This window comes from Nocardioides sp. GCM10028917, from assembly GCF_042666175.1.
Lineage (GTDB): Bacteria > Actinomycetota > Actinomycetes > Propionibacteriales > Nocardioidaceae > Nocardioides.
On record NZ_JBHTFL010000007.1, the window covers coordinates 152,181 to 377,490 of the forward strand.

The following is a 225,310-nucleotide window of genomic DNA, read 5'->3' on the forward strand; positions in this document are numbered from 1 at the left end:
ACTTCCACGACGGACTCCGCGTGTACCCGCTCGCACAGGCGGACGCTCCGCCGGAGATGGAGTTCATCTCCCTCGGCGGCCGGGAGTTCAACACCATCCACGCCAACGACGTGTCGTTCTACGACGAGCTGGACGCGGTCATCCAGCGTGAACCCCTCGAGGTCATCGACGACGAGACCCGAGGGCTACTTGCTGCCATCGGGATCATCAAGGGACGCCCGTTCGCGCCCGATGACCGGATGCGCGCACTGCTCACCGACGCCGTCGCGGTAGCCAACGGCACCGCCCGCGCCATCGCGTTCAAAACCCGCGACCCCGAGGCGTACAAGTACCCGGGCAGCAAGTGGAAGAGCGCGTTCATCGGCGACGACTACCGCTGGCTCATCGACGACGGCATCGGAGGACGCAACCTCGACGCCCGAACCCTGTTCTTCTACCTCGCGACCGTCAACACGCCAGCCATGGCCCTGAAAATCCCCGGCGTCGGATCGCAGTACGCCTTCACCGAGCACGACACCACCGGCGAATACCTCGACGGAGCGAAGGACTACGAGCTCACCCTCCCACCAGACGTCCCAGCCAAAGACTTCTGGTCGATCGTGCTCTACGACACCCAAACCAGGTCAGAACTACAAACCGGGCAACCCTTCCCCAGCAAGAACAACACCCGCGACCCACTCGTTGCCAACCCCGACGGCTCGCTCACCCTCACCTTCGGACCGACCCCGCCAACCCATAACCCCGGCAACTGGACCCAGACCGTCCCCGGCAAGAAGTGGTTCACCATCCTGCGGCTCTACGGCCCCCTCGAGCCCTGGTTCGACAACACCTGGATGCCCGGCGACATCGAACCGGTCCACGTCCCCTAGCAACTGCCCGAGGAAGGCCGACCGCCGCGGCACCCCACTCGTCAGGCACTGCGCTTCAGCACCGCGCCGACTGGCGGCGAAAAAACGCAGGTTGATCAGCTGAATTTGGCGTCAACGGGCGTGCTCGCGGCGCTCACATCCTAGGGCGTGAGCGTGTCTCGCCCGAAGGAAGACGTCGACGAGCACGCGGCCAGGCAGCACCGGGTCCGCGAGATGGCTTGCGCCTCGTCGCGGAACGGGGTTCGTGCCTTGACCAGGTAGACGCCGGGCGAGCCCACAAATGCAGCGAGACGGAGCCGCCACACCCCTCCTGTCCCAGCAGCACCGCGACTTGCGCAACTGTCACCGCCCCGTAACCAAACGGAGATCACAGCCCATTCCCGGCACCCTGACATCACGAATACGGTTGTCATCCGGGACCACGCGCACCTCAACCCGGAGGTCACGCGAAGGCCGGGGATTGGACCTACCCATGATCCAACCTTCGACCCCGTGCAGGCGCCTCACTGCCGCTCTCACGGCCACCCTCGTCCTCGTCCTCGGCACCGTCCTCGCTGCGTCGCCAGCGGCCGCCGAGAACCCCACTTACACCCTTTCCTTCACCGCTGGGCTCGGCGCCTACCCGCGCACCGCACCGGCCTATACGGCCCGCACTGGGACCGCCGTCCCCGAAGGAACCACCATCTCCGCCGTCTGCTGGTCCAACGGCGAAGCCATCACCAATTACGACGACTACACCTCCACCACATGGATCCAAGACACCGCCGGATACTTCTGGGCAGAATCCTGGCTCGACACCGGTGGATACGGACCGCCACCCGAACTCGGTCAGTGCGGCACCGCCCCACCAGCCACAATCACTACCACCGAACCTGCACCTGCCTTCGACCGTGACACCGCCGCCACGTGGGCCCTCACCAACGCGATGGCCGCACAACCCGTCGGCGCCAGCGGGTGCACCTGGTTTGTCTCCCAAGCCCTCTGGGCCGCCGGACTTCCCCAAGACGACACTTGGAACAACACCACCCGACACGGCAGATTCGGCTGGCTTCCCGGCAGCGTCACCGCATGGGTCGCCCCCGATCTCATCGACCACCTCACCGCCACCCAAGACGTGAGCATTTACGACCTGAACTTCACAACCAACGCCGTCCCCGAAGCCGCACCCGGCGATGTCATTTCCTACGACTGGGAAGGCGACGGCACCACCGACCACCTCGCCCTCGTCGTGGGCGTCGATTCCGACTACTACCCCCTGGTCGCCGAATGGGGCACCTCCCCCAACGGGCTCTTCTCCTCTTACGACCATCGAGGCTGGACCTACTCCGAGAACAGCCAAGACTGGCTCCAGGCCTCCTACCCCGCCGTAGCCGCCCAACTCATCCACTTCAACAACGCCTGACCCACGCATTGGAAGTGGCCGACCACCTTCAAGCGGTGGTCGGCCCCTTCTCGCGGGCGACACGAGTCATACAACGCAGACCGCGCGACCGCGCTCGGCCGCCCGGCACGGCGCACCACTGAAGTGTGCATGCCATGGAGCAGGCGCGGCCGTGCTGCTGCCCGCTCTTGGGGGAGGCCCGGACCGCATCTCCGCATGTCCGGATGATCGAAGTGCACCGACAGGCGGCGAAATGGGCAGGCAGCGCTCAGGGCGATCGGACTTCGGCACGTAGACCCGCAGCTGGATGCCCTCGTGCTCCTCGAGCTCGTCGCTGGCCACAGGTGACTGAGCCACCGCCGACGTCCTCGAAAGGCATCGGGTCGCCGAGAGCGGGAAAGTACGAGATCTGGCCGCCCCAGGTCTCCGCGCAGAAGCACGTTCGGCTTGTGGGCATGCAGAGTCTCTAAGATTCGCGCTGCTGACCCACGACGATGACAGGCGGCGGAGTGACGCACTCACTGCAGAAGATCTGGACGACCGCGCAAGTCTGACTAGACCCGGTCCGCACGGACGGCTTGGTCTATGCGGCGCGGTCGATGCCCAGCGCGCGGCGCAGTTGGTGCTGGTTGAAAGGCTGGCCGAATACTGACGAGCCCGCTTCGAGCATGTCGCTGTCCTCGAGGCTGCGGAGCGTGACTGGGTCGAACCCGAGGTCGTCCATAAACTCTGCAACCGTCTCGACGGCGCGGGGGTCGTCGCCTGCGACGGCGAGGGCGACGCGGTCGGTGGCTCCGGCGGGACGGGGCAGTTCTTGGAGCTGGTGGTAGCCGAGGTGGTTGAAGGTCTTCACCAGCCGTGCGGTCGGCGGGAGGGCGTCGCGCACGATGGTGCTGGTGGGCCGGTGGGTGTGCTGGAACTCGGGCAGGGTGCCGTCGATGGGCGGCCAGTAGTTCATGGCGTCGATGACGATGCGACCTGCCATGGCCGCGAGCGGGAGCTCGCGGAAGCGTCGCAGGGGTACGGCGATGACGAGCACGTCGGCGAGGCCGGGCAGGTCGTCACCGTCGGCGGGGAGAGCGGCGGGCGCGAAGAAGCGGGTGATACCAGCGGTGTCCGCGGTGGTGCCCGAGGACGCGATGTGGACGGTGTAGCCGGCGTCGACGGCCAGTCGGGCGAGGGCGATGCCGACCTTGCCGGCACCGAAGATGCCGATGACGGGTCGAGGTGTGGTGCTCATCGGAGTCCTGTCGCGTAGTTGAAGTGAGGGGGTGGGTGTGGAGGAGGCGCCGGAGGCGCCTCCTCCGCAGTGGTCAGACCCAGGAGCGCATGGTGGTCTCGAGGGACTCGGTGGGGTGGCCGATGAGGCGCGCGAGGTCACCGGGGGTGGGTGCGAGGGCGTCCTGGCGCATGTCGCCGTGCAGGGCGACCATGAACTCGGCGGTGGGCTCGTCGAGGCCGAAGCCGAGGAGCTGCTCGTGCTCCTGCTCCGGGGTGAGCGCCTGGTACGTCACGGGCTGGTCGAGGACCTCTTGGGCGGTGGCGGCGAAGTCGGCGTACGTCCAGGCGGTGTCGCCGGACAGCTCGTAGGCCTGGGCTTCGTGGCCGGTGCCGGTGAGCACGGCGGCGGCGGCTTCGGCGTAGTCCTTGCGGGTGGCGGTGGCGAGACGGCCGTCGGCGACGCTGTTGGCGATGACGCCGTGCTCGCGTGCGGCGGTGAACTCCTGGGCGTGGTTCTCGGTGTACCAGCCGTTGCGCAGGAACGTCGCCGGGACACCGGAGGCGCTGACGAGCTCCTCGGTGGCCTTGTGCTCAGCCGCCAGTCCCAGGATGGTGGTCGGTGCCTGCAACGCGGAGGTGTAGACGAGGTGCCCGACGCCGGCCTTGCGGGCGGCGTCGATGGCGTTGCCACGCGGTCCGAGGGCCTGGCCAGGAGCGCCGACGGAGATGAGCAGCAGCTTGTCGACGCCGTCGAGCTGTGCGGCGGTGGCGTCGACGTCGTCGTCGAGGTCAAGGGTGGCGGTGCGGAGGCCGCGGTCGGCGTAGGCCTGGAGCTTGTCGGTGTTGCGGCCGAGGGCGAGGATGTCGCTGGCCGGGGCGCCGCGGTCGAGGAGTGCGTCGATGGCGAGGGCGCCGAGCTGGCCGGTGGCGCCGATGATGGCGATGGTCATGAGGGTCTGAGTCCTTCTGGCTATGGGGTGGCTGCGCGTGCCGGTGTCAGTTGCTGGGTGTCAGTTGCTGATGGCGGGCGCGCGGCGGACATAGGTGGTGTCGTCGACCTGGGCGGCGGTGAACGCCGCGATGTCAGCGCGAGGCACGGCGAAGCCGAGCTTGTCGGTGCCGAAGAACCCGACGCGCAGCTTGTCCTGCTTGGGGGTGTCCTTCGGGGCGATGAACCGGACGATGGTCCAGTCGAGGTCGGATGCCTTGACGGGGTCGGTCATGCCGTGGATCTCGTCGTAGGCGCGGCGCATGAAGGTGCGGGGCATGAACCCGATGAGGCGGGTGACGGGGGTGGGCTTCTCCTGCGGGTCGAGGACGGCGGGGGTGGCGTGGCCGATGTAGCGGGTCACGCCGTGGCGCTTCATCGCATCCAGGATGTGCTGGGTGCCCTCGACGAGCGGCAGGCCGGTGGCCTTGCGGTCCATGCTCGGGCCCAGGGCGCTGACGACTGCGTCGGCGCCGGTGACGGCGGTGTCGATGGCGGCGGCGTCCGACATCTCGCCGATGACGACGCGGACCCGGTCGCCCCAGCTGGTGGGGACCTTGGCGGCGTTGCGGGCATACGCGGTGACGGTGTGGCCGCGCTCGAGGAGCTCGGTAACGGTGAGGGAGCCGATGGCGCCGGTGGCGCCGAAGACGGTGACGTTCATGCGGATGGTTCTCCTGGCGGAGTCAGGGAGGTGGCGTTGGACTGAGGTTCGAGAGGTCGTGGCGCGGGCCGCCAGGCGTGTTCTGGCCGGCCCGCGCGGTGGTGTGGCGGGGGGTCAGCGGGTGACGAGGACCTTGCCGAGGGTGCCGTCGGCGAAGAGGGCGAAGGCCTCGTGGGCGCGGTCGAGCGGGACGGATGCTTCGACGTTGACGCGCAGGTTGCCCTGAGCGACGTGGTCGAGCAGGACGGCGAGCTTGTCGGCGGTCGCGGCGGCCATGATGGGCGCGAGGGTGACGTCGTCGCGGCCGAGCTGCTCGGCGGTGGCGCCGAGGGTGGTGGCAACGGCGCCGCCCTCGCGGAGGGTCTGCCCGATGGCCGCGGCGTCGCCGGCGAAGTGCAGGGCCCTGTCGACGCCCTCGGGAGCGTGCTCGCGCACGGCGGCCGCGACGTCGCCGGCGTAGTCGACGGTGTGGGTCGCGCCGAGGCCGCGGACGTACTCGTCCTCGGCGCCGGGGCGGGCCGTGGCGATGACGGTCGCTCCGGCGGCCAGGGCGAGCTGGAGGGCGATGGAGCCGACGCCGCCGGTGGCGCCGGAGACGAGGACGACGTCGCCGGCCTGTACGTCGAGCGCTGCGATGGCGTCGTGGGCGGCGATGCCGGCCAGGCCGATGACGGCGGCGTCGGTGACGCGCACGCCCTCGGGGACCTTGGTGACGGCGTCTGCGGTGACGGCGACGTGGTCGGCGAACGCGCCGGTGCGGGGGCCGAGGTACATGCCGGGGATGACGCCAGCGACGCGGTCACCGACCGCCACAGTGTGCACTCCGTCGCCGACGGCGGACACGGTGCCGACGAAGTCGCGGCCCAGGACGACGGGGAACTCGTGGGGCAGCATGTCGAAGACGTAGCCCGCGGCCACGGAGAGGTCGAAGCCGTTGACCGAGGCGGCCTCGACGTCGACGAGGACCTCACCGGCGCCCGCGTCGGGGTTGGGCAGGTCGGACGGGGTGGGCTGGGTGTCGCGTGCGGTGAGGGCGTAGGCCTTCATGGGGTTCCTCTTGGTTTGTGGGTGCTGGTGGGGTGCTGTTCGGATGGATGCGTGGGGCTGGCCGGGTCAGGCGGTGACGATGCGGAGCACGAGCACCGCGATGGACAGCGCGAGCGGGACCAGCGGCATGGCGACGCCCTTGGTGTCGCGTACGCGCAGGTGGCCGATGACGGCGCCGACGAAGTAGGCGGTCAGGCCGGCGGAGGCGGCGACGCCGAGAGGGGCGTTCCACAGGCCGGCGACGATGCCGACGGCGCCGGCGATCTCAAGGCCCGCGAGGACCGGCAGGGCGGTCATCGGGACGCCGACGGTGCCGTGGATGGTGGTGACGACCTGCTCGTTCTTGCGGAGCTTCATGACCGCGGAGTTCACGGCGATGAGGGCGAGCAGGGCGGTGGTGATGACGAGCGCGATGAACACGGGTTCTCCTGTTGCGTGACACGGGGAGGCGGCGTCGGGTCGACGTCGCGTGAGGGTGTGCGGACCTTGGCCGGGCGGCGAGGTCTTGGGTCGTGCGGTCTGAATGCGGCGGTGCTGTGGGGATCTGGCTACTGGCCGAGCTCCTTGCGGACCTGCGGGAGGACCTCGGTGCCGAGGAGCTCGATGCTCTTGAGGTAGTCGGCGTGCGGCATGCCGCCGACGTCCATCTGGAGGATCTGGCGGTCGTGGCCGAGCAGCTGGTGCAGGTGCAGGATGCGGTCGGTGACCTCGTCGGGGCTGCCGGCGAAGACCATCCCGCCGGGCTCCATCGCTGCCTCGCGACCGGAGGGGGCCATGCCGGGTCGGCCGACCTCGGCGGCGCCGGTGGCGAACATCTTCAGTTCGTGGTCGAGGTAGGTGGCCTTGGCGGCGGCGTTGTCGGTTCCGACGAACCCGTGGACGGCGACGGCAATGCCGGCGTCCTGAGTCGGGTGGCCGATCTCGGCCCAGGCGTTGCGGTAGGCGTGGCCGTACTGGGCCCAGTGCTGCGGGGTGCCGCCCAGGATGCCGAGGAACATGGGGACGCCGAGCTCGACGGCCCGGCCGACCGAGCTGGGGCTGCCGCCGGTGCCGAGCCAGATCCGCAGCGGCTGCTCCGGGCGGGGCACGATGAGCGCATCGGTGAGCGGGCGCTTGCGGTGCGGGCCGTCCCAGGTGAGGCGCTCGTTGGCGTTGAGGGCAAGGAGCATCTCGAACTTCGACGCGTACAGCAGGTCGTAGTCGCCCTCGTCGTAGTCGAAGAGCGGGAACGTGATGGACGACGAGCCGCGCCCGGCGACCGCCTCGACGCGACCCGGGGCCAGAGCAGATGCGGTGGCGAGCTGCTGGAAGACCCGCACCGGGTCATCCGTCGAGAGCACCGTGACGGTGGTGCCGAGCTTGATGCGCTGCGTGGACGCCGCGGCGGCGACGACCATCGACGTCGGCGAGGACAGGGGCATGGAGGCGGTGTGGTGCTCGCCGAAGCCGAAGAAGTCCAGGCCGACCTCCTCGGCCAGGTGCACGGCCTCGAGGGCCTCGCGGATGGCTTGCGCGGTCGGGCCGTAGCCGCCGGAGTCGCCCTGGGCGGTGCGGGGGGTGTTGCCGAACGTGTAGACGCCGAGCTCGAAGCTCATCTCAGTTGTCCTTCTCAGAAGCGGAACGTGTGCTGGTCTTTGCGGTGCTGGCAGGTGAGGTCTGGGGGCAAACGGGCTCCTTGCTGCCCTTGGTGCTCTTGCTGCCCTTGGTCTTACGGGTGCTGGCGCCGAGGCGGTGCTCGCTGTTGCGTCGCATCGCCTCTTCGGTGTCCGGTGCGCCGGGTGCAACCGGGCCGTCGGTGGCGGCGGTGGCGCGCAGGCCGTCGAGCAGGACGTGCAGGAGCCGGGCGGACGCCTGCTCGGAGATGCCGTGGGTGCGCTCGACGAGGCCGGCGTTGGCCATCAGGAGCAGGACGACGTCCTGGGTGGTGAAGTCGTCGCGCAGCACACCCGCGGTGCGGGCCCGGGCGATGAGCTTCACCAGCCCCTTGAACGCGCGCGCCCGGACGGCCTCGATCTCTGGGGCGCGAGTGACGTCCATCGTGACGAGGTCGGCGATGCCGCGATCGCGGGTCTGCATCGCGCCGACCGCGGTGACGTAGGAGGCGAACCCATCCCACGGGTCAGGGTTCGCGAGTGCGGCCTCGACGGCGTCGAGCTCTTCGACCATGCGCTCGGCGAACACCGCCTCGATGAGGTCACCGCGCGTGGGGAAGCGCCGGTACAGCGTCGCGTTCCCAGTGCCAGCGAGGCGGGCGATGTCGTCCAGCGGGGCGTCGAGGCCCTGCTCGGCGAAAACCGTGCGCGCGGCCTCGACGATGGCGGCCCGGTTGCGGGCGGCGTCTGCTCTCAGCTCCATGGTCATCAGAACCTACGCCAAGTGGGGAACATTCCCCATTTCTTGGAATTGTTGCGAGAGTGGACCCAGATGCCCGTTCCCGAGCCCCTGGAGAGCCCCATGTCAGATGCGCGCGCCGATGCCGCGACCTACCTCGAGGCGCTCCGCGGCTCCATTGACCGGCTCCGGGAACTGGCGGACCGTTTCGACGACGACACGTTGACGCAGCCCGCGTACCCGAGCGAGTGGAGCGTGGCCGACGTGCTGTCCCACCTCGGCTCAGGGGCCGTCATCACCACCCGCAGGCTGTAGGACGCCATCGACGGTGCGGACACACCCGAGGACTTCGCGCCCAGCGTCTGGGACGAGTGGAACAGCAAGGCTCCGGCTCAGCAGCGCCGCGACGCCCTCTCGGCTGACGCCCAGCTGTCGGAGGCCCTCGAGGCGGTGTCGGGCCAGGACCGTGAGCGCGTCACGTTCGCGATGGGACCGATGACGCTGACCTTCGCTGACTTCGTGGCGATGCGACTCAACGAGCACGCGTTCCACACCTGGGACATCGAGGTAGTCCACGACCCGGCCGCCGTCCTGCCGCCCACGTCGGCAGAGGTCGTGGCCGACCACCTCGAGCTGGTCGCCCGCTTCACCGCCCAGCCCGCCGGCGAGCAGCGCACCGTCCGGGTCAACACCACCCAACCGGTCAGGTCGTTCGTCATCGAGCTGGAACCTGAGGCGGCTGCCTTCAGGCCCGTCGACGCGCATGACGGACCCGTCGACCTCGAACTTCCTGCTGAGGCGCTCGCCCGCCTCGTCTACGGTCGGCTCGACGCCGCCCACACTCCGCCAACCGTCAGCGACGCCAACTCCCGCGACGCCCTGCGACATGTGTTCCCCGGGCCCTGACGCATACCGTCGCGGCGCCCCTCGCCGTCAGATCCGGATGTCGCGTGGCGCCGACAGGCGGCGGAATGACGCATCCGCGTCACCGCTCCCTGAAGGCTCCGCGCTCCCACCAGTCGATCGCCGGGTCCTCCCGTATGTACCGTGCGGCCACCTCGACGTTGCCTAGGGTGCAGTACTTCCAGAGCTCTTTCGCCGCTCGGGAGTACTGGAACAGCACGCGGTCCATATCGAATGGGTCGAGATCACCGTCGCGGAATTGATCAATCGCGCCGGCGACGTGTGTGACGAGTTCGGCGAGGTTTGCCTCGTGGTAGGCGGCCACTTGTTGGCGTGCTAGTTGACGCGCTGCCTTCTCGGACACCTACTCAGGCTAGTGCGACTCCTTCGAGAGCGTCGCACTCATCGCGGCAGATCCGGACACGACGGACGTGTAGCGACTAGCTTGCGGCCATGGGCGCAGACATAACCGATCAGCGGGACCAACCGATGGCGACGTTGCTCTCGATGATCGGTGCTGTCTTCACACTCGGTTACATGGCGCCGTGGATGGTTGCGGCAGCACGTGGCAAGTCCAACCACATGGAGGTCTTCTGGCTCAACCTGCTCCTGGGATGGACCGTCGTCGGCTGGATCGTTGCCATGGTCAAGGCCGCTGCGCCGCACAACGCCGTCCCCGCCTCACGCTCAGCGGTCGCCTAGTCACGTCACTCGCTCATCGGCAGTTGCGCTCACTACCAGCGGCAGACCCGGACGGCCGATGCGGTCAGGCTCCGAGCCGCACGCGGGCGCGCTCTGCGGCTGCACGAACGCGGGCAGACGAATCCTTCTCAAGCCTTGCAACGATCGCGGCCGCCTCGCCGATCTTGTTGCGAGCCACCACCTTGAGTCCCATCTCACGCACTCGCCAAGCATCATCATCCAGGACGGAGATGACGGCCGGGACAGCGACCTCGTCCCAGTTCCAGAGCAGCCCCCGAGCCGCCCACACCTTGAGCCAGTACGTCGGCCCACTCGCTTCGCCACTCTTGGCCCACCTAGCCGGTGGACCCCCCAGCGCGACGATCAGATCCGGGTCTGCTCCGCGGTCGATGAGCAAGTCAACGCATCCATCCACCACAGCGCGCTCCCCACGGCGTGCGCATTCTTGCTCGATGCCTTTTCGTGGCGTCCACTTCGATGAGCGGTCCATCCGACCAGCCTAGGCTCGCCATCCTGCGTGGAGAGTCACCTCGACCCACGGCCTAGCAACAACCCGCATCTCGGCAGATCCGGACTTGCCCTACCGCCAGACAGTCCCGTCGGCGTCCGTCAGAACGTCGGTGTTCACGAGCATCGACCCCTCGGGGGAGACGATTGGGTTGCCACCTGTCGACCACATGGCTGCTGGCCGTCCGTCCGCCTCCCGCCAGCAATGTGGGCCGCGATGCTCGGCCGCCCGCAGACAAGTGGCGCCCGCGAGCCGTGGTCCTGGCTCAAACGGGAGGTGCGCAGCGCACACAGGGATCGCCACGACCTCACAGTAGTTCCTTGTCAATCGAATGCACGCTCACCGACATGTGCGCGCACTCGTCGCGGTATGAGCGGACGTTTCTGTCACCGGGACGACGTGTTGACCTCGCCCTTGTACAGGCTCAGCGACACCTCTTGTCCCTCGAAGCCCAGAGTGAGTCCGACAACTTCTTCAGCCTCGTTGAACACGGCTGTCCCAGAAACCAGTCGAGAACCGGCGAGGCCGACGAACGGCGGCTCGTCCGTCGCCGCACGCATGACCCATCGCCCGTCGTGGTCGTAGAGGTACTGGCCGATCCAGCCGTCATCGCCGGGCTCTGTGACTGACCAGAGGAGCGTCCAGTCGCTGGCTCCGTCCAAGTGCAAGCCGCGTCCATCCTCGAACCACATGTGGACCGAGCCGACCTCTTGATCGGCGAGCCGTCGTCCGACTGCCAAGCGAAGCGTTCGACAGCACGCAATCGCCGCCCCATGACTTCGTCCAGCATGTTCGCAGCCTGCCACCTGGAGTTGCCGCTCACCGGCAGATCCGTGCACTCATCCCGGCATGTGCGTGCGTTCGGTCTGTCATGCTCCGTCGCATGGCTGAGTCCATCACCGTCGCCATCGCCGACCTACGCTCTGCTCTGATCCGAGCCCTCGACGCCACTGAGGCTCGTCTCGGACCCGAGGTGTCGTTAGCCGTGGACTACTACTGGCACCTGCCAGTGGACGACGCGTTCGATCTGACCATCGAGCCATCGACGTTCACGGTCGGCCAGGTGAGCGACGACCTCGACGAGGTCGTGCACGACGAGCCGGACGGAATCCCAGAGGCGGCGTGGCACGACCTGTCGCACCTCATCGGGGTGCTCCGAGCCGTGGAGTTCACGGCGAGATCGTGACGCCCGCTCATCGACAGATCCGCGCACCATCGGCAGATCCGGACGTTCAGGATCGCTTGTCGGAGTCGGGGGAGCGCCTCTTCGCCTCTTGGTGTCGAAGCCGCCTCCGGAACTGCCCGCGGAACCGTCGCTGCGCCGTCTCGTTCGCGACGAATTGAGGGTCGGCCGAAGATTCGTAGTAGCCGTTCTCCGCTTCGTCGCGACCGCCGTCTTCGTCGACGAGGCGGCCGAGGGACTCGCGGCTCGGTGGTCCCCCATCGAGACGTTCGACCCACGGCTCCTTGGGCGAACTCATCCCCCAGTCTGCCCAACCAGAACGGCTGATCGGAAGATCTGCCGCCCTTAGCGAGGCAGATCCGGATGTGGGTTAGCGCACCGAGATGTGGCGATCCGGTCGAGCGCAGCACGCTTTGAACCCGCTGTGTCGCGGGCACTCGATGTCGACTGAGTTTGGGCAGTAGTAGAGGTCTGGGCAACCGCAGTCGTCGACCACGCGGGTCCAGGCGGCCTCGATCTCCGACTTGTAACCGTCCCGGCCCATCACAACGGTCAGAGTAATGCTGCTTCCGGACATCGGCAGATCTGGTAACTCACGGGCGGCGCCATCAAGCGGCGGTAAGACGCATGGAATGCGGCCAGCCCAGGCGTTTCCATCGCTAGCCTTGGAGGGTGGACCGTGAGGCGGACTTAATGCCCGGAGCACGCCGCTTCCGATCGAGGCGGTACCTCCTGCCGATTTCGCTGATCGTTGTCGTCCTCGGGGCATGCTCGGGTCCGGGCGCGCCAGGCACCGAGAAGACAGCTGCACCTGCCGTCTCTGATTCGGTGGGGGCTGCTCTCGCCGAGGCCGACGTGATGACATTGCCGCGGATTGCTGGGCTCCCGGCTCGTCGAGCGCGGCACACGTTAAGTGATATGGGCCTGACGGTCAGGCTTGTGAGCGTGCGCGGAAGCGCGTGCGTACGCCGCGGCGAGGTGCTGGAGCAGCGGCCGGCCTGGGGGAGCGACGTGGCCGCCGATGCCACGGTGACCTTGGTGGTCAACCGCCCTGCCAGGGCGAAGTGTGGGCTGGGGTTGTGGGAAACCAGCGATCTCTTACGTCGATCGGGTGGCAAGTTTGCCGCCTTTGCTCGCGGCGACTTGGCCGGACCGCCCGCCGACACCCCGATCACCCTGTTCCTCGGAGGAGTACGGCGCGGCGTCACACAGGAGCCGACGGACCGGTCGTCATGGCGTTTGTGCCCGCCAGCCAGCTCCTACGCCGGACGGGTCTGTCCGTTCTCAGCGGTAGAGGTGGTCTCGGATTGGCCTGGGCCCCTCGCCATCACCAGTGATCCCCCGACCCACGCGTGCGCCCACCCCGCGGCATTCGAAGCCCGCTCGGTTGGCGGCGTAGCGACCGTGACGCTGACTCCAGACGAGGAGCTGGACTGCTCGTCGTACTGGGCCGTCCAGCTCGCGGTCAACGACATGGGGCAGGTCGTGGCCTCAAACCTCGTCCTCGCGGAACCGTGACCAAAGCCCCAAGACTGCTTCGGAGTCCACGGCGCAATTGTCCGGACGTCGCCATCAGCGGTGTTGCGGTGACGCTGCCAGGCGGCGGATAGACGCACCTTAACGAACGGGAGGCCGCGTGGGCGTGCACTCCTGCTGTCGAATGCGAATTGAGCTCCGCGCCGCATCCGGAACAGCAATAGGTTGGTAACGCACGGCTGGACGAGCGACCTGGCGGTCTGGCTACCGGCGCATTCGTGTTCTCGGCGCCTCGCCGCGTGCCGTACCTGCCTCGGGTGTGGGACTCACATCCACGGTGTGTGATAGCCGAGGCAGTCGGCCGGCTTTTGTGTGGCGTAGACCGATGAGACGTCGACGAGGATTTTGCCCGACGGTGGAATCAGCTCGGGGTAGGCCGAGGAGCCACCGATGATGTTGCCGGCAGCGTCGTGGCAGACGACCTGCAGGGCCGAACCGTCGAGCGGCTCGGCGCTCGGGTTAGCGACGGTGAACTTCGCACCCCACGTGTTGGAGTACTCCGGCTGATAGACCTTGCCCGGAATCTCAGTCTGCCAGCCCTCAGGGTCGTACTCCTCAAAGGTGCCCTCGTCCTCGACCAGGACCGCTGCCTCAATCTTTGCGGCCTTCACGCGCTTCCCGAGGTCTACCTGCGTGGCGACCGGCACCTCCTGGTCGGCCCAGCTAAACGATGACACCTGACTTCCCGACGCGACCAGCTCGCCGGCCTCATCGAGCACGTTGAAGTTGACAGTCACCGTTTGCCCGCCGTGGTCGGAATCGTTGCGGACCAGCGCTGTCACCCACGCGTACTGACCTTGCTGCCCGAACCCAGACTCCACGATAGTTCCGTCGTCCACCTTTGCTTCCTCGCTCGTTTCGGCGGGCGTCTCCGAGGCGTCCGACGAGTCGGAGTCGGTCACGTCGGCATCTCCGCCACCACAGCCGGCCAACAGGAGCAAGAGGACGGCGGTCGCAAAGAACACGAGTGAGGTGCGCGTGCCGCTTGGGCCGGAGCGGGCGAAGGTCTCCCGAGTCATGCTGCTGACCCTACGACGAGACGCCGACACAATTGCCGATTCGACGGCTCTGGGTCTTGTCTGGGGTGTGGCAGCTCCGTCGTGCCGACGTGGTGCGCGAATCCTGCCTAGGCGCAACAGGTCGTCGCGATACTTGGATGCGGCGGAATGATGCGCCGCGCCGGGCGTACCTCGTCGTCCAGTTCGACTGACGCGTCGGTTGAACTTCTTTACTGTGTGGCCACCGACTCGCGACAAGCGAGCCTTCGCGAGGGACGTGGCGTGGCCGTACAGGGCAAGGTGTGGAACTTGGCTCCGACACCTAGGCAGCAGCTTGAGGCTGCAGACATGGACTTCGCATGGGTGTCAGGCTCTGGACTCCGAGCTCTGAGCGTGGGGTCTGCCGGGGTTGGATTGTTTGCTGGCGAGGCGGCCCGAATCGAGGCATGGCTCAACGTGGCGTCTCTCGAGACGCCCGGAAGACAGCAGGTCTCGATGAGTCTGCAATCGGGCGACGACCCCCTCGAGTTCACCTTCGCCCGCGCGAAGGAGCGCGACGAGTTCTTCGCAAGGATGCCTCCCGAAGAACGGGAACGACTACTGAGCAACAAGGGGTCAATCAGCGGGAGCTCCCATCGATCAGTGGCAGCAACTTCGGCCGCAGCGTCCAGCTCGATTGGCTCGATCTGGACGCTTCTCTGGTGCGGCGTCATGGCTCAGGTTGTCGGCGGGGTCGCTCTGGGCCTGTCCTGGCCCACGCTGAAGGTCGATGACCTTGGAGTGGCATCTGCCGACGGCAGCGGTCTTGGCCTGGCTTTGGGTTGGGCCATGATTGGAGGCGGGTCACTCGCCACGCTAACCGCCGTAATCGCCCTCGGGGTTCGGCTCGGCATACGCGCCGCTGCTGAGGATCGGGACAGTGGGCAGGGTGCTGGCAGTTAGACCTCACCCGGGGTTGCCCGTTGAATGGCGAATGACCGGGCGTTGACAAGCGGCGAAAAGACGCACCCATCGCGGCAGATCCGGGCGAGCGTAGCCGCCCTCGACGCGGCAGATCTGGATGTTCAACTCGTTCCGCAGGGTCGACGTGGTGGCTAGGGTCATGGCATGGGCACGGTGAGCGGCGTTCGATGCGTTCGTCTGCCTTCCTACGACTGCTGTGACGACGAGAACCAATCGGTCTGACGGCCGACCACTTGTGTCTGCCTGCTCTTCCGCCCGTCAATGTCCGCCTCCTCCTCGTCGGAGTCACAGCCATGCCCAAAGACATGTCATACCGCCACGTCTTCTTGTTGGTCTCCGCGACCGCCTGCTGGGGATGCGGAACAGTCCTCAGCAAGCAAGTCCTTGACCGTGGCGTTGCCCCGCTCACCCTGCTAGCCATCGAACTTCTCGCTAGTTCCCTGCTGCTCGCGGCGGGGGTCGTGGTGTTCAGGGCTCCCCTTCGCTGGTCGCCCAGCCTCGGCAGGCTCGCGCTTCTCGGCGTCCTCAATCCCGGGCTTGCCTACGCACTTGGGTTGCTGGGCCTGGTCAACATCAGCGCCAGCCTCTCGGTCCTGTTGTGGGCGACGGAACCGGTGCTCATCATGTTGCTCGCAGTGTTGATCCTTCGTGAACGGCTTGCAGCAGCTACCGTGACGGCCGTCGCCGTGGCCCTCGTCGGAGTCCTTCTGGTGGTGTATCGGCCGGGCGCCACTGGCGATGTCGCTGGGATCAGCCTCACCATGGGGGCCGTCCTGGCCTGCGCGATCTACACGGTGCTGACCCGCTGGCTCCTACTGGACGATGGTTCCCTACAGGTTGTGTTGGGTCAGCAGGTCGCGGCCCTCATCTTCGCGGTCGCAGCGGCGGCCACGAGTTGGGCGCTGGGCCTGTCGGTACTCGATTTCCCCACCGATGGGGCGACCTGGGCCCTGGCGGCTTCCTCCGGCGCGATCTACTACGGGCTCGCGTTCTGGTTCTACGTTGGCGGTCTGCGAGGCGTCCCCGCGTCGACAGCCGGGACCCTTCTGCCCTTGATCCCGGTGTTCGGGCTGGCTGCTGGCTATCTCGTGGGCGATCGGCTGCTGGAACGGCAGTGGCTCGGCGCAGCGTTGGTGGTCATCGCGACAGCCAGCGCCGCCGCGTATCACCTCACCCGCAAGCCCGCGGAACACGAACCGTCGTGAACCCTCCATAGGCCATGCGGCGAACGCTCCCTCATCGGAAGATCCGCTCGCTCAACGTGGCAGGTCCGGATGCCCACCACGACGCAGTTGGCAGTGGCCGAGGCGAGGTCATCACGCTCCCGTCCGGCGAGCGCGCGGCAGGACTAGTAGTGAGGCCGCGGCCAGGCCGGCGAGCACCGCGAATGTCGCGTCGTACGACCCCAGCACCGCTGCCAGCACCGCGCCCATCCACGGCGCGAACGCCGACACGACGGTGATCGCTCCGGTGAGGATGCCGTTGCGGTGCCCGATGTCGCCGACACCCCACCGATCCACCACCGCGGTGGCCTGGATGAGGGTGAAGATGCCACGCACCATTCCCGACGCGAACGACAGCAGGCATACCAAGACGAACGGCGACTGCCACACCGCCAGCGCGCCGCTAGTGACCACGACTCCGACAACGGTCGCCGAGGCACGGGCCGTAGGTCGCAGGCGGGCGAACGCAGGCCCGTAGAACACACGACCGACGACCTGACCGACACCACCCAGGCCGAGTGCAGTCGCAGCCTGGCCGGTCGTGAGGCCGTTGTCGGTCAGCAGCGGCATGAAATTGATGACCACCGCGTAGACCGCGAACCCGGCCATCGCCATCGCCACCACCAAGAGGCTGAACGCCCGGACGTCGAAGTGCTCGATCTCGGCGGGCGCGCCGCGCTCGTCATGCTGCTCGAGCGGCGTCCCGCGGCTCCGCGAGCTGGTCGGCGTCCACGGTGGCCTGAGCCCCCAGGCGTGCAGAGGGACCGTCACCAGCAGCACGCCCGCGAGGACCAGGTAGGTGTCGCGCCATCCCAGGTGCACGAGCAGGAACGCAGTCAACGGCGCGAAGACGGTGGACGCGAGCCCTGCTATGAGGGTGATGGCCGTCAGCGACCTGACACGACGTCGTGCGTCGTCACCGCTCCACCCGGTGACCGCGGCGAACGCGGGCGCGTAGAGGGTTGCGGACATCGCGGCGCCGGCCAGCACCCACGCGCCGAAGAACCACGACAACGTCGGAGCGGTCGCGAGGGCGAGTACCGCCATGACGGCGAGCATCGACCCGGCGGTCATGATGGCGCGCGGCCCTACGTGGTCGATGCGGGTCCCCACCCAGATGCCGCAGGCGCCGGAGACCACGAGCGCGACGGTGAAGGCCGCGACCAGCGAGACCATCGGCCAGTCCTCGTCGGCGCTGATGCTGCTCGCCAGGACCGGGAAGGCGTAGAAGAGCACACCCCACGACACGATCTCCGTCACGGACAGCACGGCGACGGCGCGGGACAGCCCCGGGACCGCAGTGAAAGCGGTTCCGGGGCTGACGAGCCGTGCTTGACCGACGCTGGCGCCGGTCGTGGGGGGTTGCGTCATCCGCAGCAGCCCGAGCTGCTCTCCTCCGTCGCAGCAGACGTCACGCCGACGCCGACACCGACGGTGGCCGGTGCGCCGATGGTCAGCAGCTGAGGCTCGAGCCGCAGCGGCGCCTCGGCGGCCGGGGCGGGTCCGCAGCAACCTCCGCCGGCCCCGGACAGGGCGACGGCGTCGGGGTCGTCGAACGCGCCGGCGCCGTTGCAGACCCCGGTCTCGGGGAGCACAAGGTCGACGCGGTCGGCGGCCTCGAGGTCGCCGGCGAGGGCCGCCATCACGGAGCGGACCTGCTCGTAGCCGGTCATCGCGAGGAACGACGGCGCGCGGCCGTACGACTTCATCCCCACCAGGAACAGGCCCTGCTCAGGTTGGCCCAGCTCTCGGTGACCGTGAGGCTGGACATCGCCACAGCTGTGGTGGTCCGGGTGGATCTGGTCGGCGAGGATGCGGGCGGACCCGAGGGCCGGGTCGAGGTCGAGGCGGACCTCGGACAGGAACTCGAAGTCGGGGCGGAAGCCGGTGACGACGATGACCTCGTCGACGTCGGTGACCTGCTGGCCGTTGACCGAGGCGATCGTCAGGCGCCCGTCGGCCTGGGTGGTGACGGACTCGGTGCGGAACTGGGTCACGTTGGTCACCAGGCCGCTGGCTGCGGCGGCCTTGGCGTCCTGGCCGAGCTTGCCGCGCTGCTCGAGCTGGTCGTTGTCGCCACCGCCGAACGCGTCTCCCACGGACGGGCGGCGCAGCAGCCACGACACTCGGGTGTCGGAGTCGGTCTTGGCGAGCTGGGCGAGGCCGATGAGGACGCCTTGGGCTGAGGCGCCCTTGCCGGCGACGGCGACGTGCTTGCCCGCGTATCGGGCGGCGACGGCTGGGTCTCGGAAGTCGGGGATGCCGTAGGTGATGCGGCCGGCGTTCTCCGTCTCGCCCAGGGCGGGGTAGCCGTCGGCGCCGAGCGGGTTGGGGCTGGTCCAGGTGCCGGAGGCGTCCACGACCGCGCTGGCGAGGAGGCGCTTGCGGCCTGCGGGACCCTCGACGTGGACGGCGAACGGGTCGCCCTCGCGGCCGGAGTCAACCATCAGGTCACGGCCAGCACGGCCCACGCCCACCACGCGCGCGCCGTAGCGCACCGAGCCGCCATCCAGACCGTCAAGCAGCGCCGCCAACGGGTGCAGGTAGGCGTCGCGCCACTCCCCGCCGGTCGGGTAGGCGTTGTCGTCGGGTGCCGTCCACGTCCCGGCTACGTCGAGGAGACGGCGTGCGGCGGGGTCGACGAGCTCGCACCAGGACGAGAACAGCCGCACGTGCGACCACTCACCGACCGTGGCGCCGGCATCCGGGCCGGCCTCGAGGACGACGAAGCTCATGCCGCGCTCCGCGGCGTTCGCAGCAGCTGCAAGGCCGATGGGGCCGGCGCCGATGATGACGACCGGCACGGAAGCGGCAAGCGTGGGACTGGATGAAGTGGTCACAACATCTCCTGGAGCATTGACGGGGATCGATGTAGTGGGACAGTATCGACCCGAGTCGATGAACGCAAGGGTTTCATCGACAATCTTCGATGTAAGGGGTGGACGTGACTACGACGACTCAGGACGAGGCCGTAGAGACGCCCACGGATGCCGTCAACGGCGCCGCGGCGTCCGCGTGTGATGACGCTGCGTGCGGGCCGGCGATCGATGCGCCGCTGGTGCTGGGTCGCGACGAGGCCGAGACGTTCGCCGGCTGGTTCTCGACGCTGTCCGACCCCACACGCGTGCAGTTGCTGCACGCCGTGTCCACTGCACCGTCCGGGCACATCCGCATCGGCGACCTGGCGCTCGAGCTGGGCATCGGTCAGCCCACGGTCACGCACCACGTGCAGAAGCTTGCCGAGGTCGGGTTCCTCAATGTCGACCGCGTCGGCACCAGCAAGCACGTCTCGGTCAACCCGGCCTGCTGCACCGGGCTCCCACACGCCGCGGACGTCGTCATGGGCACCCTCGCGGCGCGGCCCTGCTGCCCCGAGGACCTGCCTGTCGACGTCACCACCCGTGCGATGACCGACGACGACCTGCCGGTCGTGCGTGACATCTACGCCGAGGGCATCGCCACCCGCAACGCGACCTTCGAGACGGAAGTTCCCGACCTCGCGACCATGGCGACAAAGTGGCTGCCGGGCCACCGGTGGGTCGCCGAGGCCGAAGTCGACGGGGTCACCCAGGTCGTCGGGTGGACGGCCATCTCACCCGTCTCCGAACGCGCGTGCTACGCCGGTGTCGGGGAGTCCTCGGTGTACGTAGCCGAGTCAGCCCGCGGTCGCGGCGTCGGCAAGGCGCTGCTGTGGCGCCAGGTCAACGAAGCAGACGCCGGCGGCCTCTGGACGCTGCAGACGTCAGTGTTCCCCGAGAACCGCGCCTCCATTGCTTTGCACCACTCGGCCGGCTACGCCACCCTCGCGGTCCGCTCCCGCATCGCCCAGCTCGACGGAGTCTGGCGCGACACGGTGCTCCTGGAGCGCCGCAAGGCCGACTGACACGGGATCGCCTGAAGCCCTGCCGATAGGCAGCGCTACTCGTGGCGCCACACCTTGACGGCTGACACCAACAGCAAGGCCACGAGGAGCGGGACGAGGAGGGATTCCGACACCACGCCGAGCAGCAACCCGCCGACCACGGAGCCGACCAACGACCCGGCTGCCATGGCGACCACGAACCTCCGGTTCTGCGCCAGGACCGCGAACGCCTGGTCGCGGCTGTATCGGAAGAACGCGACCAGCATGGTCGGCAGGGACACCAGCAGGGACAGCGACCCAGCCAGTTTCGTGTCGACCGCGAACAGCAGCACGAGTGTCGGGATGAGCAGCTCCCCGCCGGCGACTCCCATCAACGCCGCGACCACACCGATACCAAACCCGGCGACCACTCCCGCAACGAGCTGGACTGGCTCGGCGAGAACCAGGGGATGCAGCGGCCCGACCCGTTCTGCTGCGAAGACGACCGCCAGGAAGACCAGGAGCGCCGAGAGCACCTTATAGAGGGTTGCCGTGGCCATGCGCGTCGCCCAGGAGGCGCCGAGCCACGCGCCGACCAAGCTGCCGGCCAAGAGGTTCAGCACCACTGCCCACTCAGCAGTCACCTCGGCGAGGGGCACGGCCGCCAGCCGGGCAGGCACTGCCACCGCGACGACGACCAAACTCATCGCCTTGTTAACGATGACCGCTGCCAACGCCGCGAACCCGAAAACCGAGAGCAGCAACGGCAACCGGAACTCCGCACCGCCCAGACCGACAAGACCACCGAGCAGTCCCACCGACGCGCCACCGGCGAAAGCCCAAGGCGCGGACTCACGGCGCCGCACCGCTGGCTCGGGGGTCCCCTGCTCGACTGCTCGACTCACGGTCGAACCGTAGCTCCCGGCTAGCCGACCTCAGTCGCGCAGACACCGCAGCGCGACACGAGCATCGGCGTCAGGCGAGCACCGAGGGGGGCAGCTCGATGTCCGGGACCAGCTCGACCAGGAGGCTGCGGACCCTGCCGTCGATGTCGGCGATGATGCCGCGCACCGTCTCCTCGTCCTGACCGCCCGGGTCCGCGACCGGCCAGTCGACGTACTTCACGCCGGGCACGTACGGACATTCCTCGCCGCAGCCCAAGGTCACGGCCATCACCGAGGCTGCGATGGCCTCGCGGGTCAGTTTCGTCGGCGTCTCGGCAGACGTGTCCAAGCCGAGCTTCTCGAGAGCGTCCGCCACCTCGGGGTGGATGTACTCGCCGGGTTGGGTGCCGGCCGAGAGCGCGACGACGCGGCCGGCGGCGTAGTGCTCGGTCAGGACGCGGGAGATGACCGAGCGGCCGCCGTTGCGGATGCAGGCGAAGACGACCTGCGGGACGTCAGTGACCCCGCGGGCGGCCGAGGTGGCCTCGGGGGATGTGGCGGTGTCCTGGGTGGTCATGGGGTTCTCCTGGGAGCGGTTGTCTCGGTGGACTCGTGGGTGGTGATGTGCGGGACGACGACGTCATCGCTGGCCGATGCGACGTCGGGGAACAGGTAGCGGACGAGCGCGAGGCCGACGAGGCCGCCGACAAGCTGCGCGGCGATGAAGCCCGGCACCGAGGCGGGTTCGATGCCGGCGAAGGTGTCCGAGAACACCCGCCCGACGGTGACGGCCGGGTTGGCGAACGACGTGCTCGAGGTGAACCAGTAGGCCGCACCGATGTAGGCACCGACGGCCGGTGCCGCGATGGCGCCGCGGCCGGTGCGGGCGAGGGCGAAGATGAGCGCGATCAGGCCCGCGGTGGCGACAACCTCGGCCACCAGCAGGTTCGAGCCCGTGCGGTCCTTGGTCGACAACTGCGTGATGTCGATGTCGAACATCACGTTCGCCAGCACCGCACCCGCGACGCCTCCGACGGTCTGCGCGAGCGTGTACGCGCCGACCTCGCGTCCGGTGAGGCCGGTGCCGGCCCGGCGCCCGAGCACCCAGTCGACTCCGGACACGACCGGGTTGAAGTGCGCCCCCGAAACGGGGCCGAACAACAAGATGAGGACGGTCAGCCCGAACACGGTGGCGGTCGAGTTCTCCAGCAGCTGAAGGCCGACGTTGTCCGGCGAGAGCTGCTCGGCTGCGATGCCGGACCCCACGACGACCGTCACCAGGAGGGCGGTGCCAAGGAGCTCGGCGACGAGCCGCTTGTGCAGTGGCAAAGCCCTCACGCGTCACCTCCCGGCTTGCGCGGGACCGGCTCGAGCTCCGACATTAGCGTCAGGAACCGGCGCTCGACCTCGTCGCCAATGGGACGCACGTCCACAAGGGTCTGCCCGGCCGGGTCGGCGATGTCCCAGTCCTCGTACCGCTTGCCGGGGAACACCGGACAAGCATCGCCGCACCCCATGGACACCACGACGTCGGCGGCCCGCACGACCTCGTCGGTCCACGGCTTGGGAAACTCGGCCGTGATGTCGATGCCGCGCTCGGCCATCGCTTCAACCGCGGCCGGGTTCACCTCGATGCCCGGCTCGGAACCGCCGGACCAGCCGATGCCGCCGGTGCCCGCGTGGTAGTTGAAGAACCCGAGCGCCATCTGCGAGCGGCCGGCGTTGTGAGTACACAAAAACAGCACCGTCGGGATGCCGGTATGCGCCAACCCTTCCACCTTCGCCAGGGCATGCAGACGCTGCCGGGCCCACCGCTCGGCCAAGAGCGGAAGGAAGCGGGCGACGGTGGCGCGGTCGTCGAACTGGTCGAACGACGACTCCAGGAAGCGGCCACTGGTCTCGTGTCCGTAGATGCCCTTGAACTCCTCGGCCAAGCGCGTCGCCGCGGTCTTCAAGGCAAGCTGCTGGTCGAGGGAAACCCACGGCGCCAGCTGGCCGGGTCCGCGCTCGTGCTCCTGCTCGGTGGTCACGGTGGCTCCTAGGAGGCGGTAGCGCGGTCGGCGTTGAGGCGAGGGGCAAGGTCGGCCACGCGACCGGCGATGTCTTCGTACACAGCGTCGAAGGCAGCAGCGGTACCGACGGCGACAGGGTCCGGGACCGACCAGTGGCTCACGCCCGCCAGGCGAAGTCGAGCGGCCGACGCTGGGTCGGCCGGGCTGAGCTCCTCGTGCGCGGCGTCGCATACCGTCACGACGTAGTCACCGTCGCGCAGCAAGCCGTCCAGGGACTGTGGCCGCTCCTGCACCAGCTTCAGCCCGTGGCGTCGAGCCGCGGCCACAGCGCCGGGTGCGATGGCCGAGCCTGGGCGCGTACCGCCGGATGCGACGGGGACGGAACTCGCCTCCTGCCACAGCGCAGCCGCGAGCTGCGAGCGGGCCGAGTTCGCGGTGCACACGAACACCACCCGGTCCGCGGCCGTCCCTGGCTCCGACGACGCAGCGGGCAGCAAGCCCGCCAGGCTGTCGCGGTGCAGCCGAAGGTACATGCGGCGCTTGTCCGCGTGCGAGCGGTGACGGGACACGATGCCGGCGTCCTCCAACACCTTCAGGTGATGGGCCAGCAGGTTCGAGGGCAACTCGAGCTCGGCGCGCAGCTCGCCAGGAGACGCATCGCCGACGCCGAGCAGGTCGACGATGCGCAGACGTACCGGCTCAGCCAAGGCCGACAAGCCAGCTACTCGGCCATCGAAGTTCATCGCGTCACCGTTCGCTCAACTGTTGTTGAGTCAATCTTGGCTGACTGACAGTGCCTCTGCAAGTGCGGCACCGTCTGGAGGCGTCACCGGCAGGTGAGCGCAGCTACTGCAGCGCGTCCACCAACGTGGCAACGCGGCTCATCCCTTTGCCGAACACGAGATCGCGTTCCCAGTGGCCGGGCGCCCAACCTCAGGTCTGGGCACCCGCGTCATTCTGGGCGGTTGGCAGCGGCACGACGTTCCGGCTGAGTTGCTGCCCGTACCGGGTGTCGGTGGTGTGACTCGAAGCGGAGGGTGGCGCCGGTCATCGCGAGTTCGGTGTCCGCCCCTACTATCGACCGGCACGCCACCACTGGTTTGTTCCGAAGAGTGCGGGCCACCCGTCCTCGCCGGAGGTCGGGGCCGTCAGAGTCCGAGGTCGCGGCTGGAGGTGGTGGCCAGGGCGTCGAGTGGGCGGATGTAGCGCTCGATGAGGACGGAGATGTCGCGGTGTCGGGTCTGGGCGGCGATCCGCTCGAGGGGGACGCCGGCGAGGGCGGCGGTGGTGGCGTGTCCGGCGCGCAGGGAGTGGGCGGTGATCCGTTCGGCGGGGAGCCCGGCGGCGGCGGCGCGGGCGTGCAGCATGCGGGTGATGGTGTTGCCGGTGAGCGGGTCGGCGTGGATGCGGGTGGCGTAGACGCGGGTGAACAGCGGGCCGGGTTGGCGTCCGCGGTGGGTGAGCCAGGCGTCGAGGGCGGCGATCGGGTCGGTGGCGGGGTGCTGGCCGTGGGCGATGCCGACGACCTGGCCGCGGGCGTCCTGGTCGGTCTTGGACGGGCGGATGTTGAGCAGCAGCCCGGCGGTGTGGTGCTCGAGGTCGGCGAGGGTGAGGGCGACCAGCTCGGAGCGGCGCAGAGCGCCGGCGTAGCCGAGGAGGATGATCGCGGTGTCGCGGACGCCGATCGGTCGGGTCTGGTCGATGTGGTCGATCAGCTGCCGGATCTCGGGCACGCTCAGCGGGCGGGCCTGCCGCTGCGGTGAGGTGCCGTAGGTGCGGCGCAGCCCGGCGCGGACCTGGCGCACCGACTCGTCGGTGGTCGGGTTGGCGAGACCGTGGCTGCGGTGCTGGTGCCCGATCGCGGAGCAGGCGACGTCGAGGGTGGCGATGGTGGTGCCGTGCGCGGCCCGGTCGGCGAGGTAGGCGCACACCGCGGCGGGGTCGCCGGGCAGCGCGGGGAGGCCGCGGTCGGCGCACCAGCGCTGCCACTGCCGCCAGGCGTAGCGGTACACCGTCCGGGTCGAGGCGGTCCGGGCGGCTGCGTGGGCGGCGGCGATCCGGGCGTGGTCGGCGTCGGTGAGGCCGGCCGGCTGACGGTGCTGGAGGTCGGAGAGGTGGAAGTCCGAGAGGTCGGGGTCGGAGTTAGTGGGGTCGGCGTGGGTCATGCCCGGGTTGTAGCGGCGGCGCCGTCGTGTCCGGCGGCCACTCCCCCACCGACTCCCCCAGAGTCGCCCGCCTGCGTGCCCGCTGCGAGACGTGGGAGGTACGGAAACCTCGAGTTTCCGCCGAGTCGTCACCGGGAAGTGACCCTCAACTCGACTGCCGGCGCAACTACTTGACCGCTTCGCAGCGACGGGACGGGTCAAGCCCGTCGAAGTGGTGTACGCGCTTGATCCCTCGGTTCGGGCCGTGTCGGCAGACCGTGAGAGCCCCTAGCGACGCACGGTGGAGTCGGGTGGCCGAAGAGCTCGAGCGCACCGGTCCACGATTCCGCTGCTCCCATGCGGTGGGGTGCACGATGAAGGCGCCGACAGGCGGCGGAAAGACTCATGCCCCAGACGCCGGGCCAGTTCACGCGCGAGGGCGGCCTGCCCTCCTCGAACGGCTAGGACCTGCTCAGGTCTCAGGGCACGTGCGTCGGAATGCTGTGCGCTCGCGGGCCGCGGTCCCCCTGGCCGCTCACAGCAAGGTGTCGTGACCGCTTAAGGGCGCACAACACGGTCACTTTGGATGGGCGGATGGACTGGTCTAGTACGCTGTTGCATTGAACTAGTGCGTTATCGTACTTTTATCTCATGACAACCTCCGCTCCTCCCGAGTCTGACGGTCCGATGTCTCTGCTGTTCGACATCTGGCTCGTCAGCGGTCTGATGGCCGGCTTGTTGGAGGACGTGCTCGCGGAGTCCGACCTCAATGGTGACGACTTCGGGATGTACTCGCTGCTGCGCCGGTACGGGCCGGCGACGCCGACACAGCTCCACCGGTGGACGGGATTGCCGCTGACGACGATCTCGGCGCATCTCAAGCGCTTGGAGAAGCGGGGGCACCTCACCAGGTCGCCCAATCCTGCCGATGGTCGCTCCCATCGGGTCGGACTGAGCCCCGCCGGTGAGGCCGCCCACGATCGGGCCACCGAACCGTTCCTGGCCGCCATGCACACGCTGCGCGCCCGTTTCGTCCCCGACACCCTGCGTGAGCGGCTGGTGCTGCAAGGGCTTGATGCGGTGCTGCGCGAGGCGCTGGCGCTGGACGACCGGCCCTACCGCGTGGCGCTGCCTGCAGACGACGACACCGAGCACGGGCCAGGCGCCGCGGTGCTGGCCTATCCCGGTGCACCGCTCACCTCGGCTGAGGAGCAGCAGGTGCGCCTCTACATCGACTTCCTGCGCACGCAGGGAACCCGAACCGCTGCCGGGGCTCACCCCGGCGATCAAACCTCTACGAAGGAATCGCCATGACACCCCCCACCAGCTCACCGACTCTGCATCCGCCATGGACGCCCGGCGCCGACCTCCGGGCCTCCAACCCCGGCGGACTCCGGGCCTGGGTGGCCCGCCACCCGGTCACGTCATTTCTGGTCCTGGCCTTCGGTCTCGCCTATCCCGTGATGGCGCTGCCGATCCTCGCCGACCATGGCGTCATCGCCGACGGCTGGATGTCGGCGTTCCCCGGTCTGGACACCGAACGCGTCGCGTCGATCTTCCTGGTCTTCTTCGCCCTGCTGCCCGCCACCGTTGTGGTGACCTGGGCCGTTGACGGGCGGGACGGCGTCCGGTCCTTGATGGCGAGGGCACTGCGCTGGCGCATCGGCCTCGGCTGGTGGTTGCTGATCCTGACCGGTCTACCCGTGCTCACGCTGGCGGGGGCGGTCGCGATGGGCGACACCTTCAGGTCCGTGGACGTGTGGCCGTTCATGGTCGCCCAGGTGGCCGGGTTGCTGGTGAACCTCGTCCTGATCAACATTCTCGAGGAGACCGGCTGGGCCGGACACGTCCAGAGCCGGCTGCAGCGCAGGCACACTCTGGTGGTGGCGGCCGCTCTCACCGCGGTGCCGTTCGCGCTGGTGCACATGCCCTTGCACTTCATCGGCGACTTCACCGTCGGCTCCCTCACCACAGCCGTGGTGACGCTGCTGATCGTGTGCACCATCGTCCGGATCCTGCTCGGAGGAGTACTGCGCGGCACCGGCAGTGTGCTGGCCGTCGCGGTCACCCACACCATGTTCAACCGCAGCAACAACGACGAAGGCATCGTCGCCGGCCTCGTCGACGGTGACGCTCGCAAGCTCGCCGGCCTCCTGGCCGTGATCGCGCTGGGCATCCTTGTCGTCGCCATCACCCGCCGCGGCGCCCGGGTGGACGGGGCGGCCACCGATGGGAGCCCAGCTCGCGCTGACACGCACGCCAGCACCACCCGGAGGGAAGCCTCATGAACACCGCGCCTGCCTTGCCGCCCCCCACGGCCGGCGAGCCGTCGGCTCACCCGATGGGTGAGGCCATCCAGTCCATCGCCAGCCGGATCGCCGCGGACGCCCGCATCCCCTCGATCTCCATCGCCGTCGCCCGACCGGACGGCCTCCTCCACGCAGACGCCGTCGGGTTCGCCGACCTCGCCACTCGTCGCCCCGCCACCCCGAACGACCAGTACCTGTGGTTCTCGATGTCCAAGATCGCCACGGCGACCGCCGCGATGCGGCTGCACAGCGACGGGCGTCTCGACCTCGACGCACCCGTCGGGGACTACCTGCCCGGCTACCGGCCGCATCCCCGGCACGGTCACCCCACCACGCGGCAGCTGCTCACCCACACGGCAGGGCTCGGCAACCCCCTGCCGCTGCGGTGGGTCCGCCCCGAACACGAACCCGCTGACCGCGCGCAGCTCGCACGGATCGTCGACAGGCACGGCACCCCACGCCAGCCGGTGGGCGCGCATGCCAGGTACTCCAACATCGGCTACCTGCTCGCCGGGAATGTCATCGAGGCCGCCACCGGGCGCTCCATCGAAGAATGCGTCCACGACCTGGTGCTGGACCCGCTGGCCATGGCCGCCACCGGCTACCACTACGACCGGGGAGCCCCGCGGGCCGTGGGCTACGCCCGGCTGCGCCGCCCCCTGCGACCGGTCCTGAGGCGGATGCTGCCCACCGGAATCCTCGGCCCCCAGGTCGGACCGTACGCCAGCCTCCAGCCGTTCCTGGTCGACGGCCCCGCCTACGGAGGTCTCATCGGCACCGCCGCCGACGCTGCCAGGCTGGCCGCGACCCACGCCGCAGCAGAGCATGACGCGCACCCTGTGCTCGACCAGGCCGCTGTCGAGCAGATGCGCACCATCACGGCAACGGGCAAGCGGTTCGACCACGGCATCGGCTGGTTCCGCAAGCCGACGGACGCCGCCCGTTCTCCACGATTCGTCGAGCACTACGGAACAGGGGGCGGGTTCTGGAACGCCGTGCGCATCTACCCCCAGGATCGCCTCGCCATCGTGGCCATGGCCAACACCACCACCGCGTGGGACGTCGACGGCTTCTTCACACACGTCAGGAACCTGTCATGCGAGTGACTCCGATCGACGTCGACCGGGCTCGACGGGACACGCCCGGAACACGGAACGTGGCACACCTCAACAACGCCGGAGCCGCGCTGCCCCCGCGCCAGGTCACCGACGCCGTCATCGCCCACCTGCAACGCGAGGCCGAGATCGGTGGCTACGAAGCGGCCGAGGCCGCCGCCGACCAGGTGGAGCGCACGTACTCCGCCATCGCCGAGCTCATCGGCTGCCGCGCGGACGAGATCGCCGTGGTCGAGAACGCCACCCGGGCCTGGGACATGGCCTTCTACGGACTCACCTTCCAGCCCGGTGACCGGATCCTGACAGCACGAGCCGAGTACGCCAGCAACGTCCTCGCGTTCCTGCAGGTCGCCGCCAAGACCGGCGCAGTGGTCGAGATCATCGACAACGACGAGACCGGTCAGCTCTCGGTGCCCGACCTGCGCCGCCGACTCGACGACGGCACCGGACCAGTGAAGCTCGTCGCCATCACCCACGTCCCCACCCAAGGTGGGCTCGTCAACCCCGCCGAGGAGGTGGGCCACGCGACCCGCGAGGCCGGCGTGCTCTACCTCCTCGACGCCTGCCAGTCCATCGGCCAGCTGCCCGTCGACGTCGACGCCATCGGCTGCGACCTGTTGTCCGCCACCGGGCGCAAGTACCTCCGCGGGCCACGGGGCACCGGCTTCCTCTACGTCCGCTCGGGCACCCTGGAGCAGCTCGAGCCGCCCTTCCTCGACCTGCACGCCGCCACTTGGACCGCGCCCAACACGTACGAGATCCGCACGGACGCGCGACGGTTCGAGAACTGGGAGACCAACTACGCAGCGAAGATCGGGCTCGGCGTGGCCGTCGACTATGCGCTGAGCTGGGGCATCCCCGCCATCGAGAGCCGTGTCACCGAGCTCGCGAACCACCTACGACACCAATTGAGCGCCGTTGACGGCATCCATGTCCACGACCTGGGCGCGCGTCAGTGCGGCATCGTCACCTTCACCATCGACGGCGTCCGCTGCGAGGACGTACGACGACACGTCGCCGCGCACAGTGTCAACGTGAGCGTCTCGGTGGCCGACTACGCGCGACTCGACATGCCCGACCGCGGACTCACCGACCTCGTCCGGGCATCGGTCCACTACTACAACACGCACGACGAGATCGACCGGCTCATCCAAGCGCTTCCCTCCGCGTCATGAGCACCGATCGCCGGACCCCGGTGGACCCTGTCGGACGCCGAGCCGGTCCAATGAACGCGGCCATCCGCGCAACCGGCCCGAGCGAGCAGCACCTGACGCGTCCGACGCGGACCGAGAACAGGATCTTCACCGCCTCCGTGGTCGTCGGCATGGTCCACGCCGGCGACGACGCGCTGCTCGGTCGACAGCCGGGCGTCGAACTGACGCAGCACCTCCCGGGCCTGGTGACAGTTGGGTGTGCGGCGGTGCTGGCGATAGCGGTCTTCCCTCACCTACGCCCCGGGCTCCGCAGCGCCCTGGCGCTGGCCGGCGCGGTGATCATCGGGGCCAACGGTGTCCTGCACGTGATGCACCTGACGGAGCTAGGCCCGGCGCGCAGCGATGCGACGGGACTGCTTGCGGCACTGGCGGCAGTGGTCATGCTCGGACTCGGCCTGATGATTCCGGTCCGGCACCGGGGGGAGGTGGGCGGCACCGCCATGCGCAGGTGGACTCGTCGAGTCCTCGCCGTGGTCGGCGCGGCGGCAGTCGCCCAGCTCGTTCTGATGCCCGTCGTGGTCGGCCTCGTCCACACCCACACCTTCCGTCACGCCATCGGGGAACCGCCCGGTCCCGGCTACGAGGACGTCAGCTTCACCTCGCCCGATGGTCTGCGCCTGGCCGGCTGGTACCACCCCTCGAGCAATGGTGCGGCGGTCCTCATCGTCAGCAGCGCCCGAGGTGATCGTTCCGGATCTACAGCGCACGCGGCGCTCCTCGCCCAGCACGGCTATGGGGTGCTGCTCTACGACGCCCGCGGCACCGGCCTCAGCGAAGGCTCGCCCAACGGGTGGGGATGGGAGTGGGAGCGCGACGTCAGCGGCGCCCTCGACTTCCTGCAGGAGTCGGCCGGTATCGACCCCCACCGCATCGGCGGACTCGGCCTGTCCACCGGCGCCGACGTGCTCATCGAGTCGGCGGCGGCCGATTCACGCCTGCGAGCTGTCGTCTCCGACGGAGCCACCGGCCGATCATTCGCCGATCGTCCACCAGGACTCCTGAGCGCCATCGTCTCGGCCGGCATGTTCACCGCCGGGCGTCTGTTCTCCGGCGCCGCCCCCGGCGAGCCGCTGCGCGAGCTCATCGCCGACGCAGCACCAACACCCATCCTGCTCATCGCTGCGGGCACCTTGCCAGGCGAAATCGCGGCCAACGAAAAGTACAGCGAAGGGCCATCAGCGAGGCTATGGCGACTGCCGCATGTAGGACACACCAATGCCGTCGTAGAAGTCGCCAACGAGTACGAGAGTCGCGTCCTCGCGCACTTAGACGCCGCACTCTTGGATCATTCCTCTGACTCAACAGCGGCCTCGCCTCAGGCGCATACATCGCCTGCTCGCGGCGCAGTGACACGGCGCTAAGACGCAGTCGTCTAGCGGGTGCGAAAGTTGTCGTGCGCTAGATCGTCAGCGCTGCGGGTGGCCGGAGTCCTCGCCGAAGGGATTGACCAGGACTCAGCGTGAGCCTTGGGACCCTGACCTTCGTGGGGTGTCAGCTGCGGTCCCGCGTGTCTCGCTGCCGGTGGCACGGTTGCCAGTCGGTGCATGTTGGTCGGTCCAGCTGGCGAGGAAGTTGAGGGCCTGCTCGGATGCGCTGTTGGGTTCGACGGTGTAGGTGATGATGGTGAGTCCGGTGTCGGCGGGAAGGTCGAGGGCCTCACCGGTGAGCTCGAGGTCGCCGGCGACCGGGTGGCGCATCTGCTTGGTGGAGGTGCGGTGGAGCCGGACGTTGTGGGTGGCCCACCAGGTGCGGAAGTCGTCGCTGCGGGTGGACAGCTCGCCGACGAGGTCGCTGAGGCCTCGGTCGTAGGGGTTACGGCCGGCCTCGATGCGTAGCGCGGAGACGACGTCCTTCGCGACGGCCGCCCATTCGACGTAGAAATCGCGAGAGCGTTCGTCGAGGAACATGTAACGGGCCAGGTTGGGACGCTGGGCCGTCCCTTGCTGCGCCGGATCGTTCCCGTGGAGGTCGACGAGCAGGGCGTGTCCCAGGCGGTTGCTGCCGAGAAGGTCGAGGCGGTTGTTCCGCACGTAGGCGGGTGCACCGATGGTGTCGAGGATGCGTTGCACGCCTTCGCGCAGGTGCTGCTTGGGTGCACTGCGACGCTGCCGCGAGCCGGTGTTCGCGGCTCGCGCGAGGTCGAACAGGTGCGTGCGTTCGGACTCGTCGAGCTTGAGGGCCGCGGCGAGCGCTTCCAGGACGGACTCCGAGACCCCGGAGAGGTTCCCGCGCTCGAGGCGGGTGTAGTAGTCGGTGCTCACGCCGGCGAGGAGAGCAACCTCTTCGCGTCGCAGGCCAGTGACCCGGCGGTTGGTGCCGTACAACGGCAGACCAGCTTGTTCGGGCGTGATGCGGCCGCGACGTGAGGTGAGGAAGTCGCGCACCTCGGTCCGGTTGTCCACGCGAAGGTCCGGGACCTTGCCCGGTTCGGGGGTCTGCTCATCCATGCCTTCGACGGTACGTCGTCGCGAGCCCGGGTAGGGAGGGTCTGGCAGTACCCCGAAAGGCCGTCACTCCCAAGCACGCCGAGATGACGGTTTGCTCGGTAGCGAGCAACTGATCGGGTACCAGACCAGCGCCGGTTTCCCGAGCTCGTATCCCCGGCCCTCCGGCCGTGGCAGTACCAACCGTCTCTCGCCGTCGTGCAGTCAGGAACCTTCCGTGCCTCGTCCCGCTACCGCAGACCAGAGCCTCGCGCCGCCCATAGCGCCTCGCCGGCGCCTTGACGAGCTTGCACCGCTCGGCGTGGCGATGCTGGGGTTCTTCGTCGTCGCCCTCGACGCCCAGATCGTCAACGTCGCGCTGCCCGACATCGGCGCCGACCTCGGCGGCGGGCTGTCCGGCCTGCAGTGGGTGGTGACCGGCTACACGCTCACGTTCTCCTCGCTGCTGCTGTTCGCCGGCACCCTCTCGGACCGCATCGGCGCCCGTCGCGGCTACGGCCTCGGGATGGCCGTGTTCGTCCTTGCCTCTGCCGCCTGCGGATTCGCACCCAACCTCCCCGTCCTCGTCGCGGCCCGCGTCGGCCAAGGAGTCGGTGCCGCGCTCATCACCCCGACCTCCCTGGCCCTCATCCGGGAGGCGTACGACGACTCCCGACAGCGGGCCAAGGCCGTCGCGTACTGGGCTCTCGGCGGGTCCGTAGCGGCTGCCGCCGGGCCCATCCTCGGCGGCCTGCTGACCGAGCTCGACTGGCGCATCATCTTCTTCATCAACCTGCCGGTCGGGGCGCTCGCGCTGGCACTCCTGACCCGGGTCGCGGCGTCGCCGCGACGCGACCACCCGTTCGACCCGGTCGGCCAGGTCACGGCACTCATGGCGCTGGTCGGGCTCACCTACGCCGTCATCGAGGGCGGCAGCAGCTCCTACACCGATACGGACGTCCTCGCCGCCTTCCTCGTCGCCGCAGCGGGCGCCGTCGGCTTCCTGGTCTCCCAGTCGCGGGGCGCGCACCCGATGGTGCCCCTCGAGCTGTTCCGGGAACGGCCGGTGGCCATCTCGCTGGCCGCCGCGTTCATCACGATGGCCGGCTTTTACGGGGTCGTGTTCGTCCAGAGCCTGTACTTCCAGCAGGTCCGCGACGCGTCCGCGTTGCAGACCGGCCTCCTGTTCCTGCCGATGACCGCGCTCGTCGCCATCCTCAACCCCACGGCCGCCACGGTCGCGCTGCGGTACGGGTCCCGGGTGCCCATCATCGGCGGACAGGTCCTCATGGTCATCGGCCTGCTCTCCCTGGCGCTCGCGCCCGCCGACATGTCGCTGTGGGCGGTCTCCGCGCTAATGGTTCCCGTCGGTGTCGGCGGCTCGTTCACCGTCCCACCGCTGACGTCGCTGCTCCTCGACGCTGTTCCCGCTGCGCGGGCAGGCACCGCGAGCGGCGTGCTGAACACTGCACGTCAGGTCGGCGGCTCGATGGGTGTGGCCGCCACGGGGGCCGTCATCGCCCACCTCTCTGACGGTGGAGGCGGCTTCATGGACGGTCTACGGGTCAGCCTCACGGCCCTCGCGGTCCTGGTAGTCATCACAGCCGTCCTGAGCCTGCTCCTACCTCCCGGGAAGGACGTCTCTCGATGAACGTCACGCTCAACGCCTTCCTGAACACCTCCGTGAACGACATGACAGGCGCGCCGTCCCGGCTGGGCATCAGCCGGGAGCTTCATCGCAGGACCGTCCTGCGCGGCGGGCTGCTCGGCGGAGCCCTCGCGATGGTCACTGCGTGCTCCACCGACACCACACCGGACCCCGGAGGTGAAACCACCGCGGGCTCGCCAACACCCGACCCAGACACCGACGCGAGCTCTTCACCGACCCGCGCCTCCAGCGACGGGGCGCGAGTCCTGGTCGTCTACTACTCGCGGCCCGGGGAGAACTACTACTACGGCGACCGCACCCACCTCGAGGTTGGCAACACCGAGGTCCTCACCGACGCCATCAGCCGACGGTTGGACGAGCTGGGCGTCGACCACGACGTGCACCGCCTGGAAGCGGTCGAGGCGTACCCGGACGACTACGACGCCACGGTGGCGCGCAACGTGCGCGAGCAGGACGACGATGCCCGTCCACCACTCATCGACCCGCTCGAGTCCATCACCGCCTACGACGTCGTCCTGGTCGGCAGTCCCATCTGGAACGTCCGGCCGCCGATGCTGATGCACACGTTCGCCGAAGCTCACGACTTCACCGGCAAGACGGTGCACCCCTTCGTCACCTATGCCGTCAGTGGGCTGGGTACCGCCGTGGAGGAGTACGAGGCCGCGTGCCCGGGCGCCGACGTCGGTGAAGGGCTCGCCGTCCGGGGCGAGACCGTCCGCGAGGACGCGCCGGCCGCGGTCACCGACTGGGTGGCCCGAATGGACCTTCCCGCAAGCCGAAGCTGACCGCGCTTCACCCCGACGAAGGGGGGTACGACAGGTCCTCCCAGCCCCCGCCCAGCGTGCCTACCGTCGAAGACGAGGCATCAAATCAGAACCCCGCACCACACCACGAAACCCACACCACGAAGCATGGAGATAACGAAGATGGACCACTTGACCTTGAACAACGGCGTTGAGATGCCGGCCCTCGGACTGGGTGTCTTCCAGACCCCGCCCGAGGAGACCCGCGCCGCTGTCCAGGCCGCGCTCGAGGCCGGCTACCGGCACATCGACACCGCAGCCGCGTACGGCAATGAGCGCGAGGTGGGCGAGGCCATCGCCGGCTCCGGCGTGGACCGGAGCGAGGTGTTCATCGAGACGAAGATCTGGATCAGCGACTACGGCTACGACGAGACGCTGCACGGGTTCGAGAAGAGCGCCGCCAAGCTCGGCGTCGACCAGATCGACCTGCTCATCCTGCACCAGGCACTGCCGTCGGAGTTCGAGAAGACCCTCGACGCCTACCGCGCGCTCGAGACGCTGCTCGAGCAGGGCAAGGTCCGCGCCATCGGCGTCAGCAACTTCATGGTCGACCACCTCACCACGCTGCTGGACAAGGCGAGCGTGGCGCCCGCGGTCAACCAGATCGAGGTCCACCCCTACTTCCAGCAGCGCGAGGTCCAGGCCCTCGGCGCCAAGCGCGGCATCCTCACCCAGGCGTGGTCACCCATCGGCGGCATCACGTTCTACCGCGAGGGCGAGCACACCAGCACGCTGCAGGATCCGACCATTGTGGCCATCGCCGAGGCGCACTCCAAGAGCCCCGCCCAGGTCATGCTCCGGTGGCACCTGCAGCAGGGCCGCTCGGTCATCCCGAAGTCGACCAAGGCGCACCGCATCGCGGAGAACTTCGACGTCTTCGACTTCGAGCTCACCGCCGACGAGCTGGCCGCCATCGACGCCCTCGACACCGGCAAGCGCGGCGGACCCGAGCCCACCGACATCACGCTCGAGAACTTCGGCCGGCCCATCCCCGAAGCCTGAGCACCGGCCCTCGACACCACCGCCACGAACGGAGCACATCTGATGAGCCACCACGAAGGTGGCGTCGCCGTCGTCACCGGAGCCTCCTCCGGCATTGGCGAGGCCACCGCCCGCACGCTCGCCGGCAACGGGTACCGCGTCGTGCTCCTGGCCCGCCGCGCCGACCGCATCGCCGCCCTGGCTGACGAGCTCGGCAACGGCGCGCTCGCCATCACCGCCGACGTCACCGAGCGCGACAGCCTCGTCACGGCCGCCCAGCGCGTCCGCGACGAGCTCGGCGGAGCGGACGTCCTCGTCAACAACGCCGGCATCATGCTCCTCGGCCCGTTCGATACCGACCAGCGCGACGACTACCGCCAGATGGTCGAGGTCAACCTCCTCGGCGCCATCACCGCCACCGAGGTGTTCCTCGACCAGCTCAAGGACGGCGCAGCCGAGCGAGGCGGCGACATCATCAACATCTCCTCCGTCGCCGGCCGCACCGCACGCGCCGGCAACGGCGTCTATGCCGCCACCAAGTGGGGCCTGAACGGCTGGTCCGAGGCGCTGCGCCAGGAGCTGCTGCCCGACATCCGGGTCACGCTCATCGAACCCGGTGTGGTCGCGACCGAGCTGCCCAACCACATCACCTACGACGAGACGCGCGAAGGCGTCCAGCAGCTCTACGACCAGGCCGAGGTCACGGCCGGCGACGTTGCTGAAGTCATCGACTTCGTCCTCGCCCGGCCCCGCCACCTGGCCATCAACGAGGTCCTGCTGCGCCCCGCCGGACAGGCCTGAGCCCACGCCACCCTCGCACCGACCCTCAGCAAGGAGCACCGTCATGCACACACGCACACTCGGCCCCGCAGGTCCCGCACGACTCGAGGTGTCCGCCCTCGGCCTCGGCTGCATGGGCATGAGCCAGTCCTTCGGCGCCGTACCGCCACGCGAGGAGATGATCACCTTCCTGCGCGCTGCGGTCGACCGAGGCGTCACCTTCTTCGACACCGCCGAGGTCTACGGCCCCTTCCACAACGAGGAGCTCGTCGGGGAGGCCCTGCGGCCGGTCCGCGACGACGTCGTCATCGCCACCAAGTTCGGGTTCGCCTTCGACGACGACGGCAACCAGACCGGCGTCAGCAGCCGCCCCGACCACATCCGCGCCGCCGTCGACGGGTCCCTGCGCCGACTCGGCACCGACTCTATCGACCTGCTCTACCAGCACCGCGTCGACCCGGACGTCCCCATCGAGGACGTCGCCGGCACCGTCAAGGACCTCATCGACGCCGGAAAGGTCCACCACTTCGGACTGTCTGAGGCCGGCGTCCAGACCATCCGCCGCGCCCACGCCGTACAACCCGTCACAGCGCTGCAGAGCGAGTACTCCCTGTTCTGGCGCGAACCTGAGGAGGACATCCTCCCCGCCCTCGACGAGCTCGGCATCGGGTTCGTCCCCTTCAGCCCGCTCGGCCGCGGGTTCCTCACCGGCCAAGTCACCGCGACCACCGAGTTCGGCGAAGGAGACATCCGCGCCAACCTGCCCCGCTTCCAGCACGAAGCCCTCCAGGCCAACCTCGCCCTCGTCGACCTCATCACCACCGTCGCCGAACGCAAGGAAGCGACCGTCGGGCAGGTCGCGCTCGCGTGGCTCCTTGCCCAACGGGCCTCGATCGTGCCTATCCCCGGCACCCGGCGCCTCGAACGCCTCGACGAGAACCTCGGCGCGGCCGACCTGCACCTCACCGAAGAAGACCTCGCCGACCTCGACCGCGCCTCAACGAGCGTGCCGGTCCAAGGCGACCGCTACCCCGAGGCCATGCAACGCATGATCGACCGCTGATCGTCTCGCGCCTTGCGGGCCCCGATGAGTCGTCACGGCTTCGCTGACACCGTGCAATTCGCGGCCCGGCGTCCGCACGCCGACAAGTCCGCATTGTGAAGAGCACGCCGACAGGCGGCGGTACGACGCACGTGCGTCACCGCTCCTTAACGGCTCCCCGCTCCCAACGGTCTATCGCCGGATCCTCCGGGATGTAACGGGCGGCCGCCTCGACGTTGCCGATGTTGCAGTAGTTCCAGAGCTCTTTCGCCGCTCGCGAGTATTGGAACAGCACGCGATCCATGTCGAATGGGTCGAGATCACCGTCGCGGAATTGATCGATCGCGCCGGCGACGTGTGACGAGATCGGCGAGCTTCGCCTCGTGATACGCGGCCACTTGTTGGCGTGCTTGACGATGCGCTACCTTCTCGGACACCTACTCAGGCTAGTGCGACTGTCCTTCGAGAGCCCGCCTGAACTCGCAGGCAGATCCGTGCGTTCGGCGGAGGCGAAGGGCCAACCTGCGCAAGGGCTTAGGAGCGCCACGGCCGCGATGCCGGCCAGCACCACAACGAGTGACGCCGGGACCAGCGGCAGGTAGCGCTCGAGGGCCAGGATCATCACCGCCAGCGACAGCACGCCGACCGCGGTGGTGAGCCAGTCGATCGCGGTCAGCTCGCCCACGATCCCCCACAGCGTCTCGAAGAAGCTCCCCGCCGCCTTGTCGATGCCCAGCAGGGCCGGCACCTGCCCGATGATGATCGTCAGGGCTAGACCGATGATGAAGCCCTTGAGCACGGGCTCGGAGATGAACGGAGGCGATGAAGCGAGCCTCAGCACGCCGGCCAGCGCGCAGAGCACCCCCATGACGAGTGCGAGTGCGGCAGTGGTGGAGGCGAACTCGGCCTCGCCTTGCTGCGCGACATCGGCGACGACGCTCGCTGAGAGGGCAGCGGTGCCGGACATGGTGGCGACGACCAGGTGTCGGGAGGACCCCAGCACCGGATACAGCAGCAGCGACGAGACGGCCGCGTAGAGGCCCACGACCGGCGACACCCCGGCGGTCGTGGCGCAACGCCAGCGACTCCGGCACCAGCACGGTCCAGACCGGCAGGCCCGCCAGCAGGTCACCGGACAGCCACGACCGGCGGTAGTGCCCGAAGGACGGCGCGAGCCGCTGCGGCCGGCCGCGACGACGGGCCACCTCCGTCACGTACGACCCGAGGGTGTCCCCCGCGGGTGCCGTCGAGCTGCGTCCACCGTGTCGCCCCTCATGCGGGGGTGATGTCGCCGAGCTTCCAGCTACGGTCGAAGTAGCCCTGCATCGGGCCGTAGAGACGGAAGTAGGAGAACCAGTGTCGACCGGGGATGGTCTGCACCCAGTTCGCCTCTCCTTCCTCGGGGGCGGTCGGTCCGAAGTACAGGTCCCACGAGCCGTCCTCGTTGCTGACGAGATCGGCGTCGAGCGAGCCGCGGTCGCCGCGTTGCTGCTCGTTGTCGATCAGGCACCGCGTGTCGACGTCGTACACCGTCGCCGACCAGAAGAGCTTGGCCGGTGGGTCGGGCGGGACATGCAACGTGTACGCGCGGCCGCCGTCGAGCCACGCGCCACCGGCGTCGGTGTAGGCGCCGAGGTATGCCTGGCCTGCACCGGGTGTCTGGCTCTTCATCGCCTCGGAGAAGCTGACGGCCTCGTAGAACCACGAGGCTCGTTCGAGGAGCTCGTCGTGATCCTCCGCACGTTGAGCGGGATTGTCGAGAACGATGGCGGTGTCCCAGCGTCGGTCGGGCCAGTAGGTCGCTCCCTCGAACCTCTTGGCGAACGTGTTGGCCTGCGCCATGAGTTCCCCCGCGGCGCTGCCTTCGGACAACAGCCGGATCAGTCGATCGTCCGGCTCGAACGGCCGCCCCCTCTCGATGCCGAGCTGCTTGAGCATGGCGATGTAGAACCGGTCCCGCTCGTCCGCGACCTCGCGCTGGTAGATGTCGTGGAGGCGGACCCAGTACTCCATGCCACGCGGATGGTCGCCGCTCCACGCCCGACCGTCCGGCGAGATGATCCGGGTGGGCCTGGGATCGTCCCGGTCGGCGTAGGGGTAGATCCGCACCCCCTCGACCAGCTCCTGGGCTCGTTGTGGGTCGGGGTCCAGGGTGCGGAACCCGAACATGATGTTCATGCCGGTGGCGTGCTGCACGTAGACGTCGTCGCCGACCTCGGGGGCGTCTTGTCCCGGTCCGACCACGACGTGGCGCCCACCTCGGCCGCGGTCAGGACCCATCTCGCCCAGCACGGCGCACTCGCGCTGCCAGAAGTCCGAGATCCCCCCGGCGGTCGGACCGGGAGGCAGCTCGATCACCAGCGGACCCGTCTCGGCAAGGTCGAAGAAGTTCAAGGTGTACGGCGTCGTGGCATTGGCCGTGATGAGACCCAGACGGTCCGCGTAGCTGACGTAGTGCACCAGGTCCGAGCTCGTCGCGCCGAACACCTCGTAGTGCTGGTTGCGCCACTGCGCGTACGAGACCAACGGCAGCGCCCACAAGTACACCTGGCATGCCATCTGGTAGTCCAGCTCGTCGAAGACCAGCCCCAGGTCCTCACGGCGCGGCAGCTCGCCGTCCATCGACACCTGGCTGAGCCGTCCCGGGAAAGTGCGCTCACTCACCGAACAAGGCTTGTCCACTCTCGACGCTCTCGGATCATCCGTATCGGGTGACGTGGCGGAGAACCGGAGGTGCCCGTGCTCATGCGGCATCCGCCCATCGCAGATCCGCGCAGCCATCGCGGCAGATCCGGGCGAGCGTGGCCTTGTACCTGCAATCCAAGCCACACGCTTCAAATGCATGGCCAGCCCGCCAGCCGGGTACCCACGCTTTCGCACCACTTGGTGCAACAGGGCTCAAGACCATGGGCACACCATCTTTGCGAGTTCAACAGGAGAACCACCAATGTCGACCACCAACGCCGACACCCGTCACTCGACCGTCCGACGCGTCAGCACCGAGACCAAGTCGTCGTACAAGACGACCGAGCTCATCGCCTACGTCGTCGTCGCCATCGCCGTCGTCGTCGCCGCCGCCGTCACCGACACCAGCGACTTCGGCACCCAGGAGGCGTGGTTCTACGTCACCTTGCTGACCATCGGCTACATGATCAGCCGTGGCCTCGCCAAGTCCGGCAGCCGCGACTACTACGACGACGACACCGCCGACACCCACGCTCACCGGTGACCCCGCTCTACCTGCGCTCCATCAGCCAGGTGCTAGGCATGTTCAGTGCCACCGCGGCACACGCCGCCATCGCGGTGCTCCCAAATCGGCACAGGACGTAGCGCCCCACCAACCGTATCCGCCCGACTCGCACGGGGGTCGGGCGGATACCTCTGTTCCGGACAACACGTGAGACGGTCCAGCGCCCGAATCTCGGTGCGGCTTCAGGCGGTCGTTCGCCCCGGCCCCGACGGGCGGCGGAATGGGTCACCGATGCGACCGCCTGAACTCGCAGGCAGATCCAGACGTTGACGACCCAGCGTGGTCGGGACGTTCACGGCTACGAAACCGACGGGCACGGAGGAGGGCGGCAGAACGGGGCGACCGGAGCGCGTTCCGCGTGTGAGCGGGAGCGTGATCAACTGATGAGTCCATGCGTTCTCGCTACCGCGACCGCTTCGAGCTGCGAGTGTGCGTCCAGATTGGACAGGAGTGACTTCACGTACCCACGGCAGGTGTGGACAGAGATTTCCAACTCACGCGAAATCCCTCGTACGTCGCGACCCTCGGCGAGCAGCTCTGGCAGCGACCGTCCTTGGGTAGGAGGGCGCACGCGCCGATCCTGGCCGCTCGCCGCATCACCTCGACATTGCTGTAGGCCGTCAGCACGACGACGCGCAGCTGCGGACGCGGCTAACAGCTCCTCGGCGAGGTCGAGCCCGTTGTCGCTCTTGAGGTCGACGTCCTTGAGCACCACGTCCGGGTCGAGCTCCGACGTCATGGCGTGGGCCGCGGAGGCATGGTGCGCTGCTCCGACACAGACCAGGTCCGCCTCCCCGGCGAGGGCTATCGGCACCAGGTCTGCGAAGAGCTTGTGGTCGTCGACGACAGGACCCGAGCGGGCGCACCCCCGTCACGATGTTGGGGCGGGAGGTGCTCCATCGATGGCCGCCAATCACCGGTCCGTAGCATCAACCCGCTTACGTGGGCGGTTGCGCACTCGCCGAGTTCCGGACGAATCCAGTGCCGGAGGCTCAGCAGGTCGACGAAGCAGCGATTCGCGTAGCGTCGGCCAAAGTCCGGGGTGGCGGCCGGCACGCCGCATCTCGGCTGACGCCGTTGCATGCCGTGCGAGCAGCTGCAGGTAGTTCCCTCCGATCTGCCTCTGGGATAGGGAGCGGGTGGGCTGGGAGGCGATCGCCGCGACCTCCCCTTCAGCCGAGGGGCGCATGCGAATCCACTTCCTCTCGAGGAGCGACCACCGAGACAACTCGGGGGTATGGTCGACAATAGGGCGATCCCAGCCAGGTCGATTCGTCGCGCGGCGTTCGGTAAAGAAAGCTGCCGAACATGGGTCAGTCACCCAGGCCCGGACTCAGTTCGGCGCCGGCCGCCTCACCCTCGTTCAGCGGCTGCGGGTGGGGCGGTGTCATGCGGGACGGATGCTGGAACAACCGCGTCGACCTGCGCAGGATGCGGGAACCCTGGGCGGTCGGGCGCCGGAGGGCGCCTGCTCTCAACCGGCATCACCACCGACCCCCCGACGGACGCGAAGCTCGCACGCGCGCACCCGCACGTCCGCAGATTCGCGCGCTCTTGGCAGATCCGGATGCTCACTTCTGTCACGGACTCGACACGCGAGGTGAGCCTCAGATGTCGGAGTCCGTCGTCTTGACGATCATCCGTGCGAGCGTGCTGAGCGGGACTCCGGCTCTCGCAGCGGCGTGCTCGAGCCGTTCTCGGGCGCGGTCCACAGGGATCTGGTGGTGAGCCGCCAGGATTCCCGTGGCCTCGTCGATCAGTGCGTCGTCACGAAGTTTGGCAGGCGCCTGCTCGGCAGCTAGCCGGGTGGAGAAGGACAGGTCGGCGTTCGTGACCGCGCCCGGCGCCCAAGCCCGGAAGATCGCAGCGAGCAAGGAGCCATTGCCGTCGAAAGTGTCGTCGGAGCTTCCGTAGAGGTTGACGGTGCCGATCACCTCGTCGCCGTCCATCATGGGAAACGTCAGGGTGCTACGCACGCCCGCCGCTGCACTCGCCTGCGCGAAGGCGCGCCATCGGGGTTCGCTGAACAAGTCTTCGGACCTCGTGACCACGCCCTGGCCGTCGTCCGCCACCTCGACGCATGGCCCGCTGGTCGCGTACTGGACGCCGTCAAGCGCCGCGATCTCGTCGTCGGTTGCCACCATGGTGAAGGTGATGCCGTGCTCGAGTGACGCGACGCTGATCCCGACGAGGTCCGGCGCGATGCGCTGCGCCAGTGCTGCCTTCTTCATGAGTTCGTCGAACAGCTTGCCGTCGTCGAGGTAGGCGTCCAGCTCCGCGATCGCGTCCAGCGTCTCCGGGATGGGTTCCATGACTTCGTTCGTACCCAGAGGTCAGCGCGTCGATGCGAGATCGGTGCACGGTCAGTATGTCGGTGGCCTGTGAACGTTTCCGCACATCGACATGTCCGGAGGCTCGAGCTGCGCCGAAAGGCGGCGGAACCGGTCGCTCCAACGACTACGCCGAACGGCCGTCGGGCCCGGGCTAGCGAGCTCGGCAGCTACCAGAAGGTGGCGGACGCGACGGGAGTCGAAGACGCGGGGCGGGATGCTGGCAGGGAAAGCGCGTCGCGCTGCCTGCGACCGTCCGCAACGTCTCACGTAGTGGCGCCCGGCGTCCCCCCGGGCGCCGGGCGTCCCCCGAAGTTCGCTCGCTCTGAACGGACGCCCGCGGCCTCCCGAGCGCACCCCGTCGGCCGCGGCGACTAGACCGGGGCGTGGCGGCCATTGCGGGGAGCCGGCACCACCGGGGTCGGGCCCGGCTCGTGGCGGCGTGCCGCGGGTCGTCCGTGCGGGTGGCGTCTCGCTGGGTTCGCGCGGCGCCTTGACCGGCGCGTCGCTACGGCTCTCGGGTCGGCCAGCGCATGAAGAGCTCGCGGCCACCGACGGCGAGGAGCGCCGCGAGCGTCCAGACTCCGGCCGTGAAGGACAGGTAGTGAACGCCGTCGTACAGGTTGCGATGGTCAGGGTCAGCCACCGCGTAGGCGATGAACGGCAAGGCGGCGGCCCACAGTGTCGCGAGGGTCGGAGCCAACCAGATCGGCCGCCGACCGGCGAGCGCCCATCCGCCCACCAGGGCGCTGAGCAGAAACACTCCGAGGCCCATGGGGGCTCCCAGGAACGGCAGCGCCAGCAGGGCCGCAAGTCTCCACAGCTTGGAGCGGCCGGTCAGGCGCGCGCCTCGGACCAGTCCCAGTCCCAGCCCGCCGACAGCGGCACTGATGATGATCGCCAGGGTGCCGGACCAGCTGAACGCCTCCGGATGGACAACGATCAGTCGCATCCACAGCCGCGCGAGCGCGCCGACCCAGGCACCCAGCAGGAGCCCTAGCGCGCCCCAGGCGAGCACGGTCAGACCGCCAGCGGTGGCGCGGCCGTCATGGCGTCGCGGACGCGATCGGCCAGCAGTATCGAGTGGCACTGCACGGGCATGGGTTCGGACAGCGGACCATCTTTGGTCGCGATCAAGGAGGAGCGCGCTCGTGCCCTCATGGCGACAGCGCAGGAGGAGAGCGGCCGCGTGGGCTCCGCTCAGGCGGCCGGCGGCTTGTGTGGGTGGTCGTGCCCGTCGGCGGGGTCGCCAAGTTGGCCGCGGAGCTCTCGCAGGATGCGGAAGAGGATGCGCGACACTTGAGCCTGATTGACGCCGACATCCTCGGCGATCTCCTGCTGAGTGCGTTCTTCGTAGAACCGCAGCTGCACGATGCGCTGGTCGCGAGGGCACAGCTGCCTCAGGAGCGGCTCGAGGATGACGCGCGCTTCGGCGGCCCCCAGGTCGTTGTCGCCGTGGACGATGAAGTCACCTAGCGTGCTCGCCCCCTCCGCCGAAGCGGGTGAGTCCAGGGACGCTGGGCTGAAGCAGCCGTCCGCGGCGAGAGCTTCCTGGACGTCAGCGAGGTCCACCTCGAGGTACGCGGCCACGTCGCTCGGGCGCGGGGAACGCCCCAGCTTCAGCATCAGCTCACCCTGCGCGGCCGCGATGCGCCGCTGCATGTCTTGCACCCTGCGCGGCGGCCGCACGGCCCACCCGCAGTCACGAAAGTGGCGTCGCACCTCACCACGGATGGTCGGGACGGCGTACGCGAGGAAGTCGTAGCCCGCGTGCGGATCGAAGCGGTGCGCCGCCTTCGTCAACCCCACGAATGCGACTTGTTCGAGGTCGTCGAGGTCGATGCCGCGGTTGCGGTAGCGAGCTGCGAGCGTGCGCGCCACCTCGAGGTTCGCCTCGATGAGGTCGTCGACGCATGCCGCACGAGCAGGGTTCCGGACGTCGCGTGGGTCGTCCGGGGGCGGCACATGGTCGCGGAGGGCCGCGACGATGGCGTCGGTGCGCCGGGCTCGCGCCGCGCGACCCGCCGGGCTCATCGGGTCCACCGGCGCGGCGGACACAACCTGTTGTGCGGGGTGTTGAGACGAGTGCCGAGAAGAGTGCCGAGAAACGACCGTATCCGAGACCACGACCGCTCCTTCCTGTGAGAAAGACGAGTCGCCGTGGTCTCCAGCGATTGCGCAAACTACGACTATGCCACGGTTCCATTCGCTCAAGGAAGGGGCTGAGAGCCGGTCGTTCGGCGCCACGGTGCGCGGTGGGGGGTGCAGGAGGTCAAGCGGGCGGTATCCGTCGCCAACGCGGCCGTGGGACCCCGGCCGCTACGGGGGACGAGAGCGACCGGGATCTGCGACAAGCGTAGGCACACCGCGCCGTCCACCGGCACCAGCGTGAGGCAGGTCATGCTTGGCGGGGCGTACGGATCGTCCTCGTCGCCTGCGCAGCATGTCGGTGACGACCTGCAGGGTCGATGCCCACACCTATGAACGAGATGGAAGACACCGCAACCGCGCCGGCGCGACCGAGCGCATGTCCCGATAGGCCGGCTCGACGACGGATCTTGGCTCCACGCGCGCTCTTGGGGGCTTTGCTGGTGGTTGATGGCGGGGAGCGCGTCGTGTGTCACGCCTGCGGGGATGCGCTCGAAGCCGTCACCCGCGACCACGTCAGGCGCCATGGCCTCGACCTTGGCGGCTACCGGGAGCCTTTCGGAGCGGCCACTCCCCCACCAGCGCACGCCGACGTGCTCGCCGACGTGCTCCGTGCTGGACATGGGAGGCACGGAAACCTCGAGTTTCCGCCGAGTAGTCACCGGGAAGTCCCCGGTCGGTCTGGTGCGGCAGCAGGGCACGGGACCGCGATTTCACGGCCGTTGTCACCGGCCGTCGTGGTGTCCGCGCCTGTCCCTGTCCCGCTTGGCGAGGAGAACACCGAGCGCGATCATTCCGAGGCCGAGCACGAAGTGCAGCCAGTTGTCGGCGTCATTGACCGGCACGAAGTTGGCCGCGCTTTCGTGGTCGATAACCAAGCCGTAGATCCACAGGACCAGGTAGACGGCCCCGCCACCGATCAGGTAAACGCGCGCGGCGTCCCACGTCCTGGCCATGGCAAGGCCGGCGACACCGAAGAGCAGGTGGACGATGTTGTGCAGGATGGAGACCTCGAAGATCCCGAGCAGCTTCGCGTCTGACTCGTGGCTCGCGAACTCCATTGTGGAGTAGTCGGTCGTGATGCCCGGGATGAACCCCAAGATCCCGACCAGGAGGAACACCGCGCCAACCGCTCCGGCAGCGCGTTGTAGGTCCGACTTCTTCGTGTCCGTGCGTGTGTTGCTGTCCATGGCACGACCTTTCCTAGGTCCCGGAGGCGGCTGGGAATGCGGAGGCCGTGTCAGTACCCCCCGGCTTGCTCCCCCCATGCGCGACCCGTGCGCCAAGCTCCATGCGTACATCGATGACGGCGCCCTTCTGCAATGGCTCAGGTGCCAAGCAGCCAAACAGGCGGGTACGTGACACTCATGGCCGCACGGCTGCTCGGGTACCGGGAGTGTGGCGTTCAGAAAGGGGCGCGAAACCTGGTTTCGCAAGGACGTCCTCATGAACACCGAGCATCAACCGGCCGCCGACGTCTTCGACGACCAGTGCTTGATTCACCACTTCATACGCGTTCACGGCCGTAGCCCCCACGCTGACGAGCTCGACGCGCTGCGCGAGCAGGCGACAGTGCCGGCGGAGCAGCCGGGGAAGGCCGTGCCGGTCGGGCTGGCCGTGAGCTCGACAGCTCACGGATTTCGCCGCGAGCTCGCCCGACTTGTGCACCGTTTCTGAGGCCGCCCAGATGGGAAATCCCATGCCCGATCACCGTGGCCACGCGCCTGTTCCGGCTGTCGACCCGCGGGCCATGTACCCCGGACGCCCAGCTGCCATCTTGGACGCCTTGGAGTCGAAGACGCTCAGCGGCGCGAAGCCGGCAGAGGATGGCCGCGTTGCAGCAAAGGCGGCAGAAGACTCGTCGCCAACGATGTACTCGAGCGGCAGCGAGCCCCCTGACTGACAGCACGACCACCGATAGGTCCGTAGATCCCGTGAGTCGTCGGACGACTCGGGTGGAACGCTCAACGTCTTGGAGACGCCGCAATGGATAAGAGCTCGGTGATACGAGCGCTGCGGGAAGCCGCGCGCGCCCTCCACGAATCGTCAACCCCCGACGACACGCTCCAAGCCATTGTGGCGGCCGGCGGCGCATCTGTGCCCGGATTCCAGCACGTGGGCATCTCGGTGGTCCACGGCAGGGAGAGGATCGAAAGCAAGGCGGTCACCGGCCGGTTGGTGTGGGAGCTCGATGAAGTGCAGTACGCGCTCATGGAGGGGCCATGTGTCGACAGCCTGCGCACGGTGTCGACGTTGGCTGTCGAGCACTTGCGCCACGACCACAGGTGGCCGCGCTATGTGCCGGCGGCGGTGGGGCACGGGGTGCTGTCACAGCTGGCGTTTCGGTTGCACGCCGATGACGACACCTTCGGCTGCCTCAACTTCTACGGGACGGAATCGGAGACATTGCAGAGTGGCGCAATGGAGATCGCTGAGCTGTTCGCCGCACAGGCAACCATCGCCTTGGCGCGGGCGATTGAGAAGGACACCCCGGCCCAGCCCTGACGTCACGTGGCGATCCCATATCGGCCAAGCGATCGGACTCACCACGGCACGGTGCGAGCTCACCGGCGATTCAGTCCTGCAGCAGTTGTGGTGCGTGCGTCCTCGGCCTGGCACGTCGCTCTACCTGACGTCGCTCGAGTGGTGATCGGCAAGGCCAACGCCCGCTCGGTGATCGAACCGAGGGGCTGGGAGGACGGACCGCGGGGCGCGGAGTTGCGATGGACAGGACCGTTGCTGGCGCTCACCGCAGACCCGCCGCAGGCGGCGTACATCCTGGCTAAGTCTCCCGCGCGCGTGTTGGTGGCGAGACCCAATCCGCACGCTTCGAGCGTGGAAGTGCACTTCCCGACGTTCGTCCGACACTCGCTTCATCGAGTTGCGGGCGAGGGTCGAAGCACTGCAACCAGCGCGACGTCCGACTCCACGTCTCGGGATTGAGGGGCAAAGGCTGCGGAGTGACGCAGGACCTGCAGACATCTCGGCCATCGCCATGATCATTTCCGACGATTCCGCTCGGGCAGCTTAGCCCTCTGTTGCTCGGTCCAGGCGTCGGGCCTTCAACGCTATGTGCAGGTTCGTCCGCCAGATGCCGTCGCTCAGATTCCCGTTGAGCTGCGTGGCGGCGCGGTTGAGCCGGTAGTAGAGCGTGGTCCTGTGGAGCCCGAGCTCCGCTGCGGTTCTCTGCGCGTCTCCGGCCAGATCGAGATAGGTCTCGAGCGTGTCGAGGAAGACGTCTCCTGGCTCACCTTGATCAGCGAGCTGCGACAACATCTCGAGCCATGCATCATGTTCGCCCTGCGCCAGGAGCCGGTACATCCCGAGCTGTTCCCAGGCTAGGTCGCGAGGCAGGCGCGGGTCAGCCGCGACGCACGTGGCAGTGAAGGTGGCCATCGCCAGCCCGTGAAGCAAGCCGGCTGCGTCGAAGGACACCACCGGTCCGGCGCCGGTGGCAAATAGGCCGGAGGGCAGGACGGCGGACTGACCTGGCGCAGGTCTCCAGTGAGTGTCGCGCAGCAGGAGAACCGTCCTCGTCGGCGTCACCGAGCTGGCCAGCACTCTCGGGTCTGCACTGCCGAGCCGACGCGACACACGTGAGACATCGCCTGATGTCAGAGGGCCGTGCACGCCTGCCGAAGCCATGGGGGTGCCAACCAACAAGCGAACCGAGACGCCAAGCAGGTGGGGCGCGACGTCGATCACGGCACTGACGAGTTGCTCAGCTTCAGCGCCGAGGGCGGGCGCTACCAGGTCGTGGAACAGCTCGGGCAGACTTCGGGTCCCGACCTGCGCCGGGTTCTCTGCCAGCTTGTCGAGCACCTTGTCGCCGTACTCAAGAGCCGCGCCCACCTGCTCGGGGGTCAGTTGTGTGGGGCCCTCGACGATCCACAGGTAGGCGCGGAGGACACCGTCTCGCCGGAGCGGGACGCACAACCGCGCCGTCATCTTGAGTTCGTCGTTCTTCGGGAGGCGGACGGGCCCGGTTGCCGTGCTGAGTCCGTGTTCGTCCTGCCAGAGCTGAACTGGTTCGGGCACTTGGCGCGCGAGGATGGCCAGGATGCGGGCTCCGTCGGCGTCGTCTGACTGGACGCTGTATCCCAAGAGGCGCCCCGTCGGGCTGTCAACCGACACGCTGCGCCCGAGCAGGGCCGCGAGACGGTCCAGCTCGTCCTGCATCCCGCCTCCAACGCCCGTGCCTCCTACAAGTGTAGGAGATGTCCCTCCGAAGTCCCGCCGTCTGTCCGACGACTTCGACGGCGTGGGCTGCCTAGCGTGCGGATAGCGCGCCGGCCCATCCTGGTGTGCGTCCAGCACCGCACACGATCGAGGAGATTCCACATGGCTCAGGCCGTCGCCGCCCGTCCCTGGTTGCCCAGCACTGTGGCCGACCGCGTCCGGGACGTGTCGTCAACCGCGTTCACGGGCGGCGCTCTTCAGGTCGAGATCGAACGGCTGGCCGAGGAGAACCACCGGATCCACGACGTCACCTGCGTCAACCTCAACCCGGCGACCAACGTGATGAACCCGCGGGCAGAGACACTCCTCTCGGCGAACCTTGGGTCCCGCGCATCGTTGGGCTACCCCGGTCAGAAGTACGAGACGGGCCTCGATGCGATCGAGCAGATCGAAGTGCTCGCCGCCGACGCCGCTTGTCGCGTCTTCGGCGCAGCGTATGCCGAGGTCCGCGTCGGTTCTGGTGCGCTGGGCAACCTCTACTCGTTCATGGCCACCTGCCGTCCGGGCGACACGATCATCGCTCCACCGGCCGCCATCGGCGGCCACGTGACGCACCACCTCAACGGCGCCGCCGGTCTCTACGGACTGACCACGGTTGACGCTCCCGTCGACGCGGACGGCTACACCATCGACATCGACGCGCTCCGGGCCCTCGCTCACGAGACGCAGCCGAGCCTCATCACCATCGGTGGCAGCCTGAACCTCTTCCCCCACCCCGTCGGCAGGGTTCGCGAGATCGCGGACGAGGTGGGCGCCCTCGTCCTGTTCGACGCCGCCCATCAGTGCGGGATGTTCGCCGGCCGAGCATGGCCCAACCCGCTTGCCGAGGGCGCGCACCTCATGACGATGAGCACCTACAAGAGCCTCGGCGGGCCGCCCAGTGGGCTTATCGTCACCAACGAAGCCACGCTCGCCGAGCGTCTCGAGGCCATCGCCTACCCCGGGCTGACGGCCAACTTCGACGCTGGCAAGACCGCGGCCCTGGCAGTAACCCTGGCCGACTGGGAGGTTGCCGGACCGGCCTACGCGACGACGATGGTCGACCTGGCCCAGGCCCTCGCCAGCAGCCTCAGCGCCCTCGACGTCCCACTCTTCGCCGCGGACCGCGGCGTCACGACGTCGCACCAGTTCGCGATCCTGGCCCACCAGTACGGCGGCGGACAGCGTGCGGCGCAGGATCTCCGGTCGGCCAACCTCCTGGCCTGCGGGATCGGCCTGCCCACCACCCCAGTCGACGGAGACCTCAACGGCCTCCGCATCGGCACCCCCGAGCTCGCCCGCGTCGGCATGAAGGTCACCGACATGCCGACCCTCGCGTCGTTCATCGCCCGCGGGCTCGCCGGTCCAGAGTCCGCCGCCGCCGTCGGGCCCGACGTCACCCAGTGGCGCAGCGGATTCACCGGCACCCACTTCACCGTCGACCTGCCGTACTGACGGATCTCTACCGACGCTGAAAGGCGGCGAAATGGCGCGCGTAGCGGGCACTTCCGGCGCTGCTGCGTCCGCGTCAGGCCTGTGCATTGGTCCGAATGCGTCTGCGTACCGAAGGACGTCGGCATGGAAGGGGCATTGCTGTGAACTGTTCCGCCGTCCGGCTGGCTGTTGTGAGGTGATGCCGGTGCGAAAATGCGTTGTCGCCAACCGGTGTTGCGTCGCCGCCAACCTCACGAAGATCAGACGTGGCGTCGGTCGGTGGAGCGGGTGTGCGCGATGACGTCGATGAGGGGCATGTGTCCGTGGGCGTCGGCTCCGGCGCGGGCGAGCAGACGTCGCGCCGCAGTGCCTTGTCCCGCTTTGAATGCGGCTTGTCCGGCGGCTCCGATGCCCGCTCGTGGGCCTCGAGCTCCGCGGCGTGACGAAACATAGGAGCGTCGCAGCGCGGCTGACCGGACAGACCTGGCCGGGCGGCGTACGAAGTTCGTACCGAAGGCCGTGACCACCGGGCGTCCGAGCACGCGATCAGCCTCACCATCCGACCTACGAGGAGTGCGGCTCCGACGTCAGGGACCGGCCGGCGGCTCGTGGTGAGATGTGCCCGGCCTGCACGAGCCATCGGACCGTGTCCCGTAGGGATTCCTCGAGGGGTCGGCCGGTGAGCCCGAGGGTGGCGACCGCCGCCGAGGCGTCAACTCGGGCATTCAAGGCAATGAACCGGGCGCCCTCCACCGCGTGCGGAAGGAGTGGCCACTCGGTCCTGTATCCGAGGTGGAGCACGGGCAGTGCGGCGGCGAGCGGCAGTCGAACCGCGGGAAGTCGCCTGCCGGTGACAGCTCGCAACTCCTGGTGGGGAAGGGCGACGATCTCGCCCGGCACCAGGAAACGGCCCCCGGGCCGGCCGAGAGCCGCCACAACGACCTCCGCGGTGTCGCGAACGTCCACCCACTGCATCCCGCCGCCGGGCCACGTGGGCAGCCGGTCGCGCAGGATGTCTCGGACCACCTGGTTGCTCTCCCCGAGACAGGGGTCGTCGGGCCCGAGGATGGCTCCCGGGTTCACGATCGCGACCGGGGCGCCGGCGTCATGTCGTTCCCGGGCCACGCGCTCGGAGTCCACCTTGCTCTCTGGGTATAGGGGCCCAGCACGATGCCGATGGGACTCTGGTGGTCGAGGGTTGCCCCAGGCCTCAGCAGTGCGGCGATCGAGGACACATGGACGATCGCCGAGCATCCCGCCTCGATCGCCGTGTTGAGCACGGTGGTCGTGCCCAGCTTGTTGTCTCGCACCATGCGTTCAGCGTCGCGACGCCGGTAGGAGAAGGTCGCGGCGGCATGGACGACTTGGTCGCACCCGCTCACCGCCTCCTGCACCGAGGCGGGGTCGGTCATGTCGCCGGAGGCGACTTCGAGACGGGGGTGGCCGGCGTCCACCCCCAAGGGGGCGAGATGGTCGAACAGCTTTTCTGGCGTCCTGACGAACGCCCGCACGATCCGATCCTGCTCGAGCAGCTCGCGGACGACGTGCAGGCCGAGGAAGCCCGAGGCGCCGGTCACCATGACCGTGGTGGTCATAGCCCCCAGTCTGGCCCTCCGTCAGACCCGAACGCCATAGTCCTTTCCGCGCGTCCGTCCTACCTCCATGGACGCATCGGTCTCACCAGATCCGTCAGGCAAAGGGCGCTTCACGCCTCGCCAGCACGCCCAAGCCAGCGACAGCACGAGAACGATGGTGCCCAGTGGGCGATCTGCCCGGGCATCTCGCTCCCGCCGACAGGAGCCCGGTTCGCACCACGCTCAGGAAGGCGACCACCACGGCAACCACTCCAAGCCATTGATCGTCACCGCGGCGCCGCGCGCCCCGATTGGTGGTGTCTGCGCCGCAGGTGCGCAGCACGTGACGCTGCTGGGCCGGGCAGAGCCCGACCCAGCAGCGCGGATCACCCGTCGACCACGGAGGTGGTCGTCACGGGCTGGAGACGGTTCCTCCGTTCGCGATCGTCAGCGCCGAAGTCTCGTGGCAGCTGGCAGGGATGTCCTCCTGCGCGGCGTTGGTGCTGTCGTAGCTGACACTCCAGGAGAAGGCGCCCGAGGCCGTGACGTCGGTGGCGTTCGACGTCTCCACCGTCACTCCCGCGACCGGTCCGTCAACGGCTCGGTCGACCGGGCCGTACAGCACGGCGCCCGTACAGTCGCTCGTGTTGTACAACGTGAACGTGACCTTCCCGGCCAGGCTGCCGCTGCCCGCAGGTGCAGTGATGGTCGCCGAGTCGTTCGGCACCCAGGTCTGCGCCGTCGACATCGACGACTTCACACTTGTGACGACGACGTCCTCGTTGACGTCACCGCAAGCCGCGTTGTGCGTCGTGCCGTTGGTGTTCGGGTCGTTGCCGCTGTAAACCGCAACCCAGTGGTACGTGCCGGCGGAGGTCGGCGTGAACTGCGGGTTGGGCGTGTCGTAGGTGCCGTTGCCGTTCACCGCCACCGCAGGCGAGGTGTAGGCCACGGTGGTGCAGTCGCCGGGGCCGTAGAGCTTGAAGATGATGGTGCCCCCGGCGGCCGCACCGCCAGTGCCGGTGATGTTGATGACCGGGTTGGCCGGCTGGGTTGCCGTACCGCCCAGCGTGGCGGAGTCGGACACCGTGCCTCCGAGGTTGGTGTCGGCGCCCGCCGTGGTCGCCAAGTCCGGGGTCACCGGGGTGACGACGAAGCACTCGGTTGCGCTTGAGTCACTCGAGACGGGGATCCCGTTGGCGGAGTCACCACTGAACGTCGCGCGCCAGCAGTAGCGACCAACCGACGTGACATACGCCGTCGGCGAGTTGACGGTAGCTGGGTACGCCGTACCGGTCAGGTTCGTCGACCCGACCGAGGTGCCTCCCGTAGTGCACAGAGCCGGCGCATCCACCTTGCAGAGCGAGAACGCGACCGAGCCCGCCGGAGTGGAAGTCCCGCCCGTCAGGCTCACCACGGCCTGGTCGCGCACGGCCACGACACCAGTTCCGATGGAGAGCCCACCGGCCGGAATGGCAGTGCCCGCGGCCGTCTGCGGCGTGGTCACCGTCGACGAAGCGCAGTTGGTGATGGGCGGAGCGTTCTTGAGGATGGTGTCCTTGTAGTCGGCCGTGTCGGAGTTGCCGGTCACGGTGCTCGGGATGGTGTTGGCGAACGTCCGGCACGCCGTCGAGCCGCCGAAGATGGTCGCGGTCAGGTCAACTGCGGCCTCGCCCCGGAACCCGTCCGCGCTGTAGGCCGCCTGGGACACGGCGGCGTTGAGCAGCGTCGGCGCACTCAGCGTCAGGTTCGGTGCGGTGCCGGTCCAGGTGCGCAGGAAGAGGTCCTTGCTGCCGCCCTGCTGGTCCCACAGGATGAGGAAGTCGCCGGCCGTACGGTTGGCCCACGGGTTGCAGTTGGCGATCAGCTGGGCGTCGGTGGCCGTGTCGTAGGCACAGCCAGCGGGTGCCGGGTTCTGCATGAACTCGTAGGCGATGAAGCCGCTGCCGCTGTTGGCGTCTCGCTCCCAGGCGAAGTAAAGCCAGTCGTGCTGGGTCGTGGTGTCCCGCTCGGTGTCCAGCCAAGCTCGGCGCAGGTCGACCTGCCCGTTGGGGTTGGTGGTGTCGAGCGTCGGGAGCGCGTCCTTGTGAATCACGCCGATCTTCGTGGTGTTCGAGTTGAGCGGCCCAAGCTCCTTCACGTTGCCGGACAGGTCGACAAGCTCGGTGGTCCCGGCGTCAGGGACGACACCGTCGATGTTGTAGGGGCCGTCGGCCGCGTACGCGGCGAGTGGTACGACCACGGCCGCTGCGACGGCCAGGGCGGCTGCGGCCCTGGCAGTCCGGCGCCGCGACCGACCGGTCGCCCGTCGTGCGAGAACCCTCGTGAGGGCATGGTTGAGATCAGGCATGGACGTTGTCCTTCCGTACGGATGCTCCCGGCCCGGAATTCGCGTCGAGAGGGGCATCGCGTCGGCCGCACACCCGACCTAGCTCCATGCATCACAGCATGCGCAGCGCAGGAGCCCGAGAGGTGGGATCACGTGCAAAGTCGCCGTTGAACCTGTTTCGGACGCTAGCCAGCCGACCGAGGCGGGTCAAGTCCTCGTGAGGTGGTCTACTCCGGTGCGCGCTTCCGCGGTCGAGGAGCGGGACCGCGAATGGTGGTCTGGCTCTGAGGAGACCGACGCAGAATGAGCGGGCCGCCAACTCCCCACCTCGCGGGATGAATGCCAGTTGCCCATCCGAGCGCGCGACCGACTGACCTGAGGGCACAGGCAAACCACCCCGGGCGATTGCTGCCCCGGAGGGGTATGGCCGTCCCTCCGAGGAAGTCCCTCATTGTGCGTATGGCAACGCTTCGCCGGGTGCCGGATTCTGTGTCAGTCGGGTCTCAGCGGGATCGGGCTGTCATGACCATTCGTGCGGCCTCGCGAGCATATGGCGGCACAGCGCATTTTGGTCCGTCCCTCAATCTTGGAAGGAACTAGCGATGAAGCGTTTGATTGCGAGCTGCGCCGTAGCGGCCGGGCTTGTGTTGGCAGGAGCAGGCGGTGCCAGCGCGGGTGAGGTGAATGGCAACGGAGAGGACATCCCCGCGCCAGACCACGCCGCGTCGGAATGTGTGTTTTCCGGCTTGGACTCTGAGGACAATGTAGGAGAGGTCAACCCTCCTGGCCTCGACGACGACGCGCTGGCGGTTCGGGGGAACCAGAGCCCTGGTGGCGTTGACAGGTACCACGGGGTGCAGAGCTACGGCATCTTTGTGCGAGCCGGACTCAGGGCCGTGGTGCCGTCCCCCGGCATCGCGTGCAACGGCAGCTGACGGCCTCAATGACGCGAGTCCACCCCCGGCGATAACTGCGCGCCGGGGGTGGCTCTTATGGACAGTGCGTCAGGCGCGGCGCGCGGAGAGCTGGCCGAGCGCAACCGCCACGCGGCGGGCGTCGTACTTGGTCCAAAGATCCGGGTTGGTGCCTACCTGTGCCTTGTGAGCGAGCTCCACCGGGTTGGTTCCGGCCATCTCCCTGACCGATGTCAGTCCCCGCGGTGCTCCCGCTTGAGAAGGCTCCTGCGTGTGAGCCAGACGACGAGAGCGGAGACGACCGCGACTGTCGACGCGCTCCAGTAAGACGCGAAAACATTGGCCGTGCCCTGCGTGACAAGCAGGAAGAGCGAGCCCAAAGCCATGGCGAGGAACGCCCACGCCACGACTTGCACGACGAACTCGATGAGGTACCACACCCCGAACATTGTGGCCTTCGGTACCAACACGAGCGCGAGCGCTGACTGGCCGTCCCGTCCGGGGAGCGTCGGGTTAGCGGGTCCGCGAAGTGGCTGATCCGAAGTGTTGACGCGCGGGTGCGAGTCGACCGCGTCCTAGATTGAAGACGGTTAAGGCAGTGCGACGAACCCCGCTAGGAACACTCGTGCGGACTCGGTATCGAGGCGGTAGACCACGTTGGTGGACCGACACACCGCATCGCCGGTGATCGTGATCGCGGCAATGATGTCTGTCGTGCCAACGAAGTTGGGGCCGCCGGAGTCGCCGTAGCAGGTGCCACCGTTGCCGGTGTTGGCGTTCATGGAAATTCGGAGCCACGTCTTGTTGATCGCATTCAGCTCCCCGGTGGTCACCATCCGCCGATCGTCGTACAGATAGCGATGTCCACCAGGCTCGTTGGTCACCTCGTAGGCGCCGTACCCCACGGAGGTGAAGCGCTGGTCCTCGGAGAGGTCCGAGAGAGAGCCGGCTCCGGGCAGCAGCGCCGGGGTGATGCCCTTGACCGCCTTGTCGAGGACCACGACCGCGATGTCGTGGCTGTCACTCGAGCTTCCCCGGATAGAGCGGATCTGCCTCGAACGTGCCGTAGTAGACCTTGTCGCCGTGCTCGTAGTCGGAGTCGAAGGTCACCGCGACCTGTTCTCCATCGGTGCCGCAGTGCGCGGCGGTGAGGAAGACCGTCGGTGAGATGAGCGTTCCGGAACAGTAGAGCCAGGTCCCGTCGGAGTACTGCGTCGGAGACACCAAGCCGCCCACCGACGGGTGCCCGTTGCCGTCGAGCGTGCCGTTGGTGATCGCCGTCGCCGGCGAGCTCGCGAGCGAGCCGCCGAGGAGAAGGGCGAGAAGCGTGAGCAGGACGACGGCTGGACGGCGCATCTCAACTCCGAATTAGGTGGATGGGACTTCCACATTCGACCCTGGCCTGTGCCCCGTCAAGGGGTCCGAGGGGCCGCTCGACGGCGCCGTGTTCAGCATGAAGACAGGGGTGCCGCCTCTCCGGCGAGGCGGCAGGCGAGGCCCTCGAACGCGCACGCGAGACGTCGGGCGTCCTGCCTGGACTGGGATACGAGCTCAGGCCGTCCACGCAACGCTTCGGCTCATGCTCGTACTGGTGTGGCGACTGACCGTCCGCTCGAGGGATGATGCCGAGGGCAATGGGCATCGACCGCTCGACCACCTCATCGCGCTGGCCACGCAGATCGCGTACCCGGTGGCCCCCCTCCCGCGGACGGCAACCGGACTTGACCAGGTTTGACTGATTGTGGCGATGCCCCGGGGGCGGGTCCGACCTAGCGTCGAGAAGTCGTGCGACATCTCGGTCACACTCATCCCCCCTGTAGGAGTGTCATGTCTCGAACACCTCTCGTCGCGGCCGCCCTGGTCTCCATGGCCGCCCTCCTCGTCACGAGCCAGCCGTCATCGGCTGCCCCCGATCCCGCTCCGGTGAGCGGTGCGATCTTCACCTCCGACTCCAGCGGCGAGCCGGTCAACCTCAACCACTACGCCAGCAAGCGGGACGTCTACCTCAACGGCGGTCCCGGCATCAACGCACCCGACGACGCTGCAGGTCTGCCCGACGGCACCTACTACTTCCAGGTCACCGACCCGAGCGGCAGGACGCTCCTGTCCACGGACCCGATCGAGTGCCGCCAGTTCACCGTGGTCGGCGGCGTCATCCAGGACGCCACGGGCCCCTGTCCGCACGTGACCGGCGAGGACGGGGAGGACGGCGGCGCCACCGTACAGCTGTTCCCCTACGACGACACCCCCAACAACGGTGGCGTCTACAAGGTGTGGGTCACGCCGATCGGGTCCTACGACTGCACTGCCCAGGGCAACAAGCACTGCTTCGTGCCGAGGCAGAGCAAGACCGACAACTTCAAGGTCCTCGAGGACGCGACGGTCGAGATCGACGCCCGCTTCTGGAAGAACGGCGTCGCCCAGCTCGGCATGGCGGCCTACTGGACCGACACCAACGGCGCGTCCAACGTGAAGTACTCCGAGTACGCCCCCGAGCTGCTCGCCTTCCGCGAGGCGCACATCGAGGCCGTCGAGCCGGGCACCCACGTGGTGACGGTGGGCGACCAGGACGGGTGCACGATCAGCAAGGTGCGCGGCGCCCGCGGCGAGAACGTCCGACCCGGCAGGGACGGCCTCTACCGGGTGGCGGTCGACGTGGCGGTCTGGCGGGCCGGCGCCGACGTGACCTACCGCGTGGAGGTCACCTGCCGGTGACACGTGGCGGGCGGGGGTGTCTCACCCCCGCCCGTCGCACCTGAGCCGCTCGGCGACGGCCGCCGCAGCGGCGATCACCTGGGGTGCCACGACGTCCTCGTCGATGGCGCCGTCGAGCGTCACGACGCCGACACTGGCGCGCAGTCCGTCGACGCCCCGCACGGGGGCAGCGAGACCGCGGGCGCCGGTCTGCAGCTCCCCGCTCGTGACGGCGTACTCACCGACACAGCTGGGTCTTCGAAGCGACCTGCCATCGCCACCATGTGACGACCAAGGTGGCGCCTACAGGCAAGCCATACCGTGCGCCCGTTCGTGCCATCGCAACGTGCTGTACGTGCGGCGGCCGGCCGCGTAGCAAGAAAAGTGCCGGCCTCGCTCCGTAACACATCCCAGTTGCCACGACGCTTAAGGGTTTGAGTGACCGTGCACCACCTGAGTCCCAACCTCCCGGCTGAGAGACGGACCATCGGTGCCGCGATCTGCTCCGCCAGGAGGCAGCGGCGCGGCCAGACCTCCGAGGTCGCCGCTGTTGCCGCCGTGCGTCGGCGGCCAGCGGCCAGTCTCGCCAGCCCCCCAGGCCCGGCGAGACCTCGACCCCAACCCCACAGGGTCCGCTCACCCTAAGCACGGGCTGTTGTGGTGGCCAGCGTCGGCTATCAAATCCACCGCTGAGGGTGAGGTAGGGCCACTCGGGAGCGGCATAGGAATCAGTGGTCAATGAGGGTGAGCCCATGCCGGACGTGATGCTCCCGTTGTGGCCGTTTCTTCGCAACAGGCGGGCACGAGGCGGTCTGTTAGCCGTTCGTGAGCACCGCCCAACCAGCCCCCCAAGCGGCAGGGATCCTGCGAACGCAAGTCGAGCGTAGGCTCAAGGTTGGCCCCGGTCGCCTGTGTCCCCCGTTGGTGGCCGGGGACCTCTCGCGTCCTGACCCGCCGGAATAGGGGCCAGCTGGGGCCTGTTGATCACCGGGCGGCCCGAGGCTTGAGCCGCGCGGAGTTGACCATCAAGTCTCCAGTCGTCACGGTCCCGCCACCTATGCAGTTGTCCCCTGTTCGACTGCCAGACGCTGGAGCCTCCTAGCGAGCTCGGCCAGGACCTGCACCGAGGGTTGCTTGTCGGTCATCCATCGAATGTATGGGCCGCGCTCGTGGGTGTCAGCGGCTTCGGTGTATTTCTCGGACGGAATGGCACTTCATCAGGCGCGCCCACGTGGGCCCCCTGCCGGTATCCCGCCCCGCCGCTGGCATTGCGACCCGTCGACAGGCCGTGCGTCTGTGACCGTATGGCGGCCCGCGTGGAGAGCCCTCACTCTGCTTCAGACCCACCTCGCTTTCGGCCGCACGAGGCACGCGGGTCAGAGCCCCGACAAGGCCGCCCGCGTGCTCATCGTCGTAGCTGGGCTGGCGTCGTCCAACTAGGAGGTCTTGACCCACACACGGTCGAGTCCGAGCCTTGTGGCAGAGCGTTGCCCAAGCGCTCACTGACTGGGAGGTTCCATGCGTCGAACTCTGGCCGCTGCTGCGGCTGCCGCACTCACACTGGTTCTGGTACCCGGCCCGGCTGACGCCATCGTCGGCGGACAACCGGACGGCGACGCACATCCGTACGCCGGTCTGATCCTCGTCCCCGGCGAAGGCGTGTGCTCCGGCACGCTCATCGACGAGGACGTGGTCCTCACCGCAGGCCACTGCACTGACTTCTTCGACCAGGAGGGTTTCGAGACGGTCCTGGTGACGTTTGACCCCGAGGCCGCGGTCGACCCGGAGACCTGGCTGCCCATCGAGGGTGAGGGCACGTGGTACGAGGCCAGCAGCTGGGAGACCCACCCAGACTACGTCGAGGCCGATTGGCCGTTCACCTACGACTATGGCGTGATCCTCCTCGAGGACGACGTCGTGGGCATCGAGCCGGCGAACCTCCCGACGCCGGGCTTGATTGAGGAGCTGGTTGGAACCACTGGCCAGACCGGCTATCGGTTCCTCGACGTCGGATATGGCGTCAGCACCATCGAGCGCGGCGGAGGCACCCCGGTGTCGACGCTCGACTTCGTCCGCAAGGTCGCTGTCCAGCGTTTCCGACCCGGGCAGGGCTCCGTCGGCGCTCTTGACCCCTTGTGGTTCATCGTCGGGAACGTGCCGTCCTCCCAGCACGGCTCCGGCTGCGGTGGAGACTCAGGCTCGGCGATATTCCCCGACGCCGAGGGCGAGCTCGGTGACACGATCGTCGCGGTGCACACCGGCGGATACAACCTCGGGTTCGAGGGTGAGATCTGCGGTCGGATCACGTCCCTGAATCACCGGGTGGACGATCCCGACGTCTTGGCGTGGATCAGCCAGTTCATCGACTGAATGAGGGGCGGCCGGAGGAGTCTGCGCGAACGTTGCAACAACTCCGGCCGCCAGCCGCGCAGCGCCCCGAACGGATCAGCGTCACCCTGCTGCGACCACCTACGTGGCACGGGCAGGGCGCCAGGATCTCCGCGCGCCCAGACGTCGGCCGCGCACTGGCGTCACGTGGGTGTCGATCGGACGAGGAGGAGCACGGGAGCACGAGGTGGGACAGGTCATCGCCAACGCGTCGATGTCGCTGGACGGCTACATCCGAAGGACGACAACACGATCGCTCGGCTCTTCGACTGGTTGCAGAACGGAGCTGTGGAGGTACCCACCGCCACCGAGAGCATTATCCTCCGGTTGAGCCCGCCAAGCGCGGAGTACATGCGGCGGTGAATGGAGGGCCTTGGTGCGTTGGTGCGCGGGCGGACGATGCTGGTCGAACACTGGGCATGCCGCGGCGACTGGGACTGCTCGAACAGCTCCGTCCCAACGCGTCGTGAATCCGTCGTTCCCAGGAGCCACAGGAACGCTCCAATACTTAGCGGCACGTATGCCGTCGCCAACGGGATCTTCCTGGCAGCCGTCGTCGCGCACTACAGCAGCTGGCCTCGCACGTGGCGAGCCAGCCTTCCGCGGTTGACCGAGTGCGAAGGGCCTTTAAGGGCCGGTCATCGGCCCCTACAACCTGATCCTGCCGGCGTCCGCAGTCGCCGGGATCGCCGGACTCTGGGAGAACCGCAGCCAGTGGCGTTGGGGCGCTGCGACGGCGCTCGCCCTGGCGCCGGTGCTGCGGTGGGGGAAACGCCTAACGAGTACGCCAGGCTTCGGCGACCAGCAGAGGAGCGCCCCCGTGGTGGAACCGGCGGCTGGTACCGAAGACATGAACAGCTTCAGTAGCGTCATGAGCGGACAGACCGGTTCAAAGCGTGACTGGCGGCGATAAGACCGCACCGCCCGATTGGCACACATGGGCGGCCCCCGACCAGGCCACTTCTTCATGACCTGCACGCTTGCGGCATCGAGCGCTGAAGGCCTATGCGTTCTAGGCCCCGCGCGCCTACTGTGCGGCATGATCGAACGTGCCGTCTTGTATGCGCGGATCTCTGTAGCGACCGAACAGTCTGTGTCGGTGGCCCGCCAGCTCGCATCGGGCCGCAAGTACGCGGCTGCTCGAGGTTGGAAGGTTGTCGGGGAGTACGTGGACGAAGGGGTGTCCGCCACCTACAACAAGCCGGCCGAGCGCGCTGCCTGGCAAGCCCTCTTGGCCACGGAGACGCACTTCGAGGCGGTCGTCGTATGGAAGGTCGACCGGCTCGCGCGGCGAGTCATCGACTTCCTGCAAGCCGACGAGGTGTTGCAGGCGCGTGACGCGGCGATCGTTTGCGTGGATCAGAACATCGACATGACGACCGGCGAGGGCCGGGCCTTCGCGCAGATGCTGGCCGTATTCGGCGAGATGGAAGCCGCAGCAATGTCGTCTCGGCGACGCGCTGCCCGGGAGTACCTCATCTCGATCGGTCGCGCTGCCGGTGGTCGTCAGCCGTATGGATGGCAGCTAGTCCGGCACCCCGACGGCCCCGGCAAGGTGCGGGCGCAAGACCGGCAGCGCATCGAGTGGGTTCGCCAGATGGCGGAGCGTGCGCTAAGGGGTGACACCGTCTATGCCATCGCCAAGTGGCTGGACTCTGCTGGTGCACCTCTGCCGCGAGGCAGTAAAGCGAAACGGTGGTCCTACACCTCTGTCAACGCCATCCTGCGCAACCCGGCGCACGCTGGCATGACGGCGCACAACCCAGGATTCTGCGGCGCAGAACGCGGACCTGAAGTGTTGCGTGACAACAACGGCGCGGTGGTCATTTCAGACGACGCGATCCTCAGTCTCGACGACTTTGAACGACTCCAACACGTCATCACGCACAAAGAACACCACTCGGCCATCCCTCGAGCACGACAGCGCAGCACCTCCCCGATCATCGCCCGGATCGCCACCTGCGCCACCTGTAGCGCCCGGCTGAACCGCTACGGGTCCGGGCGAGCCTTCTGCCTCAGGTGCCGGCTCTGCGGTCAGACCATCGCCTATGTCGCCCTCGCCGCCTACCTCGTGCAGAGGTTGCTGCAGGACCGCGGATCCCTGCCTATGCACCGCCGCACATGGATGGTCCCGGGCGACCAATTGGCCTCGCGCAAGTTGGCCGAGATCGATCGGCAACTCACGGCGGTCGCGCTAGCCCTCACCCACGACGACGCCGATGCCGGCGCGCTCGGCAAGGAACTCATCCGGCTCAAACAGGACCGGAAGCGAGCGCGGAGCGGAAGCGGTAAGACGTCCGCTCAGGTCCTAGTCGACCTCGGGAGGACCTTGAGCGAGGTGTGGGAGCTGTGCAGCACCGACGAGCAGCGCCGGGAGATTCTCGTCAGCCAGATTAAGTCGCTCGTCATCGCCAAAAGCACACACCACCAAGGCGGCGTCATGGACCCGGGCCGGATCAGCCTCGCCTGGCACGATGACGGCCGCCAGACCATCGCGCCTGCCGGGACCTCGCTAGACGCCATGCACGCCCTCACCTACGACCCGATCGCACCATGGATGTCACAGCTCGACGCCGCGGCCTACGTTGGCTGCCCCATCAAGACGATCAGAAAGGCCTCCGAGAACGGCCGCATCGCACGCAGAGACGTCGGCCACCGCTTGCCGTCGCTCTCTAGGGCCTCAGTTGAGCGGTTCGCCCTGTCGTGGCAGCCCGACTAACGCAGCGAGCGGCCCCACGCCTAGCGGGGGTTGGCGCCGCCGGCTGCGCGCTTGTAGCCAAAGGCCTCGAGGCAGGAAGCCACCGCGAACTTGATCGTGTCCCACGCGAGGACAAGGACGAGCAGGTTCAACCAGCCCGGCGCGCCAGTGGAGATTGCCAACGTCAGAACTCGAAACGCCATGAGCAACAAGAGCGCCAGCACAGCGAGAGTTGCGCCTCCCCTACAGCTCGGCCCCGCTCGGCGGACGCGTGTGATCAGCACGTTCGACGGGGCGACCGCCTTCAGGATTCGTTGCACGAACGCGACCGCCGCGATGACCGGTGTCGCAAGCAGGATGAGCATCGGGACCTCCCGTGGAATGGTGGACACCACCGTCACAGGCCAGGCCGCCGCCGGCTCGACGAATGGACCTCTACCTGTGGAAACCGGATCACTGGGCAGACCTACGGGATTGAGATGGCATTTGCAGTTGTCGCGACTGTGTGATCCGTCCCGGACCCGGCCGCCAGGCGTTGTGCCTCCCGGGCGGCCCACTGCGCCCGCCGCCGGTCGGCCTGCTGTGCGTCGTGCGCGGCTCCTCCGCCCCCGACGGGCAGATCAGACTCGATCTTGTAGCGGTCGCGGTACGCCGCGACTGTGGCTGCGGCGAGCATCCAGGACGTCCAGTCCTTCGGATCCGACGGCGGACTCCCAAGTCGGCGGGCCCAGGATGCGCCTGCGTCGACAGCTGCCGTCGCGAGTGCGAGAGCCCGGGCCTCGATGAGCTCGGTGCGTTCGTCGATCGCCTGGCGATCCTCGGCGGACATCTCCCCCAACGGCTGGGGGATGAGGCCGGCGATCAGGCGCGGGCGCAGCCGGCAGCCCTGGGGCCGGAAGGCGGCTGACTGCTCGATCCGGTACCGCAGCACCGCGGCGATGTCGGCAGCATCGTCCAGCGCGTGCTGGGCGACCAGGCGAGGTACCACGTGCTCGAGGTCGAGGTGGTACGCCTCAGCTCGACGGAGGGACGCGGTGAGCGGGCCAAACACGCTCGACTGGACGACCGCTTCGTTCTGCTCAAGCGTGAGACCGGACCGCCGTAGGAGGTCCACGAACCGGTCTCGTTGGGCGTCTGCCGCCAAGGTTTCGAGCTCAGCCGCGAGGCGATCGATGCCGCCGTGGGTTGTGTACTCGGCCTCCATCGTCTGGTGTGCGGACATGCTTGCTCCGCTGTGCTGGAGCACTCCGAAGAGGACGGTGCGGGCTGTGACGTCGCCGGGCTCGGGAGTCGAGTGGCTGTCGTCGGGCTGGTCGAGAGCCACGTAGGCGATGTTCGACTCGCGGCCTCGGGTCATGGACACGTAGAGGTTCTCCCTGGCCGTCGAGGGTGTGACGACGACGTGGGCGGTGTCGACGGTGATGCCCTGGGCCCGATGTGCGGTGACGGCGTAGCCGAGGTCGACGTACTCGGCGACGTACTCAGCTGACAGGACGGTCTTGTCCCGGCGTCGTGGATCGAGCCGGTCCGCGAGCATCGAGCCGTCGCGGCGGATGTCGACCACCCGCCAGCGGTCACCGTTCTTGACCCAGCCGCCACGTGCGGTTCGCAGGGTGCGCTCGTTGCGCCGGGTGATGACGACATCTCCGATCGAGGCACTGTGGCCGGCGGCCAGCGGGACCTCTCGACCATCGAGGGCGCCGTCGACCACCAGCCGTTCGGCGCGTGCCCGCTCGTTCAGTTTCCGAACGGCGCGTGATGACTCGGTCACGAGGATGCTGGCCTTGCCGGCGCTGCAGTCCGCCCGCCACGACTCGTAAGCCCGATCGAGCATCTCGTCGGTCAGTCCCTCGCGGATTCGCTTCTGGCGGATGTAGGTCGAGATGACCTCGACCTCGCCCCGACGAAGGGCGAGGGAGGCGTGTTTCTCCCAGTCGTTCACGAACCGATGGATGTCGGTCAGTTCCGGGGCGTCGGTGCGGCGGTCGACCAGGAGCGCGAAGGCGCCCCCGGCTTCGACGGATTGGAGCTGGTACGGGTCACCGACGAGCAGTACCTTCGCCCCGGCACCTTCAGCGATGCCAGTGATCCGGTCGAGTGTGGTCGTTCCCGCGAGTGTGGCCTCGTCGATGATTACCAGTTGCCCGGAGCGCAGGTCCGTCCGTCCATGGTCAAACTCATGCAGCCACTTCGCCGTGTTGTCACAGGCGACGCCCAGGTCGTCGGCCAGGGCCTGGGCGGCTGTCGCGGACGGCGCCAGACCGATCACACTCCCCTGCCCGTGCTCGACGATCCATGCGGAACGAAGGGCGCGCATCGTTGTCGTCTTGCCGGCGCCCGCGGGGCCAACGAGCAGGTCCAGGTTCCGCCCGGACGAGGTGACGCTCTCGAGTGCGGTCCGCTGTTGAGTGCTGAGTCGACCGTTCGAATGCCTCACCACTCGCGCCAGCGTGCGCACGGTCGGTGCGGTCGTGGCTTCCGAGCGGCCCAGGAGGCGTGCTTCTGCCTCGACGATCGTCGTGGAGGAGTACTTGGCTGCGTGCCGCGGTCGGAAGAGGCTCGTGCCGTCCTCGCGCTGGAAGCGAAGGGGGCTGGTCGCGAGCTCCGGTGCCGTCAGCGCCACCGACTGACGCTGCGCTGCGTCGACCACCATGGCGACGACCGCCTCGCGGTCCGCGGTCGTTGCGAAGCGGAGGTCCATCGTCTGCTTCGACGCCTCGGCCATGAGGTTCCAGTGGGTCCACACAGCCGTCTTCACCTCAACGGAGGCCACGACGTCGGCGGCGAGCGCCTCGATCGCCGCCAGAGGAACGTCGTCGACGGTGAGCGGTGCCCCACCAGCACCAAGCAGCGTTGCTGCCCACGCGGTCGCATCCACACCCAGTCGCTCGGATGCGCGGCGTCGCCACTCGGCCGTCAGGTCCACGAGCGACCGGACCTCCTTGGGTGGGCGGGTCGCCAGGGTCGCCTGGGCGCGCAGCTCCACGATGACCTTGGGCGACGGCATCCGACCGTGCCGTGCGACGTACCCGGCGATGAGCTCATCCTTCTTGAGCTCGATCTCGCGGGTCCGGCTCGAGAACTCTGCGATGAGCTCATCGCTGATGCCGGCGATCTCCCATTGCGGGTTGCGGTCGGCGCCGCGTTGGCGGAGCTCCCATTCGACGCCGATGCCTCGACTGAGTCGGTCGGCCAGCAGGGCGTTGTAGTGCGCTGACAGTCCCGTGACGCAAGCGAACACCGGGCGGCCGTCGAGGCTGCGCCACCGACCGTCCATCACGGTCAGCGCCTTGTTGGACACCACGACGATGAGCTGCCACGACGAGACCGCACCACCATCCGCGCCGATGGCCTGGCTACGCGACTTCGCCGACGCTCGCACCCGGCTACGTGACTGGGTGGCTACTTGCGGCACCCGCCTCGACCGTGACCGTCCGACCCGACGGACGCCCTGGCCCGGAGAGTCGGAGGGCGAGTCGGACCGCGAAGTCGCGATCACTGATCGCGAGCGCGACTTCGACGAGTTCGTCCGCCACGACCTGCTGCGCAGGCGACGCGTGCGTTCGTTCCAGGATGAGCCGGGCACGTCGTGATCCGGACCGCCGCGATAGGCACCGACGCACCCGGGACGTCCACAAGCCGCCCCGGTGCCTCGACCGCACTCGACACAGGTACAGCAGTCTCGCTTTCAACCCAGACAGCGGAGGTGCCGATGCACGGAGGAGCCGCGCCAGCGATGGCTAACGCGCGTGCGGCGCTGGGCTCGCTTGCCGATCAAGCATCGAGTGTTCATGCCGCCTCCGACTACGAGCGCGTGTTGCTGACTCTCGATGTGTACACAGGGGACACCTCGCCGAGCTCGTCGCAAGGCGTCGTCGACGATCCGCGCACCGCGGTCACCGCAGCACGACGTTCCCTGCTCGCTCTCGCGGGCGGCCAGCTGACGTCGCTCCAGGTCGAGGTCCTGCTGGCCATGCTCGACGACGCCCTCGCGGGCGACCTCGGCTGATGTACGGCGAATCCGGCAGCGCACTCCGCCGGGAGATGACGGACCTGCTACGGCTGCATCGTGTGCAGCGCAGGTTCGGTGCCGCCGACCACGTGGCCGGCCAGGTCCTCCTCGTTCGGCAGTACCGGGAGAACGTGCTCGCGTGGTGCGGCAACGCACTGCAGCTCGCGATCCCCATGTCCTTCACGAACCTCCCGCCACGAAACCCCAACCCGTTCGAGCCGTGCGGCAACCGAAGTGCCGCCCGAGATCTCGCTCGAGCGCTCGCACACGCACGGGACTCGTCGAGCGTCACCCCGGCAGCCCTGGACCAGCTCACCAGCCGTCACGAGAACTACCTCGTGGAGCACTGGCGACAGGTCGCCCGCGCGGCTGCGCTGGCCGAAGGCGACCTCGACCAGATGGGTCAGATCATCACGACCTCGCAGGCGGCGGGCATCGTGAGCGACGTCTCCGCCATCACGCAGGCTCTTGTCGTGCTCGACCGGCGCTACCGCCGAGTCTCAGGCTGGACACACCTGGAGCACGGGGCGAGTCTTGGCTGGGCGGCCTTGGCGGCGGCCCTCGACGTCAATCTGACGGTGCCCGACCACAGCCTCGACACCGCCGGTTGGCAGCCACGCGTCAGACCGATGCGGGGGCGTGTGCCGGCCGGGCTGCTCGGCGTCCTGCAGGCGGAGCACAACGTGTTGGCCGGGCTGGATCACTTTCCTCACGCGCTCCGCCTTCGGCTCGTCGTCGATTCCCAGCGAGTGCTCTCGGCTCGCCTGTCACCGCTCGCCCGGCGCACCGAGCCGGCCCAGGTCCAGTTCTGGGACGAGCGAGCTGGCACCTATGAGGCGATCCAGCGGCACCTGCGAAACATCGGCGGCATCAGCGGTGGCGGCGGACGAGCTGCGAGCGAGGCAGCCAACGTGGTCGTGCGCCTCAGAGCTATCGACGGGAGCACGGTGATCGAGCCGCGGACGCTGGCCGGATTCCGGATGCTCGCGGAGCGGATCGATGACCGGATCGCGGCAGTGGTCGAGGAGGGATTCGAGCGTGGCGACTTCGTGGAGCGGGTCAAGCTGCCCCGGCTCGATGCCACCTCCGGGAAACTCGTGCACCCCGTCCGCGCGCGATACCGGCCGGTTCTGAATGCGGACGCGCACCCCCTCGTGCAGACCGTCCGTCAGCGGCTGAGCGACCGACGATCGGTTTGTCCATCCGGGCCGGACGCTTCTCGGGTCGAGCTGCACGCGGAGCTGGCTCACCGGAGTAGCGACGCCGGCTCCCCAAGCATGCTGCAGCTCTAGCCGGAGGATCCGAGGCAGGGCTGGACGACTCTCTGGACCTCGGCCGCCAGGTCTGGCCGCGGCGCCCGAACCGCCGCGAATGCCTCACACCACGTCGGAATCGCTATCGACCGCTACGAGGATCTCCTCTTCCCCGACCGCCGCCGGCAGCCCCAGCAAGGTCCCATCGGGGCTGACCGGGCGCAGCGTTCGCTCCAGTTGAGCAGCTGGCATCAGGTCGACCGTCTGATCGCGTTCGATGTAGTGGCCCTCAGTGATCGCCGTCGAGGTGTGGCCGAGGAACGCCGCGGCAGCGTCGCTGCCCAGACCGCGGGCGACCACCGTCGCGCCGGTTCGCCGGTACCAGCGCAGGCTGATCCCGGAGTCCGCCAGACCGGCACCGACCAGGAACTCCCGGAAGGTGCGCCGGACGTTGTAGGGACTGAGCGGCCCGCCGGTTCGGTTCGCAAAGATTGTTCTCTCCGGCGGAACGCCGTCCAGTCGGCGTCGCAGCACCGCGGCAGCGAACCCCGGTACGGGGATCCGTCGGATCGACGCATCGGTCTTGGGCCGCCCCTGGCGGACGGCGCCTTTGCCCTTGTGCTGCACCACGGTTCCGGTCACCGCGACGACCATGCCGGTCGTCATGTCCTCGACATCGCACGGTCGCAGCGCCAGCACCTCACCAGGGCGCATGGCCGTCCCGAGCAGGACCTCGATGATGTCCCGGACCTGGCCGTCGGGTTTGGGCCCGGGTTGGCCCGGGTCCGTGCGCCAAGTGGCCGCGGCCTCGCGGATGGCAGCGATCTGCGTCAGTGTGAGTGCCTGAGGCTGGTTCTTCGGCGTGCGGAGAGGCGAGGTCCCTTCGACGGGATTGCGGGAGATGGCGTCGTGGCGCAACGCGAACCCGAAGAGCAGGTTGAGCATGGTGCGCGAGCGCTGCGCCCTCGAGGACGAGACCGCCGCCTGGGATGTGAGGAACCGATCCACCCGGCCCGTGGTGACTTCGCCGAGGGTGAAGTGCTCGAACGCCGGCAGCACGTGCAATCGCACCTGGTCCCGATAGCTCTCCTTGGTCCCGTCGGCCAGGTCGCGCAGGTCGAGGTCGGCCAGCCACAGTTCGGCGAGGTGACCGAACGGACTGGCCAGGCTGAGCTGTCCGCCGCTGCCGAGTCCGCCTCGGCCCAGTAGGCGCTCCTTGAGCAAGGCCCTGGCGGCCGAGGCCGAGCCGGCCGTGGCGGTCACCTTGCGCAGTCGACCGTCGAGGTCGCGGAATCTTGTCTCGGCGACGCAGCGATCTGCCCTGCGCATCACGTAGACGGCGCCATACGTGCCGATCGCGGTGCGCGGTCGCCCACCGCTCATGGCCAAGCCGCCTGTGGATGCCGGGCGGCGTCGGCCGCTTCCATGCGCGCGAGCCAGGCATCGATCTCGCTGACACGGAAGCGGAGCTCGCGGCCGACGCGGAATCCGCGCGGGCCGCGGCCCTGACTACGCAGGTCGTAGATCGTCTGGACGGTGACGCCGAGGCGGGCGGCCAGCTCGGACAGGGACAGGACGGTGTCGAGTGTTTCGGTGGTGGTCTCCATGCCCGAGAGGTGGGCGAGGCCGTCCGAACCGGGTCGAGCGTGCCCGAGAACGGGCCCTCGCGGAGCGAGGAACGGCGATGAAGTGCCGAGTTTGTGCCGAGTAGGCATCGGGTCCTCCTGAGTGAGGATCCCGGACACCTGCCCTGGCCAGCATTTTTGGTGGAGCTGAGGGGATTCGAACCCCTGACCTTCTCATTGCGAACGAGACGCGCTACCAACTGCGCCACAGCCCCATGCGCCCGAAGGCGCGACGCCAAGATACACGAGCGGTTCGACGCCCACCCAATCGCCCTCGCGTCCGGCGGAGTCGTCCTCAGGCGCCGCTGGCGCGGCGGGTCTCGCCGGCCTCGCGTGCCGCCTTGGCGGACTGCTCGGCCGAGCGGGCGATGGCGGAGTCGCCGTCGTGGTGGCCGCTCGACCAGACGCCGGTGGAGTCGAGGTCGATCGTAGAGACCGTACGCCGCTGGGCGGCCGGCTTGCTGACGTAGGTCGGCAGCGTGGTCGGCACCATGTCCCAGCCGCCGACGACCTGGACCTCGCCGGTGACCACGGCCGGGGCGTCGGCCGCGGGCGAGGCCGTCGCGGGCTCCGCGGGGGCGTCGGGCACGCGCGGCTGGGGCGGGGTCACCGTGATCTCGCCGGTGAGGTCGGAGTCGTCGCGCTCCTCCTCGACGACCGGCGGCACGCCGATCTCGATGGCGGAGCGGAGTGCACGCTGGCGGCGCTCGGCGCGCACCGAGAGCCGGCATGCCACCAGCCAGGCGACGAGGACGGCCACCGGCGCGGCGACCCACGGCCAGGCGACGACGTTCGCGACAGCGAGTCCGACCACGGCGGCGTTGGTGAGCAGGACGAGGGCGAGGACGTTGCGGCGGCGCTTCGCGGCCCGGCGGGCGGCCGCCCGCTCGGCGACCGGCGACAGAGGACGCGACGCGTGGCTCGACGGCGTACGGGCCGTGGAGACGGTGGCGGTGACCTCGCGGGTCACCTCCGTGGTGACCGACGCCGCGACGACCTCGGGCTCTGCGTGGGCCTTCGTCTCGACCGGCGGGCGCAGCGCGGCGCGGATCGGCGAGACCACCAGGCGCGCGTTGCGGCGGTCGACGGGCTCGCGTCGGGCGAGGACGCGCATCGTGTGGGAGAACTTCTCGACGGAACGGCTGCGGACGACCTCGTCGTGGTGCTTGAGGGCCTTGGGGATCAGGTAGACGGCCCACGCCACGGCAAGGGCGACGAAGATGAGAGCGCTCAGGTCCACGCTCGAAGCGTAGGAGCGGGGAGCGTGAGCGGGGCGGATGTCAAGTGGTGTGTCGCAGAACTACTGCTGTGACTGGTGTGCCTCGAGCCGCGCGACCACACCCTCAGGGGCCTCCTCGGCGGTGACCGCGAAGATCCGGTGGTCGCGCCAGGCTCCGTCGATGTGCAGGAAGCGCGGGGCATAGCCCACCTGCTCGAGACCGAGCTTCTCCACCACGCGCAGGGAGTTGGTGTTCTCGGGACGGACGCAGATCTCGACGCGGTGCAGCCCGACCGGGCCGAGGCAGTGGTCGATCACCAGGCCCACCGCGCGGGGCGCGACCCCGCGCCCGGCGACCTCGGCGGCGACCCAGTAGCCGATCGAGCCCCACTGCGCCGAGCCGCGCGCGATGTTGCTCACCGTGACCTGACCGGCGAAGCGGCCGCCGACCTCGATGACGAAGGGCAGGCACAGCCCGAGCTTGGCCTGGTGCAGGAGGGAACGGGTGACCACCTTGTACGACGACGGGCGCGGCGCGGCACCCGGCGGCACGGTCGCGTCCCACGGTCGCAGCCAGTCGTGGTTGCGGGCACGCACGGCCTGCCACTCGTCGGCGTCGGACCTGCGCAGAGCGCGGACGACCACGCCCTGCGACTCCAACCGGGCGGGCCACCCGGGAGCCGCGTTCACCTCGAGACTCCGATCGACGCCGTCGCGAGCGGCGCCAGACGGGTGTGGTGGCAAGGCGGCGGGCCAAAGGCCGGCCGGAGGCCCGTCGAGTGCGCGCCAACGCAGCCAACGCGCCCGAATGGCGGCGCGCAGCAGGCGAGAGATCGGAGGCTCGAGGTGGTCAGTGGTCGCTCCCGACGACCTGTTCCACCGCGTGGCGGACGACCGGCTCGAGGACGCCGAGGCCGTCCTTCACCCCGCCGCGGGAGCCGGGGAGGTTGACGACCAGGCAGTGACCGGCGATCCCGGCGAGGCCGCGCGAGAGCATCGCCGTCGGCACGCCCTTGGCCACGCCGGCCGCGCGGATCGCCTCGGCGATGCCGGGCACCTCACGGTCGAGGATCGGCGCCGTCGCCTCCGGCGTGCGGTCGGTGGGCGTGAGCCCGGTGCCACCCGTCGTGAGGACCAGCCGGGCACCCGCCGCGACGGCTGCGGCGATCGCCTCGCGCACGGGGTCGCCGTCCGGAACGACGGCGGGGTCGCCGCACTCGAACCCCTGCTCCCGCAGCCAGCCGGCGATCAGCGGCCCGGTCTCGTCGGCGTACGTCCCGGCCGCGGCGCGGTTGGACGCGACGACCACCGCCGCGTGGAGGCTCATCGCTGCCACTCCCCCGAGCGACCGCCGCTCTTGCTCTCGACGCGGACGTCGGTGATGGTCGCGGCCTTGTCGACCGCCTTGACCATGTCGACGACGGTCAGCGCGGCCACCGAGACGGCGGTCAGCGCCTCCATCTCGACGCCCGTGCGGTCGGTGGTGCGGACGGTCGCCGTGATGTCGACGGACTCGTCGGTGACCTCGAGGTCGACGGTCACGCCGGAGATCGCGAGCGGGTGGCACAGCGGGATCAACGCGGGCGTCTGCTTGGCGCCCATGATCCCGGCGATGCGGGCCACCGCCAGCGCGTCGCCCTTGGGCACGCCCTCGCCGCGCAGCAGCTCGATGACGGCCGGACTGACGAGCACGCGGCCGGTGGCGGACGCCGTACGGGTCGTGACGGGCTTGTCCCCGACGTCGACCATCCGGGCGGCGCCGTGCTCGTCCACGTGCGTGAGTCGTCCCTGCGGGTCACCCATCAGAACTCCTCGTCGAGCTTGCGGATGGCGACCATCTCGCCCGCCGCGATCGCGGCCGTGTCGGCCGGTACCTCGATGAGGCAGTTGGCGGCCGCCAGGTCCCCGATGAGGTGCGAGCCGTGGCCGCCGACGGGCGAGACGAAGGTGCCGCCGCGGTCGGTCTCGTAGTGGCCGCGGACGAGCTGCACCTTGCCCTCCGGCGACGACAGGCCGTGGGTGAGCCGGGCGCGCCCCGCGGGCCGGACGTAGGGAAGCTTGCCCATCATCCGGCGGATGGCGGGCAGCACGAACATCTCGAAGGAGACGTAGGACGAGACCGGGTTGCCGGGAAGGGTGAAGACCGGGGTGTCGTCCTCGCCTACGGTGCCGAAGCCCTGCGGCTTGCCGGGCTGCATGCCGACGCCGCCGAACCACATCGACCCGTGGTGCGACAACGACTCCTTGACGACGTCGAAGTCGCCCTCGCTCACCCCGCCGCTCGTGACGACGATGTCGGCCCGGACGAGCTGGTCGCTCAGCGCCTCGGAGAAGGCGTGTGTCTCGTCGGGAACGATGCCGACGCGGTAGGCGATCGCACCGGCGGCGCGGGCGGCGGCGGCCAGGAGGTAGGAGTTGCCGTCGTAGATCGAGTCGCGGCCCAGCGGCGTACCGGGGTCGCGGAGCTCGGAGCCGGTGGAGATGACGACGACGCGCGGGCGGGGCCGGGTGCGAACGGTCGCGCGACCGACGGCGGCGAGCATGCCGAGGTGGCGCGGCCCGAGGACCGTGCCCTCCTCCAGCAGCATGTCGCCCTCGGTGATGTCGTCGCCGGTCGGCCGGATGTGCTGGCCGGGCGTGGCGGCGCGACCGATGCGCACGCTGGCGACGCCGCGGTCGGTCCACTCGTAAGGCACCACCGTCGTCGCACCGGCCGGCACCGGGGCGCCGGTCATGATCTTCACCGCGGTGCCCGGCGACAGCGCCAGGATCGAGGACTGGCCGGCACCGATCTCGCCGACGACGGGGAGGATGACCGGGGTGTCCTCGCTCGCGCCGGCCACGTCCTCGGCGACCACGGCGTAGCCGTCCATCGCGGAGTTGTCGAAGCTCGGCAGCGAGATCGGTGCGACCACGTCCTCCGCCAGGGCCAGCCCGAGGGCCTCCATCAGGGGCTGCGGGAAGGCCGGCAGCGGGGAGACCGTCGCGAGGATGCGCTCGACGTAGTCGGCAACCGGCAGCAGGTCAGCCATCGGCGTCCTGGGCCGGGTCCTGCTCGCTCAGCACGGTGCCGCCCTCGATGCGCTGCGCGGACGAGGCCCCCAGCGCGACGTCGCCGACGACGCGCACGCCCTTGCCGAAGGTCCAGTCGCCCTCGACGGTGAACGACTCGGCCTCCCGCAGCGACGGGGCGCCCTCGGGGAAGCGCTTGTCGAAGTCGCCGACCAGCTTGTAGAAGTGGCCGTCCAGCGACACGAACGGCACCTCGTCGCCGGCCTGGTCGAGGACGAAGTCGCGGCCGAGGTCGTAGACGTCGGAGCGCAGCACGAGCAGGTCGTCGGTCGTCTTCACCGGGACGAAGCGGTCGCGGCCGACCTCGATGGTCAGCGCGCCCTCGAACACCTCGATCGCGGCGCCCATCGCCGTCTCGATCTGGATGACCTCCGGCGTCGAGCTGTCGGCCGGGTCGAGGTGCTTGACGTTCTTGATGAGCGGCAGCCCGAGGATGCCGCCACGGGCGTCGAGCGCGTCGACCATCGCCTGCAGGTCGAACCACAGGTTGTTGGTCGAGCAGTACTTGTGGCGGTTGAGGTCGGCCAGCGCGTCCCTGTCGGCGTCGAGCGTCTGCGCGGACTCGCGCAGCACGATCCGGCCGTCGGCCTTCCGGCGCGCGAAGTGACCGCCCTTGCGGTCCGAGGGCGTACGCCGCACGGCCTCGATGGCGAACGGCGCACCGCTCTGGGCGAACCAGCCGGCCACCCGCGCGTCGGGCACCGCGCCGAGGTTGTCGGAGTTGGAGACGAAGACGTAGCGGTAGCCGGCGTCGAGCAGCCGCGCCAGCAGGCCGGTGCCGCGCAGCGCGGTGTAGATGTCGCCGTGGCCGGGCGGGCACCACTCGAGGTCGGGCTGCTTCGGGTACGCCGCGGGCATCAGGTCCGCGGCGAGGAGCTTGGGCTCCTTGTTCTGCAGGAACTCCAGCGGCAGGCCCTCGACCGGGAGGTCCTCGTAGCGAGCCAGCGCGGCCATGGTGTCGGCCGAGGTGCGGAAGGAGTTCATGAACAGCAGCGGCAGCGTGGCGTCGTACTCCTTGCGGAGGTGCAGCACCTGCCGGGCGATGATGTCGAGGAAGCTCAGGCCGCGGCGCACGCACAGCAGCGACTTCGCGCGCTCCATGCCCATCGACGTGCCGAGCCCGCCGTTGAGCTTGATGACCGCGGTCTGGCGGACGGCCTCCGCGGCGACGGCCTCGTCGACCTCGACGTCGGCCAGCGACTCCATGTCGAGGGGCTCGATCGAGCTCTCGGCGATCATGCCGGTCTCCCCGTGCTCGAGGAGCCGGTAGTAGTGCGCGAACGTGTCGATCGCGACGTCGTCCACGCCGGCCTGGCGCATCTTCTCGCGCGCGAGCGCGAGGCCCTGCGGGTTGCCCTTGCTTGCCATGCTTCGATCGTAGGCTGCCGGTGTGGGACCGGGACACTCGGCGGCCAAGACCGCACTGCGCGACCAGGTGCTGGCTGCCCGGAAGCGGCGCCCGCTCGAGGCCGCCGCGGGGTTCGCGGCGTCCGTCGCCGACGTGGCGCTCGCGTGGGAACCGGTCCGGTCCGCCGCCACCGTCGCGGCGTACGTCTCGGTCGGCAGCGAGCCCGGCACCGGCCTCCTGCTCGACGCGCTCGCGGCAGCCGGCAAGCGCGTGCTGCTGCCGGTCGTGCTGCCGGGGCTCGACCTCGACTGGGCCGTCTACACCGGTCGTGAGGGCCTCGCGCCCGCGGTGCGCGGCCTCCTCGAGCCGACCGCGCCACGCCTCGGACGCGAGGCGATCGCGCAGGCCGACGTCGTCCTCGTGCCGGGCACCGGGGTCTCGCTGTCCGGCGCGCGGCTCGGCCAGGGCGGCGGGTGCTACGACCGTGCCCTGCCCCGCGTCTCCCCCGGCACCCCCGTCGCCGTGGTGCTGTACGACGACGAGGTCGGGCTCGCCGTGCCCGCCGAGCCCCACGACGTGCGGGTCGGCTTCGCGCTGACGTCGCGCGGGGTGAGGGTGCTCGGGCCGGCGGGATCCCCGGATATCCGGTGAACCTCCCACTTGTCGGCCGAAACTTCGGCCGACAAGTGTGAACATCCCCGGATATCCGGGGATCGCTCAGTCGGCGGGCGTGAGCACCAACCGGTCCTCGGCGGCGGCCTCCACGGCCTCGCGGGTGTAGGCCCAGGGCAACGTCTCCCCGTCGACGTAGAGCTCCGTCTGGTCGGAGTAGTGCGACGACGTCGGGTGCCCGGAGACGCCGGTGAGGTTGATCCACCGCGAGTCGTCCCAGTCGGCGAGCGAGACGACCATCCGCATCGACGGCGCGGCCGTGACCTCGAAGCCCTCGACGGCGTCCCACGACGTGGCGTCGACGATGGACGAACCGCCGCCCACCTGCCAGCCGTCCCGGTTGAAGAGGCGCTCGACAGGCGCGACGCCCGAGTCGCCGAGCGTGGCGTTGCGGAGGTTCATGCGGTGCAGGCGCCCCCACTCCCACAGGCGCGGGTCGCGGGACTGGCGGCGGGTCATCTCGTCGCGGGCGTCGATGAGCGAGGCCCGCAGGATGTCGTCACGGGTCTCCACCGTGTCGTCGGTGCGCACGTCGTCCCACCACGGGCCGGCGGGCTCGGACAGCATCTGGGTGACCACGCGGAACCACCGGTCGCCGCCGTCGGGCCAGGTGCGCTGTCGCAGCTCGTCGTGGAAGGTCTTCTCGAGGATCGTGCGCCACACGACGTTGAAGTAGGCCGCGGCCGGGCTGTCGACCGGCGAGGTGAAGTCCCAGTCGCGCAGCAGGTTCTGGGCGTTGCGGTAGTAGGGGGACGGCAGCGCCTCGACGTCGAGGAGGTAGGGCACGAGCGTCTCCGCCATCGGGTTGGTGGAGTCGAGCTGGAGCCCGGCCATCTCCGAGACGGACAGCTCGCCCTCGCTCTCGAGCACCTCGCGGATGCGCGTCGAGCGGTATCCGTAGTCCCAGTCCTTCGTCAGGAGGTAGGGGTAGCGCTCGTCGATGACGGCCTGGTTGGCCGTCACGATGAAGCCCTCCTCCGGGTCCAGAACGCTGGGCAGGCCGTCGAAGGGGATGTACTCACCGGTCCAGTCGTTGGCGCTCACCCAGCCCTCCATGGGCATGGTGCCGTCGTTGCCGGCCCGGCGGATCGGAATCCGGCCGGGCGACTGGTAGCCGATGTGGCCCTCCCGGTCGGCGTAGACGAGGTTCTGCGCAGGCACGGAGAAGTCGGCAGCGGCCGCCCGGAACGAGTCCCAGTCCGAGGCGCGGTTGAGGGCGAGGATCGCGTCGGCGGTCGGCGCCGGCTCGAGGGCGGTCCACGCCAGCGCGACGGCGTACCCGCTCCCCCGCTCGCCCGGCTCGTCGGTGGGTGCGTTGGCGCCCACGGTCGCGAACTCCGTCGAGACGTCGCTGATCAGCGGCCCGTGGACCGTCTCGCGCACGCGCAGCTCGACGTCGTTCTCGCCGCGCACCTTGATCGTCTCGGTGCGCACCTCCATCGCCTCGGTCGCGCCGTCGCGGACGTAGCGGTCGTCGCCCTCGGTCTGCTCGAGGAAGAGGTCGGTGACGTCGGGGCCGAGGTTGGTCATGCCCCAGGCGATGTCGGCGTTGTGGCCGATGACGACGCCGGGCACCCCGGAGAACGTGAAGCCCGACGTGTCGAGCGTGCAGTCGGCCGTCCGAGCCCGGCAGTGCAGGCCCATCTGCATCCAGATGCCCGGCTGGCTGATGCCGAGGTGCGGGTCGTTGGCCAGGATCGGCTTGCCGGTCGCACTGTGGTCCCCGTCGACGACCCACGAGTTGCTGCCGATCCCGCGGCCCTTGCCGACGAGCTCGGGCATCGCGTCGAGCCGGTCGCGCACCCGCTCGAGGGCGGCGACGACGCCCGGGGCGTACGCCGGCCGGCGGGGGTTGCGGGTCGCGTTGCCCGACGCGTTCTGCTCGAAGACGCCGTCGACGACCCCGCCGCCGCTGACGATCGGCCGGTGCTCGTCGAAGGGGTAGGCGGGCCACAGCGCGGCGATCTCGTCCTCGGTGCGGTCGAGCGAGAGCAGCACCCGGTCGACCTCGGCGTCCATGTTGCCGCGCAGGTCCCACGCCATGGCCTTGAGCCAGGCGAGGGAGTCGACCGGGTCCCACTCCGCCGGGGAGTAGTCGAGGCCGGTGAGCCCCAGCACGCTGTACTCCGCCGCCAGCTGTGACGGACTGCGGTCGGCGATGTAGGCGTTGACCCCGGCGGCGTACGACGTCAGCGCCTCGCGCGTCGCCGGCTCCAGCAGCGCCCACTCGCGCTCGGCGACCCGTCGCCAGCCCATCGTGCGGATGAAGCGGTCGGTCTCGAGAGTGTCGGAGCCGAAGATCTCCGAGAGTCGACCCGCCGTCACGTGGCGGCGGAAGTCCATCTCGAAGAAGCGTTCCTGCGCGTGCACGAAGCCCTGCGCGAACATCAGGTCGGCGTCGGTGTCGGCGTAGACCTGCGGGATGCCGTGCTCGTCGCGGACGACCTCGACGCTCGCCGACAGGCCGGGGACCTCGATCTCGCCATCCGTCTGCGGCAGCGGGCGGCGTACGACGACCACGGCCACCGCGGCGAGCACGACGAGCAGCACCACGAGGGCCAGCGCCGTCCAGGCCGTCCAGCGCACCGCGCGGGGCGCGCGCTTGAAGGCCTGCCAGCGCGAGCCGCGGGCGGGCCCGGCGGTCTGCCTGGTCGTGGTGGTGGAGGAGGACCCGGAGTCGAGGCCGGAGTCGGAGGTGGAGTCGGGGGTGTCGGCAGGCTCGGTCATCGCTCGACCATTGTGCCGTACCATTGGCAGTCGAAGGGCTCGAGTGCCAACGCGTCGCGCCGGCCCGGCCGATCCCGCACCACCGTCGCTGCCAGAGGACCCACATGCCGACCTACCAGTACGCCTGCACCGAGTGCGGCCACTCCTTCGAGCAGTTCCAGAGCTTCAGCGAGGACGCCCTGACCGTCTGCCCCCAGTGCGACGGCCGGCTGCGCAAGCTCTACAACGCCGTGGGCGTGGTGTTCAAGGGCTCGGGCTTCTACCGCACCGACAGCCGCTCGGACTCCGGTTCCTCCACGCCGGCGTCCTCGTCCACCGGCGCCGGCGCCTCGTCGTCCTCGACCCCGTCGACCAGCTCGCCGAGCTCGTCCAGCTCCTCGTCGAGCGCGACGACCTCGTCCTCCAGCTCGTCGTCCAGCTCGTCCGACTGACCCCCCGCTGGTCGAGGAGGTCGCGCAGCGACCGCCACGAGACCCCTGTGGAGAGGCCGAGCGGACGTCGGTCGCCCCGGCCTAGCGTCGGTGCATGTTCCCGGGACTCCCGCCGGCCAGGCGCCGGCTGCGCGCCGTACGACACCAGCTGCGCCGCCGCCGCCGACTGATCGCCGCCTCGCTCACCGCCGTCGCCGTCCTCGGCGCGCTGCGCTCCCTCGCGCCGCCGCCGGCCGAGACCGTCGAGGTGCTGGTCGCCGCGCGCGACCTGCCCTCCGGGTCGCTCCTGGCCGACGACGACCTCGTCCCCCGCGACTGGCCGGCCGACCTCGTCCCGGGACGGGCCGCGGCCGCACCGACCGGGCGCGTGCTGGCCGCCCCGATCGGCCGCGGCGAGGTCGTCACCGACGTACGTCTGGTCGGGCCGGGCCTGGCGCTCGCCCAGCCCGGGCAGACGATCGTGCCGGTCCGGCTGCCCGACGCCGGCATGGCCGCCCTGCTGCGCGCCGGCGACGAGGTCGACCTGCTCGCCACCGATCCGGGCACCGGCGAGGCGTCCCTCGTGGCGCGTGACGTCACCGTCCTCGCCACGCCGACGGGCGTGCCCGACGGGCCCGCGGGCGGGTCGGGCGGTGCGCTGGTCGTGGTCGGGGCGAGCGCCGAGGAGGCGGTGACGATCGCCGGCGCGTCGCTGACGCAGTACCTGACGGTGTCGTGGAACCGCTAGCGTGAGGCGCTGTCACTCGTTTCGCGGCCCCTCGGGGGCCACTCCAGAGGGAGCACCAGCATGAGCGGTTTCAAGGCATTCGTCCTCAAGGGCAACCTGATCGAGATCGCCACCGGTCTGATCATGGCCCTCGCCTTCGCAGCGGTCGTCACCACGTTCACCGCGTGGCTCACCGGCCTGCTGCCCAACAGCGACGACTTCTTCAGCGACGAGACCGGCAGCTTCGGCGCCTTCCTCAACGCCCTGATCGCGTTCCTCATCATGGGCGCGGTCGTCTACTTCTTCATCGTGATGCCCTACACCAAGGCCCGCGAGCGCTTCTTCCCCACCGAGGAAGCCGGTGCGGCGCCCGACGTCGCCCTCCTCGAGGAGATCCGCGACCTGCTCCGCGCCCGCGGCGGAGCCGTCTGACCCTCGTCCGCCAGGACCGTCAGGTCAGCCGTGGTGGGGCGGCACCTGGTCGCGGTACCAGTCGTCGCCCTTGCCCGAGCGGTCCTCCCGGGGGTCGCGGTCGTCGCTCGTCTGGTCGGGACCGCCGTCGCCGAACACCGCCGCCAGCCGGCGGCGGCGCTCCCACTCGGACTCTGGCCGGGCGGGGGACGCAGGCTCGGCAGGCGACGAATCTGGCTCGACGTCGGGCTCGGCGTCCGGCTCGACGGGGGTGTCAGGATCCACTGGAACGCCTCAGGCGCAGATGCCCGGGACGGGCTCCGCCTCGGGGGTCGCGGGCGCCTCGGGAGTGGCGGTCTCGCTGGGCGACGCGGTCTCGGAGGGGGTCTCGGACGGAGTCTCCGAGGGGGTCTCGGAGGGGGTCTCGGACGGGGTCTCGGAGGGGGTCTCGCCGTCGGCGCTCGGCGACGGCGTCTCGGAGGATCCGGGTGGTCCCTCGGCGCTCACCGAGTTGCCACCCAGCAGCCGCGGCGGGATCACCTTGTCCTCGTTGATCAGCTTCCAGATCTGCTCGGCCTCCGGCGTCCAGTAGACCTTGCCCCAGAACTCGGAGTCGCGCGGGTAGTACTCGGTCGGCAGCGTGACGAACTGGACCTTGTCGAGGCCGATGTTCTGCAGCTGCATCGCCACCTTGCCCAGGCGGGTGACGGAGGCGAACTCCTCGTCGGTGGTCAGCGACTTGGTGGCGGCGTCGAGGAACTTCACGACCTTGTCGAGGCGGGTCAGCGTGCCGGTCGACTGCACCTCGCGGACGAGGGCGCCGATGAACTCCTGCTGACGCCGGATCCTGGAGATGTCGTTCTGCTGGAGCTGCTCGCCCACGTAGCGGGCGCGGACGTAGTCGAGGGCCTCGTCCCCCGAGAGGACCGACGGGTCGCCCTTCGGGACGAAGATCTGGTGCTCGCGGTCGACGATGTCCTCGGGCACGCAGACCGGGACGCCGCCGACGGCGTCGACCATGTCGCCGAAGCTGGCGAAGTCCACGACGATGAAGTGGTCGACGAAGATGTCGGTGTTGTACTCGAGCTGGTCGAGGGTGCAGACCGGGCCACCCACGCCGTAGGCGGCGTTCCACATCACGTCCGTCTCGGCGGCCGACTCGCCGGCGTTGCACTCGGGCCGGTCGATGATCGAGTCGCGCGGGATCGAGACGGCGTACGCCCGGCTGCGGTCGGCGGACAGGTGCACGAGGATGGTGGTGTCGGAGCCGCCCCCGCCCTCCTTGTCGATGTCGCAGCCCTCGCAGTCACGGGAGTCGGAGCCCATCACCAGGATGTTGAGCGGCTCGCCGTTGCCGGTGTAGACCTTCTCGGGGCGCTCGTCGTCGCCGAGCGCGTCGAGGGAGATGCCCTCGATGTTGCCGTTGAGGTGGCGGATGAAGTAGACGGTGCCGAGCCCGGTGATGAGTGCCAGCACGAGCGCGCTGATCAGGACCACCCGGCCGACGGTGTGCTTGCGGGCCACCTTCCCGCGGCGTTTGGGTGCGCCGTCGGACGGCTCAGGGCGCGGCTCGTCCGACACGGGCTCACCTTCGTTGGGGTGGGGAGGGGCTGACCGGACTGAACCTACTTCACCGCGGCAAGATTTCCCCTCCCGCCGAGCACCCGCGACGCCGCGCAGACGCCCTGCTGATGCCGGACGGCGTACGACGGCGTGGCAGGATGCTTCCCGCCGCGCCACCTCGGGTGCCGCAGCACGCCCCAGTAGCTCAGTGGATAGAGCAGCCGCCTCCTAAGCGAAAGGTCGCAAGTTCGACTCTTGCCTGGGGCACCAGACCAGATGTATTGCTTCGCCTGATGGGTGACGTCCGGCCTAGCCGGCGTCGCGCTTCCGGATCCTGCGGGCCTTCACGTGGGCCCACGCGCGGTCGAAGTCCTCGGTCGCCGCTGCCGCACGGGCTTCCTCGATCGCGTGCAACCGCCCGAGGGTGAACCCGTTCATGCCCTCGACGTGCATGCGCCCTCCGTGCTCGCGCAGGAACCTGCGCGACATCACCGTGTCCTGGTGCTCGCCCAGCGCCTGCTGCACCTGCTTGGCAGAGGAGGCCAGCTTCTTCGCCCGCTTTCCCAGAGCCGGGACCGCCAGCTCGGCGGCGTACCGCAGCCGCTTCGCCTTCTTCCGTGCGTCGTGCAGAGCTGCATCGCGGGCCTCGCCCGCCCCGGGCTGCCGAGCGGCACGGACGGCGCGTCGCAGGCGCTTGGCGTCGCGGCGGACCAGGCGAGGGAGCACGTCGCGCGCCGGCATGTCCCCTTCCGCCGTCATGGGGAGGTCGCGCACGAGGGCGTCGAGGTCGTCCAGCAGGCGGAGGTAGCGGGTGTCCTCCAGCGCCTCGAGCGCATGCGCGCGCCCGTGCTGCTCCGCGGCGCTCAGCTCGTCGTCGATGAGGACGTCCACCGGACCCATCACGAGCTCGGGGGGTTGGGTCGACACGAGGCGTCTGAGTCGCTCACGAAGCATCTGGGCATCGCGGGCGCCGCTCAACTCGCGCCCGAGCCAGCGCAGGTCGTCACTGAGCGCGTCGGTGCTCGCCTCGAACAGCGGCTGGCACGTCCGAAGCGTCGTTCGGAGCCGTCGCGCGGTAATGCGCATCTTGTGGACGCCGCTCGTCTCGCCCGACCGGACGCGTGCCTCCTGCGCGCGCAACCGAGCGAGGTTGTCGGCCAGGTGGGCGCACACCAGCTCGGCAGCCGTCGCGTCCCGTTCGACCGTCATCGCCCCATCATCCGGCAGCGGGTCAGCCGGCGAGCGTCTCGAACGCGATCCCAGCCTTCTGCAACCGGTCGAGCAACGCGTCTCCCATGGCCTGGGCCGGCGTGACCTGCCCCGCAGTCTCGGGATTGTCGTCGAGGGCGAGGCACAGCGCCGCCTCGGCGAGCATCTTGGCCGTCTCGGTGTAGCCCGGGTCGCCGCCGGACACGCGGGTGCGGACGGTCTGCTCGCCGGCCTGACCGAGGAAGTCGACGGTGAACCACGACTTCGCGCGCTTGGCGTCGTCGGGCCCTGAGCCCTGCGGCACCTTGGACGTGATGAGCTCGCGCAGTGGCTTCACCTGCGCGGCCAGGGTCAGCGCGCCGACCCCGACGGCCCCGCCGGCGGCGTAGCGCAGGGTCTTCGTGCCGGCCCAGTGGGAGTAGCGGAACTTCGGACCGTACGACGCCAGGGCGGCGCCGGTGCGGGCCACGATGATCGGGTCGATGGTCGGCAGCGGGAGCAGCCAGTAGCCGAGCACCGGGTCGCGGTGGGGCTTGCCGCGCACCGCGCGCGACGACCGGCCCTCGGGTCGCGCCTCGGCGCGCCGGCGGGCGGCGTACGTCGCTCGCACCTGCTTGGCCCGGGCGAGCTGCTCCATCGCGGAGTGGAAGGTGCCGCCGGAGAACGTGCCGCCGGACCGGACGACGCCGCGCACCGTGATCGGCTCGTCGTCCGGCAGCTGCTGCACGGTGTAGTAGGCGCCCAGGTCGTGCGGGATCGAGTCGAAGCCGCAGGCGTGGACGAGGCGGGCGCCGGTGCGCACCGCGGTCTGGTGGTGCTCGAGGAACATCCGGTCCACGAACTCCGGCTCGCCGGTGAGGTCGAGGTAGTCGGTGCCGGCCTCGGCGCAGGCGGCGACCAGCGGGGCGCCGTGCTCGAGGTAGGGCCCGATCGTCGTGGCGACCACGCGCGCGCGGCGGGCGATGTCGGACAGGGCCGCGGCGTCGGTCGAGTCGGCGACCAGGACCTCGACGTCGCTCGCCCCGACCTCGGCGAGACGCCGGCGTACGGCCTCGAGCTTCTCGGCGTTGCGTCCGGCGATCGCCCACCGCAGCCCGGCCGGCGCAACATCGGCGAGGTAGTCGGCGGTGAGCCCGCCGGTGAACCCGGTGGCGCCGAAGAGGACGAGGTCCAGGTCGCGGTCGGGCTGGCTGTCGGCGCGGCGGTCGCTCATCGCGCCATCGTGTCACGCGGAACCACGCCCGCCGGGGGCCCGTCCCACCGCCATGCCCACTGCGCAGCGCGTTCGCAACCTCGTCACCGGTACCACGGTCGTCACCGCCCTCGCCGCAGCCGTCGGCGTCGGCTACGCGCTGGGCAACGACCCCGACGGCGGCGGTCGCCCGCCCGCCTCGCCGCCGATCGTGCTCGCCAACGCCGACCTCACGGTCGCCGCGGGGTGCGACGAGCTCCTCGACTCCTACGTCGACCGGGCGCTCGAGGAGGTCGGCCCCTACGGCTGGGGCGGTGGGGTCGTGTACGACGTCATGACCAGCTCGGACGCCGGCGCTGCGGCCGCGCCGAGCTCGGAGGCCGCCCGGTCGACCGTGTCGACCTCCCGCAGCACCAGCAACGAGTCCGGCACCAACGTCCAGGAGGCCGGCGTCGACGAGGCCGACGTGGTGAAGGTGTCCGGCAGCCTGCTCCTGCGGCTGCGCGACGGCGAGCTGCTGGCGTACGACGTCTCCGGCGACGAGCCGCGCCTGCTCTCCTCCACCGCCCTCGAGGACGCCCGCGGCGGCGGGTGGGTCGGCGATCCCGGCGGGGAGATGGTCCTCGTCGACGGGCGCGCGGTGGTCCTCGGCACCTCGACGGACGGGACGTCGACCACGATCACCACGGTCGACCTCGCCGATCCCACCGCGCCCACCGTCGTCGACGCGACCACGGTCAGCGGCCGCGCGTCGGCGGTGCGCCTGCACGACGACGTGGTGCGCGTCGTGCTGCAGAACGGTCTGCCCGAGCTCGACTTCTCCGCCCCCGACGGCGCCTTCGGCCAGCTCCGGGCGCGGCTGCGCAACCGCGCCCTCGTGCGCGACACCACCCTGGCCGACTGGCTCCCCACGATCGACGGCGCACCGGTCGTCGACTGCGAGGACGTTGCGATCCCCGAGGACGAGCTGGCGCTGGGCACCACCACCCTGCTGGCCTTCGACCCCGCCGAGCCGACCGCGCGCACGACCACGGCCGTGGCCACCGACTCCACCATCTCGTACTTCTCGACCGACCGGTTCTACCTCGCCGCGTCCGCATCCTCGTGGGGCTGGATCGACTGCATGGACTGCCGCCCGACCGACGTTCCCAGCACCGACGGCACCACGCCCCTCTTCGCGTTCGCCCTCGACGGGACCGACGCGACGTACGTCGCCTCGGGCGATGTCGAGGGGAGCATCGCGGACCGCTGGTCGATGGACTCCGTGGGCGGCTCGCTCCGCGTCGCGGTCGGCCCGAGCAGCGAGACCGGCAACTTCAACTCGGTGCTGACGCTCCGCGAGGAGGGCTCGGACCTCGTCGAGGACGGACGGGTCGACCAGCTCGGCGTCGGCGAGGAGATCAAGTCGGTGCGGTGGTTCGACGACCTCGCGATCGTGGTCACCTTCCGGCAGACCGACCCGCTCTACGCGATCAACCTCAGCGACCCGACCGCGCCGCGCCTGGTGGGCGAGCTGAAGATCCCCGGGTTCTCCGAGTACCTCCACCCGCTCGGCGAGCAGCGGCTCATCGGGATGGGCCAGGACGCCACGCTCGACGGCGTCACCCGTGGCGCACAGGCGGCCCTCTTCGACGTCACCGACCTCGCCGACCCGCGCCAGCTCGACGTCGTCCGCTACGACGAGGCCACGCAGGCCGTCGCGGCGACCGACCCGCGCCAGTTCACCTGGCTGCCCGAGCAGCGCACGGTCCTCACCGTCGTCAGCCAGGGGTGGACCGGCACCACCGGCTGGGTCTCGGTCCTCTCGCTGGCCGACGGGTCGATGAGCAACCGGATGGTCGAGGTGGAGCACGGCACCGACGTCGCCGACGTACGCCTCGTGCCCCTCGCCTCCGGCAAGGTCGCGCTGGTGACGGGCGAGGACGTGTCGTTCTTCGCCCTGTGAGCCGGGCCCACCGCGTCGTACCCTCGGAGCCATGTGCCGCAACATCCGCCCGCTCAACAACTTCGAGCCGCCCGCGACGCGTGACGAGGTCACCGCGGCCGCCCTGCAGTACGTGCGCAAGGTGGCCGGCACGACGAAGCCGTCGCAGGCCAACGAGGAGGTCTTCTACGCCGCGGTGAAGGAGATCGCCCACATCACCGAGCACCTGCTCGACGACCTCGTCACCGCCGCCCCGCCGAAGAACCGCGACGTCGAGGCGGCCAAGGCCCGCGCCCGCGCCCAGGCGCGCTACGCGTGACCCTCACGGCCCGCCTCTCCGCCGAGGACGAGGCGCTCGACCTGCTCGCCTCGCGGCCGCTGGTCGTGCTGACCGGCGCCGGGCTGTCCACCGACTCCGGGATCCCCGACTACCGTGGCCCGGGCGCGCCGACGCGTGCGCCGATGACCTACCAGGAGTTCGTCGGCACCCCCGGGGCGCAGCAGCGCTACTGGGCCCGCAGCCACCTCGGCTGGCAGCGGATGGGCCGTGCCGAGCCCAACGCCGGGCACCACGCCCTCGCCCGGCTCGACCCCGAGCTGCTCATCACCCAGAACGTCGACGGCCTGCACGAGGCCGCCGAGTCACGCCGCCTCGTCGCGCTGCACGGCCGCGTCGCCGACGTCGTCTGCCTGACCTGTCGTACGACGTCCTCCCGCGCCGCGCTCGAGCGCGAGCTCGACGCCCTCAACCCCGGCTGGCTCGAGCGGCACGGCTGGGTGGAGTCGCGCCCTGACGGCGACGTCGACCTCGACGACACCCACGACTTCGTGGTGCCGCGCTGCCCGTGCGGCGGGCCGCTCAAGCCCGACGTGGTCTTCTTCGGCGAGAACGTGCCGCCCGACCGGGTGGCGCGCTGCTACGCGGCCGTCGAAGGGCTCGGCAGCTCCGGGGCGCTGCTCGTCGCGGGGTCGTCGCTGACCGTGATGAGCGGGCTGCGGTTCGTCAAGCGGGCGGCCCAGGCCGGGACGCCGATCGTCATCGTGAACCGTGGCGTGACCCGCGGCGACGCGTTGGCGTCGTACAAGCTCGAGGTGGGCTGCAGCGAGTTCCTCGCCGCGCTCGCCGAGCGATCTCGACCGTCGGCCTAGCGGCGCACGAAGATGTGCTCGGCCGCCTCGACGACGAGCTCGGCGGTCTCGCCGCCCGAGCCGATGAGGATGCCCTCCTCGGTGCGGGCGATCGTGACGGTCTTGCCGGGGAGCGCCCCGACGCGGCGGAGCAGGCCCATCAGCTCCTCGTCCTTCTGCATCTCCTCGGAGATCCGCTTGACGTGGACGCGCTGGTCCGCAGGCCCCGCAGCGCCCGAGAGCGGCTCGACGTTGTCCATGAAGTCCTCGCCGCCGACGTCGCCCAGCTCGTCCAGCCCCGGGATCGGGTTGCCGTAGGGCGACTCCGTCGGGTGGTCGAGCAGCTCGAGGAGCCGGCGCTCGACGGTCTCCGACATCACGTGCTCCCAGCGGCACGCCTCGGCGTGGACGAGCTCCCAGTCGAGTCCGATGACGTCGGTCAACAGCCGCTCCGCGAGGCGGTGCTTGCGCATGACGCGGGTGGCCAGGCGCTGGCCCTCGTCGGTGAGCTCGAGGTGGCGGTCGCCCTGCACGGTGAGCAGGCCGTCGCGCTCCATCCGGGCCACGGTCTGCGACACGGTCGGGCCGGACTGGTGCAGCCGCTCGGCGATGCGGGCACGCAGCGGCACGATGCCCTCCTCCACGAGCTCGTAGATCGTGCGGAGGTACATCTCGGTGGTGTCGATCAGGTCACTCACGCTGGTCATTGTGTCCCATCCGGCAACTGCGACCCGCATGCACGTCATGGCACAGTGAACCGGTGACCGAGCTCATCGTGCCCCGACGCTTCTGCGGACCTCCCGACTCCGGCAACGGCGGCTGGACCGCGGGCTCGCTGGCGGCCCTCGACGAGGCCGACGCGCCCGACGACCACCGCGGCAGCTGGCCGCCGATCGAGGTGTCGCTGCGGCAACCGCCGCCCCTCGACACCCCGCTCGACGTGACCGCCGAGGCGGGCGTCACGACCGCGTCGTTCGGCGGAGCTCCGATCGCGACGGCGCACCGCGTCGACCGGACGCTCGCCGACGTGGACCCGGTCGCGCCGGACGACGCCGCCTCGGCCTCGTCGTCGTACCCGGGTCACACGTTCCACCCCTTCCCCACCTGCTTCGCGTGCGGCACGGCACGCGAGGAGGCCGACGGGCTGCGGATCTTCCCCGGCCCGGTCGGCGAGGGCGCCGACGGCCATCGCGTCGCAGCTCCCTGGACGCCGCACCCGAGCCTCCACGAGGACTGGCACACCTACGTCGACGAGCACCCCCGCGCGTCGGTCGCCGCCACGTGGGCGGCGCTCGACTGCATCGGCGGCTGGGCCGGCGACCTGACGGAGCGGCTCATGGTGCTCGGGCGGATGACGGCGCGCATCGACGACCTGCCGGTGATCGGGGAGCCGCACGTCGTGGTCGGCGAGGGCCGCGGCCGGGACGGTCGCAAGACCTTCACCGCCTCGACGCTGTACGACGCCGACGGCCGCGTCGTGGCCACCGCCGAGCACACCTGGGTCGCCGTCGACCCGGCGCTGTTCGGTGGCCGGGTCCCGTCCTCGGATTGACCGGCCCCGCCACCGGTTTGAGAGGATGGCGCGCATGGCTGATTTGAACGATCCAACGACGTACTGGTGGCGCAACGCGGTCATCTACCAGGTTTACGTCCGCAGCTTCGCCGACAGCGACGGCGACGGCATCGGCGACCTGCCGGGCATCACCTCGCGCCTGCCGCACCTCGCCGACCTCGGCGTCGACGCCCTGTGGATCACACCGTTCTACACCTCCCCGCAGCACGACCACGGCTACGACGTCGCCGACTACCGCGACGTCGACCCGCTCTTCGGCTCGCTGTCGGACGCCGACGACCTGGTCGCGCGCGCCCACGAGCTCGGCCTGCGCGTCGTGGTCGACCTGGTGCCCAACCACACGTCCGACCAGCACGAGTGGTTCCAGGCGGCCCTCGCCGCCGGTCCCGGCAGCCCCGAGCGCGGCCGCTACCTCTTCCGCGACAGCCCCGCTGGGAAGGAGGACGGCACCCCGCCCAACAACTGGGAGTCGGTCTTCGGTGGCCCGGCGTGGACGCAGGTCGACGACGGCCAGTGGTACCTCCACCTCTTCGACTCGACGCAGCCCGACCTCGACTGGCGCAACCCCGAGGTTCCGGCGATGTTCGAGGACGTCCTGCGCTTCTGGCTCGACCGCGGCGTCGACGGGTTCCGCGTCGACGTGGCGCACGGGCTGTTCAAGGAGGAAAGCCTCCGCGACCAGGTGGTCGCCGAGGGCGGCCGCGCCAGCTCCGGCCAGGTCAACACCGACCACTCGATGGTCTCGCGCGACCTCAAGGACGAGCCCATGTGGGACCAGCCGGAGGTCCACGACGTCTACCGCGCGTGGCACCGCGTCCTCGACGAGGCCGGACCGGACCGGATGGCCGTGGCCGAAGCCTGGACCCAGACGCCCGAGTCGATGGCCGCCTTCGTGCGCCCCGACGAGCTCGACCAGGCCTTCAACTTCGCCTGGCTGCTCGCCGACTGGTCGGCCGAGGCCTTCGCGACCGTCATCACTGACACCCTCGCCGCGGTCGAGCCGGTCGGCGCCTCGCCGACCTGGGTGCTCAGCAACCACGACGTCGTACGCCACGTGACGCGCTACGGCGGCGGCGCGCAGGGTCTCGCCCGCGGCCGCGCCGCGACGCTGGCGATGCTCGCGCTGCCCGGCTCCAGCTATCTCTACCAGGGCGAGGAGCTCGGCCTCGAGCAGGTCGACGTCGCCCCGGAGGACCGGCAGGACCCGTCCTACCTCCGCACCGGCGAGGTCGGCCGCGACGGCTGCCGCGTGCCGATCCCGTGGGGTGGCGACGAGGCGCCGTACGCCTTCGGGCCGGGCACCGGCCAGCCGTGGATCCCGCAGCCCGCCGACTGGGCCTCGCTCACCGTCGACGCCCAGACCGGCGCCGAGGGCTCGACGCTCGAGTTCTACCGTGCCGCGCTCGCGGCGCGCCGCGAGTTCGCCTGGACCGCCGGCGACGAGGTCGAGCTGCTCGACCTCGGCGCCGACGTGCTGGCGTTCCGGCGCGGTCCCGTCACGGTCGTGCTGAACTGCGGCGAGACCGCCATCGAGCTCCCAGCCGGCGAGCTGCTGCTGTCCAGCGGCCCCGTCGACGACGGCAAGCTGCCGGGCGACACCGCGGCCTGGCTGCGCTGACACACGCCCTCGAACGACGCCGCCTCCGTCGCTGCGTCATACGGATCGGTACCCATGGGTGCGGGTCCGCATGACGTCGGCGCCGGAGGCGGTGGTGTCTGGCGGTGGTGGCTGGCGGTGGTGGCTGGCGGTGGCGGTCGGTCAGTCGTCGCTGAGCGCGCGGTTGTACGCCGCCAGCTGGTCGCCGAACCCGGCGAGGTCCTCGTCGCTCCAGGCGGACAGCCGCTCGTCGAACCGGTCGCTGCGGTGGCGGGTCATCGCCCCCAGCCGCGCGCGGCCCTCGTCGCTGGCGTCCAGCAGGACGGCCCGCCGGTCGTCGGCCGCTGGTCGGCGCTCGACGAGACCGAGGTCGACCAGCGTCTGCACCTGCCTGCTGACGCCGCCCTTGTCCATCCCGAACGCGTCGGACAGGTCGGCGGCGCGCAGCGGGCCGTGCTGCGCCAGGTGGGCGAGGATGAAGTACGTCATCGGGTGCAGCTCGGGGTGGACCTCGCGGGCCCGCTCCCCCATGACGCGCTTGACGCGCCGGATCAGCGTCCCGACCTCGGCCTCGATGCGGCGCAGGTCGTCGTACCTCGTGGTGGTCACGGTGCTGATCATGCCCGCGGAGCCTCCGCCATGAGCTCGTCCTCGCGCTTCACCGACGTGCGCAGGGGCACCTCCTTGATGAAGAGGACGGCGATCAGGGCGCCGACCGCGAACGGCAGGGCCACCAGGAAGATGTGACCGGTCGCGTCGCCGAAGGCGCTCTCGAAGATCGCCCGGACCGGCGCCGGCATGTCGGACACGTCCGGGATGCCGCCCGTGTCGTGGGAGACGGCCGAGGCGTACTCCGGGTGGATGGTCAGCAGCTTCGTCAGGCCGGACTCGACCGCGTCGGCGACCTGGTGGGCCAGCACGGCGCCGAGGGCGGCGATGCCGATCGAGCCGCCGAGGGAGCGGAAGAACGCGACGACCGACGAGCCAGCGCCCATGTCGGAGAGGGCGATGGTGTTCTGCACCGCGAGCACGAGGTTCTGCATCGTGGCGCCGAGACCCAGGCCGAGGACGGCCATGAAGAGGCCGGTGCGCCACAGCGGGGTGGAGGCGTCGATGGTGGCGAGCAGGCCGATCCCGGCGATGACGGCGACCATGCCGCCGACGAGCCAGCGCTTCCACACGCCCGTGTTGGAGATGACCCGGCCGCTGACGATGCTCGAGACGAGCAGGCCGCCGACCATGCAGATCGACATCAGGCCGGCCTCGGTCGGGCTCATGTCCTTCGCGCGCTGAAAGTAGAGACTCAGGTAGACCGTCGAGCCGAACATCGCGACGCCGATCAGCACCGACGCGACGGTCGCGAGGGTGAGGGTGCGCTCGCGGAACAGGCGCAGCGGGATCACCGGGTCGACCGCGACGTGGGCCTCCACGTGGATCGCCAGGGCCACCACGACGACGGCGGCGACGACGAGCAGGCCGCTGGTCCAGGAGATCCAGTCGAAGTTGTTGCCACCGAGGGACATCCAGATCAGCAGGATGGAGACACCGCCGACCAGCAGGAAGGCGCCGAGGTAGTCGATGGAGACGTCCCGCTTGACCACGGGGAGGTGCAGAGTGCGCTGCAGGACCACGAAGGCGAGCGCCGCGACGGGGAGCCCGGCGAAGAAGCACCAGCGCCAGCCGACCGTGTCGACCAGGACGCCACCGACCAGCGGCCCGCTCACGGTCGCGAGGGCGAAGACCGCGCCGATGTAGCCGCTGTAGCGACCGCGCTCCCGCGGGGACACCATCGTGGCGATGACGACCTGGACCAGTGCGGTGAGACCACCGACGCCCAGGCCCTGGACGACGCGGGCGCCGATGAGCACCTCCATCGACGGGGCGAAGCCCGCGATGAGGGAGCCGACGGAGAAGATCACCAGCGCGCTCTGCACGAGGGTCTTCTTGTTGAACATGTCGGCGAACTTGCCCCAGATCGGCGTGGTCGCCGTCATCGCGAGCATGGTCGCGACGACGACCCAGGTGTAGCCGGTCTGGCTTCCGTTCAGGTCGTCGACGATGGTCGGCAGCGCGTTGCTGACGATCGTGCTGGACAGCATCGCGACGAACATCGCGAGGAGGAGGCCGCTGAGGGCCTCGAGCACCTCGCGGTGCGTCATCTCGCCGCTCTGCTCGGCGGTCACGGGGGGAGCCTGGGTCACTGCAGTCCTTCGTTCGGTTGCGATCGGCAATAGTTGCTCACCACAACCATACCGGTGGGGACTTTGTTCCGCCATCCGGCGGCGACGAGACCTGGCTCACCTCGCGCGGGCGGCGGCGATCCGTCGTACGGCGGGTCGGACGACCACAACCGTTGAGCCCGCTGCCGGCCGCGGCTCTGGCCTTCTGTCGGCCGGCGACTTCTGGTCGTCCGGCGCGCCGACCTCTCGACAGTGAGTCGCTGGGCGACTCAACGTGCATCCCGGGCGTGTCGGCGGGCGTCGTACGCCGGGCCGGGGCGGGCGCACGGAGCGGAAATGCAGCGACCCGCAGGCCTGCTGCCCCTCTGGGAGGGGCCCCGGGGGATGACACCGGGAGCCTGCGGGTCGGGTGGCTGCGATGGATTCGCCGGCAGCTGTCGGCGGACCGGGCTGCCTTAGCGGGCAGCCACCTCACTCATCCGAAAAGAACTCATTCTTCGGATCACCTCCCTTCTGTGTGCGACAACCGTACGTCGGCCCGCGGAGGTGGACAACGGGTTAACCGACCGACCTCAGACCACGACGTCCTCGACGGCCGCCTCGAACTGCGAGCGATAGAGCCGGGCGTAGGCGCCGTCCGCCTCGAGCAGCTGCTCGTGCGAGCCCTGCTCGACGATGGAGCCGTCCTCCATGACGAGGATCAGGTCCGCGTCGCGGATCGTGGAGAGACGGTGCGCGATCACGAACGACGTCCGGTCCGAGCGCAGCGCAGCCATCGCCTGCTGGAGCAGCAGCTCGGTGCGCGTGTCGACCGACGAGGTTGCCTCGTCGAGGATGAGCAGCGCCGGATCGGACAGGAAGGCGCGCGCGATCGTCACCAGCTGGCGCTCGCCTGCCGAGAGGTTCGAGCCGTCCTCGTCGATGACCGTGTCGTAGCCGTCGGGCAGCGAGTGGACGAAGCGGTCGACGAAGGTGGCCCGCGCGGCCTCGAGGATCTCCTCCTCTGTGGCGTCCGGCCGGCCGTAGGCGATGTTGTCGCGGATCGTGCCGGCGAAGAGCCAGGTGTCCTGGAGCACCATCCCGATCCGGCCGCGCAGCACGCCGCGCGGGATCGAGGTGATGTCGACGCCGTCGATGAGGATGCGGCCCGACTGCGGGTCGTAGAAGCGCATCACCAGGTTGACCATCGTCGTCTTGCCGGCGCCCGTGGGACCGACGATCGCGACCGTGTGGCCGGGCTCGGCCACGAGGGACAGGTGCTCGATGAGCGGCCGCTCCGGGTCGTAGGAGAACGACACGTCGTCGAAGCGCACCTCGCCCCGCGCGTCCGCGGCAGAGGCCGGGTGGCCGGTCGCGTCGGCCGACTCCTCCTCGGCGTCGAGCAGCTCGAAGACGCGCTCCGCGGACGCGACGCCGGACTGGAGCAGGTTGAGCATCGAGGCCACCTGCGTCAGCGGCTGGGTGAACTGGCGCGAGTACTGGATGAACGCCTGCACGTCACCGAGCGACATGGTCCCGCTGGCCACCCGGAGACCGCCGATGACAGCGATGACGACGTAGTTCAGGTTCCCGACGAACATCATGATCGGCATGATCAGCCCGCTGACGAACTGGGCGCCGTACGACGCCTGGTAGAGCTCGTCGTTCTGCTCGGCGAACACCCGCTCAGCCTCGTGCTGCCGCCCGAAGACCTTGACGATCGCGTGCCCGGAGAACGTCTCCTCGATGTGGGCGTTGAGCGTGCCGGTGCGTCGCCACTGCTGGATGAACATCCCCTGCGAGCGCTTCATCACCGCACCGGTGATGAACATCGCGATCGGCACCGAGACCAGCGCGACCGCCGCCAGCAGCGGCGAGATCCAGAACATCATCGCCAGCACCGCGAAGACGGTGAGCACCGAGTTGAGCATCTGGCTCATCGTCTGCTGCAGCGTCTGGCTCACGTTGTCGATGTCGTTGGTGACGCGGCTGAGCAGCTCGCCGCGCGGCTGCTTGTCGAAGTAGCCCAGCGGCAGCCGGTGCACCTTGTCCTCGACCTCGGAACGCATCCGCAGCACAGTGCCCTGCACGACGTCGTTGAGGAGGTAGCCGCCGAGGAACGCCAGCAGCGACGCGGCGACGTAGACGACGAGCACGACCAGCAGCACGTCGGCGACGGCAGAGAAGTCGACGCCGTCGGTGAGGTCCATCGACGCGAGCATGTCGGCCTGGTTGTCCTCGCCACGGCCGCGCAGCGCCTCGATGGCCTGCTCCTGCGTCGCCCCGGACGCCAGCACGTCCTTGCCGATCAGCCCCGCGAAGATCAGGTCGGTCGCCCGGCCGAGGATCCACGGACCGACGGCGGTGGCGACGACGCTGAGCAGCGTCAGCGCCAGGACGGCGTACGCCTTGTGGCGCTCCGGGTGCAGCCGGGCGAGCAGGCGCTTGAGCGAGGGCCAGAACGTGTCGGCCTTCTGCCCGATCATGCCGCCACCCATGGGGCCACGGCCGGGGCCGCCCGGCCCGGACTGGACGCGCTCGGTCTCCTTCAGCTGGCCGTCCTTCGCCGGGGCCTCCGGCTCGGCCCGGCTGGTGCTCAACGTCTCGGGGCTGTTCATGCCACCTCCTCGGCGGTCAGCTGGGACTCGACGATCTCCCGGTAGGTCGTGCAGGTCTTCAGCAGCTCGTCATGGCTGCCGCTGCCGACGACGGCGCCGTCCTCCATCACCACGATCCGGTCGGCATGGCGGATCGTCGCGACGCGTTGGGCCACGATCACCACCGTCGACTCCCGTGTCACCGGCCGCAGTGCGGCCCGCAGCCGGGCGTCGGTCGTCAGGTCGAGCGCCGAGAACGAGTCGTCGAACAGGTAGATCTCCGGGCGGCGGATCACCGCGCGCGCGATCGCCATGCGTTGGCGCTGCCCGCCGCTGAGGCTGGTCCCCCCCTGGGCCACCTCGGACTGCAGCCCGTCGGGCATCGCCTCGACGAACTCCCGCGCCTGGGCGATCTCGAGCGCCGCCCACATCTCCTCGTCGGTCGCGTCGGGCTTGCCGTAGCGCAGGTTGTCGGCGATGGTCCCGCGGAAGAGGAAGGCCTTCTGCGGCACCAGGCCGAGCCGGGACCACAGCGTCTCGGGGTCGATGTCGCGCACGTCGACCCCGCCGACGCGCACCACTCCCCCGGTCGCGTCGAAGAGGCGCGGGACGAGGTTGACGAGCGTCGACTTGCCGGCGCCGGTGGACCCGACGATCGCCAGTGTCTCCCCCGGACGGGCCGTCAGCGTGACCTCACGCAGCACCGGCTCGTCGGCACCGGGATAGGCGAAGGTGACCGCGTCGAGGTCGAGGGCGAGGCGCGCGGGCAGCTCGGTGACGGCGTCGGCCGGCGGGACCACCGACGACTCGGTGTCGAGGACCTCGGTGATCCGGTCGGCGCACACCGCGGCGCGCGGCACCATCATCAGCATGAACATCGCCATCATCACCGACATGACGATCTGCATCAGGTAGGAGATGTAGGCGGTCAGTGCGCCGACCTCCATGTGGCCCGCCTCGACGCGGTGCCCGCCGAACCACAGCACCCCGACGGTCGCGACGTTGGCCACGATCATCACCGTCGGGAACATCGCGGCCTGCCAGCGGCCGGCGCGGATCGCGACCTCGGTCAGCTGCGCGTTGGCGTCGGCGAAGCGCGTCGTTTCGTGCTGCTCGCGCACGAACGCCCGCACCACGCGGACGCCGGTGATCTGCTCGCGGAGCAGCCGGTTGACCTCGTCGATGCGCTCCTGCATCAGCCGGAAGCTCGGCACCATCTGGCGGATGATGAGCCCGATGGAGATGCCGAGGACCGGCACCACGGCGAGGACCAGCCAGGACAGGCCGATGTCCTCACGGGCGGCCATGATGATGCCGCCGACCATCATGATCGGGGCCGCGACCATGAGGGTGCCGCCCATCAGCACGAGCATCTGCACCTGCTGCACGTCGTTGGTCTCGCGGGTGATCAGCGACGGGGCACCGAAGTGCTGCACCTCGCGGGCCGAGAACGAGCCGACGCGACCGAAGATGGCGGCCCGGAGGTCGCGGCCGAAGCCCATGGCGTTGCGGGCGGAGAACCACACCGCCGCGATCGAGCAGACGACCTGCACGAGCGAGACCGCGAGCATCAGACCGCCGTAGCGCACGATGTAGCCGGTGTCGCCGGTGACGACGCCGTTGTCGATGATGTCGGCGTTGAGGCTGGGCAGGGAGAGCGCGGCCATCGTGCCGACGAACTGGAGCGCGACGACGGCGGCCAGCGGGGCGGCGTACGGCCTGAGGTAGGTGCGGACGAGTCGGAGCAGCATTCAGGAGTCCTTCTTCTGCTGGGGCTTGAGCACGCCGTTGAGGACGGTGTCGACGATCTCCTCGGCGGACAGCGGATGGCCGTCGGAGATGTGGGGATGGGTGCCGGAGAAGGTCAGCAGCCTGACCATGTGCATCAGCCGGCTCGGCGGCACACGCAGGGAGTCGCGGTGCCGCTCGGCCAGCCCTTCGAGGATCGCGGCCACCCGCTCGCGCTCGACCTCCATGTGCCGGTGGGCCTTGGGTGGTCCCACCATCCCCATCCGCGTCATCAGCTGGAACACCCGGGCGAAGCGCCGCTGGAAGAGCTCGACGACCTCCAGCAGCATGGCACCGAGCTCCTGGTCGGGATCGACCTGCTGGAGCTGGGCGATGAACGGGTCGAGGTCGAGGGCGTGCTCGAGGGCCGCCAGGACCAGGTCGTCCTTGGAGTCGAAGACCCGGAAGATCGTCCCCTCGGCGATGCCGGCGGCGTCGGCGATCTGCCGGGTGGTCACCGCGCGCCCGTGCTCGAGCAGCAGGGGGACGGTGGCGTCGACGAGCGCGGCGCGGCGGTCGTCGGGCGAGAGGGGCTTGGCGCGAGGTGGCACGCCCTCCATCGTAATGAGTGAGCACTCACTCACCAAGTCGGTTTCTCCGCCCACGCGGGCACGACCCTCACTAGAGTGCGCTCGTGATGAAGCGGGCGGTCCAGGTCGTCCTCACCGTCCTCGTGCTCGGAGCGCTCGGCGCGGCGACGGCGTACGGCATCTCGAGCGCGCTGGGGATCCGGGTCGAGCCCAAGGACGTGCCGGTGGAGGCGCTGCGCGCGGCACCGCCGAGGGAGCCCGTCGTTCCTCCGCGCGTCCGCGTCACGGCACCCGACGGCGTACGCCTGGACGCCGCGCGGGCCGAGCTGCGCGACGCGACCGCCGACGGCGAGGGGACGGCGACCCTGCGGGTCGGCTTCGGCGAGGGTGACCCCGACGACGACTCGTACCGCCTGACGGGCACCGCCGACCGGCTGCGGATCCGGGCGGCGTCCGAGACCGGGGCGGTCCGGGGCGTCTACGACCTCGCCGAGGCCGCGTGGGCGCACCGTCCGCTCACCGAGCGGCTCGGCGGGACCGTCACCTCCCGGCTGCCGTTCCGGATGGTCGACCTCGGCGCGGCGGGGGTCGACCCCGACCCCGGGCAGTGGCGCGGCGGCACCGACTACTCCCACTACTCGCGCGCGTTCGAGGACGTCCTGCTGCCCGATGCGCCGTGGATCGACGAGGCGGCCCTCGGCGATGCCCGCGAGGACCTCCACGACTTCGCCGAGCACGTGCTCGCGCAGGGCTACAACGCCGTGACCGTGCCCGGCTTCCTGGAGTACGTCACCTTCGCCGAGGTGCCGGAGGTCTACGCCGACGACCCGGAGTACGTCGCCCGGGCGGAGGCGGTGCGGGACGCGTTCGGCCCGCTGTGGGCCGAGCTCGACGAGCTGGGCCTCGACGTCTACCTCCGCACCGACATGCTCGTGCTCAGCACGCCGCTGGAGCGCCACCTCACCGAGCGGTTCGACCTCGACCCGACCGACCCCGGGCTCTGGGGCGTCTACGAGGCCGCGCTCGACGAGCTCTACGCCGAGCTCCCGCAGCTGTCCGGGGTCGTGCTGCGCATCGGCGAGGGCGGGTCGATCTACAACACTCCGGGCATCGACTACTTCTCCGAGATCACGGTGACCACGGCGCCCGCCGTCCGGGCGATGCTCGACGCCTTCACCGGCCAGGCGGAGCGCGCCGACAAGGACGTCGTGTTCCGGACGTGGAGCGTCGGCGTGGGTGCGGTGGGCGACATGCACACCAACCCCGAGTCGTACGACGAGGTGCTCGCGGGCGTCGACTCCCCGCGCCTCGTGGTGTCGACGAAGTACAGCCTGGGCGACTTCTACTCGTGGCTCCCGCTCAACGAGACGCTCGAGCAGGGCAGCCAACGACGCATCGTCGAGCTGCAGAGCCGGCGCGAGTTCGAGTCGTTCGGAACGGTCCCCAACGACCTCGGCGTGCTCCACCAGCTCGCGCTGCGCCGCTTCCTCGCCGCGAACCCGCACGTCGAGGGGGTCTGGACGTGGACCCAGGACGGCGGTCCGTGGCGCGCCGGGCCGAGATCACTGCTGCTGATCACCGGCTTCTGGCAGCTCTACGACCTCAACACCGAGGTCGCCGGTCGACTGGCGCGCGACCCGGACGCCGACCCCGCCGAGCTCACCGCCGACTGGGTGCGGCGCTGGCTCTCCACCGACCCCGACACGGTCGCGAAGGTCACCCAGGCCCTCGCTCTCTCGCGTGAGGCCGTCACCCATGGGCAGTACGTCCCGCAGTTCGCCGAGGTGCGCGCCTTCGCCCTCGGCCTCGAGCCCCCGCCGCAGATGCTGCTGTTCGAGTGGGACATCCTCACCGGCGACAGCGCGGTCCTCGACGTCCTCTACGCCGTCACGCGCGACTCCGGGCCGGGCGGGGTGACGGAGGCGATCGACGACGGGCAGCACGCGATCGACGTCGCCACGACCATGCGCGACCTCGTCGCGGGCACCGACGAGGCGACCTACCGCGACCCGGCGCTGCGCGAGCAGCTGCTCGCCTCGCTCGACTACCAGGTCGACCTGCACGCCCTGCTCGGCGCCTACCGCGAGATGGTGCTGCGCCACGCGCAGTGGCTCGACACCGGCGAGGGCCGCCACGTCTGGGAGTCCGCCCGTCAGAGGTTCGACGCCGCCGCGGTGCGGCACGAGGAGACGTACGGCGACGACCTGGCCCTGCCGGCCTACAACCTCACCGCCGCCCGGATCGGCGAGGAGCGCGCGGCCCGCGACCTCCCGATGGCGTGGCTCGCCCGCGGCGGCCTGGTGGCGCTCCTGCTCGGGCTCGGCCTGACCCGCACGGGCCGCACCCTCGTCCGCACCGCGCTCACGCCGTGGCGCGACCCCGGCCCGGTGTCGCGATGGCTGGTGGTGGCGCTGCCGGTGGCCGCCGTGGCGTGGAGCCGCCTGGTGCTCACCTGGTTCCTGGCACCGAGCCACCTGCTCGCCGTCGGCCTCGGGTGGGGCGTGCTCGGCTCGGTCGTCGCCGTCGCGACGTGGCGCACCCGCTCGTGGCACGTCGCGACCGCGGTCGGCGGCGCGGTGGTCCTCCGCTCGCTGCTGCTGCTCGCGGTCCTGGCCTGGCGGGGTCCGGGTGGCTACTGGTTCGTCTTCTGGACCGAGCCGCTCGTGCGGGCGGCGTACGTCGTGGTGGCGGTCGTCCTGGCCGGCTGGGTCCTCACGGCCCTGGTGTGGTCGCTGGCCGCTCGGTCCGTCAGCCGGCGGGCCGCGGCGGCGGCGGCCGGCACCGTCGGGGGCGTGATGCTCGCGCTGGGCGCCCTGCTCGCAGCGGTCGGCCTCGAGGATGCGCTGACCGTCTGGAACGACCAGCTCGCACTGCTCCCGTGGGGCATGGCGCGCATCCTCGGGATCACGACGTTCCTCGGCATCCCCACCGCCCTGCCCACCTGGCTCGCAGCGGCCGGAGCCGGTGTGGTGGTCGCTGCGCTCGCCCTGGGCCTGCCGCGCCGGCGCGCCGCCTGATCGACCCTCAGGCCGCCGGGGTGGCGGCCAGCCACTCCGGCCAGGACACCGGCGCCGCTCCCCTGCTCGTCTGCCCGACCACCTCGTGGGTCATCCAGGCCCGCAGCGCCCGCAGCTCGGCCGGGGACGCCAACGTCAGCAACCGCCCCTCCTCGCACAGCCGGTCGGCCCGGGCGACGGCCCGTTGCAGCTGCTCGACCAGCACGCCGAACTCGCGCGGCATGGCCATCTCGACGTCGACGTGCTCGAGGTGCTCCTCCCGTGCCTGCTCGGCGGCCCGGCGACCGGTGAGCCGGGCGTGCGTGGGCGAGACCAGGAGTCCCCGGATCTCCTCGGCGATGGCGGCCGACTCGCTGTTGTGCTCGTCGACCGCCAGCAGCTGCAGCTCGCGGATCAGCTCGTCGAGGTGGCTGTCCTGCCGAAGGCTCAGCGCGACCGGGCACTGCACCAGGCGGACGAGCGCCCAGCCCGGCGGCAGGTCGCCGTCCGGGGGTCCGACGTCCGGCGCGGCGCGCTCCGGGTCGAGAGCGGCGTGCGCCGCTCCGCCGTTCAGGAGGTCGGCCCACACCCGTTTGCCACGAGCGGTCTGGTCGACGCCCCAGCGTCCGGCCAGCATGGCGACGATGGTCAGCCCGCGGCCCGTGGCGTCGAGCTCGTCCCAGGAGAGGCCGTCGCTGCCGAGTGTCCGCGCAAGCACGGCCTCGACCCCCACGGGTCCGTCGTCCTCGACGGCGACGCGTACGCCGGCGGCGGCGTCGGCGGTCCGCTCGAGCGTCACGTGCATGAACTCCGCGCTGGCGTGGAGCGCCGCGTTGCTCGACAGCTCGCTGGCCACGAGCTCGCCGGTGTCGACCAGCCCACCCTCGCCCCAGGCGGTCAGGCCGTCCGCCACGAAGCGGCGCGCGGCGGGGACGCTGGCTGCGTCCGCGGCCAGTCGCACCTGCAACCTGCTCGACGCACCATGCATGGATCCGAACCTAGACCCACGAGCCGCCGTCCACACGCGAGAATTCGCCGAGATTTGCCGCGCTTGGTCGCGCTGCCCCGGCTCGTCGTGCTCAGGGGGCGAGACGCTCCGTGGTCCAGCCGTCCTCGCCGCGCCGGTAGACCAGGCGGTCGTGCATCCGGCTCGGACGTCCCTGCCAGAACTCCACGACCTCCGGCCGCACCCGGTAGCCGCCCCACTCCGGCGGCACCGGCACCGGACCGTCGTCGCCGAAGCGCTCCTGCACCCGGGCGTACGACGCCGCCAGCGCGGCGCGCGAGGCGACGGGACGCGACTGGTCCGAGGCCCACGCCCCCAGCTGGGCGCCACGGGGGCGGGAGCGGAAGTAGGCCTCGACCTCGTCGTCCGGGATCACCGATGCGGCGCCCTCGACGCGGACCTGCCGCTCGAGCGGGTGCCACGGGAACAGCAGCGCGCACCGCGGGTCGGCGGCCAGCTCCGCGCCCTTGCGGGACGCGCGGTTGGTGTAGAAGACGAAGCCGTCGGGACCGACACCCTTGAGCAGCACCATCCGGCTCGACGGCCCACCCTCGGGCGTCGCCGTGGAGAGCACCATCGCGTTGGGCTCGTGCACCCCGGCCTCGACGGCCTGGCGGAGCCAACGCTCGAACATCTCGATCGGCTCGGCGGCCAGGTCGGGCAGGTCCAACCCGCCGCGGCCGTACTCCTCGCGCAGTCCGGACAGGTCCATGTCACGACCCTAGTGGGGCGCGAGGAACGAGCACCGGGTGCACAATGACCGCCATGACCGAGATCCAGCACGGCCTCGAAGGTGTCGTCGCGTTCGAGACGCAGATCGCCGAGCCCGACAAGGAGGGCTCGGCCCTCCGCTACCGCGGCGTCGACATCGAGGAGCTGGTCGGCCGCGTCCCGTTCGAGAACGTCTGGGGCCTGCTCGTCGACGGCTCCTACACGCCCGGCCTGCCGCCGGCCGAGCCGTACAACATCTCGATCCACACCGGCGACGTCCGGGCCGACGTGCAGGCCGCGGTGGCGATGCTCGCGCCGATGCTCGGCATGGGCCAGACCTACGACATCTCCGACGAGCAGGCGCGCCTCGACCTGTCGCGCGTCGCCGTCATGGTGCTGTCGTACGCCGCCCAGTCGGCGCGTGGCCTCGGCAGGCCGGTCGTCACCCAGGCCGAGGTCGACCAGGGCCGGACCCTCGCCGAGCGCTTCCTGATCCGGTGGCGCGGCGAGGCGGACCCCCAGCACGCCCACGCGATCGACGCCTGGTCGTCCGCGGCCGAGCACGGCATGAACGCCTCCACCTTCACCGCCCGCGTCATCACCTCCACCGGCGCCGACGTGGCGGCGGCGTTCTCCGGGGCCATCGGCGCGATGTCGGGCCCCCTCCACGGCGGCGCGCCGTCGCGGGTGCTCGGGATGATCGAGGAGGTCGAGAAGCGCGACGGCGACGCGTCGTCGTACGTCAAGGAGCTGCTCGACAACGGCGAGCGGCTGATGGGCTTCGGCCACCGCGTCTACCGCGCCGAGGACCCACGGGCGCGCGTGCTGCGGCGCACCGCCCGCGAGCTCGACGCCCCGCGCTACGAGGTCGCCGAGGCGCTGGAGAAGGCAGCGCTGGAGGAGCTGCGCGCGCGCCGTCCCGACCGGGTCCTCGAGACCAACGTCGAGTTCTGGGCGGCCATCGTCCTCGACTTCGCCGAGGTGCCGGCGCACATGTTCACCTCGATGTTCACCTGCGCCCGCACCGGCGGGTGGTCGGCGCACATCCTCGAGCAGAAGACCACGGGTCGCCTGATCCGTCCGTCCGCGGTCTACGCGGGTCCGAGCACGCGCCCGGCCGACGAGGTTGAGGGATGGGACGCGGGCTGGGGGAAGTGATCCAGCGGGGGGGTCGCGGTCAGGCGGGCGGCGGCACCTGCGCGTAGTACCAGGACGTCGTGCCCTTCGCGCCCTGGCGCGTCAGCGAGACGTGCAGGTGGTCACGGTGCCGCAGGGTCGGTGAGCAGGTGCGCCGCGAGCGGCAGCCCGAGCTCAGGTAGCGCTTGGGCACGAACCCGTCGTAGGAGGCGTACATCGTGTCGTCCCAGATGATGTACATGATCCCCATTCGGCGCGCGAGCGCGTGCGGCTGGCCGGTGTCGTCGGGCGCGAGGACCTCGTCGAGCAGGGCGGCGGCGAGCGCCGCTTCGGTGGGGTCGGTCGCGTCGAGGAGCCAGTCGAAGGCCCGGGACTCCTTGTGCTCGCTGCGGGTCGAGCCGGCGCACGTCCGGCTGATCGGGCCGTAGCCGCCCCCGCGTGCGACGAGCCAGTCGGCCAGCATCAGCACGCCCGGCTTCGGCGTGCGCCGGCAGGACGTCTGCGGCTGGTAGCCGGCGTACGGCTCCATCGGCATGAGGAACGGCGCCGATGCCGTGACGGTCCCGCGGCGACTGCTGGCGGCGTCGGCCGAGGCCGCGGTGAGGCTGCCGGCGAGCAGCCCCAGGAGCAGGGTGCAGATCCCCCCGACGAGCGCGGCAGCGCGCAGTGACGCTCGCATCGAGTCGTCCCACCTTCCCCTGTGATCACGTGTGGCACAGGGACCGTAAGCGGCCCCACGAGCCACCGTCCGGGGATCGTCAGAACATCAACGCTGTAGTTCGCAGGCGGCCGTCCCCCCGGGCAGGCGGTGCCGGTTGGCGGCCACCCAGGCGTACGCACGGCGGGCGATCGGGTCGATCGGACGGGACTCGATCAGCCGTCCCACGACGCGCCAGGGCACCGGCCCCGTCCGGAGGATCGAGGCGAAGGCGCGGTGGCCGTAGTCGACCCGGCCGTCCGGGTGGACGTACGGCATCTCGACCACCGCGCGCACCGGGTCGACGCCCAACGCCTCGAGGTCGGCGGCCTGGACGGTCGAGCGGTCGACGTCGACCCCGAGCCTCGGCACCAGGCGGCCGGTGCGCATGCAGAAGCCGCAGTCGGCGTCGTTCAGCATCAGTCCGCGGGTCACGCGGGCAAGGCTACGTCGGGGATCAGATCCGGCGGCCGAAGCAGCGGCTCAGCTCGGAGCCGCAGTAGTAGCCGAAGCCGGGGATCGGCTCGTAGCCGGACGACAGGTAGAGCTCGATGGCCTCCGGCTGCTTCATCCCGGTCTCCAGGACGAGCGCCTGGATCCCGGCGTCCGCCGCCGTCGCCTCGAGGTGGGCCAGCATCCGCCGCGCGACCCCGCGGCGCTGCGCCGCCGGGACGACGTACATCCGCTTGACCTCCGCAGTGACGTCGGCGCCGAGAGCGGTGACCGACGACCGTCGCCAGGCGCCGGTCGCGACCGGGACGCCGTCGAGGTAGCCGACGAAGAACTGCCCGAGCGGGTCCTCGAAGTCGCGCGGGTCGACCGGCGACTCGTCGCGGCCGCCGTAGCGGGCGACGTACTCCTCCTGCACGGCCTCGACCAGCAGCTGGGAGTCGGGGTGCGTGATCGGGAGTCGCGCGATGCGCAGTGCAGTGACGGTCGGTCGGTCAGGCACGCGTGGAATCCCCCGATGTGAGATGCGGTCGAGCAGGTGACAGGATAGGACCCGCTGACAGCGTCGTCAGGACCGACCGTTCCGCACCCCACGTGAGGCCATTCGATGACCGACGCCCAGACCGATCACACGCTGAAGATCCCCGCGGACCTCCTCCCCGCCGACGGCCGCTTCGGCGCCGGACCGTCCAAGATCCAGACCAGCCACCTCGACGCGCTCGCTGCGACCGGCTCGACGCTGATGGGCACGTCCCACCGGCAGGCCCCGGTGAGGAAGACGGTCGGCCGGGTCCGGGAGGGTCTCGCGGCGCTGTTCGACCTGCCCGAGGGCTACGAGGTCGTGCTCGGCAACGGTGGCGCGACCGCCTTCTGGGACATCGCCTGCTTCGGCCTCATCCGCGAGAAGAGCCAGCACCTGGCGTTCGGTGAGTTCTCCTCCAAGTTCGCCACGTCTGCCAAGAAGGCGCCGTGGCTCACGGACCCGACGGTCCTCAGCAGCGAGCCGGGCTCGCGTCCCGACGCGGTCGCCGAGGACGGCGTCGACGCCTATGCGTGGGCCCACAACGAGACCTCGACCGCGGTGATGGCGCCGGTGCTCCGCCCGGCCGGCGTGGCCGACGACGCGCTGGTGATGGTCGACGCCACCTCCGGCGCCGGCGGCCTGCCCGTCGACCTCGACCAGGTCGACGCCTACTACTTCGCCCCGCAGAAGTGCTTCGCCTCCGACGGTGGCCTCTGGATCGCCCTGATGTCGCCGCGGGCGCTGGCCCGCGCCGAGGAGATCGCGGCGAGCGACCGCTACGTGCCGCCCTTCTTCGACCTGCCGACCGCGATCGACAACTCGTCGAAGAACCAGACCTACAACACCCCAGCGGTGGCCACGCTCTTCCTGATGGCCGAGCAGCTCGACTGGATGAACAGCCAGGGCGGGCTCAAGGGCATGGTCGAGCGCACGACCGCCAGCTCGGACGCGCTCTACGGCTGGGCGGAGCGCACCTCCTACACGACGCCGTACGTCACCGAGCCGGCCGACCGGTCGCTGGTGATCGGCACCATCGACTTCGACGACTCGATCGACGCCGCCGCGATCGCCGCCACGCTGAGAGCCAACGGCATCGTCGACACCGAGCCCTACCGCAAGCTCGGCCGCAACCAGCTGCGGATCGCGATGTACCCCGCGATCGACCCGGCCGACGTCGAGACGCTCACCGCCGCGATCGACCACGTCGTCGCCAACAGCTGAGAAGGGCGCTCAGGCGCCCGTCCGCCGGTCGAGGAGGGCGCCCTGCGCCCGTCACGAGACCTGCGCCGTGCTCAGGCTGCCAGCAGCTTGAGCACGGCGCGCTCGAGCGCCGCCTGCCGCGCGTCGTCGGTCTCGTAGGAGCCGCGGACCTTGACTGTCCGGCCCCGCTCGTAGGCCTCGACGACCCGGGGGTCGACGTACGACGTGCGCGCCAGGGTCGGGGTGTTGCCGAGGAACTCCGAGACCTCCTTCATCGCCGCGGACACCGCGCGCTTGCGGGAGGCCTTGGTCTGTCCGGGCTCGTCGGTGTCGGCGAGCGCGGCGGCGGCGATGACCGTGGCGTGCCAGGTGCGGAAGTCCTTAGCCGTCGCGTCGATGCCGAAGCACCCGCGGATGTAGTCGTTGACGTCGGAGGACGAGAGGTCGCGCCAGGTGCGACCGTCCTTCCACGCCAGCAGCCGATCGCCACCACCGCGCCGGCGACGCATCACGTCGAGTGCCTCGATCGCCGCCTTGTCGTCGATGTCGATGTCGTGCTCGATGCCGGACTTCCCCACGAAGCGGAAGCGCAGCGCCGAGCCGCGTCGCGACACGTGCTCGCGCAGCAGCGTGGTGAGGCCGAAGGAGCCGTTGGTGTCGGTGTAGACGTCGTTGCCGATGCGGAAGTAGCCCAGGTCGAGCAGGCGTACGGCGACGGCGCACGCGCGCTCCTGCGACATCCCCTCGGCACCGATGTCGGTCAGCACCCGTTCGCGGGCCTTGGACAGCGCCTTGCCGAAGCCGAGGATCCGGTCGAACTTGGCCGCGTCGCGACTGGCGCGCCACTGCGGGTGGTAGAGGTACTGACGGCGACCGGCGTCGTCGGTGCCGACCGCCTGCAGGTGGCCGTTCGGGTGGGGCGTGATCCACACGTCCTTCCACGCCGGTGGGATTACCAGGTCCTTGCAGCGCTGCACCTGCTCGGCGTCGAGGCGGTTGCCGTGCTCGTCGAGGTAGACGAAGCCCTTGCCGGACCGGCGGCGGGTCCAGCCGGGCTGGTCGGGGAACGTACGCCTCAGTCGCGGCATGCGGCGAACCTAGCGAACGGTCCCGCCCTCCGCCGTCACCCTGAGGGAGGTCCGCTCGACAGTGCGGCCGCGATCTCGTCGAAGGCGTGCCGGCCGAACGCCACCAGGCGCGCCTCCTCCACCGACGTCGATGTCGAGCGCAACGTGTCGATCGCCGCTGCGATCGCGTCGTCCTTCGGCCACCCGTAGATGCCTGCGCTCACCAGCGGGAACGCCACCGTCCGCGCGCCCAGCTCGTCGGCCACCGCGAGCGCTCCTGAGTAGCACGACTCCAACAGCGACCGGTCGCGCTCGCCGGCGGTCCAGTTGGGACCGACCACGTGGATCACCCACCGGGCCGGCAGCCGGCCGGCGGTGGTCCACCCGGCGGCACCGGTGGCGAGCCCGTCGGGGAAGCGTCGTCGGCAGTCCTCGAGGACCTCGGGACCACCGGCCGCGTGGATGGCGCCGTCGACCCCGCCCCCGCCGCGCATCCGGCGGTTGGCGGCATTGACGACGGCGTCGACGTCCTGCGTGGTGATGTCGCCCTCGACGACCGTGACCTCCACGGTCAGGCGTCCCAACCGGAGGTCGAGCCGGTCGTCGGGTCGGGGCGCAGGATCCGCTGCGCCAGCTCGGCCTGACTGGCCGTCAGCAGGTGCTCGGGCACCCGCACCGGGTCACCGTCGTCGACGGTGAAGGTGTAGACGAACATGTCGGGCCGGGGCGGTCCGTCCGAGCCCGCGGACGCCAGCACCGCCTCGGTCACCAGCCGCCCGAGGTCGGGGTCGTCGACCTGGCCGAGGTCGACCTCGGCGGTCTCGGTGCGGCCGGCGAAGCCGCCGCTGCGCTCGACGCGCACCCGGCCGCCCGGCTGCGGCGACGGGGGCTGGGGCACCTGGGGCGACTGCTGGTCGGTCTCCCCGGCTGCGGCGTCGACCTCGACACCGACCTGGGCCCACGCGTCCCGGACGGCGTCGGCGTGGTCGCCGGCGGCTGCGACGGTCGCCGCCGCGAAGGTGGCGAAGCTGGCGCCCGAGGGCACGTCGCCGCCCACCAGGGCGTCGTACCAGATCCGGCCGGCACCGGAGATCGACGTGCCACCGATCGCGACCGCCGCGAGCTGGAACGCCTTGTTGGGGATGCCGGAGTTGAGGTGGACGCCGCCGTTGTCGGCCGTGGTCTCGACGTAGTCGTCCATGTGGCCGACCTGCGGGTCCGCGCCGACCTCGGGGTCGTCGTAGGCGGTGCCGGGCGCGGCCATGTCGCGCAGGGCTCGTGCCTGGACGGACGCCGTGAAGATGCCCTCCCCGATCAGCCAGTCGCCCTCCCCTGCGTCCTGGCCGAGGAGCCGCTGCTTGAGGCAGGAGGCGAACGCGTCGGCGACCGACTCGTTGAGTGCACCGGGCTGGCCCCGGTAGACGAGGTCGGCCGTGTGCTCGATGACCGCGTGGGAGAACTCGTGGGCCAGGACGTCGACGGGCTTGGTGAACCGCTCGAAGACGCGGCCGTCGCCGTCACCGAAGACGAGCTGGGTGCCGTCCCAGAACGCGTTGTTGTAGCGCGAGCCGTAGTGGACGGTCAGGCTGACCGGGGCGCCTTCACCGTCGTGGGAGTCGCGTCCGAGGTCGTCGAGGAACATCTGCAGGGTCGCCTCGATGCCGGTCGCGGCCTCGTCCACCGCCACGTCGCCGGTCTCGGGCTCCCCGGCGCTGCGGGCCGGGGTGCCGGGCAGCGTGGTGCGCGACTCCGCGTCGTGCACAGTCCAGTCCGGCGCGGCGACCACTCCCTCGGCCGGCGGGGGCGCCGGCCGAGGGGCGCGTCCCCGGAGGGCGCGCTCGCGACGGAGCTCATCGTCGCGCGCGGCCCGCTCGGGGCCGTCGACCCGCTCCACGAGCCACGGTGGGATGAAGGTGCAGCGGGTCGCCCGAGGAGTCGTCATGCCACTTGTCTACTCCCCGCCGCCGACAGCGGGAAGGGACGCAGGTCAGGCGCAGGACGAGGCGGTGAACGAGAAGTCGCTCAACCAGATCCGTTGGTTGCTGCCACCGACCGAGGTCCAGTAGACGAGGGAGATCGAGCTCACCGGCTCGGTGTACGTCACGGTCACGGTCCCGCGGCTGTCACCACTGTTCGGAAGGACAGTGTCGCTGTCGTAGTAGTACCAAGGAGCACCCTGGACGCCCGATCCGAGGATGTGGGTGTTCCGTCGGCCTCGCGGCGCCACCTCAAACTTCCGTGCACCGGTGAGCTCGACACGGTCCCACCACCCACCTTGGCTGCTGTCGACGTCCTTGATGGAGAACGTCAGACCAGAGACGCTGCGGGAGAAGGTGAAGGTCACCGTCTGCCGGTGGTCCCGTCCCGCCACGATGGGGCTTGCGTGGTGGAGCTCGAGGCCCTGCGAGGACGCCAGCAAGTTCTGGGCGGTCCTGTTGACGCGGCTGCTGCTGACGCTGCTGGTGACGACCACGCTGACCGGCTGCGCACCGACCGCGGCGCCCGGGACGACTGCCGTGCCGGAGGCGGCGCTGGCCCGCGTGTAGACCCCGGACCCCCAGCTGAGTGCGTAGGACGAGGGCTTGGTGCTGGCCGGCGAGCACGCGGCGTACGCCGGGACGGCCACGGCGACGGAGACCGCGGGTGCGGTCCAGGCGGCGGCGCGGAGCACCGTGCGGCGGCTCGGGACGTACGAGTCGGGTGTGGCAGGTCGTGAAGACGTGAGGGTCATGCAGATCATCCCTCCCGGATGACAGTGCGACACCGGGCTGGGCCGCATCCCCACACGGCCCCTCCCGGTCTGTGCGACCGACGCTAGGGAGGGCCGTCGTGGCATCGAGCCGCTTTTGACGTGCGGTTGCCGTCCCGTGCGCGAACTGTCTCCGCGCCGTGGCGCCCACCTCTGGATTGAGTGCCTCGCCCGTGGCGCCGGTAACCTTGACCAGCGATCTACGCCCTCGTGCGTGCGGCCCCTCGGCCACCGTCGCCACCCGATCTCCGCCCGGAAGGCCCCTGCATGCCCACCCAGTCCCGCTCCGACCTGCGCAACGTCGCGATCGTCGCGCACGTCGACCACGGCAAGACCACGCTGGTCGACGCGATGCTCCGCCAGGCCGGCGCCTTCACCGCGCACCAGGCCGAGAGCGTCGCCGACCGTGTCATGGACTCCGGCGACCTCGAGCGCGAGAAGGGCATCACGATCCTCGCGAAGAACACCGCGGTCCACTACGCGGGTCCCGCCGGCGGCGGCCAGCCGATGGTCATCAACATCATCGACACCCCCGGCCACGCCGACTTCGGTGGCGAGGTCGAGCGCGGCCTGTCGATGGTCGACGGCATCGTGCTGCTCGTCGACGCCTCCGAGGGCCCGCTCCCCCAGACCCGCTTCGTGCTCCGCAAGGCGCTCAACGCCGACATGCCGGTGATCCTGGTCGTCAACAAGACCGACCGCAGCGACGCCCGGATCACCGAGGTCGTCGACGAGTCGTACGAGCTGTTCATGGACCTGCTCGACGAGTCCCACAGCCAGGACGCGCTCGACTTCCCGGTCGTCTACGCCTCGGGCAAGGCCGGCATCGCCTCGCTCGAGCAGCCGGAGAACGGCTCCATGCCCGAGGGCACCGACCTCGAGCCGCTCTTCAAGACGATCCTCGAGACGATCCCGGCCCCGCAGTACGACGAGGGCGCGCCGCTCCAGGCCCACGTGACCAACCTCGACTCGTCGCCGTTCCTCGGCCGGCTCGCGCTCCTCCGCGTCCACCAGGGCACCCTGAGGAAGGGCCAGACCGTGGCCTGGATGCGTCGTGACGGCGAGGTCAAGAACGTCCGCATCACCGAGCTCCTCGTCACCGAGGGCCTCGAGCGCAAGCCCGGCGAGTCCGCCGGTCCCGGCGACATCGTCGCCATCGCGGGCATCCCGGAGATCACCATCGGCGAGACCCTCGCCGACGCGGAGAACCCGGTCGCGCTGCCGTTGATCCACGTCGACGACCCGGCCATCTCGATGACCATCGGCACCAACACCTCGCCCATGGTCGGCAAGGTCAAGGGCGCCAAGGTCACCGTCCGCCTGGTCAAGGACCGCCTCGACTCCGAGCTCATCGGCAACGTGTCGCTGCGCGTCCTGCCGACCGAGCGCCCCGACGCCTGGGAGGTCCAGGGCCGCGGCGAGCTGGCGCTGGCGATCCTCGTCGAGCAGATGCGTCGCGAGGGCTTCGAGCTCACCGTCGGCAAGCCGCAGGTCGTCACCCGGGAGGTCGACGGCAAGGTGCACGAGCCCTTCGAGCGGCTCACCATCGACGCCCCGGAGGAGTACCTCGGCACCATCACCGAGCTCCTCGCGACCCGCAAGGGCCGCATGGAGGGCATGACCAACCACGGCACCGGCTGGGTCCGCATGGACTTCGTCGTTCCCTCGCGCGGCCTGATCGGCTTCCGCACGGAGTTCCTCACCGAGACCCGCGGCACCGGCATCGCCCACCACATCTCCGAGGGCTACCACCCGTGGGCCGGCGAGATCCGCTCGCGCAACAACGGCTCGCTGGTGGCCGACCGCTCCGGTGCGGCGACGGCGTACGCCATGACGTCGCTGCAGGAGCGCGGCGTGCTCTTCGTGGAGCCCACCACCGAGGTCTACGAGGGCATGATCGTCGGCGAGAACTCCCGCGCGGACGACATGGACGTCAACATCACCAAGGAGAAGCAGCAGACCAACATCCGGTCCGCCACCTCCGACAACTTCGAGAAGCTCATCCCGCCGAAGCGGCTCTCGCTCGAGCAGTGCCTGGAGTTCTGCCGCGAGGACGAGTGCGTCGAGGTCACGCCCGAGATGGTGCGCATCCGCAAGGTCGTGCTCGACGCCAACGCCCGCGCCAAGACCGCCTCCCGGGCCCGCAAGGCCAACAAGTAGGTCCAGCATGTCCGACGGCGTGCCTGACCTTGCCGAGGAGCTGGCGGACTGGTTGGAGGGCCTCGGGCTCGCCGACCAGCTCGCCGCGGCCGGGTTGCCGACGTACGAACGCGACGGCGACGTGGTGCGGTGGACCGAGCCCGCGACCGGGGAGCCGCTCGGTGCCGAGCGGCTGGCCGAGCTCGACCGGTTGCTGCGTTCGCAGGGCGAGGAACCGGCCCATGCCGTGCCCGTCGCGCTCGTCCGGCTCCGCCGGGAGACGGGGCTGCGGCAACAGCTCCTCGACGGCGGCTGGCTCGACTACGCCGGCGTCGCTCGGCTGCGCGGTGTCTCGACCAACGCCGCGCGCTTCGCCGTCCACAAGGCGGCCGAGCGCCGTACCCTCCTGGTCGTCGGGCACGAGGGCGCGGTGCTGGTGCCGTCCTTCCAGCTCGACGAGGCCGGAGAGGTGCGCACCGAGCTCCTGACCGTCCTCGAGCCGCTCCTCGTCTCGGTCGACCCGTGGCGGGCCTGGATCTGGCTCACCACTCCGGCGGCCCTGCTCGGCGGGGCCGTGCCCCACGAGGCCGCGCGCGACCCCGAGGAGCTGCCCGTCGTGCAGCGTGCCGCGGTCGCCCTGGCCGAGCGGTCTCGCTCGGCGCAGGGCTGACCCGGCGTCCTGCTCCGGTCGGTCAGTTCGTGGCGCGCTCGGTGACGACCGCGACGCCCTCGATCCGGACCGGCTTGTTCTGCGCCACGACGACGCGCAGCTTGCCCTTGCGGGCACGGGGCAGCTCGAAGGTGCGCAGCTTGCTGAACTTCTGCTTCCCGGCGAACTTCACGACGCCCAGCTTGCGCTTGCCGAGGAACACCCGCGCCGTGCCGCCGTTCGGCACCTTGCCGATGACGAGCACGATGCGCTCAGTGGCCGGCACGCGGGTGACGAGCTCGGACCCCTTGCGCCGCGACGTGATGTAGTCGCCGAACATGGCCCGCTTGTCCTTCTTGCGGTTCCACGTGCCCTCCCTCGCGAAGGTGCTCTCGTCGCGCGGCACCGTGAACGAGACGGTCGCGGGCGTCGGGTCGGCGACTCCGGCGGCGTTCACCGCAGCAACGGTGAAGATGTGCGTGCCTGCGCGGAAGCGCTTCTTCAGCCCGGTCGCGGCGCACGGCACCGCTTCCTCGTCGACCGTGCACACGAACGTGGCGGGGGGCACCGACGAGGTGTACGTGAAGGCCTGCCGGCGCTCCAGCACGATCGAGTCGTTGGCCGGACCGGAGGTGATGGTCGTCTGCGGGGCGGGCGTCGCCTTCAGCGCGAACGAGGCGTCGTTGACGGCGAAGAAGTAGTTGCCGACCGCCTCGATCTTGATGCGTACGTCGCTCGCGTCGACGTTGGGCATGGCCAGCGTCTGCGAGCCGTCGTTCGGGGTGCTCGCCGCGAGGACCGTACCGAACGTCGTCCCGCCGTCGGTGGACAGCGAGATCTTCACGTTGCCCGCCAGTCGCTGCGTGTTGTTGACCGCCCAGGTGACCGGGACGGACGAGCCGCCGGCGACGGTTCCGCCCGTGGCCTGCGAGGTGACCAGGAACGGTCCAGCGGTCGGGTCGACGGTGAGGGCGACCTCGTCGTGGGCGACGCCGCCGCCGTTGGGGAAGAGGTCGCGCGCGGTGAGGCGGAAGCGCATGACCCGGTCGTCGGCCTCGAAGCTGCCGAGGTAGTCCGCCGTCGGGAGGAACTCCGAGAAGCAGTCGAGGAACGCGTCAGGCATCTGGAACCGCTCCGGCGGCACGGTCACCGGTGGGGTCGGGCAGGTGCCGGTGGCTGCGTTGGTGTTGCGAGCCAGGACCTGCTTCATGTCGGGGAAGACCCGGGTGGGATCGCCGTCAGCGATGTTGATCCCGGGCGCGGGCGACTTCAACGAGTCCTCGTAGCTGACCACGGCGTCGTCGCCGAACACCCGGAACAGCGGGCCGTAGGTCTTCGTGTTGTCCGCGAGGCGGGTGCCGTCCTCGTCGCCGAAGTTGGTCTGCTCCCAGAGGTAGACGAGGGCGTCCCGGTTCGGGTCGGTGGCCGAGCCGGTCAGCGCGAACGGCGTGCGGACCGGGATCGTCTTGGGGTCGGGTGCGTCCACGACGGGCGCCGCGTTGTCAGCGACCTGGCCCGGTCCGGTGTCGGGCAGCACGACTCCGTCGTTGGCGGCCGGTCCACCCTGGGCGGTTTCGCCGGTGAAGCCGGTCACACCGGTGCTCGAGGAGTCGACGGCCACCAGCTCTGTCACGTCGACGTCCGAGGCCGTGGCGCCGACCACCGTCGGGGTCTCGTTGAAGATGATCTGGAAACCGGTCTCGTCCGGCTGCGTCGGGGGCACGTAGTTCACCGTGTAGGAGTTGAACTCGTCGTAGCCCCACTGAGCGATGGAGACGTTGCTGCCGGTGATGTCCTCGACGGCCGCCTCGACGGACGCCGCGTCGTAGTCGGCGAAGGGGATGGACGCTGTGTCGCCGTCGAAGGACAGCACGAGCGTGTCACCGGTGCCGAAGTCACTGAGCGAGACGGTCTGCACCTCGATGTTGGGATAGGTGGCCGCGCGATAGGCGTCGACCTCGTCGAGCGTGCGGAACGAGAAGTACGGGTCGGTGTGCGGCTGCAGGTTGTCCTGCCGGCAGATGCCGGCGTAGGCCATGACAGACGAGCCGGAACCCGGCTCGACCGAGGCCTCGGAGATGTTGCCGCCGCAGGCACCCAGGGCGCCGTTGAAGGTGTGGTTGCCGGCGAACTGGTGCCCGATCTCGTGGGCGACGTAGTCGATGGCGAAGAAGTCACCCTTCGGCTCGGGCAGGCCCGTGCAACCACCTCCCTTGTAGTCACCGCCGACGACACCGAGGTAGGCGATGCCGCCACCGTCGTTGCCCAGGGCGATGTGACCTACGTCGTAGTTCGACGCACCGATCAGCTGGCCGAGGACGGTGCGGTTCTTGCCCAGCGTCGAGACGTCGCAGTAGCTGATGTCGCCGTACGAGTCGTCGGTGTCGTCATCCGGCGTGCCGTTGTCGTCGAACGGCTCGAAGCACGGCGCGCTGCCGCAGGGGCCGTCGGGGCCGGTGGCCTCGGCGTACGTGTCGAGGTTGAGCTTCTCGGTGTCGTTGACCAACCGCAGCTCGCTGGCGAGGTCGTCGTTGTAGATCTGGTTGACCCGGTTGATCAGGGTCACCTTCTCGGCCAGCACGTTGGCGGTGCCGAAGTAGGCGGCGTAGGACGGGTCGGAGGTCAGCGCCAGGCGGTAGAAGTGGCGCTGGACGGCCTGCCCGGGCTCGGTCGAGCGGTCGGCTGCTGATGCTGCGACGGTCTCGCGGATCGCCTGCACCTCGCTCTCAGCGCGCCGCTGCTCAGCCGCTGGCAGGTCCGCGGAGCGGTAGCTGAGGTGTGCGGTGGTGCCGGGACGGTTGTAGGCGGGGTCGACGTACCAGTCGCTCTGTCCGCCGGGCGTGCGCACGAAGGCGTGGAAGCCCATCTGCGTGATGTCGAGGGCGATGGAGGCACGCGGGTCGTCGACGCCGACGCCCGACCAGGTGGTGATCTCCGGGTGGGCTGCGGCGAGCTCCGACTCCATGCGCTGCGTCGGCCGCACGCGGAAGGCCTGCAGCGTGCCGTCCGGGGCGGGCACCTCGATGACGGCGGAGTCGCCGGACCGGGGCAGCTCGCCTCGCAGGGCGCCGAGGTCGACGCGGGTGGCGGCGTACTCCTTGGGCTCCACGCGGATCTTCGAGCCGGAGGGCTCGAACCCTCGGAGCGGTGCGAACGCCTCGTCGTCAGGGGCGGCGGCGACCGGGGCGATGGAGCTGAGGGCTCCCACTCCCAGGACGAGGGCAAGACCAGCGGCAAGACGGCGAGAGCGAGATGGCACACGAGCTCCTTCGAAGGCGGACTCGCAGCCTAGGTAGGTCCGTCAGTCCGGCGCCATACCTCTTTGGTAGCGGTTGGGGCTCAGGTCTCGACCGGCTCGGCACGCAGCGTCGGTGCCAGCACGACGAGCCCCAGCAGCGGGAGCACGGCGAGCACGAGCAGCGCTGCGGGCATCCCCAGTGGTCCGCTGATGCCGGCCACCACGGCCGAGCCGACGCTCCCACCGATCAGGAACAGCAGCGTCGAGACGCCCATCGCCACACCTCGTACGTCCTCGTGCACGGCGTCACCGACCACGGCGCTGAGGGCCGGTTGACCGAGGCCGAAGGCGAAGGTCACCAGGATGATGCCGGCGACCAGCACGGGCGCGCTCACCCAGAGCGCGCCGAGGGTGGCGACCAGCAGCGCCGCCGAGGCGACGAGCCCGGCGATCGCCAGCGAGCGACCCGCTCCGATGCGGGTCAGCATCGGTCCGGTGACCCGCGGCACGAGGAGCGCGACCGCGGCACTCGGCACCATGGCCAGCCCGACCTGCCACGCCTCCCAGCCCTCACCGAGCAGCACCGCCGGGAGCGCGATGAGCATCGCGAACCACGACGCGGGCACCGCTGACGCGGCGATGGCGCTGCGCACGACGGTCGCGTTGCGGATCACCTCGACCGGCAGGAAGCCGTCGGGGCGACGTCGTACGCTCGCGCGGACCGCCGGCACGCCGAGCACCAGCAGGGTCGCGCCGATGGCGGCCACCAGCAGCCCCGCCGACGGCGACTGCACGAGCAGCACCATGCCGGCTGCGGTGAGGGCGACGACGATCGCGCCGACGACGTCCAGCCGGGCGCCGCTGCCGCCGGTGGGCAGCGCGCGCCACAGCAGCGGCACGACGAGGGCACCCAGGATCGGCAGCGCCATGACGGCGCGCCAGCCCCACGCCGCCTCGACCACGCCGCCGATGAGCGGACCGAGGCAGCTCACGGCGGCAGCGACGCCGGCGAGGCGACCGAAGGCGAGGCCGCGGACCTCCCCGGAGTACTTCGCGGACAGGATGGTGACGCCCAGGGTCGGTACGGCGGCAGCGCCGGCGCCCTGCAGCATGCGGGCTCCGAGCAGCACCTCGAAGGTGGGCGCGAGGGCGGCGACGAGCGCGCCGACGGACATCAGCACCAGGCCGGCGAGGAGCGGGGCGCGGACACCGACGAGGTCGGAGATCCGACCGTAGAGCGCCGTGGTGACGGCGAGCATGAGGACGTAGAGGCTGATCGCCCAGGCGGCGATCCCCGCGCTCACCCCGAGGTCCTCGGCGAGCAACGCGAGCGCGACGGCGGCGCTGGAGGAGCCCATGCCGGCCAGGCCGAAGAGGAGACCCAGCAGCATCGAGACCCGTCGGGAGTCGTCCGGGGCGTCGGTGCGGGGGGTGGCCGGGGCGGGGATGCTCATCGACGTTCGACAACAGCGGGGGCCTCTGCGCCATTCCCCGCGGATCCTCCGAACACCACCGCGGAGCCCCGGGCATCGCCGTACCCTGTCGCCCATGACCATGCCGCACGAGGCCCCGTCGGGACCGGGCGACGAGGCCTACCTGCGCTGGCGCTACCTCCAGGAGCGGGCCGACGCCGAGCGTGACGGCCTGCTCGCCTCCGACGCCGAGCGCGACCAGGTGTGCCGCCGGTTGTCCGCGGCCTTCAGCGAGGGCCGCCTCACCTCGTCCGAGCTCGACGACCGCACGTCACGTGCACTCGCCGCCCGCACCTACGGCGACCTCGAGGACGTGATGGTCGGGCTCGAGCCGCCCACCACGGCGTCGTACCGTCCGCTCGCCCCGACCGGGGCCGCGCCGACGCGCGCGTTCGCCCGGGTGCTCTTCTGGGTGGTGGGGCTCTTCACGGCGCCCTTCATCCTTGGTGGGAACGCGCTCGTGCTGTTCGGCGACGGACCGGGCTCGTGGATCGGTGGACTGGTCATGCTGACGCTGTTCCTCCCCGGCCTGGTCGCCCTCTACCGGTGGGGTCACCCGAAGACCTGACCGATCGGTCGGTTTCGCCCCGTCGCGGGTAGCCTCCGCTCCATGACCGCTCGCCGCCAGCTGCCCACCGACGAGGCCCGCGACCTGCTCGCACTCACCCGCGAGATCGCGACCAAGGAGCTCGCTCCACGGTCGGCGGAGGCGGAGGCGACCGAGACGTTCCCGCGCGACGTCTTCCGGATGCTCGGCCAGGCCGGGCTGCTGTCGCTGCCCTACCCCGAGGAGCACGGCGGCGGCGACCAGCCCTACGAGGTGTACCTCCAGGTCCTCGAGGAGATCGGGGCCGTGTGGTCCTCCGTCGGCGTCGGGGTCTCCGTCCACGCGCTGTCCTGCTTCGGCCTGGCCTACTACGGCACCGACGAGCAGCGCGCCGAGTGGCTGCCCGACATGCTCAGCGGCGAGCTGCTCGGTGCCTACTGCCTCTCCGAGGCGCACGCCGGCTCCGACCCCGCCGCGATGCGTACGACGGCACGCCGCGACGGTGACTCGTACGTCCTCAACGGCGCCAAGGCCTGGACGACGCACGGCGGCCACGCCGACTTCTACAAGGTGATGGCCCGCACGTCCGACGACCGCAACGGGATTTCCTGCTTCCTCGTCCCGGCCTCGGCCGAGGGCCTGAGCGCCGACCCGCCGGAGCGGAAGATGGGTCTCACCGGCTCGGCCACCGCGACCATGCGCTTCGACAACGTCCGCGTCGACGCCTCCCGCCGGCTGGGCGCCGAGGGCGAGGGGCTGCGGATCGCGCTCGCCGGGCTCGACTCCGGCCGCCTCGGCATCGCTGCCGTCGCGGTGGGCCTCGCCCAGGGGGCGCTCGACTCCGCCGTCGCCTATGCCCGCGAGCGCGAGACCTTCGGCACCCGGATCATCGACCACCAGGGCCTGGCCTTCGTGCTCGCCGACATGGAGGCCGCCATCGTCTCGGCCCGCGCCACGATGCTCCACGCCGCGCGGCTGCGCGACGCCGGGCTGCCCTTCTCGCGCGAGGCGTCGGTCGCCAAGCTGGTCGCCACCGACAACGCCATGAAGGTGACCACCGACGCCGTGCAGGTGCTCGGCGGCTACGGCTACACGCGCGACTTCCCGGTCGAGCGCTACATGCGCGAGGCCAAGGTCATGCAGATCTTCGAGGGCACCAACCAGATCCAGCGGATGGTCATCTCACGCTCGCTCGCCAAGGACAACTCCGGCGCCATCGGCTGAGCCACCTCACCCCTCGGAGTGTTGTCGACCTCCGGAGGGCGAGCGACGGTGGAACGCATGTCCAAGCGCATCGCATTCCTGACCGCATCCGAAGGCGTCGAGGAGGTCGAGCTCACCAAGCCCTGGCAGGCAGCCGTCGACGCCGGCCACACCGCCGAGCTGCTCTCCACCGACGAGGGCGAGGTGCAGCTGTTCGAGCACCTCGACAAGTCCAGCACCCAGCGGATCGACCGGCGGGTCTCCGACGTCGCCGTGGCTGACTACGACGCCCTCGTCCTGCCCGGTGGCGTCGCCAACCCGGACGCCCTCCGCATGGACCAGGAGGCGGTCGCGTTCATCCGGGACTTCGTCGACTCGGGCAAGCCCGTCGCCGCCATCTGCCACGCCCCGTGGACCCTGGTGGAGGCCGACCGCGTGAAGGGGAAGCGCCTCGCCAGCTGGCCGAGCCTGCAGACCGACATCCGCAACGGTGGCGGGGAGTGGGTCGACGAGGAGGTCGTCGTCGACGGCAACCTCATCACCAGCCGGAACCCCGACGACATCCCGGCCTTCTCCAAGGCGCTGCTCGACGCGCTCGGCTGACCCGGCTGGGTCTCACTCGACCAGCCAGCGCCCCAGCAGCGTCCCGTCCTGCTCCAGCAGCAGGGCGGGACGCAGCGCGACGTCGACCTCGGCGCCCGTGGCGATGCGTACGGCGTCGCCGCCGGTCAGCCTCGGCACGATCGTCCAGCACAGCTCGTCGACCACGCCCGCCGCCAGCATGTCGGCGAACAGCGACGGCCCGCCCTCGCACAGCTGCTCGGTCCAACCGCGCTCGGCCAGCGCGCCCTTGAGCGCGACGAGGTCGATCTGCTCCTCGCCGAGCACGAGCACGTTGTCCTCGCCCAGGGTCTCGCGCGCCTCCGCCAGCCCGTCGGAGGTCGCGACCGTCGCCATCAGCACCCGTCCGGGCGGCGCCTCGGCCAGCGAGGGCGGGACGTCGGCGGACCGGCTCACCACCACGATCGGCACCCGCGGGACGTCGTACTCCTCCTCGCGGATCGTGCCCGCCCCGACCACCAGGCAGTGCGCCCGCCGGCGGAGGGCGTCGAAGACCCTCTTGTCGGCGTCGTTGTTGATCGTGCCGCTGAGCCCGTCCGACCCCGTCGCCGCCCCGTCGACGGTGCTGACGAAGTTGACCCGCAGCCACGGCTCGCGCTCCGGCGTGTAGGCCGCCGCGAGCTCGTCGTCGGACAGGTCGGCGAGGCGCTGCAGCGCGAGGGGGTCGCTCACGGCCTTCATCCTGCCGCCTACGCTGGAAGGCGTGATCACCCTTGCGGATCTGGCTGCCCTGCACGCCGAGCACGGCGCGTCGTGGGACAGCCCCGTCACGCCGGTCGTCCTCGACGGACCGCGCGGACCGGTGTCGATCGGCGACGGCCCGGTGACCCTCATGGGCTGCATCAACCTCTCGCGCGACTCGACCTACCGCGAGAGCGTGGCCACCGGTCCCGCCGACGCCGTCCGCATGGGCCGCGTCCAGGCCGCGCAGGGTGCCGCGCTCATCGACCTCGGCGCCGAGTCGAGCAACGCCCGGGCGGCGCGCGTGTCGGTCGCCGACCAGATCGCCACGCTCGTGCCCGCGGTGAAGGAGCTCGCCGCCGAGGCGGTCGTGTCGGTGGAGACCTACGAGCCGGAGGTGGTCCGCGCCTGCCTCGACGCCGGTGCCCGCGTGCTCAACATGACCGGCCGCCAGCACGAGGACGACATGCTCGCCCTCGCCGCGGAGTACGACGCCGCTGTCGTCCTGTGCTTCGGCACGACCGCCAACGTCCGCGAGATCGCCGACGTCCCGCCCGACGCCGACCCGATGCCGGTGCTGCTCGACCACTTCGGTCCGCGACTCGAGCACGCCCGCTCCCTCGGCGTGCACAAGGTCGTCGTCGACCCCGGCATGGGCTTCTACTACGGCAACCTCGTCGACCCGATGACCCGGGCCCGCCACCAGGCCCGCGTGCTCGCCCAGACCTTCCAGCTGCGCCCCCTCGGCGTACCCGTCTGCAACGTGCTCCCGCACACCTACGACATCTTCGGCGACGAGTTCCGCAAGGCCGAGGGCTTCTACGGCGTCCTCGCCGCGCTCGGTGGCTCCCACCTGCTCCGCATCCACGAGGTCGCCCACCTCCGCGTCGTCCTCCGCGCGATGTCGGAGCTCGAGGTCCGCTGACCAACGTAGGCAGTTCGGCGGCATCAGCGGCCCGCCACGCGGGGAACGTCACCAGGTCCGGCGAACTGCCTGCTGGAGTCGCAGCTCGACGACGTCCTGTAGCACCCGGCGGCAGTAGTCAGGGTCGAACATGACCTCCTTCCAGGTGAACCGCACGACCACGAGGCCCCGCCGCGCGCAGGCTGTGTAGCGCCGGACGTCCCGCTCGAGCGACTTCGCGTCGCTGTGGAACTCGAAGGACTCGCACTCCACGACGATCCCCAGCGCGGGGTCGGCGAGGTCGACCCGGCCGACGCCCGGCACCCAGACCTGCGCCCGCACGCAGAGCCCCTGCACCTCGGAGGCGATCGCACGGGCACACGACTCGAAGGGGTTGTCAGCGCGACCGTCCGCCGCCCGCGCCACCCGCAGCGCCTTGGTCCGTCCCGTGCGGGGGCTCGTCTCCGCCGCGGCGAGCAGCTGCTGCTTGGTCATGGCGCGCTCGCGCAGCGCCGAGTCGGCCACGCTCAGCGCGACATCGAAGTCGTACGCCCTGGCGCAGCCGATCACCGTCTCCAACGGCCGCGTCACGCCGCGGTAGAGCTGCAGGAGGTTGAGGTCCTGCCAGTGGACCTCGAGGTCGCAGCCCGCCGGCAGCGACCGGTTGCGCGGGAGCGTCACCGTCGGCCGCTCGGGCGGGAACTTCACCTTCCAGCCGTGCGCCATGGCAGCGCTGAGGTGCGACACCGTGCCTGCGACCGCTTCGGCCTGCGCCCGCACCTCGACGACGTCGCCCAGAGCGTACGTGCCGCGGCGGAGGCGGCTTATGGCTCCCGACGCGAGCTCGCGGTCGACCTCGGACCGGGTGGTGAGCCAGCAGATCTCGTTCCACCTGGCCACCCCACCCAACAGCTTGATCGCCTCCGACGGACGCATCCCAGGAGCGTGGCGGACAGCCTCGCGGCTCGCATCCGGTCATCCACAGACCACCAACGTAGGCAGTTCGAGCGTGCCGACGGGACTTCCACGCCTGACCGGTCCAGCAGCACAGGCGAGCTGCCTACGTTGGTCAGCCGAGGAAGCGGCGCACCCCGGAGACCAGGCCGCGGGCGTACCGGGCGCGGCCTGAGGGCGAGGTCATCACCCGCGCCTCGGACGGGCTGCTCATGTTGCCGAGCTCGACCATCACGGTGGGGACGTCGGAGAGGTTGAGGGTGCCGAGGTCGGAGCGGACGTCGATCCCGTCCCCGCCGGCCGTGTAGGTCGCGACGCCGAAGCGCTGGGACAGCAGGCCGGCCTTCACCGAGGTCGCCAGCCGCATCGACGGCCGGTGGATGTCGGCCGTCCACGGCGCCCGGTCGGGCGGGGCGATGACGTGGAAGCCGCGCGCGCCGGCGGCGTACGACCCGTCGGCGTGGATCGACAGCTTGAGGTCGGCGCCGGGGCGCGAGGAGGTGCCGTTGCCGGCGCGGCCGCGCTCGTCGACGCAGGGACCCCAGCGGTCCTGACGGTTGCTCCGCCGGGTCAGCCGGACCGTCGCGCCGAGCTCGCGCAGCCGCGCCGCGACCAGGCGCGACACCAGCCAGGCGAAGGTCGCCTCCGGGTAGCCGCCGTCGGTCGCGGTGCCGGTCGTGTTGCAGGGCTTGGTGAAGCCGCCGGCCGGCACCGGTCGGCTGATCCGGCGCGGGAAGTTGTGGTTGCCGAGCTGGTGGCCCGGGTCGATGACGACCACCCGGCCGTCGAGGGCTCCGACCGACATCTTAGGACGCGACGGACGTGGATCGGCCATCCCCGCGACCGCCACGTCCTCAGACATCCCGAGAAGGGAGAGGACGAGGACGGCGACCGCGGCCCGGCGACACATCAGCCGGCGAAGCCCCGGGGGTTCTGCGACTGCCAGCGCCACGTGTCGGCGGCCATGTCGTCGACCGTCTTCACGGTGCTCCAGCCGAGCTCGCGGTTGGCCTTGGACGGGTCGGCGTACGACGTCGCGACGTCGCCGGGACGCCGGTCGACGATCTCGTACGGGATCTCGCGACCGACGGCCTTCTCGAACGCGCGCACCATCTCGAGCACGCTCGTGCCGTGGCCGGAGCCGAGGTTCCAGGTGTGGACCGCCTCGTCGGTGTCCCCGAGCGCCCTCAGCGCGGCGATGTGGCCGGCGGCGAGGTCCTCGACGTGGATGTAGTCGCGCACGCCGGTGCCGTCGACCGTGTCGTAGTCGCCGCCGAAGACCATGAGCTTCTCGCGCTTGCCGACCGCGACCTGGGCGATGTAGGGCACGAGGTTGTTGGGGATCCCCGACGGGTCCTCGCCGATCGTGCCGGACGGGTGGGCGCCGACCGGGTTGAAGTAGCGCAGCAGAGCGAACCGCATCCGGGGCCGGGCGATCGCGACGTCGCGCAGGATCTGCTCCTGCATGACCTTGGTCCAGCCGTAGGGGTTGGTGGCGTACGTGCGGCGGTCCTCGGTCGCGGCGGCCTGGTCCTCGCCGTAGACCGTCGCGCTGGAGGAGAAGACCAGCTTGTCGACGTCGTAGCGCTGCATCGCCCGCACCAGCGCGAAGGTGGAGACGAGGTTGTTCTCGTAGTACTCCAGCGGCTTCTCGACGCTCTCGCCGACGGCCTTGTGCCCGGCGAAGTGGATCACGCCGTCGAAGTGCTCGGTCGCGAAGAGGTGCTCGGTCTTGTCGTGGTCGGTGAGGTCGAAGGAGTGCAGGTGGATCCGGGTACCGGTCAGCGCCTCGAGCCGCCCGGTCACCGTCGGGTGCGAGTTGCTGAAGTTGTCGACGATGACGACGTCATAGCCGGCGGCGACGAGCTGGACGACGGTGTGCGAGCCGATGTAGCCGGCGCCGCCGCTCACGAGGATCTTCATGCGGCCACCCTAACGAGAGGGCACCCTGACAGAATGCCGCGCATGCCCAGCGCGCTCATCACCGGGATCACGGGCCAGGACGGGCTCTACCTCGCCGAGCTCCTGCTGGAGAAGGGGTACGACGTCCACGGGCTGCTGCGCGGCCAGAACAACCCGCGGCGCGCCCTGGTCGAGGACCTCGTCCCGGACGTCCGGCTGCACACCGGTGACCTCACCGACCTGTCCAGCCTGATGCGGGCGATGCGCGACTCGCAGCCCGACGAGGTCTACAACCTCGGCGCGATCTCCTTCGTCGCCTACTCGTGGGAGAACGCCTTCGTGACCAGCGACGTCACGGGCATGGGCGTCCTCAACATGCTCGAGGCCGTACGCCTCCACGCCGGCGACGACCCGTCGTCGATCCGCTTCTACCAGGCCTCGAGCTCGGAGATGTTCGGCAAGGTGCAGGAGGTGCCGCAGACCGAGCGCACCCTCCTGTGGCCCCGCTCGCCCTACGGCGTGAGCAAGGTCTACGGCCACTACATGACGATCAACTACCGCGAGTCCTACGGCATGCACGCCTCCTCGGGCATCCTGTTCAACCACGAGTCCCCGCGTCGCGGACCGGAGTTCGTCACCCGCAAGATCAGCCAGGCGGTCGCCCGCATCCACCTCGGCCAGCAGGACTCCGTTGCGCTGGGCAACCTCGACGCCCGACGCGACTGGGGCTTCGCCGGTGACTACGTCGAGGCGATGTGGCGGATGCTGCAGCAGCACGAGGCCGACGACTACGTCATCGCCACTGGTGAGACCTGGTCGATCCGCGACTTCCTCGACCTCGCGTTCGCCCACGTCGGCATCGACGACTGGGCCGAGCACGTCACCCAGGATCCGCGCTTCATGCGCCCCGCCGAGGTCGAGATGCTCATCGGCGACGCGAGCAAGGCGAAGGACAGGCTCGGCTGGACGCCCACGGTGTCGTTCGCCGAGCTGGTGGCGATGATGGTCGACGCCGACATCGCGGCAGCCAAGGCGGGCTGGTGACCGCAGCCGCGTTCGTCACCGGCATCGGCGGCCAGGACGGCAGCTACCTCGCCGAGCGGCTGGTGGCCGACGGCATGGAGGTGCACGCGCTGGTCCTCGAGGCCGACGGCCACCCGGCCCACTGCCCGGAGCAGGTCGTCCTCCACGCCGGCGACCTCGGCGACGTCGAGGCGACCCGGCAGCTCGTGCGCGAGATCGCGCCGCGCGAGGTCTACAACCTCGCCGCGATCAGCTCGGTGGCCCAGTCGTGGGACGAGCCCGACCGCACCGCGCACGTCAACGGCCTGGCGGCGGTGGCCCTGATGGAGTCGGCGCGCCAGGTCGACGGCGTACGCCTCGTGCAGGCCTCGAGCGCGGAGATCTTCGGCGAGGCGAGCACCTCGCCCCAGGACGAGGCGACCCCGATCGCGCCGGTCAACCCGTACGGCGCCGCGAAGGCCTTCGCCCACCTGTCAGCCCGCGTCTTCCGCCAGCGCGGCCTGCACGTGTCGAGCGCGATCCTCTACAACCACGAGTCGCCGCGCCGGCACCCGCGCTTCGTGACCCGCAAGATCACCTCGACGGTCGCCGCCATCGCCCGCGGCGAGGCCGACGAGCTGGTCCTCGGCAACGTCGACGTCCGCCGCGACTGGGGCTGGGCCCCCGACTACGTCGACGCGATGGTGCGCGCCGCCCGCGCGGACGAGCCGGGCGACTACGTCATCGCGACCGGCACCGCCCACTCGGTGCGGGACTTCGTGGCCGCCGCGTTCGCGGCCGCCGGCATCGACGACTGGGAGCACCTCGTGCGGCAGGACCCGGCGTTCTTCCGGCCGGCCGACCCGACCGAGCTGGTCGGCGACGCGAGCCGCGCACGCGAGGAGCTCGGCTGGGCGCCCACGACGGACTTCACCGAGATCGTGCGACGGATGGTCGCCACCGACCTCGCCTGACCGACCGTCGCGTCGGACGGGTCAGTCGAGGGGGATGTCCTCGGAGTTGTCCCGGTCGACCGGCTCGGCGTCCTTCGGCACCTCGACCTCGCCCTCCTGGTCGAGGGTGAGGACCAGCTCGCGCTCGCCGACCTTCGTCCAGCCGATGGTCGTGCGGAAGTCGTCGCGCTCGAGCTGGGCCCACGGCTCGGAGGCGTCGAGGCCGTCGGACGTCCGCGACCACCCCGCCTCCTCGAGCGCCGCCGCGGCCTGGTCGACCTGCTCGCCCTCGGCACCCTCGCCGACGACGACCGCCGACGCCTTGTAGTCCTCGGCGCGGTAGGTCGACATGCCCTCGCTCTGGACCCGACCCTGCGCGCGCTCGACGGCGAGCCCGGTGCCGGTCAGTGCGGCGGCCATGTCGCGGAGCTCGGCGTTGACGGCCTGCTTCATCGACGCAAGGTCGGCGGCGGCCTGCTCGGGGTCGGGGTCGCCGCACGACCCCAGCCCCACGGCGAGCGCGAGGGCCAGCAGCAACCGGAGCGGGAGGAGTCTCATGCGGTCCATCCTCACCGGTCGGGGCTCGTGTCGGAACGACCGGGCTGGCCGGCGGTCGGGTCGCGGTCACACTCGGGGTCCTGCGGCGGGCCCCACCACGGGTCGTAGCTCTGCTCCGCGGTGTTGATGTCGTCGCCGTGGCCGTCGACGATGCGGCCGATGTTGTAGAGCGACTCGGTGTCCTGGTCGAGGTAGGAGCTGTGCGCGTCGCCGGTGTTGCGGTGCCAGTTGCGGTCGACGTCCTCGGCCTCGAAGCGGTGGGCGTCGAAGTCCTCCGACGACGGGTCGGTGCCCAGCCCGACACCGAGCTTGCCGACCCACCCCTCGTCGCCCAGCACGGCCACGAGGTCGCGGCTGTCACGACCCACGTAGACGTGGTCGGCGCCGGGCCCGAGGTCGCTGGCGTGGTCGGCCGGACCCGCGCCGGGGCTGCCGATGAGGACCACCTCGTCGACGTCGGACGTGTCGCCGTGGGTGGCGTACGACGTCGTGGTGGAGCCGTAGCTGTGGCCGACCGCGGTGAGGTGGGCGGGGTCGTCGGGCCGGGAGGCGCGGAGCCCGTCGATGGCGTCGGCGAGGTTGCGGCCGCCCTCCTCGGCACGTCCCTCGCCGAGCGTCGCGAGGTCGGTCGGTCCGTGGGGCGCGTCGTAGCCGAGCCAGAACATGGTGGCGACGCTGGAGCCGTCGCCGTTGTAGCGCGCCGACTCGTAGAGGTTCATCATCCGGTCGGTGTAGTAGGTGGTGTCGCCCATGTCGGTGGTGATGCCCGGCGTGAAGACCGCGACGTCGGTCGCGTGGTCGAGGTCGCCGACCGCGACGGCGACCCGGCCGTCGCCGTCGTAGGCCGCCGGGTCGTAGAGCCACAGCACGCCGCCGGGCCGCAGGTCGGGGTCGAGCGGGTCGGTGTAGGCGTCGGCGTTGGCGAGCGCATCGCGCGCCTGCCCGGCGTTGGCGAGCACCCGGCGTTCGAGCGGGGAGAGGGTGCCGTCCTCGTCCTTGGCGGCGAGCCGCGCCAGGTCGTCGTCGAGCAGCACCCGGTTGGCCTGGTCGCGGGCGCCGGCCGGGAGCCCGTCCCCCTGGCCGATGCGCTCGGGGTAGGCCGCGATCACGGCCTCGCGCTCGGCCTCGGTGAGGTCCTCCCACCAGCGCTGCACCTCCTCGGGCGTCGCGCCGCTGCCGGGCGCGCCGGGACGGTTCATCGCCGACTCCGCCATCGGCGGGATGCCGCCGTCCGACGCCAGCGACTCCGGCAGGGTGTCGGCGGCCTGGAAGGCCTGGCGCAGCAGAGTCTCGTTGTCGCGGACGCGTCGCTGGAGGTCGTCGTCGGCGGCGACCAGCTCGGAGTAGTCGGTGCGCAGGTCGACCGCCCGCTCGCGGAAGGCGGCGATCTCGTTGTCGGTGGCCTCGGTGGCAGCGTTGATGTCGGCGATCAGCGCGGTGCGCCGGTCGTCGAGGGCGCGCTTGCGCTCGACGAGGTCCTCGTGGTCGCGCAGCAGGTCGCGCAGGGTGTCGGCGAAGGCGGTCACGCCCCGCCCGACGCGGCGTACGGTCGTGGCCATCGCCGAGTGCTCGGTCGACGCCTCGCCGGAGGCTTCCTTGTAGGACCGGTAGGCGATGCCGGCCCAGCTGCCGAGCTCCTGCAGGTCGCGGCAGCGGTCGGCGAACTCCTCGTAGCGTCCGGCGGCGGCGTAGATCGTCGTGGCGAGCCCGTCGGCCCCGCCCGCGTCGCCCTCCGGCTTCTTGATCCGCGCCGGGACCGACGCCGGGACCTCGATCGTGACGGTCACCGGGCCGACCCCAGTCGTCCGTCGAGGTCGCTGAACTGCCGGTCGGTGGCGTCGTCGGTGGTCGAGTAGTCGTCGGCGGTCGCGTGCAGCGCGCCCACGAACCCCTGCGCGATGGCGACGCTCTCCCCGGCGTAGCCGGCCCACCGCGTCAGGAACGTCGTCGCTGCACCCTGCACGCTCGGCGGCAGCGACGCGGCGGAGGCACCGCGGAGCTCGCGCGCCGAGGTCTCCATCAGCGTCTCCTGCGCCTCCCACCCCTGGGTGCCACGGCGCAGGGTCTCCATCTGCCAGACCAGCGGGTCGCTCATCGCGCACCCGCGCCGGTCGCCTCGGCCGCCGCGGCCTCGCCCACGACGACGAGGGCGGAGCGGATCCTCAGCACCACCCGGCCGGCGGCGGGCGCCAGGACCTGCACGTCCTCACGGCCGATCGCCGCGGAGCGTCCGGCCAGCACGCGGGGTACGCCGTCGGGCGGGGCGAGCACGTGCCAACCGTCGGCCTCGGCGAGAAGCTCCTGCGCCCGCTGCAGCGCGCCGGAGGCGACGACCGGGTCGAGGTCGTCGAAGGTCGCGGTGCCCTGCCACCGCAGGGTGCCGGCCGCAGCCCCGGCGAACCACACGTCGTCGAGGTGGGCCGGCTCAGCCTCGAGGCCGAGGGCCGTCCAGAGCCCGGCCATCCGTGCGCGCAGCTCCTGACGCGCCGCGTCGCGGTCGACCGTCGGCTCGCCGGCCGGGACCTCGGTGCGGTCGGGCGCCTCGGGCGGGAGCACCACGAGGTCGACGTCGTCGTGGCGTCGCAGCACCGTCGCCCAGAACGGGTCCTGCAGCACCTGCCGGGCCGCGGGCGCACCCGAGACGAGGTCGAGCGAGGTCGGATCGGGCACGTGGCCTCCTACGCGATGGGCCGGGAAGCGGCCGGGGTGCGGTCCGCTATCCCTGTCCCTCCCCCGCGCGGGACCCTCCCAAACGCGTCAGCCGTGCTTGAGGAGACCGAGCAGGTACTCGCCGTAGCCGCTCTTGCGCAGCGGCTCTGCGCGGGCGACGAGCTCGTCGTCGGAGAGGAAGCCCATCCGCCAGGCGACCTCCTCGGGCGCTCCGACCTTGAAGCCCTGCCGGCCCTCGATGGTGCGGACGAAGTTGGAGGCGTCGTTGAGCGAGTCGAAGGTGCCGGTGTCGAGCCACGCGGTGCCGCGCGGCAGCACCTCGACGTGGAGGCGACCCTCCTCGAGGTAGCGCCGGTTGAGGTCGGTGATCTCCAGCTCGCCGCGCGCGGACGGCGCCAGCTCGGCGGCGTACTGGACCACGTCGTTGTCGTAGAAGTAGAGCCCCGGCACCGCGAAGTCGCTCTTCGGGTGCTCCGGCTTCTCCTCCAGCGACAGCGCCCGGCCCTGGTCGTCGAACTCCACCACGCCGTAGGCGCGGGGGTCGGCGACGTGGTAGCCGAAGACCGCGGCCCCGTCGAGCTCGGAGAAGCGCAGCAGCTGCTGGCCGAGTCCGGAGCCGTAGAAGATGTTGTCGCCGAGGACGAGGGCGGACCGCTCGGCGCCGATGTGGTCGGCACCGATGATGAAGGCCTGCGCGAGGCCGTCGGGGCTCGGCTGCACCGCGAAGGTCACGTTGATGCCGAACTGCGAGCCGTCGCCGAGGAGCCGGTGGAAGGCGTCGGCCTCGTGGGGCGTCGTGATGATCAGGACGTCCCGGATCCCCGCCAGCATCAGCGTGGAGAGCGGGTAGTAGATCATCGGCTTGTCGTAGACCGGCACCAGCTGCTTGCTGATCCCCTGGGTGATCGGGTGCAGTCGCGAGCCGGTGCCACCGGCCAGGATGATTCCGCGCATGGGTGAACCCTAGGGGTGCGTCCGGGATTCTCGTGGGTTCGTGCCCCTTTGACACCATGTGCGCATGTCGTCCACCCGTCGCGCCGCGCCGCGACGGCTGATCCGGCCGGCCACCGTCATCGGCGGGCTGCTCCTGCTGCTGGTGGTCCTGGCCCTGCTGGCCATCCCCTTCCTCTCGGCCCCCGGCCACGCCGAGGACGCGCGCGCCGAGCTCACCGCCGCCAAGGACGCCCTGGACGCCGGCGACACCGATGCTGCGGCCGCGGCCGTCGAGCGCGCCCGCTCCGAGACCGACGACCTGCAGGGCTCGGTCCAGGGCGTCGGCGGCGACGTGTGGAGCTGGGTGCCGGTCGCCGGCGGCCCGGTGCGCGACGTACGACGCCTCGGCAACGCCCTCGACCAGCTGGTCGCCGTGGCGGAGACCGGCGTACGCATCCTGCCGCAGGTGCGCGGCGAGGAGTCGACCCTCGTCGACGACGGCAACGTCGACATCGACGTGCTGGAGGACGTGATCGACGACCTCCGCGAGGTGTCGACGCGACTGGCCGACGCGCAGGCCGAGCTCGCGGACGTGGCCGACTCCCGTGCCGTGGTCGGCGACCGTCTCGCCGAGGCGCGCGACCAGGCGCAGGGCGAGGTGGACCCGCTGGCCGACAGCCTCGAGACGATCGACCCGCTGCTCGACCAGCTGCCCAAGGTCCTCGGCCGCGACGCGAGCCGGCAGTACCTCGTGGCGCTGCTCAACCCCGCCGAGATGCTCTACTCCGGCGGCACCCCGCAGACGTTCGTGCCCGTCGACCTCGACCGGGGGCGGCTGTCGATGGGCGAGACGGTCGACCTGTCGACCGCCCCGGGCGCGGCCCAGCCCCGCTACTGGAGGAAGGTCAGCGGCAACCCGCTCCACCGTGGGCAGATGAAGCCGGCGCTGGCGACCATGGCTCCCGACTGGGAGGTCTCGGGCAACGAGCTGGCCAACGCGTGGCGCAGCCTGCGCGGCCGCCGGCTCGCCGGCGTGGTCGTGATCGACGTGGTCGCGCTGTCCAGGCTGCTCGAGGTCTCCGGCCCCATCGAGGTCCCGACCCTCGGCACCCTGACCGGCGACAACCTGGTCGAGAAGCTCATCGGCAGCTACGACGACTACCCCGACCCCGCCGCGCGCAAGGCGGTCAACCGCGCGCTCGCGCCGGTCTTCGTCGAGCGCCTGCTCTCCGGCAACGACCCGGTCGGCACCGGCCGCGTGCTGGGCGAGGCCGCCGACGAGCGGCGTTTCGCCCTCTACTTCCGCAGCCCCGACGAGCAGGCGGCCTTCGACGGCCTCGGGCTCACCGGTCGGCTCTCCGACACCGAGCACGACTACATCGGCGTCTTCACGCAGAACAAGGTGCCCAGCAAGTCCGACTACTGGCAGCGCCGCACGGTCAGCACGGACGTCGCGCTGCGCGAGGACGGCAGCGCGCGCGTGCGGATGGAGGTCGAGGTCCACAACGACTCCCCGCCCTACGTGCAGCCGGTGCCCGACCCGCGTCAGGGCTACTTCACCCGCTGGAACACCCTCAGCATCGCGCCGTTCCTGCCCACCGGCGCCACCTTCGACTCCGTGGAGGTCGACGGCGAGCCCGTCGAGACGTCACCTCGCAACTTCTTCGGCCGCTACTTCATCCGTCCCGAGATCGAGTTCGCGCCGCAGTCCCGCCACACCCTCGCGGTGACGTACGACGTCCCTGCCGCCGCGGTGCGGGACGGCGACGGGCTCGCCTACCGGCTGGCGCTCGACCCGCAGGGCATGGTCGACCCGCAGGACGTCCGGGTCCGGGTCAGCTTCCCGCGCGGCTACGCCGTCGGCGACGACCTGCCTGATGGCTGGTCGACGCGCGGCGGTCGCGTGGCGACGTACACCACCGACGCGCTCGACGTGGCCGAGTCGTTCGAGATCGTCGCGCGCCCTTAGACTCCGCGGCATGGAACGCCTTCTCGTGACCGGGGGCGCGGGGTTCATCGGGTCGAACTTCGTGCACCACCTCGTCGACCACACCGACCTGAAGATCACGGTGCTCGACAAGCTGACCTACGCCGCCTCCCAGGAGTCGCTGGCGGGGCTGCCCGAGGACCGGGTGCAGCTGGTGGTCGGCGACATCGCCGACGAGGAGGTCGTCGACCCGCTGGTGGCGGCACACGACGCGGTCGTCCACTACGCGGCCGAGTCGCACAACGACAACTCGCTCAACGACCCGAGCCCGTTCATCCGCACCAACATCCTCGGGACCTACACGATCCTCGAGGCGGTGCGGAAGCACGACAAGCGCCTGCACCACGTGTCGACCGACGAGGTCTACGGCGACCTCGAGCTCGACGACCCCAAGCGCTTCACCGAGGACACGCCCTACAACCCGTCCTCCCCCTACTCCGCGTCCAAGGCCGGCTCCGACCACCTGGTGCGCGCGTGGGTCCGCAGCTTCGGCGTGCGCGCGACGGTGTCCAACTGCTCGAACAACTACGGGCCCTGGCAGCACATCGAGAAGTTCATCCCGCGCCAGATCACCAACGTCATCGACGGTGTGCGCCCCAAGCTCTACGGATCGGGCGAGAACGTCCGCGACTGGATCCACGCCGACGACCACTCCTCGGCCGTGCTCACGATCCTCGAGAAGGGCCGCATCGGCGAGACGTACCTCATCGGCGCCGACGGCGAGAAGAACAACCTCGAGGTCGTCCGCCTGATTCTCAAGCTGATGGGCAGGTCGGAGGACGACTTCGACCACGTCAACGACCGCGCCGGCCACGACATGCGCTACGCCATCGAGTCGGGCAAGCTGCGCCAGGAGCTCGGCTGGCAGCCGCAGTTCCAGGACTTCGAGGCGGGTCTGGCCAACACCGTCGAGTGGTACCAGACCCACGAGGACTGGTGGCGTCCCCACAAGGACGCGACGGAGGCGAAGTACGCGGAGAAGGGTCAGTGACCCTCCCGTCCCTCGAGACGACGCCGATCCCGGGCCTCGTCGTCGTGCGGCTCGACCGTCGCGATGACTCACGCGGGTTCTTCAAGGAGAACTGGCAGCGCGAGAAGATGCTCGCGATCGGCCTGCCCGACTTCGGGCCGGTCCAGAACAACGTCTCCTTCAACGCCGACCGCGGCGTGACGCGCGGCATCCACACCGAGCCGTGGGACAAGTTCGTCTCGCTGGCCACCGGCCGGATCTTCGGCGCCTGGGTGGACATGCGCGAGGGCGACACCTTCGGCGCGACCTTCACCCTCGAGATGGACACCGCGGTGGCGGTCTTCGTGCCTCGCGGTGTCGGCAACAGCTACCAGGTGCTCGAGGACGCCACGGCCTACACCTACCTGGTCAACGCGCACTGGCGCCCCGGCATCACCTACCCCGCGCTGGCCCTCGACGACAGCACGGTCGCGATCGACTGGCCGATCCCGCTGGGCGAGGCCATCATCAGCGAGAAGGACCAGAACAACCCCGGCCTCGACCCGTCGACGGCGATCCCCGCCAAGAAGACGCTCGTCCTCGGCGGTCGCGGTCAGCTGGGCCTGGCCCTTGCAGCGGCATTCCCCGGCTGCGACGCGGTCGACCGCGCCGAGCTCGACGTCACCGACGCCGACGCTGTCGCGGCCTGGCCCTGGCACGAGTACGCCGTCGTGCTCAACGCCGCGGCCTACACCGCCGTCGACGCTGCGGAGACGCCCGAGGGGCGGGTCGCCGCGTGGGCGGCCAACGCCACCGGCCCCGCCACCCTCGCCGGCCTCGCCCGGGAGCACGGGTTCACGCTCGTCCACTACTCCTCGGACTACGTCTTCGACGGCACCGCGCCCCTCGACCCCGGCCACACCGAGGACGAGCCGGTCTCGCCGCTCGGCGTCTACGCGCAGAGCAAGGCCGCCGGCGACGTCGCCGTCTCGCTGGCTCCGCGCCACTACGTCCTGCGCACGTCGTGGGTCATCGGCGAGGGCAAGAACTTCGTCCGCACCATGCAGTCGCTCGCCGAGAAGGGCGTCTCCCCCAGCGTGGTCGACGACCAGGTCGGCCGGCTCACCTTCACCGACGAGCTGGTCCGGGCCACCCGGCACCTCCTCGACAGCGACGCCGCCTTCGGCACCTACCACGTGTCCAACGGCGGCCCCGCCATGTCGTGGCGCCAGATCGCGCAGGCGGTCTTCGAGCGCTCCGGCCGCAGCGCCGACGACGTGTCGGGCACGAGCACCGAGGCGTACGCCAAGGGGGTGCTGGCGCAGGGCAACCCCTTCTCGCCGCGTCCGCTCAACTCCGCGATGTCGCTCGAGAAGCTCCGCGCCACCGGCTTCGAGCCAGAGGACGCCATGTCCGCCCTCGACCGCTACCTGGCGGGCTGACGCTCGCTCTCCCCCGCTGGTCGAGGAGGTGGCGCTCCCTCCCGCTGGTTGAGGAGGTCGCGCTCTCTCCCGCTGGTTGAGGAGGTCGCGCAGCGACCGTCACGAAACCAGGACTCACGTCCCCGAGCCCTTGCCGCGAAACCTCAGCGCCTCCCAGCTGCGGCTCGAGAGCATCCCGAGGTCCTCGGTCCGGTCGTCGATCAGCGCCTGGCGCTTGGCGCGGGACCAGCCCTGGATCCGCTTCTCCATCGCGAAGGCGTCGGCCATCCGCTCGCACTCACCGGCCCAGACGAGTTCCACCGGCCGCCTACGACGGGTGTACGCCGCCCCGACTCCCTCGTTGTGCTCGAAGACGCGTCGCTCGATGTTCCACGTGCTGCCGACGTAGAAGCTGTCGTCGGAGCAGCGCAGGATGTAGACATAGGGCATCCGTCGAGCCTGACTTCAGAGGTGGCATACCGACAGGGGCTGCGGCCCATCTGTGGATGACCGCACAACCGCTGGTCGAGGAGGTCGCCCGCGACCGTCACGAGACCCGGACCCACCGCTGGTCGAGGAGGTCGCCCGCGACCGTCACGAGACCCGGACCCACCGCTGGTCGAGGAGGTCGCCCGCGACCGTCACGAGACCCGGAGAGAGGTCATGGTCTCGTGACAGGACTTCGTCCTTCCTCGACCAACGGAGCGGGCTGGGTCTCGTGACAGGACTTCGTCCTTCCTCGACCAACGGAGCGTCCATCCTCGCCCAGCGAGCGGGCTCAGCGGCGTGAGGTTACCTCGGCCAGCGCCGGGCGGACGTCGGCGATGTAGACGAGCGAGGCGATCGTGAAGACGAGGTGGATCAGCCCGAGGGGCGAGGAGCCGATGAGGATCAGCTGGGCGGCGAAGCCGAGGCCGGTGATCGCGCACCACGCCTGCTTGGTGAGCTTGCCGGCCGCCTCGTAGGCCTCGGCCGAGTAGGTCAGCGAGTTGATGAACGCGAATCCCTTGACCGCGAGCAGCACGACGAGCACCACCAGCATGAGGGTGCTCTGGAACGCGTAGATGTTCACGCCCCGAGGGTAGCCCGAGGTCCCGACCGGGCGCACGGCTCGCCGAGGCGACGTAGCCAGACGTGACGGCGACGTCACGTGCCGGAAACAGCGGCTGCCTACGTTGCGGACGTGCACCTGACTCCCTCCGACACCGAGAAGCTGCTGCTCGCCGTGGCCGGCATGGTCGCCCGCGACCGGCTGGCCCGCGGCGTCCGGCTCAACTACCCGGAGTCCGTCGCGCTCCTGAGCACCTGGGTGATCGAGCGCGCCCGCGAGGGGGCGTCGGTCGCCGAGCTGATGTCGAGCGGCCGCGAGGTGCTGACCTCGGGCCAGGTGATGCCCGACGTGGTCCCGATGCTCACCGACGTCCAGGTCGAGGCGACCTTCCCCGACGGCCGCAAGCTCGTCACCCTCCACGACCCGATCGGCTGAGGCGACGACATGGCCACCCACAGCGAGGGACCCGGCGCGATCCGCTGCGCACCGGGCACCCACGTCCTCAACGCGGACCGGACCCCCGACGAGCGGCGTACCGTCGTCATCACCAACACCGGCGACCGGCCGGTGCAGATCGGGTCCCACGTCCACCTGCCGCTGGTCAACGCGGCGCTGGACTTCGACCGCGATGCTGCCGACGGCTTCCGGCTCGACGTCCCCTCGGGCACGTCGCAGCGCTTCGAGCCGGGTGCATCGCGATCGGTGGCGATCGTCGCGCTGCGTGGCCGGCGGGTGGTCCCCGGGATCCAGGTGCGCACCGATGGTTGAGATCGGTCGCGAGGCGTACGCCGCCATCTACGGGCCGACCACCGGCGACCAGGTCCGCCTCGGTGACACCGACCTGTGGATCGAGGTCGAGGACGACCTGACCTTCGGCGGCGAGGAGGCCGTCTTCGGCGGCGGCAAGTCGATCCGCGAGTCGATGGCGCAGTCGGCGGTCCCGCGCTCCGGCGGCGCGCTCGACACGGTCATCACCAACGCGGTCGTGCTCGACCACTGGGGCGTCGTGCGGGCCGACGTGGGCCTGCGCGACGGTCGCATCGTGGCGCTCGGGCGCGCCGGCAACCCCGACATCGCCGACGGCGTGCACCCGGACCTCGTGATCGGACCGGGCACCGACGTCATCTCCGGCGAGGGCAGGATCCTCACCGCGGGGGCGATCGACGTCCACGTGCACCTGCTGTCGCGCTCCCAGGTCGTGGAGGCCCTCGCCACCGGAACCACCACGATCGGTGGCGGAGGCACCGGCCCCTCCGAGGGCTCGAAGGCCACCACGGTGACCCCGGGCTCGTGGCACCTCCGGGTCGTCCACCGGGCGCTGGACGACCTGCCCGTCAACGTCCTGCTGATGGGCAAGGGCAACACCGTGTCGGCGGACGGCCTCGCCGAGCAGGCACTGGCCGGCGCCGCCGCCTACAAGGTGCACGAGGACTGGGGGGCGACCCCGGCAGCGATCGACGCCGCCCTGCGCGCGGCCGACGAGTTCGGCCTCCAGGTGGCGCTGCACTCCGACAGCCTCAACGAGGCCGGCTACCTCGAGTCGACGCTGGCGGCGATCGGCGGCCGTTCCATCCACGCCTTCCACGCCGAGGGCGCGGGCGGCGGGCACGCGCCCGACATCCTCAGGGTCGCGTCGTACCCCCACGTCATCCCCGGCTCCACCAACCCGACGCTGCCGCACACCGTCAACACCGTCGCCGAGCACCTCGACATGCTCATGGTCTGCCACCACCTCAACCCCCGCGTGCCCGAGGACCTCGCGTTCGCCGAGTCACGGATCCGCGCGACCACGATCGCCGCCGAGGACCTGCTGCACGACCTCGGCGCCCTGTCGATCACGTCCTCGGACGCGCAGGCGATGGGCCGGATCGGCGAGGTCGTCTGCCGTACGTGGCAGGTGGCGCACGTCATGAAGGCCCGCCTCGGCTCCCTGGGTGGTCCCGCCGACAACGTCCGTGCCCGCCGCTATGTCGCGAAGTACACGATCAACCCGGCGATCGCGCACGGGATCGCCCACGAGGTCGGCTCGGTCGAGCCGGGCAAGCTGGCGGACCTGGTGCTCTGGGACCCCCGGTTCTTCGGGATCCGGCCCCAGGTGGTCATCAAGGCGGGGGCGCTGGTGTGGGGCGCGCTGGGCGACCCCAACGCGTCGATCCCCACGCCCCAGCCGGTGCTGATGAGGCCGACGCTGGTGGGGGCGGACGGCGCCGACCACGCGGTGACGTTCGTGGCGCCCGCGGCTCTCGACGCCGGGCTGGCGTCGTCGCTGGGGCTGCGCCGACGGCTGGCGGCGGTCACCCCGACCCGGGATGTCGGCAAGGCCGACATGGTCAACAACGACGCCCTGCCCGCCATCGACATCGACCCGGAGACGTTCGCCATCACCGTCGAGGGCGAGCTGGTGACCCCCTCGCCGGCCACCACGCTGCCGCTGGCGCAGCTCTACTCGATGTTCTGATGAGCGCGCTCGCCCTGCTCCTCGCCGACGCGCGACTGCCCGTCGCCGGCCACACCCAGTCCGGCAGCCTCGAGCCCGCTCTCGCCGCCGGACCCGTCGACATCCCGGCCTACCTCGCCCTGCGTCTCGCGACGGTGACGCGGACCGAGGCGGCCACCGCCGTGGTGACCCTGGCCCACCTGCGCCGGGGCGAGGGTCTCGACGCGGTGTACGACGCCTGGGCCGCCCGCACGGCCAGCGCAGCGATGCGCGACACCTCGCGCGAGCTGGGCCGCGGGCTGCTGCGCCTGGCTGACGTGCTGTGGGACCTGCCGCCGGTGCTGACCGGGCTGCCCCGGCCGATGGTGCTCGGCGCGATCGCGCACGTCACCGGGCTCCTCGCGACGGACGTGGCCGAGGTGATCGGGTACGACGACCTGCAAACCGTCGCGTCGGCGGCACTCAAGCTGCGGCCGCTCGACCCGGCCGTCGCCACCGGCTGGGTCGTGGCGGCCCTGCCGCGGCTGGCGGTCCTGGTCTCGCAGGTCGCGCACCTCGACTCACCCAGCGACATCCCCGCCACCGCATCACCGTGGATCGAGCAGCTCGCCGAGGACCACGCCCTCACCACCAGGAGGTTGTTCCGTGCCTGAAAGTCCACGCGAGCTCCGGCTGGGCGTCTGTGGCCCCGTCGGCACCGGCAAGTCCTCGCTCATCATGCTGCTCTGCGCCCACCTCGGCGACGAGCTGGAGATCGGGGTCGTCACCAACGACATCTACACCGACGAGGACGCCCGGATGATCCGGGCCGCGGGCGTGCTGGACCCCGCGCGGATCGTCGCGGTCGAGACCGGAGCGTGTCCGCACACCGCCATCCGCGACGACATCACCGCCAACCTGCTCGCGGTCGAGGACCTCGTCGCCGACCACGGACCGTTGGACCTGGTGCTGGTCGAGTCGGGCGGGGACAACCTCACCGCGACGTTCTCACCAGCGCTCGTCGACGTCCAGGTCTTCGTGATCGACGTCGCCGGAGGTGGCGACGTGGCGCGCAAGGGCGGGCCGGGCATCGAGCGTGCCGACCTGCTGGTGGTCAACAAGACCGACCTCGCGCCGCACGTCGGGGTCGACGTCGACCTGATGCGCTCGGACGCCCTCGCCGCTCGTGGCGACCGGCCGGTCGTCGCGCTCTCGCGACACGACCCCGACTCGGTCACGCGGCTCCTGGACTGGGTGCGGGCGATGGTGGCCCGGCAGCGGACCGGCGACCTGGTACCGGTCGACCCGGGCCCGATGGCGCCGCACGCCCACGCCGAGGGGAGCCCCCACCGCCATGGCGTCCACCTTCACGCGCACTGACACCTGCTCGCTCTCGGTCACCAGCACGCCCGACTCCCGGGTGCGGGTGACGGCAAGCGGCGGGCCCTTCCGTGTCGTCACGCTCGCGGCGGGGGACGGCGCGGCGAGGGTGGCGCTGGTCCCCACCCGCGCGCTGCTCCTGGCGGGTGACGCGGTGGAGGTGGAGTGCGAGGTCGGGGACGGGCTCACCCTCCACGTGCAGGAGACGAGCGGCACCGTGGCGTACGACATGCGTGGCGGGTCCGCGTCGTGGTCGTTCACCGCCCGGGTCGGCGCCGGCTCACGGCTGGTGCTCGACGCGCTGCCCTGGGTGTCGTCGGGCGGCTCGCACGTCACCCGTACGACGTCGATCGAGCTGGACGCGGCGGCCACGCTGCTGGCCCGGGAGACCCTCGTGCTGGGCCGGTCGGGTGAGCGACCCGGCGCCCTCCAGTCGCGGACGACGATCACCCGCCAGGGCGGTCCGCTGCTCGTCGAGGACCTGCGCTCGGAGCACGTGGCGCCCCACCGGGTGCTGGACAGCGTCCTGGCCGTCGGCACCTACGAGGAGCCACCCCCGGGCGGTCCGTCCCCGTTCCGGCTGGAGTCCGGCGACCGGCTGTGGCGCCGGCTGGGGTGCGAGGCGCACGAGACCGCCGCTGCACTCGATCCGGTGTGGACCGCCCTGCACCGCCCGGCTCAGTCGTGGGCCTGGTAGTCCACCGGACCCATCATCTCGCCCGCGTCGTCGGTCGCGTCGGCGGTCACGTCGCTCGGCTCCGTGCGTACGTCCTCGCGCGGCGACGGCACGGCCGGCGTACGCCCCAGCGTCCGGGTGGCCAGCCACTCGACGGCGTCGTCCCAGTCCGGGGACAGGGCGAAGTGACCGTGCTGCATCATGGAGCTGAGGGGCTCGGCGTGCAGCTCGCGGTCGGGCGGACTCGGGTCGAGCAGCCGCCAGTCCCGGCCGCACTCGCGCCGACCGGTGCGGATGGCGGGGAGGTGGTCGGGCTCAAGCGGCCACGGGTCCTCCGGGCGCGCCGGCGGGCCGAGCCGACGCGAGCGCAGCACCTGCTGCGTCTCCTCGCCGGTGTGGGCCCAGCTGAGCACTGGTCCCGCGATGGGGTCGGTGTCGCGGAAGAGGTTGATCCAGCGTCCCCCCAGGGCGCGGTCGAGCGACGTGAGCACGCGGTAGCTGGTGTACGCCGGGAAGGCGCGCGGGAAGATCACCTGCAGCTGCGAGCCGAAGGTGAGGAACCCGACGCGGGAGAGCTCGTACGGGTTGAGCCACAGGAGCGCGGCGACCGAGATGAAGCTGCCCTGGCTGTGCGCCTCCACGACGACCGCGTCGGCGACCTCGGTGGTCGACGGCTCGGCCTCGGTGCAGGTGCCGAGGTGGTGCCGGATCCGGTCGCGGAGCGACTGCACCGCGAACTGTGAGTACGGCGGCGGCACGAAGGGGTGCACCGACCGCGGCCAGAAGGACACGACGTCCCACACCACGTTGACGACCCGCTGCCGGTCGCGCGCTCGCAGGGACTGGCGCGCCGTGGTCATGAGCAGGCCGGCCAGGGCGATCAACGTCAGGGCGCCGAGCCGGGAGATGACCTCCACCCAGTCGTCGGGCAGTCTTTCGTCTGGCGCCCCCACGCCGGTCATGAGGTCGACGGCGAGCAGCACCGCGAGTGCCATGCCGAGGAGCGAGAAGCAGACGAGCACGACGGGCAGCCCGAGCTTGACCCGCGCGACGGCGCTCGCCGTCGCGATCCGGCGTACCCGCTCGTCGGTGAGCCACGTCGGCTCGTCGGACCCGTCGCCCGCGCCGTAGACGAGGCCGTAGCTGCGCCGCACCCGCTCGGTACGCCAGTCGCGGTCCGTCCACGTGCGGAACCCGAGCACGAGGCCGACGACCACCGAGAGCAGCATGGAGATGCCCCAGATGAAGGTGACGCCCTCGACGAGCTTGGGCAGCGCGGCGTCGTCGACCAGCAGCTCGGCGCTCGCCAGCAGCAGCGCGGCCGAGTAGCCGACGGCGAGGAAGGCGCCGAGGGCCGCGACGACCGGCGCCGCCATCCCTGCGGCGTAGCGGCGGAAGGGCCGGGGCACCTCCGCGTCGAGGTGGCGGGTCGCGTGCGCCAGGCCCGCGGAGGCGGCGAAGAGGACCAGCAACGCTCCCGTCAGGACCACCACGAGCGTGTTGGACACCTCGTCCACGGCGGCGAGCGGGTTGTCGGGGTTGACCCCGCGCAGCGCCAGCATGACCACGGACGACAGGAGCACTGCGAGCGCGAGGGACGCGGCCGTGATGCCCACCGCAGGGCGCTGGAGGACCCGGTTCCAGTTCTCCAGCGGCGAGTCGCGTTCCCACGACCGGGGAGCGCTGTGCTCGGGGTCGCCGAGCACCGACACCAGCACGGCGAGAGCGGCCAGCAGCCCCGCGCTGGCGGCGTACACGAACGAGCTCAGGCTGGTGGCCAGCTGCGCGTCGCCGTCGGTGAGGCTGCCGACGAGGGCCACCGTCGCCCAGCCGCCCGCGAGGTGGAGGCGCCCGAGGCTGGTGGCGTCGGGGTCGCCGGCGTAGAAGTTCTCCCGGGTCAGGCCGGACGTGTCGCCGAGCGAGCGGCCGAGGGTGTCGGCGGCGTCGGGCGGCTGGCGCACGGTCGTGTTGCGCCGCCCCAGCCGGTAGAGGACCAGCACGCCAGTGGCCGCGAGCAACGCGCCGGCCGCGAGGAGCGTGCCCTCCCCGAGCGCCTCGCCGAGCCGGGTGGTGGCGAGCCGCTGCCGGGCGACCAGGTCGATGCTGATGGAGGACGCGGCCAGCGCGAACGTCGCGGTCAGCCCGAGGGCGAGCAGCCGCAGCGCCCCGCCGACGACGGTGTGGAAGAACCGCTCGCGCCACGAGGAGGGCGGGCTGAGCATGAACTGCGCGGCGTTGACCATGCCGAACGGCACCAGCGCCAGCCACAGCGCCTGCCGCCAGTTGCCCGACGTGTAGCGGCCCCAGTGGAACCCCTCGAGCCTCGTCGACCGCACGTGCGGACCCGTGCCGTCCTCGACCGGGTCGGGCGGCTTGTCGCCGAAGCAGTCGACCGCGACGAAGAACCGCGAGTACTCGTCGCCGGCCTCCTGCCGGGCATGGTGCGTCTCGAGCATCTCCTCCGGCGGCGTCCCGCTGACACCGTGGACCCGCAGCTCCACGATCTTCGCGCTCGTGACATCCATGGCCAGCCTCCGCGGCCTCCCGCGGCGGGTCCGGGACTCACCGCTGCCGCCCCTCCCATTGGAGCGGAGTTGCCCACAGTTGTCCATGCCGGGCAAAGGCGGGCAACGACAGAGGGCCCCCGCCCTGGTGGACGGGGGCCCTCGGCCTCGCTTCAGAACAGCATCAGCTGCTGCTCATCGGCTGGTGCTCTTCAGTCGCCGACCTTCTCGGCGGCGTCGGCGACGGCCTTGACCGCGTTGGTCGCGGTGGCGGTGGCAGCGGTGGCCGTGGCCTGGGCGCTGCTCTGGGCGGTGGCGGTCTTCTTCGCCGCGGTCTTGCGCGCGGTGGTCGCGGCGGCCTTCTTGCCCGCGGCCTTCTGCGTGGCCTTCTTGGCGGTCGGCTTCGGCTTGGGGGCGACCTTGGTGGCGGCCGTCTTGTCGGCAGCCGCGGTCGTGGCCTCGGCGGCCTTCTTGGCCTGGGTCGCGGTGGTCTTCGCCTTCGTGACGGTGGTCTTCGCCGACGTCACGGTGGCCTTGGTCGACTCCTGGCGGCGGATGCGGCCCACGAGGGACTCGCCGCGCTTGACGAGGTCGGTGTAGGTGGCGTTGGCCGCGGAGACGTTGCCGTCGACGAGCGCGGAGACCTGCGTGGTCACCTTGGCCGGGTACGCCCGGGCCTCGGTCTGCAGCTCGGCGACGCGGGCCTCGATGGCGGCGCGGCGGGCCTGGGCCTGCTTGCGCAGCGCCTTCGGGTCGGTGGCGGTCTTCTGCACGTCGGTGACGCGGGTGGTGACGTCCTTCTGCACGGCGGCGACACGCTTCTGCACGTCGGCCACGGCCTCACGGACGGCCTCGACGGCCAGGTCGGTGACGCCGACGCCGGCGAGGACGGGCTTGAGGGCTTCGGTCTTGAGGTCGCGCTTGGTGGTGGCCATGGGGCTCTCCTTCGGGTGGGGGGTGGTGCTGACGGTGTTCTGGTGGTCCGTGCGTTACTGCTCGTCGGTCTCGACGACGTGCTCGGCGGTCTCGGCGGGTCGTGCCGGCGCCGCGTCGCGCTCGTTGAGCGCGAGGAACGAGGCGTACACGTCGAGCAGCGAGTGCTTCTGCCGCTCGGTGAGCGCGGTGTCGGCGAGGATGGTGAGCTCCACCGATCCGGGCTGACCGGGGTCGGGGTGGACGATGCCGGCGCGAACGTAGAGCTGTTCGGCGCTGACCCGCAGGGCGCGGGCCAGCTGCTGGAGCACCTCGGCCGACGGCTTGCGCAGGCCGCGCTCGATCTGGCTCAGGTAGGGATTGCTCACCCCGACCTGGTCGGCGAGCTGTCGCAGCGAGAGCTGGGCGCCGAGGCGCTGCTCCTTGAGGTAGTCCCCCAGCGTCCCGAACGAGCCGACGACCGCCTTGCTGGTCTTGCCGCTGGCCTTCGAAGCCGCCTTCGCGGCCTTCTTCGAGCTCGCCCTGGCCGGGGTCATCTTGTCCTTGGCCATGTCCCCATTGTGCTAACAGTTGTTAGCAAACTGCAAATCCTGAGCGGGTGAGACCTCTCACAAGTCCTTTGCCGAAGGGTGCTTTCGGCGCTAGCAGACTGTTCGCACACGCTGTCGAGTGCACCATCGACCTAGGATCCACCCGTGTCCGACCGTCCCCTGAGCCGCCGCGCGCGTATGGCGGTGTGCGCCGCGCTGGTCGCCTGGGTCGCGCTGCTCGCGGTGGTCCTGCTGGCGCCGTCCTCGGCCGGCCCCGACTGGGTGATCTCCCACCTGGCGGAGGCGCTGCGGCGGCTCGGCCTCCCTGAGGTCCTGGCCCACCCCGGGCGCGTGGAGTCCATGCTCAACGTCGTGGCGTTCGTGCCGCTGGGCCTGCTGGGCAGCCTGCTGTGGACGCGACCGACATGGCGGGACTGGACGGCGGTCGGCTTCGTGGTGTCGTTCGCGGTCGAGGTGGTGCAGGCCGTTGCGCTCGGCGCGCGACAGGCGACCAACGGCGACGTGGTCGCCAACACCCTCGGCATGCTGGTCGGCGCGCTCCTGGGGCTGCTGGTGACGAGGATCCTGTCCTCGAGGGCCCGGAGGGCCTCAGAACGCGGCGCGGATCTCCCCGACCGGCAGTCCCCCACCGAGGAGCTCGAACCGCCCCGTTGAGCGGACTGCCTCGGCGTCGACGCCGTCCTCGTCGAGCACGCCCGAGCGGCGCAGCGCCTCGGCCATCAGCACCGGGCGTACGCGCGCGGCTCCGTCATCGGTCTTGAGCGCCCAGGCGCGTCCGTCGGGAAGCGCGACGGCGTAGCAGGACTCGGCGCCGGCCTTGCCGATCAGCCCCGGGACGGCCCGGTGCAGCGCGAGCTCGTCGCGCGTGGTGCCGCTGACGTGCTCGGGGTGGCGCCGGATGGCGTCGGCGACGCGGCGCTGCGGCCCGTCGGTCGCGGTCGCGAGGGACGCGAACGCCCGCGCCAGCCCGGTGAGCGACGTGGACAGCAGCGGCGCACCGCAGCCGTCGACGGCGACCGCGTCGATCGGCTCCCCGGTGAGCCGGGCGAAGGTCTCGGCGATCGCGACCTGGAGCGGGTGGGCGGGGTCGAGGTAGGTGGTGGTGTCCCAGCCCCGCAGCACGCACGTCGCGAGCATCGCCGCGTGCTTGCCGGAGCAGTTCATCAGGACCGGCGCCTTCGCACCGCCGGCTCGTACGACGGCCTCGCGGGCGTCGTCGTCGAGGGGGTAGTCGGCGGGCGTCTGGAGCGCCGACTCGTCGAGGCCGGCGGACGCCAGCGTGCGGCGTACGCCCTCGACGTGGAACGGCTCACCGGAGTGCGAGGCGCACGCGAGGGCGAGCAGCTCGTCGGGCAGGTCGAGGCCGAGCTCGACCATCGCGAGGGCCTGGACCGGCTTGTTGCTCGACCGCGGCAGCACCGGTGCCGTGACCTCGCCGACCGACCAGTCGACCGACCCGTCGGCGGCCAGGGCCACGACGGAGCCGTAGTGGTGGCCCTCGACGAACCCGGAGCGGACGATCTCGGCGACGACGGGTAGACCTGCGACAGACATGGGCGCAGGCTACTTCCCGCGGTTCTGAGAGGATGCGCGGGTGATCCAGCACTGCCCGACGCCGACCGAGCTCGACGACCTGGAGCTCCTGGTCTCCGGCGCCTACGCCCCGCTCACCCGATTCAACGAGGACGGGAGCGTCGTCACCCTCGACCTGCCTGACGGGGCCGCCGAGGCCGAGCTCGTCGACCCCGAGGGCCTGCCGCTGGCCCGGGTCGCCGCCGACGGCTCGCTGGTGCCGCTCACCCACGCGCAGTACGGCCCCTTCCGCCGGCTGCACCTCACCCCCGCCCAGGCACGTGAGCAGCACGCCGGCGCCACCTTCGTCCCCGTCGTCGACGCCCTCACCGACGCCGACCTCGAGGAGCTGCGCGGGCTCGGCCGGGTCGTGCTCCTCGCCCTGATGGGCACCGGCACCTCGTCGCTCTCCCCTGTCGCGCTGGTGCGCGCCACGCTGGCCGCCGCCGACCTGCTCGACGACGCCGCCGTCGTGGCGATCCCGCTCCCCGCCCACGGTGACGCCGACGCCGACCACGCCCTCGGCGCCCAGGTGGTCGAGACCTACGCCGGCGGCGACCCGGTCCACGCCCTGGTGGAGACCGCCGGCACCTACCCCACCACCATCGCCGCGATCGTCGACGAGGACCAGCCCGAGCCCGAGGAGCAGGGGCTCGTGCTGTTCTTCACCGGCCTGTCCGGGAGCGGCAAGTCGACGCTCGCCCGCGCGCTGATGGACCTCCTGCTCGAGCAGGGCGGCCGCACGGTGACCAGCCTCGACGGCGACGTCGTACGCCGTCACCTGTCCGCGGGGCTGTCCTTCAGCAAGGCCGACCGGGAGACCAACATCCGCCGCATCGGCTGGGTCGCCGCCGAGATCGCCCGCCACGGCGGCGTCGCGGTCTGCTCGCCGATCGCCCCGTTCGCCGAGACCCGCGAGCAGGTGCAGGACATGGTCGAGGCCGCCGGGGGCGCGTTCTTCCTCGTCCACGTCGCCACCCCGCTGGAGGAGTGCGAGCGCCGCGACCGCAAGGGCCTGTACGCCAAGGCACGGGCCGGCCAGATCCCCGAGTTCACCGGCATCTCCTCGCCCTACGAGGAGCCCGTCGACCCGGCCGTGCGCGTCGACACGACCGGCCGCACCATCGAGGACGCGCTCGACGACGTCCTAATCGCGCTCGACAAGGCCGGCTACCTCCACCTGCGGGGAACCGATGTCTGAGCCGCTCAAGGTGCTCTTCGTCTGCACCGCCAACATCTGCCGCTCGCCCTACCTCGAGCTCACCGCGCGCGCCCTGTCCGGTCCCGGCTCCGGGGTGAAGTTCTCCAGCGCGGGCACGCACGGCTTCGACAGCCACGCGATGGACGACGTCATGGTCGCCACGCTCACCGAGGACACCTCGGCCGGTTTCGCGAGCCGCCGCCTCACCGGGCCGCTCCTCGCCGAGGCCGACCTGGTGCTGACCGCGGAGGCCACGCACCGCAGCTTCATCCTCGAGGAGTTCCCCCAGCACCTCCGCAAGGTCTTCACCGTCGGCCAGTTCGCCGCCGCGGTGGAGGAGCACCCCGACCTGCGCGGGCGCGAGCTGATCGCCGCGGTCGGCGCACGTCGTACGGCGGCGCGCCGCGAGCACGACATCGCCGACCCCTACCGGCGCGGGGAATCGGCTGCGGCCACCGCAGCCGACACAATGTCGCGAATGTTGGGTGTGATCGTCCCTCGGCTCGCTCCAGGAGGCTCCGGTGGCTGAGCTGCTGACCGTCACGTTCTTCTCGATCCTCGCCGCCGGCTTCCTCGTCGGCATCGTCGTCGGCCTGACCGGCATGGGCGGTGGCGCCCTGATGACCCCGGCGCTGCTGTTCCTCGGCGTCGGGGAGGCCGCCACCGTGGTGACCGCCGACCTCACCGCGGCCGCCGTCTACAAGACCGGTGGCGCGATCGTGCACAAGCGCGAGGGCTCGCCCAACATGCGGCTCGCGATGTGGCTGATGATCGGTTCCATCCCGATGGCGCTGCTCGGGCCCCACCTGGTCGCGTACCTCACCGACGACACCGAAGAGCTCAACCACGTGCTGATCATCAGCATCGGCTTCGCGCTCCTGCTCGCGGCGGCGACGTACGCCCTGCGCCTCTACGTCAACCTGCGCCGCGTCCGCTCGGGCACCCACGTCCACGACGACAACCCCGCCATCCGGGTCGTGCCGACGCTGCTCGTCGGCATGCTCGGCGGCCTGCTCGTCGGCATCACCAGCGTCGGCTCGGGCTCGGTCATCATGATCGCCCTGCTGATGCTCTACCCCGGGCTGTCGGCCGTGCGGCTCGTCGGCACCGACCTGGTGCAGGCCGTGCCGCTCGTCCTGGCCGCGGCGATCTCCAACATCGCCCTCCACGGCATCGACTGGACGATCCTGATCCCGCTCCTCATCGGCTCGGTGCCCGGCACGATCCTCGGCTCCGCCCTCGCGCCGCGCGTGCCGCAGTCCTTCATCCGCCGCGGCATCGTGGTCGTGCTGACGATGAGCGGCGTCGCGCTGCTCGACAAGTCCGGCTGGGCGCCCCTCGGCGTCGAGGAGACCCACCCCCTCCTCATCGCCGGCATCGGCCTCGTCGTGCTGGTGGTCCTGCCCATCGTCTGGGGCTTCCTGCGCAAGCAGCAAGGGCTGCCGATGTTCGGCCAGCCGACCATCGCCCAGCTCGAGGACCCGGACTACCAGCCGGGGCTCGTGGGGATGAAGAAGGTCGACCGGCGGTAGGGCGAGTCCCTGCCGCTGGCCTTCGTCCACCCCGCCCGCGACGATGCGGGCGACGGCGACCGAGCGCTTACCCTTGTCAAAGGTTCGTTGACAAGAAGAGGAAAACGCGTGGAGCTGCAGGACTACTGGCGCACGGTCCGACGGCGGTGGCGGCTCGTTCTCGGGAGCGTCCTGGTGGTCCTGGCGGTCGCCGCGGTGTGGACGTGGTCGGTGACCCCGACATACGCCTCCACCACCCGGATCTTCGTCTCGACCAGCCAGACCGACGAGAACTCCGCCTACACCGGCAACCTCTTCGCCACCCAGCGCGTGGCGTCGTACGCCGACCTGGTGACCAGCAACCAGCTTGCCGAGCGCGTGGCCGACGAGCTCGGCGACACCGACGCGATGGACCTGCGCGAGCAGGTCACCGCCTCGGCCGTCCCGGAGACGGTGCTGCTCGAGATCGAGGCCGCGGACGCCGACCCCGAGCGCGCCCGCGACATCGCGCAGGCCTACGCCGAGCAGCTGCAGCTCCTCGTGGAGGAGCTCGAGACGCCTCGCGGCGAGACCGCGGCCGTCGTCAAGGCCACCCTCATCGACGACGCCCAGGTCGCCCGCTCGCCCGTCTCCCCGCAGCCCCTGCGCAACCTCGCGCTCGCCGGTGTGCTCGGCCTCCTGCTGGGCGTCGGCCTGGCCGTGGCGCGCGAGCTCCTCGACACCAGCATCAAGGGCGCCGACGACGTCGCCGAGATCACCTCGGCCCCCGTCCTCGGCAACATCTTCCAGGACACCGACGCCAAGCGTGCGCCCCACGAGGTGCTGACGACGGCGACACCGTGGGCCGAGGCCTTCCGCGTGCTTCGCACCAACATGCAGTACGTCGACATCGACCACGAGCAGAAGGTCTTCGTGATGACCAGCTCGCTGCCGGGCGAGGGCAAGAGCACGACCGCGGTGAACCTCGCGGTCACCCTTACCCAGGCCGGACAGCGGGTGGCGCTCGTCGAGTGCGACCTCCGCCGCCCGCTCATCGCCGACCGGCTCGAGCTCGACGGCGCCATCGGCACCACCAGCGTCCTGATCGGCAAGGTCAGCGCCGAGGACGTCATGCAGCAGTACGCCGACACGTCGCTCGACGTCATGGTCTGCGGCCAGATCCCGCCCAACCCGTCGGAGCTCCTGCAGTCCCAGGCGATGGAGATGCTGCTGCTCGAGCTGCGCACGCGCTACGACGTCGTGATCCTCGACGCGCCGCCCCTGCTGCCGGTGACCGACGCCGCGCTGCTCGCGACCCGCGCCGACGGTGCGGTCGTCGTGGTCAGCCACGGGCGTACGACCCGCGACCAGCTGTCGACGGCGATCGAGCGCCTCGACTCGGTCGGCGCCACCACGCTGGGTGTGGTCGTCAACCGGACGCCGGCCAAGTCGGCCTCCAGCGCCTACGGCTACGGCTACGGCTACGCGCCGGTCGAGGAGCCCGTCGGGGCCGGGGGCGGCAAGCGCCGCCGGCGCTGACCTCCAGCGGAGCTCGGGGGACTCAGGCCAGACCGAGCAGCTCGCGGCACTGCGCCGGCTTCATCGGCGTACGCTGCGCGATCCGTCCCAGCTCGACCGCGCGCTCGACGAGCTGGGCGTTGGACTCGACCGGCACGCCGCGGCTGATGGTGAGCACGTCCTCCATTCCGACGCGGAGGTGGCCGCCCATCGACAGCGACGCCATCGCGACCGACAGGGTGGAGCGGCCGATGCCGGTGGCCGACCACGAGGTCACCTCGGGCGGAAGGGCGGTCACGCCGGCGACGAGCGCGGGGGCGGTGCCGGGCATGCCGCCGGGGACGCCCATCACGAAGTCGACGTGCACCTTGCCCCCGACCGGGACGCCGTACTGCCGGATGAGGCGGCCGAGCGCGTGCACCTGCCCGAGGTCGAAGAGCTCGAACTCCGGCGCCACACCACGCTCGAGGGCGAGCTGGTAGAGGTCCTTCACGAAGGGCCACGGGTTGAGGAAGACGTCGTCGCCGAAGTTGGTCGTGCCCATGGTGAGCGAGCAGGAGTCGGGCTCGGCGTCGAGGACCTTGAGCCGCTCGTCGAGCGGGTCGTGCACCGAGCCGCCGGTGGAGAGCTGGACGACGAGCGAGGACGACTCGCGCACCGCGGCGACCCACTCGCGCAGCAGTCCCTGGTCGAGGGTGGGCTGGTGGGAGGTGTCGCGCACGTGGATGTGGATCATCGCCGCACCGGCTGCTTCGCAGTCGGCGGCGGTGCGAGAGACCTCCTCAGGGGTGGTCGGGAGCTGCGGGCAGTCGGCCTTCGCCGTCTCGGCCCCCGTCGGTGCCACCGTGATGAGCAGTTCGTCCATGCGCGCACCTTAGACTCCCGCGAGTGACTCTCTCGGCCAGCCCTCGCCACGTCGTCGCCGTGACCGCTCTGGGGACCCAGGTCCATGTCGAGGTCGCGGGAGAGAACGCCGACGGTGTGGCTGACGACCTGCTCCACGCGTGGTCACGATGTGATGCCCGGCAGGTCGAGGACGTGCAGGGCCACAGGGTGCGCGTGCTGGTCGACGACGACCCCGCCGCGGTCGAGGACGCCGCGGCGCGAGGCGCCATCGCCGGGGCGAGCGGATCGGTCGTCGGCGAACAGGTCGCCCTGGCCGTCACCCTCCAGGCGATGGAGGCCAACGAGGGCGACCTCCTGATGCTCCGTGCCGCAGCCGTCGCCGATCCGGAGACCGGCCGGTGCGTGGTGCTGGTAGGACCCGCCGGCAGCGGGCGGTCGACCGCCGCCCGGACGCTCGCGCGCCACTTCGGCTACGTCACCGACGACACCGTCGCCTTCACCGCGACGCTCGACCTGCTCCCCTACCCGAAGCCGCTGGTCGCGGACGACGACCCCGCGCAGGGCGTGCAGTCCCCCGACGACCTCGGCCTGCGCCAGGCACCGGGCGACCTCCGCCCGGCGGCGGTGCTGCTGCTCGAGCACCACGCGGAGGGCTTCGTCCCGCCCGTGCTCACCCCGCTCCCCACCGCGGAGGCGATCGCCCACCTGTCGGGCAACGCGTCCTACCTGCGCTCGCTCGACGAGCCCCTGCACCGCCTGGCCGCCCTCGTCGAGGAGGTCGGCGGGGTGCACCGGGTCGACTACCGCGAGGCAGACGACCTGGTCGCCGTCACCCAGCAGCTGCTCAACCACCCGCAGTCGCGCGACACCGAGGTCGACTCAGAGCCCGAGCCGACCGTCGTCGAGCTCCTCGGACCCGAAACCACCGACGGCGGCGAGCGCGTACGCCGCCTCGACTTCGTCGACTTCCACGTCAGCGACGGCATCGGCTCCGTCATGCTCGGCGAGACCGTCGTCGCGTTGTCCTTCCTTGCCACCCGCATCGTCACCCTGCTCGGCGAGGAGTCGGCCAGCCTGGACCGGCTCGCCGAGGCGCTCCTCGTCGAGTTCGGCGAGCCCGAGTCCGGCGACGCCAGGTCGCTCGTCCAGACCCACGTCGACGACCTCGTCGAGGTCGGCGTCCTCACCCGCGTCTGACGCGGGCGGGAGCCACGACGTGCGTGCCGTCATCCAGCGGGTGCTGTCCGCCAGCGTGCGGGTCGACGGCGAGGTCGTCGGCGAGCTCGACCGCCCGGGACTGCTCGTCTACCTCGGCGTTACCCACGACGACGCCGCGACCGAGGTCGCGTGGACGGCCCGCAAGATCTGGGACCTGCGCCTGCTGCGCGACGAGCAGAGCGCCAGCGACGTCGGCGCGCCCGTGCTGGTCGTCAGCCAGTTCACGCTGTACGGCGACGCGCGCAAGGGCCGCCGCCCCACCTGGCAGGCCGCCGCGCCGGGCCCCGTGAGCGAGCCGCTCTACGACGCCGTCTGCACCGAGCTCGAGCGCCTCGGCGCCCACGTGGAACGCGGCCGCTTCGGCGCCGACATGCGGGTGGAGTCCGTCAACGACGGCCCGATCACCCTCGTCCTCGACACGGGTAAGGGCTGACTCGCCGCCAGCCTTGTCGACCATGTAGGCGATGCCACGTGGGTGACGCTCTGCCACGTGGATATCCGCGGGTGTTCTGGACGCAATGCGGGCCCCCCTACCGCGTCAAGGAACTCGTGATCGTCACGGCTGCCGGCAGGCACCTTCAACGTCCGGTTCGCACAGGTGTCTTCAATGCCGCGACCACCGTGCTTAAGGCACGGTCGTGTCGCAGGGCACGGCGGGTGGCTCAGGAGCTCACAAGCAGGGCGCCAGCGTCCTAGATCCCGTGGACTCCGCCGATGGCCTTCTCGAGTCTCGATCGCAAGGTCAGGATGTAGGTCCCCGTTAGGTGGTTGGTGTCGCGGTAGACGAGGACTCCGCCGATCGCCGCGGCGCATGGGTCAGTGGGGCAGATCGCGTCGTTCAGGTCGATGGCCGTGACTCCTGGGGCGCCGTCCGCGGCGGCCAGCTGCGCGATGCCCTGCGACTCGGTCGGGGACACCCGGGGGAACGAGCACTTGGTCAGCTCGGTCTCGTTCAAGGACGCACACTCCGCGACGTTCACGGTTCCGGGTTCTGGGTTGTCGCGGATCATCACGACCGGGATCTTGGATGCCTGAAACGGCTGCCAGGCGGCACGGTGGGCTTCTGCCATGTCATCTACGCCTCCAGCGACCGCGGCGCTGTCGCTGTAGTTCGAGGTGAAGACAGCTCCGAGGTTGGGCTGGGAGAGCAGCTCCTGGGTGATCTTCGAGTTCCACTCGATGCAGTCGTCATACCTCTCCCCGTCACGAAGCAGCTCGCCCGCGGCGAAGGGGCATGCATCGTGGATGTACGCGGTGAGGTTCCACCCGCGGTCCTCGGCCATCGGCTTCAGCACGGAGAGCCATTGGGCCGCGTGCGAGTCGCCGACGAGGGCAACCTCTGTCGCTGCGCGCGGGGTGGTGAAAGAGCAACTCGTGATTGACGAGTCGCCGACTGGGGTGGTGGCGCACGCCTCTGCGTCTTGGGGAGCGTAGGCGGGGCGGGGGATTAGCTCTGAGAACGAATCGCGCGGCTTACCCGCGGCAGCATCGCGCGGATTCGCGGGAAGGACCTGGGCGCCGTACTTGACCGACGCCTCATCGACGGACTCCGCAGCCGCGCTCAGCTTCTCTCGTGCCTGAGCCTGCGCTACGACCGTGTCGATCTCGTGGTAATAGTTCGGCACCCCGACGATCAGCAGCCCGGCGACGGCCGCGGCGCCTATCAACGCGCCCCCCGTCTCGTACGCCCGTCGCGTGTCGAATGCCCATCCCTCGTAATTTCGAGTGGGCGTCTCGATCCATCGGTAGGAGGCATAGCCGACGGCCAGTGACACCACGATCAGCGTCATTCCCCATTCGAGGGTGATCTCCGACAGGTGCGCTTGGGCGATGACGATGAGGGGCCAGTGCCAGAGGTAGACCGAGTAGGACATGTTTCCCATAAGCTGCACAGGCCGGAGGTTCATCGCGAACCCGGGGCCGACCTTGTTGGCGTTGAAGCCCCCGACAATGACAAGCGCCGTTGCCAGCGTGGGCAAGAAGGCGACCGACCCCGGGAACGGGGTCTCGGGTGTGATGACGAAAAAGGACGCCATAATCCCAGTGAGACCCGCCCACATCAGGACAGTTCCAACGAGCGCGGGAATCGCTCGCAGTTGTGGGGCGAGAATTGCGACGAACCCTCCGATGGCGAGTTCCCACAGGCGGGTCGTTGTGACGAAGTAAGCGGGTGACGGGTCGGAAGCGGTGTAGTACACCGACCAGGCGAACGACGGGATGGCGATCAAGCAAAGGCTCAGTAGCAGGGCGACCTGGAACTCTCCGGGGTGACGGCGGAGGTATGCCCGTGCCGGTCCGCCCCGCAGGCGGCGACGCCCGAAGGCCAGTCCCAGCCCGGCGATTGCGATCACGGATGGCCAGAGGATGTAGAACTGCTCCTCGACCGCCAAGGACCAGAAGTGCTGCAGGGGGCTCGGCAGCGAGTCTTGTGTCATGTAGTCGACGGAGTTGCTCGCGAGCACCCAGTTCTCAATGTAGAGCGCCGACCCGAGGATGTCCCACGTGATGTCGCGCCATCGGGTAGGCGGCAGGAGCAACCACGTTGCGATGGCGGTGAATACAAGTACCGCTGTAGCGGCGGGCATAAGGCGACGGATCCGGTTCGCGTAGAACTCGCCGAAGTTCACCCTGCCCGAGGTTGTGGCGTCTCGGATCAGGTGGCCAGTGATGAGGAAGCCTGAGATCACGAAGAAGACGTCGACGCCTGCGAAGCCGCCGGGAATGTGGAATATCCCGACGTGGTCGACCACAACCGCCATCACAGCGATTGCCCGCAGTGCTTGAATGTCGCCTCGGAAAGCGCGCTTCTGAGGCGTCCGCTTGTCGCCGTCCGTGCGCGCCGATGAACGCAGTGCCCCTGTGATACTCACAAGGCCGAAACCTTACGTCAGCGATGCACCCATGGGGTCATTGATGATCAATCCGCTCGGCGATCCACGTCACAGTCAGTAAGGCAGCCAAGTGGCAAGCCACCCCGCGAAGACACATGCCGCTCCCGCCACCGTCCAAAACATCACGGCCACCCGTCGTGTCATGCTTTCAGTTTGCATAGACAGTGCCCTCATGTGGGCCACGAAAGGCACACGACTCTTCAACGCGTCGCGTACCTCTAACGACACGTGGAGCCAGGAGCGTTGCCGTAAGATGCCTCAGCGGCAGAGGCAGCCGCGGCTCGTGGTGGGTGGCGGCCCAACCATCGTCCGTACCGGACATACGACCTCATCGCTTACTTCGGGCCTGTCTCCCACACCCGCGCCCAGTCGACGTCCATGGTCTCCGGCAGCTCGCCGTTGAAGCGCGGCAGCTCGTAGTCCGAGGAGAGCAAGCTGAGGATGAGGAACTCCGGACGCCCGGAGCTCACCCCCTTCAGGCGCTGGGTGACCTTGCCGTCGATGCGGAAGACGTACTCCTGTGGCGTCCACTCGACGGAGAACACGTGGTACTGCTCGGCCCAGTCGTCGCCCAGCTCGTCGGCGTTGGGCAGCCACCCACCGACGGTCTGCTTCTTCCCGTTCTTGTCCAGGAAGTAGGTGAAGCTGGTCAGGCCGCCCTCGGGGTGGTCGTCGCCGAAGTACTCGATGACGTCGATCTCGGCGCCACCCTTCTTCGGGCCACCGGTCCCTTGCCCACCGACCGCCTGCATCCAGAAGGCCGCGTGCTGGCCACGGGCTGCTTGTGTCTTGATCCGTGCGGCGGCGAAACCGTAGGTGAAGTCCACCCGACCCTCGGTGCCGACGTGGCCGTTGAGCCGGTAGGGGAACTTCTTGCGCTTCCCGGGAAGCTGGCACTCGTCGCCCTCCCGGTCGGGGTCGTCCGTCACGCTCAGCCGAAGCACACCGTCAGTGACCTCTAGCGCGTCGGCGCTGGCCTTGGAGCAGGTGCGGACGCCTGAGTAGCCCTGGTCCCGGGTGTGCCATGAGCCGTCCGGGTGGTCAACGCTGTCCGGGTCGTCGAAGTCGTCGGTGAAGGTGGCCTCGGGGGCGTCGTCGGTCGAGACCTTCGCGCCGACGGCGTCGGCACCGTCGCCGATCACCACGTGGAGGTCGCCGGAGTCGGGGCTGGTGAGCGAGACACGACCCTTGGCGTCGGTCTCCTGCTCGTCGACCTCGGACCAGCCGTCGTCGTCCTTCGCGACCAGCGTGACCGCGGTCCCCTCCTCCGCGTCGGCGATCGTGGCGTCCACGACCCAGGCGGCGTCGTCGGCGGACTCGACGTCCTCACCGTTGGCAGCGAGCTGGGGCAGCACCTGCGCCCGCACGCTGTCGCTCTTCTCGTACGACGGCGGGTTGGGGTCGCCGTCGTCGGCCGAGCTGCAGCCGGTGACGAGCAGGGCGCCGGCGAGTGCGGCCGCGAGGGCCCGGGGGGTGGTCCGCATGCGCGCCATTGTGACGAAGGGACCGGGACAGCGACCAATCGCGTCGGCACAGTCCGACCCCAAGGGGTCAGCCGTCACCCGGTGATGCGTGCAGCGCTTCCGGAGGTCACTGCGACCCGGCGGCGCGACGTGGCGAGCAGCCGGGCCTCGTGGGCCCATCGCGAGGCCTCGTTGCGGCGGCATTCGACACGTGAGAGGTGTGCCACTCGGTCCACGGCGACGGAGGGCGCTGGGGCGGGCGCGGCCGCGGCGTCGGGACGGGCCGCGAACATCCTGCCGACGACCACGGCGACGGGGATGGACAGGACGATCCACGCTGCGAGGATCAGGACGGCCCAGACGAGCATGTCGGAGTAGTACCCCACCGATCCCGGCGCCAAACCCCCAGGAATGCTTCGGTCCGCCCCCGCCCCCGCGGTCGTGCGCGGACCACGCCCGGCAGTGCGAATCGTCGGTGGGGCTGCCCGTCGCTACGATGATGGCTGCTGTCCCCGAGAGAGGCCGTCGCACACGCCATGACCAACACCCACGTCGACTACCAGCTGAGCCAGCTGGACCAGCTCGAGGCCGAGTCGATCCACATCTTCCGTGAGGTCGCCGCCGAGTTCGAGAAGCCGGTCCTGATGTTCTCCGGCGGCAAGGACTCCATCGTCATGCTCCGCCTGGCGGAGAAGGCGTTCTTCCCGGCCAAGCTTCCCTTCCCGCTGCTCCAGGTCGACACCGGCCTCGACTTCGACGAGGTACTCACCACCCGTGACTCGTGGGTCGATCGGCTCGGCGCGCGAATGATCGTCGCCACGATTGATGAGGCGATCGCGGCGGGCCACGTCGTCGACGACGGCAAGACCAGCCGCAACCGCATGCAGATCGGCACGCTGCTCGGCGCCATCGAGGAGAACGGCTTCACCGCCGCCTTCGGCGGTGGCCGCCGCGACGAGGAGAAGGCTCGCGCCAAGGAGCGCGTCTACTCCCACCGCGACGACTTCGGCCAGTGGGACCCGAAGATGCAGCGTCCCGAGCTGTGGAGCCTCTACAACGGCCGCATCCACGCCGGTGAGCACATGCGCATCTTCCCGCTGTCCAACTGGACCGAGCTCGACATCTGGAGCTACATCCACCGCGAGCAGATCGAGATCCCCTCCATCTACTTCGCCCACGAGCGCGAGGTCATCGAGCGCGACGGCATGCTGCTGTCGGTCGGCCCCGAGATCCAGCCCAAGAACGGCGAGAAGCCGGTGACCAAGACCGTGCGGTTCCGCACCGTGGGTGACCGTACCCAGACCGGCTGCGTGGAGTCCGAGGCCTCCGACACCGCCGCAATCATTGAAGAGATCGCCGTGGCGCGAGTGACCGAGCGCGGCGCGACCCGTGGCGACGACCGGTTCTCCGAGGCCGCCATGGAAGACCGCAAGAAGGAGGGCTACTTCTGATGGCCGACGAGAAGACCACCGCCGGCGAGGACACTGCCGCCGTCACGGAGAACGCCGACCTGCTCCGCTTCGCGACCGCCGGCTCGGTCGACGACGGCAAGTCCACGCTCATCGGGCGCCTGCTCCTCGACTCCAAGTCGATCTTCGAGGACCAGCTCGAGGCGGTGGAGTCGACCAGCCAGTCCAAGGGCTACGACTACACCGATCTGGCGCTGCTGACCGACGGGCTGCGCTCCGAGCGCGAGCAGGGCATCACCATCGACGTGGCCTACCGCTACTTCGCGACGCCCAACCGCAAGTTCATCATCGCCGACACCCCGGGCCACATCCAGTACACCCGCAACATGGTGACCGGCGCCTCGACCGCCGACCTGGGTCTCGTCCTCGTCGACGCCCGCCAGGGCCTCACCGAGCAGTCCCGCCGCCACGCGGTGCTGCTCTCACTGCTCCGCGTCCCGCACCTGGTGCTGGCGATCAACAAGATGGACCTCGTCGACTGGTCGCAGGAGGTCTACGAGAAGATCCACCGCGAGTTCACGACGTTCGCGACGAAGCTCAACATCCCCGACCTCGAGGTCATCCCGATCTCGGCGCTGCAGGGCGACAACGTCGTCAACCGGTCCGAGAACACGCCGTGGTACTCCGGCCCGACGCTCATGCACCACCTCGAGCACGTCCACGTCGCCTCCGACCGCGACCTCGTGGACACCCGCTTCCCGGTGCAGTACGTCATCCGCCCGAAGTCCGACCAGTACCACGACTTCCGCGGGTACGCCGGTCAGGTGGCCGGCGGCGTGCTGAAGAAGGGCGACGAGATCGTCGTGCTGCCCAGCGGCATGACGTCGACCATCTCCAAGGTCGAGCTCTTCGACCAGGAGATCTCCGAGGCGTTCCCGCCCATGTCGGTGACGATCCACCTCGAGGACGACGTCGACGTCTCCCGTGGAGACATGATCGCCCGCCCGAAGAACGCGCCCAAGCCCAGCCAGGACATCGACGCGATGATCTGCTGGATGACCAACGAGCCACTGCGTCCGCGCCAGAAGCTCGCCATCAAGCACACGACCCGCATGGGCCGCGCGATGGTCAAGGACATCCAGTACCGCCTCGACGTGAACTCGCTGCACCGCGACCAGGAAGCCGGCGAACTCTCGCTCAACGAGATCGGCCGCGTCCAGCTGCGCACCACCGTGCCGCTCCTCTGCGACCCGTACTCGAAGAACCGCACCACGGGCTCGTTCATCCTGATCGACGAGGCCACCGGCGTCACCGTCGGCGCCGGCATGATCAACACCGCCAGCTGACTCCGAGACGGAGTAGTCGACCATTAGACGTGCCGCTGCCGGCCTTGCCGACCAAGGTCTCTCAAGCGTCTCCAACCTGATCGCCACGCTGGCGATCGCGCGTGTCGCCAGCGTGGCCGAGTTCGGCAGCTTCGGCATCTTCCTGACGCTCTACTTGCTGATGATCACGCTCACTCGGGGGCAAGTGGGATCAGTTGCATCCATTGCATTGCCTCGCCTCGAACTCAGCCGGCGACGACCCGAAGCCGCAAGAGCCGTCTGGGCCGCCTCCGTAGTCGGCATCACTCTCGGAGTCGCCACCGCCATCGGTGCTCTTGTTGCGGGCAATCCGCTGGGACAGTTCCTCGTGGTGCTGAGTTTGGCACTTCCGGGACTTCTTGTGCAGGACTGTCTGCGCCAGCTGTCATATGTTCTCGAGCGCCCGGCAGCGGCCTCGCTGAGCAGCCTTACCTGGCTGATCCTGCAACTTGTTGGCTTCGGTTGGCACCTGCAGACCCCGAGCCCTTCGGCGCTTACTCTCGCTACGATCTGGTCCTTCACGGCTTGGCCGGCGCTGCTCGTATCACTTCTAATCCTGCGATTGCCGCTGCCCGCGAACCGGAACCTTCTTTGGTGGCGAACTCACTCATCGCTTGCTCGAAGCCTGACGCTGGAGCACGCTCTAGTGGGCGGGGTGGCACAGGGAGCACCGCTCTTGATCGGGGCCATCGCAGGCATCTCTGCTGTGGCCTCGCTGCGAGGCGCGATGACCGTCATGGGACCGTTCACCATGCTTGCTCATGGTCTAGCGCTAACCCTCGTCCCCCGCGCCAGCTCAGCACTGGCGCGCGGCGACAGGTCGTTCCTACGGCCCCCAACCGTCGCGTGGTCTGCCATTGCACTGGCAGCCCTGGTCTGGGGGGCGCTGTGGAGCGCGGCACCGGCCAGTTGGGGCGCCTACCTTTTGGGGTCATCGTGGAACGGCGCGAGTACGGTTGTGTTTCCAGTGGCACTCTGGATAGCCCTCGGATATCTCGCAGAGCCGGCCGTTGTGGGCCTTCGCCTGACTGAGCGCAATTGGAAGGCCGCCAAGATTCGGAGTGCGATGACTCCCACGATGCTCGCTGCAGCAGCTCTGGGCGCTTGGTGGAGCGGAGTTCAGGGTGCAACTGCTGGTTTGGTATGTAGCTCGCTCTTGGCTCTGGGACTCTACTGGCGAGCGCTCCGAGCACGGTGAAGCGCGGGGTGCGCCTCAATCGCTACAGATGAGGCCGATGCCCACCACGGACCTTGCGCTGCCCCCGCGCTGACAGCCGGCCCGTCGGCCCGCGATCCTCTTCTTGCAAGGAGGTGACGCCCTGAGGATCGGCTGAATCCTCCCTCGGCGCGAAAGCCGACAAAAGCACTGCGACCGTCACCAAAGACGCATCCAACGTCAACGGGTTCCACATCACCTCGACGAGGCCGGAGATGAGGACGTACACGACGAGCGCGGCCAAATAGCCGTCGTTTCGCCTGCTCGCCATGAGAAGCGCAGACGTCGCCATACCAACGAAGCTGACAACAGCGACAACTCCCCCCGCGTAAAGAAGGAGCAGGCCCTGGCTATGCATGTAGTTCCTAGCCAGGACGTGCGTTGACCAATTGTCGATCCCTGCGCCAAGAAGCCAGTCGATCCGCAAGGCGGCTACACCTCGGGCCCAAATGCCGCCCCGGTTCGAGTAGTCGCTCGGCCCCGCCGTGTAGACCATCCACAATCCGAAACCCATGATTGCCGCAGGAGCGCTGAAGCTCAGCAGGCGTTTAAGCGACCGGCTCCGCGTTAGGTGCCATCCCCACCATGCGATGAGGGCTATCCCCACTGCCAGTTGACTTGTGCGGGATCCGGATGAATAGAGAACAAGGACGCTAGCCGCCAGAAGGCTCGGCCAGAGCCATTTGGCGTGGCGCCGCAGGGCCAGTGCTAGCAGAAATCCGAAACCAGCCAATCGAGCTAGCGTGTTTTCAGAAGCGAATCCGCCGACATACAGGCGACCAGCCGGACCGCATTTAAACTGCGTACATTCCGCCCAGTCGACTTGCGAGACCGCCCCGAGCGCTAACTGGAGTCCGATAGAAATTGCCAAGGATAACGCTGCGATCCGCCAGTTTACGGACCCTGTGCGGATAGCGACGAACAAAAATCCCACGATACACAGGGGGGCAATTCTCCCGAATGCGTCGACGACGGGAGCAGTCGGAGCGAGAAGGACGTTCACCGAGAAGGTCCATATCGCGCATACGAAGAACAGCATGACGAAGGCAGTCAACGGAGGAATGCTGTGCCGTTCGCCAGTGCGACGCGCCACCAACAGCAAGATTAGACCGCTGCAGGTAGCGATAACCACCCGTAGTACTTGAGACGCGGGAAGTGGGGAGATGCGATCCGCCGACATCGCGACGGTGTACATCGCTGCCAGGCTGAGACCGGCCAAAGTGTGTCTTGTAGGCGCGCGCACCAGATCACGCAGCGCAAGGACAACGACGATGCATCCCAAGAGGGCGATTACGTTTGGAAATTGGGCCCACATGTCAGTTGGGGCCCATGCTCGAAAGGAGTCCGTTCCACGCGGCGACGACAGCGGTCCTGTCGAACTCACTTGTCCGAGCCTCCGCGGCACGCGCAACTTCGGTGGGAGTAACCAGGATACGCGACGCGAGAATCTCTCGTAATTGTTCAGCACTATCGAACGTCTGGCCAGGAACGAAGTCCGGAATGAGCCAGTTGGTGACTCGATTCGCCGCGGCGATCACCGGCACACCCAACTCAGCCGCCTCGATAAATACCAGCCCAAAGGTTTCGCCGGCTGAAGGATGAACCATCACGTCTGAATTGGAGACCTCCAGCATGACGCGGTCGTGCAGCTCGTGACCGTGAAGCCGAATTCGGTCGCTAGCGCCAGATGCTGCAACCTGTGCCTCCAATGCAGCACGCTCAGGCCCGTCGCCGAAGATGTCCAGCAAGAGGTCAGGAGTGGCCGCCACCGCATCGATAGCCAGAGCGTGTCGCTTGTTCGCGGTAAGCGAACCCACGCTGATGGCCCTGTAGACATCGCTGGGCTCGCGGTCCAAGCGACGGACAGGGCTCATGCCAACGCTCACGAGATTGGGGATGACGTGCACCGAGTCAGTCCCAAACGTTGACGCCAGGTCCTGAGCGAGCGGTTTGCTGACAGCAACGATTGCGTCCGCGCGCCGATATAGCCTCCGTGCCAATGTCCACAATGTTCTCCTGGCAGGCGTTGTCTCGATCTGCTCGCGCATCAAACTGTGTTCCCAGACGACCAGACGGTTCCGACGAAACCTCGGCACAAGGAGCGCGGGTACCGCCAACCATGGTCCAACCAAGACAATCGTCTGTTCGGGAGCTACGTCGAAGTGGCGAAAGATTCGCCACCACCTCGCGGCCATTGCAAAACGTCGAGGCGCGAGGCCGAGGCTGGACGAGGACACACCGGGGAGCGATGGCGGCGTTCCAGCAACAGCAACTACGCGCACGTTCCGTTCAGCAGCCAACTCAGAAGCTACGTCGAGTGCCACTCGTTCCATGCCAAGCGTGGGTACCGCATAAGCCATCAGGAAGGTCACCGGCGCACACGGATGGTCCTCAGGCATCTCAGCGCACCCTGACCATGATCCGCTCAACTGTCCGACGCGGCAGGAGTCCACCGCAGGCGATGAGCAGCGGGCCAATGGAAGGCATCGCTCGAGTCCGGGCGATTGCTGCTACCACCTCGCGAACCCCGCGGAACGAGCGTGCGGCGACTGCATAGCGCAGCGTCTGGGCGGCTAGGAAGTCCGCGGTTACCTGAGCCGGTGCTAGTGGTAAGAGCACCCGGGTCGCCCAAGCCAGCGAATCACCCCAAGACTTTCCCGCCGAGATGGACCCGGAACTCCCAGTTTGTATGCGGACCACGGGGTCCCGCACCTGCGCGAACCCCACATCCCCGCGCGCCTGAGCTCGGACAAGCCAGTCCCAATCTTGATGTCGGCGGAGCGACTCATCCCACGCCACTGATTCTGCTAATGAACGGTCGCAGAGCAACGACGAGGTATACATCGACGCCCTGCCACCCGCCGGTCGACGTCTGCGGAACAGGTAGTCGCTAACGGTCTGGCCGGGGCGTATCAGCCTGGTTGGGAGCGGCCGCGACTCTGTGGCCCCAGCGGCGTCAACCTGCAGGTGACGGCCGGCAACCACGACATGTGGCCGACCGATCGTCGAGGCCAGCGCGATTTGAGAAGCGAGTTTTCCGGGCAGCCATTCGTCATCGTCATCCAAGAAGGCCACCCAAGGGGCTGTAGAGGCGTGTACCCCAGCATTGCGCGCCGCGGAGCCGCCTCGACCTCCCCCGGTCCACAACACGCGCTGCGCCTCCAGATGGATGTCATCGGGAAGCTCGACTTCTGCCTCCGCCTTATCCACCACGACAACGATGTCGACAGAGACATCCTCCTGCGCGGCTGCGCTTCGTATGGCTCTCAACAGTTCCGGCCGTCCAACAGTTGGGATGACCACCGTAACGAGTGGTGCTGGCTGGTCGACTCCCGAGCCGCTCGACATCGGACGCACGCGTCAGTAGGCCCCGTCAGATCCGAGCACAGCCCGCAGAGTCCGCCACAAGATGGTCACGTCAGTCATCATCGACCAGTTTTCCACGTAGTGCACGTCCAAATCGATTGCCTCCGCGTATGCGAGATCCGAACGACCAGACACCTGCCAGAGACCGGTCATCCCCGGGCGCACAGTCAAGCGGCGCTTCGCCAGGTTGTCGTACTGAGCAACCTCGAAGTCACGCTGAGGCCGGGGACCGACGAGACTCATATCGCCTCGCAGGACGTTCACCAACTGGGGGAGCTCGTCAATCGAGAAGCGGCGAATGAATGACCCTACGCGGGTGACGCGCGGGTCCTTGGCCAGCTTGGGAAGCTCGGCCAGCGACTTCCCTTCTGCTTTGAGCAGTGCGGCCAACTGACTGTCGGCGTCGGAGCGCATCGAGCGGAACTTGATCATCCCAAAGCGTTCGCCATTGCGGCCGATGCGCTCCTGGCGGTAGAAGACGCGGCCCGTGCTCGAGACCTTCACGGCGATGGCCGTGGCGACAAACAGAGGTGCGACGGTCAACAGCACGATCGATGCACCGACAATGTCGAAGAGCCGCTTGCTGAGTCGCGCTGCCGCGGCGTACTGCGGCTCGCTCACGTGCAGCATTGGCATGCCCGAGACGTCCTGCAGGAACAGCCGCGAGGACGACACGTTGAGGACGTTGGGCGACAAGATGAGGTCGATGTTCGACCCCTCGAGCTGCCACGCGAGGTCGCGAAGCGACGCGTGACCAAGGTGTTCAGTGTCCGTTACCACCACTGTGGTAGCACCGGACCGAGCAAGGGCCTCGGTGAAGTCCGTTGTCGAAGACATCACTGGGACGCCGCGCGGCGCGTCCCCGGTGATGGCAGCCAGCGGCTGCCTCTCGTCGGGGATCCAGACTCCGCACACGTCGTAACCAGCGGTCTTGTGCTTGTCGAACCATGTGGCGAGCTCGGCCGCTGCTCGCTCGCCTCCGATGACGAGAACTCTCGCTGCGGCCTCACCCTGCATCCGCGCCCGGTGCAGGCTGACTCGAGCCAGCTTCCTCTCGACGAGGAGTCCGACCAGGCCAAGCGGGAACGCGGTCGCGAGGTACAGCCGAGATGCATCCATCTTGAGCGCCACCGACAGCATCGCGAGCACAGCGAAGACGCGGAACGTCGCGACGATGACTCGTCGATACTCCTCCCAGCCGTGGCCTACAACCTTGGGACTGCGTGCTTGGTGCATCTGCAGAGAGAGCCACCACATGCCGGCGAGCGCCAACCCCAAAACCGCGTAGGAGGCGCCGAGGCCGTCAACCTGCGGCTCGGCGATCAAGCCGAACTGTGCGACCTGCGCGGTGCCGAGTGCGAGAGACAATACAATGAGATCACCGAGGAGCAACAAGCGGGCGTGGCGTTGGCGCCAGTCGATCACAGTGCCGGCGGGTCGGTCGGCAGCGACCTGACGGGACCGGTGCCCAATCTCTGGACGTGGCAGTGCCACCTCGGGCACACGACTGACTACTGACATTGCATCCCCCACGGATGACTTGAACCCCGAGACCCCCGGGAGCGACGTCAACCAACCCCTGACTGACATGCACACGCTAAGCGAGGATCGGCTCGCTCGTGCAAAGTTGAACGAAGTTGAACCGTTTGTGAGGTGTGCTGTTCCTCACCAGTTACTCACGGCTCACCCCTACGCAGGTGTCGGTGCCACCTGAAGCTTCCGTCTCGACGGCTTCGGGTGGCTCCGAGGCTCACACGCCAGCGGAGACGGTGGTCACTTGGGACCATTTGGGCAAACGTGCCGACCGTTTTTGCCACAATTCAACAACTCGGCTCGCCAGACCCTCACAATGGCCGAATGGACGCACGTCAGGCCGAACTGCTCGCCCAGGCCGACGCCCACGAGCTGGGTCGTCGGCTTCGCTCCATCCGTGTTGCCCGGGGGCTGACGCAGGGCGAGGTGGTCGGCGACACGATGTCGGTCGCCTATCTCTCCCGTCTGGAGACCGGCGCTCGTAAGCCGACGGTGAAGGCACTCAGCGCGCTCGCCGCCCGGCTCGACGTCACGATCGACTCGCTGCTCGCCGTCGAGCCGGGGCAGGACCCTGACGAGGTGCGACTGGCGCTGGACTATGCCGAGCTCGCCCTCGAGTCCGGAGAACCCGCCGAAGCCGCCCAGCACCTCGACGCAGCCCTGAGCGGCGTGGGCGACGTGGCCGGGACGGGCATGCGTGAGCGCGCTCGGCTTCTCCACGCTCGCTCGCTGGAGGCCAGTGGACGTGAGGACGACGCCATCATCGAGCTCGAAGCACTCCTCGAGGACAGCACGGTGAGCGGTGTCAGCCGCATCACGGCCGGCATCGCCCTCAGCCGCATCCACCGGGAGACCGGTGACCTGGGCCGCGCGATCACGTGCGGCGAGGACGTGCTGTCGCAGCTGCGCATCGCCGGCCTCGACGCGAGCGACGAGGCAGTGCAGCTCTCCGTCACGGTGGCGGCCGCCTACTTCGAGCGCGGCGACACGGCGCATGCCGTTCGACTCTGTGCCAAGGCGATCACCCAGGCCGAGACGCTCGACTCGCCACGGGCCCGGGCGTCGGCGTACTGGAACGCCAGCGTGATGCAGGCCAACCGCGGCGACATTACGGCGGCCGTCCCGCTCGCCGAGCGCGCATTGGCCCTGCTCGGAGAAGGGCAGGACGCGCGCAACCTGGCGCGACTGCGCGCCGAGGTGGGGCGCCTGCAGCTCGAGCTGGAGCCCCCTGCGGTGGACGACGCGCGCAGCAACCTGCAGCAGGCGGTCTCGGAGATGGAGTGGAGTAGTGCGACACCCATGGACAGGGCGTGGACGCTGCTGGGTCTGGCCCGCGCAGCCTTCCTCAGCGAGGACCACGAAGAGTGCCGCCGCCTGCTCGCGGACGTCCATGCCACGTCTGACGGCCAGTCGCCGCTGGCCGAGGCCGAGGCGCTTGCTCTCGAGGGCAGGATCAGCGCCGCGGAGGCGGACACCCAGGAGGCAGCGCGGTGCTACCAGGCAGCCGTTCTCAAGCTCTCCAGCATCGGCGCCGACAAGAGCGCCGCACAGCTGTGGTTCGACCTTGCGGCACTCTTGGAGAGCGTCGGACTGGTCGAGGCCGCGACCGACGCCTATCGTCGCGCCGCGGCCTCGACCGGCCTCCGTGCTCGCACGACCGCTCCGGCGGTCACGCGTGAGCTGACGTCGTAGGGGGTCTCAGCAGCACCAGATGTTGCGCTGCTGGACGTCCTTGGGAGCCGCGGTCGCGGGAGCAGCAGCCATTCCGGCCATGCTGACGACGGCGGTGGCGGCAACGACGATGCGAGCGATGTTCTTCATGGGGTGACTCCTATGTGGGGTGTGGGCTGACCGAACGACATGTGGGAACCGCGTCGCTCGCCGCGATCATGTCAAAAATGCTGCGCGGACGCGCCGTGTCTGGCAAACTCAGTCAAGACTGATTGGCAAACGCCCCCGCCGAGACGTCTGCTCGTCAAGTGCCCCCCACTACGAGCCAAGAAGATGCGTTCCACCCCACGGAGCGCCCGGAGCCCCCCGCACCCCACGCGGGGGGCCCATTCTTTTTCCTTCCGAGCCGGGGGCCCGGTGGATCCACCTAGGGTGGCGCCCATGTGCAGCACTGACGAGCTCGAGGTCGAGCGGGACGTCGTCGCCCACGTCTCGGCCTTCGGGGTCGTCGTGCCGATCCGAGCCTCTCCGACACTGCGCCGGCCCGTGCTGGAAGCGTGGCGCGACGCTCTGACCGACAGCGAGCCCACCACCGATGTGGTGGAGGCTGAAGGGCCTGACGTCGCGAACGCCCTGCACTACCTGTCCCCCGCCGTAACCACAGCCGCGATCGACGCCAGGGCGGGCGAGCTCGTCATGCTGCACGCTGCGGCCCTCGCCGACCCCGCGACCGGCCGCACTGCGGTGCTCGTCGCGGCCTCGGGCACCGGCAAGACCACTGCCTCGGTGAACCTCGGGAGGACGTTCGCCTACCTCACCGACGAGACGTCAGCCATCACCCCGGACGGGGTCGTGCTGCCCTACCGCAAGCCACTGTCCATCATCGACGGCGGACATCTGAAGACGCAGGTCGCCCCGTCCGAGCTCGGACTGCTCGCAACTGAGCAGGAGTGCCGGCTGGCCGCCCTGCTCGTGATCGAACGGGATCCGCAGCACCGAGGCGCGCCGACCGTCGAGCCCCTCGAGACCGTAGACGCCATCGCCGCCATCGCGCCCCAGTCGTCCTACCTGCCCAGCATGGACAAGCCCCTGCATCGTCTGGCCGAGCTGATCCACCTCGTGGGCGGCGCGCGGCAAGTCCGTTACGCCGAGTCGGCAGACCTCGAGCCCGTGCTCGCCGAGCTCCTGGCGATGCCCTCGTGATCGTCAGGCGCGGGGTGCTGACCGACCACTACGTCGAGGGCGAGCGCAGCGTGGTCATGGTGGACGAGAGCGTCCTTGGACTGTCGCCGATCGCAACTGCGATCCTCCAAGCCGTGCCCGACGGCGTCACCGCGACTCTTCGAGCTGTGACCGAACACGTTGTTGCTACCTTCGGCCTGCCGGAGGGGCCGGAGTCGGCGGAGGCTCTCACGGAGCAGCAGATCTGGGACCTCGTGGCACACAGAGTTCTCGTGGTGGTCGAGGACGAGAGATCTCGCGACGGGACTTCGTCCTTCACCCACCATCGATCTGACTCGGACGCCCTCGAGCCCGACGGGGCCGCGGCCGTCAATGCGTTGCGCGACGCGCTACGACACCTGCGCTCCAATGACGACCGCCGGTGGGCAGCTCCTGATTCGCTGAGTCCTCGAGGACTCGTGAGCGCAGCGCGGCAGCACCACGTCGTTCCTTACCTGGCGGCCAATCTCGACCGCCTTGACATCCCTCGGCAGGCGAGGTCAGAGCTCGAAGCCGCTGCCGGCCGCCAGCGCGCGGGGGCGGCGGTGCTGGCGGCCGACCTGTCCGTAGCCTTGGCGGCGCTAAGCAACGCTGGCGTAAGGGCCTTGGCGTTCAAGGGAGTGGCGCTCGCAACGCTGGCTTACGGCGACTTCGCGATTCGGGGTGCAGGCGACCTAGATTTGCTCGTCTCTCCTCGCGATTTGCCCACAGCTCATCGAGCGCTTTCCGGAGCGGGCTGGCAACCGGCCGCTGGTTACCCGACTCCCGGGCCGACGTGGGCTTGGCGCCACTTGGTCCGCACGTGGAGCGAGCTGACGCTCGTTGGTGCCAACAGCGACGTCGATCTCCATTGGTACCTGACGCCGACCCGTAACACGTTTCCCGAGTTCGACATTCTTTGGTCGCGTCACATGGTGGTGTCCGTCGACGGCCACCAGATTCCCACGTTGAGCCCGTACGACGCCCTCAGCCATTCAGCCGGTCATGCCGCCAAGGACGGATGGCGTTGGATGCGCAGCCTGCTCGACGTCCACAGCCTGATGAGCGAGAGAGAAGCCTGGCTTCTGGCTGATCGGCCGCTGCGCCCGGACCAGTTGACGTCTGTCGCAATCGCCGCCGAGATGTTCGGCGTGCCTCCGGACGTTCCGCCAGTCGTCGGCCAGGCAGCTAGCCATGTCGACGCAACCTTCATGTCGGCACTACGCGGACAACAGGTGTCGACTGATTCACGGCACCGACCCACCACCGTGTTGGGTCTGCATCTTCTCAAGGGACTACGCAACCTTCGTCGTACGGGCGCCTCGCCGCGCGAACTGGTCAGGCTTCTCAGCCGAAGCGCACTGCCCCCTTGGGCGACGGCCGAGGTGCGGTCGCCCTACGCCGTTGTCGCGGTGCCGTCGGCGTTGAGGCATCGACTCCGCGAAGTCGCTGCGAAGATCGGACCGTCGACCCGACCTACTTGACGTACGTCCCACCCACGACCTTCGAACCGCCGTCCCACGTGAAGGTGATGCTGAACGTGATGCTCGTGTACGAGGTGTTGCTCAGCGCCAGCGTTGGTGCAAAGGTCACAACGCCGGAAGCAGCGGTCACAGGACGGGCAAATGTCGCGCTGCCTGTCGAGTGGTCCCACGTCCCGACCCAAGGCGAGGCGATCGATCCGGACGACACGACGGTCCCATTCGGCTGATTGATCTTGTACGTCATTACGGCCGTGACCACGGACTTCCGGACAAGCGTGAAGCTCGTCGTCGCCGTGACGTCCTGGCCCTTACGCGTGAACGTAGGACCCGAGAAACCCGTGGCGTCCGACGCAGCCGCGTAGGCCGGCACGGCCACGACAACCGTGACCGCCGATGCGGACCACGCTGCCCCACGCAGCGCGGTCCGACGGGTGATGCCGCTCTCGTTCGAGCGTGACTGACTGGTGAGCTGATCGCTCATGTGTGGTGCCCCCACCTTGAAGTTGTGAGTGGTCGCCCCCGACCACTCCCGGTCGACTCGTGCCGTCCGGGTGATCGGAAGGCTATAGAGCCAAAACCCGAACTCCGCCGTGTGTTACTGGAATGAGGGGTTTCCTCGGTGAAAGTTGTACTTCCCCACGGACCACCCCATTCGGGGGACGTCGCACGCAGCGGCACCTACGCTGCTAAAGACATCCGGGAAAGTAAAGGGGATCCGGTGGAGCTCGCCGACTACCTGCGCATCTTGCGCAACCACTGGATCGCCGTGACGGCGTTCATCCTGGTGGCCGCTCTCGCCGCCTTCGGGTGGAGCAGCATCCAGCCCAAGGTCTACGCCGCGAGCTCGTCGGGCTTCGTCACCTCCGGCGGCGGCGGCGACCCCGGCCTCGACAGCCTCAACGACTCGCTGTCCAAGTCGCGCGCGGCGTCGTACGTCGTGCTGGCGAAGGACCGCGAGACCGCCTCGATCGTCATCGACGACCTCGGTCTCGACACCTCGCCCGAGGGCCTGGTCGGCAGCATCGACGCCGCGCAGACGCCCGACACCGTCATCATCTCCATCACCGCGCGCGCAGGCACGCCCGAGGAGGCGCAGCGGCTCGCCGACGCCTGGGTGGGCGCGCTCGCGCAGCGGGTCAAGAGCATCGAGGCCGGCAAGTCGAGCGGGAACCAGGGCATGCGCATCGAGGTGTCGGAGTCGGCACAGCTCCCGACGAGCCCGGTGTCGCCGCAGGTCGAGCGCAACGTGCTCCTCGGCGCCGTGCTCGGCGCCCTGCTCGGGCTCGGGTACGCCGTTGTGCGCACCCTGCTCGACCGCCGCATCCGTTCGGCAGAGGACGTCGAGCGTGACACCGGTGTCCCGGTCGTCGGATCGGTCCCGGACATCGGCAAGGCGCCCGGCATCTTCGTGGGCAGCGGCACCGGAAGTGCCGCCCTCGCCGCTGAAGGCGTACGCCGCCTGCGCACCAACCTGTCCTACATGGACGTCGACAACCCGCCGCGCGCGATCGTCGTCACCAGCCCCAAGCAGGGCGACGGCAAGTCGACGGTCGCCGCCAACCTCGCCGCCGCCATCGCGGGCTCCGGCCAAGCCGTCACACTCGTCGACGCCGACCTGCGGCGGCCCACCGTCGCGGCCGCGGCCGGGGTCGACGACACCGTGGGTCTCACCGACGTGTTGTCCGGCCGCCTCGAGCTGGCCGACGCCCTCCAGTCGCACCCGACCATCGAGGGCCTCAGCGTGCTGACCTCGGGCTCGCGACCGCCCAACCCCAGCGAGATCCTGGGGTCCCAGGCCATGCGCGGCGTCATCGCCGACCTGACCGCCAAGGGGATGCTCATCATCGACGCTCCTCCCCTGCTGCCCGTGACCGACGCCGCCGTCGTCGCGCACGCCGCCGACGGCGCGTTCATCGTGGTCTCGGCCGGCCGGACCCTCGACACCGAGCTCGCCAACGCCCTGGGCCACCTGCGCACCGTCAACGCCCGCCCGCTCGGCATCATCCTCAACCGGGTGTCGAAGCGGACCGTCGGCGCCGGCAACTACGGCCACTACGGCTACGGCACCGACGACTACGTCGAGAGCACCACCGGACGGCGCAAGAACCGACGCTGACCCCGGGGAAGGTCGAAGGTCTGCACCAGCGGACCAGACCGCTCGACGACCAGATCAAGGTTTCTCGCACGTTCGGTGCAGCCCGGCTGCAACGGCCGAAAGTCGACCTACGCTCGCCGGACCAGCCCGTGGGGGCGCTGGTTTCGTCGAAACGTGGGGGTACGCCGTGTCCGATCAGGCACGCATGGGATCGACCGTGCTCAGCAGGCGGGCTGCCGTCCGGGGAGCCGTGTGGTCGATTCCCGCGGTCACCGTCGCGACGACGGCGCCGGCCTTCGCCAACACCTCGGGACGGCCCGTGATCACGGAGCTCGTCGCTTCCTACGCGCCGGGCCAGCCGGAAGAGCTCACCGTGTCGGCGACCGTCACCGGCTTCGACGCGAGCTATCAGCTGGCGCTCACCATCCCGGCCGGGGTCTTTGACAGCGTCGGCTCGGCAAGCGCGTCCGGTCCGACCAGCACGGGCCTGGCCACGAGCCACACCCTGCTCTTCACCGGCACCACGTCCCACTTGCAGGCGACGCTGACGCTCGGCTCTCAGACCGAGCTGCCGTGGCGCGGGTTCCAAGGTGGAGCCTTCCCCATCAGCGCGATCGCCATGTCGGGCGCCCAGCAGTCCGACCCCACGCCGGCGGCCGTCCCGCCCTGCGACATGATCAATCCTCCGCTCAGTTCCGACGCGAACGCGACGGCGAGCCTCTGGCGACTATCCGCCGCCGGCATCGCTGCGAACTACGGTTATCCCGGGGTCATCGGGAAGATCGTCCTCGTCATCGCGGTCCGCAAGGTCGCCGGCGAGGCCAAGCCCGAGACCTCCACCGTCCACAGCGCGTGGACGCGCACCGACGTCGCCGACGAGTCGGACAAGTGGCTCTACCGATTCACCACGACGCAGTCGCACCACACCTCCAGGACCGGTCCGCAAGCCGGCAACTCCCACCGCGGCCCCGCCCCTGATGTCTCCGGTGGCAACCACTACGAGTTCTGGGCCGACATGCAGGACATGCCGCCCTCGCTGGTCAACAGCGACGCCGTGTTCAACTTCTCCGTCGAAGGAGACACCGCTCCGCGGTTCTGGCGACTGGGGACCATCACGGCCTGAGGGGCGCGTGCCCGGGCACGCCTCAGCGGGGCAGCAGCACGCAGACGCTGGTGCCCTCGCCGGGCGTGCTCTCCAGCGACACCACGCCGCCGTGCGCCTCGACGATGCTGCGCACGATCGTGAGGCCCAGACCCGTGCCGGACACCTGGCGCCGACGGGCGTTGGCGCCGCGGTAGAACCGGCCAAACACCTGGTCCACGTCACCCGCGTCGATGCCGGTGCCCTCGTCGGTCACGGTCAGCACCAGGCGCTCCTGGCGCTCGCCCAGGTCGACGGTGACCACGCCGCCCGGTGAGCTGTAGGCGATCGCGTTGTCCAGCAGGTTGTCGAAGACCTGGCGCAGGCGCATGCCGTCGGCGACGGCCGGCAGGGCGTCCGGCACCCGGGCGTTGATGCGCACCCCGCGGCTGTCCGCGTCCAGCGCGGCAGCGTCGACCGCCTCGCACAGGATCACGGCGAGGTCGACGCGGTAGGGGTCCACCAGCGGCGAGCCGGACGAGACCCGCGTGGTGAAGAGGAGGTCGGCGACCAGGTGCGAGAGCCGGAGCATGTTGCGCCGGGCCGCGGTCACCTGCTGGTGGCCCTCGGGGCTGACATCGGTCGACTCGTCGAGCAGCTCGAGGTAGGCAAGCGCCGCCGTGAGCGGCGTACGCAGCTCGTGGGAGATCGTCGAGACGAACTCGTCCTTCACGCCCATGGCGCGCACCAGGTCGGTCACGTCGTGGTAGGCCAGGACGGCGCCCGCCAGCTCGCCCGTGCGGTCGAGCACCCGCCGCGCGGAGACCGACAGCGCCCGGCGCGAGTGCGGGTCCTCCCCCACCCACAGGCGGAGGTCGTCGAACTCCTCGCCGCGCGCGGCTCGCACCGACGGCATGTCGTCGCTCACCAGCGGCTGCTGGTCGACGTCGTAGGCGAAGCCGGTCTGACCCGCCTGGCCGAGGTGGCCGCCGGGGAAGGCGAGCTCGAGGAACTCGCGGTGCCGGCCGTTCATGGCGAGGTAGCGGCCCGCGGCGTCGATCTGCAGCAGCCCGACGGCGACGCCCTCGAAGATCGCCTGGGCCGTACGACGTTCCGCATCCGCGGCGGCCTCCGCCGCGTCGAGCCGGTCGACGAAGGCCTGGCGCTCGCTGAGGTCGACGACCTGGGAGATGAAGTGGATCGGCGCGCCCCGCGGGTCGCGGAGCAGGGCGACGGACAGGTCGCCGACCAGGATGCTGCCGTCGGCGCGGAGGTAGCGCTTGGTGATCCGGTAGGAGCTGATCTCCCCGGCGAGCGTCTGCTCGAACAGGCGCAGGTCGGCGTCGAGGTCGTCGGGATGGGTGATGTCCTGGAAGGACTTCGTGATCAGCACGTCGGCGTCGTGGCCGAGCATCTCGCACAGTGCGACGTTGGCCGTCATGAAGCCGCCCGTCGGGGAGATGATGGCCATCCCGACCGGCGAGTGCTCCATCGTCAGGCGCCAGAGCTCGTCGGTGTCGAGCGCGGTCGCGGGCGAAGGCGCAGGCGCGAACTCAGCGACCATCATCACCCACTCTCTCCACGACACAGCCCGAACGCGGCGCACAGCCCGAGCTGCCACGGTAAGGCCAGTGCGGAGCGCCCATCGGGGGTGTGGGGGAACAGTGGCGAAAATGAGAGGAACGCCCCGCGCTCACCGCGCGAGGCGCCCCTCCGGTGGTCTGGACCAGCCGCGGGTCCGGGCAGCCTCAGGCGCTGACCAGCACCTGGACCTCGGCGACCGAGCCCGTCGCGGCGACGACGCGGGTGTCGACCGGCTGGGCCTTGGGCGCCAGCGTCCGCAGGGTCCACTCGCCGTCGCCGGCGAAGAAGCGGAAGTGCCCCGTCGCGGACGTCGGCACCTCAGCGGTGAACTCGCCGCTGCGGTCGAGCAGGCGGACGTACGCGTTGGCGACGGGCTCGTCACCGCTGCGCAGCACCTGACCCTGGATCACGGCTTCCTTGGCGACGTTGACGCCGTCGAGCGACAGGCCGCCCTCCTTGGCTCCGCACATGGTGTTTCCTTTCAGAAGTTCTGGGTTTCGTGACGGGACTTCGTCCCTCCTCAACCAGCGAGGGGGTCAGGCCTCCCCGGGCTCGTCGCCGAGGGCGACCGGGACGCCGACGAGCGAGCCGTACTCGGTCCAGGAGCCGTCGTAGTTCTTGACGTTCTTGCGGCCGAGGAGCTCGGTCAGCACGAACCACGTCAGCGAGGAGCGCTCGCCGATGCGGCACAGCGCGATGGTGTCCTTGTCGGTGTCGAAGCCGACCTCGTCGTAGAGCGCGGTGAGCTCCTCGTCGGACTTGAAGGTCCCGTCGTCGTTGGCGTTCTTGCTCCACGGCACGTTGACCGACGTCGGGATGTGGCCGGCGCGCTGGGCCTGCTCCTGCGGCAGGTGGGCCGGTGCGAGCAGCCGGCCGGCGTACTCGTCGGGGCTGCGCACGTCGACGAGGTTCTGCGTGCCGATCGCGGCGACGACCTCGTCGCGGAAGGCGCGGATCGAGGGGTCCTGCTCCTGCGCGGTGTACGACGTCTTCGCGCGCGTGGGGAGCTCGTCGGTCAGCTCGCGGGAGTCGAGCTCCCACTTCTTGCGACCGCCGTCGAGGAGCTTGACGTCCTGGTGGCCGTAGAGCTTGAAGTACCAGTAGGCGTAGGCCGCGAACCAGTTGTTGTTGCCGCCGTAGAGCACGACGGTGTCGTCGTTGGCGACACCGCGCTCGGACAGCAGGGCCTCGAACTGCTCCTTGTTGACGAAGTCGCGACGGACCTGGTCCTGGAGGTCGGTGGTCCAGTCGAGCTTGATGGCTCCCCGGATGTGGCCCTTGTCGTAGGCGGTGGTGTCCTCGTCGACCTCGATGAGGACGACGCCGTCGGTGTCGAGGTTGTCATCGACCCACTGGGCGGTGACGAGCGAGTTCTCGCGGCTCATGGTTGGTGTGCTCCTTGTGTGGTGAACAGTCGTGGTGTCAGACGGTGGCGATGAAGCGGCGGACGAGCAGGTAGACCTCGCATCCCAGGCAGAAGGCGAAGACGGCGTTGAGGAGGGCGGCGACCAGCGCGAGGCCGACCGCCACCTGGGCGACGACGGTGGCGCCGGCCGCGAAGGCGATCAGCCCGACGAGCGCGAACGCGAGGCCCACGACCTGGGCGAATCGCGGCGGCTCGGGGGCCTCCCACTCGGTCGGCGCGGCCAGGCGCGGGCGGACGAGCGTGCGGAACAGCCACGCGTACGGCGTCGCCTGCACCCCGCGCACCGCACCCACCGCGAACAGCACCGCCTGCACGGCGAGCAGCGCGACGGCGTACGGCGTCGGCAGCAGCAGCACGGCCACCAGGACCACGGCGGTCAGGGCGGCGGCGAGCTGCGGGCCGCGGGGGTCGATCGCACCATCCGGACGGAGGGCGGCACCGGGACCCTGAGCGGGCCTGGGCGTGGCGGTGGTGGTCATGTCTCTCCTGAGGTCGGTCAGCACGGCAGGGCCGAGCACAGCGGGGGCAGACCCGGCGTGCGGGTCCCACCGACCGAGCGCGGTCCGGCGACGACAGGCCGGACGGAGGGGCTCAGGGGAGCGGTGGGACCGCTACGACATTCGACACAGCGCCGAACGCACGCGGCAGTGGTCCACTGCGCGGCGCTTGGTGAGCATGGTCGAGGACATGACGACGACCCTAGGTGCTCCGACCATCCCGACTCCGCTACGTCTCATCATGTGGTCCACACATCCATATCGTGAGATCACACGCGGGCCAACGCGGTCAGGACCTGGTCGCGGCTCGGCGCCCCGGTCGCGCGGGTGACCTCGGCGCCGGCGGCGTCGAGCACGATCGTGGTGGGCGTGCGGAGGATGCCGAGGGTCCGCGTCGCCTCGAGGTGGTGCTCGGCGTCGATCTCCACGTGGGCGACGCCGTCGACGAGTCCGGTCACCTCGCCCAGCACCCGCCGGGTGGCGCGGCAGGGGGCGCAGAACGCGCTGGAGAACTGCAGCAGCGTCGCCCGCTCCCCCAGCTGCTCGCCCACCGCGGCGACCAGCTCGGCGCCGGGTCTCGTGACGGGCGCCAGGGCGCCCTCCTCGACCGCCGGGTCGCTGCCGCGGACCTCGACCGCCGGGTCGGTGCCGCGGAAGCGGCCGTCGGTGGTGAGCCGCCGCAGGCCGAACGCCAGCGCCACGACGACGGCGGCGACGACGATCCAGGCTCCGGTGCTCACACCTGCCCAACGACCCCGCGCGACGGATTTGTTCCTGATCCGTTCCCGACGGCCGGCGCACCGGATTCGCACGGCGCGAGCGTCATCCGACTCCGCACCCATCCTTGTGCCTTCGGATGACGCTGCGGGGACACCAGCGCGAGCGTCATACGAACCCGAACCCACCCGTTCGGATTCGCATGACGCTGCGGCTCCACCACCACCCGAGGGCCGGCACAGGAAATGGGGCGAGGCCCCGGGACGGGTCCCGGGGCCTCGCGTGGTGCTGGGTGTTGCAGTGGCGCAGGCGGTCAGTTCTTGCCCTTGCCCTTGCCCTTCTTGGCGGCCTTCACGATCTTCTTCATCTTGATGACGTCCGAGGACTCGAGGAGGTTCTTGCCGTTGAAGACGAAGACCAGCTTGGCCTTCTTCGCCTTCTTGGGCTTCATCTTGGCGATCTGCTTCGCAAGCTTCTTGCTGGCGAGGATCTTCTTGATCTTGAGCTTCGCCTTGCCGTCCTTGACCTTGCCTCCGGCGATCTTGACGAGCTTCTTCTTGGTGACCTGGAGCTTGACGGTCACCTTGCCGTCGACGAGTGCGGCGGCGACGGTGCCGGCGGCCACGTTGACCTTGACCTTGCCCTTCTTGGCCTTGGCCTTGGTGGTGGTCGCGGCCTGCACCGCGGCGGTCGAGTCGCTGACAGCCTGGCCCTGGAAGACCTTCTCGAAGGTCTCCACCTTGCTGGACACGCGCACCGCGACCGTCTTGCCGAAGTGGGCGGCGGTGAGGACCAGGGTCGGGCCGGCGCCGACGACAGCGCCGTCGGCCAGCCACTCGTAGCCGTAGGTGGCACCGGCCATCCGGTTCCACGTGCCCTTGTCAGCGGTGAGGGTGCTGCCGACCAGCGGCTCGCCGCTGATCGTCGGCCTCGCGACCGCAACAAGGGTCTTGGTGAGGACGGCGTCGATCCCGGTGACCATCTTCGCTGAGGTGACCACGACCTTCGTGGCCGACGACCGGACCGCGTTGTTCCAGAACTCGCCGATGTGGCCATCGGCCGTGAAGGCGACCGTGTAGGTGCCCGGCTCGAGGGTGTTGAACTTGTAGGTGCCGTCGGACTTGATCGACGCGTCCTCGACGTAGTCGCCGTCCTCGTCGTACGCCGTCGCGTAGGCGTACTTGAGCACACCGCCCGCCTCGGACGTGACCTTGCCGGAGATGCCACCGTTGGTCACCAGCGCGATGTCAGCACCGGTGCGGGGGAAGCTGTTGGTCGGGAGGACCGTAGCGGCCTCCCAGGCATCGGTGTTGCCCAGGTAGGCACCGTCGACGCCGAAGCCGTCCTTCTCACGGGGTCCGAAGCCGCTGGCGTAGACCTTGATCGCGTCGTCCGGAACACCGTCCACCTCGTCCAGGACGTAGACGCCCTGTCGGTTGGTCACCTCGTTCTCGAGGCCACGACGGTCGTCAAGATCGGCCGGGGTGCTGTACGCGGTGACGGTGACGCCGACGACGGGCTTGCCCGTCTCGTCGACGACCTTGCCGGTGACGTCGGCGCCGGTGACCGGCTCGACCTCGGCCGGTGCGAGCGACAGGTTGATGCCGCCGACGGCCTGGTCCTTCGCGGCGGGCACGAGGGTCGCCGCTGCGGTGTCCTGAGTGTCCTGGTAGTACTCCCACTCGTACTCGCCGATCTCCCAGTCCGACGCCTGGATCCGGTAGGAGTCGGCGGGCAGACCCTCGATCGTGTAGGCGCCGCTGGCGTTGGTGTAGTCCGTGCGGCTGAAGCCCGTGTCGGGGTCGGTGGCCTGCACGCGCACGAGCTCGAGGGGAGCCCCGGCGTCGCTGGTGACGACACCCGAGATGGAGGCGCCCTTCGTCAGGGCAACCGTGCCGAGGTCGGCACCCGCCGACGTCGGCGTGACCGCATCGGCGGTCGCGAAGCTCGGCTTGTCGTTGTACCACTCGGTGGCGAAGTCGTCGGCCTCCACACGGACCTTGACCGGCTCGGCGCCGGAGGCCGGCACGTGGAAGGTGCCGTCCTCCTCGGTGTAGCCGACGCCCTCGTAGCTGTTGGTCGTCGCGTCGGCCACCTGCACGTAGGCGTCCTGGATCGGGACCCCGGCGGCGTCGGTGACGACACCCTTGACGAACGGCCGGTAGTCGATGGTCCAGGGCGACAGCTGCACGGTGCCCGCGGCGCCGGCGACAGGCGTCGCCTCGGCGAGGGTCGCCTTGTCGAGGTAGAACTCGGACTGGAGCCTGGAATCGGACCACGGCCTGAACTCGATGCGGAAGTCCCCGCTCTCGGGGATGGTCGCCTCGATGCGTCCGCCCGCCACGTAGTCGTACCCCACGTTCGTGCCGTCGGCGGTGCGGATGTAGAGGTCGCCGTTGACCGGGTTGCCCTCCGGGTCGACCACGGTGCCGCGAAGGTTGTTCTCCGCCGCATATGCAGGGACGCCTCCCATCGAGAGAGCCCCCGTCACCAAGGCGCCGGCTGCGGCGGCTGTCACCAGCCGGCGCGCCGCGCCATTGATCTGCGTTCCCATTGTGTGCCTTTCTCAACGCGCGCCTGCGTGGTGCAGGCGACGGTCCGGAGGCTAGTTACGTTGAACGCGCGGTGTAGTCACTTTGGGCAAAATAGGATGACCCTTCGCCCGATCGCGGGGAGTGCGAAACGTTCACCCACCGGCAAATGGGGGCAACAGCTCGACGACGTCGCCCGGGCGTACGACGACCGCGTCGGGGTCCTGCGTGCGGACCGGCCGGTCGCCGAGAAGCACCGAGCAGACGCCGATCGTGCGGGCCATCTGCTCACCGGGGTGACGCTCGAGGACGCGCGCGACGACGTCGGCGAGGCTCAGCTCGCCCGTCGTCTCGAGGACGTCCTCCGCGGTCCCGGCCGCGGCCCGGGCGCCCGCCCAGTAGCGCACGGTGATCGCTGTCTCATGACTCCGCTGCGCGTCCGTCGGGTGGCTCATGCGGGATATCCTTCCTCATCCCCGGCTGATGCCACCTGGCTGATCCCCGCACGAGGAGGGCACGCGATGAGCGCACTGCTGCTGCTCACGGGCGCGCTGCAGCCCTCCGCCGAGGTGCTCCCAGGGCTGGCGCTGCTGTCGCACACCGTGAAGATCGTCCCGGCCCAGGGCAGCGCACTGCTCGACGCCCCCGAGTCCGACCTCGTCCTCGTCGACGGGCGCCAGGACCTCGCCGCGGCGCGCGACCTGTGCCGGCTGATCCGCACCACCGGCACCGACGCCCCGGTCCTGCTCATCGTCACCGAGGGCGGCCTCGCCGTCGTCGCACACGACTGGGGCATGGACGACGTCGTCCTCCACACCTGCGGCCCGGCCGAGCTCGACGCCCGGATCCGCCTCGCGATCGGCCGCGCGAGCGCTGCCGCGCCCGACGACCCGGCCGCCCACGTGATCCACCGCGGTGAGGTCGTCGTCGACGACGCCACCTACACCGCCCGCATCGGCGGGCGGCCCCTCGACCTCACCTACAAGGAGTTCGAGCTCCTGAAGTACCTCGCCCAGCACCCGGGCCGGGTCTTCAGCCGCGAGCAGCTGCTCCAGGAGGTCTGGGGCTACGACTACTTCGGCGGCACCCGCACCGTCGACGTCCACGTCCGCCGCCTCCGCGCCAAGCTCGGCACCGAGCACGAGCACCACATCGGCACCGTCCGCAACGTCGGCTACCGCTTCGTCGTACCCACCCGCGACCCCGCGGCCTCGGAGGCGGCGCCTTCGTCCAGCTCCCGCCGGTCGTCGACCGACGCCTGAGCTCCCGACCCGCACTAGGGTCGGGGCCATGGACGCCACCGCCGCGCAGGCCGTCGAGCAGATCGCCGACGAGGCCGCGGCCGCAGACGGCGCCGACCCGCTCGACGAGGCGGCCCGGATCGCCCTCGCCGACGGCGCCGCGTCCGTCATCGCGGAGGACGACGCCTTCGCCCTCCTCCATGGCGGCGACCTGTCACTCGTCGTCCGCCCGGCGGCTCGCGGCCGCGGCCTCGGGTCCGCGCTGCTGACGCGCGCCGAGTCGTCGTACGGCACCGGGCTGACGGCGTGGTCGCACGGCAACCACCCGGCCGCCGCCAGGCTCGCCGCCCGCCACGGGTGGGAGCGCGTGCGCGACCTCTGGGTGATGCGCCGACCGGCCTCGCTCCCCCTGCCCGCCCTCGAGGTGCCGGACGGCGTGTCGATCCGGTCGTACCGCGACTCCGACGCCGCCGACGTGGTCGCGGTCAACGCGGCCGCCTTCGCCCACCACCCCGAGCAGGGCGCGATGGACCTCGACAACCTCGCCCGGCGGATGGCTGAGCCGTGGTTCGACCCGGCCGGCCTGCTCGTCGCGGAGGACGACTCCGGGATGCTCGGCTTCCACTGGACCAAGCAGCACGACGCCCGCCTCGGTGAGGTGTACGTCGTCGGCGTCGCGCCCGCCGCGCAGGGCCGCGGGCTCGGCAAGGTGCTGACCCTGGCCGGGCTGCACCACCTCGCCGGCCTCGGCGTGGACGAGGTGCTCCTCTACGTCGAGTCCGACAACGCCCCCGCCCTCGCGGTGTACTCGCGCCTCGGGTTCGGGCACGCCGACGCCGACACGCACGTGCAGTACCGCCGCCCCTGACCCAGGCGGCGCCGCTGCGTCATACGAAGCCGCACCCATGGCTGCCGATCGGTATGCCGCCCGAATTCGGCGAGCGCCGCTGCGTCATACGAACCCGCACCCATAGGCGCCGATCGGTATGACGCAGCGCGCCTCAGCGGAGGGGGCGGACGTGCAGGCCGACCTCGGGGTCGACGACGACCTCCTGCGCGGCGGGCATCTCGTCGACCGTCAAGGCCGCGTCGACCGGCACGTTGCGCTTGACGAGCGCGAGCGCGATGGGGCCGAGCTCGTGGTGGCGTGCGCTGGAGCCGACGAAGCCGACGTCACGACCGTCGTACGACACCGGGGACCCGGCGGGCGGCAGGCGGTTCTCCGACCCGTCGAGGTGCAGCAGCACCAGCCGGCGGGGCGGACGGCCGAGGGTGTGGACCCGCGCGACGGTCTCTTGGCCGCGGTAGCAGCCCTTGTCGAGGTGCACCGCGGCGCCGATCCAGCCGACCTCGTTGGGGATGGTGCGGTGGTCGGTGTCGAGGCCGAGCCGCGGCTCGCCGCGCTCGATGCGCAGCGCCTCGAAGGCCCAGAGCCCGCAGGCCGGCCCGGCCGCTTCGGCGTACGCCTCGAGTCGGTCGCGGGGCACCAGGTCGTACCGGCCGATCCCCTCCCCCGGGCGCCACATCACGGCGAGGTCGTCGACGAGGGAGACCTCGACCCGGGTCATGAACTTCATCCGCTCGAGCCACTCCACCAGGGCCGCACCCGCGCCCGGCTCGGTGTGGGCGGTGAACGCCTCGCCGTCGTCGACGCCGGTGAAGGCGTGCTCGACGTGGCCCTGCGGGCTCAGCACGAGCGCCTGCGTCCAGGTGCCGGGAGCCAAGCCGTCGAAGTACTGCGTGGTCAGGTTGTGGAGCCACGACAGCCGCTCCGGGCCGGAGATGCGTACGACGTCGCGGTGCGAGAGGTCGACGAACCCGTCACCGCGCGCGAGGCTGCGCTGCTCGGTGTTGAAGGACCCGTAATGTGCGGCGACCGGGGCGTCGATCCCGTCGCCCGCGACGGCGCCGGGCAGGGCGAGGAGCGGGGACTGCATGCCTCGAGACTACGCGGCCCCCACACCGGGACCCAGCGGCGACGAGGGGTCGAGCGGGGAGGGCGGCTCGTCGACGGGCTCCGGATCGGCGGCAGGTCGCCGCAGCTGGTCGCGCAGCCAGAAGGCGACGTGCCCGGCGCCGGCCAGTGTCGCGGCGCCGATGACCAGGAAGATCCACCGCCAGTCGACGACGGTCACCAGCGCGGCACCGAGGGCGAGCGAGACCGCGCTCGGCACGGTCATCACGACCTCGGCGGCCGTCGAGACGCGCCCCATCAGCCGTTGCGGCGTACGACGCTGCAGCAGCGTCATGTAGGCGACGACCAGCAGCGGGAGCGAGACGCCGAACACCACGATGCTCACCAGCACGCCCGCCATCACCGGCGAGGCCGCGATGCCGAGTGCACTGACCCCGAGCAGCACCAGCCCGAGCACGCTCGTCGCGACCTCGCCGAGACGTCGTACGCACCGGGCGGAGGCGATGCCGCCGACGACCGCGCCGATGCCCTGCACCGACACGATCACGCTGACGTAGGTGGCCGGGCGGTCGAAGTGGTCGGTCAGTGCGAAGATCGCCGACTCCGTGAAGCCGAGGACCAGCATCGACAGGCCGAACCCGATGAGGAGGTGGCCGAGCACCCGGTCGTGCACGAGGTGGCGCAGGCCGTCGGTGAGCTGGTTCCAGTAGGCGGCCTGCTCATGCTCGGGCGTCTCCTCCTCGACGCGGATCGTCGAGATGATGGCGGCCGCGACGAGGAACGACGCCGCGTCGACGAGCGCGACCGCCCAGCCGCCCAGCCAGGCGAAGAGCGCGGCGCCGAGCAGCGGGCCGAAGAGCCGGTAGGACTCCTTGACGGTCTGGATGCTGGAGTTGGCGTCGACCAGCATCCGCTCCGGCATCAGCTCCTTGAGCAGGCCGTTGAGGCCGGCGGGCAGGACGACGAAGCTGACGCCGTAGAGCCCCGCGACCGTCCAGATGATCCAGACGTCGCCGGCGTCGCGGACCAGCAGCAGCGGCAGGACGGCGATCGCCGACAGGACGTTGCCCCACACCAGCATCGGCTTGCGCCTGATCCGGTCGAGCCAGACGCCGACGAAGGGCGCGAAGATCGCCGGGATGCACATGAAGAAGAAGGTGAAGCCGGCCATCGCGCTCGAGCCGGTGAGGGTCTTCACCCAGATGCTGAGCACCAGCAGCATGATCGAGTCGCCGAGCATCGACGTCGTCAGGCCGGCGAAGAGGCGCGTGAAGCCCGGCTGGGCGAAGGCGGCCCTCATCGCTCGATCTCCACGGCCGCGCCCCAGGCGACGATCTCGCACAGCCGGGCGCCCTCGGGACGCTCGCCGGTGCCGAGGCGGTCGTCGTACGTCCCCGCGACCTCGCTGAGGCGGTTCGTCAGGTCGGCGAGCTCGTCGGCGGTGAGCCACGCGACGTGCTGGGTCAGCCCGGCGCCGTCGCGCCAGCCCGGGTGCGTCTCGCGCTCGCTCGCGCCGAGGAACCGGTCGACCCACCGCTCGAGCAGCATCCGGCTGAGCGCCTGCCCGGCGCGGAGCTCGTCACGGCCGATGTCGTCGTCGTCGGCCCACGACATCCCGATGTGCCGCATCTGCCACGGCCGCTGGCGACCCGTGCCGCCCGCAGCCTCCTCGATGAAGTCGTGCTCGGCGAGCTTGCGCAGGTGCCACGAGCAGTTCGCCGGGGTCTCATCGAGCCGGGCGGCGAGCTCGGTGGCGGTCATCGGGCCGTGGACGGACAGCAGCTCGATGATCCCCATCCGGACGGGATGGGCGACGGCGGCCAGGGCGCGCGGGTCGCGGAGGCGGCGGGGGTTCGGCATGCGTCGAAAGTAGTCTTTCGAAAGACTCCTTGCAATAGGGGGCGATCCCCGGATATCCGGGGAAGTCCCCGCTTGTCGGCCGAGATTTCAGCCGACAAGCGGGAACTTCGGGTGCTAAGTCCCTCTTGAGTCGCTCAGAGACTCAAGGTCCAGCAGCCCTACGACGAACGTTGAGTCGCTCAGCGACTCAGGAGCCAGCGGCCGAGCAGTCGGCGCAGGTGCCGAAGATCGCGAGGTGGCCGACGTCGACGGAGAAGCCGTCCTCCCCCAGCGCCGCGACGAGCGGCGCCACGATCTCCGGGTCGTACGAGCGCACGGAGCCGCAGCCGCGGCACACGACGTGGACGTGCTCGTGCTCGCGCGTGGAGTGGTACGTCGGCGCGCGGTCGCTGAGGTGCGTGTGGCGCACCAGCCCGAGCTCCTCGAGCACCTCGAGCGTGCGGTAGACGGTGGAGGCGTTGACCGAGCTCACCTGGCCGCGCACGTGGGCCAGCACCTCGTCGGGGGTGGCGTGGCGCAGCTCCTCGACGGCCCGGAGGATCAGCTCGCGCTGCGGGGTGAGCCGCAGCCCCTGCTCCCGCAGCCGCGCCGCCAGGTCGTCGCTCATGCTCGCTGGAGGCGCGCCCAGGTGTGGGGCTGGAGCTCCTGGCCGACGGCCGCCATGTCGTAGGCGTAGAGCAGGTCGCCCTCGACGTTGCCGTACATCCGGGAGCCGGCCGTGACCTCCTTCGCCGTCTCGGTGAAGGAGACGCCGGCGGTGTGCATCTCGACCTTGCCGCCCTCGGCCGCGCCGTACCAGATCTCCGAGAAGCCGATGTTGTGCGAGAGCAGGAACTCGACCTTCCCGGGCTCGGGGCAGCGCAGGAAGCCGGTCTCCATGGCGGCGTCGCGGACGAATCCGCCGTCCTCGTCCACGATCCACGAGCGGGACATGTAGTGGAAGAAGGGGCGGCCGTCGTGCGTGAAGATCAGCTCCTGGCCGAACTGGTACGACTCGATCGTCGGGTACGTCCCGTGGCCGTTGCCGCGCCACGTGCCGAGCAGCCACGCGACGGGGCCGCAGTTGGGGTGCAGGTTGTCCGGCAGCTCGAAAGGCATGGACTCCACTCTAGTGTTCAGGCATGGCTCGATCACTGGTCCTCAAGGTCACCTGCGGCGCCGAGGATCCCGAGCGCCTCAACCAGGGCTTCACCGTCGCGGCGGCCGCGGCAGCGTCCGGCGCCGAGGTCTCGCTGTGGCTGACCGGCGACGCCGCCTGGTTCGGCGTACCGGGTCGTGCCGAGCGGTTCGAGCTCGAGCTCGCGACGCCCCTCGACCAGCTGATGGCAGCGGTCCTCACGAGCGGGACGATCACCGTCTGCTCGCAGTGCGCGGCCCGCCGCGGCATCGTCGCCGGCGACCTCCGCGAGGGCGTCACGATCGCCGGCGCGGCCGTCTTCGCCGAGCAGGTCCTGGGCGAGGGCGTCCAGGCGTTGGTCTACTGAGACGAAGGTCATCCGGCGTTCACCTTCCGGTGCCACACTGAGTGGCATGTCCGACCCGGCGACCCTCACCAGCGCAGTCTCCCCGTCGGTGGACGAGGGGCCGGTCGCCGAGCCCTTCGGGCACCCCACCGACACCTTTGACGTCGAGCCGCCCTACCAGCCCGACGCCGAGGCCATCGCGGGCGTCGAGAAGTACGAGGACCGCTTCATCGACCGGGAGATCTCCTGGGTCCGCTTCAACCAGCGGGTCCTCGAGCTGGCCGAGGACCCGACCCTCCCGCTGCTGGAGCGCGCACGCTTCCTGGCGATCTTCGCCAGCAACCTCGACGAGTTCTTCATGGTCCGCGTCGCCGGCCTCAAGCGACGCATCGCCGCCGGCGTCGCCGTGCGGGCGGCCAGCGGGCTCATGCCGCGCGAACAGCTCGAGACGCTGTGGACCGCGAGCCGCGCGCTGATGGAGCGGCACGCGCAGGCGCTGGTCGACCTGCTTCCCGAGCTGGGCAAGCAGGGCATCGAGATCGTCCGGTGGGCCGAGCTCGACCGCGAGGAGCAGAAGCTCTGCAAGAAGCTCTTCAAGGACCGGATCTTCCCAGTCCTCACCCCCCTCGCCGTCGACCCCGCCCACCCGTTCCCCTACATCTCCGGGCTGTCGCTCAACCTCGCGGTCGTCGTACGCCACCCGAAGACCGGCACCGAGCACTTCGCGCGGGTCAAGGTGCCACCGACGTTCGGCCGCTTCGTGAACGTCGGCAACCAGCGGTTCGTGCCGATCGAGGACGTCATCGGCGAGCACCTCAAGAAGCTCTTCACCGGCATGGACGTGCTGGCGTCCCACACCTTCCGGGTCACCCGCAACGAGGACCTCGAGGTGGAGGAGGACGACGCGGAGAACCTCCTCAAGGCGCTCGAGAAGGAGCTGCAGCGGCGCCGCTTCGGACCGCCGGTCCGGCTCGAGGTCGAGGAGTCGATGGACCCCAAGGTGCTCGAGCTGCTCGAGTCCGAGCTCGGCGTCGGTCGCGCGGAGGTCGTCTCGCTGCCCGGTCCGCTCGACCTGACCGGCCTCCACTCGATCGCCGACCTGCCGCGCGACGACCTCAAGTACGCCGCGTTCCTCCCGTCGACGCACCCGAGCCTGGCGGAGGTCGAGTCGTCGTCGCCGGTCGACGTCTTCGACTCCGTGTCGCGCCACGACGTCCTGCTGCACCACCCCTACGACTCGTTCGCCACCTCGGTGCAGCGCTTCCTCGAGCAGGCCGCCGCCGACCCGCACGTGCTGGCGATCAAGCAGACGCTCTACCGCACCTCCGGCGACAGCCCGATCATCGAGGCGCTCATCGACGCCGCCGAGGCCGGCAAGCAGGTGCTGGTGATCGTGGAGATCAAGGCGCGCTTCGACGAGCAGGCCAACATCCGCTGGGCCCGCAAGCTCGAGCAGGCCGGCTGCCACGTCGTCTACGGCCTCGTCGGCCTCAAGACGCACTGCAAGCTGTCGATGGTGGTGCGCGACGAGCCGGAGGGCATCCGCCGCTACGTCCACCTCGGCACCGGCAACTACAACCCCAAGACGGCACGCGTCTACGAGGACCTCGGCCTGCTCACGGCCAACCCCGAGATCGGCGAGGACGTCGCCCTGCTCTTCAACAACCTGTCGGGCGTCAGCCGCAACCGCACCTACGACCACCTCCTCGTGGCGCCCCACAGCGTGCGCGAGGGCCTGGTCGCCCAGATCCACCAGGAGATCGCCCACCACCAGGCCGGCCGGCCCGCCGGGATCCGGATCAAGGCGAACTCGGTGGTCGACGAGGCGGTGATCGACGCGCTGTACCTCGCCTCGCAGGAGGGCGTACGCATCGAGCTGCTGATCCGCGGCATCTGCGCGATGCGACCCGGCGTACCAGGCCTGTCCGAGACCGTCCGGGTGCGCTCGATCCTGGGGCGCTTCCTGGAGCACAGCCGGATCTTCTGGTTCGACAACGGCGGCGACCCGGCCGCGTGGATCGGGTCGGCCGACATGATGCACCGCAACCTGGACCGCCGCGTGGAGGTGCTCGTACGCCTGCGCGACCCGCACGTCGTCGACGAGGTCGGGGCGCTGCTCGACCTCGCGCTCGACCCGGGGACGACGGCGTGGGAGCTGGGGTCGGACGGCGAATGGCGGATGCACCGCGGCGAGCGGCACCTGCAGGACGAGCTGATCGTCCGGCAGCGCGTACGCCGCCGCTGAGCGCCGCGTCACACCGGGCCCCGAACAGCGCCCCGGTTTTGCATCGATGGGCAGATGACCCCCTAGCATGAACCACGGTTCATCCGCCCCCCGTTCGGAGTTCACCGTGCGTTTGAAGTTCCGCCCTGTCGACAGCTCGTTCTACGACCTGTTCAGCGAAGCCGCCAACCACCTCGTCGTCGGAGCACAGCTCCTCAGCGAGATGCTGTCCGCGGGCAACTCGAAGGCCGAGATCGCGCAGCGCATGCGCGAGGCCGAGCACGCCGCCGACGAGACCACCCACTCGATCATCCGACGGGTGAACAGCACGTTCGTCACGCCGTTCGACCGCGAGGACATCTACTCCCTCGCCTCGGCGCTCGACGACGTGATGGACATGATGGACGAGGCCGTCGACCTGGTGCTGCTCTACGAGGTGACGTCGCTGCCGCCGGAGACCACCCAGCAGGTCGAGGTGCTGCAGCGCTGCGCCGAGCTGACCGCTGCCGCGATGCCGCAGCTGGAGTCGATGGGCTCGCTGGAGGAGTACTGGATCGAGGTCAACCGGCTCGAGAACACCGGTGACAAGTCCTACCGCCGCATCCTGGCCAACCTCTTCAGCGGTGAGCACGAGGCCCTCGAGGTCCTCAAGCTGAAGGACATCGTCGAGTCCCTCGAGGGGGCGATCGACGCGTTCGAGAAGGTCGCCAACATCGTGGAGCAGATCGCGGTCAAGGAGTCCTGACCCTGATGCACGCCCTCACCTCGCCCTCGCGCGCCCGGAGCGTCGCCTGATGGAGCTCGGGATCATCATCGCGGTCGTCGTCGTCGCCCTGGTGTTCGACTACACCAACGGGTTCCACGACGCGGCCAACGCGATCGCGACGTCCGTCTCGACGGGCGCCCTCAAGCCTCGCGTGGCCCTGGCCATGGCGGCCGTCATGAACTTCGTCGGCGCCTTCCTCGGCCAGAAGGTCGCCCAGACCGTGTCCGAGGTGATCGATCCGGGCACCGGGAGCCACGGCCTCGTGATCGTGATGTGCGGCCTGCTCGGTGCGATCACGTGGAACCTCATCACGTGGTACCTCGGCCTGCCCTCGTCGTCCTCCCAGGCCCTCATCGGCGGCCTCGTCGGCGCCGCGGTCGCCGCTGGCGCCACCGCCAACTGGAACGTCGTGGTCGACAAGGTCGTCCTGCCCATGCTGATCTCGCCGGTCGTCGCCTTCTCGCTCGGCTTCGCGGCGATGGTGGGCATCATGTGGGCCTTCCGCCGCGCCAACCCCGGCCGCGCCAACCGCGGCTTCAAGCTGGCGCAGACGTTCTCGGCAGCCGCCATGGCCCTCGGCCACGGCCTCCAGGACGCGCAGAAGACGATGGGCGTGATCTTCCTGGCGCTGCTCACCGGCGGCTACGTCACGGCGTCCGACCCGCTCCCGCTCTGGGTGATCTTCGTGTCCGCCGCGGCGATCTCGCTCGGCACGTGGTCGGGCGGCTGGCGCATCATGCGCACCCTGGGGCGCCGCATCATCCACCTCGACCCCGCGCGCGGCTTCGCGGCCGAGTCGGTGGCGGCGTCGGTGCTCTACTCCACGGCGTACGTCTTCGAGGCGCCGATCTCGACCACCCACACCATCACCTCCGCCGTCATGGGCGTCGGCGCCACCAAGCGCCTCTCCGCCGTCCGGTGGGGCGTGGCTCGGTCGATCCTGACGGCGTGGGTGCTCACCTTCCCGGCTGCCGCCCTCGTCGCCGCGGTCTGCTACTGGGTCGCCCGCATCTTCCTCCCCTGAGGTTCCGTCCCGCCCCTGCCCGTCCGGCGTCGGCGGCGAGCGTCATACGAAGGCGCACCGATGGGTGTCAGTTCGTATGACGCTCCAGACTCCGAACGACCAGCGTCATACCCAGCGACACCCATACGTGCCGATCGGTATGACGCTCACCGGCGGCAACGAAACCAGCGATGGCTGTTGTCGTACGCCGGCGCTCACGCGGCGGGATCGAGTCCTGCCCAGCCGGCATCGAGCAACGCGTGCTCGATCTGGTCGAAGAACTCGTCGGCCGCCACCCGGAGACCGAGGACCGGCACCCGCAGCACCTTGAGATTGCCGAGGGTCACGTCGTTGTGGCGCAGTGCGTCGGCGACGACCTCTTGCGCGAGCACGTGCTGGATACCGTCCACCTCGACGACGATCCCCCACTCGTCCCAGAACACGTCCAGGTAGTAGCGGCCGTCCTTGCCACGTCGCACCACCTGGCGCGACGGCTCCGGTAGGCCGCGCCTGCGACACTCGTGAGCGAAGTCGAGCTCGGCAAGGCTCCGCACCCCGCCCAAGAGGTCAGACACAACGTCCATGACGAGTGTCAGCCTTCGATCACGCTTCACCTGCAGGAGGGCCTGACCGATCCGATCGGCCGGCGCGATGCCCTGCTGGACGACCATCGTCAGCAGCAGCGCGGCCTGCCGGTCACTCCGCGCCCACAGGGCGCCGCGGACAGCGGCGACCTCGGAGCGCGTGCGCGGCGGTCCGCCACCGCGCGCCAGGTCGTCCTCCCTCCACCGGCGTGTCTGCCGTACGTCGACGAGGCGGTCACGGAACACGCGCGCTCCTCGCGGGACAGACACTCGGTGACGGTCGACGTCGAACCCTGTCAGGCCGGCGGCGATCAATGACGTTGCGCCGTCGAGCCGCGCACGGGGGCCACCCGACAGCAGGGCCGACCACAGCGTGGTGTCGATCGGCAGGGGTCCGGTGTGCACCACGACGACGTGCCGTCCCACCAGCTGCCACCGCCGCGCAGCGACGTTCGCCCGCACCTCCGCGCGCGTGAAGCCCGCGGCGTAGAGCTGACGCCGAGACACCGCGCCGGACTGGGCGCGGGCGAGCTGCTCCGCTCGTTGGCGCCGAGCGGCTCTGAGCGATGCCGTGCGAGGGGCGGTCGTCCGGATCATGCCTCTACGGTCGCGACGTCGACGTACCCGCGCCACGCGCCGGCCGACCGCCTGTGGACGACCTGCTCGGGAGGCCCGCTGTGGACGGACCGTGGCCGTCCAGCGGTGGGCGGGCCGCCCCGATGTCATACGAATGCGCGCGCATAGCCACGGCTCGGTATGACGCAGCGTTTCCGGCAACCGGACGTCAGACGAACCCGCACCCATCCGTCCGCTTCCGTATGACGCTGCTCGGGCCACCGGGAGTCGGCGGGGCGGGGTGGTCGGGCACGCCCTGGGGGTCCGAACCCCCGATCGGACACCCAGGACGCTCCGGACCACCCCGACCGTCATCCGGATCCGCACACATTGGTTCGGATCGGTATGACGCCGCGGCGCCAGCCGAAGGCAGAGGAGTGGGTCAGCCGAAGCGGCCGGAGATGTAGTCCTCGGTGCGCTTGTCGTTGGGGTTCGAGAAGATCGTCGAGGTCAAGCCGTACTCGACGAGCAGACCCGTACGGTTGCCGGTCGTCTCGTCCGGCCGCGCGGTGAAGAAGGCAGTGCGGTCGGACACGCGGGCCGCCTGCTGCATGTTGTGGGTGACCACGATGATCGTGTACTCGTTGCGCAGCTCGAGCATCAAGTCCTCGACACGGGCCGTGGCGATCGGGTCGAGCGCCGAGCACGGCTCGTCCATCAGGATCACGTCGGGCCTGGTGGCGATGGTCCGGGCGATGCAGAGGCGCTGCTGCTGGCCGCCGGAGAGCCCGTACGCCGACTGCTTGAGCTTGTCCTTGACCTCGTCCCAGAGCGCGGCGCCGCGAAGCGCCTCCTCGACGAGGTCGTCCATGTTGTCGACCTTCATCTTGGTGACCCTGGGGCCGTAGGCGATGTTGTCGTAGATCGACTTGGGGAACGGGTTGGGCTTCTGGAAGACCATGCCGATGTGCGTGCGTACGGCGATGGGGTCGACGTTCTTCTCGTAGATGTCCTGGCCGTGGTAGAGCACCTCGCCCTCGACGTGCGCACCGGTCACGAGGTCGTTCATCCGGTTGAGGCATCGGAGAACGGTGGACTTCCCGCAGCCCGACGGCCCGATCATGGCGGTGATCTCGTGCCGGCCGTAGGCCAGGTTGACGTCGTGCACGGCGTGGAAGTCGCCGTAGTAGAGGTTGAGGTCCCGTGTCTCCATGACCGGGTTGATCGGAGCATCCGGCAGGCGCCGCTCGGGGCTCGCCTGGACGTCGCCGAACGATGCCATCTCGGGGAACGTGTCGGAGGAAGTGGCAGAAGCCATGTCGTTTGTCTCTTTCACCAGGATCGCTGGAACTTGTTGCGGATGAGGATGGCGAGCGCGTTGAGGCCCAGGATCATCACGAGGAGCACGATGATCGCCGCGGACGCTGCCTGCTGGAGCTCCTCTCGCGACTGCGAGGTCAGCGAGTAGATCTGCATGGGCAGCGCGGTGATGCGGCTCATGACGCCCTCGGGGTCGAAGAGGACCGAGCCCGCGAGCCCCACGACGACCAGCGGCGCGGCTTCGCCGATCGCCCGCGACAGGCCCAGGATCGTGCCGGTCGCGATGCCGGGCACCGCAGACGGAAGCGTCTGGCGCCAGGTCGTCTGCCACACGGTGGCGCCGAGCGCGAGCGAGCCCTGACGGATCTCCTGCGGCACCGCGCGTACGGCCTCGCGGGTCGTGATGATGATGACGGGGAGGATCAGCAGCGCCAGCGCCAGTGCACCGCCGAGCACGATGCCGGACTCCTGGAAGCCGATCAGCGCCATCACCGCCACCGCCAGCAGGCCGTAGACGATGGCCGGCACGGCGGCGAGGTTCTGCAGGTTCACCTCGACGAAGCGGTTCCACCGGGTGGTGGAGTCGGCGAACTCCTCGAGGTAGAGGGCCGCGGCGATGCCGAGCGGGACGGCCATGATGGCCGTGAACAGCATCAGCCAGAGGCTGCCGAGGATGCCGGCCCGGAAGCCGGAGGTCTCCGGGCGGACGATCGACGAGTAGTTCGTCAGGAGGTTCATGTCGAACCTCGGCGCACCGGCGATCGCCGTGTCGATGATGAGCGCGACCAGCACCAGGATGCCGAAGAAGAGGGAGAACCAGAGGGCCAGCAGGAAGATCAGCGACCCGGGGGTCTTCTCCTTGCTCTTCCCGGTCGCGACGCTGCGGGTGACCGTGCGCGCGGTGTGGGTGGCGATGCTCATTCGGGGTCCCCGTTCGAAGCGGAACGAAGTGAGCATTCGAATGGGGTGAATCTCATCAGTAGACCTGCCTGAAACGTCGTACGAAGCGGATGCTGAGGAGGTTCAGCACGAGGGTGATGGCGAACAGCAGCATCCCGACGGCGAAGAGGTTGTTGTACTCGATCGAGCCGACCGGGTTCTCCCCGCCGGCCGTCTGGGCCATGAAGCCCGTCATCGTCTGCATGCCCTCGCGCGGGTCGAGGCTGAAGTTCTTCAGGGCGCCGGCAGCCAGCGCCACGATCATCGTCTCGCCCACCGCGCGTGACATCCCGAGCACCACGGCGGCAGCGACTCCCGAGAGCGCTGCGGGGAAGACGACGCGGAGGCTGGTCTGCATGCGGTTCGCGCCCATCGCGTACGACCCCTGCCGCATCGCCTGGGGCACGGCCGAGAACGCGTCCTCCGAGAGCGAGGCGATCGTCGGGATGATCATCACGCCGAGGACGAGACCGGCGGCCAGGGCGTTGGTGAAGCCGACGCCGATGTTCAGGATGTCCTGCAGGAGCGTCGGCGTGACGAACGTCAGCGCGAAGAACCCGTAGACAACTGAGGGGACGCCGGCGAGCAGCTCCACCGTCGGCTTGAGCACCTTGCGCACCCGACGGGAGGCGTACTCGGAGAGGTAGAGGGCAGCCCCGAGCCCCAGCGGGACGGCGAGGAGCAGGGCGATGACGGTGACCATGAGGGTGGCCGTCACGAGCGGCAGCACCGCGAACTTGCCCTCGAAGGCGAAGAAGTCGCCGAGGGGGACCTCTCCGAAGAAGTGGAGGACGGGCTCGATCAGGGCAACGATGATGCCGAAGGTGATGGCGATCGAGGCGTAGGCCGAGACCTGGAGGAGCATCGTGATGGCTCGCTCGCCCGGGCGGGACCTGCGGCTGAGGTCGACACCGGCCGACAGGCCCGTCCGCGGGGACGGGCCTGTCGCACCAGTGGTGGCGTTGTTGCTCATGTGAGGCTCAGGTGCCTGACGTCAGGAGCCGAGGCTCTCGAGGTTCGACTGCGTCTCCGAGTAGAGCTCGTCGCTCAGCGGGATGAACTGACCGATCTCGGCGATCTCAGCGAGGTTCTCGATGTAGAAGTCGACGTAGGCCGCGGTCGCCGCGTTGTCGGCGTACTTGGCGTTGTTGACGTAGATGAACAGGGGGCGGGCAAGCGGGGTGTACTCGCCGGCCTGAGCGGTCTCGGCGGAGGGCTCGACGCAGCCGTTGCCGTCGTCGATGGACAGCGCCTTGAGCGTGTCCTGGTTCTCCTCGTAGTAGGTGTAGCCGAAGAAGCCGACCGCACCCTCGGTGCCGCCGACACCCTGCACGAGGACGTTGTCGTCCTCCGACGACTCGACGTCGTCACGCAGCGTCTCGGACTCGTCGCCGACGACGTCGGCGGCCATGTAGTCGTAGGTGCCGGAGTCGGTGCCCGGGAAGAAGAAGGAGATCTCCTGGTCGGGGAAGCTCGGGTCGAGGTCGCTCCAGTTGGTGACCTTCGACTTCGGCCCGACGAGCTCGATGAGCTGGTCGGTGGTGAGGCAGTCGACCGCGAGGTCGGGGTGCACCGCGACCGTCAGGGCGTCCGTGGCGACCTGGAGCTCGGTGTACTCCACACCGTTCTCCTCACACACGGCCACCTCGTCCTCCTCGATCGGGCGGGAGGCGTCGGAGATGTCGGTCTGACCCTGGCAGAAGACCTCGAAACCGCCACCGGTGCCGGCCTCGCCGACGGTGACCTGGACGTCGGGGTTCTCCTCGTTGAGGAGCTCCTGGGCCGCGACGCTCATCGGGTAGACGGTGGAGGAACCGTCCACGGACACGCTGCCGCTGGCGCTCGAGGACTCGCCGCCCTCCGAGGTGGTGCCGGCGTCCGCGCCGCCACAGGCGGCGAGGGTGATGGCCAGGACGGCCGCACCGGACACGGCGGCCCAGCGGTGAGAAGTGCGATTCACTTCGTTACTCCTGAATGGATTTCGTGTGTGCTGACGACGAGGACGCTAAGCACGTCAGGAGAACGACCACGGCGCCGTCGGTGAACGCGCGGTGAACTCGGCAGGACCGGTTGGCATCACCCGTTCGGGCGTGCGACGACGATCACATGAAATCGTCCCGGCAGGCTTGACGAGTGGTGGTCGACGGGAATAGAAGCGACCCGGCTCAGGGCTGCACGTGCTGGGTCGCGACGACGCGGCCCTTGCGGTGGTGCACCACGAGCATCGCCCCTGGGTCGAGCTTGACCTCAGGCACCTCGAGCGCGTCGAACACCGTCGGCAGCACCGGTCGGTGGGTGCACAGCACCGCGCTCCCACGGTCGAGGCCTGCGTCGAGGTCGCCGTCGAGCAGGGCGTCGACGAGGTCGACGACTCCCTCGAGCGAGGCGTCCTCCTGGCTCAGCTCGTCGTAGAGCTTCAGCGGCCAACCCGTCACGTCGGCGTACGGCGTCACCGTCTGCACGCAGCGGGTGCTGGAGGAGGAGCGGACGACCGTCACGTCGAAGGCGGCCAGGATCGGCACCAGCCGCTGGGACTGCGCCTCACCGAGCCGGATGAGCGGTCGCCGCCGGTCGTCCTTCTTCCACCCGTTGCGGGAGCGCGCCGCGGCATGGCGCAGCACCACCAGCGCCCGGGTACGCCGCCGCAGCGGGCGCGCCTCGGCCAGGGTGTCGCGGTCGTAAAGGTAGGTGAGCCGCTGCTGCGCCTCCTTCCAGTCCACCCACTCGACCGCGTCGATCTCCTCGTTGGGGCGGTAGCGACTCACGTCGTCGCTGCCGGCGACCCGGGCGGTCCAGTAGTCCACGGCCTTCCAGCGGCCGTTGGACATCCGGTAGCGCTGCTGCGACAGCGCGGGCCCGAGGCGCACGTCGAGCCCGGTCTCCTCGGCCACCTCGCGCACCGCGGCGGTGACCACGTGTTCCCCGCGGTCGAGCTTGCCTTTGGGGAAGGACCAGTCGTCGTACTTGGGCCGGTGCACCAGGAGCACCTCGCCACCCTTGCGCGTCACGACGGCACCGGCAGCGCGCACGTCGCGGGGCTCCATGGAAGTAGTCTCACACCCCACCCCGACCGCGAGGAGCCCCGTGCCACATCGTGTCGTCCCGCGCGCCGGGACCCGCGGCCGGGGCTGGACTCGCGCCGCGCTGGCCGTCGTGGTCCTGCTCGTCGTGGCGGGCGCCGGGATCGTCGCCTGGCGCGCCCTCGGGCCGACGACCCGGCTCCAGCAGGCGATGGAGCTGGCGCCGGCCGACGCGACGCGCTTCTCCTGGACGGACTGGGACGGCGTACGCCGCGAGCTGGAGGCCGGCGTGGACGCGGACTCGTCGGCCGAGGAGGTCGACGCCTTCCTGGCCGAGGCCTTCGCCGCCGACCTGTCGTCCACGTCGGCGCTCGGGACGTCCGCCGGCGTGATGCAGGAGCAGCTGGGCTTCTCCCCCGCCACCGTCTCGTGGGAGCTGCTCGCCCAGTCGGGCGCGGGAGCGGTCGAGGTGCTGAAGGTCGACGACGACGTCGACATGGACGCGGTCGCGGACCGTCTGGCCGACCTGGGCTGGACCGAGCCCGACGACGAGGACGGCGTGTGGGTCGGCGGTCCCGACGTGCTGGCGGGCGTGGGCTCGACGCTGACCCCCGAGCTGCAGCACGTCGCGCTGCTCGCCGACGAGGGCCTCGTGCTGACCTCCGACCAGGCCCCCTTCCTGGAGCAGGTGCTGGAGGGGGACGGCGCACCCGACGACCTCGCCGACCTCGCGGCGTCGCTGGACGAGCCGCTGAGCGCGGCGGTGTACGACGGCGCGTACGCCTGCGAGCACCTGGCGATGGCTCAGGCCGACGACGACGCGCAGGCCGAGGCCGACCAGCTCGTCGAGGCGGCGGGCGAGGTGCACCCGCTGACCGGGTTCGCCATGGGCGTGCTGCCCGGCGGCGACGTACGGGCGGTGATGCAGGTCGAGGACGCGGACGACGCCGCCGGTGACGCGGAGGCGCGTGCGCGGCTGGCGGCCGGACCGGCGCCCGGGCAGGGCGGGGAGTTCGGCGACAGGTTCTCGGTGGAGCGGGCCGGCTCAGAGGGGCGCGAGGTGGTGCTCGACCTGCGCCCGGCCGAGGGCAGCTACGTGCTGTCGGACCTCACCAGCGGCCCGGTGCTCTTCGCGACCTGCTGAGCGGAGGGATCAGTCCTGCGGCTTGCGCGGGCTGACCCCGAGGAGGCGGTCGATCTCCTCCTGCGACAAGTGGTCGTCGGACTCGCTCGCCGCGATGATCAGCGTCGTCGTGAGCTCGACCTCGCCGAGGAGGTCGCCGTCCTCGAGGGTCACGTCGAACTGGTCGTGCATCGTCACCCTCCTGAGGTTCTCGTCTGTTTGTTGGACCACACGACTTTATGCGCCCGGGCCAAGTCTGACCGACGCGGAAGCGGCGCAACATGACCCGAATGAGTCAAGTGTGCCCCGAAATCGAGTCTGGCCCCACCCCACTGAGGGGGAGGAGCCAGACTCTTGATCAGATCTGGAACAGGTCCAGCGTCAGCCGATCAGAGCGGACGGACGTTCTCCGCCTGCGGGCCCTTCGGGCCCTGGGTGACGTCGAACTCGACCTTCTGGTTCTCGTCCAGCGACTTGTAGCCGTTGGACTGGATGGCCGAGTAGTGCACGAAGACGTCGTCGCCGCCGTCCTCCTGCGCAATGAAGCCGAAACCCTTCTCGGCGTTGAACCACTTCACGGTGCCTTGAGCCATGTGCTCGGTACTCCTGTTATCGGAACGAGAAGCCGTCACATCGACGGCTCCGCATCAAGTGCGGTGACACGTCGCTCCGACTTACAAGCTGGAAAGGCCCGAAGAGGGAAACGCCGTTGGATCACAAACTCCGCGGGCGTCAACCTGCTGGAACTTGCACCTGTTGCAGGACCAACCCTACCAACAAATCGCCGGACGTCACCGGTCGCGGACCACCTGTCGGTGAACAGTCGCCCAACGGACCTGCCGAGCACCCTCCCGGAGGCTCCTGACACCATCCAGAAGTGACCACCGACGTCGTCCTTCCGGCCCTTCCCCGCGTGGCGGTCTGCGGCATCAGCCTCGAGGCGTCGACGTTCTCCCCGGCCCTGACGACGGCGGCGATGCTGGCTCCGCGACGCGGTCGCGAGGTCCTCGACGCGTGGGAGTTCTGGCGACCCGGCGGCGCCCTCTCGGACCGCGCGCGGTGGCTCGGCATCCTCCAGGCGCGCAGCATCGCGGGCGGTGCCATCCCGGCCGACGACTACGCCCTGCTGAAGGCCGAGATCCTCGCCGGCCTCGTCGCGGCCGTGGCGGAGGCGCCCCTCGACGGCGTGGTGCTCGACATCCACGGTGCCGCGAGCGTCGTGGGCCTCGACGACATGGAGGGCGACCTCGCGGTCGCCGTACGTGGTGTGGTGGGGCCGGACTGCCTGATCAGCAGCGGGATGGACCTCCACGGCAACGTGTCGCGCACGCTTGCCGAGACGCTCGACCTGCTGACGACGTACCGCACGGCGCCGCACATCGACTGGCAGGAGACGAAGGAGCGAGCCGCCCGCAACCTCCTCGACCGGATCGCGCTGCCGCCGGGGCACCGCCGCCCTGCCAAGGCGTGGGTGCCGGTGCCGATCCTGCTGCCCGGCGAGATGACCAGCACGCGCCAGGAGCCGGCGACGAGCCTGTACGCCCGTGTGCCCGAGATCGAGGCGCTCGACGAGATCCTCGACGCGGGGATCTGGATCGGCTACCCGTGGGCCGACGAGCCGCGGAACGGGGCGGTCGTGGTCGTGGTCGGCGACGACGCCGACCTGGCGATGACCGAGGCGACCTCGCTCGCCCGTCAGCTGTGGGAGCGGCGCGAGGAGTTCGGCTTCGTCGCGCCGACCGGGTCGCTCCATGAGGTGCTCGCCGCAGCCCTCGCCTCGCCGGTCACGCCCTACTTCGTGTCCGACTCCGGCGACAACCCCACGGCCGGCGGCGCCGGCGACGTGACCTGGACGCTGGCCGAGCTGCTGGCGAGCGAGGAGCTGGCGGCGAGCGGCAGGCGCGCGATCTACGCCTCCATCCCCGACGCCACGGGCGCGCTCGCGGCAGCAGAGGCCGGAGTCGGCGCCGACGTACGCCTCACGGTCGGCGCGCGGGTCGACGCCCGTCCGGCCCCACCGGTCGAGGTCGACGGCACGGTGGTGGCGGTCGTGCCGTCCGACGACAACCTGGAGGTCGTCGTGCGCACCGCGACGGTCGACGTCGTCGTCACCCGCCGGCGCCGGCCCTACCACCTCGAGCAGGACTTCACCCGGCTCGGCCTCGACCCGCGCAGCGCCGACATCGTCGTGGTCAAGATCGGCTACCTCGAGCCCGAGCTCTTCGACATGGCCGCCGACTGGATGCTGGCGCTCACCCCGGGTGGCGTCGACCAGGACCTGGCGCGGCTCGGTCACCGGCGGGTCCGGCGCCCGATGTTCCCCCTCGACGACGTCAGTGGCGTCGACCCGCTCGCGGACGCCGAGCTGTTCCCCGGCGACACCTGTTCCGACGACCCGGGCCTACCTGCCGAGGGCTGACATCACCTCGGCCAGCACCTCGGCGCTGGTCACGCTGCGGCGCCCGTCGTCGTAGCCGGCGGACGACCCGGCTGCCACGACCGTCCCCGGGGCGCGCAGGTGCACCTCGCGGGCGCCGGTCTCAGCGACGATGCGGGCCGCGTTCGCGGGTCGTACGCCGCCCCCGACCGCGATGCGCACGTCGTCGCCGCCGCGCCGCACCAGGTCGGCCAGCTCCGGGAGGTGGTCGATCGCCGGACCGGGGCCACCCGAGGTCAGGACGCGGGAGACGCCGAGGTCGGCCAGCAGCGCCAGCGCCGACGGCTGGTCCGGCACGGAGTCGAAGGCCTTGTGGAAGGTGACCGGTGCGTCGCCGCTCGCGGCCACGAGTCGTCGTACGGCACCTGCGTCGACGTCGCCGTCGGGCGTCAGCGTCCCGACGACGAACCCGAGCCGGGCCGACCCGGCGAGCGCCTCGCGCACCGCCTCGATGTCGGCGACCATGACCTCGACCTCCTCTGGGGAGTGCACGAAGTCGCCGGGCCGGGCACGCACGAGCACCCGGATCTCGAGCCCCTGCGCGGCGGCCGCGCAGTGCCGCACGAAGCCGATCGTCGGGGTCGTGCCGCCATCAGCCAGCCCGGCGCACACCTCCAGGGCGTCCGCACCCGCTGCTGCGGCGAGCGCGGCGCCCCCGACGTCCTCGAGGCAGATCTCGACCAGGGTGTCCATGGCCCCACGCTAGGGCGTCACGCGTGCAGGTCGCGCAGCACGCGGTGGAAGGCGGCCTTGCCCTCGAAGCCGATGCCGGGGCGGTCGTCGAGCCGCACCCGTCCGCCCTCCACCACCGCGTCGTCCGCGAAGCCCCCGGTCGGCTGGAACTCGCCCGGGTAGGACTCGTTGCCGCCGAGCCGCAGGGCGGCGGCGATGTGGAGGGAGAACTGGTGGCCGCCGTGCGGGATGCAGCGGCGTGAGGACCAGCCGTGCTGGGCGAGCATGTCCTGGATGCGGCGGTACTCCACGAGGCCGTAGCTCAGGGCCGGGTCGACCTGGATCCAGTCGCGGTCGGGCCGCAGCCCGGCGTAGCGGACGAGGTTGCGGGCGTCCTGGAGGGAGAACAGGTTCTCCCCGGTGGCGATGGAGCCGCGGTAGTGCTCGGCGAGGGTCGCGTTGAGCCGGTAGTCCAGGGGGTCGCCGACCTCCTCGTACCAGAACAGCCCGTAGGGGTCGATCGCCCGGCCGTAGGCCAGCGCGGTGTCGAGGTCGAAGCGTCCGTTGACGTCGACCGCCAGCCGCGACCCGTCGCCGCCGAGCACCTCGATCACGGCCTCGATCCGGCGCAGGTCCTCGGTCAGGTCGGCGCCACCGATCTTCATCTTGACCACCTCGTAGCCGGCGTCGAGGAAGCGGCGCATCTCGTCCTGCAGGTCGCCCAGCGTCTTGCCGGGCGCGTAGTAGCCGCCGGCTGCGTAGACGAACACCGAGTCGTCGGACCCGCCGTCGCCGTAGTGGTCGGCGATCCAGCGGTGCAGCGGCACGCCCGCGACCTTGGCCGCGAGGTCGTGCAGCGCCATGTCGACCACGCCGACGGCGACCGACCGCTCGCCGTGCCCGCCGGGCTTCTCGTTGCGCATCATGGCGTCCCAGGCCGCGCTCGGCGACAGGCCGCCCGCCTCGTCGAGGAGGCTGTCGGGATCGGCCTCGAGGAGCCGCGGCAGGATCCGGCGGCGCAGGATCTCGCCCGCGGAGTAGCGGCCGTTGGAGTTGAAGCCGTAACCGACGACCGGCTCGCCGTCGACCACCACGTCGCTCACCAGCGCGAGGACCGAGCAGTCCATCGTCGAGAAGTCGATGAAGGCGTTGCTCATCGACGAGCTGATCGGGATGACGCCCTCGTGGGCGGAGACGATCCTCATGGCATGGCTCCAGTTCTTATAAGATGCGAGGTCCAAACCCTACGCGCATCGACCGTCGATCACCAATCGGTCTTATAAGATGACCGGGTGACCGCTCCCCTCTTCAGCAGCAAGGCCGACGTCGCCTACGCGCGCATCCGCCAGCAGATCCTCGACGGCTCGCTGGAAGCCGGCTCACCCCTGGCGCAGTACGAGCTCGCCGCCGAGCTGGGCATCAGCATCACGCCGCTGCGCGAGGCCGTACGCCGACTCAGCGGGGAGGGATGGATCCGCCTCGACACGCACCGCAACGCGCGCGTCGCCGAGCTCGACCTCCACGAGGCCCGCCAGCTGCTCGAGGCCCGGCGTGCCCTCGAGCCGGCCGCCGTCGCCCTGGCCGCCGAGCGCCGCACGGACGCCGACGTCGTACGGATGCAGGCAGCGCTGAAGCGGCTGAAGCCCGTCACCCGGAGGTGGGGTGAGACGGCGCTCGCAGCGCACCGCGAGGTGCACCGCGCGCTCTACTCCGCCTCGCACAACGACGTCGTCGTCCGCATGCTCGACGACCTCTGGGACAAGTCCGACCGCTACCGACGCGTGGGTCTCCAGCTGCCGCCGGGCGGGGAGGACCGCACCCGCGACTTCGAGGAGCACCACGAGCTCGTCAGGCTCGTGGTCGACGGTGACGCCCCTGGCGCGTCCGAGCTGATGACCGCCCACATCGACCACAGCCTCGCTGCGGCCGTGCTCTCCGCGGACGCCTCCTCAGCCCGGCAGAACGCACTCTGAGAGGATCACCCCACGCGTGGGGAGACCTGCCGCGGGCCTCTAGCTCAATTGGTAGAGCACCGGACTTTTAATCCGTTGGTTCAGGGTTCGAGCCCCTGGAGGCCTACCGGGTGTGTACCGGCCGGGCCGGCAAACAGCGGCGCGACCTGAACGGGGGGGTGGTCGCGCCGCTGCCTCCTGCTGGAGCCACCACGTCACGCTCATGTGCCCCGGCGGGAGGTCGGGACACGGCCGGTGACGGGCCGCTCACCACACTCAGCGCCGCGGACGCCGGAGGCGTTACGGGCGCCGCAGTCCTTTTTTCGGAGGGGACACGCGGCGCGTCGGCAACCTCCCCGGAAAGGGTTTGGCGCGATTGGGGAGAATGGGCCCTCACGCCCGCCCCTGCACCACCGGAGTCACATGTCCGCGCCATCGTCTGCTGTCCTCGACGCCACCACCGGTAGCCAGGGCAGCAAGCGTCGGCCCTACGCGTTCCTGCTGGCCAACGCCGCGCTCATCGGTGCCGTCACGTTCGTCGCCAGCTGGATGCTCGACCGGCCGGTGGCCGACCCCGAGGGCAGCTTCCTGGGGCCCTCGTGGGTCCGGCTTCCGGTGCTGTGCCTGACGGCGATCGTCGTCGACCTCCTCCCCCGCGCGCTGTGGCAGGGACGGCTCGACCCCGCCCGAACCGCCGCCGCGGTCCGACACCGCGTGCGCACGCACTGGACCCGCGTACGCCTGCAGCTCGTGGTCATCGGGATCTCGGGCTTCTACGTCGTGTACGTCGCCTACCGCAACCTGAAGTCGCTGCTCCCGCTGGTGCGGGACGGGAAGTACGACAGCGAGCTGCGCGTGCTGGACCGCCTGCTGCTCCTCGGGCACGACCCCGCGACCCTCATGCAGGACCTGTTCGGGACCGGCCTGTCGGCACACGTGCTCTCCGCCGTCTACCTCGCCTACATCCCCCTCGTCGCCATCCTGGTGACCGTATGGCTCGTCTGGTCGCGCAACATCGGGCACGGCTGGTGGTTCGTCACCGCGCAGGGGATCGCGTGGACCCTGGGCGCGGCGTCCTACTACCTGCTCCCCACCCTGGGCCCCGGGATCATGTACCCCTGGCTGACCAGCGACCTCACGCCCAACGCCACGTCCGAGCTGATGGACTCGCTCGTCTACTCGCGCCACGGGTTCCTGTGGGGCGAGGGCGACTACCAGGGCGTCGCCGGCTTCGCCAGCCTGCACACCGCCATCGCCCTGCTCTGGGCGCTCATGGCGCAGCACACGGTCCGCAGCCAGGTGATCCGCACCGTCTTCTGGGTCAACTTCGCGCTGACGGTCGTCGCGACGCTCTACTTCGGGTGGCACTACATCGCCGACGACCTCGCCGGCGCCGCGATCGCGATCATCGCGTTCCGTCTCGCTGCCCGCGCGACCGGGCACCGGCTGCAGCGAACGCGCGCGGACGCGCCCGGCTGACGCGGACGGCGTACGACTCAGGCGCCGCCGACGCGGTCGGCCGGCACGCCGCGCGCACCGGAGTCGGTGAGCTCGGCCTCGCGGGCCGCGGCCGCCTCCAGCTCCTGGCGACGGGTCTCGTCCATCATCGCGCGGGTGGCGTCGTAGATCCCCGGGTCGGAGACGAGGTCGGCCGCACCGCGACGCAGCCGCGCGAGCGCCGCGCGGGCGAAGATCTGCTGCTCGGTGGTGGTGCGCTCGGAGCGGTTGTTGCTGGCGAAGGTGATCGCCCAGCGCATCAGCGCGGAGACCTGGTTCTTGAAGCCGGTGAGGTAGACGAGGTGGACGCCGAGCCACATCAGCCAGGCGATGATGCCGGTGAGCCGGAGCTTGCCGACCATCGCGACGGCGTCGAACCGGCTGATGATCGCCATCGAGCCCTTGTCGAAGTACTTGAACGGCGGCTGGGGCGGCTTGCCCTCGATCCGGTTGCGGATCTCCTTGGCGGCGTACTTCGCGCCCTGGATCGCGACCTGCGCGACGCCGGGGAGGTTGTCGAGGGCGATCATGTCGCCGACGACGAACACCTCGGGGTGGCCGGGCAGCGTGAGGTCGGGGTTCACCGCGATGCGGCCGGCGCGGTCGAGCGGGGCGCCGGTCTGCTCCGAGAGCGTCCTGCCGAGGGGGTTGGCCTGGACGCCGGCGGCCCAGATCTTGGCGACGGAGTCGATCCGCTCGGTGCGGCCGTCCTTGAACTTGACCTCGAGGCCGCGCTCGTCGACCTCGGTCACCATGCCGCCGAGCATCACCTCGACGCCCAGCTTCTCGAGCTCGGCCTTGGCCTTGGCACCGAGCTTGGCACCGAACGGCGGCAGCACCTGGCCGGCGGCATCGATGAGCACGACGCGGGCGGTGCGCGTGTTGATCGCGCGGAAGTCCTTGTTGAGCGTGCGGTGGGCCAGCTCGGCGATCTGGCCGGCCATCTCCACGCCGGTCGGGCCCGCACCCACCACGACGAACGTCAGCAGGTGGTCGACGTCGTCGCCGCGGGTCGCGCCCAGCTCGGCCATCTCGAAGGCGCCGAAGATCCGGCCGCGCAGCTCGAGGGCGTCGTCGATGCTCTTCATGCCGGGGGCGAACTCGGCGAAGTGGTCGTTGCCGAAGTAGGACTGGCCGGCGCCGGCGGCGACCAGCAGCGAGTCGTACGACGTCACGGTGTCGCGACCCAGCACCTGCGAGGTGACCGTCTTGGCGGCGAGGTCGATCTCGGTGACCTCGCCGAGGATCACCGACGCGTTGTCCTGGCTGCTCAGCACCTCGCGGGTCGGCGGGGCGATCTCGCCCTCGGACAGGATGCCGGTCGCGACCTGGTAGAGCAGCGGCTGGAAGAGGTGGTGCGTGGTCTTCGCGATGACGGTGACGTCGACGTCCGCGCGGCGGAGCGCCTTCGTGCCGAAGAGACCGCCGAAGCCGGACCCGATCACGACGACCTTGTGTCGTGAGGACTGCGTCGCGGGCGAGGTCATGGAAGCTCCTGGGGTCGAAGGTGAGTCGTTCCGTCCACTGCCACGTCCATTCTCCTCCTCGGGCGGGCACGGCGCGAAACGCTGGGCGCGTCGGCTTGCTCACACCACTACCCACACTCACGAAGAACTATGGTGACCGTCGAGGTTTGAACCACCCGCTTCTGGGCAATCATGGCTCCACTGGACTGCCCGCCCCCGGCCCTCATCCCTGTCGAAAAGAGTCCCAGTGCCGCTGACCTCCGAGTTGACGCTGGCGTCCTCGCCGCGCGCTGCGGCCGACGCGCGTCGCTGGGTCGGCGACGTCTGCGAGCGCCTCGACCGGTCCGACCTCGTCGAGTGCGCCGAGCTGGGGGTCTCCGAGCTGGTGGCCAACGCGATCCTGCACGCGGCTGCCCCCTACAAGGTCCGCGTCCGGGGCACCGCCTCGCACCCGCGCATCGAGGTGGTCGACGGCTCCCCCCGTCCGCCGGTGCCTCCCGTCCCGGTCGAGGGCGACGATCTCGACCTGCTGCTCACCTTCGGCCGCGGGTTGTCGATGGTCGCCCAGTGCGCCGTCGCCTGGGGCGCGACGATCGAGTCCGACGGCAAGATCGTCTGGTTCGAGCCCGCGCCCGAGATGACCGACGCGGGGTCGGTCGAGTGGGTCATCGACCACCACGACCGCACCCCGCCCGAGCCGATCAGCGAGGGCGCCCTCGACGTACGCCTGCTCCGCATCGACGTCCCGCTCTACACCTCGCTCAAGCGCCAGTACCACGAGCTGCGCCGCGAGCTGCGCCTCCTGTCGCTCTCGCACCAGTCCGACTACCCGCTCGCCGGCGACCTGACGTCGATGTTCGCCAACTTCGAGCGGCAGTTCCCCGACACCTTCCGCGAGCAGATCGTCGAGGCCGAGACGCGCGGGCTGCCGCACGTGGACGTCGCGTTCCCGATGGTCCGCGAGGCGGGCCCCATCTTCGTGACCATGACCGAGATGTTCGACGTCGCCGACGCGTTCTGCCGGGCGGAGCGACTGCTGTCGATGGCCCGCACGCCCCGCCAGCGGGCCCTGCACAACTGGCTGCTGACCGAGCTGGTCCACCAGCTCGACGGTGCGTCCGCCCGGCCGTGGGACGACAACCCGGGCTCGGCGTCGTCGTCCACGAGCCGGGTCGGGTGACGCGCCGCCCGATCCGGGCCGTCGACGTCCTGCTCGTGGCTGCCGGCGGTGCCGTCGGCGCCGTGTTGCGCCACCTCGTCGACGTCGCCGCGCCCGACACGTTGTTCCCCTGGCCCACGCTGGCCATCAACGTCGTCGGGTCGTTCGTCCTCGGGGTGCTGCCCGTCCTCGCCGTCGTACGCCGATCGCCTCGGGTCGCGGCCACCCTCGGTCCGGGCCTCCTGGGTGGCTTCACCACGGTCTCGGCGTGGGCCGGGCAGACGCGCGACCTCGCCGCCGGTGGCCACGTCGTCGTCGCCGGCGCCTACCTCGCCCTGACCCTCGCCGCGGGGCTGTCCGCCGCCGCGCTGGGCCAGCACCTGTCGCGTCGCCCCGAGCCCGAGGAGGCCCTGCGATGAGCGCGCTCCTCGTCGCCCTCGGCGCCGCGGTCGGGGCTCCCCTGCGCTACGTCCTCGCGCGGCTCGACGGCCACGTCCCGCGCGGGATGCTCACGGTCAACACCGTCGGGTCGGGGCTGTTCGGACTGTTCGCCGCGCTGTCCCTCGGCGAGGCCGCGTGGGCGCTGCTCGCGACGGGCTTCTGCGGCGGCTTCACGTCGTTCTCGACGTTCGCCGTGCAGGCCGTGGAGCGTCCAGCACGGGCCGCCGCCGGCTACGTGGTCGCCACGACGGTGCTCGCGCTCGCGGCCTGCGCCCTCGGCTGGGCGGTCGGCGCCGGCCTGTCCTAGCGAACCGCTAGCCCCAGCCGAGCTCGTGCAGGCGCCCGTCGTCGAGCCCGAAGTGGTGCGCGACCTCGTGGACGACGGTGATGCGCACCTCCTCCTCCAGGTCCTCGACGGTGTCGGCCATGTCGAGCAGCGGGCCTCGGAAGAGCAGGATGCGGTCGGGCAGCATCCCCGCGTGGTTGGCCGGCCGCTCGGTGAGCGCCAGCCCGTCGTAGAGCCCGAGCAGGTCGGGGTCGTCCGCGGGCGCCTCCGGCTCGACGAGCACCACGACGTTGTCCACGAGCCGCGCGAGGTCGTCGGGGAGGCCGTCGAGGGCTCGCCCCACCATGGCGTCGAACGCGGCGGGGTCGAGGTCGATCGGCATGGCACCACCCTAGGAGCGCCGTCGAAACGCCCCACCGCGTCGTCGTGCGGCGCTGAAATGACAGGAAGGGCGAGCCTGGTGGCTCACCCTTCCGGTCATGCGTTGGCGACCCCGACGGGACTCGAACCCGCGGCCTCCGCCGTGACAGGGCGGCGCGCTAACCAACTGCGCTACGGGGCCAGGATGCTGCTGCTCCTCCGGTCGTGCTGGTGAAGCGGGTGGAACTCTAACCCATGCTCTTCGGTGACACCCAATCGGCGTCGACCCCCGGCCGAGTCGCACCCCCAACCGGATTCGAACCGGCGCTACCGCCGTGAAAGGGCGGGGTCCTGGGCCGCTAGACGATGGGGGCCAGCTCATCCGGGACGGACCCGATCGAGCAGCGACCAGCATAGGGGCAGCGGCCGTCGGGCTCCCAACCAATGCCCGATCCGTGGCCCGGAGCGAGGCGGGTCAATGCCCGAGGCGCGGACAAGTTTCCGCAGACGCCACACGACTTGCCAAAGGTTTGACTAATCTTGCCTCGTGAGCAACGAGCGGCAGCTGCGTTTCCTCGTGGTCGATGACAACGAGGACATCCGCGACGTCTTCTGCCGCCTGGTCGAGCGCGCCGGTCACGTCGCCTCGACGGCGTACGACGGCCAGGACGCAGTGGAGACGTTGGAGCGCGAGAGCTTCGACGTCATGCTGCTCGACCTGACCATGCCTCGGATGACGGGCGTCGAGGTGGTGCGCTGGCTGCGTGACCGGCCCGACGTGGCGCCGGCACTGCGCATCGTCGTCATCTCCGCCTGGGCCGGCGAGAACCGCGCGGTCCTCCAAGAACTCGGCATCACGACAGTCATGCAGAAACCGCTGCGCATCCAGCAGCTGACCGACCTGATCACCGAGACACTGCGCGACCTGGAGTCCTGACCCCGACCCCTGTCACCACCCACGGGAGACGAGCTCCGCGTAGCACCCCTGTACGCCACCCGGCGTGCACCGTCCACCCCACCCTGGAGAAACATCATGATGAACCGCATCCGCACCGCCATCGAGGCCAAGCGCGCCGCCAACCAGCTGCAGGCCGTGTACGGCTGGCGTCCGGGCCCCGGCAAGCGCTGACGCCCACGAGCAAGCCACGCGCAGTGATCCGCACGGCGTGAAGCACGTGAGTAGCGCCGAGTCGGCCGGTGGTCGGCTCGGCGCTGTTCTTGCCGCCCCGCGCACCGGTGTGATCGCACTCGGGAGATTTGGGCCGTGGGTCGCGGCCACCCCTGCGCTGGCTCGAGAGGTGCTCACCGACCCGGCGCGCTTCGACTTTCCGAGCAACGTGAGTCGCACGGGAGATCTGTCCGGAAGTCGGGGCGATTCTCGCTCCGGGCACACAGTGTTCACGCCCCTGTCTCCTACTCAGGTTGGGACGGGCCGCGTTACGTTCTCGAAGGAATGGGCGCGCGCCGTGCGAGAGCACGACCACAGCCGACCCGGTCATCCGTACGACGCCATGGCGCTGCTGCGGCAGCCCGTCGCGCGCGCCACGACAGCGGCGACGCTGCCGTCGCTGACGACCGACGAGCGCGACGCAGTCGCGGACGCGGTTCTTCGGTGGATCGACGCGCTCGGTCCGGTGATCGCCGCCCGCCGCCCACCGAGCGGGTGGAGCCGCAAGCGTCGCGCGGAGAGCGCCGCCCGCCGCGAGTTGGAACATTCCCTCGCTCGCACCGAGACCGTGGGCGAGCCATCGGAGCTCGGGACCTTCCTCGCAGCTGGCATCCAGGTGCCCATCGCCGCGGGCTCCTGGCTGCTCGCGCTGCTCGCGGACCATGATGACGGTGTCGTCGACCCGGTCCACGCGGTCTGGGAGACCTTGCGCCTGACGCCACCCACGTGGATCACTGCTCGCATCACCGTCGAGCCGGTCGACCTGGGAGGTGCGACCATCCCATCCGGTTCGGTGGTCATGGTCAGTCCACTCCTCCTTGGCCGGTGCGAGGAGCTCGTTCCCGGCGGCTCCGCAGGCATCGAGCGGTTCGATCCCGATCGCTGGAGGGACCCGAGCCGCCGCCCAGGAGCTTGGCTGCCCTTCGGCGCGGGGCCGCACGCGTGCCCGGGCAGGAACCTCGGGCTCGCGCAGCTAACGGAGCTGGCCCAGTGGGCTGCGAACCAGGAATTGAGCTTGAACGAGGACGTACTAGTGGACCAGAGTCGGGGCCTAGCGCCACGGCCGTGTCGCTTCTTTGCTCGACCGCGCGGGAGGCGCTCGCCATGATGCAGCACCCTGCCCTGCAGGACACCTCCGTCGAAGGCCATCCGAGCAGCGGTGCCGCGAGACTTGTTCCCACGATCCTCGCTGGGACGTCGAGCATCAACGCAGCCCTGCACGAAGTAGCGATGCACCTGCAACTCGACTTGCGAGTCGACCTGGTTGCATCGGCACTCACCAGCCTTCCGCCGCAGGACACGAGAGATTGGCGCCAGCTGGGCGGTCGCGCATGGATCCGCGAGTGGAACCGTCCTGGGTCTCACCACTCCATGCTCCCGCCACCGGGAGCAGGCCCCGAAGCGGCTCTCTCGATGCCGTGGATGTCCAGCCTGCTCCGCACCAGTGGCGTCGTTGCAATCACCGACCGCGACCACCTGCCCGCCGCAGCGTCGCAGGATGCGGCAGAGATGACGCAGTGCGGAGTGCGCAGCCTGATCTCGTCTGCATGGACAGAGGGGGACCGGATGTTCGGGAGCATGTCCGTCCTCAGCGTGACTTCCGGCGTCTGGCCCGACCAACTCGTCGCGGACTTCAAACTGTTGAATGCAGCCGTCACCGCGCGCCTCACCCTCGAGCAGTCCCGCCGTTCGCTGGCCGAGGCCATCGAGGCGGGCGCTGAGGCGCAGCTGGCGACCCAGCAGCTCTTCGGCGCGGTCGGGCACGAGCTGCGTACGCCGCTGTCCGCGATCCTCGGCTACACCGAGGGCCTGCTCGACGACGCCGAGCACGGGTCCGCCGACGACGTCACGACCGGCATGAAGCGGGACGGCCCGGTCATCGTGCGCTCCTGCGAGCGGCTGCTCAGCATCGTCGACACCCTCCTCGGCGCCGGTCGCGCCATGTCGTCCGACGACCAGCGCCAGGAGATCCTGCTGGCGGACGCGGTCGCCGACGTCATCCACTGGCACCGCACCCCGGCGCGCACCGCGGGCGTCGACATGCAGGCCGTGGTCGATCCGTCACTGGCGGCGTGGGGGCACCCCTCGGCCGTCCGCCAGGTCCTCGCGAACCTCTTGGGCAACGCGATCGCCCACCACCGCCCGACCGGCGGCTCCGTGCACCTCACCGCCGAGGCGCTGGTGGGCGAGAGCGCGAAGCCGATGGTGCGCATCGTCGTCCGCGACGACGGCCCGGGGCTCACCCCCGAGCAGCTCCAGCACGCCTTCGAGCCGTTCGTCCGCTTCGCCGCGCCGACCACCCAGGGCAGTGGGCTCGGCCTGTCGCTGTCGCGCACCATCGCCGAGCGCGAGGGCGGCGCGGTCCGCGGCGAGTCGACGCCGGGCACCGGCTCGTCGTTCTGGCTCGAGCTCCCTGCCTACGTCCCACGCAGCGACTGAGCCGATTGCCTTCCGCCCGCGGGCCTCATGTATTCTCGTCCCCGCTTGGGCAGGTAGCTCAGTTGGTACGAGCGATCGCCTGAAAAGTGATAGGTCGGCGGTTCGACCCCGCCCCTGCCCACAAGCACAGCAGGGCCCCGGTCACGTCCCGACCGGGGCCCTTCTGCGTGCCCGTTCCGTATGACCTGCGCGTGCGGTCTGGTCCGGGCGGACGGATCGGCACCGGGGGCCTACCGTGGTCTGGTGCCACAGGTCGAGGAAGGCACGTTCGGCAACGGAGTGCCCTACCTGAGGACCGGCCGCGGGCCGGTGCTCCTGGTGGCGGCCGGGCTCACGACCGAGCACGCCACCCCGAAGGGGACCGCCCGACGGGCGTCGCTCGCCTGGACGGCGCCGTTCGCGGAGCACTTCACCGTCTACCTGGTCAACCGGCGCCCGGGTCTTCCCGTCGGGACATCGATGTCCGACCTTGCCGCGGACTACGCGTCCGTCATCGAGGACGACCTCGGCGAGCCGGTCCACCTCCACGGAACGTCGACCGGCGGGTCGGTCGCGCTCCAGCTCGCGGTGGACCGGCCCGCGCTCGTACGCCGGCTCGTGGTCGCCGCCGCTGCGTGCCGGCTCTCGCCCCGCGGGAAGTCGGTGATGGCGGAGGTGGCACGGCTGACCGAGGTCGGCGACACGCCCGCCGCGACCGCCGCCATGGTCGCCGCCGGCACGCGTCCCCGGCTGCGCCTGCTGACCCGCCCGGCCGGCTGGGTGATGGGGCAGTTCACCGCCGCCAAGGACCCGCGCGACATGCTCGTGGTCATCGCCGCCGAGGACGTCTTCGACACCGAGCCGCACCTCGGCCGGGTCACGGCGCCGACCCTGGTGCTGGGCGGGACGGCCGACGGCTTCTACTCCCGCGACCTCTTCGAACGGACCGCCGCAGGCATCCCGCGAGGACGCGCGGTCGTCTGGGAGGGCAGGTCGCACGTCGGCGTGGCGGGCGGAAGGGTGCCGGCCGCGGTGGGACTGGGCTACCTGCTGGCCGAGTGAGGTCCGGCAGGATGGGCCGGTGCTTCCCCGCCTCGAGATCGTCCGCCGGCTGCGCCCGGTGGACCTGGTCGCACCCGGATCCGTGCAGGTCGAGACCGACCAGGCGGGCGAGGTCGCGATGCCGGCCGTGGCACCGTACGTCACGGTGACCACAGCGGGTCTCGACGGACCGGTGGCGCTGCTCCTGGGCGAGCACCGCTTCGCGGCGTCCCTGACCGAGGGATCGGTGTCCCTCGCCGTCCCCGGCGCCGGGACGCTCCGGAGTCGACGCTTCCACCGCGCCGAGGAACCGACCGGTCTCGGCGTGACCCTGACCGGCACCCACGTGACGGCCTGGAGCCGCGAGCCAGCCGGGTGGGTCGCCCGGGCCCGGCACGACCTGCGGGAGGTCGCGAGCGGCACCGGCCCGCGGGTCGACACCCGCGACGAGGACGCCCTGGCCGGGATGCGGGTCGAGCTCCCCGCCGACGGCGGGACCGCCGGACGCTTCGGCCAGCTGGGGCTGCGCGACACCCGCTTCGTCACCGCCGAGGACGGCCGCCCGCTGCGGGACGACGGAGCGCTGTGGCTGACGGCGACGTCGGCGGGCCCAGGGTTCTTCGACACCGCCCACACCAGCGTCTGGCGCTTCGACCCCGACGCCCTGGAGGTGACGCACGCCGCCGACCTGTTCTTCCGCAGGCCCGATAGGCCGGGGGTCTTCGGCGACCACGCCACCCACCTCGTCCGCACCGACGGTGGCTGGCTGGTGGCGACCAGCACGTGGGGCGACTTCGAGGCCCCGACGACCCGCGCAGGACGACGTACGCCGGCGGGGTTGCGGGTCACCCTCGCCGAGTCCGATGCCGACCTCCTGCGGGGTGCGCACGTCCTCGACACCCGCGAGCTCCCGATGCCCGTCGAGGGTCTGGACTCCATCGCCACGTGGGACCCCCACCTCGTCCGGCGCGACGGCGCGTGGCTGGTCGGCTTCGTCAGCGCGCGCCGGTTCTTCGACTTCCACCCCGCCCTCGCCACCGGACCGAGCCTCGACGACCTGCGGCTGCTGGGCGCGGCGAGCGACCGTACGTCGACCGAGGGCACGACGCTGGTGGACGTCGACGGCCGGCTCGTGGTCCTCGCCAGCGACGGACGCGACTCCCGACGCAGCGAGCGCGCCCGCTTCCCGGCGTACGACCTCACGATGACCGAGACGGGGGCGCTGGACGCGCCCTACCCCACCAACCTGCCGTGGCCCACGGTCGCCGAGGTCGACGGCCGGTGGCTGATGATCACCTTCGACGGCCGCGCCACGGGCGGCAAGCTGCTCGGCTACGGCACCCACGGCGACCTCGTCGTCATGCGGTCCCAGTGATGCGGTCCGGAGGTTCTGGCGGGACTACTCTGGAGGTGACGGCGGTCACCACCCCTCGACCGCGCCGACCAGGTCCGCACACCCCGCGGCCGCACCCACCAGAAAAGGACCCATGAGCATGTCTGGAGTACCCAGTTCCGGCGTCGACGTCTTCGAGCTCGGCAGCGAGCACGAGCAGGTCGTCTTCTGCAACGATCGCGCGACCGGCCTGCGGGCCATCATCGCCATCCACTCCACTGCACTGGGCCCGGCCCTCGGCGGGACGCGGTTCTACCCCTACGCCAGCACCGACGACGCGATCGTCGACGTCCTCAACCTCTCGCGCGGGATGTCGTACAAGAACGCGCTCGCCGGTCTCGACCTGGGCGGCGGCAAGGCCGTCATCATCGGCGACCCGGCCGAGCTGAAGACCGAGGCCCTGCTGCGCGCCTACGGCCGCTTCGTGCAGTCGCTCGACGGCCGCTACTTCACCGCGTGCGACGTGGGCACGTTCAGCGAGGACATGGACGACATCGCGCGCGAGTGCGACTTCGTCACCGGCCGCACCGTCGCCCACGGTGGCGCGGGCGACAGCTCGGTGCTGACGGCGTTCGGCACCTTCCAGGGCATGCGCGCCGCGGCCGAGCAGGCGTGGGGCGAGCCCACCCTCGCCGGGCGCACCGTCGGTGTCGCCGGCGTCGGCAAGGTCGGCCGCCACCTGGTCCGCCACCTGATCGAGGACGGAGCCAGCGTCGTCGTCACGGACGTTCACGCGCCGTCGGTCGAGGCGATCCGCGAGCAGTTCCCGCAGGTCACCGCGGTCGCCACCACCGAGGAGCTCGTCGCGAGCGATATCGACGTCTACGCCCCGTGCGCCATGGGCGGCGCGATCAGCGACGAGGTGCTCGAGGTGCTGCGCGCCACGATCATCTGCGGCGCGGCCAACAACCAGCTCTCGCACCCCGGCATCGAGAAGAAGATCGAGGAGCACGGCGTCCTCTACGCCCCCGACTACTGCGTGAACTCCGGCGGCGTCATCCAGGTCGCCGACGAGCTCGAGGGCTTCTCCTTCGACCGCGCGCAGCAGCGCGCGGCCGGCATCTTCGAGACGACCCGCAAGGTGTTCGAGCTCGCCAGGGCCGACGGGGTCACCACGGCCGAGGCCGCCGACCGGCTCGCCGAGCGTCGCATGCGCGAGGTCGGCCGCCTGCGCGGCATCCACCTGGGCTGAGGCAGCTCGGGTCGGCGCGTCCTGACGCCAGCGATGTCAGGACGCGCCGACCCGATGCGATTGCTGCCCAAGATGCGCCGACTCGCCGCCATCTCGGCGTCGAGGTGCGCCCACCCGACCGACCGCACGAGGGCGTGCTTCGTACGCCTCACCACCCGGTCGCCCGGATGGGGTGGTCAGGTGCGATCAGTCAGTCTGCGCGACGACGCGGGTCGGCATAGTCCGACCACTCGTCGCCATCGGTATCGACCTCACCGGTGGGGTGAGTGTCTTCTCCGTGCAGCTCCTTCGCCAGCGCGCCGAAGTCCGTCTCGTGAGTCCGGTACTTCAGGTCGCGGGCAACCTTCGTCTGCTTCGCCTTCGCTCGGCCGCGCCCCATAGGGTCGACCCCCTCGCACACTTGGCCGGGGCTGTCGGAGAGCCTCCCGACGCGCCCGGTCTGATCGGTTACATATCGTGGGGACAACGCTACCTGAGCGGTGGGTGTTCCCGCACACCAAGACCGGGCATTTCGGCCTCGAAGTGCCGAATCTCATCACCAGCCGGGGTGCTGGCCCTCCAGCACGACCCGGCCGCCGTTGTCGGCGTCCGCGCGGGCCTCGCCCGCGACCCAGGCCCGGATGCCGTGGCCGGCGAGCACGGAGATCGCCGTGTCGACCGATTCCGGGGCGGTCAGCGACACCATGCCCACGCCGCAGTTGAGGGTCGCCTCGAGGTCGGCCTGGGCCACCCCGCCCACCCGGCGTACGACGTCGAAGACCGGCTGCGGCGTCCACGTCGAGCGGTCGATGCGCACCGACAGCTCCTCGGGGAGCACCCGCTCGAGGTTGGCCGCGAGGCCCCCGCCGGTCACGTGCGACATGGCGTGGGTCTCCGTGCGGTCGGCGAGGTCGAGGCACGCCTTGGCGTAGATGCGGGTGGGCTCGAGCAGCTCCTCGCCCAGCGTGCGGCCGAAGTCGTCGACCTGGCGCTCGACGGTCCAGCCGGCCTGCTCGAGCAGGACGTGCCGGACGAGGGAGTAGCCGTTGGAGTGCAGCCCGCTGGCCTCCATCGCGATGACGACGTCACCGGGACGGACGCGGCCGGGGCCGAGGAGCTTGCTCGCCTCGACCACGCCGGTGGTGGCGCCCGCGACGTCGTAGTCGTCGGGGTCGAGCAGGCCGGGGTGCTCGGCGGTCTCGCCGCCGATCAGCGCGCAGCCAGCGACCACGCAGGCCTCGGCGATGCCCTTGACGATCGCCGCGATGCGCTCGGGCACCACCCGACCGCAGGCGATGTAGTCGGTCATGAAGAGCGGCTCGGCGCCGCACACGACGAGGTCGTCGACGACCATGCCCACGAGGTCGAAGCCGATGGTGTCGTGGACGTCCATCAGCTGCGCTATGGCGACCTTGGTGCCGACACCGTCGGTCGAGGTCGCGAGGAGGGGGCGCTCGTAGCGGGTCAGCGCGGAGGCGTCGAAGAGGCCGGCAAAGCCCCCGAGGCCGCCGATCATCTCCGGACGGCGGGCCTTCTCCACCCAGCCCTTCATCAGGTCGATCGCGCGGTCGGCCGCCTCGATCGAGACACCGGCGGCGGCGTAGGCGCCTTCGGACGGGGCGCTGGGGGCGTCGGACACGTGGCTCCTCGGGTGGCGGCGTGCGCGGGTCAGGGGTTGTTGAGGACCGGCAGGGCCCGCCCCATGGTGGGCGACTGGAGCGTCGCCTCGAGCAGGTGCTTGCCGAGCAGGCTCTCGTCGGGCAGCTCGATGGGGTACTCCCCCGTGAAGCACGCCTGGCAGAGGCGCTCGGCCGGCTGGTCGGTCGCCTCGATCATGCCCTCGAGCGAGATGTAGCCGAGCGTGTCGGCTCCGACGCTGGCAGCGATCTCCTCGGGCGTGAGGCCGTTGGCGATCAGCTCGGCGCGGGTGGCGAAGTCGATGCCGTAGAAGCACGGCCACTTGACCGGCGGGCTGGAGATCCGCACGTGCACCTCGAGGGCGCCCGCCTCGCGGAGCATCCGCACCTGCGCGCGCTGGGTGTTGCCCCGCACGATCGAGTCGTCGACCACGACGATCCGCTTGCCGCGGATCATGTGCTCGAGGGCGTTGAGCTTGAGCCTGATGCCGAGCTGGCGCAGCGTCTGGCTGGGCTGGATGAACGTGCGGCCGACGTAGGCGTTCTTGACGAAGCCCTGACCGAACGGGATGCCCGACTCGGCGGCGTACCCGGACGCCGCGGGAGTGCCGGACTCCGGCACGGGCATCACCAGGTCGGCGTCGACCGGGAACTCGCGGGCCAGCCGGCGTCCCATCTCGACGCGCGCCTCGTGCACGTTGCGCCCGGCGATCGTGGCGTCGGGGCGGGCGAGGTAGACATACTCGAAGACGCACCCCTTGCGGTCCGGCTCGGCGAACTTGTGGGAGCGCAGGCCGTTCTCGTCGATGACGACCATCTCGCCGGGCTCGACCTCGCGGACCACGCTCGCACCGATGGTGGCGAGGGCGGCGTCCTCGCTGGCCACGACCCAGCCCCGGTCGAGGCGACCGAGGACGAGCGGGCGGATGCCCTGCGGGTCACGGGCGGCGTAGAGGGTGTTCTCGTTCATCCAGACGAAGCAGTACGCACCGCGCAACTGGGGGAGGACCTCGAGCGCGCGCTGCTCGAGCGACGTGTCGGGGTGGTGGGCGAGAAGCGCGGTGACCAGGCTGGTGTCGTTGGTCGCGCCCTCGACGCCCTTGATCTCGAGCTCGCCGGCGGGGCCGGGCAGGTCCGTGACCATCTCGCGCAGCTCGTGGGTGTTGATCAGGTTGCCGTTGTGGCCGAGCGCGATGGAGCCGTCGGCGGTGGGCCGGAACGTCGGCTGCGCGTTGTGCCAGGTGGAGGCGCCGGTCGTGGAGTAGCGCGAGTGGCCGATCGCGAGGTGGCCCTCGAGCGAGTCCAGCGTCGACTCGTCGAAGACCTGCGAGACCAGGCCCATGTCCTTGTAGACCAGGATCTGCCGCCCGTTGCTGACCGCGATGCCCGCCGACTCCTGGCCGCGGTGCTGCAGGGCGTAGAGCCCGAAGTAGGTCAGCTTGGCGACGTCCTCGCCGGGGGCCCAGACGCCGAAGACACCGCAGGCATCCTGCGGGCCCTGGTCGTGGGGGTCGATTGCCGTGGTCAGACGGCCGTCGCCGCCCATCCGCTTGCTCATCGGCTGGGGCACGGCCCGAGTCTACGGGCGCCCGGCCCGATCGCCGCACTGGCGACCAGCCGCCGATACCTGAGGACGCCGTGGACGGCTCGTAGGCCGGTCCGCGACCGCCACGTCCTCAGGTGTCTGCCGTCAGGCGTCCGGGAGGAACGCGCGAAGGCGGTGGAGGGCGAGCCGGGCGGCCGCCTTCCCGGAGGCGGGGAGCGGTACGACGTCCAGCAGCGGAAGCGGCCGGGTCCAGTCGGGGTCGGAGGGCAGCGCGCCCTCGGGGCCGGCGTACATCGGGGTGAGCGCCCGCTGCACCGCCTCCTCGAGGCCGAGGAGCGGACCGCCCGAGCGCGGGGCCCAGGCGTGGCCCGGCCGGCAGACCATGTCGTGGCGCAGCGACTCGATGAGCGCGGTGACGGTGTGGAACGGCGCCGTGGTCGCGAGGGCTGCGCCGAGGCCGACGAGCCCGGTGGGGGCGACCGGCGCGGGCACGCGGACGCGGGACAGCCCGGCCCCGCCGCCGATGACGTGCAGCAGGTCGGCGTAGGCCACGACGTCGGGGGCGCCGAGGTCGACCGCGCCGGTCGGGCCGTCGTCGGCCAGACCGTCCGTGATCGCGCGCAGCACGTCGGAGGCCGCCACCGGCTGGACCGAGCTGCGCATCCACGTCGGCACGGGCTGCACGAGGAACAGCGTCGCGATCTGCCGGATGATCTCGAACGACGTCGACCCGGCTCCGACCACGACACCCGCACGCAGCGCGACCGCGCCGTCGGTCGCGCCGAGGAGGATGCGCTCGACCTCGAGCCGCGAGGCGATGTGCGCCGACAGGTCGGCCTCGGGCACCTGCGGGACCAGCCCGGAGAGGTAGACGAGGCGTCGTACGCCGCTGTCGGCCACCGCGGCCGCGACGGTCTCGGCCGCTACCCGGTCGCGGTCCCTGAAGTCGCTGCGGTCGAGGGAGTGGACGAGGTACACGACCGCATCGACGTCCTCGACCGCCGCCGCGACGGCGGCGGGATCGGTGACGTCGCAGCGGATCGCCCGCACTCGGTCGTCCCAGCCGAAGCGGTCGGGCCGCGGCGGCGACGACGACGCGGCCACGACGTCGTACCCGTGCTCGAGCAGGTGCGGCACGAGGCGCGAACCGATATAGCCGGTGGCGCCGAGGACGAGGACCCTCATGCTTCGCCCAGGTGCTTGAGGAGGTTGCGGGAGAAGACGGTGCCCATGTGCTTCACGACGCCCGCCATGACGCGCTCGACCGCGGGCCGGGCCAGGCCGGGCAGCGGGAGGTTGCAGGCGATCTGGAGGTCGATGCTCACGTCGGTGCCGCCGCCTGCGTGGTCGGTGAGGTCGTAGGTGCCGGTGACGGCGGTCATCTCGTCGGGCCGGCTGGGGTCGTGCGTGAAGACGATCCGGTCCTGGGGGTGCAGGTCCATCACCTCGGTGAACTTCGGTGCCACGGAGATGCCCAGCACCGGGAGGGTGGCCATGCGCCAGGTCCACCGGTCGCCCTCGACGTCGATGCCGGTGACGTAGGGCGTGATCTGCGCGATCAGGTCGGCGTCGGTGAGGGCGGCCCACACCTCGCTGCGCGGTGAGCGGAGCACGGCCGAGGAGCGGTCGCGGGCACGGAAGGTCGCCATGGCCGCCACGCTACCGACGGAGGCCACACGTGAGGACCACCCGGTCAGCGGGGTGTGACGCAGGTCGCGGGGGGTACCCCCGCCCCGCCAGCGGTGCGTGACGCAGGTTCTGCCGCCCGACAACCTGCGTCACGCACCGCTCGGCGAGGTCGGCACGGTCAGCGGGGCAGCTCGCCGAGGTTGCGGAGCAGGAGCGCCTCGGCCTTGACGACCTTCTCGAACTCGGCGAGGTGGAGGCCCTCGTTGGCCCCGTGGGCGCGGGTGTCGGGGTCCTCGACGCCGGTGACCAGCACGCTCGCCTGTGGGAACGCCTCGAGGAACTCGGCGATGAAGGGGATGGAGCCGCCGACGCCCATGTCGACCGGGGCGGTCCCGTCCCAGGCCTCGGCGAACGCGGCGCGCGCGGCGTCGTACGCCGGACCGCTGGCGTCGATCTGCGTCGCCTCGCCGGTGTCGACGACGGTCGTCGTGAGGGTCGCGCCCCAGGGGGTGTGCTTCTCGAGGTGGGCCTGGAGGCACTGGACGGCGTTGGCGGTCGTGTCGCCGGGGGCGATCCGCATGCTGATGCGGCAGCGCGCGGCGGGGACGAGGGTGTTGGAGGCGCCCTCGACCTTGGGGGCGTCGAGGCCGGTGATGCTGACCGACGGCTTGGTCCACAGGCGCTCGACGACCGAGCCGGAGCCGATCCACTCGATGCCCTCGGCGGCGCCGGACTCGGCGCGGAGGCGGGCCTCGGGGTACTCCACGTCGGCGGCGGGGCCGGCGTGCAGCCCCTCCACCGCGACGTTGCCGGCGTCGTCGTTGAGCGAGGCGACGACCCGGCTGAGCGTCATGATCGAGTCGGGGACGAGGCCGCCCCACATGCCGCTGTGGACGGCATGGGTCAGCGTGCGGATCTCGACGTCCATCCGGACGAGGCCGCGCAGCGACGTAGTGAGGGCGGGCTCGCCGATGTCCCAGTTGCCGGAGTCGGCGATGACGATGACGTCGGCGGCGAGGCGCTCCTTGTGGGCCTCGAGCAGCTCGACGAGGGTGTCGGAGCCGACCTCCTCCTCGCCCTCGATGAACATCACCAGGTTGACCGGCAGGTCGTCACCGAAGATCCGGACCGCGCCGAGGTGGGCGGCGATGCCGGCCTTGTCGTCGGCGGCACCGCGGCCGTACAGCCGGTCGCCCCGCTCGGTCGGCTCCCACGGCGGGGAGTCCCAGTCGGCGTGGTCGTTCTCCGGCTGGACGTCGTGGTGCGCGTAGAGCAGGACCGTCGGGGCGCCCTCGGGACCGGCCTTCTTCGCGATCACGGCGGGCGGCGCGCCGTCGTGGGCGCGCACGATCTCGCACTCGAAGCCCTCCGCCGCGAACAGGTCGCGAGTGGCCTCGGCGCTGCGCTCGACCTCGCCGGCGCGGGCCGGGTCGGCGGACACGGACTGGATGCGGACGAGGTCCTCGAGGTCACGGCGGATGCCGGGCATGACCTCGGCGAGGCGGGCGGAGATGTCGACAGTCATGTCACGACCCTAGCCGGGAGCGACGGAGTCGCTCGCGGCGTGGGTCGGGAGGTTGAGCAAGCGCGCGACCGAGCTCGCGAGGTCGCGACTGCGCGTCGAAACCCAGCCGCTTCCGGCCCTGTTCACGCGTCGAGAGACGCCCGGTCGCCGTGCCGGCGCTCCAGCATCAGCTGGCGCTCGGTGTCGGCGAAGCCGAGCCGGCGGTAGATCCCGATGGCCTCGCCGTCGTCGTCCGCGACGATCACGAGCGTCCGCGCGCCGAGGTGCTCGAGGGCGTAGCGGCCCGCCGCGTCCACGGCCGCCGCGGCCAGCCCCTTGCGTCGGTGGTCAGGGTGCGTCTCGACGCTCTGGAAGCGCGCGACGCCCTCCTCGGTGGTGAAGACGGCGGCGGTGCTGACGACCTCGTTGTCGACGAGGACGCCGAACCTGGTGCCGCGGCCGGCGTCGATGAGCGCCTGCTCCTGCACGTTGCGCCCGCGCGCGAACCGCATGTGCGAGTCCTCGTCGTCGCGCTCCTCTATCGCGAGGCTCAGGCGGGCGCGGCTCTCCCAGTCCGACGCGGACTGCAGCGGGCGGACCTCGGCCTCCACCTCGCGGGGCGGCTGCAGCTCGGACGCGGTGAGCACGGACGCCACGTCGACGACGAGCCCCGCCGCCTCGAAGGCCGCGCGTGCCCCCGGGGTGAGGTCGGGCGCGTCGATGCCGATGCTGACGTGGCGCGCCTCCGGGAACTCGGTGTGGAAGGCGGCCACCACCTCCCGCTCACCGCCGGGCACGGGCGGCTCGGCGAGGAGGATGAAGTTGCCCCAGTAGTACGTCGGGTTGTCCGGCGTACGGACGACGAGGTGGGTGCCGCGGTCCTCCACGACGCTGCCGGAGGCGGTCAGCAGGGCGAGGTCGGTGCGGAAGCCGAGCGAGCTCACATTCATGGGGCGCACGCTAGAGGTTGTCGGCTCCCGTGTCGGGGTCGGCCGTGGTGGACGGCGATCCGCCGCGCTCCGGATCGGCCCCGGCGTCCCACTGCCAGTCGCGCACCTCGGGGAGGTCGTCGCCGTGGTCGCGCGTCCACTGCCGGGCCACTCGGCGGGTGTCGACCATCAGCTGGCGGACGGCGGCCGCGCGCGGACCGAGGTCGGGCACGCGGTCGATGACGTCCATCACCAGGTGGTAGCGGTCGGTGTCGTTCATCATCACCATGTCGAACGGCGTGGTCGTGGTGCCCTCCTCCTTGTAGCCGCGGACGTGGATGTTGTCGTGGTTGGTGCGCCGGTAGGTCAGCCGGTGGATGAGCCACGGGTAGCCGTGGTAGGCGAAGACGACCGGCTTGTCGGTGGTGAAGACGGCGTCGAACTCCCGGTCGCTCAGGCCGTGCGGGTGCTCGCGCTCGTCCTGCAGACGCATCAGGTCGACGACGTTGACGAAGCGCACGCGCAGCTCGGGCAGGTGCTCCCGCATCAGGGACACCGCGGCCAGCGCCTCCAGGGTGGGTACGTCGCCCGCTGCCGCCACGACCACGTCGGGGTCGCCGTCGTCGTTCGAGGCCCAGTCCCAGATGCCGAGGCCGCGGGCGCAGTGCAGGTCGGCCTGCTGGGCGTCGAGCCAGTCGAAGCTCGGCTGCTTGCCGGAGACGACGACGTTGACGTAGTGCTCGCTCTCCAGGCAGTGAGCCATGGTGGACAGCAGCGTGTTGGCGTCCGGCGGGAGGTAGACGCGCACGACCTCGGCCTTCTTGTTGAGCACGTGGTCGATGAACCCGGGGTCCTGGTGGGAGAAGCCGTTGTGGTCCTGGCGCCATACGTGCGAGCTCAGCAGGTAGTTGAGGCTCGCGATGCGGGGACGCCACCCGATCTCGCGCGTGGTCTTGAGCCACTTGGCGTGCTGGTTGAGCATCGAGTCGACGAGGTGGATGAAGGCCTCGTAGCAGCTGAACAGCCCGTGCCGCCCGGTGAGGAGGTAACCCTCGAGCCAGCCCTGGCACGTGTGCTCGGAGAGGATCTCCACCACCCGGCCGGACCGGGCGAGGTGCTCGTCGACGTCGGCGAGCTCGCCCGCCCAGACCTTGTCGGTCACCTCGTAGACGGCGTCGAGCCGGTTGGACGCGGTCTCGTCGGGCCCGAAGATGCGGAAGTTGGTGTCGTTGTCGCGGACCACGCCGACGAGCCACTGCCCCAGCACGCGGGTCGGCTCGTGGATGGACGCACCCGGACGCCCCACCTCGACGGCGCTCTCCCGCCAGTCGGGCAGGCGCAGCGGACGCTTGAGCAGGCCGCCGTTGGCGTGCGGGTTGGCGCTCATCCGCCGGGAGCCCACCGGCGCCTGCCTGCGCACCGCCTCGACCGGTCGGCCGTCGTCGCCGAAGAGCTCGTCGGGGGCGTACGAGCGCAGCCACTCCTCGAGCTGCGCACGGTGCTCGTCGTTCTCCCGCGTGCCGGCCAGCGGCACCTGGTGGGCCCGCCAGGTGCCCTCGACCGGCTTGCCGTCGACCTCGGCCGGACCGGTCCACCCCTTCGGCGTGACGAGCAAGATCATCGGCCACGGCCGGCGCTCGAGGTCGCCGTCCTCGCGGGCCGCGCGCCAGGTCTCCCGGATCATGTCGTGGGCCTCGTCGAGCGCGGCGGCCATCTGGCGGTGGACGTCGGCGGGGTCGTCGCCCTCGACGGTGATCACGTGGTGGCCGTAACCGCGCAGCAGGCTCTCGAGCTCCTCGCGCGGGATCCGGGCGGGGATGGTCGGGTTGGCGATCTTCCAGCCGTTGAGGGCCAGGACCGGCAGCACCGCGCCGTCGTTGACCGGGTCGACGAACTTGTTGCCGTGCCAGCTCGCGGCCAGCGGGCCGGTCTCGAACTCGC

Annotated in this window: 214 protein-coding genes, 6 tRNA genes and 2 pseudogenes (2 of these 222 only partly in view); 94 read left to right on the forward strand and 128 right to left on the reverse strand. The window is 70.2% G+C overall.

Translation table 11 applies throughout. From position 1 onward, the window contains the following. On the forward strand, positions 1-869 hold the 3' portion of the coding sequence (locus tag ACFQW6_RS10105; protein WP_378544053.1) for a DUF1254 domain-containing protein. It extends 604 nt beyond the left edge of the window; the window shows 869 of its 1,473 coding nt (coding positions 605-1,473); its start codon lies off the left edge, out of view; the stop codon is at positions 867-869. A gap of 472 nt (positions 870-1,341) precedes the next feature. Further along, positions 1,342-2,271, forward strand: a complete 930-nt coding sequence (locus tag ACFQW6_RS10110; RefSeq protein ID WP_378544056.1) for an amidase domain-containing protein — start codon at positions 1,342-1,344, stop codon at positions 2,269-2,271. A gap of 562 nt (positions 2,272-2,833) precedes the next feature. Here ACFQW6_RS10110 and ACFQW6_RS10115 read toward each other — a convergent pair. From ACFQW6_RS10115 to ACFQW6_RS10145, 7 genes are all read right to left on the reverse strand, one after another. Next, positions 2,834-3,490, reverse strand: a complete 657-nt coding sequence (locus tag ACFQW6_RS10115) for an NADPH-dependent F420 reductase (protein WP_378544059.1) — start codon at positions 3,488-3,490, stop codon at positions 2,834-2,836. Positions 3,491-3,563: 73 nt separating this feature from the next. Next, positions 3,564-4,421 (reverse strand): NAD(P)H-binding protein, encoded by an 858-nt coding sequence (locus tag ACFQW6_RS10120; RefSeq protein WP_378544062.1) that lies wholly within the window; start codon positions 4,419-4,421, stop codon positions 3,564-3,566. Between the two features lie 60 nt (positions 4,422-4,481). Further along, positions 4,482-5,123 (reverse strand): NAD(P)-dependent oxidoreductase, encoded by a 642-nt coding sequence (locus tag ACFQW6_RS10125; protein WP_378544065.1) that lies wholly within the window; start codon positions 5,121-5,123, stop codon positions 4,482-4,484. 114 nt (positions 5,124-5,237) lie between these two features. Further along, positions 5,238-6,170, reverse strand: a complete 933-nt coding sequence (locus ACFQW6_RS10130) for an NADP-dependent oxidoreductase (protein WP_378544068.1) — start codon at positions 6,168-6,170, stop codon at positions 5,238-5,240. Positions 6,171-6,236: 66 nt separating this feature from the next. Next, on the reverse strand, positions 6,237-6,590 hold the full coding sequence (locus ACFQW6_RS10135; protein ID WP_378544071.1) for a DoxX family protein: 354 nt from the start codon (positions 6,588-6,590) through the stop codon (positions 6,237-6,239). Positions 6,591-6,718: 128 nt separating this feature from the next. After that, positions 6,719-7,765 carry an LLM class flavin-dependent oxidoreductase gene (locus ACFQW6_RS10140; protein ID WP_378544074.1) on the reverse strand — a complete coding sequence of 349 codons (1,047 nt, stop codon included), beginning with the start codon at positions 7,763-7,765 and terminating at the stop codon, positions 6,719-6,721. 1 nt (position 7,766) lies between these two features. Beyond that, on the reverse strand, positions 7,767-8,525 hold the full coding sequence (locus tag ACFQW6_RS10145; RefSeq protein ID WP_378544077.1) for a TetR/AcrR family transcriptional regulator: 759 nt from the start codon (positions 8,523-8,525) through the stop codon (positions 7,767-7,769). Positions 8,526-8,624: 99 nt separating this feature from the next. On the opposite strand from ACFQW6_RS10145, the gene ACFQW6_RS10150 reads away from it, so the two are divergent. Further along, complete coding sequence (locus tag ACFQW6_RS10150; RefSeq protein ID WP_378544080.1) at positions 8,625-8,816, forward strand: maleylpyruvate isomerase N-terminal domain-containing protein; 192 nt, start codon at positions 8,625-8,627, stop codon at positions 8,814-8,816. Positions 8,817-8,822: 6 nt separating this feature from the next. Beyond that, complete coding sequence (locus ACFQW6_RS10155; protein WP_378547523.1) at positions 8,823-9,407, forward strand: maleylpyruvate isomerase N-terminal domain-containing protein; 585 nt, start codon at positions 8,823-8,825, stop codon at positions 9,405-9,407. Positions 9,408-9,486: 79 nt separating this feature from the next. Here the strand turns inward: ACFQW6_RS10155 and ACFQW6_RS10160 are convergent, their stop codons facing one another. Further along, entirely contained in the window at positions 9,487-9,768 is a 282-nt protein-coding gene (locus ACFQW6_RS10160; protein WP_378544083.1) for a hypothetical protein, read from the reverse strand. 89 nt (positions 9,769-9,857) lie between these two features. Between ACFQW6_RS10160 and ACFQW6_RS10165 the strand changes: the two genes are divergently transcribed. Then, positions 9,858-10,106, forward strand: a complete 249-nt coding sequence (locus tag ACFQW6_RS10165) for a superinfection immunity protein (RefSeq protein ID WP_378544085.1) — start codon at positions 9,858-9,860, stop codon at positions 10,104-10,106. 64 nt (positions 10,107-10,170) lie between these two features. Here the strand turns inward: ACFQW6_RS10165 and ACFQW6_RS10170 are convergent, their stop codons facing one another. Together ACFQW6_RS10170 and ACFQW6_RS10175 are read right to left on the reverse strand one after the other, a co-directional pair. Next, entirely contained in the window at positions 10,171-10,596 is a 426-nt protein-coding gene (locus ACFQW6_RS10170; protein ID WP_378544087.1) for a hypothetical protein, read from the reverse strand. A gap of 404 nt (positions 10,597-11,000) precedes the next feature. Next, positions 11,001-11,306 carry a hypothetical protein gene (locus tag ACFQW6_RS10175; protein WP_378544090.1) on the reverse strand — a complete coding sequence of 102 codons (306 nt, stop codon included), beginning with the start codon at positions 11,304-11,306 and terminating at the stop codon, positions 11,001-11,003. 191 nt (positions 11,307-11,497) lie between these two features. Here ACFQW6_RS10175 and ACFQW6_RS10180 point away from each other — a divergent pair, with 191 nt between their 5' ends. Both ACFQW6_RS10180 and ACFQW6_RS10185 read left to right on the forward strand, forming a co-directional pair. Then, positions 11,498-11,800: a hypothetical protein gene (locus ACFQW6_RS10180; RefSeq protein WP_378544093.1), complete on the forward strand. Its 303-nt coding sequence runs from the start codon at positions 11,498-11,500 to the stop codon at positions 11,798-11,800. 855 nt (positions 11,801-12,655) lie between these two features. Next, positions 12,656-12,832, forward strand: a pseudogene (locus ACFQW6_RS10185) (PASTA domain-containing protein); the annotation flags it as partial. A 767-nt stretch (positions 12,833-13,599) separates the two neighbouring features. Here ACFQW6_RS10185 and ACFQW6_RS10190 read toward each other — a convergent pair. Further along, positions 13,600-14,352 (reverse strand): hypothetical protein, encoded by a 753-nt coding sequence (locus ACFQW6_RS10190; protein WP_378544095.1) that lies wholly within the window; start codon positions 14,350-14,352, stop codon positions 13,600-13,602. Between the two features lie 1,235 nt (positions 14,353-15,587). Here ACFQW6_RS10190 and ACFQW6_RS10195 point away from each other — a divergent pair. After that, the gene (locus ACFQW6_RS10195) at positions 15,588-16,499 is read left to right on the forward strand and encodes a DMT family transporter (RefSeq protein WP_378544097.1); all 912 of its coding nucleotides are present in this window, start codon (positions 15,588-15,590) and stop codon (positions 16,497-16,499) included. 111 nt (positions 16,500-16,610) lie between these two features. Here the strand turns inward: ACFQW6_RS10195 and ACFQW6_RS10200 are convergent, their stop codons facing one another. After that, positions 16,611-17,888 carry an MFS transporter gene (locus ACFQW6_RS10200; protein ID WP_378544100.1) on the reverse strand — a complete coding sequence of 426 codons (1,278 nt, stop codon included), beginning with the start codon at positions 17,886-17,888 and terminating at the stop codon, positions 16,611-16,613. Next, positions 17,885-19,357, reverse strand: coding sequence for an NAD(P)-binding protein (locus ACFQW6_RS10205; RefSeq protein WP_378544103.1), 1,473 nt, complete (start codon positions 19,355-19,357; stop codon positions 17,885-17,887). Before ACFQW6_RS10205 ends, ACFQW6_RS10200 begins: the two co-directional genes overlap by 4 nt. Positions 19,358-19,461: 104 nt before the next feature. Here ACFQW6_RS10205 and ACFQW6_RS10210 point away from each other — a divergent pair, with 104 nt between their 5' ends. Then, positions 19,462-20,400 (forward strand): helix-turn-helix domain-containing GNAT family N-acetyltransferase, encoded by a 939-nt coding sequence (locus tag ACFQW6_RS10210; RefSeq protein WP_378544106.1) that lies wholly within the window; start codon positions 19,462-19,464, stop codon positions 20,398-20,400. Between the two features lie 35 nt (positions 20,401-20,435). Here the strand turns inward: ACFQW6_RS10210 and ACFQW6_RS10215 are convergent, their stop codons facing one another. The 6 genes from ACFQW6_RS10215 to ACFQW6_RS10240 all read right to left on the reverse strand — a co-directional run bounded on the left by ACFQW6_RS10215 (position 20,436) and on the right by ACFQW6_RS10240 (position 25,419). Then, positions 20,436-21,263 (reverse strand): sulfite exporter TauE/SafE family protein, encoded by an 828-nt coding sequence (locus ACFQW6_RS10215; protein WP_378544109.1) that lies wholly within the window; start codon positions 21,261-21,263, stop codon positions 20,436-20,438. Between the two features lie 70 nt (positions 21,264-21,333). Beyond that, on the reverse strand, positions 21,334-21,819 hold the full coding sequence (locus ACFQW6_RS10220) for a low molecular weight phosphatase family protein (RefSeq protein ID WP_378544112.1): 486 nt from the start codon (positions 21,817-21,819) through the stop codon (positions 21,334-21,336). Further along, the gene (locus ACFQW6_RS10225) at positions 21,816-22,580 is read right to left on the reverse strand and encodes an aquaporin (RefSeq protein WP_378544115.1); all 765 of its coding nucleotides are present in this window, start codon (positions 22,578-22,580) and stop codon (positions 21,816-21,818) included. The genes ACFQW6_RS10220 and ACFQW6_RS10225 overlap by 4 nt, the downstream gene beginning before the upstream one ends. Next, positions 22,577-23,272, reverse strand: a complete 696-nt coding sequence (locus tag ACFQW6_RS10230) for an arsenate reductase ArsC (protein WP_378544118.1) — start codon at positions 23,270-23,272, stop codon at positions 22,577-22,579. The genes ACFQW6_RS10225 and ACFQW6_RS10230 overlap by 4 nt, the downstream gene beginning before the upstream one ends. Before the next feature lie 8 nt (positions 23,273-23,280). Then, the gene (locus tag ACFQW6_RS10235; RefSeq protein WP_378544121.1) at positions 23,281-23,997 is read right to left on the reverse strand and encodes a helix-turn-helix domain-containing protein; all 717 of its coding nucleotides are present in this window, start codon (positions 23,995-23,997) and stop codon (positions 23,281-23,283) included. 405 nt (positions 23,998-24,402) lie between these two features. Further along, positions 24,403-25,419: a tyrosine-type recombinase/integrase gene (locus tag ACFQW6_RS10240; RefSeq protein WP_378544124.1), complete on the reverse strand. Its 1,017-nt coding sequence runs from the start codon at positions 25,417-25,419 to the stop codon at positions 24,403-24,405. Positions 25,420-26,049: 630 nt separating this feature from the next. Between ACFQW6_RS10240 and ACFQW6_RS10245 the strand changes: the two genes are divergently transcribed. Genes ACFQW6_RS10245 through ACFQW6_RS10265 form a run of 5 tightly spaced genes read left to right on the forward strand, consistent with a single transcriptional unit; the run spans position 26,050 to position 31,397 of the window. Next, the gene (locus tag ACFQW6_RS10245) at positions 26,050-26,712 is read left to right on the forward strand and encodes a MarR family winged helix-turn-helix transcriptional regulator (RefSeq protein WP_378544127.1); all 663 of its coding nucleotides are present in this window, start codon (positions 26,050-26,052) and stop codon (positions 26,710-26,712) included. Beyond that, positions 26,709-27,686 carry a CPBP family intramembrane glutamic endopeptidase gene (locus tag ACFQW6_RS10250; protein WP_378544130.1) on the forward strand — a complete coding sequence of 326 codons (978 nt, stop codon included), beginning with the start codon at positions 26,709-26,711 and terminating at the stop codon, positions 27,684-27,686. The genes ACFQW6_RS10245 and ACFQW6_RS10250 overlap by 4 nt, the downstream gene beginning before the upstream one ends. Positions 27,687-27,739: 53 nt before the next feature. Beyond that, positions 27,740-28,813, forward strand: coding sequence for a serine hydrolase domain-containing protein (locus ACFQW6_RS10255; RefSeq protein ID WP_378544133.1), 1,074 nt, complete (start codon positions 27,740-27,742; stop codon positions 28,811-28,813). After that, on the forward strand, positions 28,804-29,997 hold the full coding sequence (locus ACFQW6_RS10260) for an aminotransferase class V-fold PLP-dependent enzyme (protein WP_378544134.1): 1,194 nt from the start codon (positions 28,804-28,806) through the stop codon (positions 29,995-29,997). Before ACFQW6_RS10255 ends, ACFQW6_RS10260 begins: the two co-directional genes overlap by 10 nt. Further along, positions 29,994-31,397, forward strand: a complete 1,404-nt coding sequence (locus ACFQW6_RS10265; protein ID WP_378544136.1) for an alpha/beta hydrolase — start codon at positions 29,994-29,996, stop codon at positions 31,395-31,397. The genes ACFQW6_RS10260 and ACFQW6_RS10265 overlap by 4 nt, the downstream gene beginning before the upstream one ends. 93 nt (positions 31,398-31,490) lie before the next feature. Here ACFQW6_RS10265 and ACFQW6_RS10270 read toward each other — a convergent pair whose 3' ends face one another. Further along, on the reverse strand, positions 31,491-32,483 hold the full coding sequence (locus ACFQW6_RS10270; protein WP_378544139.1) for a helix-turn-helix domain-containing protein: 993 nt from the start codon (positions 32,481-32,483) through the stop codon (positions 31,491-31,493). 214 nt (positions 32,484-32,697) lie between these two features. Between ACFQW6_RS10270 and ACFQW6_RS10275 the strand changes: the two genes are divergently transcribed. The 5 genes from ACFQW6_RS10275 (at position 32,698) to ACFQW6_RS10295 (ending at position 37,755) form a co-directional block, all read left to right on the forward strand. After that, positions 32,698-34,110, forward strand: a complete 1,413-nt coding sequence (locus tag ACFQW6_RS10275) for an MFS transporter (protein ID WP_378544142.1) — start codon at positions 32,698-32,700, stop codon at positions 34,108-34,110. Then, positions 34,107-34,913, forward strand: coding sequence for a flavodoxin (locus tag ACFQW6_RS10280; RefSeq protein ID WP_378544145.1), 807 nt, complete (start codon positions 34,107-34,109; stop codon positions 34,911-34,913). The genes ACFQW6_RS10275 and ACFQW6_RS10280 overlap by 4 nt, the downstream gene beginning before the upstream one ends. Before the next feature lie 141 nt (positions 34,914-35,054). Beyond that, positions 35,055-35,933 (forward strand): aldo/keto reductase, encoded by an 879-nt coding sequence (locus ACFQW6_RS10285; protein WP_378544148.1) that lies wholly within the window; start codon positions 35,055-35,057, stop codon positions 35,931-35,933. Positions 35,934-35,975: 42 nt separating this feature from the next. After that, positions 35,976-36,713, forward strand: a complete 738-nt coding sequence (locus ACFQW6_RS10290; protein WP_378544151.1) for an SDR family oxidoreductase — start codon at positions 35,976-35,978, stop codon at positions 36,711-36,713. Between the two features lie 43 nt (positions 36,714-36,756). Next, the gene (locus ACFQW6_RS10295; protein ID WP_378544154.1) at positions 36,757-37,755 is read left to right on the forward strand and encodes an aldo/keto reductase; all 999 of its coding nucleotides are present in this window, start codon (positions 36,757-36,759) and stop codon (positions 37,753-37,755) included. A 136-nt stretch (positions 37,756-37,891) separates the two neighbouring features. Here ACFQW6_RS10295 and ACFQW6_RS10300 read toward each other — a convergent pair whose 3' ends face one another. The 3 genes from ACFQW6_RS10300 to ACFQW6_RS10310 form a co-directional block, all read right to left on the reverse strand. Continuing rightward, a complete protein-coding gene (locus ACFQW6_RS10300; RefSeq protein ID WP_378544157.1) occupies positions 37,892-38,038 on the reverse strand; it encodes a hypothetical protein in 147 nt (48 codons plus the stop codon). Positions 38,039-38,155: 117 nt separating this feature from the next. Continuing rightward, positions 38,156-38,779 (reverse strand): SulP family inorganic anion transporter, encoded by a 624-nt coding sequence (locus ACFQW6_RS10305; RefSeq protein WP_378544160.1) that lies wholly within the window; start codon positions 38,777-38,779, stop codon positions 38,156-38,158. A 227-nt stretch (positions 38,780-39,006) separates the two neighbouring features. Then, a complete protein-coding gene (locus ACFQW6_RS10310; RefSeq protein WP_378544163.1) occupies positions 39,007-40,398 on the reverse strand; it encodes a DUF1254 domain-containing protein in 1,392 nt (463 codons plus the stop codon). Positions 40,399-40,681: 283 nt separating this feature from the next. Here ACFQW6_RS10310 and ACFQW6_RS10315 point away from each other — a divergent pair, with 283 nt between their 5' ends. Next, entirely contained in the window at positions 40,682-40,963 is a 282-nt protein-coding gene (locus tag ACFQW6_RS10315) for a hypothetical protein (protein ID WP_378544165.1), read from the forward strand. A gap of 397 nt (positions 40,964-41,360) precedes the next feature. Here ACFQW6_RS10315 and ACFQW6_RS10320 read toward each other — a convergent pair whose 3' ends face one another. The 6 genes and pseudogenes from ACFQW6_RS10320 to ACFQW6_RS10345 form a co-directional block, all read right to left on the reverse strand. After that, complete coding sequence (locus ACFQW6_RS10320) at positions 41,361-41,555, reverse strand: LuxR C-terminal-related transcriptional regulator (protein WP_378547526.1); 195 nt, start codon at positions 41,553-41,555, stop codon at positions 41,361-41,363. 90 nt (positions 41,556-41,645) lie between these two features. Beyond that, positions 41,646-41,819: pseudogene (locus ACFQW6_RS10325) on the reverse strand (hypothetical protein); the annotation flags it as partial. 772 nt (positions 41,820-42,591) lie between these two features. After that, complete coding sequence (locus ACFQW6_RS10330; protein WP_378544168.1) at positions 42,592-43,296, reverse strand: GAF and ANTAR domain-containing protein; 705 nt, start codon at positions 43,294-43,296, stop codon at positions 42,592-42,594. Positions 43,297-43,822: 526 nt separating this feature from the next. Next, on the reverse strand, positions 43,823-44,332 hold the full coding sequence (locus ACFQW6_RS10335; protein ID WP_378544171.1) for a hypothetical protein: 510 nt from the start codon (positions 44,330-44,332) through the stop codon (positions 43,823-43,825). Between the two features lie 182 nt (positions 44,333-44,514). Then, positions 44,515-45,372, reverse strand: a complete 858-nt coding sequence (locus ACFQW6_RS10340) for a sigma-70 family RNA polymerase sigma factor (protein WP_378544174.1) — start codon at positions 45,370-45,372, stop codon at positions 44,515-44,517. 815 nt (positions 45,373-46,187) lie between these two features. Further along, on the reverse strand, positions 46,188-46,652 hold the full coding sequence (locus tag ACFQW6_RS10345; protein ID WP_378544177.1) for a DUF4383 domain-containing protein: 465 nt from the start codon (positions 46,650-46,652) through the stop codon (positions 46,188-46,190). A gap of 256 nt (positions 46,653-46,908) precedes the next feature. Here ACFQW6_RS10345 and ACFQW6_RS10350 point away from each other — a divergent pair, with 256 nt between their 5' ends. Together ACFQW6_RS10350 and ACFQW6_RS10355 are read left to right on the forward strand one after the other, a co-directional pair. Next, positions 46,909-47,139 (forward strand): hypothetical protein, encoded by a 231-nt coding sequence (locus ACFQW6_RS10350; RefSeq protein WP_378544180.1) that lies wholly within the window; start codon positions 46,909-46,911, stop codon positions 47,137-47,139. Between the two features lie 309 nt (positions 47,140-47,448). Beyond that, positions 47,449-47,967 (forward strand): GAF domain-containing protein, encoded by a 519-nt coding sequence (locus ACFQW6_RS10355; RefSeq protein WP_378544183.1) that lies wholly within the window; start codon positions 47,449-47,451, stop codon positions 47,965-47,967. Positions 47,968-48,489: 522 nt separating this feature from the next. Here the strand turns inward: ACFQW6_RS10355 and ACFQW6_RS10360 are convergent. Further along, positions 48,490-49,641, reverse strand: coding sequence for a PucR family transcriptional regulator (locus ACFQW6_RS10360; RefSeq protein ID WP_378544186.1), 1,152 nt, complete (start codon positions 49,639-49,641; stop codon positions 48,490-48,492). 162 nt (positions 49,642-49,803) lie between these two features. Between ACFQW6_RS10360 and glyA the strand changes: the two genes are divergently transcribed. After that, a complete protein-coding gene (gene glyA / locus ACFQW6_RS10365; protein WP_378544189.1) occupies positions 49,804-51,135 on the forward strand; it encodes a serine hydroxymethyltransferase in 1,332 nt (443 codons plus the stop codon). 1,058 nt (positions 51,136-52,193) lie between these two features. On the opposite strand, the gene ACFQW6_RS10370 is transcribed toward glyA, so the two are convergent. The 5 genes from ACFQW6_RS10370 to ACFQW6_RS10390 form a co-directional block, all read right to left on the reverse strand. Continuing rightward, a complete protein-coding gene (locus ACFQW6_RS10370; RefSeq protein WP_378544192.1) occupies positions 52,194-52,709 on the reverse strand; it encodes an SDR family NAD(P)-dependent oxidoreductase in 516 nt (171 codons plus the stop codon). Between the two features lie 391 nt (positions 52,710-53,100). Continuing rightward, complete coding sequence (locus ACFQW6_RS10375; protein WP_378544195.1) at positions 53,101-55,038, reverse strand: hypothetical protein; 1,938 nt, start codon at positions 55,036-55,038, stop codon at positions 53,101-53,103. Positions 55,039-56,164: 1,126 nt separating this feature from the next. Beyond that, positions 56,165-56,371 (reverse strand): hypothetical protein, encoded by a 207-nt coding sequence (locus ACFQW6_RS10380; RefSeq protein WP_378544198.1) that lies wholly within the window; start codon positions 56,369-56,371, stop codon positions 56,165-56,167. A 150-nt stretch (positions 56,372-56,521) separates the two neighbouring features. Next, positions 56,522-56,932 carry a trypsin-like serine protease gene (locus ACFQW6_RS10385; protein WP_378544201.1) on the reverse strand — a complete coding sequence of 137 codons (411 nt, stop codon included), beginning with the start codon at positions 56,930-56,932 and terminating at the stop codon, positions 56,522-56,524. A gap of 19 nt (positions 56,933-56,951) precedes the next feature. Next, positions 56,952-57,287, reverse strand: a complete 336-nt coding sequence (locus ACFQW6_RS10390; protein ID WP_378544204.1) for a trypsin-like serine protease — start codon at positions 57,285-57,287, stop codon at positions 56,952-56,954. Positions 57,288-57,758: 471 nt separating this feature from the next. On the opposite strand from ACFQW6_RS10390, the gene ACFQW6_RS10395 reads away from it, so the two are divergent. Continuing rightward, on the forward strand, positions 57,759-58,646 hold the full coding sequence (locus ACFQW6_RS10395) for a hypothetical protein (RefSeq protein ID WP_378544207.1): 888 nt from the start codon (positions 57,759-57,761) through the stop codon (positions 58,644-58,646). A 21-nt stretch (positions 58,647-58,667) separates the two neighbouring features. Here ACFQW6_RS10395 and ACFQW6_RS10400 read toward each other — a convergent pair whose 3' ends face one another. After that, the gene (locus ACFQW6_RS10400) at positions 58,668-58,808 is read right to left on the reverse strand and encodes a hypothetical protein (RefSeq protein ID WP_378544210.1); all 141 of its coding nucleotides are present in this window, start codon (positions 58,806-58,808) and stop codon (positions 58,668-58,670) included. A 1,335-nt stretch (positions 58,809-60,143) separates the two neighbouring features. Here ACFQW6_RS10400 and ACFQW6_RS10405 point away from each other — a divergent pair. Continuing rightward, positions 60,144-60,995, forward strand: a complete 852-nt coding sequence (locus tag ACFQW6_RS10405; RefSeq protein ID WP_378544213.1) for a trypsin-like serine protease — start codon at positions 60,144-60,146, stop codon at positions 60,993-60,995. A 1,057-nt stretch (positions 60,996-62,052) separates the two neighbouring features. Continuing rightward, positions 62,053-63,732 (forward strand): recombinase family protein, encoded by a 1,680-nt coding sequence (locus ACFQW6_RS10410; RefSeq protein WP_378544216.1) that lies wholly within the window; start codon positions 62,053-62,055, stop codon positions 63,730-63,732. 20 nt (positions 63,733-63,752) lie between these two features. Here ACFQW6_RS10410 and ACFQW6_RS10415 read toward each other — a convergent pair whose 3' ends face one another. Beyond that, a complete protein-coding gene (locus ACFQW6_RS10415; protein ID WP_378544219.1) occupies positions 63,753-64,076 on the reverse strand; it encodes a hypothetical protein in 324 nt (107 codons plus the stop codon). Between the two features lie 101 nt (positions 64,077-64,177). Continuing rightward, complete coding sequence (locus ACFQW6_RS10420) at positions 64,178-67,126, reverse strand: AAA family ATPase (RefSeq protein WP_378544222.1); 2,949 nt, start codon at positions 67,124-67,126, stop codon at positions 64,178-64,180. Between ACFQW6_RS10420 and ACFQW6_RS10425 the strand changes: the two genes are divergently transcribed. From ACFQW6_RS10425 to ACFQW6_RS10435, 3 genes are all read left to right on the forward strand, one after another. After that, positions 67,059-67,304, forward strand: a complete 246-nt coding sequence (locus ACFQW6_RS10425; protein WP_378547614.1) for a hypothetical protein — start codon at positions 67,059-67,061, stop codon at positions 67,302-67,304. The two genes, ACFQW6_RS10420 and ACFQW6_RS10425, sit on opposite strands and share 68 nt — an antisense overlap. A 239-nt stretch (positions 67,305-67,543) precedes the next feature. Further along, a complete protein-coding gene (locus tag ACFQW6_RS10430) occupies positions 67,544-67,720 on the forward strand; it encodes a hypothetical protein (RefSeq protein ID WP_378544225.1) in 177 nt (58 codons plus the stop codon). Beyond that, on the forward strand, positions 67,720-69,015 hold the full coding sequence (locus ACFQW6_RS10435; protein WP_378544228.1) for a hypothetical protein: 1,296 nt from the start codon (positions 67,720-67,722) through the stop codon (positions 69,013-69,015). The genes ACFQW6_RS10430 and ACFQW6_RS10435 overlap by 1 nt, the downstream gene beginning before the upstream one ends. Before the next feature lie 84 nt (positions 69,016-69,099). Here the strand turns inward: ACFQW6_RS10435 and xerC are convergent, their stop codons facing one another. The 9 genes from xerC to ACFQW6_RS10480 form a co-directional block, all read right to left on the reverse strand. Beyond that, a complete protein-coding gene (gene xerC / locus ACFQW6_RS10440; RefSeq protein WP_378544231.1) occupies positions 69,100-70,359 on the reverse strand; it encodes a tyrosine recombinase XerC in 1,260 nt (419 codons plus the stop codon). Further along, positions 70,356-70,583, reverse strand: a complete 228-nt coding sequence (locus tag ACFQW6_RS10445) for a helix-turn-helix transcriptional regulator (protein ID WP_378544234.1) — start codon at positions 70,581-70,583, stop codon at positions 70,356-70,358. Before ACFQW6_RS10445 ends, xerC begins: the two co-directional genes overlap by 4 nt. 157 nt (positions 70,584-70,740) lie before the next feature. After that, positions 70,741-70,816: transfer RNA gene (locus ACFQW6_RS10450), tRNA-Ala, on the reverse strand. 80 nt (positions 70,817-70,896) lie between these two features. Continuing rightward, positions 70,897-71,841, reverse strand: coding sequence for a hypothetical protein (locus tag ACFQW6_RS10455; protein ID WP_378544237.1), 945 nt, complete (start codon positions 71,839-71,841; stop codon positions 70,897-70,899). A gap of 60 nt (positions 71,842-71,901) precedes the next feature. Beyond that, positions 71,902-72,510 carry a GNAT family N-acetyltransferase gene (locus tag ACFQW6_RS10460; RefSeq protein ID WP_378544240.1) on the reverse strand — a complete coding sequence of 203 codons (609 nt, stop codon included), beginning with the start codon at positions 72,508-72,510 and terminating at the stop codon, positions 71,902-71,904. Positions 72,511-72,670: 160 nt separating this feature from the next. Then, positions 72,671-73,147, reverse strand: coding sequence for a molybdenum cofactor biosynthesis protein B (locus ACFQW6_RS10465; RefSeq protein WP_378544243.1), 477 nt, complete (start codon positions 73,145-73,147; stop codon positions 72,671-72,673). Continuing rightward, the gene (gene moaC / locus ACFQW6_RS10470) at positions 73,144-73,623 is read right to left on the reverse strand and encodes a cyclic pyranopterin monophosphate synthase MoaC (RefSeq protein WP_378544246.1); all 480 of its coding nucleotides are present in this window, start codon (positions 73,621-73,623) and stop codon (positions 73,144-73,146) included. Before moaC ends, ACFQW6_RS10465 begins: the two co-directional genes overlap by 4 nt. Then, positions 73,623-74,852 carry a gephyrin-like molybdotransferase Glp gene (gene glp / locus ACFQW6_RS10475; protein WP_378544249.1) on the reverse strand — a complete coding sequence of 410 codons (1,230 nt, stop codon included), beginning with the start codon at positions 74,850-74,852 and terminating at the stop codon, positions 73,623-73,625. The genes moaC and glp overlap by 1 nt, the downstream gene beginning before the upstream one ends. Then, on the reverse strand, positions 74,845-76,260 hold the full coding sequence (locus ACFQW6_RS10480) for a UTP--glucose-1-phosphate uridylyltransferase (protein ID WP_378544252.1): 1,416 nt from the start codon (positions 76,258-76,260) through the stop codon (positions 74,845-74,847). The genes glp and ACFQW6_RS10480 overlap by 8 nt, the downstream gene beginning before the upstream one ends. A gap of 22 nt (positions 76,261-76,282) precedes the next feature. On the opposite strand from ACFQW6_RS10480, the gene ACFQW6_RS10485 reads away from it, so the two are divergent. Then, positions 76,283-76,891 carry a 5-formyltetrahydrofolate cyclo-ligase gene (locus ACFQW6_RS10485; protein WP_378544255.1) on the forward strand — a complete coding sequence of 203 codons (609 nt, stop codon included), beginning with the start codon at positions 76,283-76,285 and terminating at the stop codon, positions 76,889-76,891. A gap of 66 nt (positions 76,892-76,957) precedes the next feature. On the opposite strand, the gene ACFQW6_RS10490 is transcribed toward ACFQW6_RS10485, so the two are convergent. Then, positions 76,958-79,639, reverse strand: coding sequence for a penicillin acylase family protein (locus tag ACFQW6_RS10490; RefSeq protein WP_378544258.1), 2,682 nt, complete (start codon positions 79,637-79,639; stop codon positions 76,958-76,960). A 104-nt stretch (positions 79,640-79,743) separates the two neighbouring features. Between ACFQW6_RS10490 and ACFQW6_RS10495 the strand changes: the two genes are divergently transcribed. The 3 genes from ACFQW6_RS10495 to ACFQW6_RS10505 all read left to right on the forward strand — a co-directional run bounded on the left by ACFQW6_RS10495 (position 79,744) and on the right by ACFQW6_RS10505 (position 81,208). Further along, positions 79,744-80,070, forward strand: coding sequence for an FmdB family zinc ribbon protein (locus ACFQW6_RS10495; RefSeq protein ID WP_378544260.1), 327 nt, complete (start codon positions 79,744-79,746; stop codon positions 80,068-80,070). A 94-nt stretch (positions 80,071-80,164) separates the two neighbouring features. After that, complete coding sequence (locus tag ACFQW6_RS10500) at positions 80,165-80,797, forward strand: Flp pilus assembly protein CpaB (protein WP_378544262.1); 633 nt, start codon at positions 80,165-80,167, stop codon at positions 80,795-80,797. 60 nt (positions 80,798-80,857) lie between these two features. Continuing rightward, entirely contained in the window at positions 80,858-81,208 is a 351-nt protein-coding gene (locus ACFQW6_RS10505) for an MscL family protein (RefSeq protein WP_378544265.1), read from the forward strand. A gap of 24 nt (positions 81,209-81,232) precedes the next feature. On the opposite strand, the gene ACFQW6_RS10510 is transcribed toward ACFQW6_RS10505, so the two are convergent. Beyond that, complete coding sequence (locus ACFQW6_RS10510) at positions 81,233-81,472, reverse strand: hypothetical protein (RefSeq protein WP_378544268.1); 240 nt, start codon at positions 81,470-81,472, stop codon at positions 81,233-81,235. 9 nt (positions 81,473-81,481) lie between these two features. Beyond that, entirely contained in the window at positions 81,482-82,768 is a 1,287-nt protein-coding gene (locus ACFQW6_RS10515) for an LCP family protein (RefSeq protein WP_378544271.1), read from the reverse strand. 176 nt (positions 82,769-82,944) lie between these two features. Between ACFQW6_RS10515 and ACFQW6_RS10520 the strand changes: the two genes are divergently transcribed. Continuing rightward, positions 82,945-83,020: transfer RNA gene (locus ACFQW6_RS10520), tRNA-Arg, on the forward strand. Positions 83,021-83,059: 39 nt separating this feature from the next. On the opposite strand, the gene ACFQW6_RS10525 is transcribed toward ACFQW6_RS10520, so the two are convergent. After that, positions 83,060-83,959 (reverse strand): CHAD domain-containing protein, encoded by a 900-nt coding sequence (locus ACFQW6_RS10525; RefSeq protein WP_378544273.1) that lies wholly within the window; start codon positions 83,957-83,959, stop codon positions 83,060-83,062. A gap of 22 nt (positions 83,960-83,981) precedes the next feature. Next, positions 83,982-85,172 (reverse strand): saccharopine dehydrogenase family protein, encoded by a 1,191-nt coding sequence (locus tag ACFQW6_RS10530; RefSeq protein ID WP_378544276.1) that lies wholly within the window; start codon positions 85,170-85,172, stop codon positions 83,982-83,984. Between the two features lie 52 nt (positions 85,173-85,224). On the opposite strand from ACFQW6_RS10530, the gene ACFQW6_RS10535 reads away from it, so the two are divergent. The 3 genes from ACFQW6_RS10535 to ACFQW6_RS10545 are packed head-to-tail and all read left to right on the forward strand — an operon-like array spanning position 85,225 to position 88,224. After that, positions 85,225-87,096, forward strand: coding sequence for a beta-propeller domain-containing protein (locus ACFQW6_RS10535; protein ID WP_378544279.1), 1,872 nt, complete (start codon positions 85,225-85,227; stop codon positions 87,094-87,096). A gap of 31 nt (positions 87,097-87,127) precedes the next feature. Continuing rightward, positions 87,128-87,394: a DUF2277 domain-containing protein gene (locus ACFQW6_RS10540; RefSeq protein ID WP_191193261.1), complete on the forward strand. Its 267-nt coding sequence runs from the start codon at positions 87,128-87,130 to the stop codon at positions 87,392-87,394. Continuing rightward, positions 87,391-88,224: a Sir2 family NAD-dependent protein deacetylase gene (locus ACFQW6_RS10545; protein WP_378544283.1), complete on the forward strand. Its 834-nt coding sequence runs from the start codon at positions 87,391-87,393 to the stop codon at positions 88,222-88,224. The genes ACFQW6_RS10540 and ACFQW6_RS10545 overlap by 4 nt, the downstream gene beginning before the upstream one ends. Here ACFQW6_RS10545 and ACFQW6_RS10550 read toward each other — a convergent pair. Beyond that, positions 88,221-88,901, reverse strand: a complete 681-nt coding sequence (locus ACFQW6_RS10550) for a metal-dependent transcriptional regulator (RefSeq protein WP_378544286.1) — start codon at positions 88,899-88,901, stop codon at positions 88,221-88,223. The two genes, ACFQW6_RS10545 and ACFQW6_RS10550, sit on opposite strands and share 4 nt — an antisense overlap. Positions 88,902-88,963: 62 nt before the next feature. On the opposite strand from ACFQW6_RS10550, the gene ACFQW6_RS10555 reads away from it, so the two are divergent. Further along, entirely contained in the window at positions 88,964-89,755 is a 792-nt protein-coding gene (locus ACFQW6_RS10555) for a hypothetical protein (protein WP_378544289.1), read from the forward strand. Positions 89,756-89,789: 34 nt separating this feature from the next. Next, entirely contained in the window at positions 89,790-91,394 is a 1,605-nt protein-coding gene (locus ACFQW6_RS10560; protein WP_378544292.1) for a glycoside hydrolase family 13 protein, read from the forward strand. Positions 91,395-91,535: 141 nt separating this feature from the next. Here ACFQW6_RS10560 and ACFQW6_RS10565 read toward each other — a convergent pair whose 3' ends face one another. The 5 genes from ACFQW6_RS10565 to ACFQW6_RS10585 all read right to left on the reverse strand — a co-directional run bounded on the left by ACFQW6_RS10565 (position 91,536) and on the right by ACFQW6_RS10585 (position 98,468). After that, positions 91,536-91,994, reverse strand: coding sequence for a MarR family winged helix-turn-helix transcriptional regulator (locus ACFQW6_RS10565; protein ID WP_378544295.1), 459 nt, complete (start codon positions 91,992-91,994; stop codon positions 91,536-91,538). Then, the gene (locus ACFQW6_RS10570) at positions 91,991-93,556 is read right to left on the reverse strand and encodes an MDR family MFS transporter (RefSeq protein WP_378544298.1); all 1,566 of its coding nucleotides are present in this window, start codon (positions 93,554-93,556) and stop codon (positions 91,991-91,993) included. Before ACFQW6_RS10570 ends, ACFQW6_RS10565 begins: the two co-directional genes overlap by 4 nt. A gap of 569 nt (positions 93,557-94,125) precedes the next feature. Beyond that, the gene (locus tag ACFQW6_RS10575) at positions 94,126-96,150 is read right to left on the reverse strand and encodes an ABC transporter ATP-binding protein (RefSeq protein ID WP_378544301.1); all 2,025 of its coding nucleotides are present in this window, start codon (positions 96,148-96,150) and stop codon (positions 94,126-94,128) included. Further along, complete coding sequence (locus ACFQW6_RS10580) at positions 96,147-97,880, reverse strand: ABC transporter ATP-binding protein (protein ID WP_378544304.1); 1,734 nt, start codon at positions 97,878-97,880, stop codon at positions 96,147-96,149. Before ACFQW6_RS10580 ends, ACFQW6_RS10575 begins: the two co-directional genes overlap by 4 nt. After that, positions 97,881-98,468 (reverse strand): TetR/AcrR family transcriptional regulator, encoded by a 588-nt coding sequence (locus ACFQW6_RS10585; RefSeq protein ID WP_378544307.1) that lies wholly within the window; start codon positions 98,466-98,468, stop codon positions 97,881-97,883. It abuts the gene before it with no gap. 83 nt (positions 98,469-98,551) lie between these two features. Here ACFQW6_RS10585 and ACFQW6_RS10590 point away from each other — a divergent pair, with 83 nt between their 5' ends. Then, the gene (locus ACFQW6_RS10590; protein WP_378544310.1) at positions 98,552-101,464 is read left to right on the forward strand and encodes a hypothetical protein; all 2,913 of its coding nucleotides are present in this window, start codon (positions 98,552-98,554) and stop codon (positions 101,462-101,464) included. A 7-nt stretch (positions 101,465-101,471) separates the two neighbouring features. Here the strand turns inward: ACFQW6_RS10590 and ACFQW6_RS10595 are convergent, their stop codons facing one another. Together ACFQW6_RS10595 and pdxH are read right to left on the reverse strand one after the other, a co-directional pair. After that, positions 101,472-102,431 (reverse strand): ATP-binding protein, encoded by a 960-nt coding sequence (locus ACFQW6_RS10595; RefSeq protein ID WP_378544313.1) that lies wholly within the window; start codon positions 102,429-102,431, stop codon positions 101,472-101,474. Between the two features lie 91 nt (positions 102,432-102,522). Then, entirely contained in the window at positions 102,523-103,161 is a 639-nt protein-coding gene (gene pdxH / locus ACFQW6_RS10600) for a pyridoxamine 5'-phosphate oxidase (RefSeq protein WP_378544316.1), read from the reverse strand. A gap of 53 nt (positions 103,162-103,214) precedes the next feature. Between pdxH and ACFQW6_RS10605 the strand changes: the two genes are divergently transcribed. Continuing rightward, positions 103,215-104,318 carry a citrate synthase 2 gene (locus tag ACFQW6_RS10605; protein WP_378544319.1) on the forward strand — a complete coding sequence of 368 codons (1,104 nt, stop codon included), beginning with the start codon at positions 103,215-103,217 and terminating at the stop codon, positions 104,316-104,318. 19 nt (positions 104,319-104,337) lie between these two features. Here ACFQW6_RS10605 and ACFQW6_RS10610 read toward each other — a convergent pair whose 3' ends face one another. The 3 genes from ACFQW6_RS10610 to ACFQW6_RS10620 all read right to left on the reverse strand — a co-directional run bounded on the left by ACFQW6_RS10610 (position 104,338) and on the right by ACFQW6_RS10620 (position 105,946). Then, complete coding sequence (locus ACFQW6_RS10610; RefSeq protein ID WP_378544322.1) at positions 104,338-104,976, reverse strand: hypothetical protein; 639 nt, start codon at positions 104,974-104,976, stop codon at positions 104,338-104,340. A gap of 87 nt (positions 104,977-105,063) precedes the next feature. Beyond that, on the reverse strand, positions 105,064-105,429 hold the full coding sequence (locus tag ACFQW6_RS10615) for a thiol-disulfide oxidoreductase DCC family protein (RefSeq protein WP_378544325.1): 366 nt from the start codon (positions 105,427-105,429) through the stop codon (positions 105,064-105,066). Positions 105,430-105,451: 22 nt separating this feature from the next. Next, on the reverse strand, positions 105,452-105,946 hold the full coding sequence (locus ACFQW6_RS10620) for a GNAT family N-acetyltransferase (RefSeq protein ID WP_378544328.1): 495 nt from the start codon (positions 105,944-105,946) through the stop codon (positions 105,452-105,454). Between the two features lie 105 nt (positions 105,947-106,051). Between ACFQW6_RS10620 and serC the strand changes: the two genes are divergently transcribed. Beyond that, complete coding sequence (serC, locus tag ACFQW6_RS10625; RefSeq protein WP_378544331.1) at positions 106,052-107,188, forward strand: phosphoserine transaminase; 1,137 nt, start codon at positions 106,052-106,054, stop codon at positions 107,186-107,188. Between the two features lie 71 nt (positions 107,189-107,259). Here serC and ACFQW6_RS10630 read toward each other — a convergent pair whose 3' ends face one another. The 4 genes from ACFQW6_RS10630 to ACFQW6_RS10645 are packed head-to-tail and all read right to left on the reverse strand — an operon-like array spanning position 107,260 to position 110,965. After that, a complete protein-coding gene (locus ACFQW6_RS10630) occupies positions 107,260-108,255 on the reverse strand; it encodes a DNA topoisomerase IB (protein WP_378544334.1) in 996 nt (331 codons plus the stop codon). A gap of 35 nt (positions 108,256-108,290) precedes the next feature. After that, a complete protein-coding gene (locus ACFQW6_RS10635) occupies positions 108,291-108,809 on the reverse strand; it encodes an O-acetyl-ADP-ribose deacetylase (protein WP_378547529.1) in 519 nt (172 codons plus the stop codon). Further along, complete coding sequence (locus ACFQW6_RS10640) at positions 108,806-110,176, reverse strand: protealysin inhibitor emfourin (protein WP_378544336.1); 1,371 nt, start codon at positions 110,174-110,176, stop codon at positions 108,806-108,808. Before ACFQW6_RS10640 ends, ACFQW6_RS10635 begins: the two co-directional genes overlap by 4 nt. A 45-nt stretch (positions 110,177-110,221) precedes the next feature. Then, the gene (locus tag ACFQW6_RS10645; RefSeq protein WP_378544339.1) at positions 110,222-110,965 is read right to left on the reverse strand and encodes a hypothetical protein; all 744 of its coding nucleotides are present in this window, start codon (positions 110,963-110,965) and stop codon (positions 110,222-110,224) included. 285 nt (positions 110,966-111,250) lie between these two features. Between ACFQW6_RS10645 and typA the strand changes: the two genes are divergently transcribed. Then, entirely contained in the window at positions 111,251-113,143 is a 1,893-nt protein-coding gene (typA, locus tag ACFQW6_RS10650) for a translational GTPase TypA (RefSeq protein WP_378544342.1), read from the forward strand. 19 nt (positions 113,144-113,162) lie between these two features. Beyond that, positions 113,163-113,792, forward strand: a complete 630-nt coding sequence (locus ACFQW6_RS10655) for a hypothetical protein (RefSeq protein ID WP_378544345.1) — start codon at positions 113,163-113,165, stop codon at positions 113,790-113,792. A 22-nt stretch (positions 113,793-113,814) separates the two neighbouring features. Here the strand turns inward: ACFQW6_RS10655 and ACFQW6_RS10660 are convergent, their stop codons facing one another. Together ACFQW6_RS10660 and ACFQW6_RS10665 are read right to left on the reverse strand one after the other, a co-directional pair. Continuing rightward, positions 113,815-116,979 (reverse strand): reprolysin-like metallopeptidase, encoded by a 3,165-nt coding sequence (locus ACFQW6_RS10660; protein ID WP_378544348.1) that lies wholly within the window; start codon positions 116,977-116,979, stop codon positions 113,815-113,817. Between the two features lie 131 nt (positions 116,980-117,110). Then, the gene (locus tag ACFQW6_RS10665; RefSeq protein WP_378544350.1) at positions 117,111-118,463 is read right to left on the reverse strand and encodes an MFS transporter; all 1,353 of its coding nucleotides are present in this window, start codon (positions 118,461-118,463) and stop codon (positions 117,111-117,113) included. 94 nt (positions 118,464-118,557) lie between these two features. On the opposite strand from ACFQW6_RS10665, the gene ACFQW6_RS10670 reads away from it, so the two are divergent. The 3 genes from ACFQW6_RS10670 to ACFQW6_RS10680 are packed head-to-tail and all read left to right on the forward strand — an operon-like array spanning position 118,558 to position 120,834. Then, positions 118,558-119,049, forward strand: coding sequence for a DUF1707 domain-containing protein (locus ACFQW6_RS10670; RefSeq protein WP_378544353.1), 492 nt, complete (start codon positions 118,558-118,560; stop codon positions 119,047-119,049). 42 nt (positions 119,050-119,091) lie between these two features. Then, positions 119,092-120,252, forward strand: a complete 1,161-nt coding sequence (locus ACFQW6_RS10675; protein WP_378544356.1) for an acyl-CoA dehydrogenase family protein — start codon at positions 119,092-119,094, stop codon at positions 120,250-120,252. A 57-nt stretch (positions 120,253-120,309) separates the two neighbouring features. Further along, positions 120,310-120,834 carry a type 1 glutamine amidotransferase domain-containing protein gene (locus ACFQW6_RS10680; protein ID WP_378544359.1) on the forward strand — a complete coding sequence of 175 codons (525 nt, stop codon included), beginning with the start codon at positions 120,310-120,312 and terminating at the stop codon, positions 120,832-120,834. 12 nt (positions 120,835-120,846) lie between these two features. Here ACFQW6_RS10680 and ACFQW6_RS10685 read toward each other — a convergent pair whose 3' ends face one another. Next, on the reverse strand, positions 120,847-121,524 hold the full coding sequence (locus ACFQW6_RS10685; RefSeq protein ID WP_378544362.1) for a dihydrofolate reductase family protein: 678 nt from the start codon (positions 121,522-121,524) through the stop codon (positions 120,847-120,849). Positions 121,525-121,555: 31 nt separating this feature from the next. Here ACFQW6_RS10685 and ACFQW6_RS10690 point away from each other — a divergent pair, with 31 nt between their 5' ends. Then, positions 121,556-122,458: a dihydropteroate synthase gene (locus tag ACFQW6_RS10690; protein WP_378544364.1), complete on the forward strand. Its 903-nt coding sequence runs from the start codon at positions 121,556-121,558 to the stop codon at positions 122,456-122,458. A gap of 48 nt (positions 122,459-122,506) precedes the next feature. Here ACFQW6_RS10690 and ACFQW6_RS10695 read toward each other — a convergent pair whose 3' ends face one another. From ACFQW6_RS10695 to galE, 3 genes are all read right to left on the reverse strand, one after another. Then, on the reverse strand, positions 122,507-123,373 hold the full coding sequence (locus ACFQW6_RS10695) for a hypothetical protein (protein ID WP_378544367.1): 867 nt from the start codon (positions 123,371-123,373) through the stop codon (positions 122,507-122,509). Between the two features lie 133 nt (positions 123,374-123,506). Beyond that, on the reverse strand, positions 123,507-124,196 hold the full coding sequence (locus tag ACFQW6_RS10700) for an N-acetylmuramoyl-L-alanine amidase (protein ID WP_378544370.1): 690 nt from the start codon (positions 124,194-124,196) through the stop codon (positions 123,507-123,509). Positions 124,197-124,300: 104 nt separating this feature from the next. Then, positions 124,301-125,314, reverse strand: coding sequence for a UDP-glucose 4-epimerase GalE (gene galE, locus ACFQW6_RS10705; RefSeq protein ID WP_378544373.1), 1,014 nt, complete (start codon positions 125,312-125,314; stop codon positions 124,301-124,303). A 42-nt stretch (positions 125,315-125,356) separates the two neighbouring features. Between galE and gmd the strand changes: the two genes are divergently transcribed. Together gmd and ACFQW6_RS10715 are read left to right on the forward strand one after the other, a co-directional pair. Then, positions 125,357-126,337, forward strand: a complete 981-nt coding sequence (gene gmd / locus ACFQW6_RS10710; RefSeq protein ID WP_378544377.1) for a GDP-mannose 4,6-dehydratase — start codon at positions 125,357-125,359, stop codon at positions 126,335-126,337. Continuing rightward, positions 126,334-127,269, forward strand: a complete 936-nt coding sequence (locus ACFQW6_RS10715) for a GDP-mannose 4,6-dehydratase (RefSeq protein ID WP_378544380.1) — start codon at positions 126,334-126,336, stop codon at positions 127,267-127,269. The genes gmd and ACFQW6_RS10715 overlap by 4 nt, the downstream gene beginning before the upstream one ends. Positions 127,270-127,290: 21 nt before the next feature. Here the strand turns inward: ACFQW6_RS10715 and ACFQW6_RS10720 are convergent, their stop codons facing one another. The 5 genes from ACFQW6_RS10720 to rfbA form a co-directional block, all read right to left on the reverse strand. Then, a complete protein-coding gene (locus tag ACFQW6_RS10720) occupies positions 127,291-127,806 on the reverse strand; it encodes a hypothetical protein (RefSeq protein WP_378544383.1) in 516 nt (171 codons plus the stop codon). Between the two features lie 11 nt (positions 127,807-127,817). Then, positions 127,818-129,593, reverse strand: coding sequence for an alpha/beta hydrolase (locus tag ACFQW6_RS10725; protein ID WP_378544386.1), 1,776 nt, complete (start codon positions 129,591-129,593; stop codon positions 127,818-127,820). Continuing rightward, positions 129,590-129,901: a hypothetical protein gene (locus ACFQW6_RS10730; RefSeq protein WP_378544389.1), complete on the reverse strand. Its 312-nt coding sequence runs from the start codon at positions 129,899-129,901 to the stop codon at positions 129,590-129,592. Before ACFQW6_RS10730 ends, ACFQW6_RS10725 begins: the two co-directional genes overlap by 4 nt. Beyond that, positions 129,898-130,476 carry a hypothetical protein gene (locus ACFQW6_RS10735; protein ID WP_378544392.1) on the reverse strand — a complete coding sequence of 193 codons (579 nt, stop codon included), beginning with the start codon at positions 130,474-130,476 and terminating at the stop codon, positions 129,898-129,900. The genes ACFQW6_RS10730 and ACFQW6_RS10735 overlap by 4 nt, the downstream gene beginning before the upstream one ends. An 87-nt stretch (positions 130,477-130,563) precedes the next feature. Further along, positions 130,564-131,430 carry a glucose-1-phosphate thymidylyltransferase RfbA gene (gene rfbA, locus ACFQW6_RS10740; protein ID WP_378544395.1) on the reverse strand — a complete coding sequence of 289 codons (867 nt, stop codon included), beginning with the start codon at positions 131,428-131,430 and terminating at the stop codon, positions 130,564-130,566. Positions 131,431-131,494: 64 nt separating this feature from the next. On the opposite strand from rfbA, the gene ACFQW6_RS10745 reads away from it, so the two are divergent. The 3 genes from ACFQW6_RS10745 to ACFQW6_RS10755 are packed head-to-tail and all read left to right on the forward strand — an operon-like array spanning position 131,495 to position 135,787. Next, a complete protein-coding gene (locus ACFQW6_RS10745; protein ID WP_378544398.1) occupies positions 131,495-133,378 on the forward strand; it encodes a DUF4012 domain-containing protein in 1,884 nt (627 codons plus the stop codon). A 10-nt stretch (positions 133,379-133,388) separates the two neighbouring features. After that, entirely contained in the window at positions 133,389-134,387 is a 999-nt protein-coding gene (gene rfbB / locus ACFQW6_RS10750; protein WP_378544401.1) for a dTDP-glucose 4,6-dehydratase, read from the forward strand. Continuing rightward, complete coding sequence (locus tag ACFQW6_RS10755) at positions 134,384-135,787, forward strand: sugar nucleotide-binding protein (protein WP_378544404.1); 1,404 nt, start codon at positions 134,384-134,386, stop codon at positions 135,785-135,787. Before rfbB ends, ACFQW6_RS10755 begins: the two co-directional genes overlap by 4 nt. Before the next feature lie 114 nt (positions 135,788-135,901). Here ACFQW6_RS10755 and ACFQW6_RS10760 read toward each other — a convergent pair whose 3' ends face one another. Both ACFQW6_RS10760 and ACFQW6_RS10765 read right to left on the reverse strand, forming a co-directional pair. Further along, the gene (locus ACFQW6_RS10760) at positions 135,902-136,216 is read right to left on the reverse strand and encodes a GIY-YIG nuclease family protein (RefSeq protein WP_378544407.1); all 315 of its coding nucleotides are present in this window, start codon (positions 136,214-136,216) and stop codon (positions 135,902-135,904) included. A gap of 328 nt (positions 136,217-136,544) precedes the next feature. Beyond that, on the reverse strand, positions 136,545-136,838 hold the full coding sequence (locus tag ACFQW6_RS10765; protein ID WP_191193302.1) for a DUF2516 family protein: 294 nt from the start codon (positions 136,836-136,838) through the stop codon (positions 136,545-136,547). 111 nt (positions 136,839-136,949) lie between these two features. On the opposite strand from ACFQW6_RS10765, the gene ACFQW6_RS10770 reads away from it, so the two are divergent. From ACFQW6_RS10770 to ACFQW6_RS10795, 6 genes are read left to right on the forward strand one after another with little or no spacing between them, the layout of a single operon-like run. Continuing rightward, positions 136,950-137,252, forward strand: coding sequence for an urease subunit gamma (locus ACFQW6_RS10770; RefSeq protein ID WP_378544410.1), 303 nt, complete (start codon positions 136,950-136,952; stop codon positions 137,250-137,252). Between the two features lie 9 nt (positions 137,253-137,261). Further along, the gene (ureB, locus tag ACFQW6_RS10775) at positions 137,262-137,585 is read left to right on the forward strand and encodes an urease subunit beta (RefSeq protein WP_378544413.1); all 324 of its coding nucleotides are present in this window, start codon (positions 137,262-137,264) and stop codon (positions 137,583-137,585) included. Continuing rightward, a complete protein-coding gene (locus ACFQW6_RS10780) occupies positions 137,578-139,275 on the forward strand; it encodes an urease subunit alpha (RefSeq protein WP_378544416.1) in 1,698 nt (565 codons plus the stop codon). The genes ureB and ACFQW6_RS10780 overlap by 8 nt, the downstream gene beginning before the upstream one ends. Next, the gene (locus tag ACFQW6_RS10785) at positions 139,275-139,907 is read left to right on the forward strand and encodes an urease accessory UreF family protein (protein WP_378544419.1); all 633 of its coding nucleotides are present in this window, start codon (positions 139,275-139,277) and stop codon (positions 139,905-139,907) included. The genes ACFQW6_RS10780 and ACFQW6_RS10785 overlap by 1 nt, the downstream gene beginning before the upstream one ends. Beyond that, positions 139,900-140,613 carry an urease accessory protein UreG gene (gene ureG / locus ACFQW6_RS10790; protein WP_378544422.1) on the forward strand — a complete coding sequence of 238 codons (714 nt, stop codon included), beginning with the start codon at positions 139,900-139,902 and terminating at the stop codon, positions 140,611-140,613. The genes ACFQW6_RS10785 and ureG overlap by 8 nt, the downstream gene beginning before the upstream one ends. Then, the gene (locus ACFQW6_RS10795) at positions 140,588-141,310 is read left to right on the forward strand and encodes an urease accessory protein UreD (protein WP_378544425.1); all 723 of its coding nucleotides are present in this window, start codon (positions 140,588-140,590) and stop codon (positions 141,308-141,310) included. The genes ureG and ACFQW6_RS10795 overlap by 26 nt, the downstream gene beginning before the upstream one ends. On the opposite strand, the gene ACFQW6_RS10800 is transcribed toward ACFQW6_RS10795, so the two are convergent. The 3 genes from ACFQW6_RS10800 to ACFQW6_RS10810 form a co-directional block, all read right to left on the reverse strand. Next, on the reverse strand, positions 141,292-143,814 hold the full coding sequence (locus ACFQW6_RS10800) for a hypothetical protein (protein ID WP_378544428.1): 2,523 nt from the start codon (positions 143,812-143,814) through the stop codon (positions 141,292-141,294). The genes ACFQW6_RS10795 and ACFQW6_RS10800 overlap by 19 nt on opposite strands. Before the next feature lie 191 nt (positions 143,815-144,005). Then, positions 144,006-144,728: a hypothetical protein gene (locus tag ACFQW6_RS10805; RefSeq protein WP_378544431.1), complete on the reverse strand. Its 723-nt coding sequence runs from the start codon at positions 144,726-144,728 to the stop codon at positions 144,006-144,008. Between the two features lie 54 nt (positions 144,729-144,782). Next, positions 144,783-145,277: a helix-turn-helix domain-containing protein gene (locus ACFQW6_RS10810; protein WP_378544434.1), complete on the reverse strand. Its 495-nt coding sequence runs from the start codon at positions 145,275-145,277 to the stop codon at positions 144,783-144,785. A 144-nt stretch (positions 145,278-145,421) separates the two neighbouring features. Here ACFQW6_RS10810 and ACFQW6_RS10815 point away from each other — a divergent pair, with 144 nt between their 5' ends. Then, positions 145,422-145,931 (forward strand): VanZ family protein, encoded by a 510-nt coding sequence (locus tag ACFQW6_RS10815; RefSeq protein WP_378544437.1) that lies wholly within the window; start codon positions 145,422-145,424, stop codon positions 145,929-145,931. Here ACFQW6_RS10815 and ACFQW6_RS10820 read toward each other — a convergent pair. Continuing rightward, on the reverse strand, positions 145,866-146,831 hold the full coding sequence (locus ACFQW6_RS10820; RefSeq protein ID WP_378544440.1) for an asparaginase: 966 nt from the start codon (positions 146,829-146,831) through the stop codon (positions 145,866-145,868). The genes ACFQW6_RS10815 and ACFQW6_RS10820 overlap by 66 nt on opposite strands. Positions 146,832-146,871: 40 nt before the next feature. Here ACFQW6_RS10820 and cysC point away from each other — a divergent pair, with 40 nt between their 5' ends. From cysC to ACFQW6_RS10840, 4 genes are all read left to right on the forward strand, one after another. Next, positions 146,872-148,050 (forward strand): adenylyl-sulfate kinase, encoded by a 1,179-nt coding sequence (gene cysC, locus ACFQW6_RS10825; RefSeq protein WP_378544443.1) that lies wholly within the window; start codon positions 146,872-146,874, stop codon positions 148,048-148,050. Continuing rightward, on the forward strand, positions 148,043-148,579 hold the full coding sequence (locus tag ACFQW6_RS10830) for a hypothetical protein (protein WP_378544446.1): 537 nt from the start codon (positions 148,043-148,045) through the stop codon (positions 148,577-148,579). The genes cysC and ACFQW6_RS10830 overlap by 8 nt, the downstream gene beginning before the upstream one ends. Continuing rightward, positions 148,572-149,582: a sulfite exporter TauE/SafE family protein gene (locus tag ACFQW6_RS10835; RefSeq protein ID WP_378544449.1), complete on the forward strand. Its 1,011-nt coding sequence runs from the start codon at positions 148,572-148,574 to the stop codon at positions 149,580-149,582. The genes ACFQW6_RS10830 and ACFQW6_RS10835 overlap by 8 nt, the downstream gene beginning before the upstream one ends. Before the next feature lie 108 nt (positions 149,583-149,690). After that, entirely contained in the window at positions 149,691-151,079 is a 1,389-nt protein-coding gene (locus ACFQW6_RS10840) for a polysaccharide biosynthesis tyrosine autokinase (RefSeq protein WP_378544452.1), read from the forward strand. A gap of 22 nt (positions 151,080-151,101) precedes the next feature. Here the strand turns inward: ACFQW6_RS10840 and ACFQW6_RS10845 are convergent, their stop codons facing one another. Then, entirely contained in the window at positions 151,102-151,923 is an 822-nt protein-coding gene (locus tag ACFQW6_RS10845) for a 3-keto-5-aminohexanoate cleavage protein (RefSeq protein ID WP_378544455.1), read from the reverse strand. A 23-nt stretch (positions 151,924-151,946) separates the two neighbouring features. On the opposite strand from ACFQW6_RS10845, the gene ACFQW6_RS10850 reads away from it, so the two are divergent. Both ACFQW6_RS10850 and dtd read left to right on the forward strand, forming a co-directional pair. After that, positions 151,947-153,101, forward strand: coding sequence for a hypothetical protein (locus ACFQW6_RS10850; RefSeq protein ID WP_378544458.1), 1,155 nt, complete (start codon positions 151,947-151,949; stop codon positions 153,099-153,101). Between the two features lie 19 nt (positions 153,102-153,120). Continuing rightward, a complete protein-coding gene (dtd, locus tag ACFQW6_RS10855; RefSeq protein WP_378544461.1) occupies positions 153,121-153,555 on the forward strand; it encodes a D-aminoacyl-tRNA deacylase in 435 nt (144 codons plus the stop codon). Positions 153,556-153,814: 259 nt separating this feature from the next. Here the strand turns inward: dtd and ACFQW6_RS10860 are convergent, their stop codons facing one another. From ACFQW6_RS10860 to ACFQW6_RS10870, 3 genes are all read right to left on the reverse strand, one after another. Beyond that, a complete protein-coding gene (locus ACFQW6_RS10860) occupies positions 153,815-155,992 on the reverse strand; it encodes an acyltransferase family protein (protein WP_378544464.1) in 2,178 nt (725 codons plus the stop codon). Positions 155,993-156,348: 356 nt separating this feature from the next. After that, the gene (locus ACFQW6_RS10865; RefSeq protein ID WP_378544467.1) at positions 156,349-157,497 is read right to left on the reverse strand and encodes a family 16 glycosylhydrolase; all 1,149 of its coding nucleotides are present in this window, start codon (positions 157,495-157,497) and stop codon (positions 156,349-156,351) included. Positions 157,498-157,571: 74 nt separating this feature from the next. Beyond that, on the reverse strand, positions 157,572-157,844 hold the full coding sequence (locus ACFQW6_RS10870; protein ID WP_378544470.1) for a hypothetical protein: 273 nt from the start codon (positions 157,842-157,844) through the stop codon (positions 157,572-157,574). Positions 157,845-158,012: 168 nt separating this feature from the next. On the opposite strand from ACFQW6_RS10870, the gene cysD reads away from it, so the two are divergent. Then, positions 158,013-158,927 (forward strand): sulfate adenylyltransferase subunit CysD, encoded by a 915-nt coding sequence (gene cysD / locus ACFQW6_RS10875; RefSeq protein ID WP_378544473.1) that lies wholly within the window; start codon positions 158,013-158,015, stop codon positions 158,925-158,927. Continuing rightward, positions 158,927-160,231, forward strand: coding sequence for a sulfate adenylyltransferase subunit CysN (gene cysN, locus ACFQW6_RS10880; protein WP_378544476.1), 1,305 nt, complete (start codon positions 158,927-158,929; stop codon positions 160,229-160,231). Before cysD ends, cysN begins: the two co-directional genes overlap by 1 nt. A 1,238-nt stretch (positions 160,232-161,469) precedes the next feature. Here cysN and ACFQW6_RS10885 read toward each other — a convergent pair. From ACFQW6_RS10885 to ACFQW6_RS10900, 4 genes are all read right to left on the reverse strand, one after another. Beyond that, positions 161,470-162,660, reverse strand: a complete 1,191-nt coding sequence (locus tag ACFQW6_RS10885) for an O-antigen ligase family protein (protein WP_378544479.1) — start codon at positions 162,658-162,660, stop codon at positions 161,470-161,472. Positions 162,661-162,781: 121 nt separating this feature from the next. After that, positions 162,782-163,837, reverse strand: coding sequence for a glycosyltransferase (locus tag ACFQW6_RS10890; RefSeq protein WP_378544482.1), 1,056 nt, complete (start codon positions 163,835-163,837; stop codon positions 162,782-162,784). A 28-nt stretch (positions 163,838-163,865) separates the two neighbouring features. After that, entirely contained in the window at positions 163,866-164,813 is a 948-nt protein-coding gene (locus ACFQW6_RS10895) for a glycosyltransferase family 2 protein (protein WP_378544485.1), read from the reverse strand. A 12-nt stretch (positions 164,814-164,825) separates the two neighbouring features. Next, the gene (locus tag ACFQW6_RS10900) at positions 164,826-166,256 is read right to left on the reverse strand and encodes a sugar transferase (RefSeq protein WP_378544488.1); all 1,431 of its coding nucleotides are present in this window, start codon (positions 166,254-166,256) and stop codon (positions 164,826-164,828) included. Positions 166,257-166,688: 432 nt separating this feature from the next. Between ACFQW6_RS10900 and ACFQW6_RS10905 the strand changes: the two genes are divergently transcribed. Then, complete coding sequence (locus ACFQW6_RS10905) at positions 166,689-168,056, forward strand: helix-turn-helix domain-containing protein (protein ID WP_378544491.1); 1,368 nt, start codon at positions 166,689-166,691, stop codon at positions 168,054-168,056. A gap of 6 nt (positions 168,057-168,062) precedes the next feature. On the opposite strand, the gene ACFQW6_RS10910 is transcribed toward ACFQW6_RS10905, so the two are convergent. After that, positions 168,063-168,185, reverse strand: a complete 123-nt coding sequence (locus tag ACFQW6_RS10910) for a hypothetical protein (protein WP_378544494.1) — start codon at positions 168,183-168,185, stop codon at positions 168,063-168,065. 291 nt (positions 168,186-168,476) lie between these two features. Between ACFQW6_RS10910 and ACFQW6_RS10915 the strand changes: the two genes are divergently transcribed. Together ACFQW6_RS10915 and ACFQW6_RS10920 are read left to right on the forward strand one after the other, a co-directional pair. Then, a complete protein-coding gene (locus ACFQW6_RS10915; protein ID WP_378544497.1) occupies positions 168,477-169,238 on the forward strand; it encodes a hypothetical protein in 762 nt (253 codons plus the stop codon). 14 nt (positions 169,239-169,252) lie between these two features. Further along, entirely contained in the window at positions 169,253-170,719 is a 1,467-nt protein-coding gene (locus tag ACFQW6_RS10920; RefSeq protein WP_378544500.1) for a nucleotidyltransferase family protein, read from the forward strand. Here ACFQW6_RS10920 and ACFQW6_RS10925 read toward each other — a convergent pair. Continuing rightward, complete coding sequence (locus ACFQW6_RS10925; RefSeq protein ID WP_378544503.1) at positions 170,712-171,200, reverse strand: hypothetical protein; 489 nt, start codon at positions 171,198-171,200, stop codon at positions 170,712-170,714. The two genes, ACFQW6_RS10920 and ACFQW6_RS10925, sit on opposite strands and share 8 nt — an antisense overlap. 237 nt (positions 171,201-171,437) lie before the next feature. On the opposite strand from ACFQW6_RS10925, the gene ACFQW6_RS10930 reads away from it, so the two are divergent. Then, a complete protein-coding gene (locus ACFQW6_RS10930; RefSeq protein WP_378544506.1) occupies positions 171,438-172,835 on the forward strand; it encodes a polysaccharide biosynthesis tyrosine autokinase in 1,398 nt (465 codons plus the stop codon). 184 nt (positions 172,836-173,019) lie between these two features. After that, the gene (locus ACFQW6_RS10935; protein ID WP_378544509.1) at positions 173,020-173,937 is read left to right on the forward strand and encodes a hypothetical protein; all 918 of its coding nucleotides are present in this window, start codon (positions 173,020-173,022) and stop codon (positions 173,935-173,937) included. A gap of 22 nt (positions 173,938-173,959) precedes the next feature. Here the strand turns inward: ACFQW6_RS10935 and ACFQW6_RS10940 are convergent, their stop codons facing one another. From ACFQW6_RS10940 to ACFQW6_RS10970, 7 genes are all read right to left on the reverse strand, one after another. Then, positions 173,960-175,462, reverse strand: coding sequence for an ATP-binding protein (locus tag ACFQW6_RS10940; RefSeq protein WP_378544512.1), 1,503 nt, complete (start codon positions 175,460-175,462; stop codon positions 173,960-173,962). Between the two features lie 181 nt (positions 175,463-175,643). Further along, positions 175,644-175,949 (reverse strand): DUF1416 domain-containing protein, encoded by a 306-nt coding sequence (locus tag ACFQW6_RS10945; protein ID WP_172256424.1) that lies wholly within the window; start codon positions 175,947-175,949, stop codon positions 175,644-175,646. A 66-nt stretch (positions 175,950-176,015) separates the two neighbouring features. Beyond that, positions 176,016-176,864, reverse strand: a complete 849-nt coding sequence (locus ACFQW6_RS10950; protein ID WP_378544516.1) for a sulfurtransferase — start codon at positions 176,862-176,864, stop codon at positions 176,016-176,018. Between the two features lie 37 nt (positions 176,865-176,901). Next, positions 176,902-177,384 (reverse strand): DUF4395 domain-containing protein, encoded by a 483-nt coding sequence (locus ACFQW6_RS10955; protein ID WP_378544519.1) that lies wholly within the window; start codon positions 177,382-177,384, stop codon positions 176,902-176,904. A gap of 287 nt (positions 177,385-177,671) precedes the next feature. Beyond that, a complete protein-coding gene (locus tag ACFQW6_RS10960; RefSeq protein WP_378544522.1) occupies positions 177,672-178,142 on the reverse strand; it encodes a TlpA family protein disulfide reductase in 471 nt (156 codons plus the stop codon). A gap of 290 nt (positions 178,143-178,432) precedes the next feature. Continuing rightward, positions 178,433-180,673, reverse strand: coding sequence for a carboxypeptidase-like regulatory domain-containing protein (locus ACFQW6_RS10965; protein WP_378544525.1), 2,241 nt, complete (start codon positions 180,671-180,673; stop codon positions 178,433-178,435). A 132-nt stretch (positions 180,674-180,805) separates the two neighbouring features. Continuing rightward, positions 180,806-181,105 (reverse strand): MoaD/ThiS family protein, encoded by a 300-nt coding sequence (locus ACFQW6_RS10970; protein ID WP_378544528.1) that lies wholly within the window; start codon positions 181,103-181,105, stop codon positions 180,806-180,808. A gap of 66 nt (positions 181,106-181,171) precedes the next feature. Here ACFQW6_RS10970 and ACFQW6_RS10975 point away from each other — a divergent pair, with 66 nt between their 5' ends. Both ACFQW6_RS10975 and mshD read left to right on the forward strand, forming a co-directional pair. Then, positions 181,172-181,912 (forward strand): winged-helix domain-containing protein, encoded by a 741-nt coding sequence (locus ACFQW6_RS10975; protein ID WP_378544531.1) that lies wholly within the window; start codon positions 181,172-181,174, stop codon positions 181,910-181,912. Positions 181,913-181,940: 28 nt separating this feature from the next. Further along, positions 181,941-182,759: a mycothiol synthase gene (gene mshD, locus ACFQW6_RS10980; RefSeq protein ID WP_378544534.1), complete on the forward strand. Its 819-nt coding sequence runs from the start codon at positions 181,941-181,943 to the stop codon at positions 182,757-182,759. 133 nt (positions 182,760-182,892) lie between these two features. Here the strand turns inward: mshD and ACFQW6_RS10985 are convergent, their stop codons facing one another. The 5 genes from ACFQW6_RS10985 to ACFQW6_RS11005 form a co-directional block, all read right to left on the reverse strand. Next, positions 182,893-183,828, reverse strand: a complete 936-nt coding sequence (locus tag ACFQW6_RS10985) for a YgfZ/GcvT domain-containing protein (protein WP_378544537.1) — start codon at positions 183,826-183,828, stop codon at positions 182,893-182,895. Positions 183,829-183,837: 9 nt separating this feature from the next. Continuing rightward, complete coding sequence (locus ACFQW6_RS10990) at positions 183,838-185,106, reverse strand: MFS transporter (RefSeq protein WP_378544540.1); 1,269 nt, start codon at positions 185,104-185,106, stop codon at positions 183,838-183,840. Further along, the gene (locus ACFQW6_RS10995; RefSeq protein WP_378544543.1) at positions 185,103-185,666 is read right to left on the reverse strand and encodes a winged helix-turn-helix domain-containing protein; all 564 of its coding nucleotides are present in this window, start codon (positions 185,664-185,666) and stop codon (positions 185,103-185,105) included. Before ACFQW6_RS10995 ends, ACFQW6_RS10990 begins: the two co-directional genes overlap by 4 nt. A gap of 187 nt (positions 185,667-185,853) precedes the next feature. After that, positions 185,854-186,273, reverse strand: a complete 420-nt coding sequence (locus tag ACFQW6_RS11000; protein ID WP_378544546.1) for a Fur family transcriptional regulator — start codon at positions 186,271-186,273, stop codon at positions 185,854-185,856. Continuing rightward, positions 186,270-186,764, reverse strand: coding sequence for an FABP family protein (locus ACFQW6_RS11005; protein WP_378544549.1), 495 nt, complete (start codon positions 186,762-186,764; stop codon positions 186,270-186,272). The genes ACFQW6_RS11000 and ACFQW6_RS11005 overlap by 4 nt, the downstream gene beginning before the upstream one ends. A gap of 23 nt (positions 186,765-186,787) precedes the next feature. Between ACFQW6_RS11005 and ACFQW6_RS11010 the strand changes: the two genes are divergently transcribed. The 4 genes from ACFQW6_RS11010 (at position 186,788) to ACFQW6_RS11025 (ending at position 191,143) form a co-directional block, all read left to right on the forward strand. Then, on the forward strand, positions 186,788-187,150 hold the full coding sequence (locus tag ACFQW6_RS11010; protein WP_378544552.1) for a DsrE family protein: 363 nt from the start codon (positions 186,788-186,790) through the stop codon (positions 187,148-187,150). Between the two features lie 46 nt (positions 187,151-187,196). Continuing rightward, on the forward strand, positions 187,197-189,374 hold the full coding sequence (locus ACFQW6_RS11015; RefSeq protein WP_378544555.1) for an RNA degradosome polyphosphate kinase: 2,178 nt from the start codon (positions 187,197-187,199) through the stop codon (positions 189,372-189,374). Positions 189,375-189,480: 106 nt separating this feature from the next. Beyond that, positions 189,481-190,098 carry a DUF47 domain-containing protein gene (locus ACFQW6_RS11020; protein ID WP_378544558.1) on the forward strand — a complete coding sequence of 206 codons (618 nt, stop codon included), beginning with the start codon at positions 189,481-189,483 and terminating at the stop codon, positions 190,096-190,098. Between the two features lie 49 nt (positions 190,099-190,147). Beyond that, entirely contained in the window at positions 190,148-191,143 is a 996-nt protein-coding gene (locus ACFQW6_RS11025) for an anion permease (protein WP_378544561.1), read from the forward strand. Positions 191,144-191,337: 194 nt separating this feature from the next. Here the strand turns inward: ACFQW6_RS11025 and ACFQW6_RS11030 are convergent, their stop codons facing one another. The 6 genes from ACFQW6_RS11030 to ACFQW6_RS11055 all read right to left on the reverse strand — a co-directional run bounded on the left by ACFQW6_RS11030 (position 191,338) and on the right by ACFQW6_RS11055 (position 197,564). Then, the gene (locus ACFQW6_RS11030; RefSeq protein WP_378544564.1) at positions 191,338-192,510 is read right to left on the reverse strand and encodes a hypothetical protein; all 1,173 of its coding nucleotides are present in this window, start codon (positions 192,508-192,510) and stop codon (positions 191,338-191,340) included. Positions 192,511-192,703: 193 nt separating this feature from the next. Beyond that, positions 192,704-193,474 carry a phosphate ABC transporter ATP-binding protein PstB gene (pstB, locus tag ACFQW6_RS11035; protein ID WP_378547531.1) on the reverse strand — a complete coding sequence of 257 codons (771 nt, stop codon included), beginning with the start codon at positions 193,472-193,474 and terminating at the stop codon, positions 192,704-192,706. 119 nt (positions 193,475-193,593) lie between these two features. Next, positions 193,594-194,502, reverse strand: coding sequence for a phosphate ABC transporter permease PstA (pstA, locus tag ACFQW6_RS11040; RefSeq protein ID WP_378544566.1), 909 nt, complete (start codon positions 194,500-194,502; stop codon positions 193,594-193,596). A gap of 55 nt (positions 194,503-194,557) precedes the next feature. After that, positions 194,558-195,493: a phosphate ABC transporter permease subunit PstC gene (pstC, locus tag ACFQW6_RS11045; RefSeq protein WP_378544569.1), complete on the reverse strand. Its 936-nt coding sequence runs from the start codon at positions 195,491-195,493 to the stop codon at positions 194,558-194,560. Between the two features lie 21 nt (positions 195,494-195,514). After that, the gene (locus ACFQW6_RS11050) at positions 195,515-196,480 is read right to left on the reverse strand and encodes a PstS family phosphate ABC transporter substrate-binding protein (RefSeq protein ID WP_378544572.1); all 966 of its coding nucleotides are present in this window, start codon (positions 196,478-196,480) and stop codon (positions 195,515-195,517) included. Between the two features lie 205 nt (positions 196,481-196,685). Beyond that, positions 196,686-197,564 carry an NUDIX domain-containing protein gene (locus ACFQW6_RS11055; RefSeq protein WP_378544575.1) on the reverse strand — a complete coding sequence of 293 codons (879 nt, stop codon included), beginning with the start codon at positions 197,562-197,564 and terminating at the stop codon, positions 196,686-196,688. 40 nt (positions 197,565-197,604) lie between these two features. On the opposite strand from ACFQW6_RS11055, the gene ACFQW6_RS11060 reads away from it, so the two are divergent. Then, complete coding sequence (locus ACFQW6_RS11060) at positions 197,605-198,684, forward strand: hypothetical protein (protein ID WP_378544578.1); 1,080 nt, start codon at positions 197,605-197,607, stop codon at positions 198,682-198,684. Positions 198,685-198,693: 9 nt separating this feature from the next. Here ACFQW6_RS11060 and ACFQW6_RS11065 read toward each other — a convergent pair whose 3' ends face one another. Both ACFQW6_RS11065 and ACFQW6_RS11070 read right to left on the reverse strand, forming a co-directional pair. Then, positions 198,694-198,855 (reverse strand): hypothetical protein, encoded by a 162-nt coding sequence (locus tag ACFQW6_RS11065; RefSeq protein ID WP_378544581.1) that lies wholly within the window; start codon positions 198,853-198,855, stop codon positions 198,694-198,696. Positions 198,856-199,052: 197 nt separating this feature from the next. Further along, positions 199,053-199,256 (reverse strand): cold-shock protein, encoded by a 204-nt coding sequence (locus ACFQW6_RS11070; RefSeq protein ID WP_056598399.1) that lies wholly within the window; start codon positions 199,254-199,256, stop codon positions 199,053-199,055. A 284-nt stretch (positions 199,257-199,540) separates the two neighbouring features. Here ACFQW6_RS11070 and ACFQW6_RS11075 point away from each other — a divergent pair, with 284 nt between their 5' ends. Further along, a complete protein-coding gene (locus ACFQW6_RS11075) occupies positions 199,541-201,082 on the forward strand; it encodes a M81 family metallopeptidase (RefSeq protein ID WP_378544584.1) in 1,542 nt (513 codons plus the stop codon). Here ACFQW6_RS11075 and ACFQW6_RS11080 read toward each other — a convergent pair. Then, positions 201,065-201,793: a copper homeostasis protein CutC gene (locus ACFQW6_RS11080; RefSeq protein ID WP_378544587.1), complete on the reverse strand. Its 729-nt coding sequence runs from the start codon at positions 201,791-201,793 to the stop codon at positions 201,065-201,067. The genes ACFQW6_RS11075 and ACFQW6_RS11080 overlap by 18 nt on opposite strands. A gap of 17 nt (positions 201,794-201,810) precedes the next feature. Next, complete coding sequence (locus tag ACFQW6_RS11085; protein WP_378544590.1) at positions 201,811-202,977, reverse strand: enolase C-terminal domain-like protein; 1,167 nt, start codon at positions 202,975-202,977, stop codon at positions 201,811-201,813. Positions 202,978-203,064: 87 nt separating this feature from the next. Between ACFQW6_RS11085 and ACFQW6_RS11090 the strand changes: the two genes are divergently transcribed. The 3 genes from ACFQW6_RS11090 (at position 203,065) to ACFQW6_RS11100 (ending at position 205,203) form a co-directional block, all read left to right on the forward strand. Continuing rightward, a complete protein-coding gene (locus ACFQW6_RS11090) occupies positions 203,065-203,745 on the forward strand; it encodes a GntR family transcriptional regulator (protein WP_378544593.1) in 681 nt (226 codons plus the stop codon). A gap of 33 nt (positions 203,746-203,778) precedes the next feature. Continuing rightward, positions 203,779-203,851 (forward strand) — tRNA-Lys (locus ACFQW6_RS11095). 296 nt (positions 203,852-204,147) lie between these two features. Beyond that, complete coding sequence (locus ACFQW6_RS11100) at positions 204,148-205,203, forward strand: phosphatase PAP2 family protein (protein WP_378544596.1); 1,056 nt, start codon at positions 204,148-204,150, stop codon at positions 205,201-205,203. Positions 205,204-205,220: 17 nt separating this feature from the next. On the opposite strand, the gene ACFQW6_RS11105 is transcribed toward ACFQW6_RS11100, so the two are convergent. Continuing rightward, positions 205,221-206,708, reverse strand: a complete 1,488-nt coding sequence (locus ACFQW6_RS11105; RefSeq protein ID WP_378544599.1) for an NAD(P)/FAD-dependent oxidoreductase — start codon at positions 206,706-206,708, stop codon at positions 205,221-205,223. 226 nt (positions 206,709-206,934) lie between these two features. Between ACFQW6_RS11105 and ACFQW6_RS11110 the strand changes: the two genes are divergently transcribed. The 3 genes from ACFQW6_RS11110 to ACFQW6_RS11120 are packed head-to-tail and all read left to right on the forward strand — an operon-like array spanning position 206,935 to position 208,594. Beyond that, a complete protein-coding gene (locus ACFQW6_RS11110) occupies positions 206,935-207,867 on the forward strand; it encodes an ATP-binding protein (RefSeq protein WP_378544602.1) in 933 nt (310 codons plus the stop codon). Beyond that, on the forward strand, positions 207,864-208,265 hold the full coding sequence (locus ACFQW6_RS11115; protein ID WP_378544605.1) for a fluoride efflux transporter FluC: 402 nt from the start codon (positions 207,864-207,866) through the stop codon (positions 208,263-208,265). The genes ACFQW6_RS11110 and ACFQW6_RS11115 overlap by 4 nt, the downstream gene beginning before the upstream one ends. Continuing rightward, the gene (locus tag ACFQW6_RS11120) at positions 208,262-208,594 is read left to right on the forward strand and encodes a fluoride efflux transporter FluC (RefSeq protein WP_378544608.1); all 333 of its coding nucleotides are present in this window, start codon (positions 208,262-208,264) and stop codon (positions 208,592-208,594) included. Before ACFQW6_RS11115 ends, ACFQW6_RS11120 begins: the two co-directional genes overlap by 4 nt. A 7-nt stretch (positions 208,595-208,601) precedes the next feature. On the opposite strand, the gene ACFQW6_RS11125 is transcribed toward ACFQW6_RS11120, so the two are convergent. From ACFQW6_RS11125 to ACFQW6_RS11135, 3 genes are all read right to left on the reverse strand, one after another. Continuing rightward, a complete protein-coding gene (locus ACFQW6_RS11125) occupies positions 208,602-208,955 on the reverse strand; it encodes a metallopeptidase family protein (protein ID WP_378544611.1) in 354 nt (117 codons plus the stop codon). A gap of 103 nt (positions 208,956-209,058) precedes the next feature. Beyond that, positions 209,059-209,135 (reverse strand) — tRNA-Asp (locus ACFQW6_RS11130). A 99-nt stretch (positions 209,136-209,234) separates the two neighbouring features. Then, positions 209,235-209,307, reverse strand: a tRNA-Glu gene (locus tag ACFQW6_RS11135). Between the two features lie 173 nt (positions 209,308-209,480). Between ACFQW6_RS11135 and ACFQW6_RS11140 the strand changes: the two genes are divergently transcribed. The 7 genes from ACFQW6_RS11140 (at position 209,481) to ACFQW6_RS11170 (ending at position 216,145) form a co-directional block, all read left to right on the forward strand. Then, positions 209,481-209,870: a response regulator gene (locus ACFQW6_RS11140; RefSeq protein ID WP_378544614.1), complete on the forward strand. Its 390-nt coding sequence runs from the start codon at positions 209,481-209,483 to the stop codon at positions 209,868-209,870. A gap of 529 nt (positions 209,871-210,399) precedes the next feature. Next, positions 210,400-211,209 carry a cytochrome P450 gene (locus ACFQW6_RS11145; protein WP_378544617.1) on the forward strand — a complete coding sequence of 270 codons (810 nt, stop codon included), beginning with the start codon at positions 210,400-210,402 and terminating at the stop codon, positions 211,207-211,209. Between the two features lie 470 nt (positions 211,210-211,679). After that, on the forward strand, positions 211,680-212,540 hold the full coding sequence (locus ACFQW6_RS11150; RefSeq protein WP_378544620.1) for a sensor histidine kinase: 861 nt from the start codon (positions 211,680-211,682) through the stop codon (positions 212,538-212,540). Between the two features lie 47 nt (positions 212,541-212,587). Next, a tRNA-Phe gene (locus ACFQW6_RS11155) sits at positions 212,588-212,661 on the forward strand. A 122-nt stretch (positions 212,662-212,783) separates the two neighbouring features. After that, positions 212,784-213,581 (forward strand): alpha/beta fold hydrolase, encoded by a 798-nt coding sequence (locus ACFQW6_RS11160; protein WP_378544623.1) that lies wholly within the window; start codon positions 212,784-212,786, stop codon positions 213,579-213,581. Positions 213,582-213,600: 19 nt separating this feature from the next. Next, entirely contained in the window at positions 213,601-214,935 is a 1,335-nt protein-coding gene (locus tag ACFQW6_RS11165) for a hypothetical protein (RefSeq protein WP_378544625.1), read from the forward strand. A 112-nt stretch (positions 214,936-215,047) separates the two neighbouring features. Then, positions 215,048-216,145: a Glu/Leu/Phe/Val dehydrogenase gene (locus ACFQW6_RS11170; protein WP_378544627.1), complete on the forward strand. Its 1,098-nt coding sequence runs from the start codon at positions 215,048-215,050 to the stop codon at positions 216,143-216,145. Positions 216,146-216,335: 190 nt separating this feature from the next. Here the strand turns inward: ACFQW6_RS11170 and ACFQW6_RS11175 are convergent, their stop codons facing one another. The 8 genes from ACFQW6_RS11175 to ACFQW6_RS11210 form a co-directional block, all read right to left on the reverse strand. Further along, positions 216,336-216,524, reverse strand: a complete 189-nt coding sequence (locus ACFQW6_RS11175) for a DUF3073 domain-containing protein (protein ID WP_378544629.1) — start codon at positions 216,522-216,524, stop codon at positions 216,336-216,338. Positions 216,525-216,680: 156 nt separating this feature from the next. Beyond that, positions 216,681-217,763 (reverse strand): phosphoribosylformylglycinamidine cyclo-ligase, encoded by a 1,083-nt coding sequence (purM, locus tag ACFQW6_RS11180; protein ID WP_378544631.1) that lies wholly within the window; start codon positions 217,761-217,763, stop codon positions 216,681-216,683. A 29-nt stretch (positions 217,764-217,792) separates the two neighbouring features. Then, positions 217,793-219,319: an amidophosphoribosyltransferase gene (purF, locus tag ACFQW6_RS11185; protein ID WP_378547534.1), complete on the reverse strand. Its 1,527-nt coding sequence runs from the start codon at positions 219,317-219,319 to the stop codon at positions 217,793-217,795. A gap of 132 nt (positions 219,320-219,451) precedes the next feature. Then, entirely contained in the window at positions 219,452-220,492 is a 1,041-nt protein-coding gene (locus tag ACFQW6_RS11190) for an NAD(P)H-binding protein (RefSeq protein ID WP_378544633.1), read from the reverse strand. Next, on the reverse strand, positions 220,489-220,956 hold the full coding sequence (locus ACFQW6_RS11195) for an SRPBCC domain-containing protein (RefSeq protein WP_378544635.1): 468 nt from the start codon (positions 220,954-220,956) through the stop codon (positions 220,489-220,491). The genes ACFQW6_RS11190 and ACFQW6_RS11195 overlap by 4 nt, the downstream gene beginning before the upstream one ends. A 158-nt stretch (positions 220,957-221,114) precedes the next feature. Continuing rightward, the gene (locus ACFQW6_RS11200) at positions 221,115-222,461 is read right to left on the reverse strand and encodes a dipeptidase (RefSeq protein ID WP_378544637.1); all 1,347 of its coding nucleotides are present in this window, start codon (positions 222,459-222,461) and stop codon (positions 221,115-221,117) included. A gap of 122 nt (positions 222,462-222,583) precedes the next feature. After that, a complete protein-coding gene (locus tag ACFQW6_RS11205; protein WP_378544640.1) occupies positions 222,584-223,390 on the reverse strand; it encodes a GNAT family N-acetyltransferase in 807 nt (268 codons plus the stop codon). A gap of 10 nt (positions 223,391-223,400) precedes the next feature. After that, a protein-coding gene (locus ACFQW6_RS11210; protein WP_378544643.1) for a phosphoketolase crosses the window boundary here: on the reverse strand, positions 223,401-225,310 show its 3' portion. It continues 508 nt past the right edge of the window; only the last 1,910 of its 2,418 coding nucleotides appear in the window; the start codon falls outside the window, past its right edge — the gene reads right to left on this strand; the stop codon is at positions 223,401-223,403.

Excerpts from the sequence above, each read along its gene's own strand:
- glyA (WP_378544189.1), top strand. The coding sequence starts at position 49,804 with ATGGCTCAGGCCGTCGCCGCCCGTCCCTGGTTGCCCAGCACTGTGGCC.
- ACFQW6_RS10245 (WP_378544127.1), top strand. The coding sequence starts at position 26,050 with ATGACAACCTCCGCTCCTCCCGAGTCTGACGGTCCGATGTCTCTGCTG.
- ACFQW6_RS10575 (WP_378544301.1), bottom strand. The coding sequence starts at position 96,150 with ATGAACAGCCCCGAGACGTTGAGCACCAGCCGGGCCGAGCCGGAGGCC.
- moaC (WP_378544246.1), bottom strand. The coding sequence starts at position 73,623 with ATGGGTGACCCGCAGGGACGACTCACGCACGTGGACGAGCACGGCGCC.
- ACFQW6_RS10995 (WP_378544543.1), bottom strand. The coding sequence starts at position 185,666 with ATGCCGAACCCCCGCCGCCTCCGCGACCCGCGCGCCCTGGCCGCCGTC.
- ACFQW6_RS10120 (WP_378544062.1), bottom strand. The coding sequence starts at position 4,421 with ATGACCATCGCCATCATCGGCGCCACCGGCCAGCTCGGCGCCCTCGCC.
- ACFQW6_RS10115 (WP_378544059.1), bottom strand. The coding sequence starts at position 3,490 with ATGAGCACCACACCTCGACCCGTCATCGGCATCTTCGGTGCCGGCAAG.
- ACFQW6_RS11150 (WP_378544620.1), top strand. The coding sequence starts at position 211,680 with ATGTCCGTCCTCAGCGTGACTTCCGGCGTCTGGCCCGACCAACTCGTC.
- ACFQW6_RS10290 (WP_378544151.1), top strand. The coding sequence starts at position 35,976 with ATGAGCCACCACGAAGGTGGCGTCGCCGTCGTCACCGGAGCCTCCTCC.
- ACFQW6_RS10560 (WP_378544292.1), top strand. The coding sequence starts at position 89,790 with ATGGCTGATTTGAACGATCCAACGACGTACTGGTGGCGCAACGCGGTC.
- ACFQW6_RS11065 (WP_378544581.1), bottom strand. The coding sequence starts at position 198,855 with ATGCACGACCAGTTCGACGTGACCCTCGAGGACGGCGACCTCCTCGGC.
- ACFQW6_RS10110 (WP_378544056.1), top strand. The coding sequence starts at position 1,342 with ATGATCCAACCTTCGACCCCGTGCAGGCGCCTCACTGCCGCTCTCACG.
- ureB (WP_378544413.1), top strand. The coding sequence starts at position 137,262 with ATGGCCACCCACAGCGAGGGACCCGGCGCGATCCGCTGCGCACCGGGC.
- xerC (WP_378544231.1), bottom strand. The coding sequence starts at position 70,359 with ATGAGCGGTGGGCGACCGCGCACCGCGATCGGCACGTATGGCGCCGTC.
- ACFQW6_RS10530 (WP_378544276.1), bottom strand. The coding sequence starts at position 85,172 with ATGAGCGACCGCCGCGCCGACAGCCAGCCCGACCGCGACCTGGACCTC.
- ACFQW6_RS10780 (WP_378544416.1), top strand. The coding sequence starts at position 137,578 with ATGGTTGAGATCGGTCGCGAGGCGTACGCCGCCATCTACGGGCCGACC.
- ACFQW6_RS10905 (WP_378544491.1), top strand. The coding sequence starts at position 166,689 with ATGGACGCACGTCAGGCCGAACTGCTCGCCCAGGCCGACGCCCACGAG.
- serC (WP_378544331.1), top strand. The coding sequence starts at position 106,052 with ATGACCGACGCCCAGACCGATCACACGCTGAAGATCCCCGCGGACCTC.
- ACFQW6_RS11200 (WP_378544637.1), bottom strand. The coding sequence starts at position 222,461 with ATGACTGTCGACATCTCCGCCCGCCTCGCCGAGGTCATGCCCGGCATC.
- ACFQW6_RS10630 (WP_378544334.1), bottom strand. The coding sequence starts at position 108,255 with ATGCCGCGACTGAGGCGTACGTTCCCCGACCAGCCCGGCTGGACCCGC.
- ACFQW6_RS10500 (WP_378544262.1), top strand. The coding sequence starts at position 80,165 with ATGTTCCCGGGACTCCCGCCGGCCAGGCGCCGGCTGCGCGCCGTACGA.
- rfbA (WP_378544395.1), bottom strand. The coding sequence starts at position 131,430 with ATGCGCGGAATCATCCTGGCCGGTGGCACCGGCTCGCGACTGCACCCG.
- ACFQW6_RS10150 (WP_378544080.1), top strand. The coding sequence starts at position 8,625 with ATGTCAGATGCGCGCGCCGATGCCGCGACCTACCTCGAGGCGCTCCGC.
- ACFQW6_RS10395 (WP_378544207.1), top strand. The coding sequence starts at position 57,759 with ATGTCTCGAACACCTCTCGTCGCGGCCGCCCTGGTCTCCATGGCCGCC.
- ACFQW6_RS10375 (WP_378544195.1), bottom strand. The coding sequence starts at position 55,038 with ATGCCTGATCTCAACCATGCCCTCACGAGGGTTCTCGCACGACGGGCG.
- ACFQW6_RS10330 (WP_378544168.1), bottom strand. The coding sequence starts at position 43,296 with ATGGAACCCATCCCGGAGACGCTGGACGCGATCGCGGAGCTGGACGCC.
- ACFQW6_RS10805 (WP_378544431.1), bottom strand. The coding sequence starts at position 144,728 with ATGGCCACCACCAAGCGCGACCTCAAGACCGAAGCCCTCAAGCCCGTC.
- ACFQW6_RS10525 (WP_378544273.1), bottom strand. The coding sequence starts at position 83,959 with ATGACGGTCGAACGGGACGCGACGGCTGCCGAGCTGGTGTGCGCCCAC.
- ACFQW6_RS11010 (WP_378544552.1), top strand. The coding sequence starts at position 186,788 with ATGGCTCGATCACTGGTCCTCAAGGTCACCTGCGGCGCCGAGGATCCC.
- ACFQW6_RS10405 (WP_378544213.1), top strand. The coding sequence starts at position 60,144 with ATGCGTCGAACTCTGGCCGCTGCTGCGGCTGCCGCACTCACACTGGTT.
- ACFQW6_RS10175 (WP_378544090.1), bottom strand. The coding sequence starts at position 11,306 with ATGTGGTTCGAGGATGGACGCGGCTTGCACTTGGACGGAGCCAGCGAC.
- purF (WP_378547534.1), bottom strand. The coding sequence starts at position 219,319 with ATGAGCAAGCGGATGGGCGGCGACGGCCGTCTGACCACGGCAATCGAC.
- ACFQW6_RS10180 (WP_378544093.1), top strand. The coding sequence starts at position 11,498 with ATGGCTGAGTCCATCACCGTCGCCATCGCCGACCTACGCTCTGCTCTG.
- ACFQW6_RS11125 (WP_378544611.1), bottom strand. The coding sequence starts at position 208,955 with ATGCCGATCGACCTCGACCCCGCCGCGTTCGACGCCATGGTGGGGCGA.
- glp (WP_378544249.1), bottom strand. The coding sequence starts at position 74,852 with ATGGCTGACCTGCTGCCGGTTGCCGACTACGTCGAGCGCATCCTCGCG.
- ACFQW6_RS10935 (WP_378544509.1), top strand. The coding sequence starts at position 173,020 with ATGGGATCGACCGTGCTCAGCAGGCGGGCTGCCGTCCGGGGAGCCGTG.
- ACFQW6_RS10595 (WP_378544313.1), bottom strand. The coding sequence starts at position 102,431 with ATGCATGGTGCGTCGAGCAGGTTGCAGGTGCGACTGGCCGCGGACGCA.
- ACFQW6_RS10925 (WP_378544503.1), bottom strand. The coding sequence starts at position 171,200 with ATGAGCGATCAGCTCACCAGTCAGTCACGCTCGAACGAGAGCGGCATC.
- ACFQW6_RS10760 (WP_378544407.1), bottom strand. The coding sequence starts at position 136,216 with ATGCCCTATGTCTACATCCTGCGCTGCTCCGACGACAGCTTCTACGTC.
- ACFQW6_RS10910 (WP_378544494.1), bottom strand. The coding sequence starts at position 168,185 with ATGAAGAACATCGCTCGCATCGTCGTTGCCGCCACCGCCGTCGTCAGC.
- ACFQW6_RS10845 (WP_378544455.1), bottom strand. The coding sequence starts at position 151,923 with ATGGACGAACTGCTCATCACGGTGGCACCGACGGGGGCCGAGACGGCG.
- ACFQW6_RS11100 (WP_378544596.1), top strand. The coding sequence starts at position 204,148 with ATGTCCGCGCCATCGTCTGCTGTCCTCGACGCCACCACCGGTAGCCAG.
- ACFQW6_RS10745 (WP_378544398.1), top strand. The coding sequence starts at position 131,495 with ATGTCGTCCACCCGTCGCGCCGCGCCGCGACGGCTGATCCGGCCGGCC.
- ACFQW6_RS10665 (WP_378544350.1), bottom strand. The coding sequence starts at position 118,463 with ATGAGCATCCCCGCCCCGGCCACCCCCCGCACCGACGCCCCGGACGAC.
- ACFQW6_RS11170 (WP_378544627.1), top strand. The coding sequence starts at position 215,048 with ATGAGCATGTCTGGAGTACCCAGTTCCGGCGTCGACGTCTTCGAGCTC.
- ACFQW6_RS11195 (WP_378544635.1), bottom strand. The coding sequence starts at position 220,956 with ATGGCGACCTTCCGTGCCCGCGACCGCTCCTCGGCCGTGCTCCGCTCA.
- ACFQW6_RS10250 (WP_378544130.1), top strand. The coding sequence starts at position 26,709 with ATGACACCCCCCACCAGCTCACCGACTCTGCATCCGCCATGGACGCCC.
- ACFQW6_RS10480 (WP_378544252.1), bottom strand. The coding sequence starts at position 76,260 with ATGGCAAGCAAGGGCAACCCGCAGGGCCTCGCGCTCGCGCGCGAGAAG.
- ACFQW6_RS10345 (WP_378544177.1), bottom strand. The coding sequence starts at position 46,652 with ATGGACAGCAACACACGCACGGACACGAAGAAGTCGGACCTACAACGC.
- ACFQW6_RS10465 (WP_378544243.1), bottom strand. The coding sequence starts at position 73,147 with ATGAGCCTCCACGCGGCGGTGGTCGTCGCGTCCAACCGCGCCGCGGCC.
- ACFQW6_RS10280 (WP_378544145.1), top strand. The coding sequence starts at position 34,107 with ATGAACGTCACGCTCAACGCCTTCCTGAACACCTCCGTGAACGACATG.
- ACFQW6_RS11120 (WP_378544608.1), top strand. The coding sequence starts at position 208,262 with ATGAGCGCGCTCCTCGTCGCCCTCGGCGCCGCGGTCGGGGCTCCCCTG.
- ACFQW6_RS10970 (WP_378544528.1), bottom strand. The coding sequence starts at position 181,105 with ATGAGCCACCCGACGGACGCGCAGCGGAGTCATGAGACAGCGATCACC.
- ACFQW6_RS10255 (WP_378544133.1), top strand. The coding sequence starts at position 27,740 with ATGGGTGAGGCCATCCAGTCCATCGCCAGCCGGATCGCCGCGGACGCC.
- ACFQW6_RS10610 (WP_378544322.1), bottom strand. The coding sequence starts at position 104,976 with ATGCGAGCGTCACTGCGCGCTGCCGCGCTCGTCGGGGGGATCTGCACC.
- ACFQW6_RS10830 (WP_378544446.1), top strand. The coding sequence starts at position 148,043 with ATGTCTGAGCCGCTCAAGGTGCTCTTCGTCTGCACCGCCAACATCTGC.
- ACFQW6_RS10350 (WP_378544180.1), top strand. The coding sequence starts at position 46,909 with ATGAACACCGAGCATCAACCGGCCGCCGACGTCTTCGACGACCAGTGC.
- rfbB (WP_378544401.1), top strand. The coding sequence starts at position 133,389 with ATGGAACGCCTTCTCGTGACCGGGGGCGCGGGGTTCATCGGGTCGAAC.
- ACFQW6_RS10390 (WP_378544204.1), bottom strand. The coding sequence starts at position 57,287 with ATGCGCCGTCCAGCCGTCGTCCTGCTCACGCTTCTCGCCCTTCTCCTC.
- typA (WP_378544342.1), top strand. The coding sequence starts at position 111,251 with ATGCCCACCCAGTCCCGCTCCGACCTGCGCAACGTCGCGATCGTCGCG.
- ACFQW6_RS10505 (WP_378544265.1), top strand. The coding sequence starts at position 80,858 with ATGAGCGGTTTCAAGGCATTCGTCCTCAAGGGCAACCTGATCGAGATC.
- ACFQW6_RS10800 (WP_378544428.1), bottom strand. The coding sequence starts at position 143,814 with ATGGATGTCACGAGCGCGAAGATCGTGGAGCTGCGGGTCCACGGTGTC.
- ACFQW6_RS10915 (WP_378544497.1), top strand. The coding sequence starts at position 168,477 with ATGTGCAGCACTGACGAGCTCGAGGTCGAGCGGGACGTCGTCGCCCAC.
- ACFQW6_RS11105 (WP_378544599.1), bottom strand. The coding sequence starts at position 206,708 with ATGACCTCGCCCGCGACGCAGTCCTCACGACACAAGGTCGTCGTGATC.
- ACFQW6_RS11015 (WP_378544555.1), top strand. The coding sequence starts at position 187,197 with ATGTCCGACCCGGCGACCCTCACCAGCGCAGTCTCCCCGTCGGTGGAC.
- ACFQW6_RS10730 (WP_378544389.1), bottom strand. The coding sequence starts at position 129,901 with ATGAGCGACCCGCTGGTCTGGCAGATGGAGACCCTGCGCCGTGGCACC.
- ACFQW6_RS10985 (WP_378544537.1), bottom strand. The coding sequence starts at position 183,828 with ATGCAGTCCCCGCTCCTCGCCCTGCCCGGCGCCGTCGCGGGCGACGGG.
- ACFQW6_RS10785 (WP_378544419.1), top strand. The coding sequence starts at position 139,275 with ATGAGCGCGCTCGCCCTGCTCCTCGCCGACGCGCGACTGCCCGTCGCC.
- ACFQW6_RS10495 (WP_378544260.1), top strand. The coding sequence starts at position 79,744 with ATGCCGACCTACCAGTACGCCTGCACCGAGTGCGGCCACTCCTTCGAG.
- ACFQW6_RS10490 (WP_378544258.1), bottom strand. The coding sequence starts at position 79,639 with ATGACCGAGCCTGCCGACACCCCCGACTCCACCTCCGACTCCGGCCTC.
- ACFQW6_RS11030 (WP_378544564.1), bottom strand. The coding sequence starts at position 192,510 with ATGGGTGCGGGTTCGTCTGACGTCCGGTTGCCGGAAACGCTGCGTCAT.
- pstA (WP_378544566.1), bottom strand. The coding sequence starts at position 194,502 with ATGAGCATCGCCACCCACACCGCGCGCACGGTCACCCGCAGCGTCGCG.
- ACFQW6_RS10145 (WP_378544077.1), bottom strand. The coding sequence starts at position 8,525 with ATGGAGCTGAGAGCAGACGCCGCCCGCAACCGGGCCGCCATCGTCGAG.
- ACFQW6_RS10535 (WP_378544279.1), top strand. The coding sequence starts at position 85,225 with ATGCCCACTGCGCAGCGCGTTCGCAACCTCGTCACCGGTACCACGGTC.
- ACFQW6_RS10410 (WP_378544216.1), top strand. The coding sequence starts at position 62,053 with ATGATCGAACGTGCCGTCTTGTATGCGCGGATCTCTGTAGCGACCGAA.
- ACFQW6_RS10965 (WP_378544525.1), bottom strand. The coding sequence starts at position 180,673 with ATGGGAACGCAGATCAATGGCGCGGCGCGCCGGCTGGTGACAGCCGCC.
- ACFQW6_RS10945 (WP_172256424.1), bottom strand. The coding sequence starts at position 175,949 with ATGTGCGGAGCCAAGGAGGGCGGCCTGTCGCTCGACGGCGTCAACGTC.
- ACFQW6_RS10950 (WP_378544516.1), bottom strand. The coding sequence starts at position 176,864 with ATGAGCCGCGAGAACTCGCTCGTCACCGCCCAGTGGGTCGATGACAAC.
- ACFQW6_RS10355 (WP_378544183.1), top strand. The coding sequence starts at position 47,449 with ATGGATAAGAGCTCGGTGATACGAGCGCTGCGGGAAGCCGCGCGCGCC.
- ACFQW6_RS10680 (WP_378544359.1), top strand. The coding sequence starts at position 120,310 with ATGTCCAAGCGCATCGCATTCCTGACCGCATCCGAAGGCGTCGAGGAG.
- ACFQW6_RS10565 (WP_378544295.1), bottom strand. The coding sequence starts at position 91,994 with ATGATCAGCACCGTGACCACCACGAGGTACGACGACCTGCGCCGCATC.
- ACFQW6_RS10165 (WP_378544085.1), top strand. The coding sequence starts at position 9,858 with ATGGGCGCAGACATAACCGATCAGCGGGACCAACCGATGGCGACGTTG.
- ACFQW6_RS10235 (WP_378544121.1), bottom strand. The coding sequence starts at position 23,997 with ATGAACTTCGATGGCCGAGTAGCTGGCTTGTCGGCCTTGGCTGAGCCG.
- ACFQW6_RS10125 (WP_378544065.1), bottom strand. The coding sequence starts at position 5,123 with ATGAACGTCACCGTCTTCGGCGCCACCGGCGCCATCGGCTCCCTCACC.
- ACFQW6_RS10265 (WP_378544136.1), top strand. The coding sequence starts at position 29,994 with ATGAGCACCGATCGCCGGACCCCGGTGGACCCTGTCGGACGCCGAGCC.
- ACFQW6_RS10640 (WP_378544336.1), bottom strand. The coding sequence starts at position 110,176 with ATGACGACTCCTCGGGCGACCCGCTGCACCTTCATCCCACCGTGGCTC.
- ACFQW6_RS10870 (WP_378544470.1), bottom strand. The coding sequence starts at position 157,844 with ATGCTCGTCTGGGCCGTCCTGATCCTCGCAGCGTGGATCGTCCTGTCC.
- ACFQW6_RS10270 (WP_378544139.1), bottom strand. The coding sequence starts at position 32,483 with ATGGATGAGCAGACCCCCGAACCGGGCAAGGTCCCGGACCTTCGCGTG.
- ACFQW6_RS10300 (WP_378544157.1), bottom strand. The coding sequence starts at position 38,038 with ATGGATCGCGTGCTGTTCCAATACTCGCGAGCGGCGAAAGAGCTCTGG.
- ACFQW6_RS10810 (WP_378544434.1), bottom strand. The coding sequence starts at position 145,277 with ATGGCCAAGGACAAGATGACCCCGGCCAGGGCGAGCTCGAAGAAGGCC.
- ACFQW6_RS10435 (WP_378544228.1), top strand. The coding sequence starts at position 67,720 with ATGTACGGCGAATCCGGCAGCGCACTCCGCCGGGAGATGACGGACCTG.
- ACFQW6_RS10820 (WP_378544440.1), bottom strand. The coding sequence starts at position 146,831 with ATGTCTGTCGCAGGTCTACCCGTCGTCGCCGAGATCGTCCGCTCCGGG.
- ACFQW6_RS10955 (WP_378544519.1), bottom strand. The coding sequence starts at position 177,384 with ATGACCACCACCGCCACGCCCAGGCCCGCTCAGGGTCCCGGTGCCGCC.
- mshD (WP_378544534.1), top strand. The coding sequence starts at position 181,941 with ATGGACGCCACCGCCGCGCAGGCCGTCGAGCAGATCGCCGACGAGGCC.
- ACFQW6_RS10940 (WP_378544512.1), bottom strand. The coding sequence starts at position 175,462 with ATGATGGTCGCTGAGTTCGCGCCTGCGCCTTCGCCCGCGACCGCGCTC.
- ACFQW6_RS10415 (WP_378544219.1), bottom strand. The coding sequence starts at position 64,076 with ATGCTCATCCTGCTTGCGACACCGGTCATCGCGGCGGTCGCGTTCGTG.
- ACFQW6_RS11000 (WP_378544546.1), bottom strand. The coding sequence starts at position 186,273 with ATGAGCGACGACCTGGCGGCGCGGCTGCGGGAGCAGGGGCTGCGGCTC.
- pstC (WP_378544569.1), bottom strand. The coding sequence starts at position 195,493 with ATGAGCAACAACGCCACCACTGGTGCGACAGGCCCGTCCCCGCGGACG.
- ACFQW6_RS11085 (WP_378544590.1), bottom strand. The coding sequence starts at position 202,977 with ATGAGGATCGTCTCCGCCCACGAGGGCGTCATCCCGATCAGCTCGTCG.
- ACFQW6_RS11080 (WP_378544587.1), bottom strand. The coding sequence starts at position 201,793 with ATGGACACCCTGGTCGAGATCTGCCTCGAGGACGTCGGGGGCGCCGCG.
- ACFQW6_RS10605 (WP_378544319.1), top strand. The coding sequence starts at position 103,215 with ATGACCGAGATCCAGCACGGCCTCGAAGGTGTCGTCGCGTTCGAGACG.
- ACFQW6_RS10295 (WP_378544154.1), top strand. The coding sequence starts at position 36,757 with ATGCACACACGCACACTCGGCCCCGCAGGTCCCGCACGACTCGAGGTG.
- ACFQW6_RS10140 (WP_378544074.1), bottom strand. The coding sequence starts at position 7,765 with ATGAGCTTCGAGCTCGGCGTCTACACGTTCGGCAACACCCCCCGCACC.
- ACFQW6_RS10720 (WP_378544383.1), bottom strand. The coding sequence starts at position 127,806 with ATGAGACTCCTCCCGCTCCGGTTGCTGCTGGCCCTCGCGCTCGCCGTG.
- pstB (WP_378547531.1), bottom strand. The coding sequence starts at position 193,474 with ATGGAGACACGGGACCTCAACCTCTACTACGGCGACTTCCACGCCGTG.
- ACFQW6_RS10445 (WP_378544234.1), bottom strand. The coding sequence starts at position 70,583 with ATGGAGACCACCACCGAAACACTCGACACCGTCCTGTCCCTGTCCGAG.
- ACFQW6_RS10200 (WP_378544100.1), bottom strand. The coding sequence starts at position 17,888 with ATGACGCAACCCCCCACGACCGGCGCCAGCGTCGGTCAAGCACGGCTC.
- ACFQW6_RS11205 (WP_378544640.1), bottom strand. The coding sequence starts at position 223,390 with ATGAATGTGAGCTCGCTCGGCTTCCGCACCGACCTCGCCCTGCTGACC.
- pdxH (WP_378544316.1), bottom strand. The coding sequence starts at position 103,161 with ATGGACCTGTCCGGACTGCGCGAGGAGTACGGCCGCGGCGGGTTGGAC.
- ACFQW6_RS10540 (WP_191193261.1), top strand. The coding sequence starts at position 87,128 with ATGTGCCGCAACATCCGCCCGCTCAACAACTTCGAGCCGCCCGCGACG.
- ACFQW6_RS10190 (WP_378544095.1), bottom strand. The coding sequence starts at position 14,352 with ATGACTCGGGAGACCTTCGCCCGCTCCGGCCCAAGCGGCACGCGCACC.
- ACFQW6_RS11025 (WP_378544561.1), top strand. The coding sequence starts at position 190,148 with ATGGAGCTCGGGATCATCATCGCGGTCGTCGTCGTCGCCCTGGTGTTC.
- ACFQW6_RS10285 (WP_378544148.1), top strand. The coding sequence starts at position 35,055 with ATGGACCACTTGACCTTGAACAACGGCGTTGAGATGCCGGCCCTCGGA.
- ACFQW6_RS10695 (WP_378544367.1), bottom strand. The coding sequence starts at position 123,373 with ATGCGTCCGTCGGAGGCGATCAAGCTGTTGGGTGGGGTGGCCAGGTGG.
- ACFQW6_RS11055 (WP_378544575.1), bottom strand. The coding sequence starts at position 197,564 with ATGGAGCCCCGCGACGTGCGCGCTGCCGGTGCCGTCGTGACGCGCAAG.
- gmd (WP_378544377.1), top strand. The coding sequence starts at position 125,357 with ATGCCCAGCGCGCTCATCACCGGGATCACGGGCCAGGACGGGCTCTAC.
- ACFQW6_RS10360 (WP_378544186.1), bottom strand. The coding sequence starts at position 49,641 with ATGCAGGACGAGCTGGACCGTCTCGCGGCCCTGCTCGGGCGCAGCGTG.
- ACFQW6_RS10975 (WP_378544531.1), top strand. The coding sequence starts at position 181,172 with ATGAGCGCACTGCTGCTGCTCACGGGCGCGCTGCAGCCCTCCGCCGAG.
- ACFQW6_RS10895 (WP_378544485.1), bottom strand. The coding sequence starts at position 164,813 with ATGTCGAGCGGCTCGGGAGTCGACCAGCCAGCACCACTCGTTACGGTG.
- ACFQW6_RS10675 (WP_378544356.1), top strand. The coding sequence starts at position 119,092 with ATGACCGCTCGCCGCCAGCTGCCCACCGACGAGGCCCGCGACCTGCTC.
- ACFQW6_RS11190 (WP_378544633.1), bottom strand. The coding sequence starts at position 220,492 with ATGAGGGTCCTCGTCCTCGGCGCCACCGGCTATATCGGTTCGCGCCTC.
- ACFQW6_RS10370 (WP_378544192.1), bottom strand. The coding sequence starts at position 52,709 with ATGACCACCACGGTCATGGTGACCGGCGCCTCGGGCTTCCTCGGCCTG.
- galE (WP_378544373.1), bottom strand. The coding sequence starts at position 125,314 with ATGAAGATCCTCGTGAGCGGCGGCGCCGGCTACATCGGCTCGCACACC.
- ACFQW6_RS10795 (WP_378544425.1), top strand. The coding sequence starts at position 140,588 with ATGGCGTCCACCTTCACGCGCACTGACACCTGCTCGCTCTCGGTCACC.
- ACFQW6_RS11175 (WP_378544629.1), bottom strand. The coding sequence starts at position 216,524 with ATGGGGCGCGGCCGAGCGAAGGCGAAGCAGACGAAGGTTGCCCGCGAC.
- ACFQW6_RS10170 (WP_378544087.1), bottom strand. The coding sequence starts at position 10,596 with ATGGACCGCTCATCGAAGTGGACGCCACGAAAAGGCATCGAGCAAGAA.
- ACFQW6_RS10220 (WP_378544112.1), bottom strand. The coding sequence starts at position 21,819 with ATGACCACCCAGGACACCGCCACATCCCCCGAGGCCACCTCGGCCGCC.
- ACFQW6_RS11070 (WP_056598399.1), bottom strand. The coding sequence starts at position 199,256 with ATGGCTCAAGGCACCGTGAAGTGGTTCAACGCCGAGAAGGGTTTCGGC.
- cysD (WP_378544473.1), top strand. The coding sequence starts at position 158,013 with ATGACCAACACCCACGTCGACTACCAGCTGAGCCAGCTGGACCAGCTC.
- ACFQW6_RS11005 (WP_378544549.1), bottom strand. The coding sequence starts at position 186,764 with ATGCCTTTCGAGCTGCCGGACAACCTGCACCCCAACTGCGGCCCCGTC.
- ACFQW6_RS10670 (WP_378544353.1), top strand. The coding sequence starts at position 118,558 with ATGACCATGCCGCACGAGGCCCCGTCGGGACCGGGCGACGAGGCCTAC.
- ACFQW6_RS10580 (WP_378544304.1), bottom strand. The coding sequence starts at position 97,880 with ATGCTGCTCCGACTCGTCCGCACCTACCTCAGGCCGTACGCCGCCCCG.
- ACFQW6_RS10315 (WP_378544165.1), top strand. The coding sequence starts at position 40,682 with ATGTCGACCACCAACGCCGACACCCGTCACTCGACCGTCCGACGCGTC.
- ACFQW6_RS10700 (WP_378544370.1), bottom strand. The coding sequence starts at position 124,196 with ATGTCGGTCGGAGCCCTCGACGGCCGGGTGGTCGTCATCGACCCGGGC.
- ACFQW6_RS10425 (WP_378547614.1), top strand. The coding sequence starts at position 67,059 with ATGGCCTGGCTACGCGACTTCGCCGACGCTCGCACCCGGCTACGTGAC.
- ACFQW6_RS10865 (WP_378544467.1), bottom strand. The coding sequence starts at position 157,497 with ATGCGGACCACCCCCCGGGCCCTCGCGGCCGCACTCGCCGGCGCCCTG.
- ACFQW6_RS10885 (WP_378544479.1), bottom strand. The coding sequence starts at position 162,660 with ATGTACACCGTCGCGATGTCGGCGGATCGCATCTCCCCACTTCCCGCG.
- ACFQW6_RS10130 (WP_378544068.1), bottom strand. The coding sequence starts at position 6,170 with ATGAAGGCCTACGCCCTCACCGCACGCGACACCCAGCCCACCCCGTCC.
- ACFQW6_RS10990 (WP_378544540.1), bottom strand. The coding sequence starts at position 185,106 with ATGAGGGCCGCCTTCGCCCAGCCGGGCTTCACGCGCCTCTTCGCCGGC.
- ACFQW6_RS10240 (WP_378544124.1), bottom strand. The coding sequence starts at position 25,419 with ATGACCCACGCCGACCCCACTAACTCCGACCCCGACCTCTCGGACTTC.
- cysN (WP_378544476.1), top strand. The coding sequence starts at position 158,927 with ATGGCCGACGAGAAGACCACCGCCGGCGAGGACACTGCCGCCGTCACG.
- ACFQW6_RS10645 (WP_378544339.1), bottom strand. The coding sequence starts at position 110,965 with ATGACCCTCACGTCTTCACGACCTGCCACACCCGACTCGTACGTCCCG.
- ACFQW6_RS10195 (WP_378544097.1), top strand. The coding sequence starts at position 15,588 with ATGCCCAAAGACATGTCATACCGCCACGTCTTCTTGTTGGTCTCCGCG.
- ACFQW6_RS10260 (WP_378544134.1), top strand. The coding sequence starts at position 28,804 with ATGCGAGTGACTCCGATCGACGTCGACCGGGCTCGACGGGACACGCCC.